At 56.3% G+C, this 183,801-nt stretch carries 154 protein-coding genes and 6 tRNA genes (1 of these 160 only partly in view); 56 read left to right on the forward strand and 104 right to left on the reverse strand.

Features of this window, described 5'->3' with window-relative positions:
* From tssB to pbpC, 9 genes are all read right to left on the reverse strand, one after another.
* Nucleotides 1–456 carry the 5' portion of a type VI secretion system contractile sheath small subunit gene (tssB, locus tag Y5S_RS01290; RefSeq protein WP_035229608.1) on the reverse strand. The gene continues 57 nt to the left of window position 1, outside the view, so only the first 456 of its 513 coding nucleotides appear in the window; its start codon is at nt 454–456; its stop codon lies off the left edge, out of view.
* A 29-nt stretch (nt 457–485) separates the two neighbouring features.
* On the reverse strand, nt 486–2,033 hold the full coding sequence (locus Y5S_RS01295) for a TssA family type VI secretion system protein (protein ID WP_035229610.1): 1,548 nt from the start codon (nt 2,031–2,033) through the stop codon (nt 486–488).
* Nucleotides 2,030–3,058 (reverse strand): type VI secretion system-associated protein TagF, encoded by a 1,029-nt coding sequence (gene tagF / locus Y5S_RS01300; RefSeq protein WP_035229614.1) that lies wholly within the window; start codon nt 3,056–3,058, stop codon nt 2,030–2,032. Before tagF ends, Y5S_RS01295 begins: the two co-directional genes overlap by 4 nt.
* Nucleotides 3,058–6,678, reverse strand: coding sequence for a type VI secretion system membrane subunit TssM (gene tssM, locus Y5S_RS01305; protein ID WP_035229616.1), 3,621 nt, complete (start codon nt 6,676–6,678; stop codon nt 3,058–3,060). The genes tagF and tssM overlap by 1 nt, the downstream gene beginning before the upstream one ends.
* The gene (icmH, locus tag Y5S_RS01310; RefSeq protein ID WP_052041301.1) at nt 6,678–7,421 is read right to left on the reverse strand and encodes a type IVB secretion system protein IcmH/DotU; all 744 of its coding nucleotides are present in this window, start codon (nt 7,419–7,421) and stop codon (nt 6,678–6,680) included. Before icmH ends, tssM begins: the two co-directional genes overlap by 1 nt.
* Before the next feature lie 2 nt (nt 7,422–7,423).
* A complete protein-coding gene (tssK, locus tag Y5S_RS01315; protein ID WP_035229617.1) occupies nt 7,424–8,761 on the reverse strand; it encodes a type VI secretion system baseplate subunit TssK in 1,338 nt (445 codons plus the stop codon).
* Nucleotides 8,762–8,768: 7 nt separating this feature from the next.
* Complete coding sequence (gene tssJ, locus Y5S_RS01320; RefSeq protein ID WP_052041304.1) at nt 8,769–9,212, reverse strand: type VI secretion system lipoprotein TssJ; 444 nt, start codon at nt 9,210–9,212, stop codon at nt 8,769–8,771.
* Nucleotides 9,213–9,252: 40 nt separating this feature from the next.
* Nucleotides 9,253–9,720, reverse strand: a complete 468-nt coding sequence (locus Y5S_RS01325; protein WP_156107522.1) for a hypothetical protein — start codon at nt 9,718–9,720, stop codon at nt 9,253–9,255.
* Between the two features lie 453 nt (nt 9,721–10,173).
* Complete coding sequence (gene pbpC, locus Y5S_RS01330) at nt 10,174–12,498, reverse strand: penicillin-binding protein 1C (protein ID WP_052041307.1); 2,325 nt, start codon at nt 12,496–12,498, stop codon at nt 10,174–10,176.
* A gap of 401 nt (nt 12,499–12,899) precedes the next feature.
* Between pbpC and Y5S_RS01335 the strand changes: the two genes are divergently transcribed.
* Together Y5S_RS01335 and Y5S_RS01340 are read left to right on the forward strand one after the other, a co-directional pair.
* Nucleotides 12,900–13,832 (forward strand): metal-dependent hydrolase, encoded by a 933-nt coding sequence (locus Y5S_RS01335; RefSeq protein ID WP_035229623.1) that lies wholly within the window; start codon nt 12,900–12,902, stop codon nt 13,830–13,832.
* 241 nt (nt 13,833–14,073) lie between these two features.
* Entirely contained in the window at nt 14,074–16,119 is a 2,046-nt protein-coding gene (locus Y5S_RS01340) for a TonB-dependent receptor family protein (RefSeq protein WP_052041309.1), read from the forward strand.
* Between the two features lie 163 nt (nt 16,120–16,282).
* On the opposite strand, the gene Y5S_RS01345 is transcribed toward Y5S_RS01340, so the two are convergent.
* The 6 genes from Y5S_RS01345 to Y5S_RS01370 all read right to left on the reverse strand — a co-directional run bounded on the left by Y5S_RS01345 (nt 16,283) and on the right by Y5S_RS01370 (nt 22,126).
* Nucleotides 16,283–17,053 (reverse strand): SDR family NAD(P)-dependent oxidoreductase, encoded by a 771-nt coding sequence (locus Y5S_RS01345; RefSeq protein ID WP_035229628.1) that lies wholly within the window; start codon nt 17,051–17,053, stop codon nt 16,283–16,285.
* Between the two features lie 115 nt (nt 17,054–17,168).
* Nucleotides 17,169–17,933: an SDR family oxidoreductase gene (locus Y5S_RS01350; RefSeq protein WP_035229631.1), complete on the reverse strand. Its 765-nt coding sequence runs from the start codon at nt 17,931–17,933 to the stop codon at nt 17,169–17,171.
* 140 nt (nt 17,934–18,073) lie between these two features.
* Nucleotides 18,074–19,120 (reverse strand): phosphotransferase family protein, encoded by a 1,047-nt coding sequence (locus tag Y5S_RS01355; RefSeq protein WP_035229634.1) that lies wholly within the window; start codon nt 19,118–19,120, stop codon nt 18,074–18,076.
* Nucleotides 19,121–19,202: 82 nt separating this feature from the next.
* The gene (locus Y5S_RS01360; protein ID WP_035229635.1) at nt 19,203–20,411 is read right to left on the reverse strand and encodes an acyl-CoA dehydrogenase family protein; all 1,209 of its coding nucleotides are present in this window, start codon (nt 20,409–20,411) and stop codon (nt 19,203–19,205) included.
* 89 nt (nt 20,412–20,500) lie between these two features.
* Nucleotides 20,501–21,181, reverse strand: a complete 681-nt coding sequence (locus Y5S_RS01365; protein ID WP_035229637.1) for a histidine phosphatase family protein — start codon at nt 21,179–21,181, stop codon at nt 20,501–20,503.
* A gap of 315 nt (nt 21,182–21,496) precedes the next feature.
* Nucleotides 21,497–22,126: a TetR/AcrR family transcriptional regulator gene (locus Y5S_RS01370; protein ID WP_035229640.1), complete on the reverse strand. Its 630-nt coding sequence runs from the start codon at nt 22,124–22,126 to the stop codon at nt 21,497–21,499.
* Nucleotides 22,127–22,746: 620 nt separating this feature from the next.
* Here Y5S_RS01370 and Y5S_RS01375 point away from each other — a divergent pair.
* The gene (locus Y5S_RS01375) at nt 22,747–23,811 is read left to right on the forward strand and encodes a 3-deoxy-7-phosphoheptulonate synthase (RefSeq protein WP_052041311.1); all 1,065 of its coding nucleotides are present in this window, start codon (nt 22,747–22,749) and stop codon (nt 23,809–23,811) included.
* 503 nt (nt 23,812–24,314) lie between these two features.
* Here the strand turns inward: Y5S_RS01375 and Y5S_RS01380 are convergent.
* The 7 genes from Y5S_RS01380 to topA all read right to left on the reverse strand — a co-directional run bounded on the left by Y5S_RS01380 (nt 24,315) and on the right by topA (nt 32,976).
* Nucleotides 24,315–25,220: a PhzF family phenazine biosynthesis protein gene (locus Y5S_RS01380; protein WP_231552601.1), complete on the reverse strand. Its 906-nt coding sequence runs from the start codon at nt 25,218–25,220 to the stop codon at nt 24,315–24,317.
* Nucleotides 25,221–25,421: 201 nt separating this feature from the next.
* On the reverse strand, nt 25,422–26,054 hold the full coding sequence (locus Y5S_RS01385; RefSeq protein ID WP_035229643.1) for a TetR/AcrR family transcriptional regulator: 633 nt from the start codon (nt 26,052–26,054) through the stop codon (nt 25,422–25,424).
* A gap of 297 nt (nt 26,055–26,351) precedes the next feature.
* Nucleotides 26,352–27,635, reverse strand: coding sequence for a hypothetical protein (locus tag Y5S_RS01390; RefSeq protein WP_035229644.1), 1,284 nt, complete (start codon nt 27,633–27,635; stop codon nt 26,352–26,354).
* A gap of 3 nt (nt 27,636–27,638) precedes the next feature.
* Complete coding sequence (locus Y5S_RS01395; protein ID WP_035229645.1) at nt 27,639–28,430, reverse strand: outer membrane lipoprotein-sorting protein; 792 nt, start codon at nt 28,428–28,430, stop codon at nt 27,639–27,641.
* A 153-nt stretch (nt 28,431–28,583) separates the two neighbouring features.
* A complete protein-coding gene (locus tag Y5S_RS01400) occupies nt 28,584–29,357 on the reverse strand; it encodes an alpha/beta fold hydrolase (protein WP_231552602.1) in 774 nt (257 codons plus the stop codon).
* Between the two features lie 147 nt (nt 29,358–29,504).
* Complete coding sequence (locus Y5S_RS01405) at nt 29,505–30,035, reverse strand: DUF6586 family protein (RefSeq protein WP_035229647.1); 531 nt, start codon at nt 30,033–30,035, stop codon at nt 29,505–29,507.
* A gap of 205 nt (nt 30,036–30,240) precedes the next feature.
* Entirely contained in the window at nt 30,241–32,976 is a 2,736-nt protein-coding gene (topA, locus tag Y5S_RS01410; protein WP_035229648.1) for a type I DNA topoisomerase, read from the reverse strand.
* Nucleotides 32,977–33,446: 470 nt separating this feature from the next.
* Between topA and Y5S_RS01415 the strand changes: the two genes are divergently transcribed.
* Complete coding sequence (locus Y5S_RS01415) at nt 33,447–33,893, forward strand: universal stress protein (protein ID WP_035229649.1); 447 nt, start codon at nt 33,447–33,449, stop codon at nt 33,891–33,893.
* 167 nt (nt 33,894–34,060) lie between these two features.
* Here the strand turns inward: Y5S_RS01415 and Y5S_RS01420 are convergent, their stop codons facing one another.
* Nucleotides 34,061–34,711: a cyclic nucleotide-binding domain-containing protein gene (locus Y5S_RS01420; RefSeq protein ID WP_035229651.1), complete on the reverse strand. Its 651-nt coding sequence runs from the start codon at nt 34,709–34,711 to the stop codon at nt 34,061–34,063.
* Between the two features lie 331 nt (nt 34,712–35,042).
* On the opposite strand from Y5S_RS01420, the gene lexA reads away from it, so the two are divergent.
* Genes lexA through Y5S_RS01435 form a run of 3 tightly spaced genes read left to right on the forward strand, consistent with a single transcriptional unit; the run spans nt 35,043 to nt 36,880 of the window.
* Nucleotides 35,043–35,657, forward strand: coding sequence for a transcriptional repressor LexA (gene lexA / locus Y5S_RS01425; protein ID WP_035229653.1), 615 nt, complete (start codon nt 35,043–35,045; stop codon nt 35,655–35,657).
* A 31-nt stretch (nt 35,658–35,688) separates the two neighbouring features.
* The gene (locus tag Y5S_RS01430; RefSeq protein WP_035229656.1) at nt 35,689–36,105 is read left to right on the forward strand and encodes a DUF1499 domain-containing protein; all 417 of its coding nucleotides are present in this window, start codon (nt 35,689–35,691) and stop codon (nt 36,103–36,105) included.
* Nucleotides 36,056–36,880: a TatD family hydrolase gene (locus tag Y5S_RS01435; RefSeq protein ID WP_052041313.1), complete on the forward strand. Its 825-nt coding sequence runs from the start codon at nt 36,056–36,058 to the stop codon at nt 36,878–36,880. Before Y5S_RS01430 ends, Y5S_RS01435 begins: the two co-directional genes overlap by 50 nt.
* A gap of 108 nt (nt 36,881–36,988) precedes the next feature.
* On the opposite strand, the gene Y5S_RS01440 is transcribed toward Y5S_RS01435, so the two are convergent.
* The 3 genes from Y5S_RS01440 to rlmKL form a co-directional block, all read right to left on the reverse strand.
* Nucleotides 36,989–37,297, reverse strand: a complete 309-nt coding sequence (locus Y5S_RS01440) for a DUF6482 family protein (protein WP_156107524.1) — start codon at nt 37,295–37,297, stop codon at nt 36,989–36,991.
* A 253-nt stretch (nt 37,298–37,550) separates the two neighbouring features.
* A complete protein-coding gene (locus tag Y5S_RS01445) occupies nt 37,551–37,778 on the reverse strand; it encodes a glutaredoxin family protein (RefSeq protein WP_035229661.1) in 228 nt (75 codons plus the stop codon).
* Nucleotides 37,775–39,889, reverse strand: coding sequence for a bifunctional 23S rRNA (guanine(2069)-N(7))-methyltransferase RlmK/23S rRNA (guanine(2445)-N(2))-methyltransferase RlmL (gene rlmKL, locus Y5S_RS01450; RefSeq protein WP_035229663.1), 2,115 nt, complete (start codon nt 39,887–39,889; stop codon nt 37,775–37,777). The genes Y5S_RS01445 and rlmKL overlap by 4 nt, the downstream gene beginning before the upstream one ends.
* A 274-nt stretch (nt 39,890–40,163) precedes the next feature.
* Here rlmKL and rmf point away from each other — a divergent pair, with 274 nt between their 5' ends.
* Nucleotides 40,164–40,370: a ribosome modulation factor gene (gene rmf, locus Y5S_RS01455; protein ID WP_035229665.1), complete on the forward strand. Its 207-nt coding sequence runs from the start codon at nt 40,164–40,166 to the stop codon at nt 40,368–40,370.
* A 197-nt stretch (nt 40,371–40,567) separates the two neighbouring features.
* On the opposite strand, the gene Y5S_RS01460 is transcribed toward rmf, so the two are convergent.
* The 15 genes from Y5S_RS01460 to Y5S_RS01530 form a co-directional block, all read right to left on the reverse strand.
* On the reverse strand, nt 40,568–41,569 hold the full coding sequence (locus Y5S_RS01460; protein ID WP_035229667.1) for a quinone-dependent dihydroorotate dehydrogenase: 1,002 nt from the start codon (nt 41,567–41,569) through the stop codon (nt 40,568–40,570).
* A 423-nt stretch (nt 41,570–41,992) separates the two neighbouring features.
* Nucleotides 41,993–44,362: an efflux RND transporter permease subunit gene (locus tag Y5S_RS01465; protein WP_052041315.1), complete on the reverse strand. Its 2,370-nt coding sequence runs from the start codon at nt 44,360–44,362 to the stop codon at nt 41,993–41,995.
* Nucleotides 44,363–44,372: 10 nt separating this feature from the next.
* On the reverse strand, nt 44,373–45,509 hold the full coding sequence (locus tag Y5S_RS01470; protein ID WP_035229668.1) for a WD40/YVTN/BNR-like repeat-containing protein: 1,137 nt from the start codon (nt 45,507–45,509) through the stop codon (nt 44,373–44,375).
* A 116-nt stretch (nt 45,510–45,625) separates the two neighbouring features.
* Nucleotides 45,626–47,035, reverse strand: a complete 1,410-nt coding sequence (locus Y5S_RS01475; protein WP_035229670.1) for a DUF1329 domain-containing protein — start codon at nt 47,033–47,035, stop codon at nt 45,626–45,628.
* A gap of 45 nt (nt 47,036–47,080) precedes the next feature.
* On the reverse strand, nt 47,081–49,102 hold the full coding sequence (locus tag Y5S_RS01480; protein ID WP_035229672.1) for a DUF1302 domain-containing protein: 2,022 nt from the start codon (nt 49,100–49,102) through the stop codon (nt 47,081–47,083).
* 209 nt (nt 49,103–49,311) lie between these two features.
* Complete coding sequence (pepN, locus tag Y5S_RS01485; RefSeq protein ID WP_035229674.1) at nt 49,312–51,918, reverse strand: aminopeptidase N; 2,607 nt, start codon at nt 51,916–51,918, stop codon at nt 49,312–49,314.
* Between the two features lie 106 nt (nt 51,919–52,024).
* Nucleotides 52,025–54,481: a hypothetical protein gene (locus Y5S_RS01490; RefSeq protein ID WP_052041317.1), complete on the reverse strand. Its 2,457-nt coding sequence runs from the start codon at nt 54,479–54,481 to the stop codon at nt 52,025–52,027.
* A 233-nt stretch (nt 54,482–54,714) separates the two neighbouring features.
* Nucleotides 54,715–54,996: a YeaC family protein gene (locus Y5S_RS01495; RefSeq protein WP_035229676.1), complete on the reverse strand. Its 282-nt coding sequence runs from the start codon at nt 54,994–54,996 to the stop codon at nt 54,715–54,717.
* Nucleotides 54,997–55,128: 132 nt separating this feature from the next.
* On the reverse strand, nt 55,129–56,019 hold the full coding sequence (locus Y5S_RS01500) for an NAD(+) kinase (RefSeq protein ID WP_035229679.1): 891 nt from the start codon (nt 56,017–56,019) through the stop codon (nt 55,129–55,131).
* 61 nt (nt 56,020–56,080) lie between these two features.
* A complete protein-coding gene (locus Y5S_RS01505; protein WP_035229681.1) occupies nt 56,081–57,154 on the reverse strand; it encodes a cyclic nucleotide-binding domain-containing protein in 1,074 nt (357 codons plus the stop codon).
* 110 nt (nt 57,155–57,264) lie between these two features.
* A complete protein-coding gene (locus Y5S_RS01510) occupies nt 57,265–58,632 on the reverse strand; it encodes a hypothetical protein (protein ID WP_035229684.1) in 1,368 nt (455 codons plus the stop codon).
* An 821-nt stretch (nt 58,633–59,453) separates the two neighbouring features.
* A tRNA-Asp gene (locus Y5S_RS01515) sits at nt 59,454–59,530 on the reverse strand.
* A gap of 28 nt (nt 59,531–59,558) precedes the next feature.
* Nucleotides 59,559–59,634, reverse strand: a tRNA-Val gene (locus Y5S_RS01520).
* Nucleotides 59,635–59,884: 250 nt separating this feature from the next.
* Nucleotides 59,885–60,073 (reverse strand): hypothetical protein, encoded by a 189-nt coding sequence (locus tag Y5S_RS01525; protein ID WP_035229686.1) that lies wholly within the window; start codon nt 60,071–60,073, stop codon nt 59,885–59,887.
* Nucleotides 60,070–60,663, reverse strand: coding sequence for a TetR/AcrR family transcriptional regulator (locus Y5S_RS01530; RefSeq protein WP_035229690.1), 594 nt, complete (start codon nt 60,661–60,663; stop codon nt 60,070–60,072). The genes Y5S_RS01525 and Y5S_RS01530 overlap by 4 nt, the downstream gene beginning before the upstream one ends.
* A gap of 302 nt (nt 60,664–60,965) precedes the next feature.
* Between Y5S_RS01530 and Y5S_RS01535 the strand changes: the two genes are divergently transcribed.
* From Y5S_RS01535 to Y5S_RS01565, 7 genes are all read left to right on the forward strand, one after another.
* Nucleotides 60,966–62,747, forward strand: a complete 1,782-nt coding sequence (locus Y5S_RS01535; RefSeq protein WP_035229692.1) for an acyclic terpene utilization AtuA family protein — start codon at nt 60,966–60,968, stop codon at nt 62,745–62,747.
* A gap of 64 nt (nt 62,748–62,811) precedes the next feature.
* Nucleotides 62,812–63,681 (forward strand): SDR family oxidoreductase, encoded by an 870-nt coding sequence (locus Y5S_RS01540; RefSeq protein WP_035229694.1) that lies wholly within the window; start codon nt 62,812–62,814, stop codon nt 63,679–63,681.
* Complete coding sequence (locus Y5S_RS01545; RefSeq protein ID WP_035229697.1) at nt 63,681–65,291, forward strand: acyl-CoA carboxylase subunit beta; 1,611 nt, start codon at nt 63,681–63,683, stop codon at nt 65,289–65,291. Before Y5S_RS01540 ends, Y5S_RS01545 begins: the two co-directional genes overlap by 1 nt.
* A 144-nt stretch (nt 65,292–65,435) precedes the next feature.
* A complete protein-coding gene (locus tag Y5S_RS01550; protein ID WP_035229699.1) occupies nt 65,436–66,593 on the forward strand; it encodes an acyl-CoA dehydrogenase family protein in 1,158 nt (385 codons plus the stop codon).
* 210 nt (nt 66,594–66,803) lie between these two features.
* Nucleotides 66,804–67,610, forward strand: a complete 807-nt coding sequence (locus Y5S_RS01555) for an enoyl-CoA hydratase/isomerase family protein (RefSeq protein ID WP_035229702.1) — start codon at nt 66,804–66,806, stop codon at nt 67,608–67,610.
* Nucleotides 67,611–67,786: 176 nt separating this feature from the next.
* Nucleotides 67,787–69,754: an acetyl/propionyl/methylcrotonyl-CoA carboxylase subunit alpha gene (locus Y5S_RS01560; protein ID WP_035229704.1), complete on the forward strand. Its 1,968-nt coding sequence runs from the start codon at nt 67,787–67,789 to the stop codon at nt 69,752–69,754.
* A 248-nt stretch (nt 69,755–70,002) separates the two neighbouring features.
* Nucleotides 70,003–71,832, forward strand: coding sequence for a long-chain-acyl-CoA synthetase (locus Y5S_RS01565; protein ID WP_035229706.1), 1,830 nt, complete (start codon nt 70,003–70,005; stop codon nt 71,830–71,832).
* Nucleotides 71,833–72,583: 751 nt separating this feature from the next.
* Here the strand turns inward: Y5S_RS01565 and Y5S_RS01570 are convergent.
* The 6 genes from Y5S_RS01570 to cysM form a co-directional block, all read right to left on the reverse strand.
* Nucleotides 72,584–73,609, reverse strand: a complete 1,026-nt coding sequence (locus Y5S_RS01570; RefSeq protein ID WP_035229709.1) for a porin — start codon at nt 73,607–73,609, stop codon at nt 72,584–72,586.
* 175 nt (nt 73,610–73,784) lie between these two features.
* Nucleotides 73,785–74,567, reverse strand: coding sequence for a nucleoside triphosphate pyrophosphohydrolase (mazG, locus tag Y5S_RS01575; RefSeq protein WP_035229711.1), 783 nt, complete (start codon nt 74,565–74,567; stop codon nt 73,785–73,787).
* Between the two features lie 162 nt (nt 74,568–74,729).
* Nucleotides 74,730–76,967: a GTP diphosphokinase gene (gene relA, locus Y5S_RS01580; protein ID WP_035229713.1), complete on the reverse strand. Its 2,238-nt coding sequence runs from the start codon at nt 76,965–76,967 to the stop codon at nt 74,730–74,732.
* Nucleotides 76,968–77,045: 78 nt separating this feature from the next.
* A complete protein-coding gene (rlmD, locus tag Y5S_RS01585) occupies nt 77,046–78,386 on the reverse strand; it encodes a 23S rRNA (uracil(1939)-C(5))-methyltransferase RlmD (RefSeq protein ID WP_035229715.1) in 1,341 nt (446 codons plus the stop codon).
* A 99-nt stretch (nt 78,387–78,485) separates the two neighbouring features.
* Nucleotides 78,486–79,262, reverse strand: coding sequence for a 3'-5' exonuclease (locus Y5S_RS01590; protein WP_035229718.1), 777 nt, complete (start codon nt 79,260–79,262; stop codon nt 78,486–78,488).
* Nucleotides 79,262–80,164 carry a cysteine synthase CysM gene (gene cysM / locus Y5S_RS01595; protein ID WP_035229720.1) on the reverse strand — a complete coding sequence of 301 codons (903 nt, stop codon included), beginning with the start codon at nt 80,162–80,164 and terminating at the stop codon, nt 79,262–79,264. Before cysM ends, Y5S_RS01590 begins: the two co-directional genes overlap by 1 nt.
* A gap of 151 nt (nt 80,165–80,315) precedes the next feature.
* Here cysM and Y5S_RS01600 point away from each other — a divergent pair, with 151 nt between their 5' ends.
* The 5 genes from Y5S_RS01600 (at nt 80,316) to Y5S_RS19045 (ending at nt 88,625) form a co-directional block, all read left to right on the forward strand.
* Nucleotides 80,316–83,012, forward strand: coding sequence for a response regulator (locus Y5S_RS01600; protein WP_035229722.1), 2,697 nt, complete (start codon nt 80,316–80,318; stop codon nt 83,010–83,012).
* Between the two features lie 49 nt (nt 83,013–83,061).
* Complete coding sequence (gene mnmH, locus Y5S_RS01605; protein ID WP_035229725.1) at nt 83,062–84,156, forward strand: tRNA 2-selenouridine(34) synthase MnmH; 1,095 nt, start codon at nt 83,062–83,064, stop codon at nt 84,154–84,156.
* A gap of 374 nt (nt 84,157–84,530) precedes the next feature.
* Nucleotides 84,531–85,838, forward strand: coding sequence for an acyl-CoA dehydrogenase family protein (locus Y5S_RS01610; RefSeq protein WP_035229727.1), 1,308 nt, complete (start codon nt 84,531–84,533; stop codon nt 85,836–85,838).
* A 13-nt stretch (nt 85,839–85,851) separates the two neighbouring features.
* Nucleotides 85,852–87,057, forward strand: a complete 1,206-nt coding sequence (locus tag Y5S_RS01615; protein WP_035229731.1) for an acyl-CoA dehydrogenase family protein — start codon at nt 85,852–85,854, stop codon at nt 87,055–87,057.
* 323 nt (nt 87,058–87,380) lie between these two features.
* Complete coding sequence (locus tag Y5S_RS19045) at nt 87,381–88,625, forward strand: GGDEF domain-containing protein (protein WP_052041318.1); 1,245 nt, start codon at nt 87,381–87,383, stop codon at nt 88,623–88,625.
* 4 nt (nt 88,626–88,629) lie between these two features.
* Here the strand turns inward: Y5S_RS19045 and Y5S_RS01625 are convergent, their stop codons facing one another.
* Together Y5S_RS01625 and Y5S_RS01630 are read right to left on the reverse strand one after the other, a co-directional pair.
* Nucleotides 88,630–89,079, reverse strand: coding sequence for a hypothetical protein (locus tag Y5S_RS01625; protein WP_035229732.1), 450 nt, complete (start codon nt 89,077–89,079; stop codon nt 88,630–88,632).
* A 3-nt stretch (nt 89,080–89,082) separates the two neighbouring features.
* Nucleotides 89,083–89,418: an ArsR/SmtB family transcription factor gene (locus tag Y5S_RS01630; RefSeq protein WP_052041319.1), complete on the reverse strand. Its 336-nt coding sequence runs from the start codon at nt 89,416–89,418 to the stop codon at nt 89,083–89,085.
* A 94-nt stretch (nt 89,419–89,512) separates the two neighbouring features.
* Between Y5S_RS01630 and Y5S_RS01635 the strand changes: the two genes are divergently transcribed.
* Nucleotides 89,513–90,766 carry an NADH:flavin oxidoreductase/NADH oxidase family protein gene (locus Y5S_RS01635; RefSeq protein WP_035229733.1) on the forward strand — a complete coding sequence of 418 codons (1,254 nt, stop codon included), beginning with the start codon at nt 89,513–89,515 and terminating at the stop codon, nt 90,764–90,766.
* Nucleotides 90,767–91,080: 314 nt separating this feature from the next.
* On the forward strand, nt 91,081–91,527 hold the full coding sequence (locus Y5S_RS01640) for a hypothetical protein (RefSeq protein WP_156107526.1): 447 nt from the start codon (nt 91,081–91,083) through the stop codon (nt 91,525–91,527).
* A 77-nt stretch (nt 91,528–91,604) separates the two neighbouring features.
* On the opposite strand, the gene Y5S_RS01645 is transcribed toward Y5S_RS01640, so the two are convergent.
* On the reverse strand, nt 91,605–93,623 hold the full coding sequence (locus tag Y5S_RS01645) for an NADPH-dependent 2,4-dienoyl-CoA reductase (RefSeq protein WP_035229739.1): 2,019 nt from the start codon (nt 93,621–93,623) through the stop codon (nt 91,605–91,607).
* Between the two features lie 144 nt (nt 93,624–93,767).
* Between Y5S_RS01645 and Y5S_RS01650 the strand changes: the two genes are divergently transcribed.
* Together Y5S_RS01650 and Y5S_RS01655 are read left to right on the forward strand one after the other, a co-directional pair.
* On the forward strand, nt 93,768–94,376 hold the full coding sequence (locus Y5S_RS01650; RefSeq protein ID WP_035229741.1) for a TetR/AcrR family transcriptional regulator: 609 nt from the start codon (nt 93,768–93,770) through the stop codon (nt 94,374–94,376).
* A 133-nt stretch (nt 94,377–94,509) separates the two neighbouring features.
* Nucleotides 94,510–96,618, forward strand: coding sequence for a molybdopterin-containing oxidoreductase family protein (locus tag Y5S_RS01655; protein WP_035229744.1), 2,109 nt, complete (start codon nt 94,510–94,512; stop codon nt 96,616–96,618).
* Between the two features lie 268 nt (nt 96,619–96,886).
* Here Y5S_RS01655 and Y5S_RS01660 read toward each other — a convergent pair whose 3' ends face one another.
* Nucleotides 96,887–97,900 carry an alpha/beta fold hydrolase gene (locus tag Y5S_RS01660; protein ID WP_035229747.1) on the reverse strand — a complete coding sequence of 338 codons (1,014 nt, stop codon included), beginning with the start codon at nt 97,898–97,900 and terminating at the stop codon, nt 96,887–96,889.
* Nucleotides 97,901–98,164: 264 nt separating this feature from the next.
* Here Y5S_RS01660 and Y5S_RS01665 point away from each other — a divergent pair, with 264 nt between their 5' ends.
* Nucleotides 98,165–99,283, forward strand: coding sequence for a helix-turn-helix transcriptional regulator (locus Y5S_RS01665; RefSeq protein WP_035229749.1), 1,119 nt, complete (start codon nt 98,165–98,167; stop codon nt 99,281–99,283).
* 3 nt (nt 99,284–99,286) lie between these two features.
* Here Y5S_RS01665 and Y5S_RS01670 read toward each other — a convergent pair whose 3' ends face one another.
* From Y5S_RS01670 to Y5S_RS01690, 5 genes are all read right to left on the reverse strand, one after another.
* The gene (locus Y5S_RS01670; RefSeq protein ID WP_231552603.1) at nt 99,287–100,609 is read right to left on the reverse strand and encodes a sensor histidine kinase; all 1,323 of its coding nucleotides are present in this window, start codon (nt 100,607–100,609) and stop codon (nt 99,287–99,289) included.
* Nucleotides 100,606–101,274 carry a response regulator transcription factor gene (locus Y5S_RS01675; protein WP_035229750.1) on the reverse strand — a complete coding sequence of 223 codons (669 nt, stop codon included), beginning with the start codon at nt 101,272–101,274 and terminating at the stop codon, nt 100,606–100,608. The genes Y5S_RS01670 and Y5S_RS01675 overlap by 4 nt, the downstream gene beginning before the upstream one ends.
* Entirely contained in the window at nt 101,274–101,612 is a 339-nt protein-coding gene (locus Y5S_RS01680) for a PepSY domain-containing protein (protein ID WP_231552604.1), read from the reverse strand. Before Y5S_RS01680 ends, Y5S_RS01675 begins: the two co-directional genes overlap by 1 nt.
* Nucleotides 101,596–101,904 carry a PepSY domain-containing protein gene (locus tag Y5S_RS01685; RefSeq protein WP_035229752.1) on the reverse strand — a complete coding sequence of 103 codons (309 nt, stop codon included), beginning with the start codon at nt 101,902–101,904 and terminating at the stop codon, nt 101,596–101,598. Before Y5S_RS01685 ends, Y5S_RS01680 begins: the two co-directional genes overlap by 17 nt.
* A 211-nt stretch (nt 101,905–102,115) precedes the next feature.
* Nucleotides 102,116–103,402 (reverse strand): acetyl-CoA C-acetyltransferase, encoded by a 1,287-nt coding sequence (locus Y5S_RS01690; RefSeq protein WP_035230009.1) that lies wholly within the window; start codon nt 103,400–103,402, stop codon nt 102,116–102,118.
* 328 nt (nt 103,403–103,730) lie between these two features.
* On the opposite strand from Y5S_RS01690, the gene Y5S_RS01695 reads away from it, so the two are divergent.
* Nucleotides 103,731–105,149, forward strand: coding sequence for a 3-oxoacyl-ACP reductase (locus Y5S_RS01695; RefSeq protein ID WP_035229754.1), 1,419 nt, complete (start codon nt 103,731–103,733; stop codon nt 105,147–105,149).
* 251 nt (nt 105,150–105,400) lie between these two features.
* Here Y5S_RS01695 and Y5S_RS01700 read toward each other — a convergent pair whose 3' ends face one another.
* A complete protein-coding gene (locus Y5S_RS01700) occupies nt 105,401–106,351 on the reverse strand; it encodes a sterol desaturase family protein (protein ID WP_035229757.1) in 951 nt (316 codons plus the stop codon).
* A 90-nt stretch (nt 106,352–106,441) separates the two neighbouring features.
* Here Y5S_RS01700 and Y5S_RS01705 point away from each other — a divergent pair, with 90 nt between their 5' ends.
* Nucleotides 106,442–107,347: a LysR family transcriptional regulator gene (locus Y5S_RS01705; protein WP_035229759.1), complete on the forward strand. Its 906-nt coding sequence runs from the start codon at nt 106,442–106,444 to the stop codon at nt 107,345–107,347.
* Between the two features lie 73 nt (nt 107,348–107,420).
* Entirely contained in the window at nt 107,421–107,921 is a 501-nt protein-coding gene (locus tag Y5S_RS01710) for an FxsA family protein (RefSeq protein WP_052041320.1), read from the forward strand.
* A gap of 68 nt (nt 107,922–107,989) precedes the next feature.
* Here the strand turns inward: Y5S_RS01710 and Y5S_RS19050 are convergent, their stop codons facing one another.
* Nucleotides 107,990–108,568, reverse strand: a complete 579-nt coding sequence (locus Y5S_RS19050; protein WP_052041321.1) for an RDD family protein — start codon at nt 108,566–108,568, stop codon at nt 107,990–107,992.
* A gap of 179 nt (nt 108,569–108,747) precedes the next feature.
* Here Y5S_RS19050 and Y5S_RS01720 point away from each other — a divergent pair, with 179 nt between their 5' ends.
* Nucleotides 108,748–110,073: a Na+/H+ antiporter family protein gene (locus tag Y5S_RS01720; RefSeq protein WP_035229762.1), complete on the forward strand. Its 1,326-nt coding sequence runs from the start codon at nt 108,748–108,750 to the stop codon at nt 110,071–110,073.
* A gap of 182 nt (nt 110,074–110,255) precedes the next feature.
* Nucleotides 110,256–111,734 carry an AbgT family transporter gene (locus Y5S_RS01725; RefSeq protein ID WP_035229764.1) on the forward strand — a complete coding sequence of 493 codons (1,479 nt, stop codon included), beginning with the start codon at nt 110,256–110,258 and terminating at the stop codon, nt 111,732–111,734.
* 156 nt (nt 111,735–111,890) lie between these two features.
* Here Y5S_RS01725 and Y5S_RS01730 read toward each other — a convergent pair whose 3' ends face one another.
* The 7 genes from Y5S_RS01730 to Y5S_RS01760 form a co-directional block, all read right to left on the reverse strand.
* Nucleotides 111,891–112,280, reverse strand: a complete 390-nt coding sequence (locus tag Y5S_RS01730; RefSeq protein ID WP_035229767.1) for a DUF4870 domain-containing protein — start codon at nt 112,278–112,280, stop codon at nt 111,891–111,893.
* Between the two features lie 54 nt (nt 112,281–112,334).
* Nucleotides 112,335–113,159 (reverse strand): NADPH-dependent 7-cyano-7-deazaguanine reductase QueF, encoded by an 825-nt coding sequence (queF, locus tag Y5S_RS01735; RefSeq protein ID WP_035229770.1) that lies wholly within the window; start codon nt 113,157–113,159, stop codon nt 112,335–112,337.
* A gap of 58 nt (nt 113,160–113,217) precedes the next feature.
* Nucleotides 113,218–113,991: an ABC transporter permease gene (locus tag Y5S_RS01740; RefSeq protein WP_035229773.1), complete on the reverse strand. Its 774-nt coding sequence runs from the start codon at nt 113,989–113,991 to the stop codon at nt 113,218–113,220.
* Nucleotides 113,988–114,920: an ABC transporter ATP-binding protein gene (locus Y5S_RS01745; protein WP_197055068.1), complete on the reverse strand. Its 933-nt coding sequence runs from the start codon at nt 114,918–114,920 to the stop codon at nt 113,988–113,990. Before Y5S_RS01745 ends, Y5S_RS01740 begins: the two co-directional genes overlap by 4 nt.
* A gap of 44 nt (nt 114,921–114,964) precedes the next feature.
* Nucleotides 114,965–115,633 carry a histidine phosphatase family protein gene (locus Y5S_RS01750; protein WP_035229778.1) on the reverse strand — a complete coding sequence of 223 codons (669 nt, stop codon included), beginning with the start codon at nt 115,631–115,633 and terminating at the stop codon, nt 114,965–114,967.
* Nucleotides 115,634–115,945: 312 nt separating this feature from the next.
* Nucleotides 115,946–116,021, reverse strand: a tRNA-Gly gene (locus Y5S_RS01755).
* A 34-nt stretch (nt 116,022–116,055) separates the two neighbouring features.
* Nucleotides 116,056–116,131, reverse strand: a tRNA-Glu gene (locus Y5S_RS01760).
* A 174-nt stretch (nt 116,132–116,305) separates the two neighbouring features.
* Here Y5S_RS01760 and Y5S_RS01765 point away from each other — a divergent pair.
* Nucleotides 116,306–116,965, forward strand: coding sequence for a glutathione S-transferase family protein (locus Y5S_RS01765; RefSeq protein WP_035229781.1), 660 nt, complete (start codon nt 116,306–116,308; stop codon nt 116,963–116,965).
* 139 nt (nt 116,966–117,104) lie between these two features.
* On the opposite strand, the gene Y5S_RS01770 is transcribed toward Y5S_RS01765, so the two are convergent.
* The 8 genes from Y5S_RS01770 to ccmA form a co-directional block, all read right to left on the reverse strand.
* A complete protein-coding gene (locus Y5S_RS01770; protein WP_035229783.1) occupies nt 117,105–117,596 on the reverse strand; it encodes a GDYXXLXY domain-containing protein in 492 nt (163 codons plus the stop codon).
* On the reverse strand, nt 117,589–118,896 hold the full coding sequence (locus tag Y5S_RS01775; RefSeq protein WP_035229785.1) for a DUF2157 domain-containing protein: 1,308 nt from the start codon (nt 118,894–118,896) through the stop codon (nt 117,589–117,591). The genes Y5S_RS01770 and Y5S_RS01775 overlap by 8 nt, the downstream gene beginning before the upstream one ends.
* A 390-nt stretch (nt 118,897–119,286) precedes the next feature.
* Nucleotides 119,287–120,774 carry a RimK family protein gene (locus Y5S_RS01780; RefSeq protein ID WP_035229787.1) on the reverse strand — a complete coding sequence of 496 codons (1,488 nt, stop codon included), beginning with the start codon at nt 120,772–120,774 and terminating at the stop codon, nt 119,287–119,289.
* Nucleotides 120,775–121,107: 333 nt separating this feature from the next.
* Nucleotides 121,108–121,569, reverse strand: a complete 462-nt coding sequence (gene ccmE / locus Y5S_RS01785; RefSeq protein WP_035229788.1) for a cytochrome c maturation protein CcmE — start codon at nt 121,567–121,569, stop codon at nt 121,108–121,110.
* Nucleotides 121,566–121,745, reverse strand: a complete 180-nt coding sequence (gene ccmD / locus Y5S_RS01790) for a heme exporter protein CcmD (RefSeq protein WP_035229790.1) — start codon at nt 121,743–121,745, stop codon at nt 121,566–121,568. The genes ccmE and ccmD overlap by 4 nt, the downstream gene beginning before the upstream one ends.
* Nucleotide 121,746: 1 nt before the next feature.
* Nucleotides 121,747–122,505: a heme ABC transporter permease CcmC gene (gene ccmC, locus Y5S_RS01795; RefSeq protein WP_035229792.1), complete on the reverse strand. Its 759-nt coding sequence runs from the start codon at nt 122,503–122,505 to the stop codon at nt 121,747–121,749.
* Between the two features lie 4 nt (nt 122,506–122,509).
* Nucleotides 122,510–123,178, reverse strand: coding sequence for a heme exporter protein CcmB (gene ccmB / locus Y5S_RS01800; protein ID WP_035229794.1), 669 nt, complete (start codon nt 123,176–123,178; stop codon nt 122,510–122,512).
* On the reverse strand, nt 123,175–123,792 hold the full coding sequence (gene ccmA, locus Y5S_RS01805) for a cytochrome c biogenesis heme-transporting ATPase CcmA (RefSeq protein ID WP_035229796.1): 618 nt from the start codon (nt 123,790–123,792) through the stop codon (nt 123,175–123,177). Before ccmA ends, ccmB begins: the two co-directional genes overlap by 4 nt.
* Nucleotides 123,793–123,931: 139 nt before the next feature.
* On the opposite strand from ccmA, the gene Y5S_RS01810 reads away from it, so the two are divergent.
* From Y5S_RS01810 to Y5S_RS01840, 7 genes are all read left to right on the forward strand, one after another.
* The gene (locus Y5S_RS01810) at nt 123,932–124,480 is read left to right on the forward strand and encodes a lipocalin family protein (RefSeq protein WP_035229798.1); all 549 of its coding nucleotides are present in this window, start codon (nt 123,932–123,934) and stop codon (nt 124,478–124,480) included.
* A complete protein-coding gene (locus Y5S_RS01815; protein WP_035229800.1) occupies nt 124,477–124,887 on the forward strand; it encodes a DUF4279 domain-containing protein in 411 nt (136 codons plus the stop codon). The genes Y5S_RS01810 and Y5S_RS01815 overlap by 4 nt, the downstream gene beginning before the upstream one ends.
* Nucleotides 124,871–125,341 carry a CYTH domain-containing protein gene (locus Y5S_RS01820; RefSeq protein ID WP_035229802.1) on the forward strand — a complete coding sequence of 157 codons (471 nt, stop codon included), beginning with the start codon at nt 124,871–124,873 and terminating at the stop codon, nt 125,339–125,341. The genes Y5S_RS01815 and Y5S_RS01820 overlap by 17 nt, the downstream gene beginning before the upstream one ends.
* A 28-nt stretch (nt 125,342–125,369) precedes the next feature.
* Nucleotides 125,370–125,969: a hypothetical protein gene (locus Y5S_RS01825; RefSeq protein WP_035230014.1), complete on the forward strand. Its 600-nt coding sequence runs from the start codon at nt 125,370–125,372 to the stop codon at nt 125,967–125,969.
* 150 nt (nt 125,970–126,119) lie between these two features.
* Nucleotides 126,120–126,659 (forward strand): carboxypeptidase-like regulatory domain-containing protein, encoded by a 540-nt coding sequence (locus Y5S_RS01830; RefSeq protein WP_156107530.1) that lies wholly within the window; start codon nt 126,120–126,122, stop codon nt 126,657–126,659.
* A 153-nt stretch (nt 126,660–126,812) separates the two neighbouring features.
* Nucleotides 126,813–127,130 carry a DMT family transporter gene (locus Y5S_RS01835; protein ID WP_035229804.1) on the forward strand — a complete coding sequence of 106 codons (318 nt, stop codon included), beginning with the start codon at nt 126,813–126,815 and terminating at the stop codon, nt 127,128–127,130.
* Nucleotides 127,131–127,202: 72 nt separating this feature from the next.
* Nucleotides 127,203–127,574, forward strand: coding sequence for a DUF6713 family protein (locus Y5S_RS01840; protein ID WP_035229807.1), 372 nt, complete (start codon nt 127,203–127,205; stop codon nt 127,572–127,574).
* A 9-nt stretch (nt 127,575–127,583) separates the two neighbouring features.
* Here the strand turns inward: Y5S_RS01840 and Y5S_RS01845 are convergent, their stop codons facing one another.
* Nucleotides 127,584–128,507, reverse strand: a complete 924-nt coding sequence (locus Y5S_RS01845; RefSeq protein ID WP_035229810.1) for a LysR family transcriptional regulator — start codon at nt 128,505–128,507, stop codon at nt 127,584–127,586.
* Between the two features lie 253 nt (nt 128,508–128,760).
* Between Y5S_RS01845 and Y5S_RS01850 the strand changes: the two genes are divergently transcribed.
* The 4 genes from Y5S_RS01850 (at nt 128,761) to Y5S_RS01865 (ending at nt 132,290) form a co-directional block, all read left to right on the forward strand.
* On the forward strand, nt 128,761–129,738 hold the full coding sequence (locus Y5S_RS01850; protein ID WP_035229811.1) for a DUF1852 domain-containing protein: 978 nt from the start codon (nt 128,761–128,763) through the stop codon (nt 129,736–129,738).
* 44 nt (nt 129,739–129,782) lie between these two features.
* On the forward strand, nt 129,783–130,808 hold the full coding sequence (locus Y5S_RS01855) for a methionine synthase (RefSeq protein ID WP_197055069.1): 1,026 nt from the start codon (nt 129,783–129,785) through the stop codon (nt 130,806–130,808).
* A 101-nt stretch (nt 130,809–130,909) separates the two neighbouring features.
* Nucleotides 130,910–131,419, forward strand: coding sequence for a flavin reductase family protein (locus tag Y5S_RS01860; RefSeq protein ID WP_035229814.1), 510 nt, complete (start codon nt 130,910–130,912; stop codon nt 131,417–131,419).
* An 88-nt stretch (nt 131,420–131,507) separates the two neighbouring features.
* Nucleotides 131,508–132,290, forward strand: coding sequence for a sulfite exporter TauE/SafE family protein (locus Y5S_RS01865; protein ID WP_035229817.1), 783 nt, complete (start codon nt 131,508–131,510; stop codon nt 132,288–132,290).
* 315 nt (nt 132,291–132,605) lie between these two features.
* Here the strand turns inward: Y5S_RS01865 and Y5S_RS01870 are convergent, their stop codons facing one another.
* The 10 genes from Y5S_RS01870 to Y5S_RS01915 all read right to left on the reverse strand — a co-directional run bounded on the left by Y5S_RS01870 (nt 132,606) and on the right by Y5S_RS01915 (nt 143,809).
* Nucleotides 132,606–133,772, reverse strand: a complete 1,167-nt coding sequence (locus tag Y5S_RS01870; protein WP_035229820.1) for a CmpA/NrtA family ABC transporter substrate-binding protein — start codon at nt 133,770–133,772, stop codon at nt 132,606–132,608.
* Nucleotides 133,773–134,017: 245 nt separating this feature from the next.
* Complete coding sequence (locus Y5S_RS01875; protein ID WP_035229821.1) at nt 134,018–134,605, reverse strand: ANTAR domain-containing response regulator; 588 nt, start codon at nt 134,603–134,605, stop codon at nt 134,018–134,020.
* A gap of 178 nt (nt 134,606–134,783) precedes the next feature.
* Nucleotides 134,784–135,191 (reverse strand): globin family protein, encoded by a 408-nt coding sequence (locus Y5S_RS01880; RefSeq protein WP_035229823.1) that lies wholly within the window; start codon nt 135,189–135,191, stop codon nt 134,784–134,786.
* A gap of 55 nt (nt 135,192–135,246) precedes the next feature.
* Nucleotides 135,247–135,840, reverse strand: a complete 594-nt coding sequence (locus Y5S_RS01885) for a Tll0287-like domain-containing protein (RefSeq protein ID WP_035229825.1) — start codon at nt 135,838–135,840, stop codon at nt 135,247–135,249.
* Between the two features lie 43 nt (nt 135,841–135,883).
* Nucleotides 135,884–137,221, reverse strand: coding sequence for a cytochrome c3 family protein (locus Y5S_RS01890; protein ID WP_231552605.1), 1,338 nt, complete (start codon nt 137,219–137,221; stop codon nt 135,884–135,886).
* Nucleotides 137,222–137,231: 10 nt separating this feature from the next.
* On the reverse strand, nt 137,232–139,211 hold the full coding sequence (locus tag Y5S_RS19060) for an FAD-dependent oxidoreductase (RefSeq protein WP_052041325.1): 1,980 nt from the start codon (nt 139,209–139,211) through the stop codon (nt 137,232–137,234).
* Between the two features lie 42 nt (nt 139,212–139,253).
* On the reverse strand, nt 139,254–140,432 hold the full coding sequence (locus Y5S_RS01900; protein WP_035229827.1) for an alginate export family protein: 1,179 nt from the start codon (nt 140,430–140,432) through the stop codon (nt 139,254–139,256).
* 127 nt (nt 140,433–140,559) lie between these two features.
* Nucleotides 140,560–141,399 (reverse strand): ABC transporter ATP-binding protein, encoded by an 840-nt coding sequence (locus Y5S_RS01905; protein WP_035229829.1) that lies wholly within the window; start codon nt 141,397–141,399, stop codon nt 140,560–140,562.
* 16 nt (nt 141,400–141,415) lie between these two features.
* Nucleotides 141,416–142,417 carry an ABC transporter permease gene (locus Y5S_RS01910; protein ID WP_035229830.1) on the reverse strand — a complete coding sequence of 334 codons (1,002 nt, stop codon included), beginning with the start codon at nt 142,415–142,417 and terminating at the stop codon, nt 141,416–141,418.
* A gap of 30 nt (nt 142,418–142,447) precedes the next feature.
* Nucleotides 142,448–143,809, reverse strand: coding sequence for a CmpA/NrtA family ABC transporter substrate-binding protein (locus Y5S_RS01915; RefSeq protein WP_035229832.1), 1,362 nt, complete (start codon nt 143,807–143,809; stop codon nt 142,448–142,450).
* Nucleotides 143,810–144,322: 513 nt separating this feature from the next.
* On the opposite strand from Y5S_RS01915, the gene Y5S_RS01920 reads away from it, so the two are divergent.
* Both Y5S_RS01920 and Y5S_RS01925 read left to right on the forward strand, forming a co-directional pair.
* Nucleotides 144,323–145,477 (forward strand): YbfB/YjiJ family MFS transporter, encoded by a 1,155-nt coding sequence (locus tag Y5S_RS01920; RefSeq protein ID WP_035229834.1) that lies wholly within the window; start codon nt 144,323–144,325, stop codon nt 145,475–145,477.
* Between the two features lie 166 nt (nt 145,478–145,643).
* Nucleotides 145,644–147,311, forward strand: a complete 1,668-nt coding sequence (locus Y5S_RS01925; RefSeq protein ID WP_035229837.1) for a hypothetical protein — start codon at nt 145,644–145,646, stop codon at nt 147,309–147,311.
* Between the two features lie 144 nt (nt 147,312–147,455).
* Here Y5S_RS01925 and Y5S_RS01930 read toward each other — a convergent pair whose 3' ends face one another.
* The 3 genes from Y5S_RS01930 to Y5S_RS20150 form a co-directional block, all read right to left on the reverse strand.
* Nucleotides 147,456–148,052 carry a glutathione S-transferase family protein gene (locus Y5S_RS01930; RefSeq protein ID WP_035229839.1) on the reverse strand — a complete coding sequence of 199 codons (597 nt, stop codon included), beginning with the start codon at nt 148,050–148,052 and terminating at the stop codon, nt 147,456–147,458.
* Between the two features lie 25 nt (nt 148,053–148,077).
* Nucleotides 148,078–148,386: a putative quinol monooxygenase gene (locus Y5S_RS01935; protein ID WP_035229842.1), complete on the reverse strand. Its 309-nt coding sequence runs from the start codon at nt 148,384–148,386 to the stop codon at nt 148,078–148,080.
* A gap of 527 nt (nt 148,387–148,913) precedes the next feature.
* Nucleotides 148,914–149,384, reverse strand: a complete 471-nt coding sequence (locus Y5S_RS20150) for a GNAT family N-acetyltransferase (RefSeq protein ID WP_052041327.1) — start codon at nt 149,382–149,384, stop codon at nt 148,914–148,916.
* Nucleotides 149,385–149,469: 85 nt separating this feature from the next.
* Between Y5S_RS20150 and Y5S_RS01950 the strand changes: the two genes are divergently transcribed.
* On the forward strand, nt 149,470–149,853 hold the full coding sequence (locus Y5S_RS01950; protein ID WP_331280421.1) for a hypothetical protein: 384 nt from the start codon (nt 149,470–149,472) through the stop codon (nt 149,851–149,853).
* A 21-nt stretch (nt 149,854–149,874) separates the two neighbouring features.
* Nucleotides 149,875–150,183, forward strand: a complete 309-nt coding sequence (locus Y5S_RS01955; protein WP_231552607.1) for a hypothetical protein — start codon at nt 149,875–149,877, stop codon at nt 150,181–150,183.
* Between the two features lie 8 nt (nt 150,184–150,191).
* On the opposite strand, the gene cadR is transcribed toward Y5S_RS01955, so the two are convergent.
* The gene (gene cadR / locus Y5S_RS01960; RefSeq protein ID WP_004364961.1) at nt 150,192–150,599 is read right to left on the reverse strand and encodes a Cd(II)/Pb(II)-responsive transcriptional regulator; all 408 of its coding nucleotides are present in this window, start codon (nt 150,597–150,599) and stop codon (nt 150,192–150,194) included.
* 95 nt (nt 150,600–150,694) lie between these two features.
* On the opposite strand from cadR, the gene Y5S_RS01965 reads away from it, so the two are divergent.
* From Y5S_RS01965 to Y5S_RS01995, 6 genes are all read left to right on the forward strand, one after another.
* Complete coding sequence (locus Y5S_RS01965) at nt 150,695–151,591, forward strand: cation transporter (RefSeq protein ID WP_004574643.1); 897 nt, start codon at nt 150,695–150,697, stop codon at nt 151,589–151,591.
* Nucleotides 151,592–151,594: 3 nt separating this feature from the next.
* Entirely contained in the window at nt 151,595–152,107 is a 513-nt protein-coding gene (gene lspA, locus Y5S_RS01970) for a signal peptidase II (protein WP_004863699.1), read from the forward strand.
* Between the two features lie 21 nt (nt 152,108–152,128).
* On the forward strand, nt 152,129–153,418 hold the full coding sequence (locus Y5S_RS01975) for an ISL3-like element ISPpu12 family transposase (RefSeq protein WP_035229853.1): 1,290 nt from the start codon (nt 152,129–152,131) through the stop codon (nt 153,416–153,418).
* Between the two features lie 606 nt (nt 153,419–154,024).
* Nucleotides 154,025–155,311 carry a TolC family protein gene (locus tag Y5S_RS01985; RefSeq protein WP_035229858.1) on the forward strand — a complete coding sequence of 429 codons (1,287 nt, stop codon included), beginning with the start codon at nt 154,025–154,027 and terminating at the stop codon, nt 155,309–155,311.
* Complete coding sequence (locus Y5S_RS01990; RefSeq protein ID WP_035229861.1) at nt 155,301–156,803, forward strand: efflux RND transporter periplasmic adaptor subunit; 1,503 nt, start codon at nt 155,301–155,303, stop codon at nt 156,801–156,803. Before Y5S_RS01985 ends, Y5S_RS01990 begins: the two co-directional genes overlap by 11 nt.
* A complete protein-coding gene (locus tag Y5S_RS01995) occupies nt 156,800–159,922 on the forward strand; it encodes an efflux RND transporter permease subunit (RefSeq protein WP_035229862.1) in 3,123 nt (1,040 codons plus the stop codon). Before Y5S_RS01990 ends, Y5S_RS01995 begins: the two co-directional genes overlap by 4 nt.
* Nucleotides 159,923–160,666: 744 nt before the next feature.
* Here the strand turns inward: Y5S_RS01995 and Y5S_RS02005 are convergent.
* Together Y5S_RS02005 and Y5S_RS02010 are read right to left on the reverse strand one after the other, a co-directional pair.
* Complete coding sequence (locus Y5S_RS02005; protein WP_197055070.1) at nt 160,667–160,900, reverse strand: addiction module protein; 234 nt, start codon at nt 160,898–160,900, stop codon at nt 160,667–160,669.
* Nucleotides 160,901–161,553: 653 nt separating this feature from the next.
* The gene (locus Y5S_RS02010) at nt 161,554–162,558 is read right to left on the reverse strand and encodes a DUF5924 family protein (RefSeq protein WP_052041328.1); all 1,005 of its coding nucleotides are present in this window, start codon (nt 162,556–162,558) and stop codon (nt 161,554–161,556) included.
* A gap of 477 nt (nt 162,559–163,035) precedes the next feature.
* On the opposite strand from Y5S_RS02010, the gene Y5S_RS02015 reads away from it, so the two are divergent.
* Nucleotides 163,036–164,469, forward strand: a complete 1,434-nt coding sequence (locus Y5S_RS02015) for a site-specific integrase (protein WP_035229867.1) — start codon at nt 163,036–163,038, stop codon at nt 164,467–164,469.
* 100 nt (nt 164,470–164,569) lie between these two features.
* On the forward strand, nt 164,570–165,646 hold the full coding sequence (locus Y5S_RS02020; protein WP_197055071.1) for a hypothetical protein: 1,077 nt from the start codon (nt 164,570–164,572) through the stop codon (nt 165,644–165,646).
* Nucleotides 165,647–166,584: 938 nt separating this feature from the next.
* Here the strand turns inward: Y5S_RS02020 and Y5S_RS19070 are convergent.
* From Y5S_RS19070 to Y5S_RS02085, 13 genes are all read right to left on the reverse strand, one after another.
* On the reverse strand, nt 166,585–167,880 hold the full coding sequence (locus Y5S_RS19070; RefSeq protein ID WP_156107532.1) for a hypothetical protein: 1,296 nt from the start codon (nt 167,878–167,880) through the stop codon (nt 166,585–166,587).
* Nucleotides 167,881–168,222: 342 nt separating this feature from the next.
* Nucleotides 168,223–168,312 (reverse strand) — tRNA-Ser (locus Y5S_RS02030).
* A 106-nt stretch (nt 168,313–168,418) separates the two neighbouring features.
* A complete protein-coding gene (gene csrA / locus Y5S_RS02035) occupies nt 168,419–168,607 on the reverse strand; it encodes a carbon storage regulator CsrA (protein ID WP_035229872.1) in 189 nt (62 codons plus the stop codon).
* 268 nt (nt 168,608–168,875) lie between these two features.
* Nucleotides 168,876–170,102: an aspartate kinase gene (locus Y5S_RS02040; protein ID WP_035229873.1), complete on the reverse strand. Its 1,227-nt coding sequence runs from the start codon at nt 170,100–170,102 to the stop codon at nt 168,876–168,878.
* 106 nt (nt 170,103–170,208) lie between these two features.
* Nucleotides 170,209–172,806 (reverse strand): alanine--tRNA ligase, encoded by a 2,598-nt coding sequence (gene alaS / locus Y5S_RS02045; RefSeq protein WP_035229875.1) that lies wholly within the window; start codon nt 172,804–172,806, stop codon nt 170,209–170,211.
* Nucleotides 172,807–172,974: 168 nt separating this feature from the next.
* On the reverse strand, nt 172,975–173,742 hold the full coding sequence (locus tag Y5S_RS02050; protein ID WP_035229876.1) for a sulfite exporter TauE/SafE family protein: 768 nt from the start codon (nt 173,740–173,742) through the stop codon (nt 172,975–172,977).
* 253 nt (nt 173,743–173,995) lie between these two features.
* A complete protein-coding gene (nadA, locus tag Y5S_RS02055) occupies nt 173,996–175,045 on the reverse strand; it encodes a quinolinate synthase NadA (RefSeq protein WP_035229878.1) in 1,050 nt (349 codons plus the stop codon).
* A 653-nt stretch (nt 175,046–175,698) separates the two neighbouring features.
* Complete coding sequence (locus Y5S_RS02060; protein ID WP_035229880.1) at nt 175,699–176,952, reverse strand: SAM-dependent methyltransferase; 1,254 nt, start codon at nt 176,950–176,952, stop codon at nt 175,699–175,701.
* Nucleotides 176,952–177,731 (reverse strand): DUF1365 domain-containing protein, encoded by a 780-nt coding sequence (locus Y5S_RS02065; protein ID WP_035229884.1) that lies wholly within the window; start codon nt 177,729–177,731, stop codon nt 176,952–176,954. Before Y5S_RS02065 ends, Y5S_RS02060 begins: the two co-directional genes overlap by 1 nt.
* Entirely contained in the window at nt 177,728–178,984 is a 1,257-nt protein-coding gene (locus tag Y5S_RS02070; protein WP_035229887.1) for an NAD(P)/FAD-dependent oxidoreductase, read from the reverse strand. The genes Y5S_RS02065 and Y5S_RS02070 overlap by 4 nt, the downstream gene beginning before the upstream one ends.
* On the reverse strand, nt 178,981–180,435 hold the full coding sequence (locus Y5S_RS02075) for a cryptochrome/photolyase family protein (RefSeq protein WP_035229888.1): 1,455 nt from the start codon (nt 180,433–180,435) through the stop codon (nt 178,981–178,983). The genes Y5S_RS02070 and Y5S_RS02075 overlap by 4 nt, the downstream gene beginning before the upstream one ends.
* Complete coding sequence (locus Y5S_RS19075; protein WP_052041330.1) at nt 180,432–181,310, reverse strand: MerR family transcriptional regulator; 879 nt, start codon at nt 181,308–181,310, stop codon at nt 180,432–180,434. The genes Y5S_RS02075 and Y5S_RS19075 overlap by 4 nt, the downstream gene beginning before the upstream one ends.
* The gene (locus Y5S_RS02085; protein ID WP_035229890.1) at nt 181,307–182,260 is read right to left on the reverse strand and encodes a YbgA family protein; all 954 of its coding nucleotides are present in this window, start codon (nt 182,258–182,260) and stop codon (nt 181,307–181,309) included. The genes Y5S_RS19075 and Y5S_RS02085 overlap by 4 nt, the downstream gene beginning before the upstream one ends.
* Before the next feature lie 193 nt (nt 182,261–182,453).
* Here Y5S_RS02085 and Y5S_RS02090 point away from each other — a divergent pair, with 193 nt between their 5' ends.
* Together Y5S_RS02090 and Y5S_RS02095 are read left to right on the forward strand one after the other, a co-directional pair.
* Nucleotides 182,454–182,846 (forward strand): DUF2493 domain-containing protein, encoded by a 393-nt coding sequence (locus Y5S_RS02090; RefSeq protein ID WP_052041341.1) that lies wholly within the window; start codon nt 182,454–182,456, stop codon nt 182,844–182,846.
* Between the two features lie 152 nt (nt 182,847–182,998).
* Entirely contained in the window at nt 182,999–183,298 is a 300-nt protein-coding gene (locus Y5S_RS02095) for a hypothetical protein (RefSeq protein ID WP_035229893.1), read from the forward strand.
* Nucleotides 183,299–183,417: 119 nt separating this feature from the next.
* Here the strand turns inward: Y5S_RS02095 and Y5S_RS02100 are convergent.
* A tRNA-Lys gene (locus tag Y5S_RS02100) sits at nt 183,418–183,493 on the reverse strand.
* Nucleotides 183,494–183,801 lie beyond the last annotated feature (308 nt).

A 183,801-nucleotide genomic window follows, 5' to 3' on the forward strand; every position in this document is an offset into this window, starting at 1 on the left:
GGCTTCCAGCTCCGGCTGGTTCTTGACGATGCGTTCCAGTTCACGGCGGAACTTGCTGTTATCCAGCAGGTTGGACTTGAGATCCTTGAGCAGGCTGCGCATGGCCAGCATGTCGTTGAGCTGGGGAATGTTCTGTGCCACAGACTCCGGTTTGAACGACTTGAAGCTCTCGAAGCTCAGATCCACCGCAATTTCAGAACCATCTTCCCGGAGCTTGTTTTCCACGGTGTAGCTCACGCGGGGAGCCATGTCCTTGAGTACATCGTTGATGTTGTTGCGATCGATGCGTACCCGCTCGCGCTCTGCCATACGGCCTTCGGATTGACCATTGCTGTAGTCGCCCATCACCAGCAACTTCAGCGGCAATTCCAGTTTTTTCTTCGCCCCACCGGTTTCCAGATCCAGGGTGATGTTGACCCGTGAGCGCGGGACTTCGTTTTGAAAGCTTTTTGACATGATTCCCTCGTCAATAATCCGTATCAGGTTTAGAGAATGGCAGCCGCTGCGCGGATATCCGTGCGGCTGATGTAGTGGCTGATCTGATCAATCCGGTGCTGGATATCCGCACCGTCTCCCCGTGCACGCAACGCCTGCTGCAGCAAACGCCAGACCCGTACTGCAAATCCCGGCTCCCAGGCCGCAATGCCGTGATCGTCCAGTCGTTCGGCCACGGCTTCCAGCAACGGCACAGCCAGCTCACTGCGCTGATTGGCCAGGCATAGCTCGGCTTTCAACAGATCCTGCTCGGTGCGCTCACGACGGCCACGGGTGGCCATCGCATCGATGACCTTGAGTCCATCTGCCAACCCGGACTGGTTGCAGACCACACCCGCTTCCAGTGCCACTTCAGCCCACCGTGAAGCTTCCTCGCCGTGGCTTTCCGTAGTGGAAGACAACAGGCCTTCCAGCCAGTTACGGGTATCGCCTTCCACGAAGGGAGAACCGTCCGCGAACTGCAAGGCCATCAGTCCTCGCAACCGCTCTACCAGGGCCACCGTTTCCCGTTGAATCAAGGCTGCCAGAGCTGCCTGCCCCAATGCTGTAGCAGCATCGGCAGCAGCTTTCTGTATCAGCAGGCAGTACTGCCCGCCGGGTTCCAGAAACGCCTTTTCCGCTGCCAGCAAGACTTCACCAGCATCTCCCTGACTGGCGGCATGCTGGATGGCATTCAGAGAAGCGGCACGAGGAGCCGGTACACGTGTCTGATTGCCCTCCGCCGGCGGGATCACCAGGCCACTCCAGCGCAGGGTGCGCGACAGCCTGACCATGGGTTCAAAACGTCTTTCCTGCCGATACCAGGCCAGCAGATCGCGCAGCGCTTTTTCTTCCTGTTGCTCGCTTTTGATAACCAGGTCAGCACCCGATATCGGAGCTGCCGGTGGTTGACTGGCCGGGGGCGTTGGCGTGGATGTAGGGGTGGAGGTAGAGACCTCAGTCTCCCTAGTCGCCGGTTGGGATTTAGACTCAGCTTGCGGCTGAGATGCCACTGCTTGAGAGGGCTGCGCATTCTGTTTCTGATTGTCCAGCCAACGTTCCACCGCTTTCAGGCGGATCGGCTCTGGCAGTTTTTCTGCCAGCAACGAGTGGAACTGATCCAGCTTTTCCGACAACGCCGCCAACTCCGACGCATCACTGGGTTGCCCGGACAGATAGGTTGCCAGCCGCTCCTGCTGTAGCCAGGTAATCGCACTGACACGGCCATTTTCCCGAGCTGGATGACAACTGACCGTGGCGCCGATCCAGGCATGCTGGATCAACCAGCACCAGGCATCGAGAGCGTCGGCCAGACCTCGAGCACCCTCAAGATAGGTGCAGGCCAAAGAGGTATAGGCCAGTACTCTCATGTCCAGAGCCTGCTCGGAGAGCAATTTTTCACCCTGTTCACGAATGCGCGGGAAATCATTCCCGGCCAGCTTTTCCACCTCGGCACGCAGTTGGGCAAAGCTGTCGCTATAGCGGGGGTCTTCACCGGCGGGTTTGTCTTGCCAGGTTTGCACAAGCTCAACAAGAGACAGCGTCGCAGTATCGGTCATGCCCAACCTCCACTGACAAAACGGCTGAGCAGATCCAGCAGAGTTCCCTGCTCCAGTGCAGCCAGATCACGGGCTCGCTGAGTCGGAGCCAACGGGTTATCCAGCAGCTCCTGGAGCGACTGCACATTACCGTCACGCAATTGCCGGTCAAACAGGTGCGGCAGATAACTGGCAGGTACCCGGCGGAAAAACACGGTCACCTCACCCGGATCCTGTGCATCTGCTCCTGGCGCTGTATCACCCCAATGCCAGATCACATTGGCCTGACTGGAACGCCCCAACAGGCTATCTAGCAAGCGTAACCAGAACACCAGCCCGGCCATGCCATGTTCGCCCGCCGGAATCGGTAGGCGAACTCCCCAATGCACCCGTGCAGGGCCACGGCGCATCACATTGCTGATTAACTCAATGGCGGCCTGATAAAAGGCGACAGGTTCACCGAATTGACTTGCCAGATCGTGCATTACCACAACGTTGGTACTGCGCAATAACCCCAGCTCCTGCTCCACAGCCTGGGCCCGCTGTGCCTGATCACACTCACTGGCAATGGTTTCCAGTTGCCCCAACAGGGTTTCCAATGGCTCTGTACCCCACTTCTGCTTCAGCACCTTGTGGGAATCGTCCAGAAAACGCGCATAAATGAGAGGCACGGCCGCCTGGGCCTGACGCAGGTAGGCCTGTCCAGCCACTGCGCTGATCAAGAACGGATACCAGCGGCCGCTGCGGTCTCCTCCCGGCCCGATCGTGGCCAGCACGCAACGACGATTGTCGGTGGCGGAAAATACCAGATGGTGAATCCCCGCCTGACTGAGGCGCTGCTCATCATCACTACCGTTATAGCGACGCGAGATCAGCGAGTAGCCTTCCTGAATCCATTCGTCCAGTTCACGAAACTCACGTTCTTTCACGTTCAGCTTGATGAAATCAGCACGGATTGGCAGCTTGCCAAAAGCGGCAATGGGGGTTTTCGCCGGCTTCTGAGGCGCCGGGCTGGCCACCTTGTTCGCTTTCAAAAATCCCAGCATCAGCCCGCCTCCAGCACACTGCCCGCCGATGGCATGAGCGGACGCAGCATCTTGTGGGGAAGCTGGAAACGGCTCAACACTCGGCGATTGAACACGTTGGCCTGACGGTCTGCGCGCAGCCGGTAGCGCACCAGCAGCGGCTCACTAACGCCACCATTCAACTCCCACTGCAGCACAAACTCCGAGCTGCTGGAACGGGAGATGGAAGCCTCATTTAACAGGCGGAACAATGCCCAGGGGCCACTTACCCTAATCTCATCGCGGATCTGGCCACGCCGGGACACCCCCGCCACCTTCGCGCTTGGCGTGTTGTCATCACCCGGCCAGGAGAACCGACGCCATTCCTGAGGACCGTTGCGGTAACGATAGGACTGACCGCTGGTTTCCAGCATGATTTCGCTGACACCTTTGGCGGGAACCGGATAGAGATAGAAGCTCATTTCGGGGCGACGACCACCGCGGCCGAAGAGACTCTCGGTAATCACATGGGCAGACGCCAAGCTACCCATGAATTCACGGGAGAGACCCAGCCCCTGATCCAGCCACTGCTTTTCTTCCCAGCCGCGACGGGAGCGGTCAATAAAGGGACTAAGGCTGTCATCCACAAACCGCCACAGGCGACCATTGCCAGGCTGGAAGAAGTCCGCCATGTCATCGAGGGTCGCGTCCTGTCCATCTTCATTGAAGGGGAAACGGTTCTTCAGGCGACTATCAAAGATTCCTGCTACTTCTTCCTGCCATTGCTCGGCAATGCCGTTGCGGGCTTCGAGCAGCACATTGCGCCAGCTTTCCCGGATCACACCTTCAAACAAGGGGCGCAGCGCATCACGGGTCGGCGCATCGGTGCTACCGAGCAGGCTGCTCATGGTCACCCAGCTCTTGTAGAGTTCCGTTTCCGAACCACCACGACCAAGGATGCTGCCTGCATAGGATTCCGCCTGTCGCCCGATGTCCACCGACAGGGCCAGCTTTTCCATGTCGCTTTTCAGGGTGGAGACAATCAGCAGGTATTGGTGAATCAATTCACTGACCGAGCGTTCTTCTGCCGCCGTGGTAAAGCGGCGTAATTCCGTGGTTCGCTCGTCCAGCCCCTTGATGGTCTGCCGGGGTGCTGCTGCCAGATTGGCGACGGCAGCATCATCCACCAAGGCAGGGGCAGCCTCATAAAGTTGCAGGTTCTTGCCTGTCACCTTCATCAATTGACCAATGGGGCCGCCACTACGAGACAGCTTGTCCAGCGTCTTTACCCCTTGCTCCAGGGACGCAAAGCGGCGCAGTCGGACACTGGCCAGAAAGGAACGCCAGTGCTGGGCATAATCCTCGAAGTAGAGATCACGAATTTCGCCACGCAACTGGTTGGCGAGCACATCATCGATCAGCTCCCCATCACCATTTTCCCCATCGCGAAGGTCGTATTGTCCCGTGAGCACCCAGTCCCCCTTGGTGGCGGCGAGAATACGCTCATCAATTTGGGGTTGTACGAAGCTTTCCCACCCTTCTCGGGTATAGATGCCCGGAATCGTCTGTTGTGCCCCCAGCATGCGAAGGGCTGACCGATCCAGCATCTGGTCGATTCCATAACCCGGTAGCTGGGTCGCACCCTTGGACACAATCAGGTGATACATCTGGCTGGCGTCTGGCGGGGTCCGCAGCTGTTCGCGGGCGCGATCCACCCGTTCCTGATGCATTTTCCAGGGGGATTCCTGCTGCGCCCGCCAAGCCAGATAAAATTCGACCAAACCATACAGACCATGCTCCTGGCTGTTGGTAGCGCCAGCAAACACCGGTTCTTGATTCAATCCCTTGCGATCCAGCCAGAGGTAATTGAGTACCGGTACGGCGACATCGGTATCCATCCTCTGCGGGGCACGGGCAATCATCAGGTAACTCTTGAGTGCCTGGTAGTACTCTTCACGCAGTGCTTCCTGGCCCTGACGATCAGAGGCTTCCCAGGTACGCGCATGATTTTCCAGTGACAACTCCAATGAACGGAAAGCCGTGTCCCGGAAGAAGGCATCCATGCCACTGACCAGCATCTTTTCCACATCATCGATCTGGGTATCGCCGGTATAAACCCCCAGACGGAACTGCCAGGGCTTGTCGTTTTCATAGGCAAGCAGCTGCTGGTAATGACGGTAGAGTTTTTCCAGAACCAGAAACTGTTCTTCATCGTCATAGCGATCATCCTGCATGGCCAGGCTGACTTTCTGGCTAAGCAGTACGCCTTCATTGAGCAGCACCTTGTTGGCACCGTAGGACGCCACCAGCAGCAGCATCGTGGCAGCAATGGAAGCAACCCCCATACCCATGGCCGCGGTTTTCAGGGAACGCTGCCAACGAATACGGTTGCGGTTGCCGTGGGCCAGCCCCTGCAGCGGGATCACTACATCTGTGAAAAAGCGATGAATGAAGAAAGGCTTCGGTGGCGTGGTGCGCGATGGCCCCTCCGCCTGACTGAAACCAAATGCCTGACGCAGATTACCTACCAATCGAGTCAGCGGCGTACCTTCCTGGGTACCACTGGTAAAATAGGCCCCGGCAAAACGGGGCATTTCCTGATACGGATTTTCCCGAAATAACAGGTGCACGAATTCGGACAGGGTATCGGCGGCGGCGCGGAACTGATCGGGGAAGGCGTAGAGGGCCGACTTGCGATCCAGGTTACGCTGCATGGACAGCTTGCGTAGCCGCAACTCGCACAGCTTTTCGTACAGTTGACGGGTGTGCGCTTCAAAACGTTCTGCCGCATCCTGGTCGCTATTGTCTTCGAGCAGATAACCGCCCCAGACCTGCTCCCGCTCACCGTCGCTGAGATCTTCGAAATAGGCTTCAAAGCCGGGGATCAAATCGCACTTGGTAAACGTGATGAACACCGGGAACGACAGGCCCAACCGCTCCATCAGTTCATTGAGTCGATCACGGATAATACGGATGTGCTTTTCCAGCCCTTCGCTGTCTGCTGTGAGCAGGTCCGCTACGCTGATGGCAACGATGACACCATTGATAGGCGTCTGCTTGCGCTGCTTGCGCAACAGATCAAGAAAAGCCATCCACTCCCCATGATCATCATCTTCCGTGGTATAGCGGCCTGCAGTGTCTAACAGCACCGCCTGGTCGGAGAACCACCAATCACAATTCCGGGTACCACCTACACCCTGAAAATGCAGATCATCTGCATCGGAGTAGGGGAAATGCAGGCCAGAGTTACGCAGCAAAGTACTTTTGCCCGCAGCGGAGGGACCAATCACCATGTACCAGGGCAGCGCATATAACGCGGCAGCCCCACGGTAGCCTGCGCCCAGTTGGGAGGCCTTGAGTGAAGAGATGGCCTCATCCATTTTTTCGCGCAGCGCCACCACATCACCGTTGCCCTGATCACTGGCAAGCGCCTGTTGCAATTGATTACCGCGCCGGCGGGCCAGCAGATAGCGCGCGCCGACCACCAGCAGAAACAGACCTACCACCACGGCCACGGCCAGATAACGCGCAGACCCTGTCAGCCCCAGACGAGGGCCGGCAAACCAGATCAGCGCCAGTACGGCGACGAGCCCAATCAGGGAGCTTCCCGCCCGGGACAATAAATAACGCTTAACGAGTGCCCCTACAGCATTGGCAGACATCAGAATTGCCCTCCCAGGGAATCAGAACTAACAGACGCAGCCGCACGCAAGGACTGACTTTCATCAGCAATGGACTGCGCGGCATTGCGGGCGCTGTGCATGCTGAAAGCCGTGTAGCCGGTATAACTGAAGAAGATAATGGCGAGGGTGACGGTTGCGATAACCCAGTACGGAAGCTCACGCCCCACCCTGCTGAGAACATGCTCTTTGGCAGCACCATTGGGTGCCAGGCGTGGATCCGGCACGCCATGAAACCCGTCAATCTGGCTACGCAGATCTACCTGCAGGGCCATCAATTTTTCCAGGCCGCGCAGCTTGTAAACCCCTTCGAAACCGAGCTGCAGGCAAACGTAGTAGAGCTCCAGCAAATCCCGGTTCTGTTCTCCACGTTGGCGCAATTCACCCAGCCGCACGAAGAACACCTCACCGCCCAGATGCTCACCAAACAGCTTTAGCTGCAATGGATCAGACATCCATTCCATCCGCTTTGGCCAGGAGGAAGCCATCACTGCCTCATCGATAAAAGCAGCCAGCGCAAACTTGGCATGCTGGACATCCGCGGCGGCTATCTGCTTTTCAAAGGCAAGCCGTTCGAAGGTGTCGAAACCTTCCATGATCTTTTCGTGGAGATCGTCCGGGGCATCACTTCCCCCGGCACGCAATGGCATGACCCTGTCGAAAAGGTGTGCGGTGATTTCCAGCAGGGGGTTGGTGTTGGGGTGGATATCCGTATCACTGCTCATGATCAATCCTCGATGCAAAGCAGTTCAAAGCGACAGCTCTGGAACTGGGCCGGCAGGAAAACGGCAAGACTTTCTGCCTCAACCGCGCGCGGCCAGAACTCACCGGCGGGCTCCACGCGGAAATATTCAAAACCACTCTTGACCGGTAGTTTGTTTGGTGGACGCTGTGTATGACTCAAGCGAATACCCGGCAGGGCCGAGGCCAGAATCAGTTCCAGATCATCACGGCTGCCGGCTTTGCACTGGCGACCGAACTCCATGATCCATTCAGGATTTTCCGCCTCGTGGTAAACCCCCAAATAGAGATGACGAGCATTGATTCCCTGCCAGGGGATGCCTTCTCCAACCAGCAATGCAGGCAATTCATGACGCAATGACAAGGCCGTACTGGTGGTGGAGGATTCCTGCATCAGTGCAGCGCGCAGGCTCGATTCCAGAGAAGAAAAAACGTCGGCCAGGTCAGTGTGCATGTATTCAGACAACACCAGCTCGCCCATATCCGGTTGTAGATCCCACATCCCGGCAATCAGCTGCGACAGCGTACGGTAGATGCTTTCCGGGTGGCTGGCGTCTTCACGCAGGTAATGATCCAGAGCAACCAGCGCGGGGCGCAACTTCTGCAGGCGCAACACCTGGGCCAACTCACGGTTACCCATATCGGCAATGTCACCATAGCTATTGCGCTGCTGGGAAAGCAGCCGAACCCGAGCAGCAATCAGGTCACGGATCCGATGGACCATGGCTTGCAGCAATTCACACGCATTCAGATTAACCAGTGGCGGCACCACATTGGCCGTTTGCTGATAAGCGCCATCGCCGATGGACTCGAAGCTGGCGAGGCGAATGGCACTGTAATGCTCACGACTTTCATCGCCACGCAACAGCACCAGATTGGGTTTACCAATGATCACTTCGCGGGTTCGTGCGGGATCGTGCTCATCGGGCATGTCCAGATAATCCGCGCGCCACCCGCACAGCCGGCCTTGCTCCTGATAACCACTGATGCCCGTTACCCTTTCATTGTCCGGCTGTGCCAACCATACGGTGACGCTGTCGCCACCGGCAGTAAGATCACACAGCAAGGGATCACCATCACGCTGGCTATCGAACTGTACCCATTGGCCATTGGGAAGAATCGCCGACAGGGATTCGATACGACACTGGCCAATACCCAAAGGCTCTTCGAGCAGATTCAGAGAGACGACTCCCCAACCATGGGAACGGGCCAAATCCGTACGCTGATGGATTTCACGCTGCAGATTGCGATCCCACTGCTGGAAATGCTGTTGGCCAAGAAACAGGCCTTCGGCCCAGACCACGCGTTGACGCTTTTGACTCATAGACGCCTCAATCGAGAATCAGACGATTTTTTTCGAGGGTAATGCGCACTTTCCGATCAAATCGGCGGGTAATGAAATTGCCCGGCATCTTGTCCACATCCCGCCAGCTCTCCCCTTCTGGCTGACGATATACCGCCATGGCGGCCAGGTATTCCGCCTGATCATGTCGTGGAAGTTCGATATGGCGCTGGTAGGCGGGGTCCATGGTGACCTCTTCTTTCATCACCAGATCGTTACCCAGCACCTGGAAGTCCTGCTTCCATAGCTCTTCAAAGCTGGCGCTTTCAAAACTGCGGCGGTCCTTGAGCTGGTAGATCCTGACCACTACGGCCAAAGGCTCTCCGTATTCATTACGGTTGATATCTGCGGTGGAAGACACGCCGAATTTCAGTGAAGGCGCGGCACAACCTGCCAGCAGGCAGATCCAAGCCACGAAAAACATTTTTCGCATAACGGAATTTCTCCGAAACCAGAAGGCGGATGGAATAGCGTCAGGGCAGCAACTCGCTACCTTCTTCCCGGGCACGGGCATAGGCCGCCACCAGAGCAGGTGCGGTCACTTCCATGTAGTGACGACGGTGTTGATCGGTTGACTTGTTTCGTTCACCCAACAAGCTCTGGAGACGCTCAACCAAGGGGCGCTCCTTACGCGGAGAATCTGCCTGTATGGCAGAGATAGCCTCAACCAGTGCCAGCTGGTGAGCCATCAGGTCGGAAAACAGGAATTCCAGATTACGTTGCCCCTGATCGCTACAGTGCAACCATTCGAGAATCACCTTGTTGGCGTCCTGATTCTTGAAGGCTTCGAAACCGTCATTGAAAATGCGGGTATAGGGCAGCCCCATTTCATCAGCGAAACGTTTTTGCCCATCTACCAGACGCGCCACACCCTCGATCAAGGTGTGAACGGATTTACCGGAGAGTTTTCTGCTGCCTTTCCTGGCTGCCGTGGAATCCATTCCTTCCCCCATTTTCAGGATCCGTTCGGATGAAGGTTTACTACCGACCGGATTCGTGCGGGGCGATTCTTTCCATCTGGCCCGCGACTGTCAAAAAGGGGGCTTTTTCTTTTTTTGTGATGCACACACGATCAAGTGCTGTTTTTTTGTACTAATTAAACCATTTAAGAACGGGCGTACGACATTTAATGTGAAAAGTCTCACGAGCACCTGCTCGTTTATCTCAACCGGGAGAATTATTTCTCACGCCTAATGTCAGCGATCTCCTACATGAAATTAAGACAGGCAGTAAAAACAAGCCGCATTTTTACCGTCTAATACTTTCTTCGTTTGATTTTTTTATTTCATGGTTTTTTTGTGCTTTTTCTGGAATCCATAGCTCCCCTTTTCACTGACTTCATTGCGAGATCGGACCACCTCTGAAGCGGACAAAGCCACACTCCGATACAGACGTTATCGCCCCAGTACCTTGAAGCGCTGGCGCAAGCGGAAGCCCTGATCATCCACCAGGGTCAGAGTATGCCAGCCGGGATCGGCGACGATGGCTTTTTCATGGAAGTGGCGGGTTTTGCCGAGGAAGCGGTCATCCAGATGCCAATAGAGAGTAGCGGACGAGCTTTGGTGTACGGCACGGAAAACGGCCCGGCCAAGGGTGCCGTTCAGTTCTGTAGGGATATAAATGGCGCTGCCCGCATGGGGGTAAACCAGTGCCATGGGGGGCTCACTCTGCAATGACAGGGCGCCGGCTACGCAATCCTGTCGCCAGGCAGGCAGGGGACGGTAATCCGGATGGTGGCGACGGTAGAACCAGGCCTGTGCAGGGGGTAGCACAAACCAGTCGCGATGTTGCATGGCGGCCACCGCTTCGCATCCGCTGTGTACCCGCTGGCCATTACGATCAAGATGAATGCGCAGATGATGAGGTGTGACGGTTTGGAAATGACTGAGTCTGGGCGCCCATTGCTCGCGAGTCTGACATTGCCCTCCTGCGAGAAAACCATTGTCCTTGCATACCTGCACGGTTTTCAGTTCTGAGAGAGGCGGCTCCGGCCAGGGAGACGGCCCCAGCAGGCTAAATACATCCAGCATTAATGGTGCTGCGGTGGCCGCGCCTCCCAGGCTTGGGGCTGGCTCCCCATTGCCGTTGCCCGCCCACACCCCCACGGTGTAACGGCCATTGCTGCCGACTGCCCAGGCGTCGCGAAGACCATAACTGGTACCGGTTTTCCAGGCGATGGGCTGACTGGAGCTGAACTGACGCCATTGCCTTGCGGTGCCGGGTCGGGCCACTTCGCGCAAGGCCTGTTGGGTCAACCAGGCGGCACCGGGTGTCAGCATGTAGGGCGGATTACTCTTTGGCGGCTGATCCCGCAGCACGGTCAACGGCTGGGGAATACGGCCACTGGCTGCGGCCATCAGCCGGGCGTAGATAGCGGTGATTTCATCCAACCGCCCCTCTGCGCCACCGAGGATCAGGGTCAAACCATAATCTTCCGCCGGGCGGAATAGTGTGCTCATGCCCATGCGCTGCAAGGTGCTGTGGAATCGACCACCGCCATATTCACGCAGCATGCGTACAGCGGGAATATTGAGTGATTGGCTGAGTGCTTCGTGGGCGGGCACCACACCCCGGTAGGAGTGATCATGATTCTCCGGGCTGAAGCCTCCATAGTTGGTAGGCAGATCGGGAATCAGGGTTTGTGGCAGCAGCTGGCCACCATCCAGCATCAGGCCATATAACAGCGGCTTGAGAATACTGCCGGTGGATCGTGGGGAGGCTGCAATATCCACAGCAGCACCATACTCCGCCGCATTGCCATGGGTGACATTACCCACGTAGGCACGAGTCTGTTGTTGCTGGTGATCAATCACCACTACCGACAGGTTGTGCACACCTTCCCTTTCCAGGCGCTCACCGTGCTGTTGGGTCAGTGCCACAACGCGTTGCTGTAGGGCCGCATCCAGGGTGGTTTGCAACAGTTTGCCATGACCGGCTTTTTCAAGCGTGTTCATCAAGTGGGGAGCCAGGGCTGGCAGGGCTGGCGGTGGCGGAGGTAACGGTTCCAGTAATGCCAGTTGCAGATCACGGTCGGTAAGTTGGCCTTCTCCATGCAGACTCACCAGCAGACGATCGCGTTTTTGCTTCAGCCTTTCCCGGTTGCGACCGGGATGAATCCAGGAGGGCGCGTTGGGCAACACTGCCAGCAAGGCCGCTTCTGCCCAACTCAATGCATCAGGCTCACGCTGGAAGTAACGCCAGGCGGCGGCTCGCAGGCCAACGGTGTTCCCCCCAAACGGGGCGCGGCTGGCGTAGTGGCCCAGGATCTCTTCTTTACTGAAATGCCATTCCAGTTGAAATGCCAGCGCCGCCTCTCGGGCTTTTTCCGTGAGTGTGCGCGGCGGGTCATCCCGCAGCAGCCGTGCCAGCTGCATGGTAAGCGTGGACCCGCCACTGACCACCCTGCCCGCTTTCATGTTCAGCCAGGCGGCCCTGCCGATGGCGACGGGGTCTACACCGGGGTGCCAGGGAAAACGCTTGTCTTCAAAGTTCAGCAATGCCTGACGATATTTGTCCGGCACTTTGCCGACTGGCACAAAACGCCATTGTTGATCAGCCGCGATACGCGCATCCAGCATGCGGCCGTTCTGATCCAGCATCAGGGTGGCGTAAGGCGTGTTATGGAGACGCTCAGGCAATGGCAGGAACTGCAGTATTGCCAGCACAGACGCTGCCAGAAGCAGTAACGCGCACAATCCAGTTCGCCGGCGAAAAGTCATGTTACCTGGGGGCTCCGTCGGCTTGTCTGATAATTGGAGGGGGATGCGGATGAATATAGCAAAAGGTGGCCTTTCATCTAAACCCGGCTCTGCATCAATCCGACCCGGAGACGGTGCCGGTATCTATCCACATAGCCCCCGCTTATACCGCGAGACACCTCAGGAAACCCGGCTGGTCATGGGCAAAGATCCATGCGTTATATCAGGAGATCGAGCCGGCCTGATATGACCGGTCATTAACAGACACAAAAAGGCCTGTTTTGTGTACTGGCACTAGCGCCCCAGCCGGGGCGCAAAAGTGCCATTTACCCTTCTGTCCCGAACAGACACCATCGTTACATTGATTAATGTCACAGTTAGACATTGAACGGTCATATTACGACCGTTGGCCAGGAGGATTTATGACAACAACAGCTACCAACACCATCAAGCAGAACGAGAAAAAGGCCGAGAAGGTACCACTGGGTGCCACGGTCAACATCCCGCCGCGTCGTCTGGACTTCGAGTTCGATGAGAACACGGCCAAGCGCTATTTTTACGCGGATGACCCGTTCCTGAGTGCCTTCTGGATTACCCTCTCTACCCTGTTCCCGGAAGGGGAAGACTTCTTTGTGCAGGCTGTGCGCCACTATCGCAAGGACATCACTGATCCAACCCTCAAGGCCCAGGTTGCCGGTTTTATTGGCCAGGAAGCCATGCACAGTAAAGAGCATGAAGCCTGGAACGAGCTGGGTCAGAAGTTCGGCTACCCTACCGAGAAGCTGGACAAAACCCTGGGCAAGCTGCTGGGTGCGGTGAAGAAATACACCCCGAAGATTTTCCAGCTGTCTGCCACCGTGAGCCTTGAGCATTACACCGCCATCATTGCCGAGCAGCTGCTGCGGGACGAATCCCACCGCGAGCTGGCTGATCCGGAAACCCTGAAGCTGTGGTTGTGGCACGCTCTGGAAGAGAACGAGCACAAGACCGTGGCCTATGATGTGTACGAAAAGGTCAGCGGCAACTACCTGCTGCGGGCCGGCACCATGATTCCGGTAACGGTAATTTTCTTTGCCGTCATCGGTGTCTTCCAGGCGCAGATGCTGGCTTCTGACGGCAAACTGCTGAACCTGCGCAACAACTGGAAAGGCGTGAAGTTCCTGTTCGGTCGCAAGGGGCTGTTCACCCAGCTGTGGCCGCAGTATCTGGATTTCTTCAAGCCGGGCTTCCACCCTTCCCAGCACGATACTGATGCGCTGCTGGACGAATGGCGCGAGCGTCTGTTCGGTGCCGAAGGCATGCTCACCGAGCAGCACGAGCAGGCCAGCCAGAAGAAGAAAAAGAAGCTGCATTAAAAGCAGCTTCGAGTGGCTAGCTTCTAGCTGCGAGAAAAAGCAAAAATGGAAAGCCGCCTTGCGCGGCTTTTTGTTTATGGGGATTAAGGGCGAGTTTCGAGTTTCGAAAATCACAAGACAAAACCGTAACGAACACCAGTGCTTTTTGCTCTTCGAAACTCGTGACTCGTCACTCGCCACTGAATCCCATTTGCTTCCTGTGTCAGCTCATGTACAACATTCGTAGCCATGGATGTCATACATGAAACTTCTGCGTTTTACTGCTCTGCCACTGTTATTGCCACTGGCCGCTTTCGCGGAGCCGGTCACGCTGGAGCCGATCACGGTGACCAGTACCCGTATGGAACGCCCACTGGCAGATACGCCAGCGGCAATCACGATCGTGGACGGACAAACGGTGCAACAGGCTCAGCCCCGCCTGCAGCTGGATGAAAGCCTCAACCGTGTGCCGGGGTTATATCTTCAGAACCGTTATAACTTTGCCCAAGGGCTGCGTCTTTCCTCACGAGGATTTGGCTCAAGGGCCCCGTTTGGTGTGCGCGGGCTACGCCTGAATGTGGATGGATTCCCGGAAACGCTACCCGATGGCCAGTCCCAGCTGGACAGCATTGATCTGTTCAGCATCGACCAGCTGGCGGTGCTGCGAGGCCCCAGCTCCCTGCTCTACGGTAACGCTACCGGAGGCGTTATCGACATCACCACGTTTTCAGCACCGTTCACGGAGTCAGCCAGCGCCACCGTGATCGCAGGCAGCGATGCATTCCGGCAGGCAAATGTGCAGGCCAGCGGCAAGCATCAGCATGGCCACCACGCGTTTAGCCTCACCGCCTTGGGTGACAACGGCTACCGCGAGCAAAGTGAAGTTCGCCGATACCAGCTCACCGGCCAGGCCGGTTGGCAGCTACCCGAATCGCGCTCCGTTACCTTGTTTTTGACAGCCATGGACACCCCCTTTGCCAATGATCCTGGTGGACTGACCCGGCAGCAGGTTCGTGAGGATCCCCGTCAGGCAACCCTATTCGCGGAGCGGCTGGACGCCGGCCAGGAGGTGGACCAGCAGCGCGTGGGTCTCCACTACCGGGATGAGGCCCTGGCGGGAGGTTTACTCAATGCCAGAGCGTTCGTGAGCCAGCGTGATTTCCGCCAGCAGCTTCCCTTCCCTGGCAGCAGCCTGATCGATTATGAGCGGGTGTTTTACGGTGCCAGGCTGGATTACACCCTGCCCTTCAACCTGTTTGCCAGGCCACACCGCATGCTGCTCGGACTGGATGCTGACCGGCAGGAAGATGCGCGCAGCCGCCATGCGGTCAGCCCCTCCGGTGCTATCACTGCACGGACCGCCGACGAAGATCAGCATGCCACGGCAACCGGCGTGTTCCTGCAACTGGACAGCCATCTCACCGAAAGTCTGATGATGACCATTGGCACTCGCGCTGACCGACTGCGCATGAACATTGATGATCACCTTCTCAGTGATGGTGATAACAGTGGTCACCGCGACTTTGATGAAATCAGCTACAGCGCGGGGCTTACATGGCAGGCCTATCCCGCCCACACGCTTTACAGCACGATCAGTTCCGCGTTTGAAAGCCCTACCTTTACCGAGCTGGCCAACCCTTCCGGTGCGGGAGGATTTAATCCAGAACTGGCACCACAAACAGCGTTGAATCTGGAAATGGGCGCCAGGGGCGCGCTGACCCAGCGACTGTTTTATGAAGCGGCCTTGTTCCGGGTAGACGTGGACGATGAAATCACCCCCTATGATCTGGGTGGTCGAACCTTTTACCAGAATGCTGGCGAAACCCGCCGCGAAGGCATCGAACTGGGACTGGAACACACCACCACGGAGCAGCTCACTCTGGCCCTGTCGTGGACCTGGTCGGATTTTCGATTCCGTGAGTTTTTCGACACACAACAGAACGCCGATGTGCAAGGCAACCGGTTACCAGGTCTGCCGGAACACCATCTTTATGGTCAGGTGGAATGGCAGGCCGACAGCGGATGGTTTGCTGCTCTGGAAGGACTGTTCAGTTCGCATCGCTATGCGGAGAACACCAATACCACCCGAGTCGGTAGCGAGATGATCGTTAATATGCGGTTAGGGCGTGAATGGCGGCAGCAGCAACAGACGCTAACGCTGTTTGCCGGCATCACCAACCTGTTTGACCGTGACTACATCAGCAATCTGCGCATCAATGCCAACAGCGACCGGCCGGTAGAGGCACGGGGCTATTTTGAACCGGGGCCTGGTACCGGTTTTTATGCAGGCTTGACGATCGGCTGGTAGCCCTGACGAACAGACAAAGATACAGGGATGGGCAGGCAGGAGCTGAAGCGTCCTGCCCGCATCCCCATGCTTAACCTACCTGTCTGCAGGCGATGGGGAATCGCTTGCAGGCAAACGCCTACAAGGCCCCTGTTTTCATCAGGCGGCGCATCCCGCGTCTGGCTTAAAACGCCGACACGCCCCCATCCACCGCCAGGGCCTGGCCTGTCATATAACTATTGGCAGGAGATAGCAGCATCAGCATGACGGTGACGATCTCTTCCGGTTGGCCGAGACGCTTCATGGGGCTGCCGGAGGCAAGCATGGCGTGGACGGTTTCCTTGTTCTCGGACAGTTCACCCTCGTCCACCATGGGGGTGTGGGAATAGAAAGGGCATATCGCATTGACGCGGATATTCCGGCGCGCGTACTCCACTGCTGCCGTCTTCGTCATACCGATGACCGCATGTTTGGCCGCTGCATAAGCGCCAATTTTGGGAGCGCCGCCCAGGCCCGCCATGGAGCTGACATTGACGATGGCTCCGCCGCTTTCCTTCATCGCCGCGATCTGGTGCTTCATGCCATACATCACGCCCTTCACGTTGATGTTGATCTGCTGGTCGAGTATTTCATCGGTGAGTTGATCAAAAGGCACAAAGGCGTGGGCGATGCCGGCGTTGTTCACCGCCATATCCAGATGACCAAATTGAGCCAGTGCGGTATCCACCATGGCTTTGCAATCCGCTTCGCTGGCCACGTCGCACTTCAGCGCGGCCACTTTCACGCCCTGCCCGGCCAGCGCATCGGCCACCGAATCGAGGGCATCAGTGTTGATATCACCCAGCACCAGGCAGGCACCGCGTTTGCCCAACTCTTCGGCCAACAGTTTGCCAAAGCCACTGGCAGCACCGGTGATGACAACGCTTTTTCCGGTGAAATCGAGGATCGGATCCATGGGGGGAGTTCTCCTTCGTCGAACAGCTGCAAGCTATGAGCTTCGAGCTGCGAGAAAACCTGCAATATAGGAACGGTTACCTACGAAGCCGCTGTAGGAGCGGCTTCGCTCGTAATCAGATCGTAAAACCGCCGTCGACTACCACGCATTCGCCGGTGACATAACTGGATGCATCGGACACCAGATACAGTACGGTGCCGGCCATTTCTTTGGGCTCGGCGTGGCGACGCATGGGGATCTGGGCGATGGCGTGCTTGTAGATGTCATCGTTGGTGAACAAGGCGCCGGCGAACTTGGTCTTGGTGAGACCCGGCAGCAACGCATTCACGCGGATGTTGAACTGGGCGCATTCCTGGGCAAAGGATTTGGTCATGCTGATGACTGCGGCCTTGGAAATGGAATAAATGCCCTGCATGTCACCCGGATGGAGACCGTTGATGGAAGCAGTATTCACAATAGCGCCACCACCGTGTTCCCGCATCAGTTTGGCCCCATTCACGGACATGTAGAAATAACCACGCAGGTTCACATCCACGGTCTTGTCGAAGGCATCCACCGGAGTGTCGAGGATATGCCCAAAGTACGGGTTGGCTGCCGCGTTGTTGACCAGGATATCCAGCTTGCCGTGGGACTCGCGAATATGGGCGAAGATCGCGTCGACCTGCGCCATCTCACCGATATGGCAGGCAAACGCTTCGGCACTGCCGCCCTCTGCCTTGATAGCATCCGCCACGGCCTGGCAGTCATCCTGCTTGCGGCTGGACACGATCACGTGGGCACCCTGCTCTGCCAGCAGGCGCGCAATTTCTTCCCCGATGCCACGGCTGGCACCGGTCACCAGGGCGATCTTGCCCGTCAGATCAAACAGCTTGGTACTCATCACTTACTCTCCCATTGAAAATAGTTACAAGTTTCAAGGGACAAGATGCAACGCGGGCAGGGACATTGCGCAACGGCAACGCCCTGCCCGCGATTCTTTTTAGATTTTTTTTAAACTTGCAACTTGTAACTTGAAACTCATCAAGCCCCGTTATGAATGATATCCACCGCCATGCTAGCCAGTGGTTCCACCATGGCTCCCACTGTGGCGGCTTGTTTGCTTGAGGCATTGCCATCTTGCGCCCGCTTGGCGACACCCTGACAAATGGCGGCCAGACGGAAGAAACTGAAACTTAGATAAAACTCCCAGTTATCAATCTTGCCAATACCACGACGCTGGCAGTACATCTGCACATATTCCTGCTCGGTAGGAATACCCAACGCTTTGCGATCCACACCCGCCATACCCTCCATCTTGGCATCGCCCTGCGGCAGGCGCATGCCCATGCACTGGTAGGCCAGATCCGCCAGCGGATGCCCCAGTGTGGACAGCTCCCAATCCAGTACCGCAATCACTTTCGGTTCGGAGGGGTGCCACATCATGTTGTCCAGGCGGAAGTCGCCGTGCGCCAGCGCCACCTGACCATCGTCTTCGGGCTGGTGCTTTTCCAGCCAGGCGATGAGTTCATCCATGGCAGGAATATCTTTCAGCTTTGAGGCTGCATACTGCTTGGTCCAACGGCCCAGCTGACGCTCAAAGTAGTTACCGGGCTTGCCATAGTCACTCAGGCCTGCCGCTTCCAGGTCCACGCTGTGCATGGCCGCCAGCACCCGGTTCATTTCGTCGTACATGGCCGCTCGTGTGGCATTGCCCAGCTCACCTTCGCCACACTCTGGCAGCGCTGCCCCCCAGAAGATGCGCCCCTCACAGAATTCCATCACATAAAACATGGAACCGATGACATCACGGTCCTCGCACAGGTGCAGCACATTAGGCACCGGCACTTCGGTATTCTTGAGAGCGGCCATCACGCGGTATTCGCGATCCACGGCATGGGCAGACTTGAGTAGTTCGCCCGGCGGCTGACGACGCAGCACATAAGCACCGGATGGGGTCGTGATCTTGAAGGTGGGGTTGGACTGGCCTCCCTCAAACTTGTCAGCCTCGATCGGCCCTTTGAAACCTTCGATATGCTGTTCGAGGTACTCGGCCAGTTTTACGGTATCCAGTGAATCCACCTGGGACATGGAGCTCTCCTGTTGTTCTGTCTGCTACGCAAATGGCTCGTTACGGCGCCGTTCTTTTGAAACAGCACCGCACACGATCTTGTCAGGCGAATTGCTTGGCCAGAGTGCGGCCCAGCTGCATCATGTGAACCTGGTCCGGTCCATCTGCCAGCCGCAGGCTGCGGGCATAGCTGAAGAAGTGAGCCAGCGGGGTATCCTGACTGACACCCACCGCGCCGTGGACCTGTATCGCCCGGTCGATGACATTTAACGCCATATTGGGCGCAACCACCTTGATCATAGCGATCAAATCCTTGGCGACTTTGTTACCTTCGCGATCCATCATGTCAGCGGCCTTGAGCGTGAGCAGGCGCGCTTGCTCGATTTCACACCAGGATTTGGCCAGATCTTCACGCACTGAACCCTGCTTGCTCATGGGTTGACCAAAGACTTGGCGCTCGTTAACCCGCTTGGCCATCAGCTCGAAGGCTTCCTGAGCCGCTCCGATCAAGCGCATGCAGTGGTGAATGCGACCGGGGCCAAGACGCCCCTGGGCGATCTCAAAACCACGCCCTTCGCCGAGAATGATGTTTTCTTTCGGCACCCGCACATTGTCGAAGATCACTTCCGCATGGCCTTCCGGGGCATCGTCATACCCGAATACTTTCATGGGGCGAACGATCTTTACACCAGGGGTGTTGGTGGGAACCAGTACCTGGGATTGCTGCACATGACGATTGGGGTTGTCCGGATCGGTCTTGCCCATCACGATAAGGATCTCGCAGCTCTTGCGCATGGCACCGCTGATGTAGAACTTGCGGCCGTTGATAACGTAGTCATCGCCATCTCGCTCGATGCGGGTCTCAATATTGGTAGCATCGGAGGATGCGACTTCCGGTTCGGTCATGGCGAAGGCGCTGCGGATCTTGCCCTCCAGCAATGGCTCCAGCCATTGCTGCTTCTGCTGCTCATTACCGTACTTGGCCAGTACTTCCATGTTGCCCGTATCCGGCGCGGCACAGTTAAACACCTCTGAGGCAATCAGGCTGCGGCCCATTTCTTCGGCCAACGGGGCGTATTCCAGGTTACTCAGACCCGCACTGTAGTCGCCGTATTCTTTCGGCAGAAACAGGTTCCACAACCCTTTGGCCCGGGCCTTGGCCTTGAGCTCATCCATCACTGGCGGGGTTTCCCATGGATTGGCGGCCAGTTCATCACGAAAGCGCGCCTCCACCGGGCGGATCTCTGTATTGATGAACTCGCGGACCTGAAGCACCAGTTCCTTCATCTTGTCGGTGTATTGAAAGTCCATGCAGCTCTCCCTTGTCCTTTGTTTGTGGCTTACGCGATCACAGTCTCTGTTGGCGGTCTTGGTGCCGCTTGGTCATGCTGCGTACGTGATCAGAAATAGGTAATAGCGTCGAACCGGTCAGCCCGGTCCAGATGCGGTACATTATTGAAGCTGGCCACTCTCACCGCCTTGCGGTTAAAGAAACCGTGAATCAGGCTGGTATTGCGGATCTGCAAGTTCAGCTCTACCACCGTATCGTCAGCCGTGTTCAGTGCATGCTTCATGAACATGCCCATGGCGCCACCAGAGCTGACAATTACCACTTTGTCCTTGTCGCTGTAGTGCTGCTGTAGATGGTCCCTGGCGGCGGCGACACGATCCGAAAAGCCTTCCCAGGACTCAGGCAGGTCGCCCTGCAACTCACCGTGACGCCAGGCTTTCATGGCTGCCTTGAGCGCCTTATAGAAAGAGGAAGGGTTTGCTCCATCTTCCTTTGCCTCGGCTTCAGGATGCTGGGCAAGCCACGCATGAACAATGGCATGAAAGTCGAATTCATTGAGACCGCTGTGAATCTCGGAAGGCAGCATAATGCCCAGGCCTTCGCAGATGCCTGCGCCGGTTTCCTGATGGCGAACCAGATCACCGGTCATCAAGCCATCGAACTGCATGTCCCGTTCGGCAAAGTATTCGCCCAGCCAGCGCGCCTGCTGGTGCCCCAGAGGTGATAACTGATCGTAGTTGTCACTGCCGAAAGACGCTTGTCCGTGACGGACAAGGTAAAACTGGGCCATGCGCTGCTCCTAGGGAGATGAAAGTAGCCCCAGACTAGAACAGCCCAGACTGTTAGTGAAATTGATATTTTGAATCCTGGCCAATAAGTTTGATGCATATAACAGGGGGAGCTTCGATGAGCAAGCCTGAGGGGCATGCAGGACGACTGGTTGACTGAATGGTTGATTAGATCCGGCGTCCAGCAGGTGCCCGCCGGCAATTGGGACAGGGTTGGGTTTGCTGTCTTCGACGCCAATGTTAGCAAGCGGTGTGAACACCCTTCCTCGCTCGCCAGGTTCGCGGCGGAACCGCCGCTCCTACAGCAGTTTCGGCGCTTAGTTGCTCCCCATCACCCCTTTAAGGGCCACATCCACCACTTCCGCTACCAGCTGATCCAGCTGCTCCGGGGTTTCGTCTTCCCTGGGGTGATACCAACTGATCACGGAGTTCATGGCACCGAACACCGGTTTGATGGCGATCCGGGGACGCTGTGCCAGCATGGAGCCTTCCTCGATGCCCTGCTCCAGCACAGAGAGAAACAGGGCTTCGCAGTGGTTGCGCCGATCCTGCAAGCTGGTCAGCTGCTGCCGCTGTGTTTCCGTGGTGGAACTGCGCAGCACCATCTGCACCGCTTCGGAGACTGTACGCTGATAATGCCGGGTAACAATCAGCGTCTTTACATAGCGACGGGCCATCTCGGAAAAACGTTGTGAAGCAGGCAGAGCGGAAGAAGCAACAGGGCGAACCTCATCCAGCAGAGCATCCATGGCACGATGATGAATCTCGAAGAACAGCTCGGCCTTGGAATCAAAATAGTGGTACACCATCCCCTTGGTCGCAGACAGCTGACGCGCAATATCATCGATGCTGGTGGCATTGAAACCACGCTCCATGAAGCACCATGCTGCCGCCTCAAGAATGGCATCGCGGGGCTCATACGCCAAAGCTTCACTTTGTTGCGCCATGGGAGACATCCTCGTCTTCAGTCTATTTCTTCTTCAAGAGGGGAAGTAAACACCGTGACGAAGTCTGTCATAGCCAGCGGGCAACACCATTGACCTTGCAGCAGGATGGTGAAGGTTGGCCAGCCCTACCGCTGTTATTTTTGGCCCAATATCACTTCAACTTGTCATCAAACAGCAGGTATAGCTATTTCCTATTCCAGTACAGAGGGATTTCCACTTGCAGGGATAGCCGCCGCTGGTTAGTCTGATGCCTTCTTGAACAGGATAATTACCATGAAAGTGAATGTCGGTACCCAACAGCAGCTAACTGCCCCAGTGGCGGTACGCGCCGTTGTGTCCGTCGCTTTCTATTTTGGGTATTGGTTTAGCCGCTCGCGCGCCTGACCTTACCCAGGCGCGCCCGCTACGGGACGCCTGCCGAAACCTCTGAAAACCCCGGTCGGTATCCCGCCCGGGGTTTTTTATTGCCTGAATCCCGGCCAGACCGTCAAAACGCCGTACAGGAGAGAGAACATGTACCGATATCAACCGACAGCGCAGCACCTGCGATTTAGCTTTTGGCCACAGACCCGAATCCGATTTCGACGATAACCGAATACGCACAGAACAAGGGAAACACCATGCAACAGCTTCACAATGCCGCAACCGAACTGAAGAGCGACAACGTTCGCCGCAGTCTGCCCCTGCCCTCTCCCGCTACGCTGCGTGAGCGGTTGCCAGTGGATCATTCTCTGGCGCAACAGATTGCCGGCCACCGTCAGATCATCCGCAATATTCTCAATGGCGAAGATCCTCGCCTGCTGATCATCACTGGTCCCTGCTCTCTCCATGATCCCAAGTCAGCGCTGGAATACGGCCACAAGCTAGCAGAGCTTGCCACCACACTGGCGGATAGGGCCTTCATCGTGATGCGTGCCTACGTGGAGAAACCTCGCACCACCGTGGGTTGGAAAGGAATGCTTTACGACCCGCATCTGGATGGCAGCCATGACATGGCCACCGGCCTGACCGTATCGCGGCATCTGTTACTGGATCTGGCAAAGCTAGGCCTGCCCCTGGCCACCGAGTTGTTGCACCCCATGGCCGCAGACTACCTGGGTGACCTGCTCAGCTGGGCCGCCATTGGTGCGCGAACCACCGAATCGCAGGTGCACCGGGAAATGGTCAGCGGCCTGGCCATGCCTGTAGGTTTCAAGAACGGCACCGACGGCAGCATTGATGTGGCCTGCGATGCCATGGGTTCCGCTTCGCACCCGCACAGTCATTTGGGTGTCGATGAAGACGGCCGTGCCGCCTTGCTACAAACCGCCGGCAACCCGGACACCCATCTGGTACTGCGTGGTGGACATGATGGCCCCAACTACGATGCTGCGAGCGTGGATCAAGCCGTATCCGAATTACTCAAGCGTGGCCAGAACCCACGCCTGATCGTGGATTGCAGCCACGCCAACAGCGGCAAGGACCCACTGCAACAGCCTGCCGTTATGCGTAACCTGCTGGCTCAACGTGATGAAGGGCAATCCCATATTGCTGGCGTCATGCTGGAGAGCCATCTGCAAGATGGCAGGCAGGGACAGGATGGAGAACTGGCCTACGGGCTTTCCATTACTGACGGATGCCTGGGCTGGGACAAGACTTGTGCGTTGCTGGAGGGGTTGAGTGGCGAGTTGAAAGTTGAAAGTTGAAAGTTGAAAGGCGCGAGATGGGTAGGGAGTCGTTTTGGGCCGCTCTGCCCGCGCTTCCAGCCTTGAACACGGGCGGACGGCTTGGCTGATTTTCCGGGAAGCTTTCCGGCCGTGTAGGTCGGAAATCGGCGAAAGCCGATCTCCGACATGGCCTGTCAGATCTCACGGCGCTGGGTTTTGCAGATGCGTAAGGCGGAGATGCCCTGAGGCATTTCCGCCCTACGATAACAGCCCCGCCATTGCCCACAGGGCTTCCTTTTCAACTTTACACTTTGAACTTTCAACTCACCGGCGCGGGCACGGTGCCGATGAACCTCATGGCTTATGTCGCGACTGGCAGCTCATAGCTCACAGCTCGAAGCTGCTCACTTCCCGCGCTGGTTTTTCAAATACACGACAAAGGCCACGCTGGCGATCACCAGCAGGAAAATCACGAAGGCAGTGATCAGCTGATACAGCGTCAGGTCATTCAGCACAGCGTAGCTCCACGTTGTAGATCAGATTCAGGAATACAGCAGCGACCCCACGCCCATCTTGACTACCTTGCCACCGATCCGGCAGCGCAGGGCTTTGCCTGCCCGCTTGTCGAACTCGGCGCGCAACAGGCTCTTGCGGGTATCCAGACTGCCCCGGTCAATGGAGAAGGTGTGGGTGCCATCGGCAGTGTCTTTCTGTTCTGCCAGGTAGGCAATAAATTCCGGCATGACATTCCCGATAGGCGGATAGACATCCCGAGGCAAATTCGGGTTGAGAATACGGCCGTGGAAATCCGACTCTCCGGTAATGGTACCTGGCGCAAACAGGAACAGTTCGGTGGTGTACACATGGCCACTAAGCGCCGCCCAGTAACCTGTATTCAGGCTGGCTGACAGCACATGCTCGGGTTTGGTGAATGGCACGATCAGGGTTGGCTTGTCTACGCTGACGACCATGGGTTTGTACTTGCTGAAGGAAATGTGTTTTTCCTCCGTGTTCAGCGCCGCCGCCAGTTTGGCAATTTCAGGGGTGTAGTGATCAATGGTGGGGTCCAGTTCACGAGCAAACTGGATCGCGCCAGGGCCAGCGTCACCCTTGTCCACGAAGCTCTGAATCAACTGGTCGTTTTGCTTCAACAGAAAGGAGGCAAAGTCGCCCTCATCCTGCGTCAGCCCCATTTCATAGGCCACATAAGATGCCGCCAGAATGGTATGGGCACCGAACAGCTGCTGCCCCCGACCATTGAACACCGATACCGGTGAAGCGCGATTGCCGGGTTCGATAAACACCGTCTCGGTTTGCTGAAACTCGCTGGCGATGGCGGCCTTGCCACGAGCATCTATTGGCTCACCGGACAGGGTAACGACAGGGATCTGGGTGCCCTGAAAAGGGGCACCGGCAAACACATCCAGCAAGGCATAATCGAGAGCCATAACATCCATCCTCATTGTTATTGTCCATGCTTCGACTATGCCCGAAGGGAGGATTATTGCAATGGCAAGCGCTTGCCGCAGCGGCAACCTGAAACGCTAAAACCTATTACCACAGAGACCACAGGGTTCACCGAGATAAACAAGTGAGTTTTCTCAGTGAGCGCTGTGGTCTCTGTGGTAAAAAAGGTTTTGTGTTACGCCTTACGGCATGGGAGCGGTGATGCCACCGATCAGGAATGGCAGCAGGCGCCCGGTGATATCGGCTTCCGTCGCTTCCATGTTGAAATCGCTACGGCTGATTTCTTTCAGGGATTCCATCCCGGACAGGGTAAAGATGGCGGCGCCTAATCCAAACTGCACCCGCCAGAACAACTCTCTCGGCGGCATATCGGGCAGAGCCCGCTGCATATGTTCCTGCAAACGGCTGAAAACAGCACCATACTGTTTATGCAGGTATTCGCGCAGATGTCCCACTGGCTGACTATAGGCCTGCCCGGAAAGGCGGAAGAAAATCGCGGCGCGGCGTGGATCTTCTGGATGAGTGCCCAGGGCCAGACGAGAAATCAGCGCCAACAGATTTTCCGGGGTATCCGGAGTACCTGAGGCCTCCATTTCCGCCAGCTTGGCATTCAGCGCTTCGGAAAAAGGAGATAGAAACCGCTCGAAGACCGCCTGGATCAAGGCTTCCTTGGAACCGAAGTGATAATTCACCGCAGCCAGGTTAACCCCAGCCTTACTGGTAATGGCCCGCAGACTGGTCTCGGCAAACCCTTTCTGGGCGAACAGCACTTCTGCCGTATCCAGAATCCGATCCACTGTCCCTGGCTGTGCCATTACCCCACTCCGCGTTCAAAACATACGTTTCAAACATACGTTTGGCGCCACATTCGGTCAAGTACGCAATCCAAAAGCAGGGCTGATGAACGCGATAACAATGAGTAGGGAAATAGCGATTGCTGCCCGCACGGGGAAGGGATTTCGCGGTCGAACGACCGCTCCCACAGCCGCTCCGGGATGGCCTGTGCAGAAGACCGGGCCAGAAAGTACGCCTTGGTCAGGACCTGTGAACAAGGCGGAATGCGTTCTCCGATTCCGCCCTGTGATCGTTAAACGGCCAGCGGCAAGAGACAATCAGAAGTAATACACCAGCTCCGCCTGAACAAAGTCAGACCGGCTGATCGGCCCCAGGCCGGGATTGGTGTTGATGTTTCGCAACGCATCGCGGTACAGGGCTGACGGGCTGAGTGGATCAGCTGCGTCGGTGTAAAAGCGAGCCTCCAAGGTTGCCTTCAGGTTGTTGCCAAAGCGACGGCTGGATTCAAAGCTAATGGCTTTCTCTTCCTCTTCAGTATCGTAGATGATGCCAGCAAGGATCTCGGTGGAAGCCACGTCGTTGAAGGTAAAGCGAGTACCCAGCAGCACATCGCTGGCTAACGGCGAGGCCAGACTGTCATCCCGGTCTTCCCAGATATATTCCAGTATCCAGCCCAGATCCGTAGCGCTGCCGAACAAGCCCACCTGGGTGTATTCGAAACCACCATCCAGCGCGTAAAAACGCTCCCCCTGCCCCGACCGGCTAATACCTTCCAGCTTCCATAGCCAACCGTTCTGCAGGTATTGCAGTTCCAGCCCCGTTTGGTCGATAACGTTGTACAGTGGTGTGAATTCCGGGTCCGATCCTGCAGGCAGCACTCCCGTCAGAATCAGGGACTGCAATTCTGCGGACGTCAGATTTTGTGGAATCAGCAATGGGTCTCTGCTGGTGCCAGAAAAATGGGACAGCGCCATTTCGATACCATTGCTGAAGTACTGCTGATAGCGGATGGCAAAATCCACCCGTCCATCCTCTTTGGACGATTCATAGAGAGCATCATCTGACACCGGCAGCGGGGTACGCGGCCGGCCCTCTTCGCCGGCGAAGGTACGTTCACGGAACCCCGGCAGGATGAACAGATCCACGATCCCCCAGTTACGCACCAGTGAAAAGTTGATCATCGGCTGGCCCAACTTTTCTTCACCGTCCACCTGATCGACCTGGTCAGTCTGGTTGATAATATCCACCAGATGGCGTCCCTCAGTGACGCCCCAGAATACCTTGCGAATCCCGACCCGGGATTCCCAGCCATCCCCCACATGGATCCAGGACAGTTCACGAATATCCCAATGGGTGCGCTCGCTATCGTTTTCATCCACACGGGCATAGGGGATGAAAGTGAACAGATCATCCCGATCGTTCCACTCATGGAAGATTTCCGGCTTGAGGTAAGCAGAACCGTTTGTGGAATAATCCGCTTCCGGGTAGGGGGAATCCTGAGTGAAGTAACGTCCTTCCAGCGCCACTTCGCCACGGAATTCCCAGCCCATGGAGATCAGCGGCATCACCAGCAGCGATGCCGTCAAAAGAGATTTCTTCATGGCTTATCGGGCGCGCTTGAGGCTGTTCTGGTTAAAGTCGGCTTCGCTCAACCCGGTATCGTACTGGTAGTTACTCCAGAACAGGTCCGTGGCTTTGCCGGTCTGGTGATTCACCATGGACATCTTGGCGGGCTGCCAGAACTTATCCTGATACTGGGAGAAATCACTGGCTTCCAGGGTTTTGAGCAGACTGCCACGACGGTCGTAGTAATCCACTTTCCAGGTGCGGTATTCCGCCTTGTCCAGCCAGACGACCATCTTGGTGTAACCGGAGTGCTCATCGGTGGGATAACGCTCCATCACATAACAGGTCAACTCGCCACAAGCTTCGTCGCGCAGATATTTGTAGGTGTATTTCTCCACCTCCTGGCCACGCATGTCCTCAAAACTGAACTCACTGCCCATGAAAGGGCCGGATTTGTTACGCGAGGCGATAGTCTTTACCCGACGCAAAGCCGGCAGGTACAACCACTGGTCGTCATCCTTGGTCTTGTAGCTGAAGGTGAGCATGGCGGTGCCGCGTACATCGCGGGGAGTATCGAAAATGGTGAGACTCTTGTCTCCCTCATCGCCCTTCCCTTCCAGCGTTTTAACGCGCAGCTCGCGCTCGGCCTGATCGCCCCGCTTGGTGATCAACACCATTCTCATGTCTGCCTGAAAATCACCGAAGCCATCACCACGGGCATCTGCTGTACGGGCGATCTCCAGCCCCCTTTCTTCAGGCGTCTGAGCATTGGCATGTAGCGGAAAAGCAAGGGCAAACGCCAGGGAGGCGGTGAGCAAACGAAATGTCATGGGTGTCCTCATTGGTCAGGGGATCATTGTTGTAGCGACGATGTGCGCAACATCGTGTTTACCATGATACCTGCCTCGCGGGAAACGGCGAGGCCAATGAGGCCAAAATAGGCATTGTGGCGGTGAAGAGATGTCAGAAATTTAGCGTAAATGTCAGGCCGAACCCACTTCGAGGCTGGCGAAGTAGCCATGTTGGAGGAACGTCAGCACCTGCTTGATGACCGCCCTTTTACGCATGATGAAGGCATGGCTGGCAGGTACTTCCAGATAATCCCGCATCTCCTTGAGACGGGTACTTGGCAAAGACACTTTACCGTCATCCTCTCCGGGGATTATCCACGACAACCAGGGATCGACGGTGCGGGTACCGGCAATGACGCCGATCTCCCCCGCCACCGGCCGCAGCCTTGCGGCAATCCCCTCAGGGCCTGTGCCCAGTTGCTGCCCGGCTGGTCCGGTAAGCTTGCGGAACAACCACCAATCCTGCATGCGATCCACCACTTCACTGCCATGATTGGGTGGTGCCAACATCACCACTCTGCCCAGCTCCGGGATGGACTGCTCCTGCAGGTAACTGCGCACCAGAATGCCGCCCATGGAATGCGTCACGAAGTGCACCCGTGCCACATCCTGCTGCCGACACCAATCAAGCGCCTGCGCTATTTCCTGACGAGCAAGGGATTCAACCGGTGCAGAGGTTGAGGGGTAATCCTGGTTATACACCTGGTAGCCAGCCTCAGTGAGGGAGTCCTCGATTCTGGACATGGCCCACGCAGAACGGCGCAAGCCGTGGAGCAGAACCACACAGTCTGATTGCGCCTTTGAAACGACAGGCAGCGCGTCAGCCTTGGCGGACTGCATGCTTAACAGCATCCATCCCGACAGGAACAGTAACAGGGCAGACATCCAGCGATAGGGGCGTGTCATGGAAACTCCGGGGAATCGACAACTGCCGGACGTCACCAAGAACAATAACTAATAACCAATAGCCCGACCTGCCTAGCATTGAGGCCGGTGGGCGGGTTATCAAGATTGGATTACCTTAACGGTAGCGTCGCGGGGCTGACTCGCGGGTTACCACTCTTCCAGGTACCCCACACAGTGCTCAACGAGTTCAGCTACCCGAGAAGAGGCCAGGAATAGACGTTCCAGATCCCCTTCTGCCAACGGCGCATAGCGGTCTTCCGCCATCAGGTTCAGGGCATTGGCCTCACTGGGCGGAGCCGGGCGGCGAGCCAGGCCCGCAGCCCCCAGTGCGGTCTGCATTTCCCCATCCAGCCAGGCCAACAGATCGTCTCGATCCTTGCGTGCCTGAGCCAGCACGGCAACTTCCGGCGCTTCTACCCCTGCATCCGTGAACGCCTGCTCAAGGGCCGCCAAACTGAACAGGTTATCCGCACCGGGCACCTGGTACGTCTTGGCAGACTGGCGAATCATTCCTACCAACGCGGAGTACAGGTGAAATATCACCGCACCGCGCAGTGCCAGACGAATAGTCGGGGTCGCCTCGAGCTGATCGTGAGTCAGCTGACGCAGCATGGCTTGGGCAAAATAGATCCGCTCACGCAGACCACTGACGGTGTTTTCACGAACCATTCGGGACATGGGGACTCGCTTCCAACGGGAGGAAAATCAGGATTAACGGCTACATGGAGTTGCAAGTGACAAGTTTCAAGTTGCAAGGCGCGGGCGAGATCAGGCAGGGAGCCCGGGATCTGCAGCCGCGCTCAAGAGTCTGATCGCGGCCACAAGCTTTGCAATTACCAGGGGCCTCTGTCGCGTTGCAACTTGAAACTTGCCATTCCTGATATCAGGACTTCTTCACCGCCGCCTTCTTCTTGGCTGCAGGTTTTTTCTTCGCGGCGGCCTTTTTCTTGGCGGGAGCCTTCTTCTTGGTCTGCTCCTCCACCCATTTGCCATCGCGATAGAACGCCATCCAGCCCGTGGCCTTGCCGTCGATCTCGCTCATCACATACTGCTCTTTCGCCTTGCGGCTGTAGCGCAGCACACCTGGGTTGCCATCCGGATCTTTGGCCGGTGCCTCAGCCAGATACTTGTGCTTGGGATCCAGCTGCTCGGCCACACTCTGGATTTCCAGAATCAGCGGCGGGCGGGTTTCCCGGTTTTTCGGGAACTTGCTGGCAGCCAGGAACAGGCCGGAGGCCCCGTCACGCAGCAGGTAGTGATCGTCGTCGTACTTCTCGCACTTGAGGTGCGGCATGGGAATCGGATCCGCCCGCGGCGGTGCCGGCTCGCCACTCTTGAGCAACTTGCGGGTATTCCCACAGGCCTCATTGGTGCACTTGAAGAACTTGCCGAAACGCCCGGTACGCAGCTGCATCTCGTGATTACACTTTTCGCAATCCAGGGTCGGACCGTCGTAACCCTTGATGCGGAATTCACCCTGTTCGATCACATAGCCATCACAGTCCGGGTTGTTACCACAGACGTGCAGTTTACGCTTTTCGTCGATCAGGTAGTTTTCCATGGCGGTGCCACATTTCTGGCAACGCTTCTTTTTCCGCAGCTCGTTGATTTCGGCTTCTTCATCATCCGCTTTCACCTCAACAGCTTCCTCACCGGGCAGCAGGTTAAGGGTGGCGGTACAACGCTCCTTGGGCGGCAGGCCGTAACCGGAACAGCCCAGGAACACCCCTGTGGAACCAGTGCGGATCTGCATCGGACGACCGCAGGTGGGGCATTCGATATCCGTATCCGTAGGCAGATTGGCGCGCATGCCACCGATAGCCTGCTTGCCAGACCCTTCGCCCTGAGCCGCTTCCAATTTAGCGACAAAGTCCTTGTAGAACTCGTCCAGCACATCTTTCCAGTTACGGTCACCCTCGGCGATTTGGTCGAGAGTCTCTTCCATGCTGGCGGTAAAGCCGTAATCCATCAGGTGCGGGAAGTTTTCCACCAACCGGTCAGTGACAATGTCACCCATCTTTTCGGCATAGAAGCGACGGTTGTCCTGACGGACATAGCCACGATCCTGAATAGTGGAAATGATCGCTGCATAGGTGGACGGGCGGCCAATACCACGCTTTTCCAGTTCTTTCACCAGACTCGCTTCGGTGTAACGGGCCGGCGGCTTGGTGAAGTGCTGCTCGGCATCCACCTGATCGATGGTGAGGATATCGCCTTCCTTCACATCCGGCAGCAGAGTGTCTTCCTGACCTTTGCGGGAAGCCGGCGGCTGGATACGGGTCCAGCCGTCAAATTTCATGATACGGCCTTTCGCCTTCAGCTCGTAGTCGTTGCCGGTGGCGGTCAGGGTACTGCTCAGGTATTCCGCTGGCGGCATCTGGCAGGCAATGAACTGGCGACGGATCAGCTCATAGAGGCGCTGGGCATCGCGCTCCATGTCTTTCAGGTGTTCGGAACGACGGTTCACGTCGGAAGGACGAATCGCTTCGTGCGCTTCCTGGGCGCCTTCCTTGCTGGAGTAGGACAGCGGTTTCTCGGGCAGATACTTGTCGCCCAGGTTCTCGCCAATCCACTCACGGCAGGCCGCCACTGCGTCGGCACTCAGGTTGGTGGAATCGGTACGCATGTAGGTGATGTGACCCGCCTCGTAGAGGCGCTGAGCCATCATCATGGTTTTCTTCACACCAAAGCCAAGACGGGTGCTGGCCGCCTGCTGCAGGGTGGAGGTAATAAAAGGTGCAGACGGACGAGATTTGGTAGGGCGCTGCTCCAGCTGGGTAATGGTCAGCTTGCCCGCCGCTTCCAGCGCCGCGCGATGGGCGTGGGCATCATCGCCGTTATCCGGGCGGAAGGCCTGGCCCTTGTGCTTGGCCACTTGCAGACGCAGGGCTTCGCCCTCGGTGCTGTGGGTGTCGCTGTACATCTCCCAGTATTCTTCCGGGATAAAGGCGCGGATTTCCCGCTCGCGCTCGACGACCAATTCCACGGCCACGGACTGAACCCGGCCGGCGGAAAGGCCACGGGCGATCTTTTCCCACAGCAGTGGCGAAATCATGAAGCCAACCACACGATCCAGGAAGCGCCGGGCTTGCTGGGCTTCTACACGGTGCAGATCCAGTTTACCCGGTTCTTCAAATGCGGCTTGAATGGCTTTCTTGGTAATTTCGTTGAACACCACCCGGTCGAAACGGGCGTCATCACCACCGATCACTTCCCGCAGGTGCCAGGCAATGGCCTCCCCTTCGCGGTCCAAATCGGTAGCGAGATAGATACGGTCAGCTTTTTCGGCCAGTCGCTTGAGTTCGTCGACCACCTTGTCCTTACCAGGAAGGACTTCATAGTGGGCATCCCAGCCTTTTTCCGGGTCGATACCCATGCGGTTGATCAGCTGGGCCTTGGCCTTCTTCTTTTTATAGGCTTCACGCTCTTCCTTTGGCAGGGAGCGGGTATACGCTGCCTCCTTGGCGCGTTCCTGAGGGGTACTTTTTTTGGAGCCACCACTGACCGGCAGATCCCGCACATGGCCGACACTGGACTTCACGATGAAGTCGTCGCCCAGGTAGCGGTTAATGGTCTTGGCCTTGGCAGGCGACTCCACAATGACTAACGATTTTCCCATTCTCAGGTACTCAACATCCGATCTAAGGCTTGCGATGGGCGCTATTTAGACAGCGCCGGTATGGCCGGGTCAAGCAGGAACTGACTCGGCCTTCCTTTTTTAGTACTAGACCAGAGCCACCCCCAAGAGCAACCCCTGCCCTTCTCACGCACGGTGACAGGCCCCGCTGAAAGCGCCGCAAACCCGCGTATGACAAGGCCTTGATCCCCACCAGAAAAGTTTGGGAGCCTCTGAATAACCCCTTGCATGCTCAGCCAAAAAGACCCGGAGGGCGTAGCCTGAAGCGCACATCTGCTGCGCCTTGCCTCTCGGAAAGGACACCACCCTGACCATCGAGACAAGACGCAACAGCTGCACGCTTCAGGTCACGCTGAGCACGCAAGGGGTTATTCAGAGGCTCCCTATCCAGACCTCTGGAAAGCACTTAAAAGACCGTTATACTCGAAGGAAAGCTGCTGCTGGAGAAGATTGTGCCCACTCCCTATCGCAAAATCCTGGTTGCCATTGATGGCAGTGACGAATCCGCCCAGGTGCTGTCACGTGCTGCCGGTGTCCTGTCCGGTAACGAAGGCGAACTGCACCTGATTCATGTGATCGAGCCGCTGGCGCTGGCCTACGGCGCAGACGTTCCCATGGACGTCACCGATCTGCAGACCGGGCTGATGGATCAGGCCAGGGCCATGGCATCGCGCTATGCCGCTCAGTACGACATTGCCGATACCAACGTGCATGTTGAGCTCGGCTCCATCGAGAAAACCATTCTCGACATGGCAGATAAACTAGAGGCAGACCTGATTGCCGTTGGCAGCCACACCCGCAGCGGCCTGGCGTTACTGCTCGGCTCCACCGCCCGAGGGCTGGTGCCAGGGGCGCACTGTGATGTACTGGCTGTGAAGGTCGACCAGAAAAGCAGTTAATAGTTAACAGTGAATAGTGAACAGTTGCGCGAGCAACGGTTTCTGGTTTTAAACGTATGAGGCCGCGCCCAACTCTTGGGCGCGGCCTCATTGCTTTAATCAAATCAAAACCTGGATCGCGTCGCTGTTAACTATTCACTGTTAACTGTTAACTCTCTTCACTGCTTCTAGGTTAGCTGGAGAGCCCCCGTATTCCCCTGCCCTTCCTCGTTCCAGCGGCACAACAGTTCTGCCAGCCCCTGAGCCTGCTCGCGCAAGGAGCGTAGTTCTTCCTCGCTACCTTTTTCGCCATGAAAAACCGGCAGCTTGCGCATGGATTGAACCAGCTCATGGTCGGGGTTCGCCATGCGTTTGACCTCCAGCGTCCAGCGAATGTGGTGAACAATCATGTGGAAGAAGGCTAAACGTGTAGTCAGCGTATAGGGGCTGTCATCTTCGCTGAAATCATTGAAATCCAGACTGGCAATGACCGCCTCCCGAGAATTATCGGAAACCCGTATATCGGCACTGCGGGGGGTCCCCAGTAACATGGATAACGTGCCGAACACTTCGCCCGGCGAAACATAGTAAAGAGGAGCAGCAGCAGGGGAATCCCCCAATACCTCCAGCTGGCCACGAAGCAGGAAATACAGGGTGGAATCCACATCTCCTTCGCGAATCACCGCATCTCCTGGCCCCGCCAGCCACAGTTGGGTCTTGCTTTCCAGCAGGTCAAACTGCTCTGCATCATCACGGTCAATTTCATTAAAGAACGGCACTCCAGACAACAGCTGCCGAGCACGTTCCTGGCCATAGTCATTGTTATTGGCCTTTTCCATCTGTTACCCCACAAAACGCTGATGGATACAAAGTCTCCATGCTATTCGCCCTGCGAAGTGAGAACAACGTCTCATTAAAACGAGATTCAAAAAAATTAGCCAAATGGCGCATTAGGAGCCAGCGACAGCACTTTTCTTAGCCCCGTGGAGCATGAGAAAACGCTCGCCCCCTTACATTGGCCTTATGGACAGGCTGGACAAATAACACTGTTCATATTATCAGTATCCGTGCTAGCATCGAAAAAATCGTACAAGAAAGCGCCGGTTTGTCAGCTTTCACTGACACGACGGACACGCCTCCGCCGCCCTCTGCGCCTACATGGAGAAGGTTATGAGCAGCAAACTCACTGATCGTCAGCAGCAAGTACTGGACTGTATTCGCGAGTGCATTGCCGATACCGGCATGGCCCCGACCCGGGCGGAGATCGCCGACATCATGGGCTTTCAGTCGAAGAATGCTGCCTCAGACCACCTTCGTGCACTGGAACGCAAGGGCTACATTCGCCTGCACAGCGATCGCTCCCGGGGCATCCAGCTGCTGGACAACGCCTACTGGGGTGAAGAAGAGCTACCTATCGTCGGCAAGGTTGCCGCCGGTGTGCCCATCGAGGCCATTGAGAATGTGGAGCGCACAGTGCCGGTACCTCAGGGTCTGTTCAAGCAGCGCCCCACCTACCTGCTCAAAGTGCAGGGCGACAGTATGGTGGATGCGGGTATCTTCGATGGCGACCTGATTGCGGTGCGCAAATCCAACGTGGCGCGCAGTGGCGAGATCGTAGTGGCCAGAATTGACGAGGAAGTCACGGTCAAGACATTAAAACTGAACAAGTCCAGTGCTACCCTGCTGCCTGCGAATGAGGCTTATGAGCCCATCAAGGTGCCAGCTGACCAGCTGGTGATTGAAGGCATTTTTGTGGGGTTAATCCGTGATCCGAATTCTTACTAGTGTTTTTATTCTGGTTCTGAGTAGCAGTGTCATGTCAGACGATAACAACTTGCTCGCACCGTGCCCGAACTCACCCAATTGTGTTTCCAGCCTGAGTGGCAGCAAGGATCACTGGGTTGCACCGTTAGCGGTATCCGACAGCCGTGAAACCAGCTTGCAGCGGGTGCAGTCCGTTCTGGATTCCCTGCCACGAGTGGAATACGACGTGGTTGGCCAGTCCCGGATTCAGGCACGCTTCAAAAGCCTGGTACTGCGTTTCACGGATGATGTGACCTTCTATGTGCGCGAAAACGGCGTGGTAGAGGTACGCTCAGCTTCCCGTGTCGGCTACTGGGATTTAGGTGCCAATCGCCGTCGGGTAGAATCCCTGCGCGAACAGCTGGCAGAGACCCCATCCAATGACCGAAGCGCACAGCTCGACAACGAATCCGCCCGTCCAGTGGGCTGATATCGGCGTCAATCTTACTGACAAGCAGTTTCACGATGACCGCGATGCGGTCATCCAGCGAGCACGACACGCCGGCGTTAGCTGGCAGTTGATTACCGGCACCAGCGTTGCCGAATCCAGTCAGGCTATCGCGCTGGCAGAGCAGCACGATGACCTGTTCGCCACTGCCGGCCTGCACCCGCACAGCGCCCGTTTTTATTCCCCTGAACTCGAAAGGGAGTTGCGCGACATGCTTCGGCATCCTGCTGTTCGCGCTGCCGGTGAAATGGGCCTCGATTTCAATCGGGATTTCTCTCCCCGCCCGGATCAGGAAGCCGCCTTTGAAGCCCAGCTGGCACTGGCGGTAGATGCCAGGCTGCCGGTCTTTCTCCACGAACGGGATGCTCACGAACGTTTTCAGCCGATTCTGAAAGCATTTCGTGATGATCTAGTGGGAGCAGTAGTGCACTGTTTCACTGGCTCAAAGGCCGCTCTTTTTGACTATCTGGACCTGGACTGTCATATCGGCATTACTGGCTGGGTCTGCGATGAACGGCGCGGTAAGGAACTGGCCGATCTGGTGCACAACATTCCTGATAACCGCCTGCTGCTGGAAACGGACGCACCGTATTTATTGCCCCGCGACCTGCCCGAACCACCACCGAAAAAACGCCGCAACGAACCCTCACTCCTGCCGTGGGTCGGCCAGCGAATCGCGACTCTGCGGGGCCAGGCAGTCGAAACCGTGGCGGAAATGACCAGTGCCAATGCCAAGGCGTTGTTTACTGCTCGGTAAAAACATTGTTCTACCACAGAGCACACAGCGTTCACTGAGGTAAAACCTGGATTTCCTCGGTAAACTCTGTGATCTCTGGGGTGAAAAGACTTTTGGTAAGGCTATCGGTCAGGCGTGATCACTACGCCAGTGGAAATCCACTTTCAGGGGCGGTATTACCTCCCCTTCCGGTTGCCCCACCATTTCCGCATGGGCGGAGTGATGTAACAGCGTTGCCTTGGGGGTCGAGACATGACTCAACAGGTTATTGGCGTGCTCCGGCCCATTGAAACGCTGAATCTTGCCATTTCGATCCGTCACCCAGAACCATTCACCGTCCAGGCGAACCCTGACCGTACACACGGACAGACAGGCTGAGGTAATCTCGATTTCCTCAGCCTGTCGCTTTTTGAGTTTATCTGCGCTGATCGTCTTCATGACCATCAGCATTACGCCTTGTTCGTGAAACCTGCGTCATGAGAAAACAGCGAATCTGCTGCTCTTGTGCCAGCCAGCGCAGGCTGTGCGCCCCAAAACCAAATCAAATGCCATTTCACCACAGAGATCACGGCGTTCACTGAGGTAAAACCTGGGTTTTCTCGGTGTGCTCTGTGATCTCTGTGGTAAAAAATGTTTTCAGGTTTGTGGAATCTCCCCGCCCCTGCCGGGAAGTTTCTGGTGTCTTAACCGCCTAGGGTTTTTGCAGAAATGCCTGCACATCCAGCAGCCCAAAAGGCCATGCCAGCTCATGCCCATTTCGGGACAGCACCGGAATACGCTCACCGTATTGCGCGATCAGCTCATCATTCTCTGCCACATCAACCGCGTCGATTTCCAGGCCGGGGTTAACCATCATCAGTAATTCCCGGGCCTGCTCACACAGGTGGCAACCCAGCGTGGTATAGAGCACGACCGTCATGCTTCCTCCACATGGCGAATGGCATACAGCACGTGAATCTTGTCATTACGGCGGAAGTCTTCCGGAATGCTCCAGCGTGTCAGGTCTTCCACGTCGTACCACTTGGTAATGGACTCATCCAGCTTGAAACGCCGGAAGTTGCAGGAGAAATACAACACTCCGCCAGGCTCCAGCCGGCGCATGATCTTGCGAATCAGGTCACCATGATGCTCTTCCACCACGAAATCGCTACGCGACTTGTTGTTGGAGAATGTTGGCGGATCGCAGAACACCAGATCGAACTGCTCCTTGCATTCGTCCAGCCAGCGCATGGTGTCGGCACGCTCCAGGCTGTGCTGATCTGTGGAAAAACCATTCAATGCCAAATTACTGGCGGCCCACTCCAGATACTTCTTCGACGCATCCACCGTTACCGTTCGCTTGGCGCCACCCACCGCAGCATGCACCGTGGCAGAACCGGTATAGGCAAACAGATTGAGAAAACGCTTGCCCGAGGCTTCTTCAGCAATACGCAAACGGACCGGGCGGTGGTCCAGAAACAGGCCGGTATCCAGATAGTCCTGCAAGTTCACCAACAGCTGCGCCTGCCCCTCACGCACCGGACGATAGTGCCCCTGCCCATCCAGTTTCTGGTACTGCTGCTTGCCTTTTTGTCGCTCACGGGTACGCAGATGCACCTGCTCTCTGTGCACGCCCAAAGCAGCACGCACGGCCGTAACGGCCCAATCACGACGCTCGCGTGCTTTCTCGGGATCAATCGTTTTCGGAGCTTTAAACTCCTGCACCAGTACCTGGTCACCGTAGATATCCACGGCCACATTGAATTCAGGCAGATCCCGGTCATAGAGGCGATAACACTGGATATCCTCACGTTCCAGCCAACGGCGCAGATGCTTGCCGTTTTTCTTCAACCGGTTGACCAGCGGCATGGCTTGCTCGGGCACATCAAACGCCGCGCTATCGGCTACTTGCACTACCTCCACCGGCTGTTGCTGGCGCGGAGAATAAAGGCGAATGAAGTTATTGAACGGCCCATTTTTCAAGCGCCACTGGCTTTCCAGATTCATGCCGGAGCGGTCCATTACCTGGGCATCAGCACCAAGCAAAACGACCTGCCAGCCCGGAGCCAGCCTGGCCATGATGCGACCCAGGCCAAGGTGCAACCAGCCTGCCTGTTCCTGCTCATCAAGGCGCTCCCCCCAAGGCGGGTTGGTGACCATCACCCCCTCATCTGCCACATCCCTTGGTCGCAGCGCACCCAGTTCACGGCGCTCAAAATGGATGGCATGGCGCACCCCGGACCGCTCGGCATTCTGCTGGGCCAGCTGAATGGCTTTGAGATCCGCATCAAACCCCTTCAGGGACAAAGCCGGTACTGGACGGTCTGCACTGGCAGCAGCTTGATCCATGGCTGCCTGCCATAGCTGGCGGCGGCACCCCCGCCAGTGTTGAAAACCATAATGACGCCGCTGATGGCCCGGGGCTCTTCCCGCGGCCATCAATGCGGCTTCGATTAACAAGGTTCCCGATCCACAAAAAGGATCCAGCAAAGCGCCAGGACGGTCTTCCTTATGCCAACCTGCAGCCCAAAGCATGGCAGCGGCCAGGGTTTCACGTAACGGTGCCCGGCCACCAGCAAGACGGTAGCCGCGGCGGTGTAATGGATCACCGGCCAGATCCAGCCACAGGTGCGCTTCGTTTTGATCCAGGCGAGCACGCAGGCAACAGCTACCACGCAGATCCCGTGAAATGGTGAACTGGGGCGGCAACGCCTGAATAAATCGCTTGGCACTGATACGGTTGTCGCCACGCACGCCAAGGCCATGTTCCACATTCACATGAATCGGCGCATCATTGCCGACCAGTGCAAGCCAGTCCTGACTTGCTGCCAGTTTTTCAGGTGCGATGTCCGGGGTCACTCCCAGTTTGGCCAGGGGCAACAGTACCCGCTCCGCCAGACGAGACCATAAACACACCTTTAGCGCATCGGCAGTGCCTCCGGAAAACTCGACATGAGCCTTGCCTGTCTCCGTTACCGATATGCCCAGTGTGCCGAGTTCCTCTGCCAGTAAAGGCGCGATACCCGGCATACTGGTGGCTACAAATTCCATTATCAGTTCCTCGTAAGTGACTGTTTTGTGCAATCACATAAAATATTTATCTATAACTTTCAGTGTGTTACACAAACTGTCATCTCGCTGTCCTTTATACGTCATATGCTTAAAGGGCCGCGATGATATTGCTACTTGATATTCGACACTACTCTACCCGTTTTCCATACTGAATCTGTCGACCCCGGAGGTGAAGTCCACAACACAACGGGCCTGTTCGCATTGCCCGGGGTTATTTCTTTTTGTACTGATGTATGTGAAAGGAAAAGCGTCTATGAAGCGACAAAAACGAAACAGAGACGACCGCGCCTACAACAAAGGCTACAACGCTGGCCTTGATGGTAAATCCCGAGAAGACTGCCCCTTCGGCTCACTTCAGGCCCGAACCAATTGGATGGGTGGCTGGCGTGAAGGTCGTACCAACCTCGCTCAAGGCATGCTGGGTGTGGCCAGCATTCAGAATCTGAAGAATATCGGTTAAACCTTCCAAGTTCACCAATGCGCCGGCGCGTTCGCGCGCCGACCCACAGGGCCCCACCAGGGCCCTTTTTAATGGGCGTTCCGCCCATCCAAAGGCAATTTCACCACAGAGGGCACAGAGCACACAGTGTGAAATCCTTCTTTTCCCCAGTGATCCCTGTGACCTCTGTGGAAAACCCGTCTTTCCTTCCCGGATACCTACTTCCAGGCACGGGCGATCTTGCTGATCAGGCCCGGGCCCTGGTAGATGAGGCCGCTGTAGATCTGCACCAGTTCAGCGCCCAGGGCTTTCTTGGCCAGCGCGTCTTCGGGGCTGGTGATACCACCGACACCAATAATCGGGATACGGCCATCAAGCGCCTTACTCATGGTTTCCAGCGCCTGGTTGGCAATCGGAGTAAGCGGTGTACCGCTTAGCCCACCCTGCTCTTCCCCATGAGGCAAGCCCTTCACACCTTCCCGAGACAGCGTGGTGTTGCCAACGCAGACGCCATCGATACGGTGTTTCACGAAAGCTTCCGCCATGGCCTGCAGTTCTTCTGCGGTGTTGTCCGGCGCAATCTTGATAACCAGTGGAACCTTGCGACGATGCTGCTCATCCAGCCGATCCTGGGCTTCACGCAAGGTCGCCAGCAAGGTATTCAGGGCATCCCCATGCTGCAATTCACGCAGGCCGGGGGTGTTTGGAGAAGACACATTCACTACCAGATAAGTCGCATAGGCATGCACCTTCTGCTGACAGATCAGGTAATCCTCCACGGCGTTTTCCACCGGGGTGTCCTTGTTCTTGCCAATATTGATACCCAGTACGCCCTCATACTTGCTCTGCTTCACCGCATTGACCAGGTAATCCACTCCCTGGTTGTTAAAACCCATGCGGTTGATGATGGCGTTGGCTTTTGGCACGCGGAAAAGCCGAGGCTTAGGATTGCCCGGCTGGGCGCGCGGAGTAATGGTACCGATCTCGATAAAGCCAAAGCCCAGATCGGCCAAACCGTCAATGCAATCACCGTTTTTGTCCAGCCCGGCAGCCAACCCTACCGCATTGGGAAATTCAATCCCCATCACCTTCACCGGCGAAGAGACCTGGCATCCAGGCCACATCTTGCCCGCGCGCTTACGCAGCATGGCCAGAGTCAGGTCATGGGACTGTTCAGCAGAGAGGGAGAACAATAAGGGTCTGGCAAGGGAATACAGCATTGAGGCGTCCGCAACTGGTGAGCTGGCGCGCATTATAGCCAAGGGGGGCGGTTACTTCGATGCTTTGTGTCGGACAGGGGGAGCATTCCGTTTTGTGTGAGCGACGGTTCCGCCGCGATGCGCTGTGCCAGGCTGGAAATGCCGTTTCGCGGTCGAACGCCCGCTCCCACTGGGGAGGGCATTCCCGGCGGGGGCGGTTTTGTGGGAGCGGGCGTTCGACCGCGAAAGGCCGAGGCCAAGGCAGCGCGACGGAACCGTCGCTCGCACAGTTGACTCCTGCCCTCTGGCTTTTGGCGACCTTTAGGCAGGATTCTGCGTCCTGCGCTTCTTCACCTCACACATTCCCGCTAATCCGCGATGAACATAAAAAAAGCCCGGCTTACGCCGGGCTTGCACACACAACCAACGAAATCAGCGCGCCGGTTATTTCGCGGCGCTGGCCGGCTTGAGCAGGAAACGGCCCAATGCCGGGAGTAACCACAGGGCACCGATCATGTTCCACAGGAACATAAAGGTCAGCAGGATGCCCATGTCCGCCTGGAACTTGATGGAACTGAACACCCAGAAGATCACACCTACCGCCAGGGTGATACCGGTGAATGCCACCGCCTTACCCGTGGTTTTCAGTGTCTCTTTATAGGCAGACTCAAGATCCATGCCTTGTTTCAGGTACTCGGACAATTTGCTGTAGATATAGATGCCGTAGTCCACGCCGATGCCCACACCAAGCGCAATCACCGGCAAGGTCGCCACCTTCACACCAATCCCCATCTGCGCCATCAACGCCTGGCAGAGAATGGAGGTGAGGCCCAGCGGCACGATGATACAGATCACCGCACGGATGGAGCGGAACGCAATCAGCACCAGAATGGATACCACAGCGTAAACCAGTGCAAGCATCGGGTACTGGCTGGCTTCGATGGTCTGGTTAGTCGCCGCCTCTACACCAGCGTTACCGGATGCCAGTTTGAACTCGATGACATCCTGGTTATTGCGGGTTTCGGAGAACTCCGCCACGGCCTTGGTGACCCGGTCGAGAGTCTCGGCCTTGTGATCATCCAGGAACACGTAAATGGGCGTCAGGGAACAGTCCAGGTTGTACAGGCTGTCCGGCATGAAGCTCATCACGTTGTTAAGCGCATACTGGTCGCGGGAAATGGTCGCCCACTTCATGGACCCTTCGTTCATGTTGGTAGCGATCATCTTGGTAGCAGACGCGATGGTCGCCACATCCTGAACCCCTTCCACGTTTTGCAGCGTCCATGCCATATCATCGGCGGCCTGCATAGCCTGGTAGGTGTTACACGCTTCCTGTGGGGTCTTGCCCATCACCACCAGTACGTCCGCACTCACGGAGTAGTTGGAGACCAGGAAATTAACGTCATGGTTGTAACGGTAACGATCCTTTGGCTCGTAACCACGCGGACAATCCATCTCTTCACAAGGGTCCGGCCACAGCTCTGGCGCGCCCTTGTCCAGATCACCGATCTTCAGGTCCTGGCTGAGGTAGATACCTCCCGCATAACCCACTACAGCAATGATGATGGAGGCAGCGGCCATACCCGGACGAGTGAAGCGGGCGAACAAGCCTGCCAACGGATGATCTTTCTCTTCGCCAGCCTGAATCTTGCGCACTGCAGCACCGCTCACCCCAACATAGGAGAGCACCACCGGCACCACAATCAGATTGGTAATGATGATCACCGCCACCCCGATACTGGCAGCCATCGCCAGCTCACGGATCACGCCGATATCGATCATGTAAAGCGTCAGGAAACCAATGGCATCGGATACCAATGCCACCATGCCGGGCACCACCAGCGCCTGCAGGGTGGATTTGGATGCATCAAGTGAAGACAGACCCGAGGCCACATAGTTAGCCAGCGTATTCACAATCTGCACACCGTGGGATACCGCGATGGCGAATACCAGGAACGGCACCAGCATGGAGTAAGGATCGATGGTAAAGCCCAAAGTGCTGACGATACCCAACTGCCATATCACCGCGACAAAGGAACAAATGGAAACCGTGAGCGCGCTGCGGATACAACGGGTATCAAGCAGCAGCAACAGGGCAATCAGGCCCAGGGTCAGGAAGAAGAACATGGCCACTTCCTGAGCGGCAGACATCACGTCACCGGCTTTCTTGGCCAAGCCGACAATGTGAATGCGCACATTGGGGTATTTGTCCTGGAAGGTGCTGCGGATCTCCTCAAGGCTGGCTGACAATGCCGGAATATCCACCCCGTCGTCACCCAGTGCATCGAGAAGGTGCGCATGAACCACGCTGGACTGGAAGTTATCTGCCACCAGACGGCCGACTTGGCCGGAACGCAGCACATTGGTACGCAACTGCTCCAGACTTTGCTCGGATCCATCGTAGCCGGCGGGAATGACTTCGCCACCCTGAAAACCCTGCTCGGTCACTTCGTTCCAGCGCACGTTGCTGGTCCACAGGGAGCTGATCTTGCTCGGGTCCACCCCTTCCAGAGCGAACACCTGATCGGTGACCTCTTTTAGGGCCATCATGTAATCGTCGTTGAAAATATCTTCGCCCTGGGTCTCCGCCACAATCAGGCGAATATCGTTACCGAGGCTGAGATCATTCTTGTGTTCAAAGTAATTCTGGATATAGGGATGGTCCAGAGGAACCATCTTGCTGATATCGGTATTCAATTGAATCTTGGACGCCTGGTATCCCAGCAGTGCAGTCAATGCCACAAAGAGGACCAGTACGACCTTGCGCGCCTTGAACAGAGCGCCGGCAATATTTTGAGAAATGCTACCTGACATGCTGGGCCCCTTATTTCACGTCTTCAATCACGCGCACACCACCCTGACCCGCGATCAGGATGCCACCCTTTTCACGGGGCAATACGGCGGAGATGGATTCACGGTCCGGCAGGAACCGCAGAGAAAAGCTTTTACCCTCGTCGTGACTGGTAAGAATGCCACCGGCATTCGTCACCAACACTACGGAGCCGTCAGCCAGCACGGTGCCATCGTTGATCCCGCGGGACATACCGCTAGGCACCTTGCTCCAGCTGACGCCACGGTTTCCCGTCAACCAGATATTACCCTGCAGGCCATAGACCAACGCCTTGGCATCAGAGAGGGTGGTAGCGCCAAAAAACGTACCGCTGTAGGGGCTTTTCAGACGTTCCCAGTTGGCGCCTTCATCCAGAGACCGGAACATGGCACCCTTTTCTCCCACCAGGTAACGAGTGGAGCTATTGGAGACAGCAGAAAGGCCATAAAGATGCCAACCGTCGCCATTCTTCAGGCTATCCGGCTTCTTGCTCCAGGTTTCACCACCGTCTGTGGTTTCCAGGTAGTAGCCATAACCGCCAACGGCCACCGCACGCTCGCGGCTTTCACAGTGTACATCCAGCAACGGAGCCCCGGAGGTGTCCACCGGACCGGCAGAACCGCCACCCTGGTCCTCCGCATAAGGGTCGTCGCTGTAGAGGTCATCATCCCCATAGGGATCATCACTGTATTCTTCATCGGCATAAGGGTCACCGTAGATATCATCCATGGACAGATCATCCATGGCCATATCGCCGGCTTCCTCCAGGGCACCATCTTCAGTGCCATCGCCGCCCAGAGGGTCACTGTACTGTACGTTCCAGGTTTCACCGCCATCACGGGTACCAAGCACAAGGGCATCATGCCCCACAGCCCAGCCATGACGGGCGTCGACAAAACAGACGCTGGTAAGAAGTACTTCCGTAGGTGAAGCTGCCGCTTGCCAGTGAGCACCCTCATCATCGGAATAAAGAATCTTTCCGCGATCGCCCACTGCCACAACGCGCCCACCCGCATCTGCCAGATCCAGGTAGGTATTCGCTTTCACCAATGGAGAATCGCTTGCTACAAATTCTGCCTGCGCAGTCGCAGACAGCGCGGCCGAAACGGCCAAAACCATTATCTTTTTCATTGTCCCATCTCATCCCGAGGCCCTGATGCAGGACCGAGCACAAAACGACCGGGAACCTCGCGGGACCCGGCCGTCTTGTCTTGGCTACCGTTCAAACGGTAAGCCTGTGCGTTTTCTTAACCACGCCCACGACGACGCAGTGCGGCCGGGTGGAAATAACGATCATCCGGTACCGGCTGGCTGTAGTCGAGAATGGAAGGCTCTTCGTTATCCAGGAACTGTACGTGGTAACGCTGGGCACGCAGATCATGGAACGCATCCAGAGCAGTCCACTGGGTCGGCACTTCATAGTAGTTCTTGATGTAGGCCAGGCTGACACGCCACAGTTCACCACGACGATCATATTGATCCGCAACCGCAATCTGCCAGGAATCCGCATCAATATAGAAACGACGTTTGTTGTAGATATGACGTTCGCCGTCTTTCAGGTTCGCTTCCACTACCCACACACGGTGCAGTTCCCAGCGCTGATAATCGGAGTTCACGTGCCCTTTCTGCAGCAGGGTCTCGTAACTCACGTCAGGGCTGTCCATCTTGTAGTTGTTGTAAGGGATAAACATTTCCACCGGCTTGGGATGCACCAGTTTCCAGTTGTACTTGTCAGGTGCACCGTTGTACATGTCGGTGTCATCAGCGGTCCGCAGGCCATCTGCCGCCGCAATCGGGGTGTCATAAGCCAGGTTGGGAGCACGACGCACACGACGCTGGCCGGCGTTATAACCCCAGGCCTGACGTGGCATTTTCTTCTGATCCTGCATCTCGTGAACCAGTACTGCACCACCGGCCAGACGTGCTGGAGCCTTGGTGAAGGACAGGTAGTAGAACAAGACGTTGTCCAGGGTCTCGTAGTTATACTTGGGATCGTAATAGCGGAAATAAATTTCCTGCTGGGAGGTAATCAGGGAATACGCCCCACTACGCTGCACCGCCACTTCGGAAGCACGGCGCACCACATACAGGCCCCGCCAGCGCAGAATGTGGTTCCAGATAGCCTGTAGCGCCTGCTCTTCATTGCTACCGCTCAGGATCGGGAAAGGCGTGCCGCCAAAGGTATCTTTAACGCCAGTCTCACCCAGCTCAGCCTTGGTGGCATTGCTCTTGGTGTTGTCATACACCCACTGCGGCGCAGAGGTAGAACGATGGCTTGGATAGACATTCATCTTGAAGGTATCCGGGTAGGTCTTGAGCATGGCTTTAACACCATCCGGTACCTTGTCCGCATATTGGCCAACATTTTGCGCAGTAATGGTGAATACCGGCTTTTCGTTGCCATAGGGGTCAGGATGATGCTGACCCGGGCGGGTATAACTCTTGGGAATGTCCTTGCGCTGAATACCACCAGTCCAGTCAGGAATGCCCAAGCCAGTAGAAACGGCCTTGCCATTACCTTTCACGTCAGCACCAAAAGGAGTGAGGCTCTTGCCCAGTTTGGCAGCCTCGGAAGCGGGAACAGCCGCTTGCACAGTGGCTGCCACGCTCAGGGACAGTGCCAGAACACTCCCCATTGCGGTCAATTTCTTCAACATGATTTGCTCTCCGATAAACCGGGCCGCTGCGCGGCCCGCAAAAATTTAGAAAGAGTACTTAACAGAAACCGAAGCGTTGTTGCGGTCGGCCAGTTTGTTGGAATAGTCGGCACCCCAGAAGGTGGTGCCAGACATGGCCACTTCCAGGTTGTTCAAGTACACAAAATTGACGCCCAGCGTGGCGGCTTTACGATCTTCCATAAAGTTGCCGCCAATCGGGGAGTTACCTTCTACATCGTGCGCAATACGAATGCTTGGGCTCATGGAAACACCGGCAAATACATTGCTGTAATCTGCTCTCAGTACGGCACGATAGCCCCAGGAAGTAGTATCCAAGCCGTAGTCGTCAGTCTCATTTGAGGTAACAACTCCATCACGATTACCATTCAGCACATCAGCTTCTGTGCCGAGAATCGCAGCAGTGGAGTTATAGTAAAGATCCTCGTTTTCCAAGCCATCGATGTGTTCTACACCAAGTTCAAGCAGTGCAATCAAACCATCAGAGCCAAATGTTGGCCCAAAGTTGAAAATATTCACCAAAGAAGCATTGTAGCTGTCTACTTCATCATAGAAGTAATACAGCTGACCAGCCTGAACCTTATCTGTACCGCTGAGGCAACTTCCACCCAGTTCAACACGGACACAGTGCGAGGTAAAATTGCCAATTCTAGGATCAGGATTAACCGCAACACCAGCAAGATTCTGGATTAGGTTATCACCTACTTCATTGATAATTGCGCGATTGGGTCGGTAGGCAATCTCACCTGCGAACGACACATTTCCCACAGCGGTATTGAAGCTTGCGCCGATCATATCCTGATCTTCAACATAAGCCATCTGATACTCGGTGGTGTCGATAGTCTCAGGAGCCCCCGCAGGGCCGGCAGCATTGATCTGATTAATTCTGGCACCCACAACCGGTGTCTTGGCATGGGTTCTTGTATAATAAACGGCAAACTCTGTGCCATTGAGGTTTTCAGCAAAGTAACGGTAAGCCAAACCGAATTGCCCACCATCCGAAGCTTCTTTATCGCGGATTCGGTCTACAGTTACTTGCGTGGCTTCATACTGATAATCAGAGCCGTAAGTCGAACTTGTATAGTTAGCAAACGCTGGCTCAATGAACCCAGGACCGGGAACCAAGCCAGCCTGAGCTGCACTGTAAGCAACAACCCTGCCATCGATGATTACATGATCCGCCCCTTTCCCAGGAAATGCATCATGTGTAGAGAAATAGGTGCCGACAGGGGCATCCTCGGAATTCTTCCATTCAAACTGATAGAAGCCTTCCAAAGTAGCGTTATAAGTTAGGCCGTAGGAAAAATAGAAACTATCCAGCGGCAGCAGCGCTTCCTTAATTTCGGAACCCGGTAGGCGCAAGGCGTTCAAGTCAAAGTAGTTCGCTGTGTTGACCCCGTTCTGCATGAACAGGGCTTCACCCCAGTTGATCACCTGCTGACCAATACGTACGTTTAAAGGGCGCTCAAATACATCGAAGTTACCCCAAACGTAGGCATCCAAGAGACGGGCACGCTCACCGGCATAGCGTTCAGCATCACTGGTGAAATCATCCCCTGTTCCATTATTGGCATAGTCGGAGTAAGTCGCATATCGCAAAAAACCGTCCTGTCCACCGGGGAAAGGCGCAGCTGGGTTAAGAGCTCCACCGTCATGCCCACCACCCATGATCTGCTGATCATAGAATGCGGTACCACGCAGGAACATGCCGTATTTACCCTGCCAGCTCAGATCCAGCTCTGGCGTAATCTTGTAGACCAGAGACGCTAGGCCAGTATCAAAGTTGTTATTGGCATCGTTCTTGTTGATCTGGGAGCCATAACCCGCTTTGGTCATGTCCACCACATCACCGGTAGCCGCCAGCATGGAATCCTGAGACTCGGTACGGAACAGTGCGCCCACGGACAGCGTGGTATCCAGACGCCCTTGCCAATCAGGGTTATCGAATTCGAGCTGAACAGCGGACGCTGGCAGCGAAAGCCCTCCGAGGGCCGAGATACTGGCGACAGCAAGCGCCAGCCTGGTTTTACGCAGGTGCTTATTATTCATGTAGCTACTCCGAGTTGCCAAATGGCTTTATTGTTCTTGCTGCCGTGTCCCTATGCGAGGCTCAGATCCCATCTTTCCTACTGAAACACGCCACAGACAGCTAATACCTAATTCTTACACATTGAAAGGCAAAATAAATCCCCTTTGGGAGGGAGATTTACGACCAGTCAGTCACAGTTTTCGGATGACTTCAAGTATGCAACTACTGACTAATCACCAGACAATATCCGCGTCAGCACCTCGCGCAGGTTTGCTGATGCCGTTTCCAACACTGCCTGCAACTGCTGCCTGAGCAATTGCTGCCGTCCCGGCTCAAGCCGGTGCAATCTGGCTGCCGCATTAGCAATACGTGCCGCAATCTGTGGATTGAGTGCATCCACCCTGCCCAGCGCCTGAGCAAACAACTGATATCCCTTGGGAGTATTGAACGCAGAAGGGTTGCTGCCTGCCAGGGCGCCTAACACAGAACGCACACGGTTTGGCACCTTCCAGTCAAAGGCAGGATGCTCAAGCAGCTCCGCCACCACATCAATGGTCGACTCACCCGGCGCTGACGCCTGTACCGAGAACCATTGATCCATCACCAGCGCCTCGTCTTTCCAGCGTTGGGCAAATTGGGCCAGAGCCTGTTCCGCTCCGGAAAGACCATGATGCACCAGCGTTCGCAACGCACCCAGCTCTTCGGACATACACAAAGGCAACTCGAACAGCTCCACCGCAATGCGGGCAGCTTCCGGGTGTCCCCCCGCAGCCAGATAATCCAGCGCCAGATTACGCAGCTGACGTCGCCCCATTGCCACACCGTCCATTTGCAGCTCTGTCGCCAGCAGGTTCTCAGACAGCGACAGCCAGTGTGCCTGCAAGGCTCGACCTATCGCCTGCTTTAACTGCTGATGAGCCTCATGAACTGCTGCGGGATCCAGGGGAGAATGACGGTCTCCCAGTGCCACCTCTGAAGGCAGCATGAGCAACAGTGCCGCCTGCGCGAAGTCTTCTCCTGCACGATCAATCACTTGCTCCAGCGCCGGCTGCAATGCCGCCGCCTCCAGGTCAGGTGACGATTGCCCTTTCACCAGCCGATCCATGGCCGCAAAGTACAACCTCTGGGCAGCCGACCAGCGACAATAGCCATCGCTATCATGGGACAACAGCGCAGCCAGTTGATCCTTTCGGTAATCGAATTCCAGCACCACCGGCGCAGAAAAGCCACGCAGCAAGGAAGGCGTCACGGACTCTGACACCGGAAAATGGAAGGTCTGTTCCTGCTGATCAATAATCAATACCTGCTCTCGCCTCCCCTCCTCATCCAGGGGAACAGGCTCGCCCTGGGCATCCAGCAGCGCCATACGCACCGGGATCACTAATGGCAGCTTCTCAGCCTGCCCAGGGGTTGGCGGTGTATGCTGACGGAAGGTCAAGCGATATCCTTCGGGGGCAACCTGATCGACAACTGACAACACGGGCGTCCCCGCCTGGCTGTACCAACGCCGGAACTGGCCCATGTCTGTGCCAGAGACTTCCTGCATGCAATCCACAAAATCATCACAGGTCACCGCCTGGCCATCAAAACGTGCAAAGTAGAGATCCGTCGCCTTGCGGAACTGCTCCGCACCCAGAAGGTGGTACTGCATTCGCACAATTTCGGCACCCTTCTCATAAATGGTCAGAGTGTAGAAATTATCAATTTTCTCGAATTCCTCAGGGCGCACCGCATGAGCCATGGGGCCCTGATCTTCCGGGAATTGGTGGTTAACCAGGAAGTCCACGTCTTCAACCCGCTTCACTGCGGCCGAGTTCATATCCGCAGAGAACATCTGGTCACGGAAAACGGTAAAGCCTTCCTTGAGACTCAACTGAAACCAGTCACGACAGGTGACCCGGTTTCCCGACCAGTTATGAAAATACTCATGGGCGACCACTGACTCCACGCGCTGGAAGCCAGCGTCGGTGGTAGTGGCAGGGTGTGCAAGCACACAGGCGGTATTGAAGATATTCAGGCCTTTGTTCTCCATGGCCCCCATATTGAAATGGCTGACAGCGACGATCATGTAAATATCCAGATCGTATTCACACCCATAGGTGTGCTCATCCCAGCGCATGGCGTTCTTCAGGGAAGCCATGGCGTGGTCAAGCTTGTCCAGATCCCGATGCTCCGCATAGAGACGCAAAGCCACCTCTCGGCCGGAGCAAGTCACAAAGACATCTTCCAGGCAGGCCAGATCACCCGCTACCAGCGCAAACAGATAACAGGGCTTGGGGAAAGGGTCCTCCCAGGTCACCCAGTGACGCTCACCCTCTTCACCCTGCGCAACGGGATTACCGTTGGACAGCAACAAGGGGTAGCGCTTCTTGTCCGCTCTGACCGTCGTCCGGAAAGACGACATCACATCAGGGCGATCAGGAAAAAAGGTAATGTGGCGGAAGCCCTGCGCTTCACATTGAGTGCAGTACATGCCATTGGACACATACAGCCCTTCCAGGGCGGTATTGTTCTCAGGGTCGATATCCACCACCGACACCAGCGTCGCCTTTTCTGGCAACCCGGACAGGACCAGCTCCCCGTCTTCGTAGCGGTAACTGTTTTCATCCAGCACTTTGCCATCCAGAGCCAGAGAGCGAAGAGTCAACCCCTCGCCGTTGAACATCATGGCATCGGAAACCGCTGCAGCAGGATTACGCCGCAACGCCAGTTCACTGGTCACCGTGGTCACACCGTCATGGATATCCACATCAAGCGTCACGCTATCCACCAGATACGCCGGGGGCAGGTAATCCTTGAGGCGGGTAGTGGTTACAGCAGCGTGGGCAGTTTCCATCAAACAACTCCTGAGATTGGCTTTGGAATAACAGTTTAACGCGTCCCTGAAACGACAACACCCCGCCGAAGCGAGGTGTTGTGAAACAAGCAATCCCAAAAAGGATTTAAGGTGCCGGCTGTTGCACCACCGCAGCGGCTTGACCTCCACCCGCGGTACCTACAGATACCGCCGCAGCATCACTTGCTACAAAAGTAACAACCTGGGTTTGCATTTCACCAGTCGTCAGGAACTCGCCCTGCACTGGTGCCACCCCTTCTTGCTCATTTGGCCGCAGTAAGGAACTGTGATGTCCAGCAGTCATATTAATCAGAGCATTGCCGCTCAGTGGAATCGGGTTTGCACTGGCACCAAGCTGGGTAGTCCGCAACAAGGTTGCAAGCCCTGTAGTCCCTGAAAGCGGGAAACCCTCTGGTGCATTGGGCACCACCTTGTCTGCCGTGTAAGTCTGGCCATCACCCAGCTCAGCACCTCCCACTACTTGCTGCATCAGCACCGGCACTGTCAAACCACCACAGGTCATGATGTTTGGATAGTCTCCAGCCGCAGCCAGCGCCGCATCGCAAGTTTCAGCCCCAGCAAGTGACTCGGCGAAACTGACCGGATCACCTGAATCGACCGTGCTCTGAGCGACATACAGGAAGCGTTCAAAGTCAGAACTTCCCGGAACAACGCCCTCTGCACTCAAGCCTGCACTGATCACCGGGCCAAACGTCGCAGACGCTCTGAGAAGTTGCGTCAGCTGTCCGCCAGAAGCAGAAACAGCAAGGCCACTCAACGGATTCAGCTTGCTTTGCAGCATAGCGGCAAGCCCGGCATCAATCCCCGCAACTTGCTGAGCAAGAGCATTGTCTGCTGCGTAAGCCAACTGGTTCACTGTGGCGTAAACAGAACCTACAACGCCGCCCAGTGAAGCACCCACCACTTTCACATTCGACACATCCAGCCCAACAAGGCCGCCCGATTGCAGTTCCGAATCAATCGCTGCCAAGCTGGCATTCAAATTCAGAAGATCCATAACACCTTGGCGTACGTTATCCCGGGTATTAGTGAGAACCGCCAAATTAATAAAGTTGGTAGCTGATGACGCGCCATCAAAGGCTCGGCCACCATGCAATGGCAGATCGATAGCCACCGTTGCAACACAGGCTTTGGCGAGACTATGAGCCAGGGCTACCACAGAGGTCCTATCGCTCCCAATGCCATGCACATACATAACAACGGGAAGACCGTCAGGATTTGCAGCTGAACAGGTAACACCTGTTGCAACCTCATACTCTGCATCAGGCAATGTTACCTGAAGCGGAACCGTTTCCAGGCTCGCCTGTTCAGCAAACGGATAGCGATAGGTCACATTGAATGTTGTGCCGTCAGCATCCGGCAAAGGCAGGACGGGAGGCAGTTGATCTGCAACCTGCTGGGGCAGGCTCGCTTTGACTTTTGGCAACAGGGAGGCACCGATAGCCTTATCCGCTTGCCAGCTATCCAGCTTGTAATTGCCAGAAACAGTTGTTTCTGGGGTTCTCAGGTAATAGGGCAACTCAATAGTGCCGGTGTACATGGAGCCAACATTAGCATCAAGACCGGTCGGGACAGAAAGATCAACCCCGCTGTCCGGAACGTCGACAACTCGAGGAACAGGTGTGCTCAATGAAACACCTTCTTGCAAAAGCGCACCGAGATTCTGGACTGCGGCAACAGCATCAACGCCGAAAGTACCCACCTGCGCTTTCACGATTGCTGCACTCGGCGCAGCGTTCGCCACAAGTGGCGTCACCGGATCGGACGTAGTGAAAGTGTACGAGATGACGATAGAGTCTTTGGCCGCATTTGCCACCACTGGATCTTGTGGTGGTCCGCCAAGCAATACGCCTGTCGCAATAGTCTCCCAAACTCCTACTACTAGACGAACGGAAGCCAAATCACCAGTTACAGCTGGCTCGGACTCTCCCAATAAATGATAGGCTACAGAGCCTTGCACAGGCTCGCCCGCGGAGTCCAATAAACCATTAGTTACAAAAACCAAATATTTCTTTGATGACAGCAATGGTTTCAGTGGTGTCACACGCAGCACATTGTTGCTGCCACCATCCAGAGAAACAGCAGAAGCACTGTATAAGGTCGATGACACTGCCTCGGAATCCACGCCTTGAATACTGGTCAACTCAAGAGCTTCTGAACTGCCGGTATCCAAAGGAACAAGAAAAACGTTTGGTGTACACTGGGCCCCCATTTGCGCCATGATCGGCGTACAAATGCTATCGGGATCGATACTTCCCTCAAAGGCAATATCGAAGGGCGCATTGGGCGAGAAACCATCCAGAGCATTGACAGCTGCTTCGGCTGGATTGTTGGCATCACCCAAATTGGCCGTACCGTCAACGGAGCCATTGAAAATCAGATCCGTATTAAGGGGTAACTCTGACGTTACCGGATTGAACTTGGGGTAAGTACCAAGGAGCTGTGCACCCTGGCTTTGATCCTCGACGCTATCGCTACCGCCACCACAGGCGGCCAGTGCCATAGCGACTGCAACTGGCAGTACTTTCTTATAGATATGCATGAGGTCTCCCGAACCTTTGTTATTTAATTCTTGCTCGGCTCACTGTGCCGTGAGCCAGGACGTTACTTTCATTCGTAAAACCGGCCTCAGTCCAAAAAACCAGCCTGGAAATATCGCGTAGGCAGAATATCGTACCTTTGTACTGTTAACCAATCCAAGTTAAAGACAAAATGCCCCGAAGGGCCAATAAAATGACGACCCGCTGGTCACAAAAAGAGTGCGCAATTAATTGTTTATTGCAGTGTATCCGGCCCTCGCAGAGTCACAGGCTGCTCCTCTGCGCCATCCTTGCCTCCATTGTCACTCTTGCAAGCCTGCTCCATATAACCTGTGCGCTGGTCTTCAGGCAGATTTTTCGCCTCCCAGGCCAGCACCGCCTGCATACACATTTCGCGCTGCTCCTTACTGAGGGTGCGGCCATCCGGCCATTTACCCAGCTCTACTGCGCGACGCATGTTGTCGCAGATTTCCGGGGTCATGGTGGCAATCAGATCTTCAAAGCTTTGGTAAGTCATGGTTTGTTCCGGTAGAAAGGCGTCTCGCCGATCGGCAGAGATTGGCTCCCGCCAATTTCCACCCTACGATCAACGTTGGTCTGTCTTTTGACTTTCGCTATTAACTATTCACTATTAACGATTAACTGCTCGTCAGTTGCTGTCGCCCGGGCGAGTACTCCAACCCAGTTTGGAGCGGCAGGCCTGGTAGAAATCATGGCCGGGCGGGTGGATCAAGTGCAACCGGTGCGGTTTCTTGCGGATCACGATCACATCATCCACCTGCAGACGAATCCCTTCTGTGCCATCGCAGCTGACCAGCGGGCGCACTTTTTCCGTGGTGATATGAATCTTGATCTCGGAATCACCCGCCACCACCAGCGGGCGGCTGGTCAGTGTATGCGGATTGAGCGGTACCAGCACCATGGCATCCAGTTTGGGATGCATGATGGGCCCACCACCGGAAAGGGCATAAGCAGTAGAACCGGTGGGGGTAGAGATAATCAGGCCATCGGAACGCTGACCGTAGACAAAGTGGCCATCTATGCCCAATTCAAAGTCGATCATGTGCACGCTGTCACCAGACAGCAGCACCACGTCATTGAGCGCACTGCCCTCTCCCACCACCGTCTTGCCGCGCCGCACTTCCAGATCCAGCAGAAAACGTTTTTCGGTGGTGTACTCACCGTCCAGCACCTGGCCGACACGGGATTCGATTTCAGAAGGAAGGATATCGGTCAGGAACCCCAAGTGGCCCCGGTTAACGCCCAGCACAGGCACTTTATAGCGGGCCAGGGTACGCGCGGCGCCCAGCAGGCTACCGTCCCCACCCACCACAATCACCAGATCACAGGCCTCACCCATTTGCGCAGGGCTGGCGGCCTGCAGCCCCATCTCGGGGAGACTGTCGATGATGTTTTTGTCGAGGATAACAGTACAGTCACGACCATGCAGAAAGTGGATCAACTGGCGCAGTGAATACAGCGCCTGTTCACTTTCCGAGCGGGCAATCAGACCGATATTGCGAAACTTATCTTGTGACACAGAGATCCCGGGGCAGCCACTGCTGCTGTCGGTTGCGGGGCACCGCTACCGACAGCAGCGATCACCCCTGGGTCATGCTCTCGTTAAGGGTAGCAGCATTGGCATTAAGGCCGCCATCCAGGACGATTACATCCAAGCCGGCGTTTTTTAACAAAAATGCCGCCGTGGCGCTACGTCTTCCGGTATCACAGTAGGCCACATAGGTCCGCGAGGGGTCGAGCAGGCGGGATTTCAGGCGCAGCACGTTCAGAGGCATATTGCTGGCACCGCTCAGGTGTCCTTGGTCATATTCATCGCTAGTGCGCACATCCAGCCAGGTAGCACCCTTCTCTACTGACTCCAGCACCTTGTCAGCCGGCATGGTATTGATAATCGGCTCACGCAATAACGCATCAAAGTCTTTGCGATCCAGACGCATCAGTACGCCATCGGTGGCCATGGACACGGTGGCGTTACGCGGTTTCCCGGACAACAGCGCCTCTTCGCCAAACCACTGCCCCTCTTCCAGCATGGCTACGGGGGTCGGCTCACTATCTCCCATGCTGACCGCTACCTCGCACACCCCTTCTTTGAGGATATAGCAACAATCCGCAGCCTCGCCCTGGCGGATGATCACATCACCTTCTTTCTGGCGATAAGCGCGCAGGCGACGGAAGATTTCCAGGATATTGGTGGGAGGTACCCGATGGAACAGCTTGGAACGCAGCAAGCGAATCATCCATTCGCGGTCGTTCTGGTAGGCTGAATTGGCATTGATATCAAGAATCACATAGCCCGCAGACTGATCCCAGGACAGGATGGTATCCAGACGGAAGCTGTCAAAACGCACCACGCTCACTTCCCCCAACGCTCTGGCGGTGCTGCGGCGAGGCTGGGCGTGATCAAGCGGGTGCCAGGAAGCAGAATCCCCGGCACTGACCACCTGGGTCTCACCGCTTTCATCGGTGAGCTCTACTTTGCCGCTAAGCAGATAAATGGTGGTGTTGTCTTCGTCACCTAACGAAAAAAGGACATCACCTGACACATAGCGGCACACCTCCTGCTGATCCAGCAGCCAGTCCAGTTGATCACCAGACAGGGCATTAACTGGTACAAACGTCTGCAAAAGGCTTTTATCAATGGATTCTCGCGCCATAACTGCCGCTCCCGGTCTTTTTGATCACGCGTTTTCTGGTTATATCCAGACTAACATCTGCAAAAAGCCGACCAGTTCCACGCGAGAGGGAACTGGTTCACATTTTTTGTTTACCGAAATTTCAGCACGTTATCGATGGCGGAGTCATTCCGGCAGTTTGGACAGCGGTTGGCATTGCAGTCAGAGACGCCAGGCTTGAACTGGTTGGGCACCTCCACGCGGATAACCCGCTTGCCACACACCTGCCCCTCCACACCTGCTCTGACCTGACAAACCGGGTTCTCGTAGTGAGCCAGCCAGGCACGATAGTGATCTTCGGTGACCAGGCACTTGCGGGCCGCAAACGCCACCGGGTTTTCCATGTAACTGGCAATCTGGTCTGCAGGTACCGAGATATGACCGGCACCGGGATGAAACGCGATAAAGCTCAAACCCAGGTCTTCCAGCTTCTCCAGCACCTTCTGCGCTCCGGTGCTCGCTTCCTTCACCTGATTGCGCTTGAGCTCTGCAATCTGCTCTTTCTGCTGGCCAATCAGATCATCCCGGGTCAGCACATCCATTTCCTTGGCATGGATCTGCTCGGCAAGTTTGGCGCGCTCTTCTTCGAGACGCTGCTCCAGCGCCAACTTGTATTGCTCGGTCAGCACTTCCAGCTCGCTGCCCTGGTTGGCGCTTTGATGGGTCTGCTCCTCAAGGCTCTTGTTCAGGCTCATCACCTGCGCCTTGAGTGAATCGTTTTGCTCACGCAAGGCGCCATTCTGGGATTTCAACGCCTTGAACTGGCCCAGCACCTTTTCCAGCTGGGCATTGAGGATCTCTTCTTTCTGTTGGGCAGCATAACGCAACTTGGCCACTTCCTCGCTCTGGGAGTTCTCCAGAGTCTGAACCCGCAACCGTAACTCTTTGATAATTCTAGCTAAACGAACACGTTCCTCATCATCTTTCTTGCGCGAATCATCCTCGTCAGGACTGATGGTGGGAGCCTGCCCCGCAAGAACTGGTGGAGGGGCCATGTTGCTATCCATGTCATCATCGATTTCCAGACCCATCTTGGGACCACGCTCAAGAATAAGGTCACGAATCGCGATGAAATCATTGGCACCTGGCTTCATACCAGGATCCCAAAGTTGATCCTGATGCCAGGCCACAGGACACTGACTACGACAGGCGAGTCGGATTGGGCCAGCCCCCATATCCGGACCCTGACCTGCATGCTCGGCCAGATGGCGAAGCGGCACATTCCAGGTGGTGTCGGCCATGCCGTCTTCATCAAAATCGATGTTAAACAGCACCAGCGCCCGCACTTTCAGGTGTCCATTCACCAGGCAATAGGCACCACGTACCTCCTTGTCGGTAAACTCAGGCACCCCCACCATGCCATCGAGAATCGCCTCGAAATCCGAATACAGCATGCTCTTGCTGATACCCCGATGATCAAAAAACAGAATGGCTTCGGACGTCACTGCGGATGCAGACATGTGTGCCTTTCCTTTCCCTGAAATTATTGTTGTCGCCACTAACCTGCGCGGCCCCACACCGGAAGGTGACGCACAGAGTCAGAATGCTGCCAATTATAGTCAGCCCCAAAAACAAAGTGTGAACCGAATGGCTCCCAAAAAAAAGCGCATTCTCAAACCATAGAATGCCGCAGTCATCGTCCAGCGACCATAACCGGGATCACGTTGTGAGACTTATTTGGCGATACGAATCAAAGCAGAGGGATTGGAGCGAAGGAAAAACAAGGAGAGCGGAACAAAGTAAGGCATAGCCCCGAAACGGGAGGATTACAGCTCCTCACCGTCATCGGCCCAGCCATCTTCTTCCAGCCATTCTTCCAGGCTTTCCATCATTTGCCTTTCCTCAAGGCGCTCTTCAAACAGCTCTTCCATGGGTATTCCTCACTTGTCATTGGATTGGTTGCCAGGTGATTAGACAGGCAAAACGTGACAAGTTCATTAATTGGACGCTCGACGCCAGATACTCAACGCCAGGCAAAGACAAACCAGCGGTTTGCCCATCTGTCTGGGTCAAAACCTTGGCCAGCCCTTCCATGGAAACTAAGCGCAGTGAAGTAACCCCCTCTGGACGCGGGCGTTTGCCATGCCCTTCGGGTGCGATCGCGCCCCTCTCCCTATCGGCACAGCCCCTTCGCGACGGAACCGTCGCTCCCACAAAACCAGAATCACAGCTTAACGCGGACAGCTAAAGCAACAATGAGAAGGAGGGCAGGAAGGAGGAGCGGCATTTCGAGCAGAAACAAAAAAGGCCCTCATTTCTGAGAGCCTTTCCTGCTGAATAGTGGCGGAGCGGACGGGACTCGAACCCGCGACCCCCGGCGTGACAGGCCGGTATTCTAACCAACTGAACTACCGCTCCACATTCCTTTCGGAATTCTTTCAAATTTTGGTGGGTGATGACGGGATCGAACCGCCGACCCTCTGCTTGTAAGGCAGATGCTCTCCCAGCTGAGCTAATCACCCATGTTCGCGTCGCTGCGAAGTGGGCGCCATTTTAGGGATTGGGCCGGGGGTGTCAACGGCTTTTTGCAGAAAAGTGTTCGTTTGGCTACAAAATGGGCGAAACGACCAAAAAAGCAACGGACCACGAGCTTCTGGCCGCCCGATACAAGCAATACCGAGCCATATCAAGGCCCTACAATACGATGCAATGGGGTCGGGCCAACCAGGGCGCCTTTGCTTTTTCTCTCAGCTAGCCGCTCGAAGCTAGCCGCTATTCTTTCTCCAGCGCTTCGATCTTCGCCTTGGCCTCATCCAGCGTATAACGACCCGGCAGGTTATCACCATTGGGCTTGGCGATGAGGTAGTGGTGGATATCCAGCGCCCAGGTTTCCCGGTTCAGCTCCCCTTCTTCCAGAATGCTGTAACCCGTCCGCCCCCAAGCCAGGGCATTGCCAATCATGGCGCCTCCCCGATCACCCTTGCCAGCATGATGTCCGCCAGATCATCCAGGCTGACAGGCCCCTCGCGATCAAACCAGTTCGGCGTCCACCCTATCATCCCGGTGAGCAAACGACGGAGGATAAACGGATCCGTTTTCATTACCCCCTGCTGATGCAATTCACTCAGGGAATCCAGCCAAAGCTGCTCATAAATACTGCGCAACGCCAGCGCCTTGCGCTGTTTATCCTCACTGAGACAACGCCACTCGGTAACCATCACCGTCATCGCCTCAGCCGTATCACCGACAATAGACTGCAGCTCGGCACGAATCAGGGCCCGAAGCTTGCCCGCCGCCGTCGCCTCACTGGCTACCGCCTGCTGCAGACGGGCGGTATTGAAATGAATCACCTCTTCCATCACCGCATACAGGATGTCTTCCTTGGTTTTAAAGTGATGAAAAATAGAGCCACTTTGAATCCCCACTGCCGCTGCAATATCCCGCACAGTGGTTCGATCGAACCCTTTGTCCCGGAACAGGTGTGCCGCCGCGCTAAGCAGACGCCCACGCGGAGAATCATCGATTCCGTTGATTGCCAGTGATTCAGCCATTGTTACCCTCATTAATTAAGCTGCATATTATCCCGGTTAGGAGTGGTGGGCAGCAAGGCGGAAGAGTGGCAAGTTGCAAGTCCCAAGTTACAAGGCGCGAACACATGAATGAGCCCATCCCAGACGTCTGCACCGCGCCTCAGGCCCCTTGGTACGCGGGTACAGCCCTCAACGATCGCACAACATCTCTCGCGCCTTGTAACTTGGGACTTGCAACTTGAAACTGGATTCTCGCCCTTTACAAACCAAGCGCTTGCTTGGTAGCTTACGAGACCACGCTCAAACAGGCAAATGGAGCCAACATGACCGATCCGATTCGCATCGGCTGTGCCGCGGGTTTCTGGGGCGACACCAACAGCGCGGCCTTTCAGTTAGTCAAACAGGCAGATATCGATTATCTGGTGTTTGATTATCTCGCTGAGGTCACCCTGTCCATCATGGCCGGGGCGCGCATGAAAGATCCCAGTGCCGGCTATGCCCACGATTTCGTCAACAATGTCATGGCACCGCTTGCCAGAGACATCAAAGACAAGAAGATCAAAGTGATCAGCAACGCCGGTGGCGTCAATCCCCGTGCTTGCCGAGAGGCGCTTGAGAAAGTGTTTGCCGCCGCCGGAGTGGAGCTGAACATCGCGCTGGTGGAGGGAGACGACCTGAATCCCCGTCGTGCCGAACTCAGCGACCATACCGAGATGGACACCGGCGCTCCCCTGCCCCCCATGACCGTGACCATGAATGCCTATCTGGGTGCGCTACCGATCAAAGCCGCCCTCGATGCAGGGGCAGATATTGTACTCACAGGTCGGATCGCCGACTCAGTGCTGGTACTGGGCCCACTGATGCATGAGTTTGGCTGGGACTCCGATGATTACGACAAACTGGCCCAAGGCTCACTGGCCGGTCATGTGATCGAATGCGGCGCACAATGCACAGGCGGTAATTTTACCGACTGGCGGGATGTACCTGATTTCCACAATATGGGCTTCCCCATTGCCGAATGCTATGCGGACGGCCACTTTATTATCACCAAACCCGCCAATACCGGTGGCTTGGTAACCCCGGCCACCGTCGGTGAACAGATCGTCTATGAAATCGGCGATCCCCGCGCCTATATCCTGCCCGACGTGGTGTGCGACTTCACCCAGGTGGAACTGGAGCAAACAGGGGAAAACCGGGTTAGCGTAAGGGGCGCCAAAGGTCTCGCACCCACCAATAGCTACAAGGTCTCCGCCACCTACCCTGACGGCAACAAAATCACCGCGTCCTTCCTGATGGGCGGCCTGGATGCCCCAGAGAAAGGCCAGGTTGTAGCTGACGCCATTCTGAAAAAAGTCGGCGGCCTGTTCCAACAACTGGGTATGGCTCCCTTCCGCGAAACCAGTGTGGAGATTCTCGGAAGCGAGAGCACCTATGGAGCCCAGGCACAGCGATCCGACACCCGTGAAGTGGTGGTAAAAATTGCCGCCCTTCACGACGACAAGAAAGCACTGGGCCTGTTTGCACGGGAAATCGCCCAGGCAGCCACGGGCATGGCCCCCGGACTGTCAGGCCTGGTTGGCGGTCGCCCCAAGCCCTTCCCCCGCATTCGCTTGTTCTCCACCCTGGTCAATAAAGATCAGGTGCCCGTTACTGTGGATATGAACGGTGAAACGATCCCGGTGGAGATTCCCGCCGGACAACCCTTCGATACCAGCCAGCTACCTGCTGATGCCACTATCGCCAGCCAGGAGGGAGATACCGTGGTGCCCCTGGTCAAACTGGCCTGGGCCCGTAGCGGAGACAAGGGTAACCACGCCAATATCGGCATCATCGCTCGCAAGCCCGAGTACCTGCCTTTCATCAATGCGTCAGTCACCGAACAAAGCGTCGCAGACTACATGCAACACGTACTCGACCCGGATAGCGGTAGTGTCAACCGCTGGGCCATGCCCGGCATGAATGCCTTCAACTTTCTGCTGAAAAATGCGCTGGGCGGCGGAGGCATTGCCTCGCTGCGCATTGATCCGCAAGGCAAGGCCTTCGCCCAGCAGCTGCTGGATATGCCCATCCCGGTCAGCAAGGAAATTGCTGACGAACTACTCTGATGATTTTGATTTAAGCGTCAGACGACGGACGTCCGGCGCTTTCAACAACAAACAAGGAAACACCATGTCTTATCGCTCCGTTTTCAAACCCGACCTGTTCGCCAGCAAGAACATCATTGTAACGGGTGGCGGCTCCGGAATTGGTCGCTGTACAGCACACGAACTCGCCGCCCTGGGAGCACGGGTAGTGTTGATTGGTCGCAAGCAGGAAAAGCTGGATACGGTGATCGCCGAAATTGAAGAAGACGGCGGTAATGCCATCGGCTTTGCCTGTGACATTCGTGACGAAGAAGCCGTAAAAGCGACAGTCGCCGAAGTCTACAAAGCCGTTGAGGTGGTACACGGTCTGGTCAACAACGCCGGAGGGCAGTTCCCCTCCCCGCTGGCACTGATCAACCAGAAAGGCTGGGAAACCGTGGTACGCACCAACCTGACCGGCGGATTCCTGATGGCCCGTGAGGTATTTACCCAGGGCATGAACCGCAACGGTGGAGCCATCGTCAATATTGTCGCCGACATGTGGGGCGGCATGCCGGGCATGGGGCACTCCGGTGCCGCCCGCGCCGGCATGGTGAACTTTACCCAGACAGCAGCCTACGAATGGGGCAGCTGCGGAGTGCGCGTGAATGCGGTGGCACCTGGCTGGATCATGTCCAGCGGCATGGACACGTACCCGGAGGGCTTCAAGCAGACTCTCAAGACACTTCAAGCCGCTGTGCCACTCAAGCGCATGGGCAACGAATCCGAAGTCTCCGGCGCTATCTGCTTCCTGCTCAGTGATGCGGCGGCCTTTATCAGTGGCGACACCCTGCGTATTGATGGTGCCGCCAGCCAGGGCAACATCGCCATCTTCCCGCTGCCCGATCACGACAAGAGCAAACCGTTTGACGGCTTCCACCGCGCTACCACACCCGACGTTTTCAAGGACCTCTAATGCCTGTGATTGAATCTGCACTGGATACCCAGAGCGAAGAATATCGTCAGAACCGGGAAGCTCTGCTGGCGGCGGTGGCCGAATTTCGGGCTATTGAACAACAGGTAGTGGATACCGCCGAGAGTAAGCGCCCGAAATTTGAAAAACGTGGCCAGCTCCTGCCCAACGAGCGGGTTGCACGCCTGCTGGATCCAGGGTCGCCCTTTCTGAGCCTGATGAATCTGGCCGGCTTCAAGATGCACGATGACAAGGACGGAACAGAAGCTGGCGGAGGCATCATTGCCGGCATCGGTTATGTGTCCGGGGTACGTTGTCTGGTCACCGCATCCAACTCGGCGATCAAAGGTGGAACCATCAGCCCTTCCGGGCTGCACAAGACACTGCGGTTACAGCGCATTGCTCTGGAAAACAAATTGCCCATGGTAAGCCTGTCTGAATCAGGCGGAGCCAACCTCAACTATGCTGCCGACGTTTTCGTAGACGGGGCCCGCACCTTTGCCAACCAGGCAAGACTGTCCGCCGCTGGTGTACCGCAGATCACGGTAGTTCACGGGAATGCCACCGCCGGTGGTGCCTACCAGCCCGGCCTGTCCGACTATGTCATCGTGGTGCGCAACCGCGCCAAGATGTTCCTGGCCGGCCCACCGCTTCTGAAAGCCGCCACGGGCGAAATCGCAACGGATGAAGAACTGGGTGGTGCCGAAATGCACGCTGGCACCGCCGGCACCGCGGAATACCTGGTAGAAAATGATGCCGATGGCATTCGTCAAGCCAGAGAGTTAATGAAGATGCTCGGCTGGCAACGAGCGGCCAACACGGCTCCCGAACACCACGCCCCACTCTATGATCCGGAAGAATTGCTCGGCGTCATCCCTGCTGACTCGAAAAAACCCTACGACGTCCGCGAAGTCATTGCACGCATAGTCGATGGCTCGGAATTTCTCGATTTCAAATCAGAATGGGACAACGCCACCGTATGCGGCTGGAGCACAATCGAAGGAAAACCGGTAGGCATTATCGGCAACAACGGCCCGATCACTCCACGGGGTGCCGCCAAAGCTGCCCAATTTATTCAGCTTTGTGACCAGACTCGCCGCCCTCTACTTTTCCTTCACAACACCACCGGCTTCATGGTGGGCACCGATGCGGAACAGAACGGTGTAATCAAGCACGGTTCAAAAATGCTGCAAGCCGTTGCCAACGCCAGGGTGCCGAAAATTTCCGTGGTGATTGGCGGCTCTTACGGAGCCGGGAATTATGCCATGTGCGGCCGGGGCCTCGACCCACGTTTTATTTTCGCCTGGCCCAATTCCAGAGTGGCGGTGATGGGTGGCCAGCAAGCCGGCATGGTGCTGCGCATCGTCGCCGAGGCCAAACAACGCGCCGCCGGCATCGAACCGGATGAAAAGGTGTTGGAGATGCTGCAACAAACCACCGCCCAGAAGCTGGATAGCCAGTCTACCGCCCTCTACGGCACCGCCCGACTCTGGGACGACGGCATTATCGATCCGCGAGACACCCGCAAGGTGGTGGCATACGCACTGGATGTGTGTGACGACGCCGACCAGCGGCAGCTGCACCCGAACGCGTTTGGCATCGCGAGACTGTAGAGCAGTTACGAGTTGCGAGAAGCGAAAAGCGAAAAGCGCCACCAGGTTTCAGGTTTTCGCAACTCGTAACTCGACACCGCCCAGAAAATAGACAAGCAACCCGGCAGAGAATGTTGCCGGGAAAGAACACGTCAGGAGAGAAGCATGATTTTTACTCAGGAACACGAAGAACTTCGCCGTACAGTCCGTAATTTTGTTGAGAAAGAACTGAATCCCCATGTACGCGAATGGGAAGATGCAGGGCGTTTCCCGATTCATCAAGTCTTCAAAAAAATGGGCGATCTTGGCCTGCTGGGCGTGACCAAGCCGGAAGAGTTTGGCGGCATGGGACTGGACTACTCATACGGTCTGGTCATGAGTGAAGAAATGGGTCGTGTACATTGTGGTGGTGTGCCGCTGGCAGTAGGCGTACAGACCGATATGGCCACTCCTGCACTGGCCCGATTCGGCAGCGATGAGCTGCGCCGTAACTATCTGGCACCCGCTATCGCCGGCGATATGGTGGCATCCATCGCTGTATCCGAACCCCATGCCGGATCCGATGTTGCCAACACAAAAACCACCGCCCGGAAAGACGGCGATGACTATGTGATCAACGGCACCAAGATGTGGATCACCAACTCACCCAGTGCCGACTTTTTCTGTCTGCTCGCCTGTACCTCTGACGACAAGCCTCACGTCAACAAGTCTCTGATCGTAGTCCCCCGCGATGCCGCCGGCATCACCGTAGACAAGCCCCTGAACAAACTGGGCATGCGCTCCAGCGAGACCGCGCAGGTATTCTTCGACAATGTGCGCGTGCCCCAGCGCAACCTGATCGGTCAGGAAGGCATGGGCTTCATGATGCAGATGATGCAGTTCCAGGAAGAGCGCCTGTTCGCCGCCGCCAACAGCCTGATGGGCATGCAACACGTCATTGACGAAACCATCGCCTACGCCAAGGACCGCGACGTTTTCGGCATGCCTCTGATCGATAACCAGAGCGTGCACTTCCGTCTGGCTGAACTGCAAACCGAAGTGGAAGCCCTGCGTGCCCTGACATACCGTGCCTGCGAAATGTATGTGGGCGGTAAAGATGTGCTGCAGCTGGCCTCGATGGCCAAACTGAAAGTAGGCCGTTTGAGCCGTGAAGTCGCGGATAGCTGTCTGCAGTACTGGGGCGGTAACGGCTTTATGTGGGAAAACCCGGCCGGCCAGCTTTACCGTGACGGCCGCCTGGGTTCCATCGGTGGCGGAGCCGATGAAGTCATGCTCGGGATTATCTGTAAGACCATGAATATCTTGCCGGGCAAGAAGAAATAACAGGAGCAAGCTACAAGCTTCAAGCTGCAAGGCGCGGATTGGGACTTTTTGAATTTAAGCGCCCTGCCCGCGCACAAATCATGAAGCGCGGGCAAGGCGGCTCGAAAAACAGCCAAACCCTCGTTCGTGTTGAAGCTTGTAGCTTGAAGCTTACCCCTCAATTTTCGCGCCTCAAGTGGCGCTCCTGCAGCGGCTCTGTAGAGAGGATTTATGACTTTACCCACAACCGAAACACTGAACCTGAACCTGGACGGCCCGGTGTTACATATCACGCTGAACCGCCCGGAAAGTCGCAATGCCATGAGCCTGACCATGGTCAACGAGCTGATGGCCGTGTTCGAGTCGGTCAAAGATGACACCTCTATCCGGGCCTTGGTGCTGCGCGGTGCTGGCGGTCATTTCTGTGCCGGTGGCGATATCAAGGATATGGCCGGTGCGCGCCAGAAAGCCGCGGCCGGAGATAGCGACGCCTATGTATCCCTGAATCGACGTTTTGGCGAAATGATTACCGCTGCCAATCAGCAACCTCAGGTGATCATTACCGTGCTGGAAGGCGCAGTGCTTGGTGGTGGTTTTGGTCTTGCTTGCATCTCCGATGTGGCCATCGCCCACGCGGATGCCACTTTTGGTCTGCCCGAAACCGGGCTCGGCGTGATCCCTGCCCAAATCGCCCCCTTTGTGGTGGAACGCATCGGCCTAACCCAGGCGCGTCGTCTGGCACTCACGGGCATACGCTTCCAGGGCAACGACGCTTTACGGCTCGGTATTGTTCATGAAGTGGCCAGTGATGAAAGTGAGCTACAGACCGCCTTGGAAAACACCCTCAAGGCAGTGCGCCGCTGTGCGCCGAATGCCAACCGGGTGACCAAGGCGCTGGTTCTGAAAGTCGGCCAGGAACCCATGGATACCCTGCTCGATCAAGCCGCTGTTGATTTCGCTAACGCCGTGAACGGTGAGGAAGGCCAGGAAGGCACTATGGCATTCGTGCAAAAGCGCCCAGCGAGCTGGAATCAATAAAGCAGTAGCAAGTAACAAGTTTCAAGTTGCAAAGCGCGATCAACGGCATCGGGAAACACACCGTTGTCGCCGCGCACATAACATTCGGCGCGGCATATAAGTCCGTCGTTTGGCACATCACCCTGTTCGCGTTGCAACTTTCAACTTGAAACTTGCAACTCAACAAAGGAAACACCATGAGCTTTGAAAAAATCCTGATTGCCAACCGCGGTGAAATCGCCTGCCGGGTTATCAGCACGGCCCAGTCCCTGGGCTACCGCACCGTGGCGGTGTATTCCGAGCCGGATGCCGGGGCACGTCATGTACAAATGGCCGATGAGGCCGTGTGCATCGGCCCGGCACTCGCCAGTGCTTCCTATCTGAATATGGATGCCCTGCTGGCAGCCTGTCGCCAGACCGATGCCGATGCCGTGCATCCCGGCTATGGCTTTCTGTCCGAGAACGCGGCTTTTGCCAAGGCCTGCAAAGAAGCAGGTATTACTTTTATTGGTCCGGATGAAGATGCCATCCACTTGATGGGCTCAAAGCGTCTTTCCAAGATCGCCATGATCGAAGCCGGAGTACCCTGTATTCCTGGCTACGAGGGCGAAGACCAGAACGATGCCACCCTGCTGAAAGAAGCTGAGCGCATTGGCTTACCTCTGATGATCAAGGCCAGCGCCGGCGGCGGCGGGCGCGGCATGCGGGTAGTAACCGATGCTGCAGAGATTCCCGCACAACTGAAGAGTGCCCGTCAGGAAGCAGCCAGCGCATTCGGCAGCGACGAACTGATTCTTGAGCGCGCGGTGATGGAACCCCGCCATGTGGAGATCCAGGTATTTGGTGATCGTCACGGCAACGTCATTCATCTTGGCGAGCGCGATTGTTCTGTCCAGCGCCGCCACCAGAAAGTCGTGGAAGAAGCCCCCTCTCCTGCGGTCAATGAAGCACTGCGTCAGCAGATGGGCGAAGCCGCTGTGAATGCGGCCAAGGCCTGCCAGTACGTGGGCGCGGGCACGGTAGAATTTCTGCTCGCCCCCAATGGTGAATTCTACTTTCTGGAAATGAATACCCGGCTGCAGGTGGAACATCCCGTTACCGAACTGGTGACTGGCCTGGATCTGGTTGCCTGGCAAATCAAGGTAGCACGCGGCGAACCGTTGCCCCTTAGCCAGGATCAAGTCACCTTGCGTGGCCACGCCATGGAAGTACGCCTTTACGCCGAAGATCCGGCCCAGAACTACATGCCGCAAACCGGGCCGATCCTGCAATGGCAGCCAGCCGGTGGGGACGGCGTGCGCATTGATCACGGTCTCGTGGAAGGGCAGGAAATTGGCAGCCACTACGACCCCATGTTGGCCAAGGTGATCGCCTGGGGCGAGAGCCGGGAAGATGCCCGCCGCCGGCTGATCCGAGCCGTAGAAGACACCCAGCTGATGGGCGTGAAAGACAACCGCCGCTATCTGGCGGCGATCCTGCGTCATCCGGTATTCGCCAACGGGGACGCGACCACTGCCTTCATCGGGGCGGATTTTGCGGACGACCCCAGCCTCTGCGAGACCAGCGTACCTGATGGTCTGTGGGCATTGGCCGCCCTGCTATTCAGTCGTCAACATGACACCCACCCGATGCTGGCCGGATGGCACTCCAGTTCAGTGGGGCAGCAACCGCTACATCTGGGCTGTCAGGGCGAGGAAAAAGCCGCCGCCCTCAACTATCAAGCTGATAGCGTTGAGGTCACTCTAGGAGAAACCGTTGTCACTCTGACGGAATCTACAGACGGTCGTATCAACGTGAACGGCGTTACCCGGGATTACCGGGTCTGCCAACAGCAAGGGCACCTCTGGATTCAGTTCATGGGGCATACCGCCTGCTTCGAAGACCGTACTCATCAGGCAGTGGGCGGCGCCGAACAGGCGGGATCCGGCCAGATCCGGGCCCCCATGGACGGGGCCATCGTAGAAGTACAGGTGCAAGCTGGCGACAAGGTCAGCAAAGGCCAGGTACTGGTGACATTGGAGGCGATGAAGATGGAGCACAGCCTCAAGGCCGATTGCGATGGCATCGTCGAGTCTCTCTCCCTGAAAGCCGGTGATCAGGTCAAACGCCAGCAGCTGCTGGTTAACCTGACTCCCACAGACGCCTCTCAGGAAACAGCGCCATAATGGTCCCGAATCACGGCCGTGCATTTTGGGCCAAAACCGACCAGCTCTCGTGCCTCGAGAGCTGGCATACCGGGCCGCAGCTTGCCCTGCCCTGGTGCTGCGGTTAAGGTAAGCGCCCCGCTTGCCAAATTCCGGGCCTGACCGAGATGTCAGGGGATAACGACACCTGTCCGCCGTCTCGGTCCGGACACCGTTGCGCCCCCCATAACGTCTCTGGCCCCCCAAGAACACACACAAATGGAGCTCCCATGAGCAGCGCAGACATCATTACGTTGCCCCAGATTCTGTCCCGGGTTCCCGAGCTGGTCTCCAACCTCCCTGCCATGATCAAGGGATCGCGGATGGCCAAAATCACCGACACCAAGAAACCGCTTGGCCTCGGTGTCGCCATTGAACACGCTACCAGCATCAATCCCAACGGCGCAGCCGTGCTATATCAGGACACTGAACTGACCTACAAGCAGTTCAATGCCTGGGCTAACCGTATTGCTGACTATCTGGCGTCTATCGGCCTCAAGAAAGGCGATACCATTGCCGTAGATATCGAAAACCGCCCGGAGCTGCTGGCTACAGTAGTGGGCTGTGCCAAGCTGGGCGTCTGTGCCGCACTGATCAATACCTCACAGCGCGGTAAGGTACTGGTGCATTCTTTCAATCTGGTGAAACCGAAAGCTGCCATCATTGGTGCCGAGCTGGTGGATGCCATTGAGGAAGTCCGTGCAGAACTGGATCTGAAAGAGAACTTCTTCTTCTTTGCCGATCAGGACACCCTTGAGAACCCGGGCGAAGCCCCCGCCGGCTACAAGAACCTGGCCAGCGAGATCAAGGATTGCTCCAGTGAAAATCCGGCCTCCAGCAAGCAGACCTTCCTGAGAGACCCGCTGTTTTATATCTACACCTCAGGCACCACAGGCCTGCCCAAGGCAGTGGTGTTCAACCACGGCCGCTGGGAAAAAGCCTACGGTGGCTTTGGCTTCTCTGCCGTTCGCCTCACCAAGAATGACCGCATCTACACCACTCTGCCCTTCTACCATGCCACCGGCATGGTGGTTTGCTGGGCTTCAGCCATTGCCAATGCCGGCTCCCTAGTGATTGCACGCAAATTCTCTGCCAGTGGCTTCTGGGATGACATTCGCCGTTATAACTGCACTGCCTTTGGCTATGTAGGTGAACTGTGCCGCTATCTGCATGAGCAACCAGAGAAACCCAACGACCGAGACAACCAGGTGCACACCATCGTGGGTAACGGCTTGCGTCCGAGCATCTGGAAGGGCTTCAAACAGCGCTTCGGCATTGATCGCGTCGTCGAGCTGTATGCCTCTTCCGAAGGCAACGTGGCATTTACCAATGTGTTCAACTTCGACAACACCGTCGGCTTCTCCCCGGTAAGCTACGCCATCGTCAAATATGACAAAGAGCGCGAAGAGCCGGTCCGCAACAGCAGCGGCAACATGATCAAGGTGGGGCGTGGCGAAGCGGGCCTGATGCTGGGTGAAATCACCGACAAAACGCCTTTCGACGGCTATACCGACCCTGAAAAAACCGAAAAATCCATTTTCCGGGATGTATTCAAGAAAGGGGACGCCTGGTTCAACACCGGCGACATGATGCGTGATATCGGTTTCCGTCACGCCCAATTTGTTGACCGTCTCGGCGACACCTTCCGCTGGAAAGGTGAGAACGTTTCTACCACTGAAGTCGAGCAGATTCTGGATGGCTTTGATGGCATTCAGGAGTCCGTGGTTTACGGTGTGGAAATCCCCAACACCAACGGCCGTGCCGGCATGGCTCAGGTTCGCATGACCTGCTCCCATGAAGAGTTTGATTATCAGGGGCTGTGTGCCTACCTGAAACAGGAATTGCCTCACTATGCCATTCCGGTCTTCCTGCGTATCAATGAGCAGGAAATGGAGACCACAGGCACCTTCAAGCATCAGAAAAACAAGCTTAAGGATCAGAAGTACGACCTGGCGCAGCAAGACAATGCCGTTTATGTGCTGCTGCCCGGCGAGTCCTGCTACCAGAAGCTGGATGAAGAAACCCAGAAAGGCATTGATGGCGGCGCGTATCGTTTCTAAACGCTGCATGCTGCACACCTGAGGCAACACGCGCAGGCGACCATCATAAAAAAAGCCGCGCCCTTACCGGTGTATCGGTCACGCAATGGCATCTCATAGCCCACGACAGATGCACCATGGGAGCAACGGCTCTGCCGCGCTACGCTGCCAGGGCCCTTTCGCGGTCGAACGCCCGCTCCCACAGAAGGCAAGCCTGTAGAGGCTCCCGGATCGGGATGCCTCCTGTGGGAGCGACGGTTCCGTCGCGATGCCCGGCCTCGCCCCTTTCGCAGTCGAACGCCCGCTCTCACAGATGGCAAGCCTGTAGAGACTCTCGGATCGGGATGCCTCCTGTGGGAGCGACGGTTCCGTCGCGATGCCCGGCCTCGCCCTTTCGCGGTCGAACGACCGCTCCCACAGAAGGCGAGCCTGTACAGGCTCCCGGATCGGGATGCCCCCTGTGGGAGCGACGGTTCCGTCGCGATGCCCGGCCCCACCCATTCGCGGTCGAACGACCGCTCCCACAGAAGGCGAGCCTGTAGAGGCTCCCGGATCGGGATGCCCCCTGTGGGAGCGACGGTTCCGTCGCGATGCCCGGCCTCGCCCTTTCGCGGTCGAACGCCCGCTCCCACAGGGGCGATACCATAGAGGCTTTCGGATCACTAACTTTCGATGAACAAAAAAAGCCCGCCATAAAGGCGGGCAGCTGTCACTTGCGTCGAGGAAATCATGGCCGGGCTACCCGCATAGAAGGGTGCCCGACCTTATTTTTTTAGAACTTGTGTTCCATACCGATACCGAAGATGGTCTCTTCTTCGTCAGCCACATCGAACTCAAGCTGAGTACCGTACGCGTAGACCTTGCTGGCTTTAGCCAGTTTGTAGTCTGCACCCAGGCTTACCTGAGTCACTTCTTCGTCAGACTGATCGCCGTCGGTCATGCCGTACTGTGCTTTCAGTTTCACGCGATCGATCTTGAATGCGCCGCTCACTACGATGGAAGAATCTTCACCATCACCTTCGGTTTCTTCAGCCAGCTGGTACAGAGCACCCAGCTCGAAGTTACCCGGCTTCAGGCCAACAGCCAGACGGGTGATGTCCAGGCTTTCGATGCCAGTGCTGTCTGCAACCAACTCGTCAACCATGTCGGTGTCGCGGGATACGGCGCCGTAGAAAATATCTTTCTCGGCTACCAGGGAGATGGAAGTAGTGTCAGCGATATCGGTATCAGCTTCGCCATCCGCATCCACGTCTTTGCCTTCACCCGGGACGAACGCCACGTTCAGGGTGACCATGTCAGCCAGCTTGGGAGTGCTGTACTGGATGATGTTGGAAACACGATTTTCACCGGCCAATACATTCTTGATATCGCCGCTCAGATCATTGAACTGGTCGATTTTACCCTGAGCTTTTTTGGTCGGGGTGTCGAACTTACCGGCCATGATGGTACCGAAGTTGCCCTGCAGACCACCGAAGATGTTTCGTTGAGTAATGGTGTTATTGTAAGAGTCGCCGTTGCTATCCTTGGAACCTTTAGCACCATCATCAACATTAATCTCGAACTCGGCCTGGTAGATGGCTTTCAGGTTGGCCACGTCTAGGTCGAAGTCACCCTTCACACCCAGGCGAGAGGCGTTGCTGTTCAGGCTCCACTCATCATCGCTGTCGGTGCCATCGTCAAAATCAGCATTTTCCAGAGAAACGTTAACTTTACCGTATACAGTCGGACCGTCAGCCAGAGCCAGGCCAGGAAATGCAACGGCAGCCCCCACAGCGATCGCAAGCAAATTCTTCTTCATTCCAACACTCCTTCAATCAGGCAATATTTGTATGCAAAGCAACAGCACGGCTGATGCTTTGGATTGTCAGCATCGCTTAACTGCTTGGGAGCGCAGTATGGGGAGTAGGGATGACGGAAAAGTTGCTCTTATGTGAAGTTTTTATTTCACGGGAACCCGGCACGGTTTCGTCCGGTCAATCTGCAGTTTTTTTCGCCGCCTGCCAGGCTTGTTCCAGAGCATCAACCCCCAATGAATTCAAAGGGTTGGGCTGCGCTTCCTCCATTTTCCGAAAGCGCTTTTCAAACTTGGCCGTTGCTTTGCGCAAGGCCTGTTCAGGGTCAATTTTCAGGTGCCTTGAGAGGTTCACCAAGGTAAATATGACATCACCCAGTTCATCTTCGATGGCGTCTTTGTGACAGTTTTCCAGCGCCTCATCCAGCTCCGCCAGCTCCAGATTGACCTGTTCACGTACCGGGGCCATCTCTGGCCAGTCAAACCCGACTTTGGCAGCTTTCTTCTGAATTTTCGCGGCGCGCTGCAAGGCCGGCATACCCGCAGGTACACCATCCAGTGCACTGGTATGCTCCCTGCCCTTTAATGCTCTTTCCTGCTGCTTGATCTGTTCCCAGTTGGCCTTGACCGCCTGTTCATCAGCGGCCGGATCATCCCCAAACACATGAGGGTGACGGCGAACCATCTTGTCGCACAACACTTGCACGACCTCATTGAAGTCGAACAGTCCCTGCTCCCGAGCCATTTGCGAGTGGAACACCACCTGCAACAACAGATCCCCCAGTTCTTCTTTCAGCTCGGGATAATCACGCTGGGCAATAGCTTCCGCCACCTCGAAAGCTTCCTCAATGGTATAAGGCGCAATGGAATCGAAATCCTGCTTGATATCCCACGGGCACCCCGTCTCTGGGTCACGCAGGCGGGCCATGATGGAAAGCAGTTGGGAAATCGGCGAGTCAGACATAGCAGTGAACAGTTAACAGTGAATAGTGAACAGCGGCGCGATCACCCGCCGTTCATTCTTCATGGCTTTACGCCGCGCCCATTGCAGGGGGCGCGGCCCAAGTACTTTCAGTACAGGAAACACCCAATCGCGAACCGTTAACTATTCACTGTTAACTGTTCACTATTTTTTATAGCGCCGCACCTCAAGCACACCCTTGAGCTGATCCATCTTGGCCAGCACCTTGCCCAGATTGCCCAGAGACGCGATTTCCAGGGTGAGTAGCATGGTGGCGGTGTTGTCGTCCTGATGGGACTGGGTATGCACGGCGGTCACATTTACCCGTTCATTAGCCAGTACAGCGATGACGTCCTTGAGCAAGCCCTGACGGTCCCAGGCACGCAGAAAGATATCTACCGGGTAGGTAATCCGGTCCGCTTCTCCCCAGCTCACCTCGATGACCCGGTTGGGATCTTCGCTTTGCATGGCGAGCAACTTCTCACAATCCGCCCGGTGCACAGTGACACCACGCCCCTGGGTAATAAAGCCCATCACCTGATCGCCAGGCACCGGCTGGCAGCAACCCGCCATGTGAGTCAGCAGGTTGCCGACGCCCTGGATCGTCACATCACCGCTCTGGGTCGCCTTGGGGCGAGAGGGGACAAAATCCAGTTCCTGCTGGCTGTCATCCGGCTGCAGGGACTGCACCTGATTGACCACATGGCCCGGACGCAAATCGCCCGCCCCCAAAGCCGCCAGCACATCATCACCGGCCTTCAGATTCAGGTGCGGAGCAAGCTCATCCAGATCCACCTTGTCCAACGCCAGTCGGGACATCTCCTTCTCGAGAATGGCCCGGCCCTGGCTGATATGGACATCCCGATCCTGCTTCTTGAACCACTGCTGAATACGGGCTCGCGCGGAAGACGTGGCCACATAGCCCAGCGACGGAGTCAGCCAGTCGCGGCTGGGGCCGCCCTCTTTGGCGGTGAGGATAGAGACCTGTTCGCCGGTATTCAGGGTGTAATTCAGCGGCACGATGTGGCCGTTGACCTTGGCACCACGACAGCGGTGCCCTACCTCGGTATGGATGTGATAAGCGAAATCCACAGGGGTGGCACCGGATTCCAGATCCACCACGTGACCTTCCGGGGTAAACACATAAACCCGATCACTGGCCATGCCATGGCGCAATTCATCCACCATGGTATCCGGGCTGTCTTCACCCAGCTCTTCATGCCATTCCAGCACCTGACGCAGCCAGGCGATGCGCTGTTCGTAATCGCTGACACCACCCTTGCCTTTCTTGGCGCCTTCCTTGTAGCGCCAATGGGCACAGACCCCCAGCTCCGCCTCTTCGTGCATATCGAAGGTACGGATCTGCACTTCCAGCATCTTGCGTTCCGGGCCGACTACTGCAGTGTGCAGGCTCTGGTAACCATTGCCTTTGGGACTGGCGATATAATCATCGAATTCTTTGGGAACATGTTTCCACAGGGAATGGACTATCCCCAATACGCCATAACAGTCGCGCACATCCGGCACCAAAATCCGAACCGCACGCACATCATAGACTTCACCGAAATCCAGATGCTTCTTCTGCATCTTCCGCCAGATGCTGTAGATGTGTTTGGCCCGACCATGCACTTCCGCGCCCTGGATACCGTTCTTGTCCAGATAGCCTCGCAACTGCTCCAGCACATCCTGAATATACTCTTCGCGATCCAGCCGCTTCTCATCAAGCAACTTGGCGATCTTCTTGTAGGCCCCCGGCTGAAGGTAGCGGAAAGACAGATCCTCCAGCTCCCATTTGAGCTGGCCCACGCCCAGGCGGTGAGCCAGGGGAGCATAGATATCAAAGATTTCCTGGGCGACCTTACGCTGACGTTCCGGCTCCGCCTCTTTCACCGCGCGGATGATAACCGTTCGCTCCGCCAGCTTGACCAGCGCCACGCGGACGTCGTCCACCATGGCGACCAACATCTTGCGCATGTTGTCGAGCTGGCCATCCTGCTGGCCGAGTACCGCCTTGCGGGTAGGATTCAGGGAAGTACTGATCGCCGCCATACGCAGCACGCCTTCAATCAGGCGCGCCAGGTCCGGGCCGAATTCCTTTTCCACTTCCAGCAGGGACATCTGCCCTTCACGCACTGCTCGATACAGCACCGCGGCAGGCAGTACATCGGTATCTGCTCCCAAATCCACCAGCACTTCGGCCATTTCCAGACCGATGTCGAGGCAACCTTTGCCGTAGGGCCAATGCCTGCCCGCCGCTTCTCCTGCCAGCTGGCATTGCTCTGCCCGCTCGCAAGCGTGCTCCAGCTGCTCTCGATTGCGCAGCGGCGTACGGGCTTCCAGCTGTGCAAACCAGTCACGCCAGTGACTGACTCCACCTTCAGGCTGTCGACGAACAGTTACCATTTACGTTCCTCTCGCAGCCCGCTCCACACAACGCGTGGAGGTTGTTTTCCCGTGTCGCGTGAAGCGGGCTGCTTGTTGCTATTTTTTCTCAAACAGCGCAATGGACTCCACATGAGTGGTATGCGGGAACATGTCCATCACGCCAGCCGCCTTGAGACGGTATCCCAAGGCAGTGAGTTCCCCGGCATCCCGAGCCAGCGTGGCCGGATTGCAGGAAACGTACACAATCTTCTTTGCACCAAAACGAGGCATTAATTTCACCATCTCCAATGCCCCGGTGCGCGGCGGATCAATCAAAATACGATCATACGCCTTTGAAGCCCAAACCTGACCAGCAATGTCCTGGCTAAGATCCCAGGCGTGGAAATCCAGATTATTCAATCCGTTACGCGCCGCATTCTCATAGCCACGCTTGACCATGGCCTGACTGACTTCCACACCCACTACCTTTGCCGCACGCTTGGCGGCCGGGATGGTGAAGTTACCCAGCCCACAGAACAGATCCAGCACTGTGTGCTCCGGCGCTATATCCAGCAAATCCAGTGCCAAAGGCACCATCTTGCGATTGATATCCGCATTCACCTGAGTGAAATCGGTGGGGTGGAAAGCCAGCTCCACATCCGCAGAGGGGTGGCGGTAGTAGAGGCGCTCTTCATGCTCTGCCCCGGTCAGTGCCGGCCAGATACGATGCACCGTGCTCTCATTGCCCGGCTGCAGGTACAGATGCCAACCCAGCGGCTGGCAGAAATTCAACAGCGCCTGCTGATCCTCATCGGGAAGCGGATCCAGGTGGCGGATGATCAGGGCAACAATGTCATCACCGGCAGCCAGCTCGATTTGCGGGATACGGGTGCGGCTTTTCAGGCCATGCATCAGAGCACGCAGGTCATCAAGACGATGTCCAACTTCCGGCACCAGCACTTCACAGCCATGTAACTGGGCGATGAAGCTGTTGCGCTTTTCGCGAAACCCCACCAGAGTCTCGTCCTTGGCTTCCACATATTTGACGCCCATGCGCGCCTTGCTGCGGTAACCGGTAACCGGGCCTGTCAGCGGCGGCAACCACTCCTTTGGCTCCAAACCACCAAAGTGCTGCAGCTGCTCTCGCAGCACGGCTTCCTTACGGGCAATCTGCACGTCCGGGCTCATATGCTGCAGGCTGCAGCCGCCGCACAGGGTGCTGTGCTGACAGGGCGGCGTTACCCGATCGGGAGAAGCCTTGATGATCTCTACCGCCTTGCCCTCGTCGAACTTCTTGCGCATGTAGGTGAACTTGAACATCACCTCTTCGCCAGGCAAGGCGTTGTCGATAAAGGTGGTCTTGCCATCGCGGCGGGCAATGCCCCGGCCATCGTGACTCAAGGATTCAATGCTGGCGGGTTCCGGCGTTTCCGGAAGCGGCTTGCGTTTACGTGCCATGGTTTCTCAATCGGTGGGATTCATGAACTCCAGGACGTCATTATCGACGTCCTGCAGAGTATCGGATTGGTTTCGCTGTTAACTGTTCACTGATAACGGTTAACTGCCCTTTTGCCAGGCTTCAAGGAAAGACTGGAAATGCGGCAGGCCTTCCTCGGCCAGGTAGTCTTTCAACAGGCTCAGCTCTTGCTCATAACCGACAGTGTCCAGATCACCACGCATCAGCAGGAAGCGCAGGTACACCAGCCAGGTGTTGAGCACATCGGTTTCGCAATAATCGCGAATGCCTTTGATATCCCCGTCCTGAAAGGCATCGAACACCTTGGCACCACTCATTCCCATCTTGCCGGGAAAACCCAGCAGGGTGGCGATCTGGTCCAGCGGCGCATTGGCGCGGCCATTGTACATGGCCAGCACGTCCATCAGATCAAGATGGCGCTGATGGTAGCGACTCAGGTAGTTGTTCCATTTGAAGCTGGAGTCCTCGTTGCCGGTATCCCAGTAACGGCGCGCCTGTACGCCGTGTTTGAGAGCCCGATAGTGAAGCACAGGCAAATCAAAGCCGCCGCCGTTCCAGCTCACCAGGTTAGGCGTAAAGCGCTCAATGCCATCGAAGAAACGCTCGATCAACTCTTTCTCTGAGCTATCTTCATCGCCCAGCGACCAGACCTTGATACCCTGGGTGGAACGCAGCACCACTGAGATAGCCACGATGCGATGCAGGTGCAAGCGCAGAAACTCGGTGCCATTTTCCTGACGACGGAGATTCAACAGCGCACTGGCGGTGTCCTTGTCATTCAGGCCGTCCAGGTCATAAATCTTGCGGCCGCCATCCAGGTCCGGAATGGTTTCGATATCAAATACCAGTACGTTCATTACTTCTCCCCGCTTGCCTGAAACACACCGGTTGACAGGTAGCGGTCACCGCGGTCACAGATGATCGCCACAATAACCGCATTCTCCAGCTGTTCACTCAAGCGCAGCGCACCGGCTACCGCCCCGCCAGATGACACACCACAACTGATCCCTTCTTCACGGGCCAGTCGGCGCATGGTTTGCTCCGCCAGCGCCTGATCCATATCCATCACCTGATCGACCCGGCGATCATCATAGATAGAAGGCAGATACTCCTTCGGCCAACGGCGAATGCCCGGAATGGCTGAGCCCTCGGTGGGCTGCAAACCAACGATCTGGATATCCGGATTCTTTTCTTTCAGGTACATGCTGCAGCCCATGATGGTACCGGTGGTGCCCATGGAGCTGACAAAGTGGGTAATCGCGCCGTCGGTATCGCGCCAGATTTCCGGGCCAGTGCTTTCGTAATGAGCCAACGGATTATCCGGGTTGGCAAACTGGTCCAGCACCCGGCCTTCGCCACGCGCCTGCATGGCCTGGGCCAGGTCTCGCGCTCCTTCCATGCCCTCTTCCTTGCTCACGGAAATCAGCTCGGCACCGTAGGCAGCCATGGCATCGCGACGTTCCTGGCTCTGGTTGGCGGGCATGATCAGCTTCATGCGGTACCCCCGCATGGCCGCCGCCATAGCCAGTGCAATACCGGTATTGCCGCTGGTGGCTTCAATCAGGGTGTCGCCGGGCTTGATCTCGCCGCGGGCCTCCGCCTTGAGGATCATGTTCAGGGCAGGACGATCCTTCACGGATCCCGCCGGGTTGTTCCCTTCCAGCTTCACCAGAATGGTATTGGTGGTCTCGCCCGGCATCCGCTGCAGGCGCACCAGGGGCGTGTTGCCCACTGTCTGTTCAATGGTTTTCAGATTCATGGCGCGAATTGTACCTAATTCAAGGAGCCTTGGGCGGCCCCTGTGCAAATGCCCACCAGTTCGGGTTTGCCCACCCCATGGCAGCTCCGGCATTCTCGGGCATAATGGACGGAAACAACAGAGCCCAACTACATCACTCCACCGGGGATCCATGGCAAACCGAAGTCTGCACTCTCGCCTGATGCTGATGGCAATCCTGCCCGCCGCGCTTGCCGCGCTAGTGGTAGGCGGATACGCGCTGATCAGCCACCTGCTCAACGTGCAGGACAGCAACGCCAGCCGCCAGCAACTGCTGGCCGACAGTTTTGCCGCCCAACTGGAAAGCATGGATCACAGGGATACCCGCTCACAGCAGACCTTGCTGCACCGACTACTGGAGGAGCAGGATGTCCGTGCCGCCAGCCTGATTTTTGACGATAACCGCCCCCATCAGCATGCCGGTCCCCGATTACTGCCAACCGCCGGCGCCACCCTGGACAACGATGGCAGGCTCGATACAGGCAGCAGCTGGCAAATCCGGCGTCCGATCAATCCCGGAAGCCCTGCCACCCTGACCATCGAGTTCTCACGCCAGGGCCAATACATCTCCGTCCTGGAGAGCCTTGTCACACTGATCCTGATTACTCTCGGTGTACTGCTGCTGGCGATGATCCCGGCACTACGTTTCGGTCGTCAGCTAACCCGCCCGATTCATGAAATGGTCTCCACCGTACAGCGAATCCGCGACGGTGATCTGAACATGAACATCAATACCCAGGCCCTCGGTGAGCTGGCTCAACTGGAAACCGCCTTGCGACAGATGGTTGTGGCACTGGACGATGCCCAGACTGAACTGCAACAGAATGTGGACCAGGCCACTCAGGATCTGCGCGAAACCCTGGAAACCATCGAGATCCAGAACATCGAGCTGGACATGGCCCGCAAGGAAGCCCTCAAGGCCAGCCAGATCAAATCAGAGTTTCTGGCCAACATGAGCCATGAAATCCGCACTCCTCTCAACGGCATTCTCGGCTTTACCAAACTGCTGGGCCGCTCCAGTATGACTCCACGCCAGCAGGACTATCTCAGCACCATTCACAAGAGCGCCGATTCCCTGCTGGCGATCATTAATGACATCCTCGATTTTTCCAAAATTGAAGCCGGCAAACTGTCGCTGGAGCACACCCCCCTCAACCTCCACGACCTGATTGAAGATGTGCAGACCATGCTGGCTCCCATGGCACAGGACCGAGGTCTGGAACAGGCCGCGATTATCTACTCCGATGTCCCCCTGAACCTGCTTGGCGACCCCCAGCGTATTCGCCAGGTACTGACCAACCTGATCAGCAATGCCATCAAATTCACAGACACCGGCTCCGTTGTGGTTCGCGCCATGCTGGAAGAAAACCGGGGCGCAGAAGCCGTGATCAAAATGACCGTCACCGATACCGGTAACGGACTCAGCGCCGATCAGCAAAAGTCCCTCTTCAATGCCTTTACCCAGGCAGATCAGAGTGCCCGTCGCCAGGAAGGTGGCACCGGACTTGGTCTGGCCATCAGCAAGCGGCTGGTGGAGGGCATGGGAGGTGAAATCGGCATCGAGAGCAGCGAAGGTAAAGGCTCCACGTTCTGGTTTACCCTCCGGGCGGAACGGGACCCGAAACAACGCCCCTCCATGTTCACCGAAGAGCTCAAACACAAGACCGTCACACTGGTGGAAACCGATGAATACGGCCGCCTCGGGCTGTATCACATGCTCAGTCACTGGCAAATGGAAATTCGTGAGCACCACAGCCTGGCGCACCTGATGACAGCCGCCGACAAGGGCGAACTGGCAAACAGCGACTTCCTCGTCGTCGGGGTGCCGAACCTGAATACCACCCCCGACCTGCAGCAGCAGGTCGATGATCTTGCGGCATTGGGACGCCCCATGCTGGTGCTGAGCAATAACCCGGAAACCGTTTCACGCTGGCTGGAAGATCTGCCTCACTGTCAGGTTCAGGGCAAACCCGCTACCCGTCAGCGACTACTCAATGCCTTGCTGGCACTGGCTGGAGAAGAAGGTAGTGAAAGCCTTAGCCTTGCACCGGCCCTTCAGCTTCATCAGCCTGTTTCGGTCATGGTGGTCGATGATCACCCCGGCAATTTGAAACTGGCGCGGGTATTCCTTGAAGAACTCGGTGCAGATGTCACCGCCTGTGAAAGTGGCGCCAGCGCCCTTGAAGCCTTCCAGCAGGACGATTTTGATCTCGTCTTCATGGACATCCAAATGCCCGGCATGGATGGAAAAACCACCACAGCCCGGATGCGCTCCCACGAAACAGGCACCAGGCACACCCCTATTGTTGCACTGACAGCCCATGCACTGGAAAGTGAACGGCGGGATCTCCTCGACAGCGGTCTTGATGACTACCTGAGCAAACCCATTAGCGAAAAACAGCTACGCTATACCCTGGAAAAATGGGTTCTCAAAACCACCAAGGATGATCTGATCCAGCAACCGGAAGAGCCCGAAGTGCATAAACTGGAGGTCTTTGATGCGGCCCTTGCCCGCCGTCGTGCCGGTGGACGGGAAGCTCTGGCCAATGAAATGATGAGCATGTTACTCGATAGCCTTGTTACCGATCGTCCGGCCATCTCCTCAGCCTTCGACAGTGGCGACGATGAGACACTCCTCGAGAGAGTCCACAAGCTTCATGGCGCCACCCGATACTGCGGAACCCCTCGGCTCGAACAGGCAGCCAAAGCACTGGAAGAGGCACTCAAAACCGGTAATGGCCGAGACATACTTGGCCCCTTGGTGGCGACATTATGTGATGAAATCTGTGCATTGGAGCATTACTGCCAGGCACCAGAAGTGAGCGAATAAGCACAGAACCCGTGGCCTGCCATGGGCAGCTGGATTACACTCGCCCACCATGCGTGACGATACCCGTGATTACCTCAACCTGTTCCTGAACGACATCCCGATGCTGGATGTCCGCGCCCCGGTGGAATACACCAAAGGCGCGTTCCCTGGCAGTACCAATATCGCCCTGATTAACGACGACGAACGGCATCAGATTGGTATCTGCTACAAGCAACAGGGCCAACAGGCGGCCATTGATCTTGGCAACCAGCTTGTCAGCGGCGCTGAACGTGAGCGCCGCATGCAAGCCTGGCAGGACTGGTGGCAGGCCAACCCCGGTGGCTACCTGTACTGTTTCCGGGGCGGGCTGCGTAGCCAGACCACCCAGGCCTGGCTACGGGAAGCCGGTATCGATGCACCGTTAGTCACCGGTGGCTACAAGGCCATGCGCACCTTCCTGCTGGAACAGCTGGAATCCTGCATCGCCACCCTGCCCTTCGACATTCTCTGCGGTCGTACCGGTTGTGCCAAAACCCGGGTTATCGAAGCCCAACCCAATGCGGTAGATCTGGAAGGCCTGGCCCATCACAGAGGCTCGGCCTTTGGCCGCCGCCCCGGCGGGCAACCCAGCCAGATTGATTTTGAAAATGCCCTGGCTATTGCCTTCATCAAGATCCGCGCCGAACAGCCCACCCGCGTACTGCTGGAAGATGAAAGCAAGCTGATCGGTCGCTGCCACCTGCCCTTCAGCCTGCAGGACAAGATCAAGCTTCAGCCACGCATCATCATCAATGAATCCCTGGAATCCCGGGTTCAAATCACCCTGGAGGATTACGTGGTGGGGCCGCTGGAGGAATACCGGCAACACTTCGGTGAACATGAAGCCCTGCACCGGCTGGGAGAAGAATTACTCTCGGCCATGGATCGCATACGCCGCCGGCTGGGTGGGTTGCGCCACCAGCAATTACGCCAGCAGCTTGAGGAAGCGTTGGCAGTTCAAACCATCAATGGCGACCCTGAGCTGCATCGCGAGTGGATCCACACCCTGCTCGCTGACTATTACGATCCCATGTACGACTACATGCTTTCCAAACGTGAAGGTGACATTGTGTTTGAAGGCAGCCGAGAAGAAGTCTCCGACTTCCTGACTGAACGCTCCCGCTAGCAGGGAGGGAGGGACAACAAGCCACTGTGGGAGCGACGATCCGTCGCGATGTCCTCGCATTGGTTGTTTCGCGGTCGAACGCCCGCTCCCACAGGGGCAAGACTGCGGAGGCTTGCGGATCGAGATATCCGCTGTGGGAGCGACGGTTCCGTCGCGATGCCCTGCTTGGCTGTTTCCCGGTCGGGTGATTTCGCTCTCGTACGCGATTAGCCCCCGGAACCTTCCCATACTCTTTACTGACTCCCATGGCTAGGCCTGTAGCGCCAACCCGGTTGCTTACTGGCCCGACCCACCAGTCACATTGGTCAATGTGACTGGCCACCCCGTCTTCATAATCGAATGCATTCGTTTAAAAACAACAGGGACTACAACCCATGGCTAAAGATGCAGTAGGTTACGCGCTCACCGCGCTGAACCGCCTCGCCAGTTCCGAAGTACTGGACAAGATGGGGATGCGCAAGAGTGTCGAGCGCCTCGCCTATACCCTCACCAAAAGCGGCTTCCAGGTGATCACCACCACCGCACGTACCTTCAAGTCCAGCAAGCCGGGCAGCAAGCCGGAGCGCCTGAATGCCCCCGGCCACACCCGTGATCTGTTCGACCTCGGAATCACCGACGAACAACAGATGATCCGTGACAGCGTGCAAGCCTTCGCCAGCGAAGTGCTGCGCGAGCAGGCGGAACATGCTGACGCCGCACAAAAAACCAGTGATGAGGTACTGGCCCAAGCCCAGGAACTTGGCCTTAACTTCTTTGCCGTACCGGAAGCTCTGGGGGGGGCCGCCACGGAACGCTCCACCGTCACCAGCATGCTGGTAGCGGAAGACCTGGCTTGCGGCGACATGGGTCAGGCGGTAGCGATTCTCGCTCCCATGGGTGTCGCCAATGCTCTGACCCAATGGGGCACAGCATTGCAGCAAGACAAATACCTGAGCAGCTTTGCCGAAGAAAATCCGCCCAAGGCCACCATCGCCGTATGCGAACCGCGGCCGCTGTTCGACCCCATGGAACTGCAAACCACTGCACGTAAAAACGGGGACACCTACGTCATCAACGGTGAAAAATCCCTGGTGCCGCTGGCCGGTGAAGCTGAACTGTTCCTGGTAGCCGCACAGGCAGAAGATGGCCCGGCGGTCTTTATCATCGAAGGCGGCAGCGAAGGCTTCACCGTCGGCGAAGATCCGTCCATGGGGGTGCGTGCCAGTGCCCAACGCCCGCTGACGCTGGACAATGTTCGAGTGCCTGCCGAGAACCGTCTGGGCAATGGTGATTTCGACTACCGCGCCTTTGTCGATCTGGGCACCCTCGCCTGGTGCGCACTGGCCATTGGTACCTGCCAGAGCGTGCTGGATTATGTTGGCCCCTACTGTAATGAGCGCACCGCCTTTGGCGAGCCCATCAGCCATCGTCAGTCCGTGGCTTTCATGATCGCCGACATGGCCATCGAACTGGATGCCATGCGCATGCTCACTTACCGCGCAGTGTGCCGCGCCGAACAAGGCAAATCCTTCCAGCGTGAAACCCATCTGGCCCGAACCCTGGTGAAAGACAAAGCCATGAAGATCGGCACCGACGGCGTGCAGCTGCTGGGTGGTCACGGCTTTACCAAAGAGTACCCGGTAGAACGCTGGTACCGGGATCTGCGTGCAGTAGGTGTCGCCTTCGGCGGCCTGCACCTGTAAGGAGGGAGCAAACATGAATATCGAAATTCCGAAGAAGTTCAAACCCCTGATCAACAACGCCTATCAGGTGGCCCAGAGCACCCTCCGCCCACTGTCACGCAAATACGATCGCGGTGAGCACGAGTATCCCAAAGAGCTGGATATGCTGGCTGCCGTATTGGATGGCTTCAATGAAGGCGATCCGGCTAACTCTGCAGGCGCGGCCACCACTGGCAAGGGCACCCGCGAAGACGAAGGCGGCGTAAAGAATGGTTCCAACATGGGCGTGTGCCTGGGTGCCATGGAGATGTGCTACGGCGATACCGGCTTCCTGCTGGCCATGCCCCGCCAGGGCCTGGGCAACGCGGCCATCGCAGCAGTAGCCAATGAAGAACAGCTTGAACGATTCAAAGGCAAGTGGGCCGCCATGGCCATCACCGAGCCAGGCTGTGGTTCTGATTCTGCCGCGATCCGCACCACCGCCAAACAAGACGGCGATCACTACGTTCTCAATGGTGAGAAGATTTTCGTTACCTCCGGTGAGCGCGCTGACTGCGTGGTGGTGTGGGCGACGCTGGACCCGAAACTGGGCCGTGCCGCCATCAAGTCCTTCGTGGTGGACTGGGGCACTCCGGGCATGGAACTGGCGCGTCTGGAAAAGAAACTGGGTATCCGTGCTTCCGATACCGCTGCCATTAATTTTGTGGACTGCCGTGTACCGGCAGAAAACCTGCTGGGCAGCCCGGAGATCGATACCAAGAAAGGCTTTGCCGGGGTGATGGAAACCTTCGACAACACCCGCCCGCTGGTTGCCGCCATGGCTATCGGTTGCGCCAAAGCCTCCCTGGAGCGCATCAAGGAATTGCTCAAAGACAGCATGACCTACAACTATGACAAGCCGGTAGACAACTGCTCCGCCGTTGAAGCTGAAATCTACAAGATGGAAGCAGACTGGGAAGCAGCCTACTGGCTGGCGGTAAAAGCGGCCTGGATGGCAGACAACAAAAAAGCCAATACCCTGGAAGCCTCCATCTCCAAGGCCAAGGCCGGCCGCGTGGGTAATTACATTACCCTGCGCTGTGTAGAGCTGGCGGGCACGCTGGGCTATACCGAAGATGAACTGCTGGAAAAATGGGCACGGGATTCGAAGATTCTGGATATCTTCGAAGGCACCCAGCAAATTCAGCAACTGGTTATCGCACGCCGTGTGCTGGGCCTGAGCTCGAAAGAGTTGAAATAAGCCCAGTCACTTAAGCCCTATCTCTACCGCCCCGGTACCGTTTGGTCCGGGGCTTTTTTCATTCGCGTCAGAAAGCGCTTCAGGTAAACAAACTTTCCTGCTTTCTCCCAGCTTTCTGCCGATTATCCGAAAAACATTCCTGCCAGCCCTGTGACGTGGGTGACCGACCAGTCAGGTGTTATTTTGCTATCGTATATGCAAATGGATTTTTGTTTGGGCACGGATTACAGAATTGGCCAATGACTTTGCATCAACGAGAAAAACAAGAAAAGAACACAGACTCTCGTGGTAACGCTGTTGCCAACGTAGCGTCTTCAGGTGCAATGGAAAAAACAACGCGGGATCACTTCAATGGCATTTTGCACCAACGCCTGAACGAACCCCGTGGCATGCATGGCAACTTCCCGGAGCCCCTTGAAACGTTATATCGGCGCAGTCATCTGGAGATCACCCAACATTTGCAGAGCACTTTCTGGCCCTGGGTGGTTGTCAGCGTCGGTCTGTTCTGTGTGCTGGGTGCACTCATGGCACAGAATCAGCAAGCCATTATCTACCCCCTGAATATCGTGATCTGCCTGGCGGTGCTCACCCCCGTTGCGGTCCTCAAGATCAAACCCTTTGCCCGGTTTATCTATTACGCCAATGGTCTCGCCGCCACTACCACTCTGCTCGCCTTTCAGATAGCCAGCGTCCTGCTGCCAGATAGCGCCCGCCAGAAAAGCGTGTCGGAATACGCCATCATCTTCATCACCATCGCCGCCTTTACCATTGCCAGGCTGCCGCCGCGTCACGCCATCATCTGGGTGAGCATCAGTCTGGCGGGCTCACGGCTGATCGCATGGGGAATAGGACTGGATCTGGAACTGGACCGGCTGCTTTATTTTGGCGGGGGCTCGCTGATCTTTGGTTACCTGCTGGGCTTCATCCAGGACTCCCGTGAGCGCACGGTTTTCACCCAGCAATATTTGCTGAAAGAAGAAAAACGTCAGCTCACACAACTGTCTTCTGATCTGGAGCAACTCTCTCGCAGTGACCAACTGACTGGACTACCCAATCGCCGCTACTTTGATGAAATGCTGGAAATGCAGTGGCAGAAGGCCCTGCGGGAAGGGGAAGAGGTCAATCTGATGTTTATGGACATCGATGACTTCAAGGCATTCAATGACCATTACGGGCATCAGGCTGGCGATGATTGCCTGCTCAAGGTAGCCCAGGCCCTCGGCGGGCAGGTACTTCGCTCATCGGATTTTGTCGCGCGCTACGGCGGCGAGGAATTCGTGGCCCTGTTTCACCGTACCGACCAGGCTGGATTGGAGAAAATTGCCCAACGCCTGATCCTGTCCGTGGATGAACTGAAGATCCCCCACGCAAAAAGCCGCTGCAATGGCTTTGTCACCCTGTCCATTGGCATTTCAAGGCTGCAGCCCAGCCACGACAGTTGCCCGGAAATCCTGATCAAACAGGCTGATGAGGCTTTGTACCAGGCCAAGGAGCAAGGCCGCCATCGCTATCTGTTCAGCCCCGCTTGCTCCAGAGAGGAAACAACAGCCGTCCCGCAAAACACTTGAGGCACTAAGGAGCCTCTGAATAACCCGCCACAAAGCCGGCAAACAACACCAGAAAGCCGCCGACCTCCGCGACAATCAGCGAGACCATAAATAGCAACATGGCCCCGCCGGGGAAATGCGCCTTGCCCAATTGGTGAGGTGGCTGTAACTGGTTACGGGTATCACGCAGCCAGCCATGCAGAATGTAACTACCCACCGCGAGCGCAAAAAATAACATGCTGGTCAGCACAGCAGCCGTATTCACCGCATTGCTCCAGACGCTGAGCGAGGCAAAGCGCTCCAGCACCAGACAGGCAAAGGCGTACATCAGGCTGGCACGATGAGCTACGTCCACATAGTAATGCGCGCGTGATTTATCGCTGCTGGCGATTTGCGCATATTTCCATACCCCGGTCAGCAAGCCGGTTAAAAAGAACAGGCCGCAGCCCCATAACGCCCACTGCGCAGCAGTCATCGTTTACCTCTCAAGATCAAAAAATGCCGCAAGCTGAGCCTGCATGGTGGGTTCCGCATGACAATAGCGGCGACGCCCTACCCGCTCAACCCGAATCAGGCCGGCCTCTGCCAGCTCTCTGACATGGTGGGATACCGTAGGCGCACCGATATTGAGGCGCTTCATGAAATCACCAAACGCACAACCCGCCGGCACGTCCTCCAGGTCCGCCTTACCATGTTCACGGCAATGCGACACGATCACCTGATAAATACGTAAACGGTTAGCATTGGAAAGCGCCCGGAATGCACCCGCCAGCTGCTCTGCCGTCTGTGTGTCCTTCTGTGCCAAAACGGTCACTCCCCGCCATAATAGTTTGACGGGTATAAAACTAATGGATAGTTTGACCAACATCAAACTAAATAGTACAGCCAACTTTGTACCGGGAGGCCCTGTGAGCTACGCAGATACCCTGAACCAATCCCTGTCTCTGCCATGTGGTGAGAGTATCCCCAACCGTTTCGGCAAGTCCGCCATGAGTGAAGCTCTGGGCACCATCGACAACCATGCCACTCCAGCCCTCGAAACGCTTTATGGGCGCTGGTCTGACGGCGGTACAGGCTTGCTGATCACTGGCAATATCATGGTAGACCGTCACCACACCGGTGAACCCAATAACGTGGTGCTGGAGAATGAAAATGACCTGCCACTACTGACCCGCTGGGCTGAGGCAGGCAAGCGCCAGGGTAACCAGATATGGGTGCAGCTCAACCATCCCGGTAAACAGATCCCGCGCATGCTTGCCAGCGGTGACACCCTGGCCCCTTCCGCAGTGCCTTTTGGCAAAGAGCTGAAAAGTGCCTTTAAGACACCACGGGCTCTGACCGAAGAAGAGATCCGCGACATCATCAAACGCTTTGCCACCAGCGCCGCCATTGCCAAGAAGGCTGGCTTCACCGGTGTGCAGATCCATGGTGCCCATGGTTATCTGGTCAGCCAGTTCCTGTCCGGTCACCACAACCAGCGTGACGACCAGTGGGGAGGCTCGCTGGAAAACCGCATGCGCTTCCCGCTGGAAATCTACCGCGCCATTCGTAAAGCCGTCGGTGACGATTATCCCGTGAGCATCAAGTTGAATTCTGCGGATTTCCAACGCGGTGGCTTCACGGAAGAAGAGTCCATGACCGTCGCACAAACACTGGCCGAGGAAGGCCTGGACCTACTGGAAATTTCCGGCGGCAACTATGAAAACCCTGCCATGGCGGGTGCCAAGGGAGTCAGGGAAAGCACAGCCACCCGCGAAGCCTACTTTCTGGATTATGCCAACAAGATTCGCGAGCGCGTATCCATCCCGCTAATGGTCACAGGAGGCTTTCGCTCCGCAAAGGCCATGGCAGAAGCAGTGGAAAGCGGAGCCACCGACATCGTCGGCATTGCCCGCCCGCTCGCTGTAGAACCCGACCTGCCGAAACGTATTCTGGCCGGACAGGATGGCGTAGTCAGCCGCGTGACCCCACGCAAGACAGGGATCAAAGTCATTGATGAAATGGCCATGATGGAAGTCTCCTGGTTTTCCCGCCAATTGCACCGCATGGGCAAGGGCCAGGATCCCAAGCCGGACGAAAGCGTATTGCTGTCGCTGTTCAAGGTCATTACCAGCATGGGGCTTGGTAGCTTCCGTACGCGGCGGTTACGCGCCAACGTTTAAGAAATAGTTCACCGAAATGACGTGAGCACATCAGGCCCCGCAAAGCGGGGCCCTTGTTTACGTGGTATTTGTACCTTTTGTACTATTGATTCCAATCAACATTTACGTCTAACTACGGGATCAAGTCTGTCGTAATCCGATACACAGGAAGCGGATCGGATTTTATGTTTTCACCCTTTTACCCTCAGCCAAGGAAGGAAATGATCCACTCTCGCTTTTTAATTTTTCTCATCAGCCTACCACTCCCCTCCTCCGTTCTCGCAGCCCCCTATGACAATCTCCCGCCGGAAATGCGAGAGGAAATCATGAAGAACATGAGCGAAATGGAATCCTTGATTCAAGCCGGCAGTGACGGAGGACCAACATTGCTCACCGAACAAGACGGTGAGTATATCGTCGGGGCAGTCCCCTCCCCCCAAGACATTAACTGGATATCCCTGCCAGAGCCTCAGGCAAAACTGATAAGTTACATGGCTGGGCAAGAAGGAACCGTTGGTGCTGGCGTCTTCGGCAGCCCCAAGTCAGTATCCCGGCTGGACAAATATTATCAAGGCCGGTTGGGGCTGGGTTGGAGACGGCACAGAGTGGACGAAACCCAAATCATTTTTCTGCAGGGTGGCCCCGCTACGCTGCCGGTCAAACCCGACCAGCTGTTTCAACTTCTGAAAACCACCCATCATGTTGTCATCAGCCAGCTTGATGAAGACAGCATGATGTTTGATCAACATCATGCCAGTTCCATCGAGATCACATCCGAATAATCTGGCTGGCTGATCTGCTTACGAAAAAGCCCCGCTGTGCGGGGCTTTTTCGTATCACTTTACACTTGTCATAGCGACTACAGCTTCGCAGCCACTTCCGCCCCCTGGCGAATCGCACGCTTGGCATCCAGCTCGGCAGCCAGGTCTGCGCCACCAATCAGATGGAAATTCTCACGCCCCTCCTGATACAGCTCACGAAGGGATTCCTGACCCGCACAAAGAATCACATGATCCACATCCAGCACACGGGTCTCTTCACCGATCTTGATGTGCAGGCCGGCATCGTCGATCTTCTCGTAGCTACAGCCGGGCAACATTTCCACGTTACGGGATTTGAGGGTGGCGCGGTGAACCCAGCCGGAGGTCTTGCCCAGATCCTTGCCCAGTGAAGACGTCTTGCGCTGCAGCAAGGTTATCTTGCGTACTGGCGCCTCCACTTCTGGCTTGACCAGACCACCGCGTGCTTCGCTATCCAGACCCACACCCCATTCCTTCATCCACTCTGGCAGGGGCTGCTCGCCTTCACGGGGTGCCTCAGCCAGGAACTCCGAGACATCGAAACCAATACCGCCAGCACCAATCACCGCCACTTTCTCACCCACTTCCGCCTTGCCACGCAACACGTCGACATAGGACAGCACTTTCGGATGATCCACACCCGGAATACCCGGAGTACGGGGGGTCACGCCCGTGGCGATAACAATTTCATCAAAACCCTGCCTCTCAAGGTCAGCCACTTCCACACGGGTATTGAGCTGCAGGTTTACCCCTGTGGCCTCAATCCGTTTGGTGAAATAGCGGATGGTGTTATGGAACTCTTCCTTGCCGGGAATTACCTTAGCCATGTTGAACTGGCCCCCGATTTCACCAGCCTGATCAAACAGGGTGACATCATGGCCACGCTCTGCCGCCACCGTGGCGCAGGACAGACCCGCCGGCCCCGCGCCAACCACCGCCACTTTCTTTGGCTTGGCCGTTTTCAGGTACAGCAACTCTGTTTCATGACAGGCGCGGGGGTTCACCAAACAGGAGGCCCGCTTGAGCTGGAAGGTGTGATCGAGACAGGCCTGGTTACAGGCAATACAGGTATTAATTTCATCTGCACGACCTTGCGCCGCCTTGTTGACGAATTCAGAATCCGCCAGCAAGGGCCGCGCCATGGAAACGGCATCGGCATGGCCATCCACCAGAATACCTTCTGCCACATCAGGATCGTTGATCCGGTTGGAGGCCACGACGGGAATGGATACCACGTCTTTCACCTTGCGGGTGGCTTCCACAAAAGCAGCCCGAGGCACAGAGGTAACGATGGTCGGAACACGCGCCTCATGCCAGCCAATGCCGGAATTGAGAAGGCTGGCACCGGCGGCTTCCAGTTCGCGTGCCAGATCCAGCACTTCTTCATGGGTGCAGCCATCCGGCACCAGATCAATCACCGACAGGCGGAACATGATGATGAAGTCATCGCCGCAACGCTTGCGCGCTTCACGGACAATCTCTACGGGGAAACGGCGACGGTTTTCGGCACTACCGCCATACTTGTCTTTGCGCTTGTTGGTGCAGGGTGCGGTGAACTGGTTGATCAGATACCCTTCTGAACCCATGATCTCGACACCATCATAACCGGCTTGCTTGGCAAGCCACGCTGTGTGGGCAAAATCCTTCACCGTCTGCTCTACCTCTTTGGTAGACATGGCTTTCGGCTTGAAGGGATTGATCGGGCTCTTGATCGCCGATGCCGAGCGGGAGAAGGGATGGTAGCTGTAACGACCCGCATGCAGAATCTGCAGGGCAATTTTGCCGCCCTCGCGATGCACCGCATCGGTTACCTTGCGGTGATTGCGTACATCAAAACGGCTGTTGAAGAGACCGGCAAAGGGGTAAAACCAGCCTTTCTTGTTGGGGTTGAATCCGCCGGTGACGATAAGGCCAACACCACCCCGGGCACGCTCGGCAAAATACGCTGCCAACTTGGGGAACTGCCAGAAGCGGTCTTCCAGACCGGTGTGCATGGAGCCCATAATCACCCGGTTCTTGAGCTGGGTGTGGCCCAGGTCGAGCGGGGCAAGAAGATGGGGATAGTGCTTGGCTGTCATGGTCAGTTCTCCGAAAATGCACCAATGATGGCTGTATTGTATCTGGACAGCGTCAAGTTAAGGGGTTATGTTGACAGTGTCAAGATCATTCAAGAAATACACGCAACCATGCGCAAAGCCTAAAGACAGGGAAACACGATTCGCATGACTCAGAACGCTCGTTATCACCATGGAGACCTGCACGACACCCTGCTGCAGGAAGCCAACACCTTGCTCAACGCGCATGGTGTGGAAGGCTTGTCACTACGCAAGCTGGCCGAGCGCGCAGGAGTATCGCGTACCGCCCCCTACCACCACTTCCGGGACAAGAACGCCCTGCTTTGCGCGCTGGCCACCCAGGCCTTTGCCCAACTGGATGAAATCATCCAACGGCAGCTGGATACCACCGGCAACCAGCCGGATATCCAGGCCTTTGTGATTGAGTACCTGCGTTTTGCTACCGAAAACCCCGAGCAATACGAGCTGATGTTTGGCCGCACCCTGTGGAAAAGCGGCGAGCCGACCCAGGAACTGAAACAGGTTGCCTATCGAAGTTTCCGCCGTTACGCGGAAGGCCTCAGCGCCCTGCTCCAGGGACGCCTGCCTCAGGGGAGCAATCCCCTGCGTGTCGCCCAGGCCAGCTGGGCCACCATTCACGGCCTTTGTCGCCTGACTATCGACGGTATCTACGTTAACCAGGAAGACATGGAAGCTGTGAGTCAGCAGGCCGTCACCCTGATTCTGGCGGCGCTCAATTCCACCAAAAACGACTGATACACCGTCATTGACGTCCCCCTGAGTGCTCTGGTCATGTTCCCCTCTCTGGCATGCCGATAGCCTGACCTTAAAGCACGTTGCCCGCCGATACAGACCGGACAGCGCATGAACTCAAAACAGGGAGGCTGCCATGAAATCGATCCCCACTTTCTGCCGTGTCTGCGAACCCTCCTGCGCTCTGGTAGCGCAGGTTGAAAAGGGAAAAGTGCATCGCCTGCAGCCAGACAGGAACCACCCGGTGACCCAGGGTTTTGCCTGTCACAAGGGGGTCAATTATCTGGCTATCCACCAGGATCCGGATCGCCTAAATTCCCCGCTGGTGCGCAATGGTTCACGGCGACCAGGTGAAGGGGAATGGCAGTCGCGAGACTGGAACACTGTCACAGGCGAGGTCGGCACCGCCCTCAAGGGAATCCTTGAAACCCATGGCCCGGATGCTATCGCCGGCTATATCGGAAACCCCACCGCATTTAACGCCTTGGGGAGTCAGGCTATCGGCGAGTTCTTCATGAGCCTTGGCAGCCGCCGACTGTTTAACTCCGGCACCCAGGACTGCGCCAACAAGTTTGCCGCCGGCGAAGCCGTGTTCGGCACCAGCACCCTGCATCCGCTGCCGGATTTTGATCACACCGATTGTCTGCTGATCTTTGGCGAGAACCCGAAAGTCTCGCACATGAGTTTTATCTCCATTGCTGATCCCATGGCGAAAATTCGCGCCGCCTGCCAGCGTGGTGCCAATGTCTATTACATCAACCCGCGCAAGATCGAATCCGCCAGCCCGAAAACCGGTGAAGTGATCCAGATTCTGCCGGATACCGATCTCTACCTGATGGCTGCCCTGCTCCACGAGATGGATGCGCTGGGCCGCTTTGATGAAGCCGTTCTGCAAGAGCATGGCAAACATGTGCAGGAACTGCGGGACTTTATCGCTCCCTACTCCGCCGACGCCGTCGCCGACATCGTGGGCTTGCCTGCTGAGCAGATCCGCGCACTGGCCGATGAATTCAGTGGCGCCGAGCGGGCCGCGGTGCATATGTCCACCGGCGTCAACATGGGACGCCATGGCACCCTCTGCTACTGGCTGTTGCAGATGCTCAGTTTTGTTACCGGCAACCTGGACAAGGTCGGCGGCAACTTCTACAGCGAGGGCTTCTACCCTGCGGCCAAGGCCGGCCGGGTGCGCAGTGATGAGGTGTTCTTCTCCAGCGCCTATGGCGAGTTGCGCCATATCCGTGGCGCCCTGCCCGGCAACCTGCTGCCGGACATGATTCTCGATGATGACAAGCCGATTCGCGCGCTGGTGGTGATCGCCGGCAACCCGCTACTCAGTGTGGGTGGCGAAGCGCGCTGGCGTGAAGCACTGGAAAAACTGGATCTGCTGGTGGTCATCGATCTGTTCCGCAACGCCACCGGCGAGTATGCCCACTATCTGCTGCCTTCCGCCGACATGCTGGAGCGCCCGGACATCAATATCTGCGGCCTGGGGATGCAGTACCAGCCCTATGTGCAATACACCGATGCGGTGGTGCCGCCCGCCGAGGAACGCAAGGAAGAATGGTGGATCCTGTCCCGCCTGTTGCAGCAGATGGGCATGCCCGCCTCCCTGCTGGATCAGCCCGGCAACCCCTTCGGCCGCCTCGAACACATGATGTCGCGCCATGAGATCAATGTGGAAAAGCTCAAGGCCTCGCCCTCCGGCACCGCGGTGCTGGACACCCAGTCCATCGGCCGCTTCTACGACGATTTCCTGCAGACCGATGACAAGCGCGTGGACTGCTGCCCGCCCCTGTTTAGTGAAGCCATGGCGCTGGCCCACACCCAGTTCGAGGAACTCAAGCAGGATGCCCCCGCCTTCCGGCTGATCAACCTGCGTACCAACTACATGCACAACAGCTGGTACCAGAACGTGCCGAAACTGAAACGCGGCAAGCATGATCACAACCCGCTGCACATGAGCCCCGAAGACATGGCGGCACTGGGTCTGGAAGATGGAGACAGCCTGACGGTCAGCAATGAATATGGTGAAGTGCAGGCGCAAGCGCGTGGCGACGACACCCTGCGCCCGGGAGTGGTGGCCATGACCCACGGCTGGGGTAACCAGAAGACCCCGGGCATGACCGTGGCCAACCGCTACCCGGGTGTGAATATCAATGCGCTTTTGCCCAATGGCCCCGGCAGCTTTGAAAAGCTCAGCAACCAGGCCTTCATGAGTGGCGTACCGGTGAATCTCAGCGTCTGATGCCTGATGCAACAGACTCGCTAGAACCTGCTGTAGGAGCTTGCCTGCAAGCGATCCGAGCTCAAGCGAGGTAAGGATTCCAGAAGCGAGTTTCGAAAATCAAAAGACCACAACCAGGCACGAGGTTTGAGATTTTGCCTTTCGCAACTCGCTTCTCGTGACTCGAAACTCATTTCCTCGCTTAGGCTCGGATCGCGGTCGAACGACCGCTCCTACAGCCAGGGTCGGACCGGGGCCGAAGATCCGGAGCGTCTGCCGCGGCGCCGGGTTAGCGGGTGGTCGACGCCAGAAAATCTTTCAGTGCCTCAATGTAATCCTCGAACGCTTCGAACTGCGGCACATGACCGATGCCATCCAGCTCCACCAGCGTCGCATTCGGGATGCGGGCGGCGGCCTGTTCGCCCAATTCGCCATATTTGCCCAGTTTTTCCCGCATATCGGCAGGGGCCCGGTTGCGACCCAGGGCAGTACGATCCCGGGTACCAATGACCAGCAACGTTGGCATGGGCAAACGATCAAATTCATGCACCACCGGCTGGCTGAAAATCATGTCGTAGGCCAAGGCCGAGTTCCAGGCGATCCGCGGGTAATCCGGGCCCCGGATCCAGCCCTGCTGCAGCTCCAGCAGCGGGTCATAGGCAGGCTTCCACTGGCCATCAAAATAGCTGGCCGTCATGTAAGCCTTTACCTGCTCCGGTGTCTTGGCCTGGTCGCCCTTGTACCAGGCATCCACGGACTGCCAGGGCACGCCCTTCTGCTGCCAGTCCTCCAGTCCGATCGGATTCACCAGGGCCAGTGACGTGGTTCGCTCGGGAAACATCAGGGCGAAACGGGTGGCCAGCATGCCGCCCATGGAATGCCCCACCACCGACACCTTTTCCACCTTCAGGTGATCGAGCAGACGGCGAGTCTGGTCCGCCAGGGTATGAAAGGAATACTGAAAGGCTTCTGGCTTGGAAGACTTGCCGAAACCGATCTGGTCTGGCACCACCACCCGATAGCCGGATTCACTCAACGCCGCAATGGTGTCTTTCCAGTAGGCACCGGAGAAGTTCTTGCCATGCAGTAACAGCACCGTCTCGCCATTGGCCGACTCGGACCGCACGTCCATGTATGCCATTTGCAATGATTGCTGCTGCTCATCAAGCACAAACTCACTCACGGCATACGGATACGGGTATTCGCTCAATCGAGCATCCAGCGCCGTGGGGGCGGCCAGCAACGGAGAGCAGACAAACAGGCTGAACAACAGCACCAGGGCATTGATTCTCAGGGCAGGCATGTCATCTCCAGTGATTCCGGTATTCAAGGCTGAGAACGACACAGCGCCGGAAAGTTCCTTCTGCAGCAGGTGCCATCCATCCGCTTGACGGTAGCTCACTGGATTCGAAATGTGATGCAATTGGCATAATGAACGTGGCTCACTATAGTCAGCCTATTGGGGGGCATGACCTGTTTGGGGGGATACAAGCAGAGGCATTGCAGATTACAGTTTTGCCCGCAACGTGAAGGCAGTACGTCAGAGACTCTGAGGGGGAACATCACAATGGAAACCTTGCTGGATTTCGTGGGGGAAATCTATGAAGCCTCCTACAAGCCGGATCATTGGGATCATGTGATGGAACAGCTTTGCAGCCGTTTCATGCAGGCCAAGTCAGGCGCGATTTTCATCGAAGACCACTCCAGCAATACCCGCAGCATGATTGGCGCCTACGGATTGCCCGCAGCGGTACGTACCTCCTATCGCTTTGGCATGGGCAAATACGACCATACGTTCAAGATCCAGAGCCGCATGCCCGTAGGCGAAGCCTCTCAAGTCACCGAGGCAGAGCGGGTTCGCAAGGACCACCCCTTTTATTACCGCCTGATTCTGAAACCCAATGACATTGGCTACATTTCTGCCATCAACATCTACAACGATGAAGAATGGCATGTGGGCATTGGCCTGCATCGTTCATTCTCTGCGCCCCCGTTCTCTGAACAGGACTGCAAGACACTGACCCTGCTGTATCCCCACTTCAATCGTGCGCTGCGTATTCACCGTGAGTTCCACCGACTTCGCACCCGGCAACAGAGTCTGCATGAGGCGCTGTCCCGTTTCATGATTGGCCTGATCATTCTTGGTCCGGATGGACGCGTCAGCTACCAGAACCCGGTGGCAGAAACCCTGATGGCCAACCACGGCGGGCTCATCCTGAAAAATGGCAGGCCCAGTGCCCACTACCCCGATGAGGACCACCGCCTGCAGAGCATGATCAACAAACAGCGGAATATCGACAGCCAGGACATCAAGTCCAGAACAGAGGCGCTTGGCGTGCATCACCCGGATCGGGAAATGAACATGAATGTGATCCTGTCACCCCTGGCTACAGAGCAGAACCTTGTTCCGCAACAGCCAGGCAGCGTGGCTCTCTATCTGTCAGACCCGGACTCCGCGCTGAATCTCCCCGCCTCCGCGATCCAGTCCCTGTATGGCATGACCCCAAAGGAAGCCCATGTGGCCATCGCCCTGACCAACGGCCTCAACCCCAGCCAGATCAGCGAGCAGAACAACGTCTCAGTGGACACCGTGCGCTCCCAGCTGAAAAGCATCTATTCCAAGATGGGCGTGAACAAACAACAGGACGTGATTCGGGTGTTGTTGTCTACCGGGACGCTGGCATAGCCGTTATGCCGGTAACGGCAGACAGATCCTTACCGCCACCCCCCCCATCTCGCTGCGGTCCAGTGCCAAGGTGCCTTGATAGGCCACGGCCAGATCATGGGCAATGGCCAGGCCCAGCCCATAACCCTGCTGGCGCTCGTTCAGACGTTCACCCCGCTGTAACACGGTGTCCCTGCGTGCTACGGGTATCCCTGGGCCATCATCCTCTACAACGACAACACACTGCGCCTCGTCGAGTTCGAAGCGCAGTGCGATACGCGACTCTGCCCATTTAAAGGCGTTGTCCAGCAGGTTACCGAAAAGCTCCAGCATGTCTTCACGTTCAAAGGACAACGTCTCCCCGTTGAGCCCACTCATCTCGAAGATCAATTGCCGGTCATGAGCACGCTCAAGGGTCATCATCACCAGCGGCAGATCCTCTTCCGGGCAGAACCGGTTGGCCGCCGTAGCTCCAGCCGCGACCCGGGCCCGACTGAGCGCACGCCGAACCTGCCCTTCCATTTGCGATACCTGATCATTCATCAAGTGATGCAAATCAGGGTCTTTCAGCAGCAGATCCTGGTTGCAACAGTTCTTGAGTACTGCCAGTGGGGTCTTCAGGGCATGGCCCAGATCGCCCATGGCATGGCGGGAGCGTTGCAGCTGTTGCTCGGTATGTTGTTGCAGGCGATTGATTTCTGTCACCAAGGGCTGCAACTCCCGGACCACATTACCCGTCAGTGCCGAGCGCTTGCCCTGACGAAGCTGTTCGATTTCGGCACGGGCCCGACGCAGCGGAGACAGCCCTCGCCGCAGCAACCATTGTTGTACCAGCGCCAGTAACGCCAAGATCAACGGCCAGGACACTAACATAGCCGTACGGGCTCGCTGATAGGCCTGGCGCACCGGCGAGTAATCTTGGGCAACCGACACAGTGACCGGCTGCCCGCGCACCTGATATTGCTCTTTATAGCCAAGCAGCAATTGCTCTGCCGGGCCTTCCAGCAAGCCACTGGCGACGCCTGGGGTCACCGGGGGTGCCAATGGTGCATCCCACAGGGAGCGGGAACGCCAACGGGCCTGTGGGGTTTCCACAACGAAATAACGGCCCGAATAAGGCCGTCGATAAGCGGGATGCAACCGTTCATTTCGCAGGGTCAGGGCGTCATCTGGTCCCGGTTCCAATGCAGCAAGCACGCCTGCGGCATCGGCCCGCAGTTGCTCCACCAGCCGGCCCCGTTGTTCCTGCTCCAGCCACCACAGTGCCGCCTGACTGATCAACAGTCCAGCCAGCAGCAGGCTGGCAAACAGGCTGATCGCCAGTCGCCGCCCCATGGAAGAGGTCACGACAATTGCCCCGTGTAGACATACCCCTGGCCACGGCGGGTTTCGATCACTGCCTTGCCGAGTTTGCGCCGCAGGCGATTCACATGCACTTCAAGCACATTGGAATCCCGATCGCTTTCGTTGTCATAAAGGTGAGAGGCCAACTGCCCTTTCGAGAGCAGCCTGCCCGGGTTGTGCATGAAATAACGGAGCATACGGAACTCGGCACCCGTAAGAGCGATTTCTTCTTCTCTGTGCCACACTGTCTGCCGGCTTTCATCCAGTTTCAGCATTCCCGCGCTCAGCCGCTCGTCATTGGCATTGCCATGGCTTCGCCGCAGCAGGGCCTGAATACGCAGCAATAATTCATCCGGATGGAAGGGTTTGGTCAGGTAATCATCCGCCCCCTGACGTAACCCCTCAATGCGCTCGGACCAACTGTCCCGTGCAGTGAGGATCAATACTGGAATCGACAGCCCTTCCTGGCGCCACTGTTTCAGCACCTGCAGTCCATCCATGCCCGGCAGGCCAAGGTCCAGTACCACCAGATCAAAAGGATCATCATGAACCCGCACCACCGCATCACGCCCGTCAGCAAGCCAGTCAACGGCATAACCATGTTCTTTCAATAGCGGGACCAGTTGGTCCGCCAGCGCGATACTGTCTTCCACAAGCAGGATGCGCATCAGTCATCTATCTCATCATCGAGGATACGGCCGTCACGGGCATTCACTTCCAGCTCACGCACCACACGCTCACGCGTTAGCAATTCAATCTCGTAGATCAAACGGCCATCGTCGCGCTCCAACTCCACTTCCAGCAAGCGGAAATCCGGATAGTGAGTATCCAGGGTTTTGAGCAAAGCATTCAGCGACATGATTTCGCCCTGCTCCCGAAGCCGGAGCGCCTCATCATGGCTGACATCATCCGCAATCAGCCTCAGCGGACACAATAACAGCAGGGCGACCAGTGCCACCCTGCTGCCAAAATGCACAGATACGGCTGTGTTAATCGCGCTCTTCACCGAGCAGCTCACCGCTGATTGCATCAATATCCAGATCCCATTCCTGACCTTGTGCATCGCGCAGCTCCACCTGGTAGATGTAGCGGCCATATTCGTGCTCCAGGTCCGTATCGGTAATTTTCGCTTGGGGGTGTTTATCGGTTGCCACTTTGTCCAGCTTGTCCAGAGACAGGATGGTTCCCTCTTTCACCAGAGACTGTACCTGATTATGGGGTACATCATCAGCCAGTACGGCGGTGCTTGCGGTCAGCCCCATCAGGGTGGCGATCATCAGTTTAGCGGCGGTGTTCATGGCGTATCTCCTTTGGGTTGAACAAATGTCTGTTGAACACAGGAGAGACTGTAGATGCCCAAGCTGAATTCAGCCTTAACGCAAGCTGACGGCCAGCTTAAGGCACAGCGGAAGAAAGGGCGCTTTGCGACCACAAAAAAACGGGCCCCTTGGGGCCCGCCTTTCAGTGGTGACCTGACGTCACCTTACTCTCGCCGGATTGGCCGGGAGGTTACTTCTCGAGAATCGCCACCACGCCCTGACCACCCGCAGCACACACGGAGATCAGTGCACGGCCGGAGCCTTTTTCGTTCAGCAGCTTGGCGGCGTTGGCGATGATACGGCCACCGGTAGCAGCGAACGGGTGACCGGCTGCCAGGGAGGAGCCTTTCACGTTCAGCTTGCTGCGATCAATGCTGCCCAGTACTTCTTTACGGCCCAGGGTTTCCTTACAGAACTTCTCGTCTTCCCACATTTTCAGGGTAGACAGAACCTGGGAAGCAAACGCTTCGTGGATTTCGTAGAAATCGAAGTCCTGCAGGGTGATGCCAGCCTTGTCCAGCATGCTCGGTACACCATAAGCCGGAGCCATCAGCAGACCTTCTTTCTTGCCGATGAAATCAACAGCCGCCGCTTCACCCAGAGTCAGGTAAGCCAGTACCGGCAGACCACGCTCTTTGGCCCACTCTTCGGTGCCCAGCAGTACCACGGAGGCACCATCGGTCAGCGGAGTGGAGTTCGCCGGGGTCATGGTGCCGTCCGGACCACCGAAGCAAGGCTTCAGGGTAGCCAGTTTTTCCAGGGTGGAATCGCCACGCATGTTGTTGTCGCGGGACAGACCCTTGAACGGGGAAATCAGATCATCCTGCCAGCCATCTTCATAGGACTTGGCCAGATTCTGGTGGGATTTCCATGCCAGCTCGTCCTGCTCTTCACGGGGAATGCCCCACTCTTTGGCAGTGATCGCCTGGTGCTCACCCATGGACAGGCCAGTACGCGGCTCACCATTCTTGGGGATATCGGGCATCAGGGATTTCGGGTTCAGCAGTTTCAGACCCAGCTTGGCACGCTCGCCGTTGGTCTTGGCACGGTTCAGCGCCATGAACACCTTACGGGCATCTTCGTTAACACCCAGCGGCGCGTCAGAAGTGGTATCAACACCGCCGGCGATGGCGCAGTCAATCTGACCCAGTGCAATCTTGTTGGCGACCAGGATCGCCGCTTCCAGACCAGTACCACAGGCCTGCTGCAGGTCATAAGCCGGAGTTTCCGGAGCCAGTTTGGAACCCAGTACAGATTCACGAACCAGGTTGAAGTCACGGGCGTGCTTCATTACCGCACCGGCCGCCACTTCATCAATCTTCTGACCATGCAGATTGAAACGGTCAACCAGACCATCGATGGCAGCAGTCAGCATTTCCTGGTTGCTGGTATCGATGTAGGCAGAATTGGAACGGGCAAACGGAATACGGTTACCGCCGATAATGGCAACCTTGCGTACGGCTTTACCTGCCAGCATAACAATGTCCTCTAACAGAATCAGGGCAGTCATCCGGGGATGACGTCTGTGGCCAGCGCGACCACATGAGATTGACTAACAGGGCGCAGTCTACTCGCCCCTGTCCATGCCTCATTGGCTCAAACGACTGTTTGAACTTGGGAGCCGGTCAATACACCGGCAACATTGCAGTGATTCAATACGCGCCAGTGTGCGACAGGGCCTGTTCTTTGGCCCTACGAAAGAAGACTGATTTTATGAATTCTTTCTCTGGCACCCCTTTAAACCCGCTCTGGTTGGCATAAGGTTAACCGGACACATTCATCACTCGATGGCGAAGGACAGGATCATGAGCGATACCTATCAGGCGATTGCCAATTCCCCCATGGGCAAAGCGCTGTTTGGCGCAATCAACCTCCCCATTCCGGTCATTCTGGACCGCTGGCAGCCAGGTCAGGCCTCCTTTATCAAGGGCCGCGTGCTGGTCGGGGCCGCCAATGGCTCCACCGGCGTTGATACCATTCTGTCCACCCTGAAAGGTGCCCCGGAAGCTCAGCTGAGCGTACTGGCCAACACCAGCACCGCCACCGAGCTGCAGAAGAAAGCCGGCAAGGCTGGCGTGGATGCGGAAAACTACACCGCCACCCGCGAAGACGATGCCAAATTCAAGGGCCTGGTTTTCGATGCTACCGGCATCCAGAACCCGGACGAACTGAAAGCCCTGTGGGAATTCTTCCACCCGGTGATCCGCAAGCTGGAAAAGTGTGCCCGTGTTGTGGTCATCGGCCGCACCCCGGAAAAACAGACTGGTGTAACCCGTGTTGCCCAACGCGCTCTGGAAGGTTTCACCCGTTCTGTGGGCAAGGAAATCAAGAAAGGTGCCACCGTTCAGCTGGTGTATGTCGATGAAGGCGCAGAAGCTCAGCTGGCCTCTCCCCTGCACTTCTTCCTGTCTCCCAAGTCTGCCTACGTCTCTGCACAGATCGTGCGCGTGACCGAGTCCGGCTTCAAGGCGGCAAAATTTGACTGGAACAAGCCGCTGGCAGGCAAGAAAGCCCTGGTCACCGGTGGCTCTCGTGGTATCGGTGCCGCCATCGCCGAAGTGCTGGCCCGTGACGGCGCTACCGTGACCGTGCTGGATATCCCCCCGATGGCGGAAGACCTGAGCAAGGTTGCCGCCCAGATCGGTGGCGACACCCTGGAACTGGACATCACCGCCCCTGAAGCGCCGGACGCTATCGCAGCCAAGGGCAAGGAAATCGGTGGTTTCGACGTGATCGTCCACAACGCCGGTGTCACCCGTGACAAGATGCTCGGCAACATGCCGGAGAAATTCTGGGACATGGTGCTGGACATCAACATCGCCAGCCAGCTGCGCATCAATGAAAAACTGCTGGGCGATGGTGCCATCAACCAGGGCGGCAGCATCATTTCCATCAGCTCCATTGCCGGTATCGCCGGTAACCTGGGTCAGACCAACTACGGCGCGTCCAAAGCTGCCGTGATCGGCATGATCGACGCCTTCAAGGACGAGTACGCCGAGAAGGGCATCACCATCAATGCTGTGGCTCCGGGCTTCATCGAAACCCAGATGACCGCAGCCATCCCCTTCACTATCCGTGAAGCGGGCCGTCGCATGAACGCCATGAGCCAGGGCGGTCAGCCGGTGGACGTGGCCGAAACCATCGCCTTCTTCGCCAGCCCGGCCTCCCAGGGCCTGACCGGCAACGTTGTGCGTGTTTGTGGTCAAATGCTGCTGGGGGCGTAACAGCCTCAGGCTACAAGCTTCAAGCTGTAACGCAGTTTGAGGCCTGTGCCACAACGATCGACAAAGGAGCCGCGCCGAAAGGTGCGGCTTTTTTGTGGGCGCTCAGCGGAGGCAGCATGCAAAAGAAAAAACCGGTCTACGATGGCCACCGTAGGAGAGCGGCCCCAAAAAAAGACCCTGCCGGTTATCCGGCAGGGTCCTGAAATCCAACGCTCTCCCGACATGACGTTGGGTATAACTATCGTTGTGAATCAGGCCGCTTCAGGAGCCTTTTTCTGTTCCTGCCCGGCTTTTTTGGCCGCCTTTGCTTCCGCTCTGGCTTTAGCCTTGGCTGCACCACCAGGCATGAAATTTCGCACATCCCAGTAGAAATAACGCTTCAACACACTGTTGGCTTCATCGTCATTCTGTCGCCAGCCGTAGATATCTGGCTTGCTGGTTTCGATGGCCAGGGTGCGGAAAATCAGCCAGTCGTAAATCGCCAGGGTTGCGGTCACGTTCTTGGCCGAATTCGGGCCCCGAGCATGATGCTGATGATGCTGGGTGGGGAAAGTAATGATATGTGCCAGGCCCCACATGGTTTTACGTACCCAGGCCCATTTGTGGTTGTGAAAATACAGATCCCAGTTCCAGTTCACATGGGTCTGGGCGGCCCACAGGCCCTTGAATGCGGTGGCAATCAGGAACACGTCAACCAACCCCAGATACAGGCACACCAGCTGGAAGGTGTAATTCGGCATGATGAACCACCAGGCCCAACCATTCACAAAGGTCTGGGTAACGGACAGTTGACCCTTGTTGTCCTGGCCGCCAGCCAGATGATGCGGGCGATGACTCATCTTGTAGAAGGCCTGAATCCACTGCAGCACCTTGTTCTTCGGCCGACGACTATGGGCGAAAAGGTGGAAGGAACCGTGCAGAAATTCCTCGATACAGAAGAACGCGATCAGGGTTGGCCAGAAATAATCATTCTGCAGCCAGGCAAGCGAGCCTGCACTGCCCGGGAACAAGCCAGTCAGCCCAACGGTAATCAGTAGCAACACCAGAGGACGCTGAATGGCCACCATCATGAAGGTGGCCAGGAACGCCACTTTCCAGTCCTGGCGGGTTTTTCTGCCCTCGCGGGTTCGCCCTGCGAACACTTCCCAAAGGGCAGTGATAATAATGAAGGTAGTGACCGACAAGGTCAGTAGCTGGTCCATGGGTACTCTCCCGGTTTGTTGTTATGCGCACCCCCAAACTAGACAGCCTGTATTTATTTTTCTAATTGATATTTGGTATAACTAATATCCATGAAACTGAACTTACGTAGTGTCGACCTGAACCTGTTACCGGTGTTTAGCGCCATCATGGACGCCGGACAGCTCTCCCGTGCCGCAGAATCCCTAGGGATGAGCCAGCCCGCCATCAGTGCAGCCCTGCAGCGGCTGCGGCATACCTTCGGGGATGACTTGTTCGTGCGGACCCATCAGGGCATGACGCCGACGCCGAGAGCCCGTGAACTTTATGATCAGCTAGGCCCACAACTACTCGCCCTGAGGGAAACCCTGGATCCAGGCAATCGCTTCGACCCGGGAACCAGCCAGAGAGTATTTCGCCTGGTCAGTGTGGATTACTTCGAAATGGTGATACTGCCGCCACTGCTGGCAAGAGTGAGAAACCAGGCACCCAATGTCATGCTGGAGGTGAGTCCTGCTACCGATGCCATGGTGGATCAATTGCACAAGACCCAAGTGGACCTGGCCATCGACGCTTTTGTTCAGGAAGAAGACCGCTTGCAACGCCAGGTACTCCTCGAAGAAGGACTGGTGGTAGTGGCGCGCCAGGGTCACCCGGTTCTGAAAGGTCGATGCAGCAAGAAGCAGTTCCTGAACGCAGAGCATGTGGTGCTACCGGACCGTAACCGCCGACTCCCCCTGGACCAGATTCTGGACGCCCCCGGTTGGCAGCGGCGAACAGGGGCGCGCGTCACCCAGTTTGCCAGCATGCTTGCGACTGCCGCAGGCTCCGACATGATCGCTACCGTCCCGGAGAGGCTCGCCCGGCATTATGCCGCCCCCCTCAATCTTCAGGTCCTGCCCTTCCCGGTGCCTCTACCCCCTGTCCCCGTCTACATGCTCTGGTCACCGGCACTGGATCAAGATCCGGCCCACCGCTGGTTGCGCCAACAACTTCATGACACCCTGGCAGGGCTTTGAGCCAGGAACCCGGGCCTTGAATATTGGTCCAACCATCACCAGATAATGAGTACATGATTCAACAGGACCACCCATGAGCTTTGGTCGCATCTTTTTCTTCATCTTTGGTTTTGCCCTGCTGGAAGTACTGGTACTGGCCCAGGTGGCCGGGCTGATCGGCTGGCCAATCACTATTGTCGCCACCGTGGCCACCGCCCTGCTGGGCAGCTATCTTTTCCGCAGTCAGGGCCTGGCAACCTGGACTCGCCTGAATCAGAAAATGCAGCAAGGTGAAATGCCCGGCCAGGAAATGGTGGAAGGCATTATGCTGTTGCTGGGTGGCGCCCTGTTGATTACCCCCGGTTTCATAACTGATGCTGTAGGCTTTGCATTGTTGCTGCCTGGCTCCCGCCGAATGCTGGCCCGCAAGGCGGTGGAAAAAGGCACACTGCAGACATTCAGCAGCATGCAGGGGGGCGGCTTTACCTACACCAGCTACACCCGCACCCAAGGCGGTAATCCTTTTCAGCAGCCAGTGGATCGCAATGATGGTCATGTGACCATTGAGGGCGAAGCCAGACGTGAGGACAAATAAGCGCCTGGCCACTATTCCCGATCCCTGCCGGGAGATTCAGCAAGCTGAAGCTCCCACAGCCCCCCGGCTTAGTCCGCCGGGCGGGAAGTTGTCTCACCGCCTGAAGTATCTGATGCCGGCAAGGCGTCATCCTCAACAGCCTCTTCCACGCGTTCACCGGCAAGCCAGCGGCGCAGCACCGCACGTTCAACCACTTTTGTGCCGGGTATCTGGTCATGCCAGCACACCCGCCCCCGACTGAAGATCGAAAACGCCTCAAACGGGATAAAGCGGCAGAAAGTACGCCCGATCACCGCACCGAATGATGCCTTGCGACCATCCGTGGTCACGACGACGGTTCCCGTCACCAATTTGCCAAGGGTTGTACCAAACATCCCTTCCAGTGGCACGTAGTACAGCAACATAGCCGCCACCCCCAACAGCAGTTCCGGGGTCGTCTCAATGCGGTAGATCAGGCTGTCTGCACCAGCCAGAGCCAAAACAAAGGCCAGCGCCATGACGAACAGCATCATGCCGATATAATCCACCAGATAGTTCAGAACACGACGCCAACGCTGAGCGGCCGGCAGCTTTCCCTGCCGCTGAACAGGTGCTTCCAGCGTAACCCCTGGCGCCTGATACAATTCCGTTTGTTCTTCCCCTGCCATATCCCTCTCCATGATGTACCAATACACAATTTTTCATTGTTCTTGTCGGCACCGCTACAACGCAAGGTTTTTCTAACCAACCCATATTCTTCATCCCTTCCGTTACATCTCAGCGGTTAGCGTGTACTCCCTTACGGCTGATAGAATGGCTATTTCCGGCTTTCAGATTACCCCGCGCCATGATTCCTTTACTCAACCCGATCGTCTGGTCCGTCATTTTATTGATGGCGCTTAGCCTGGCTCGAATGAATGTGGTCCTGGCGCTGTTGTGTGCGGCGCTGGTTGCAGGTCTTGGCAGTGGGTTGGATCTGGCCGCAACCTTGTCCGCCTTCTGCGATGGCCTTGGCGACGGTGCCAACATTGCACTCAGCTATGCCCTGCTGGGCGCCTTTGCAGTGGCCATTGCCCGTTCGGGGATCACCGAGTGGCTGGCCGGACGCATCATCGTCCGGCTCGGAGGCTCGCCTGCCCCCACGCAGCTACGTCGCATCCGCACTCTGGTGCTCACCGTGCTACTGGCAGCGGCGATCATGAGCCAGAATCTGGTGCCGATTCATATCGCGTTCATCCCGATCCTGGTGCCACCACTGCTGGAAGTCATGCATCAGCTGAAGCTGGATCGACGACTGGCCGCTTGCGTGCTTACCTTCGGGCTGATTACGCCCTACATGGTATTACCAGTAGGTTTTGGCAGTATTTTCCTGCATACCCAGCTTGGCCCCAGCATGGCCAAAGCAGGACTGGCTCTCGACAAAGCCGACCTGCCCATCGCCATGATTTTACCGGCCGCCGGTATGGTGCTGGGGTTGTTGCTGGCGTTTGTCCGCTACCGCAAACCCCGAGATTACCAACCGGTACAGCTGCCGGGCGAAGAACAACACGCTCCGCTGTCTACTCGTAATGTGGTCGTTGCCGCCACGGCACTAGCCGCTGCGCTGATTCTGCAACTCTATAGTGATTCCATTATTCTTGGCGCTCTGGTGGGTTTTCTGGTGTTTACCGCTGGTGGAGTCGTGCCCTGGAAAGAGTCTCAAGACGCTTTTACCCAGGGCGTCAAAATGATGTCGCTAATCGGCTTTATCATGATTGCGGCCAACGGCTATGCCTCTGTGGTACAGGCAGGCGGTCAGGTGCCTGTTCTGGTGGAAGCGGTCACCAGTGGTTTGCAAAGCCCACCACTGGCTGCGGCATTGCTGTTGTTGCTGGGCCTGTTCGTCACCCTGGGGATTGGCTCGTCCTTCTCTACCATTCCCATCATCGCTACCTTGTATGTCCCACTATGTGTGGCATTGGGCTTTTCTCCCCTCGCCACCGCCGCGCTGGTAGGCAGTGCGGCCGCTCTGGGTGATGCCGGTTCACCAGCGTCCGATTCCACGCTGGGCCCCACGGCCGGCCTCAACGCCGACGGTCAACACGACCATATTCGCGATACGGTGATTCCAACGTTTATTCATTACAACCTGCCGCTGATGGCGGCCGGCTGGCTGGCGGCGATGGTGCTTTAATGGTGCTGTAGGAGACGCTGTAGAAGTTCCCTTCCAGGGGACGAACCGTGCGAAGCACCGAATCGACCACAGGGCGATGGTAATTATTAACCTGCAAAGCAAGCAACCTGCCCACGATCCCTACAAGACAAACCCCTTCCCGCGTTGTAGCGTGTAGCTTGAAGCTTTTTCAAGGACACGCCATGGCGCGCCACAATTTTCTTTCCCGGCTGGAAGCGCTGGGCAATCGACTTCCGCATCCAACATTACTGTTTGTCTGGCTCTGCCTGTTGCTATTACCGCTCACAGCCGTGCTGCAAGGACTTGGCCTGACCACAACTCATCCGATCACAGATAACACGGTGGCCGTTCGCTCGCTGGTGGATGGCGACGGTCTGCGCTACCTGTTTACCTCGCTGGTGGGCAACTTCACCGGCTTCGCGCCGCTGGGCGTGGTGCTGGTGGCCATGCTCGGGCTGGGTGTGGCGGAGCAATCCGGACTACTGTCGGTCAGCCTTGCCGGACTGGTGAAACGTGCTTCCGGCAAGATGTTGGTAATCACTGTGGCGTTTGCCGGAGTACTGTCCAGCCTGACGGTAGATGCCGGTTATGTCGTGCTGATTCCTCTGGCGGGGCTGGTGTTTCAGCTGGCTGGCCGCTCACCATTAGCCGGTATTGCCACCGCCTTTGCGGCGGTGTCTGGTGGCTTCAGTGCAAATTTACTGGTGGGCCCGGTAGACGCCACACTCGCCGGGCTGACAACAGAAGCCGTCGCACTGGTGGATCCCGCCCGCACAGTGGAAGCCACCGACAACTACTGGTTTATCATCGTTTCTACCTTTGTAGTCACCGCACTGGTCAGTCTCGTGACTCTAAGGATTACTGAGCCGCGCATGATCATTCAAATCAGCGCAGATGCGGTGCAAGTGGAGGCGCCTGAGGGAGATGCACGGGCCATGCGCTGGACTTTGCTCAGCCTCGTTGTGCTGTTGATTGCCATCGCCCTGCTGGTTGTTCCCGATAATGCACCACTACGCCACCCGGATACGGGCAGCGTGCTCGGGTCGCCGTTTATTCACGGGCTGGTCGTCATTGTCGCGCTGATTGCCGGGGTTTGTGGCGCGGTCTATGGTCGCGTCAGTGGGCAGTTCCGCAACGCCGGCGACATCATCACCGCCATGGAAACCACCATGGCCTCCATGGCCGGTTATCTTGTGCTGATGTTCTTTGCTGCGCAGTTTGTCGCCTGGTTCAACTATAGCCAGCTGGGGCTGTTACTGGCCGTTGAAGGAGCCGCCTGGCTTGGCAGTCTTTCTGTGCCCAAGGTCATCCTGTTGCTGTTATTCGTTTTGCTGGCCGCCACCATTAACCTGATGATTGGTAGCGCCTCGGCCAAGTGGTCGATCCTCGCACCCATCTTCGTGCCCATGTTGATGCTGATTGGCATCGATCCAGAAGCAACCCAGGCGGCCTACCGCGTGGGCGATTCCAGCACCAACATCATCACGCCCTTGATGCCCTACTTTGTCCTGGTACTCGGCTTCGCCCGCCGTTACCAGCCAGACACTGGCATCGGCACCCTGATGGCCATGATGCTGCCGTACAGCCTGACGTTGTTGGCGGGGTGGTCGGTGTTGTTGGGAGTGTGGATAGGGTTTGGGTGGCCGCTTGGACCAGGATGAGTTGAAAGTTCAAAGTTAAAAGTTGAAACGCGATAACGGATCAGTGTCGCCCAAACCGAAAGAGGCCGCGTCCAAACTCTTGGCGCGGCCTCTTGGCTTTCCGTTCTCCACGGGCCTTTGCCCGCGTTTGAACTTTCAACTTTTAACTTTCAACTGTTAGTTAATCAACCGCAGCGTCAGCGGGTAGCGATATGCCACTCCTTCATTGGCTTTCAGCCCGGCGATGATCGTCACCACCAACCAGAAGATCCCGAGAATCGGCAACAGAATCGCGCCGATAAAGACAAACATCAGCAGTATGCAGACAAATCCGGCAATCGCCATGGTGATATTGAAGTTCACTGCTTCCTTGCCCTGATCATCCACAAAGGCGCTTTCATCTTTCTTCACCAGCCACATGATCAACGGACCAATCAAATTGCCGAAGGGAACAATAAAGCCCAACAGCGCCAGTAAATGACAAGCCATCGCCTGGCTTCGTTCTTCCTTGGTCGGGCCTGATTGCGGTTGTTCTGTACCGTTTTGACCTGGTTCAATTTCAGTCATGCTGCTTTCCCTGATTAATGACAATGAAGAATGATAAACCGCTTTGCAGTGATGTTACTGCCGCACAGTTCTCCGATTTGGCAGTGCCTGTTCGCTATTGGAGCGGAACGGGTTGATGTCGATGCCGCCACGTCGGGTAAACCGGCCATACACCGTAAGATGTCGCGGTGAACATTGCGCCATCAAATCCACAAACATCTGCTCGATGATCTGTTCATGAAATCCCTGATGATTACGCAGGGAAACCACATAGCGCAGGAAGCTGGCCGGGCTGATGGCACGGCCGGTATAACGCACCACAACCGTGGCCCAGTCCGGCTGATTGGTCACCGGGCAATGGCTACGCAGCAGGTGGGAATACAGTTGCCCGGTCTGCTCCGGCCCCTGGTCGCACAACAACAGTTCCGGGTTGTAGTTGTAATGCTCAAAGTTCAAATCGATGGTATCAACGCATTGCCCCTTGTCTTCCCATAGCGGCAACGTCGCGGCATCTTCCAGGCTGAACAGAAGCACCTCGATATCACCGCCAACAACGTGCGCCACATCCTTCTCAATAGCCGCACGCACTTCCTCTCGCTTTTCAAAACGGGTATTGGCAAAGGAGTTGAGGTACAGCTTCAGCGATTTGGATTCGACAATGTTCGGCGTGGTGCAGGGAATACGGAGTTCGCACATGGCCACGACCGGCTTGCCCTTCTCCGTAAGCCAGGACAACTCATAGGCATTCCAGATATCCGTGCCATGGAAAGGCAGCGCAGTGTCTTCCAGTTCCAGCGACTCACGGGCGTCCCAGCGCGGCACCGGACACAGCAGAGCCGGGGTGTACTCGTCCACATAATCGCTGGAGCGTCCCAGCGGGGTGTCTTTCAAGTAACTCATGCTCTCTCCCTGGGGCAAACGCCGCGCCCGCAATCAATGTGTACAGCTTCCATCATAATTAATGCCGGATGCCAGTACCACGCTGCAGCATCCACAACGCGATCACAAAAAACACCGCCACAAAGCCAGCAATAGTGGCCAGGGATGCATACACATTCACGTCGCTGACACCCAGTACGCCATAGCGGAAGGCATTGACCATATACACGATGGGATTGGCCAGGCTCACCGTGCGCCAGAACTCCGGCAACATATCAATGGAATAAAACACACCGCCCAGGTAGGTCAACGGTGTCAGCACAAAGGTCGGCACGATGGAAATGTCATCAAACTTCTTGGCCAACAAGGCGTTGATAAAGCCACCGATAGAAAACAAAGCGGCCGTCAGCAACACTACGACCACGGTGACAAACACATGCTGCATGGAAAGGTGAGTAAAGAACAGGCTTAACATACTGACGATCACGCCCACCAGCATGCCACGCACCATCCCCCCCACAACAAAACCACCAAGGATAATCCAGGAGGGCATGGGTGAGACCAGCATTTCCTCAATGGAATGCTGAAACTTGGTGGAGAAAAAGGAACTGACCACGTTACCGTAGCTATTCTGGATCACGCTCATCATGATCAGGCCCGGCACAATGTACTGCATGTAATCGAAGCCCCCCATTTCCCCTACCCGGCTACCAATCAGGTTGCCGAAAATCACGAAGTACAGCGTCATGGTGATGGCCGGCGGCAGCAATGTCTGCGGCCAGATTCGGGTGAAGCGACGAATTTCCTTGGTAACGATGGTCAGGAACGCGACCCATTGCTCGCGAGGGCTCATGCAGATGTCTCCCCTGCAAGATTCTTCTCTACCAGACGCACAAACAATTCTTCCAGCCGGTTCGCCTTGTTACGCATACTCATCACTTCAAATTGCTGATCCGCCAACGCCACAAACAGCGTATTGAGACTCTGCGTCTTGGGCACCGCCACTTCCAGGGTCTGGGAATCCTTCAGCCACACCTCAAAGCCATCCAGAACGGGAGCGGACTCAACCGGCCTGGCCAGATCGAGAATAAACGTTTCCACCTGCAGCTTTTCCAGCAAGGCACGCATGCTGGTGTTTTCCACAATAGTGCCGTGATCAATGATAGCGATATTGCGGCACAGGGATTCCGCTTCTTCCAGGTAGTGGGTGGTCAGAATGATCGTCTTCCCCTCCTGGTTGATGCGGGTAAGGAAATCCCACATGGAACGGCGCAGCTCGATATCCACCCCGGCGGTGGGCTCATCCAAAATCAGCAGATCCGGCTCATGCACCAGAGCACGGGCAATCATCAGTCGTCGCTTCATGCCCCCGGACAAGGTGCGAGACTGCACGTCGCGCTTTTCCCACAAGCCCAGTTGACGGAGATACTTCTCCGCCCGCTCTCGTGCCAAGGGTGCCGGGATACCGTAAAAACCCGCCTGGGTCACCACAATATCGAACACTTTTTCGAACTGGTTGAAGTTGAATTCCTGCGGCACCACGCCAATTTTTTTCTTGGCCAATGAGCGCTCGGCATCCAGAGAATGGCCAAAGATACTGACCTCCCCCCCGGTCTTGTTCACCAGCGAGCTCATCACGCCAATGGTGGTGGATTTGCCTGCCCCATTAGGGCCCAGCAGGGCAAAAAAATCCCCCTGCTTCACCTCAAGATCAATGCCCTTGAGCGCCTCAACGCCATTGGCATAAGTCTTGGTGAGATTACGAATCGTCAGTGCTGACAAGATTCACCTCAAATTTGGATGACTAAAAAGAAAAGCAGACAGGCTTACAAAGCACAGTGGCCATGGTCGCCACGCCAGATCCAGTGCATCCGGCCAGACGAAAACCATACCCACAGCCCTTCCATCATCCACGGCCAGTCCTCTTCGGTGATCTGGCGGCGGCCATGTAGCTCGGCCACCAGCACCGCAAGAATGGTGTCGTGGGTAACATGAACATTGAGATGCCCTGGGCTGGGTTCCCGCTCCTGAAGATAGGCGGCCAGTTTGGCGCGCCCTTCGGCGGGTGAAAGCATGCCCTCAAACGGCTCCTGGAGATGCTGATTGAGGAACCTGAATGCCCCAAGCTTGAAGAAGGTGGGGCCGATTTCGTTGATATCAACCACATAACACCCCGGCTCCACCAGAGTCGTGTCGACCTCAATATCCTCCGGGGTCTCAGCCATCAAACCGGCTTTCACTGCGCCCTCAGCCATGGCCTTGGCAGTGTTTACGCAACGGCCCACCGGGCTGGAATAAAAAGCCTCCACCGGGCGATTCAACTTGGCGCCCCAATCCCGCGCCATCTCCACCCCTTCCGGAGTCAGCGGCAGGCGGTAATCCGCAAACCCATTCTTGGCCAGCTCTCGCACAGAATGGCGGGTGAGCAGATGGACAGGCTTGTCCTTCGGCAGGAGATTGAGGGCTTCCAGTAATCGCGGGTGCAGGCGGGCCATAGTCGTATCACTTCTGGTCAGCCCTCAGTGTAGGCAGCTATGGACGGAATGCCAATGGTGGAGAGGAACGAGCAGCGAGAAGCGAGTTACGAGTTGCGAAAACCTTTGGGGAGTGCAGCCTGTTGTGTCTTGCCCCCGAAACAGCTCCGGCAGGCATTATCACTACAGAGACTCAGAACTGTCCCTTCCCTGTTTTTCCTCAGTGATCTCTGTGACCTCTGTGGTAAAACAACCTTAAGAGTTTTGGGGGTTGTTGTGAGGCGGCCGCTGCGCGGCATAAAAAAAGGGACCCGATTGGGTCCCTTCTTTATTTGGAGCGGGAAACGAGATTCGAACTCGCGACCCCGACCTTGGCAAGGTCGTGCTCTACCACCTTAGCGATTCCCGCTTTTCTTGTTGTCAGCTAACTACCAGCGAATTAGTGGGGTCCCCTAGGGGAGTCGAACCCCTGTTACCGCCGTGAAAGGGCGGTGTCCTGGGCCACTAGACGAAGGGGACCCGGGCTTGACGTGGTGCGTCAAAGCGGCGCGTAGAATAGGTATCTGAGCCCCCATCGTCAAGGAAAATTTTTGTCCTTACTCACCATTGACCCTAAAAAGTCATGCTGCTCTGATAAAGAGCCTTATTTATAGGCAATTTGCTGAAAAAACATTCAGTTACCGGGAGAGAAGAATGACTATCAAGCTGTACGGCGCCGCCTTGTCGCCCTTTGTTCGCAAGACCCGCGTTGCTCTGGCCCTGAAGGGCATAGAGTTTGAATCCGTACACGTTGACCCGAGCAACTTCCCTGACGGTTACGAGAAAATCAGCCCAATGAAACGGATCCCGGCGCTGGAAGTGGATGGCCAGTACCTGCCCGATTCGGCGGCCATTTGCGCCTGGGCCGAGAAGATCAACCCGGAACCAGCCCTCTACCCCACCGATGCCATGGCCCTGGGGCGCACCATCTGGCTGGAGCGCTTCGTGGACTATGACCTGGCCATGCGCTGCACGTTTGCCGTATTCCGCAACCGCATTGTGATGCGCCTGATGGGCAAGGAATGCGATGAGGAGAAGGTCCAGCACGCCCTGCAGCAAACCATCCCACCACTGTTCACATACCTGAACAATGAACTGGACGGTCGTGAATTCCTGGTCGGGGACAGCATGACCATCGCTGACATCGCCCTGGCCAGCCAACTGGTCAACTTCCGCCATGGCGGCGAGTCCCTGGATGCCAACCTGTACCCCCACCTGGCCGCCCATACTCAGCGCATGCACGCCCTTGCCCCCTTCGCCAAGAGTATCGAGAAGGAGTCAGGGTTTGTTCAGAAAGTCCTCGGCGGGCAATGAACAGTTAACAGCGAATAGTGAACAGCGCGCGTGTAGCGCCTGTTTTGTCGGCAACGCATGAGGCCGCGCCCAAGCTATGGGCGCGGCCTCATGCGTTTCAGGTTCGAGCACGTCCGACCGCGCCGCTGTTCACTGTTAACTATTCACTATTAACTGTTACTAATGCCGCCCTGCCATTCGGTGCCACTTTCACCACCGCTACAGCTTCGTGGCGAAGCTGACGTTCCAGTGCAAGCGCCTTTTCCTTGGGGGCGAACAAGGCCTCGATGCCGAAGGTCAGGCGGCTGCCTCCCCGCCAGGGACTGGAGGAGACCCTGCCTCGCAGGAACAGACCGTCTGCGGGGGGCTGATGATCAGGCTCGCCTGTGGTCCAGAGCTCCCCCTCCTGTACCAGTGGCAGGTAAATCACATCCCCGGGGCGAAAGTCCGGGTCCTCAAGATTGCTGAAGGCATAGTTGAGCCTCGCATAGTTGCCCCGGAACAGGTCTCTGGGATCCACTGGCTGGGTTTTCAGACGAATTTCCTCGCCGATCCACAGTGGATAGAAGCCATTGACGAACACGCCGGCCATGATGGTCAGCTGCAGCACCATTGTGGCAACAAGAGCATATTTCGGTGTTCGCTTATTCATCCGCCTTCTCCCCTGCACCGGGCTGCCGGTCACGCCAGTAACGCGCAGCACTGTAGAGAATCGCTGCAGCGATCAGGAACATCACCGCGCCCCCCACATAATCCCCCACCAGATCTACATAGCGGATCATGGCAAGCAACAACAGCAAGCCCACACCACTGTAGAAGTACTGGCTGAACCCTTTCTCCAAGCCCTGCTGGATCAGCACGATGGCGGACACCAGCGCCAACAGGTTTACCATGATGGTCATGGGTATCGCGATCGCTTCCCATTGCATGCCGTGGAACAGTACCAGCAATAACGGCAACCCCATCACCAGCCCCCGCGAAAGCGGGTGTGCTGCGCTGTCACGGATTGCCAGCCATCCGGCCGGAACCGCCGCAGCCAGCCCCAACCACAATCCTGCGTCGGCAAAGCCCTGCAGTTCCCTGAGGTAGGCCTCGAACGCATCGGCAAAGGTGAATGGCACGAGGAAGATCAGATATCCACGTAGCGACCACAGCGACAACAGCGTTGCAGTACGGCGAATATGTGCATCTTCGCTGGGAGCCAGACGATGTCCCACCATGAATAACAATGCCAGCAGGCCCATGTTCATGGTGAAATGGCCGGTATCGAAATCAGGACGCCAGGGATAGCCGTAAAACCAGGCCAGCAGGATATTCAGCCAGCTTACCGTCACCGCCACGGTCACCACATTGAGTCCGGCTGAGCGAGCCTGCCGGGCCACTCCCAAAGCCGCACCGATGAACAGCAGCATTTGCCAGGGCGGTGAAAACTTGCCCTCGTTGAGCAGCCACAGCATCGCCACCGCCAGCATCAACAGCGCCAACACTCGGCTGCGCACCAGCACCGCCATGGGAGCAATGCCCAACGCCCAATAGAACAGGCCGTCAGGATAATGCTCGCCGAGGTGGTAAATCTGCGCGATCAGCATGATGGAAGCGCCATAGCTGATACTGCCTACAAACAGCCATCCCAACCCAGCCTCACGTTTCAGATGCTGATATACCCCTACGCCATTGAGCGCCAGGGTAGTACCGACCAGGCCCAGCATGCGCACCGCCCGAGGAATGTCTTCCCAGTTAGCCGACACCAGCAGTAGCAGCGCCATACCCACAAACAGCAGGGCGATGCCTACCAACACCTTGTAGGCCAGCGAACCATCACCGCTATCCTCCAGACTGGTGCCATAACGCGCCAGAATCCGGTTGCCCTGCTCCGCACTGATATCCCCGTCTGCCACCCATTCACGGCATTCGGTGCGCAGCTCACGGCGTAGTAACCCGAGAAGTTGCATGCATCCTTCCTGTGCTTTTTCTTTGATAAGAACGCAGCGGGAACAGAAAGGCAACGGCGGGTTGTTACGGGGAATGAAGCGGGGTGTTTAATAGGGACATTCTGGCCTTCACTAAAAAGCAGCTATAGGAACCGGAGTGCAACGGAGGTAACAGCCGCTAACGTGCCTGCAGGCGATTCGAGCCTGAGCGAGGAATAAGTTTCGAGTCACGAGAGGCGAGTTGCGAAGATCAAAACCCTGAAACATCAAGCCGAGATGTCTTTTGCCTTTCGAAACTTGTAACTCGTCACTCGCTTCTTTTTTGCCTCGCTGTCGCTCGGTTCGCGGCCGAACGTCCGCTCCTACAGCTCCAACAACGTTTCTGGCATCCTTGCCTCGCTTAGGTTCGGATTAAACTGACAGGCCGATGCGCTTCGCTTCCAGACGACGCAGGAACTCAAGCATGATTTGCCGGTAAAGGTCCTCGCCCAGCCAGGCATCTTCCACGCCGGCATCAATGTTGGGGTTATCGTTCACCTCGATCACCACCACTTCATCACCGGACTGCTTCAGGTCCACACCATAAAGGCCATTCCCCATCAGCTTGGCAGCCTTCAGCGCGGTTCGCAGCACCTTGGCGGGCACGTCCTGCACCGGCAGGGTACGGCTATTGCCTGACTCCGTCTTGCCACCGCTCTGGTGATGGTAAATCTGCCAGTGCCCCTTGCTCATGAAATACTGGCAGGCAAATAGCGGGCGGTTATTCAGCACGCCGATTCGCCAGTCATAGTCGGTATACATAAAGGCCTGTGCCAGCACCACCGACGACTGTTTGAGATACCCCGCCAACGCCTGGGCCAATTCCTCCCGTGTCGCCACCTTGCTGATGCCACGGGAAAAACTGCCATCCGGGATTTTCAGCACCATGGGCAGCTTGAGCTCAGCGACCAGTCCATCAATCTGGTCGTCATCATCGGAAAACACGAACGCAGTGGGCGGCACCGGCACACTGTTGGCCTGCATCAGCTCAGCCAGATAAATCTTGTTGGTGCAGCGCAGGATCGAGCCGGGATCATCAATCACTACCATGCCTTCCTGCTCCGCCTTGCGGGCGAACTGGTAGGTGTGATGATCCAGCGCGGTGGTTTCACGAATGAACAGACCGTCATACTCACCCAGCCGGGTATAGGCATCACGGCCCACCACATCCACACGAATACCCAGCTGCCGCCCCGCCTTGATAAAACGATTCAGCGCCTTCTTGTCGCTGGGCGGCATGGCTTCCTGTTCATTCACCAGCATGGCCAGTTCATAGCGATCACTGCGACGGCGACGCGGATTACGCCATACCCGGGCATTGAACTGTTCCAGTGCCTGAGCGAACTGATCTTCCTGGCTGCCTTTCAGCTGTTTCAGTGTCATCGGCTTCAGGGCTTCAATGCTCCAGCTGTCGCGACGGCGAAACTCCACCTTCAACAACGGGCACGGTAGCTGGTCGAAGATCTGTCGACCCAGGTCCGCCAAGCCTTCCTGATCGGTCTGACCAAAGAACAACAGCAAGGTGAAACGATCCGACCCGCTCCCCTTACGCTTCATGGCCTTGTCCAGGGCCGCCTCGAACTGGTCGAAGTGCAAGCCATACAAGGCTTTGCGACTCAGATCATTCACGGTGCGCACGGAAGGCATTACACGCTGGCCACGGGCTTCCGCCAGCAGCGAGCAATAGTAGCCGGGGCTCAGGTATTTATAGCTGCGGCACAGGTTAATGACCTGGACTTTCTTGTCCGTGCAAACCGGTTGCTCCGCCTGCAGATACTCACGGGCAGACAGTAGATGGCGGGCGGGATAGTAGGCGGCCCAATCGGCGGGATCGTCTACCAGAATAATGACCTGACTCATGAAAAGCCCTGACAAAGGGGCACCGCGAAGGGGTGCCGATAGTGGCGAATTTAGGGCTTGTGGGAGGGCGCTTGCAAGGGAAAGTTAACAGTTAACAGTGAATAGTTAACAGCGTCGCGGAATGGCCAGTAGCCAGCGTGAAAGCAAGAAGCCGCGACCATCGCCAGACCAAGGTTTTAAGGGCTTTTGAGGAACGGAGTGCGACCCGAGGCTGAGCGAAGCGAATCCATTCAGCTTGCTGACGAAAGAGGCCGCGCCCAAAGTCTGGACGCGGCCTCTTTCGATGCAGTCGAGACACCCCCCGACCGCGCACTGTTCACTATTAACTGTTAACTATTCACTATATCCATCTGCCTTCTTGGCCCCCGGATGCCCAGCCTTTTCCAGAGCATCCTGCACCTCTGGCGGCATGTAGGTTTCATCGTGCTTGGCCAGCACTTCTTCCGCCTCAAACCGGGAGGTGCTGATCAGGGTGCCGTTGGCCACGATACCCTGCCCTTCGCGGAACAGATCCGGCAGGATGCCCTGGTAATGCACGGTGAAGCTGCCCTTGCCATCGGTGATGTCAAAGGTCACATCCAGGGTTTCCTCGTTGCGGTTGACCGAACCGTCGACCACCAGGCCGCCCACGCGCATCTGGGTGTCCAGCGGTGCCTCACCCGCAACCACTTGCTGGGGGGTATAGAACAGGTTGATGTTCTGGCGAAGCGCGTAAAACATCAGGGCCACGGCAATGGCCAGGCCAGCCAGAACCGCCAGCACTACAATCAGGCGTTGTTTACGTACGGAATTCATTCATCTACCTCAGCTCTGCGCTGCTGTCGCGCAAGGGTTTCTCGTACCTTTCCCTGTCCACGAAGTGCCAACACCATGTTGGCGATGACCAGAACCGCGCTGATTCCGTAGGCGGTCCAGACAAAAAAACCGTGTTTGCCCATGGCCAGAAAATCGGCAAAGGATTCAAATGCCATCTTATTTGCCTCCTTCCCGAATCAGGGTCTGCACCCACTTGCTGCGACGCTCGCGCCACTCCACCTCGCTACGGGCACGAATCAACACATTCACCGCGTACAGCAACCACATGCCCAGCATGCTGATCAGTAGCGGGTACTTCATGGCCGGATTGATGGTGGATTCGCCGAACAATTTGAGGGTGGAGCCTTGATGCAGGGTCTGCACCCATTCCACGGAGTACTTCACGATCACCACATTGATAACACCCACGATCGCCAGCAACCCTGCCGCACGGGCCGCCTGTCGTGGCTCGCGAATCACGTTCTGCAAGGCGATCACGCCCACATACATGAACAGCAGAATCAGCATGGAGGTCATGCGTGCATCCCACTGCCAGTAAGTCCCCCAGGTGGGTTTACCCCAGAGAGAACCGGTAATCAGGGAGATCGCGGCAAGTGCCGCACCAAACGGTGCGATGGCCTTGAGCATCACCTCCGCCATCTTCATGCGCCACACCACGGCCACCAGCCCGGACACGCCGAGCGCCATGTAGCCCATCAGCGCACCACTGGACGCCGGCACATGGATAAAGATGATGCGATAGCTGTTGCCCTGCTGGTAATCACTGGGGGCAAATGCCAAGCCCCATACCAGACCGGTCACCAGGGTAATCAGGGCAATAGGCGTCAGCCAGGGCAACACCCGGGAACTGAACGTGTGAAAGTAACGCGGGGATCCCAGCATGTGATACCAGCGCTTGATCGTTTGCCAGACCATTAACTCAATTTCCTGAACTGATTTTGAGGCCCGCCGCCACAGCCAGGGGGCCGAGACTCGCGGTCAGCGCTAACAGCGCACCAAGGATGGCCAGTACACCCGGCACGGGACCACCTTCCATCGCAGTACGAATCACCCCGGCACCGAAAATCAGCACCGGAATGTACAGCGGCAACACCAATACCGCCAACAAGATCCCGCCTCGATTAAGCCCCACCGTCAGGGCTGAACCGATAGCGCCAATCACCGTCAGCGCCGGGGTGCCCAGCAACAGGCTGAGCATCACTACGCCCAGCACCCGGTCAGGGAGTTGCAGCATGTGTGCCAGTACTGGCGACACCAGCACCAACGGCAACCCGGTCAGTAACCAGTGTGCCAGCAATTTGGCGGTCACCGGCACCACTGTCATCACCGGCGAGGTCAGCAGCTGCTCCAGCACACCGCTCTCCTGATCACGACGGAACAGGCCATCCAACGACAGCATCACCGCCAGCAAAGCGGCTACCCACAGCACCCCAGGAGCAATCAGCGCCAGGGTTTCCGGCTTGGGCGAAATCGCCAACGGGAACAGACTGATCACCATGACGAAGAAAAACAGCGGATTGATGATCTCCGCCGGACTACGCCACAGCACCAGTAGCTCTCGTGACAAGGCTGCACGAAATGTGCTCATGCCAGCACCTCCGCCCTGCCCTTGCCAAGATGCAGCCTTTTCACCCCTTCACCCACTTGATGATGGGAGGTATACAACACCAGGCTGCCAGCGTCAGCGGCCTTCTGGATCTGTTCATCCAGCTGTGCCACACCATCCTGATCGATAGCCGTATAGGGCTCATCCAGCACCCACACGCCTTTGCGGTCCAGCCAGAGTCTGGCCAATGCCACACGGCGCTTCTGCCCGGCAGAAAGATGCGCCGCCGGCACATCCTCAAAGCCACGCAAGCCCACCGCCGCCAGCGCGGCCATGGGATCACCCGACTGCGCTCCCAGCGCACAGGTAAAGCGCAGGTTCTCCAGCGGGGTCAGCTCTTCGCGCACTCCAGGCTGATGGCCCAGGTACAGTAACTCGCTGCGCCAGTTTTCATCCCACCAGTCACAGCGCCCCTCATAAAAGCCATGCAGCCCCACCAGAATGCGTAACAAGGTGGTTTTTCCGGCACCATTAGCTCCGGTAATCTGCCAGATCTCGCCGGCCCGTGCGGTCAGGGAAACATCACGGAACAGCACGCGGTCATCACGCTCGCATTGCAATTGTTCGAGTGTCAGTCGGGTGGTGGTATCAGACAAAGTCGGGCTCCCTGAAACAGCGCCGGAGTATAGCACGGCAGTCCACGCCAGGCTTGATCCAGCGCACCCCGCCGCCATCAGGCTTGATTACCACACCGGCTGCGCTAGCCTGTAACCTTGTTCATATACCGGAGTCTTCATGAAACGCCTGCTGCTACCCTTGCTACCTCTGCTGCTGCTCGCCGGCTGTGGCGAAGAAAAACCGCTTGCCACCGTCAAGCAGGTAGACCTGCAGCAATACGCTGGCACCTGGTATGAGATCGCCAGACTGCCGCAATGGTTCCAGCGCGGCTGCTACGATTCCACTGCAACCTACAGCCTCAACGATGATGGCACGGTAAAGGTGGTGAACCGCTGCCAACGAGCAGGTGAAGACGCCAGTGAGGCCGTGGGCACCGCCCGGGTGGTGGCGGATTCCGGCAACGCCAGACTAAAAGTGCGCTTTGATAACTGGATCTCCCGCCTGATCCCCACCATCACCGAGGGCAACTACTGGATCATCGCGCTGGATCAGGACTATCAGACCGTAGTGATTGGTGAACCCAGCCGTGAGTACCTGTGGATTCTGGCCCGCCAGCCGCAGCTGCCGGAGGATCAGTACCAGGCGCTGGTACAGGTGGCCCAGAGCAAGGGCTTCCCGGTGGATCAGCTTGAGCGCAATCGCAACCTGCGCCCTGAGGCACCATGAGCGAACATCACGTCTATTTCGCCATTTTTGGCTTTGATCACGATCCCTCCCAGCTGGATCTGTTGATGGGTCAGAGTGCGGATGATTACTGGCGCGAGGGAGAAAGTTTCAGTGCTACCGTGCCCGAGGCGCAGCGGCGGGAAAACCGCTGGATTCTCTCCAGCCAGCTGGACGAAACTGCCAGCCACCGGGACCATTTCGAGAAGCTGCTGCTCAAACTCAAGCGTCTCCGCACACAACTGGATAACCTGCCCGATGACTATCGCTATGGCATCGGGGTATCACACTATTTTTTTATGGACGACCCGACCTTTTACCTGCCCGAAGAGATTCTGGAGGGTTTCCGGGCACTGGGATTCGACATCAGCTTTGACCAATTGGGACTGGACCATGGCACTGGAAATTGAACGCAAGTTTCTTGTCCGCGACACGGGTATTATCGATACCCTTCCCGGAGAACGCCTCACTCAGGGCTACCTGAGCCATGACAAGAACGCCACCGTCCGGGTTCGTATTGCCGGCGACAACGCCTGGCTCACCATCAAAGGCAAAACCGAAGGAGCCACGCGCAGCGAATTCGAGTACGCCATTCCCGTGGGCGAAGCTCGCACTATGCTGGACGAACTCTGTGGCCAAGGCGTGATAGATAAAACACGCTATCGCTTGCCTCAGGGGGAATTGTGCTGGGAGATTGATGTATTTCATGGCGATAACGACGGGCTGACCGTGGCAGAAATCGAATTGCCCAGTGAGGATACAGACTTCGACAAACCCGCTTGGCTGGGCGATGAAGTGACTGGTGAGGTACGCTATTACAACAGTGCGTTGAGCACTCTGCCTTATAAGGATTGGGGCAAATAACAAGATTCAACACGTATTGGGGATCAACATGGACAGTAATCTTTACCAGGCACCATCGACAGACAACACCACTCCTGAAGCAACTCAGGACGAAGCCGCACTTTATGTGGTCTCGTTAAAAAAACTGGCGCTGCTCTTCATTCTTACTCTGGGCCTTTATGCCGTTTACTGGAATTACCGGCACTGGAAACTGCTGAACCAGCACCGCGGCACCAACACCATTCCAGTGATGCGAGGCATTTTCAGCATCTTCTTCTTTCATTCCCTGCTCAAACAAATCAACAAGGAGCTGGGGGATGAAGACAGCAAAAACCACCTGCCAGTCTCCCAGCTGGCAGCGGCCTATATCGCCATGAATTTGCTTTCCAGCCTGGCAGACCGTTTCTCTGCCCGCTCGGACACTATCAGTATCCTGGATTTTATTTCCTTGCTCCTGCTGCCCTTTATCTGTGGTGTAGTCGCCACCGCCCAGCAGGCAGCCAACATTTCACAAGGTGATCCCAAAGGGGAACGCAACAGTGATATGACTGCCCTCAATTGGGTCTGGATGTTACTTGGGTCATGTCTGTGGTTGCTGATCCTGTTCGGCTTTGCCGTCATGATCGCCCCGGACAGCATCCCCTTCTGACGAAGATGCAGCGCGGCTTCACACTCTGGCGACAGGATGACAACGGCGTGATCGCCAGAGTGGCCCGCTATCCGGACCAGCTAGCGGCAGAAAAGGCCCGCGCCAAATATGAAGCCAGTGGCCACAAACAACACTATTGGATTGAACCTGATGATGACACGTGTTCTCCCCCTGCTGGCCATTAGCCTGCTCTTGTCCGCCTGTATCCCCACCATCCAGCGGCAGTGGGATCAGCAACCCGTAGACGGCACTCTGATAGATGGAGAAACCGGACACCCGATCAGTGGCGCCACGATCCTCAATCGCGAGCAGCCCTCGATCACGGCCACCACCAATGAAGACGGCTATTTCTCGATTGAAGAAAAAAGCCATATCGGCTTTCACATGCTGATGCCCGGTAGTGCCATGAACTATCAGACCTGGCAAATCAGCCACCCGGATTTTGCGAATGGCGTCGCCCAGACACGAACCTTCTTCCCCGCACTGGAGCGAGAACCCAATACCTTGTCAGTGATCCTGTTTCGGCAAGTGCCGGACTCCCCGGAGGACTGCCCGGACTTCGGCTATCTCTACCGACTGGCAAAATGGAACCAGGCCCACAATATCGACGCAGACCGAATGATCCCTGATAGCTGCGAGAATTCCACGTCCACAGACGCGCTTTACGAGATCTGGTACCCGGAACGGTAATTCACACTGGCGACCGTGCTGACGCATGGTCGCCCAGCACGCTTTTCCCTTGAAAATTGCCCCTCAAGCACTATATTACTGAACATCATTCACGCCCGAGGACGACCTCGATCACGGCCCATGTCGGGGACGGCCCCATGCAGGAGTTTTGTCATGGCATGGGTCTACATTCTTGTCGCGGGTTTGCTGGAAATTGGCTGGGCATTGGGCCTGAAAGCCAGCGACGGCTTTAGTCGCCCCCTCCCTACCACCTTCACATTGATCGCTGCCGCGCTGAGCTTCTGGCTGCTGGCACTGGCCATGCGCGATCTACCCGCAGGCACGGCCTATGCGGTATGGAGCGGCATCGGTGCAGTGGGTACCGTACTGCTGGGCATCATGCTGTTCGGGGAATCTCTCTCTCCCGCCAGATTGCTGTGCTTGACCATGATTGTGGGTGGCATTGCCGGTCTGAAGGTGTTTTCTGGCTAACGCTTTACCTCAGAGGTAATCGCGCACGCCCGGCGCTTGGGGTTTTATGGCGGAAACGATGGAGAGCCCGCCATGAAACCCGACCTGCCCCAAACCTTGTTTTTGCTAAACACCTGCGTGCTGCTTACCCACCAGGTGGATGCTGCCTACTGGCATGAATGGGAGTTGTTCCATTTGCCCGGCGGCAATCAACTCAATCTGATTCTGAACCTGCCCATGATCGGACTGGTATTGATGTGCTTCTTTCAAGTTGCCAATCAAAGCCATCAAGCGCGCCGCTGCCACCAGCTTCTGGCCGGTCTGGGGCTGCTGACTGTGGCCATCCACAGCACCTTCTTTCTGATCGGACATAGCGCTTTCCTGCAACCCGTCTCGTTACTGCTGCTGGCGGCCACCTTGATCCTTTCACTGCTTCAGCTAGGCAGCCTTCCTGCCCGCCCGTGACCGGGCGGATCAACTGCCTTTCACCGCCTTTACGCCGCTCAGGGTTTTGAAACACAACGCCTGCGCTGTGTCCTGAAACTCCTGAATATACGGAAGCGTTTCATCCTCGATACGCACCGCCGCATACAGCGTGCGCCATACGCCCTTCTCGCCCAGACGAACTGTCTTGAGCAGATCATGCTCGGTGTATTCGGTCAGCGCCCAGTTGGGCAGTGCCGCCACACCCCGGCCTGCGGCTACCAGCTGGGCCGTCATGGGGGTCAGTTCTGCAGTGCGAATAGCCGCCGGTTCTACCCTGGCAGGATCGAGAAAAACAGTGAATACATCCAGCCTCTCACGCTCCACCGGGTAGGTGATCAACGTCTGCTCAGCAAGATCCTCTGGCTCAATCCAGGTTCTGGCGGCCAGCAGCGAACGGCCCGATACCGCCAGCACCAGCTCGTATCGGAACAGCGGTAAATATTTCACCGCTTCATCCTCCTCCGGGTCGGAGGTGATCACCATATCCAGATCCCCCCGCTGCAGGGCGGGCAACGGAGCAAAGCTGAAGGCCGCAGACAGATCCAGCTCCACTTCAGGCCAATGCTCGCGGAAGGCATCCAATGCCGGCATTAACCACTGAAAACAAGAGTGGCAATCAATCGCAATGTGCAAGCGGCCCGACTGCCCCTCGGCCAGTCGCTTCAGCTCTCGTTCTGCCTGCTGCACCTTGGGTAACACCTCCTGCCCTAACGTCAGCAACCGCTGCCCGGCAGCAGTGAATCGCACCGGACGGGAGCGCCGCACAACCAATTCCACACCCAGGCGATGTTCCAGGTCTTTCAACTGATGGGACAAGGCCGACTGGGTGACGTGCAACCGATCCGCCGCTTCCACCAGTGACCCGGCCTCATCAATCGCCCGAAGGGTGACGAGATGTCGTAATTCCAGCATTTGATTCTCCAACGCGTGCCATTGTCAGAACGGTGGCACCACCGCGATCTTGCTCTGAATGAAAAAAACCAGGGCCGTCGAGCACCAGCTCCCAGCACGACCGCAAAGTGAGGAAAACTCATACAACAATGAAATAATACCAATTTTACTCATAAATGCTATTGAGCATAATGGCCACATATCACGCTTCATCGCGTTAGTTACCCAACGCGATACAAGGCATGACCCATATTGACGCGGACGGCCAGGCACCATGAGCAATGAATTTACCTTCAGCATCAAGCGCATTTGTTTCGATGAGAATTACCGTCCATCTGACAGTACGCGCATTACTACCAACTTTGCCAACCTCGCGCGAGGTGAGCGGCGCAAGGAAAACCTGCGCGACACCCTGACGATGATCAACAACCGGTTTAATGCGCTGGCCCACTGGGACAACCCCAATGGTGATCGCTACGCCGTGGAGCACGAGATCGTGTCCGTGGATATCGATATAGCAGGCAATGGCGAAACGTTCCCGACCATTGAAATATTGAAAACCACCATCGTTGACCGGCATACCAACAAGCACATCGAAGGCATTGTCGGGAACAATTTCTCTTCCTATGTGCGTGACTATGACTTCAGCATCGCCCTGCTGAACCATAACAAGGATCAGCCGCAGTTCAGCATTCCCGATAACTTCGGCGATCTGCACGGCAAGTTATTCCAGCATTTCATTCACTCGAGCGCTTACCAGGAGAACTTCAGCAAGCTACCGGTAATCTGCATCAGTGTATCGGACAACAAGGTGTACACCCGCACCGAGAATCACCACCCGGTGCTGGGGTTTGAGTACCTGCCCAATGAATCATCGTTGACCGAAAGTTATTTCAAGAAGATGGGGCTGAAGGTGCGCTATTTCATGCCGCCCCACAGCGTGGCACCGCTGGCTTTTTTCTTCTTCGGCGACCTTGTGAACGATTACACCAACCTGGAACTGATCAGCACCATCAGCACCATGGAAACGTTCCAGCGGATTTATCGGCCCGAGATTTACAACGCCAATTCCGAAGCGGGTAACCGCTACCAGCCTAGCCTGAAGCACTCGGATTACTCGCTTACCCGCATTCACTACGACCGGGAAGAACGCAGTCAGCTGGCAGTCAAACAAGGCAAATTCGCTGAGCAGCATCTGATTGAGCCTTACCGGACGGTGCTGAACCAGTGGTCTACAAATTACGGCGTTTAAGGAGCCTCTGAATAACTCCTTAACTTTTTACGGCAGTAAAAATCATGAAAAGATTGTTACCCACATCCACGGCGGGCAGCCTGCCCAAGCCCTCTTGGCTGGCCGAACCCGAAACGCTCTGGTCCCCCTGGAAGTTGCAGGGAGAGGAACTCACTGACGGCAAGCAGGATGCCCTGCGCCTGAGCTTGCACGAGCAACAGCTAGCCGGTATCGACATAGTCAGCGATGGCGAACAAACCCGCCAACACTTCGTTACCACCTTTATCGAGCACCTAGACGGGGTGGATTTCGAAAAACGGGAAACGGTGAAAATTCGTGATCGCTACGATGCCAGCGTGCCTACGGTGGTAGGGGCGGTTAGCCGCCAGAAGCCGGTATTTGTCGATGACGCGCGTTTTCTGCGTGAGCAAACCCGGCAACCAATCAAGTGGGCCCTGCCCGGCCCCATGACCATGATCGACACCCTTTACGACGCTCACTACAAAAGCCGTGAAAAGCTGGCGTGGGAGTTCGCCAAAATCCTCAACCAGGAAGCCAGAGAGCTGGAAGCCGCCGGCGTTGACATCATCCAGTTCGACGAACCGGCCTTCAATGTCTTCTTTGATGAGGTGAACGACTGGGGCGTCGCCACGCTGGAAAAAGCCATTGAAGGACTCAAGTGCGAGACCGCCGTGCATATCTGTTACGGCTACGGCATCAAAGCCAATACCGACTGGAAAAAGACGCTGGGTAGTGAATGGCGGCAGTATGAAGAAGCCTTCCCCAAGCTGCAGGCCTCGACCATCGACATGGTCTCTCTGGAATGCCACAACTCCCATGTCCCCATGGATTTGATTGAGCTGATTCGTGGCAAAAAAGTGATGGTGGGGGCCATTGATGTGGCGAGCCACGTCATTGAAAGCCCGGAGGAAGTCGCCAACACCTTGCGCAAGGCGCTGCAGTTCGTCGATGCCGACAAACTCTACCCCTGCACCAACTGCGGCATGGCGCCTCTGCCACGCCAGGTCGCACGAGGCAAACTGCGTGCATTGAGTGCGGGCGCCGAGATGGTCCGCAACGAACTGGCCTGAATCCCGTCGCCAAGAGCGGGGGTCCTGTATTGGCTTACTGCATTGACAAGGACAGCCCGCCTGATTCACCCATTTGCGTTACCCCGAATTCTGGAATCACTATGTCACTGACCACCAAGGCTATCGATCCTCTGCACTTTCGCAAAGCGCTCGGCCATTTCGCCTCCGGGCTCACTGTGATTACCTCGCACATCGATGACGAACCCATCGGCTTTACCTGTCAGTCGTTCTACAGCGTTTCGACAGCTCCGCCGCTGGTGTCATTCAGCGTAAAGAGAGACTCTTTCAGCTACCCCAAGATCCGTCGTGCGGGCCGGTTCACGGTGAATATTCTCTCTGAAGAACAGGCTGCGCTATCCAACCTCTTCGCCCAACAGGGCGCGGACAAGTGGAAAGAAACCGACTGGACCCACTCTCCTCTGGGCAACCCTGTAATTGGTGGCAGCCTGCATTGGCTGGATTGTGAGATTCATGCCGAGCACCAAGCAGGCGATCACCTGATTGTGATTGGGGAGGTACGAGCGCTGAGCCTGCAACCAACAACCGCCACACACCCCCTGCTGTATTTCAAAGGGCAATACTGCAATCTGGATGCATCGGTTACCTGTTGAGATCACTTCCTGGGCACCCCGGCCCATTCGCTTGTTGTACTTTCTGTCATTTCGCCGCGACTCTTTCGCGGCTTTATAAGGGTTTAGCATGGAATTTTTGCTGTATTTGGTTCTGGGCGCGGCAGCCGGTGTACTGGCCGGTCTGTTCGGGGTCGGCGGCGGTATCATCATCGTGCCGGTACTGGTATTGAGCTTTACCGCCCAGGGTGTCGATCCACAGGTATTGACGCATCTGGCCGTTGGCACCTCACTGGCCACCATCGTCTTCACCTCCATCAATTCGGTAATCGAGCATCATCGCAAAGGCGCGGTGCAATGGCCTGTTTTCGCCTGGATGACGGTAGGTATCCTGCTTGGCGCAGGGCTTGGCTCACTGACGGCTGCGTCAATACAAGGGCCGATGCTGCAAAAGCTCATTGGCGTGTTTGCGATCGTTATCGCCATACAAATGGCGCTCGACCTGAAGCCCAAAGCCAGCCGTTCGGTGCCTGGCAAACTGGGACTGACGGCCGCAGGCGGCGTCATTGGTTGGGCGTCGGCAATCTTTGGTATCGGGGGCGGAACCCTGAATGTGCCCTTTCTCACCTGGCGCAGCCTGCCCATGCAACAGGCGGTAGCCACCTCTTCCGCTTGCGGCCTGCCAATCGCTGCGGCCAGCGCTCTGAGTTTCATGCTGATCGGCTGGAGCCAGCCACAACTACCCGAATGGAGTCTGGGGTATGTGTATCTGCCTGCCATGGTGGGCATTGCCTTCACCAGCATGTTCTTCGCCCGTTTCGGCGCGCGCCTGGCGCACCAGCTATCGCCGCGCCTGCTAAAGCGCCTGTTCGCTCTGTTGCTATTGTGCGTGGGCGTGAGCTTTCTTGTTTAAGGGGCATACCTTAATGAGGTCACGAAGACGCTCGCAGGTAATTCTGCCGGGGAAAGTGGGATCTGCGCTCTGACAAAGACAGACTAGAAGCGAGTTGCGAGGAACGAGTTTCGAATGACACCAACCCGTGCCGTAGAAGCGGCGCTGGCGGCGCGATAATCGCTTGCGATAAAAAGCATTTTCACCACAGAGATCACAGAGGTTAAAACCGTCTTTCCCTCAGTGGCCTCTGTGATCTCTGTGGTAAATATCGCTTTTAAAGGTTTGGGTTATCGCACCGCCAGCGCCGCTCCTACGGCAGGGCATTCGCAGCCGTCAGCCCTCCGGCTGCTCCTCAATCGTCCGCAACAGACGATCCGGACCAAGCTCTACTGGTTTGGGTTCGCCCGGTAATTCCCAATGGCCGGCATGGCGCTCATCCGGCTTGCTGTCCATCAATGGCAGGCTTGTGAGATCCGCCAGGGCATCACGGAACAGATCGGTGCGATAGCACTGCGCCGCAAACGTCTGCTTTTCTTCCAGAGAACACTGCCGCCAGCGCTGCATTTCTTCCAGCAGGAAACGGGCATCAGATCGCCACGGGAAATTGGCGTGAAAACCGGCAAACACATGAAAGTGATGGGCCGGGAACGGCTGTCCGGTCAGACCACCGGGCAAACGTTGATTGAACGGCGCACGGATAATTTCTTCCGGCACATCCAACCAGGCCGGGTGCGCCAACAAGGAAAGACTGTCGACCAGATTCTCATCGGCATAACAGGCAGCTTTGTACAGCGCTCGCAACAGGGCACGGTGGGTATCCGGGTTACGAGCTACCCAATCCCGGGAAACCGCGAGTACCTTTTCTGGCGCATTCTCCCAGATCTGGTAACCGGACAGGATACAGTGGCCAGCCCCAGTGAGCGCCGCCAGGCTGTTCCAGGGCTCACCGACACAGAAGCCATCGATATGCCCCATGCGCAGGTGATCCACCATCTGCGACGGCGGCAATACCACCAGCTTCACATCATGGTCCGGGTCGAGGCCCGCGACACTGAGCCAGTGGCGCAACTGATAAGCATGACAGGAGAACGGGAAGACCACCGCCAGCACCAGCGGATCTTCGCCACTGCTGGCTCGGGCGGCCACCAGCTTGTTCATGGCGTTGGCCATGTCGTTGGCCGTGGGCCCTTCCGACAAGGCACACAGTCCCTGGAACAACATTGGCGATACGGTAATACCGTTACCGTTCAGTCCCATGGAAAACGCAGTGGCCAGGGGCTTCTTGATGCAACCCAGCCCCAGCGAGGTGGACATGAGCATGGGGGCCAGCATGGGAGCCGCATCCAACTGCCCTACCAGTAAACGATCACGCAGACTGGCCCAACTCCATTCCGGCTGCAGCTCCACATCCAGCCCTTCCGCTGCGAAGTAACCCGCTTCCTGGGCAACGGCCAAAGGCAGGCTGTCTGTGAGTGGCATATAGCCGATACGAATTTTCATTATTTTTGCTCCGCAGGAACCGAGCGCCGGACGCTGGATACCGAGCGCCGCAGAGGCTCACACATTTCCACAGGAGGCCTTGCCCGGCTGACCGGCCTGGTCTCCGCATCCACCAGGCTGCGGGACTTTTTCAACGGCATCACTCGTCGCATGATCTCTCCTGTTTTTGTGGAAGCAGTTGTTCGACCGCGAGTTCATCTTCATCGGAACATCGCTATGGCAGCATCGCTCCCACAGTAAAAAAACTATCCTTGGGCCTTCAGCATCTCGGCATAATCCAGCACCGAGCGCGCCACCTGAATCAACGGTTGGCCGGTATTCATGGCCTGGCGTCTCAGGGTGCTGTAGGCATCTTGCTCATTCAGCCGGCGTCGCTGCATCAGCAGCCCTTTCGCCCGCTCGATAATCTTGCGTTCCGCCAAGGCTTCGCGGGTCTGCTCCAGCTCTTCGCGCAACGCCTGATACTCGCGGAACCGGGCGGTGGCCACGCGCATCACTCCTCGCACCCGGGTCAAGTCGGTCTCACCGGCCACATAGGCGCTCACACCGGCACGCAAGGCCGCCACCACCAGATCTTCATCATCCTGATTACAAAACATGACCATGGGCCGCGGGATATCCCGCTGTACCAACGCCATGCTTTCCAGAGTGTCCCGATCCGGGGCATCCATATCCACGATAACCACATCCGGATTACTGCTACGCACCTTCTCGGCCAGCCCGGCTGCACTGGTGAGACGGCACAGGATCTCGTGCCCTTCATCAATAAGGGCCCGTTCGAGAATCGCGGCGCGCGGTGGCTGGTCATCCACCAGCATGATTTTCAGTGCCATAACGTCAGAGGCATCCGGAGAACAAGAGTTATCCGAATGTTTTGCAACGGTTGTGCCAGTCATGCCATTTCTAACCCATTGTTTTGGTTCGAATTTTAATTATCACCAATAAAGCACCCAAGAAACGCACCTGAATGGTGCGCCCCTCGGTACCAAAAATGACCGATTCCTGACGAGGTCAATACTCCGCCGCATCGATCATGGTCGTGGCCAGAATGGTGTAAGCGGCAGTCCAGGCAGCCTCAGTGTCGTCATCAAAGGCATCGCCGAGCCCCTGCCCCAGCGTCCACAACAACGCCTGGGCTACCGTGTCATAGTCCGCCGGTTTTACCCCATAGTCTTTATGCCGAGCCCCCAGTTTCTGAACCGCCGGGACAATAGTGTCGAGCTTATCGAGGCCTTTTACCGCCACCCCGATCATGGTCATCAGCTTCTTGCCCTGCTCTTCCATGTTGCCCTTGAAGAGTGGCTTGAGCGCCGGATCGGTGGTGAACAGACGGTCGTAAAATAGCGCGGCGGCCTGATCGGCAATGCCTTCCACTTTCGTCCAGCTGTCCTGCACCAGCGTAATTTGTTCTGGAGTCATGGTGTTTCTCCTGTTATTGAATCCTGATAAACGTGAAGATCTCGCTGATGCCGTCTTACATCGGCACGCGAATCACCACCCCTCCCATCACGTCCCCCATTTCGAAGTCAGTCTTGGGAGAATCCTTGTGGTTGTTATGGCAAGCCACGCAAGGGGCTGCGACAGCCACATCGGGATACACCGCGGTGTAGTAAGTGGTATCGCCCAGGGTCTCCTCGCCGTAGAAGTTCTGGCCCGGGTTATCCACGATGAATTGCAGTCCTTCTTTTTCCAGCTCGGTCTTGGGCGCATTCTGCGCGTTGATCGGCCACAAGGACTGGAGTGAATAGGTGAAGTCACTGGTCATTTCACTGACAGCTTCAGCGCCGTAGCGGAACATCTGTGCCGGCAGCGGCGCACCGTTTTCCAGATCTTCCCAGTATTCATGAGGCTTGATGCTGTCTGCCCCGGCCGGCCCCAGGCGGCCAATGATCATCTTGGTGTAGTTGGTACGGTCTGCCTTCATCACTGCAAACAAGGAGTCGGTGTAGACCTTCGGCTCAATGCCTCCACTGGGCGCCGCTTTCTCTTCTCCGCAGCCGCTCAACATCAAGGCGGACAGGACGGAAACTATCAGGATGGTGACTTTCTGCTTCATGACGTGTTGCATGGGTAGTACCTCCTCAGGATTTAAAATCGTTTCATCAGGCAAATCAGTAAGGGCCTTTCTTGTCGCGGGACTTGTCACGGTCCACGGCCATATCTATGGACGGCACATGTTTTTCCGGCTGACCATTGAAGTTGTTTTCCAGAAGATGCGGGTCTGCCAGTGCATCCAGAGAGAATTCCAGGCTGTGGCATTGCAGGCACACCGGCCGCGCCATTTTTTCCACCGGGCGCATCGTCAGGCTCTGGTTGTGCTGTACAAAGATCTCGCCGTGCTTTTCTTCGCGGGGCATGTGGCAGGTAGCACAGGTCACACCGCTACCTGGCGGTAGCTCGCCGCGCTTTTCCTGTTTCCACAAATCATGATGGGGAGAGCGCAGGTATTCGTTACTGTGCTCATCGTTGTGACAGCCAATACAGCTATCCACCGCCGCTTTCTGTGTGTCGAAGTCGTGAGCCCCATGGCAGCTGATACACGTCAGCTCGCGATGACTGGCCTCCACATGCATGTTGAGCACCGATTGCGAGGGCGTCATCGGTGACAGCCCCTGAGCGATGCGCATGCCATGACGGCCCTGCAAAAAGCCTTCGGATTCTGACTCGTGACAGGTGGCGCACTGCTGCGGCTCCGGGGAATCCGTCCAGTCATCACCACCACCGTGACAGGCAGTGCAGGCCACACCGGCATCCGCATGGGCATTACCATCCCAATGCTCCGGCGTGGCAGCGTCGGCTGGTGCCGCACCCTGTCCTCGCATTAATGCCACCAGGTCTTCATCACGCAGGTGTCGGGCAAGCAAGTCACGGGGAGCCTGCTGCGCCGGCGTTTTCAGCCAGGACTCACCGGCATGGGCCAGTAGAAAGTCTTCATACAAGGCACGGTTATCGTGGTAGTTGTGGCAACCCGCGCTGGCACAGGTATCGAACCCCATCCCTTCATGGCTGGGGCGATCCCTGGCGATGTCCTCATGACAGTGGGCGCACATGTCCATAGGCAGGGTCACCCCCATCCCCACGTCCAGTTCCGGGCGATGCTCCACATGACAGGACACGCACAAACGCGCATCGACATTGGCAAGCCTGTCGGCGTTGCGGGGGTCGGTAAACTTGGATTTGGGGTGAGAATCCTGAGCCTCATCCAGCTGCTCGCCATGGCAATCCACACAGGCATTCTGCAGCACCGTTTCGCTGTCAAAACCATCGCCATGGCAGACGCTGCACTGCATTTCGATCTGGTGATGGCCGTGGGTCATCGGCCCGGGAATAAACGCCGTTTTCGGTGCGGTCTCGTCAACCAGTTGCAGACTGAGCCAGATGGCAAGCCCCAACGAAGCGAACAACCAGATAGCCCACAGAATTGGATTGCGTTTCTTGCTTGCCATCATCCCCACCCCGCTAGAAGTAATACGCCGAAACGATGTGGAAAATCAGCAGTGCAGGCAGCGGCCAACACACCAGGATATGCAGCCAGGTACTGCCCTGGCGAAGCCAGCCAACGCCATTCATGGACGCTTGCAGGCGAGTCAACAGTGCGGCGGAAATACCAATCATGGCGGTGCCGATAAAGCTCAGCATCAACCAGCGGTTGAGGTTTTCTCCCAGCGAAAATCCGGTGTGCCAGTACAACAGCAGCAACCCGACAAGCCCTAACACAGCGTGGGCAATACGCCAGCCACTGAAGCCGCCCATGGGCACCTTGGGAAAACGTTTCTTCAGTGACATCAGCAACAGCAAGGCCGACGCCGCCAGCACACCGTAACCGCTCCACTGCCGCCACTCGCCATTACGGGAAAACTGCTCAAACAGAGAAATGTCCTGCACCGAACTGGCCGGAGCAGGCGACGGCAACCAGAATGCCAACGCCATCAGGCAGGCGGTGATCGCAGAGACAATGGCGAGAGGTGTGCCACCGGGTACCTTGCGGGCAGCGGCGGCACCACCAGTACACAAACTCTCGAGCAAGGGTTCGCAGCCGCCACAGACGGTGCCGGCACCACTGGCGGATTTCAGTGTCGCGGTGTCGCAGCCCTCACCAACAACATCCTGCAACTGCCCGCGCGTCAGCCCCTTGCACTGGCAGATCACCGTAGCCGCCGGCCATTCACTGACCTGCCCTGCACCACCCTCGCTCAGCTCGCCGGTAAAGCGAAAACGCAACAGCTCCCAGGGCATCAGGCGGCGGCCATCGGTGATGCGATTCAAAATTTGCTGCCGCTCCGGCCACGCCCCCACCGACACCACGCCTACCAGCCGACCGGTACGAAGCATCAACGCACGATAAATACCCTCGGGCTTGTTGCGATACACCAACGTGCGGTGCACCAATCCGCGCTCTTCATCAGTAAAATGCCCCGCGCTGAACACTTCCAGTGACAACACTTTCAACCAGGTGCTGTCCGCCACCGGGGTATAGCTGTCGCTTCCCCCCGCAAGACAGCCAGCTGCCACTCGCGCCTGCTGCAGAGCAGGCATCACCAGACCACAAACCTGATCCTGAAACTGTGCACACTCGCCCACCGCATAGATATGCGGGTCAGAGGTCTGCATGGACGCATCCACACGAATGCCGCTGGCTACCTTGAGACCAGCCTTACGCGCCAGCTCGGTGCGTGGCGCAATACCGGTGGCGAAGACGACCGTGTCGCAGGGCAGCTCGGAGCCATCTGCCAGCACCACGGACTCCACCCGCTCGCTACCTTCAATGCGGCGCACGCTCGTGGTCAGCCGTACATCAACCCCGGCATCACGCAAGTTGTCCGCGACGATGCTCGCCGCTTCACTATCCAGCTGACGATTCATCAAACGATCGGCGTGTTGAATCAGAGTGACCTTGGTGCCGAAGCGACACAGACCATGAGCCGCCTCGATGCCCAGCAAGCCACCACCAATTACAACGGTATGGGTACTACGCAAGCGACGGGCCATTAAGGCCTGTGCATCGGCCATGTCGCGAAAGCGCAACACACCGGACAAGGTTGTGCCCGGTATGGAAGGAATATGGGCGTCACTACCCAGCGCCAGAACCAGTGCGCTGTAGTGGTGACGCTGACCGAGACAATCTTCTACCCAACGTCGGGCAGGATTGATCACGGTGATGGGCCGGCCAACCAGATGCTCTACCGAGTCATCCAGTTCCGCCGGCAAATTGGTCAGGTCATCAAACCCGGTCGACCCGGAAAGAAAGGTGGAAAGCTTGACGCGGTCATACGGGGCCCAACGCTCGGCACCGAACAGTTTCACCGCAGCGGTGACGCCACGGCGGCGCAGTTCAACCAGACACTGCATACCCGCCGGGCCGTTACCAACAATGATGATCGGTTGCGCTGCCTCGGCATCGGGCACCCGGGGTTGCGGCTGATAACGTCGTGCTTCCACCTGAAACCTCCTCTCCTGAGGGTCTGCCAGGGAAGGGGATGCTTAGAACTTCAGCTCACCCCAGGCCCAGTACTTGCTGGTGTCAGACTTGAAATCATCGGCGCTGTAGTCGGCATACTTCAGACCCACCACATAGTTCTTGCCGATCGGGCGTGCCACCAGCAGGTTGGTTTCCGTACCGTAGTCAGTGCTGCCTTCGTTGGACTTGTAGTCGTGGAACACAGCCAGCAATTTGAAGCCGCCCGCTTTGCCTCCCACGGACACGAAGGTGTCTTCCAGACCATCGGCCGGCGTCACCAAGAACTGGTCCGCCCAACCGTTGAAAGCGTGTTTGGTCGCCAGCGGCGTCTGGAAGGCAACAGTACCGTCATCTGAACCAAGCACTTCCTGTGCCACTTTCACCGTCACACCGGCAACCTCAGCGCCCAGCTCTGCGAAGTAGTATTCGGTATCACCGGCTTCCACTTCCTGCTGTGCCCCTTCCAGAGTCACCAGCAGTTTCAGCGCATCCAGATCGAAGGCACCGGAATAGCGCAGGCCGTAGGTATCGTTGTCGGAATCGTCAACGTTGTCGGTTTCCAGCAGGTAAGCGTAGGCCGTCAGGGCACCACCGGGTGCGCCCGTCCAGCTGGCATTAAAGAGGTTGTTGGTCACGTTGGCATCGAAGCCAGGAGTAATCCCATTCACCTGGGTGAGGTAGGCTGCAGACAGTTTGAAATCACCAACGCCATAATCCAGCTTGGTGCCGTCAAACGTCTGCTCATCCTGACGCCAGCCCACGTTGCCCACAAACCGGGCATTGTCATAGATAATGCGCTGACGACCGTAAGTGGCCACGAGCCCTTCGAGCGCATCGCTACCGGTATAGCTGATCGCAGCACGGTTCAGCTCAGTCACTTCCGGATCAGCAATGACCGGATAACCGGGCTGTTCCGGCGCATAGTTATCTACCTGACCAACGATGCGAGTATCTTCAAACTCCCCCATCACATCGAAGCCATAAAGTTTGGCGCTCTGATACCCAAGACGCGTGCGCAGTGTCAGCGCCTGGCCTTCATCATCTACACCATCGATATCCACTTCTTCATAACGCAGACGCATATTCACCAGCGGCGTACCGCCTTTCAGTGCGGTAATGAACGCATCATCTTCGGCGTGAGCCGTCCCGGTAAAACCCAGCGTGGAAAGAATTACGCCGGCAGCAATGGCAGAATGTTTCATCATCGTTTCCTCAACACTTCCCAAAATTAAAATCGGTTTATTCGTGAATTCAGGACGCACCTTTCCCGTTCCCGCTTTTCGGTGCGCGAAAAAGCAGGCGGTTTAATCTGTAAAAAAATCTGTTGAATCAGGCCCGCTTACGATCCGCTTCCGCTTTCGGGCTTTCACGCTTTGGCAGTGGTTCCACCTTGCGCTGTTTCTCGTACAGGAACTGCAGCACCTGCTGACGACAGCGCACAAAGGTCGGATCGTCTGCCAGCGCCAGGCGATCACGCGGACGAGGCAGCTTCACCTCAAGGATTTCACCAATGGTCGCGGACGGGCCGTTGGTCATCATCACGATGCGGTCGGACAACAGCACCGCCTCATCCACATCGTGGGTAATCATGATCACCGTGGTACCCAGCTGGGCATGAATTTCCATCAGGGAATCCTGAAGGTGGGCGCGAGTCAGTGCATCCAGCGCACCGAACGGCTCATCCATCAACAACACCTGCGGCTGCATGGCCAATGCACGGGCAATACCCACACGCTGTTTCATGCCGCCGGAAATTTCATCCGGCTTCTTGTGCATGGCATGAGCCATGTGCACCAGCTCCAGGTTGTGTTCTACCCAGTCGCGAATCTCGGCTTTGCTTTTGGTCTTCTTGAAGACCTGCTTCACCGCCAGTTCCACGTTTTCAAAAGACGTTAGCCAGGGCAGCAGCGAATGGTTCTGGAACACCACTGCTCGTTCCGGGCCCGGTTCAGTCACTTCGTGCTTGTCCAGAATCACCCCACCATCAGTGGCTTGAAGCAGACCGGCAACGATGTTCAGTACCGTGGATTTACCGCAACCGGAGTGACCGATCAGCGAGACAAATTCACCGGAATCGATTTTCAGATTCACATCTTTCAGCGCTTCGAAAGTGCCTTTCGGGGTGTCGAACTTCATGCCGACGTTGGAGAGTTCCAGTAATGCTTTCATGTCATTTCTCCTTTTCTTAGCGCTGTACGGAGGATTTGTCCCAGACCAGAGCGCGCTGCAGCATCAGCATCAGGCGGTCCAGCAGGAAACCAATCAAACCAATCACGATCACCGCGACCATGATGCGGCCCAGGGACTGGGAACTGCCGTTCTGGAATTCATCCCAGACGAACTTCCCAAGACCCGGGTTCTGCGCCAGCATTTCTGCCGCGATCAGCACCATCCAGGCAATACCCAGACTCAGACGCAGACCGGTAAACATCATCGGCAGCGCTGAAGGCAGTACGATCTTGCGCACATGGCTCAGTGCATTGAGACGCAGCACACGAGACACGTTGGTCAGATCCTGGCTGACAGAAGTCACACCCACGGAGGTATTCATGAGCGTCGGCCACAGGCAGCACAGTGACACGGTGAACATGGAGGTCAGAAAGGACTTGGCCACCAGCGGATCGTCGGTCACGTACACCGCACTCACCACCATGGTTACCAGCGGCAACCAGGCCAGCGGCGATACCGGCTTGAACAGCTGAATCAGCGGATTCATGGCGGCGTGTGCGGTGCTGCTCAGGCCGATCACAATCCCGAGAGGAATGGCAATCATGGACGCCAGCAGGAAGCCGCTCATGACCGTGATCAGGCTGGTGCCGATCTGGTCAAAGAACGTCGGCGCACCAGTGTATTCCCGGTAAACCGGCTCCCACTCCGGCTGCTGTTGCAGCCGGGAAGCAATGTACTTCTCCTGGCGTTCATGAAACGCCGCTTCCTTGGCGCGGGATGCCTGATGTTCATCGATCAGAGAACCCGCCTGCTCCCAGACATCCACCGGTCCCGGGAACTGACCCAGAGAGGTATCGATTCGCTGGGCCGCCAGCTGCCAAAGCAGCAGGAAGATCGCCATGCCCATTACCGGCCAGATCAATTGGCGCAGCAAGGCTTGCCACTGCTCACCCGACATCTTGCCGGTGGCCAGGGCGCGGTAGGGTTCCATCCAGGTTGGGAATGTCAGCGTCACCATGATTGCTTCTCCTCGCTCGACGTCAGCGTCTTACAGCGTATCGCCGTCTTTCAGACCAATCGGGAACTTCGCCAGGTATTCGTTAGGCTTGCGACCGTCATAGGTAATGTTGTCGATGAAGCCTTTCTGCGGCGGCTTGTAACCGGTTTCGGTCGCGAAATCCGGGAACTCGTCAGCACCGATCTTGCCTTCTGCGATCAAGGCTTTGGCGGCCACCGCATAGATGTCCGGGCGGTATACTTTCTTGGCGATATCCATGTACCAGCTATCCGGCTTGGTATCGCTGATCTGGCCCCAGCGGCGCATCTGGGTCAGGTACCAGATGGCATCGGAGTAGTAGGGATAGGTCGCGTTGTAACGGAAGAACACGTTGAAATCCGGCACCTCACGCACGTCACCTTTTTCGTACTCGAAGGTGCCGGTCATGGAGTTGGCGATCACATCGTAGTCCGCACCCACATAGTTGGGCTGAGACAGGATCTTCACTGCTTCCGGACGGTTGGCGTTGTTGTTCTCATCCAGCCACTTGGCCGCACGGATCATCGCCTTCACCACACGAACATGGGTATTGGGGTACTTGTCGGCCCAGCCCTTGCTCACGCCGAACACTTTTTCCGGGTTGTTTCTCCAGATTTCGTAGTCGGTAATCACCGGCACCCCGATGCCCTTGAACACCGCCTGCTGGTTCCAGGGCTCACCCACGCAGTAGCCATAAATGGTGCCCGCTTCCAGCGTGGCCGGCATTTGCGGCGGCGGCGTCACGGACAGCAGTACGTCAGCCTGTAGCTGGCCACTGGTATCGCCCTTGTGCGGTGCGTAGTAACCCGGATTCAGGCCACCGGCGGCCAGCCAGTAGCGCAGCTCGTAGTTATGCGTGGATACCGGGAACACCATGCCCATGTTGAACGGCTTGCCTTCCGCCTTGTATTTCTCCACCACCGGCTTCAGGGCATCCGCCTTGATCGGGTGCACCGGCTTGCCGTTTTCGCTGGGAATGTTTTTCTTCATTTCTTCCCACACCGCGTTGGAAACGGTAATACCGTTACCGTTTAGGTCCATACTGAACGCGGTAATGATGTGGGCTTCGGTGCCGTAACCGATGGTGGCCCCCAACGGCTGGCCTGCCAGCATGTGTGCGCCATCCAGCTGGCCGTCGATCACACGGTCCAGCAACACTTTCCAGTTCGCCTGGGCTTCCAGAGTCACAAACAGACCCTCTTCTTCGAAGAACCCCTTCTCGTAAGCCACAGCGAGCGGTGCCATATCCGTCAGCTTGATAAAGCCAAACTTGAGGTCAGCCTTTTCCGGCCAGCCCACTGAATCGTCCGCCATGGCGCTGGCCGAGAGCCCTACGGTCAGAGCAGTAATTGCTGTGCGAATAAACTTTTTCATCAGTCTTCCCTCATTTGCCTGCTATCCCGCAGGCATAAAAAAAGCGCTCAGGGAACCCGGTCATCGTTGACCGGTTTCCTTGAGCGCCTTTGCTCGAATCTTGTCGTGATCGCCATTGATCACGAAGACAAATTTTGGTCACAGCGTTGTTGCTGCGATGTCATGACTAAGGCAAATGCTGTGCCAAGTTTGAAAATTCAATATTTTCAGCAGGTTAAGGTTTCACCTGATCGTCACACACAAAAGGAGCGCCCATAAATTGCCCAAGCGGCACTGTTCTGAATCATTAGCGCATCCCCAAAATGCATCACCCACTTGCCACAATGCCGACCACAACCCGGAAAGCCCCCTTTTTGCGCCAGCATGGTGAAAAAAGGCCGCACCGCATGCGACCAATGGCGAATTATCACCAGCGGAAATGTTGAACATCATTCGAAATGAGCAGAGCAAACGCCAATGACCTGTTAGGCTTCCTGCCAACCTTCACGCCCCCCTCTGAAAAAGTGAGTGATCATGGCAGCAACCGATAAAGACGCCTTGCGCATTGCACTGGCCGGCACCTTCAGCCTGGTCATCGCGTTGGGCATCGGCCGCTTCCTGTTCACTCCAGCCCTGCCGGACATGATTGCCGACACCAACCTCACCGCGGTCACCGGTGGCTATCTGGCGGCAGTGAATTACGGCGGGTATTTACTCGGTGCCATCCTGGCCATGGCCGTGCCAGCCCACAGAGCACGCACCGCATTCTGGTCGGCGTTATGGGTGAGCGTGATTACCAGCCTGTTGATGGGGCTGAGCCATACCTTCACACCCTGGGCGATCAACCGCTTTCTGGCGGGCATCGCCAGCGCCATCATCATGGTCAACGGTTCTGCTCTGGTGCTGGGAGCCCTGCCCAATCACTTGCGGGCACGGCTGGGCAACATTCATTACGCGGGCATCGGTCTGGGCATCAGTATTGCCGCCCTGACGGTAGCGCTGGTGGAGCAGCTTGAAGGTAGCTTCCCTGTCATGTGGTTTGCCTGCGGGTTGCTGGCACTGGCCCTGATGGCAATGCTGCGGGTGATCCCCGCCCTGCCCCACGCCCGCGAACAGGCGCACAGCCGCATTCCGCTCAATCGCAGGGCACTGGGTTTCCTCATTGCCAGCTATACGCTGGCCGGCTTTGGCTATATCACCAGCACCACCTACCTGCCCGTGATTGCCAGACAACAACTGCCCGCGCTGGATAACGCCGCTTTTTATACCTGGCTGGCCGTAGGCCTCGCGGCAGTACCCGCCAACCTGCTGTGGGGCAAACTCGCCAACCGGGCCGGCGAACGTAATGCACTGATGATGGCGCTAGTAGTACAAGCCCTTGGGGTAAGCGCACCCGCCTGGCTACCAGGGCTCACTGGTCTGGTCACCAGTGGTCTGCTGGTGGGTGCCACATTCACCGCAGTCGTTGCGCTCAGCATGTATTGTGGCCGACAACTGGCCCCCCACGCCGCCAGCATGGCATTGGGCGCACTCACCGCCTGTTATGGCGTTGGGCAGATCCTCGGGCCTGTGGTCACAGCGAACTTGCTGGAAAGCAGCGGCAGCTTTGCACCGGGTTTGCTAGGGGCGGCAGCGGCGCTGGTTGGTGCAGCTGTCTTGCTTCTGCCATTGAGTCAGGAGCGCTTCTAGGGCTGCCCCTCCGTCAAGAAGCTATCCACAGATACCGCTCTGCACCTGCCCGATCTTCCTCAATGAAAGATCGCTCTGAACATGAAGATTCATTACGTTTCCTGAATAATGAACATCAAACTTGAAGGGAAAGGGCGGATGCTCGCCATCCGTATGAGGGGGGATAATGAAGAATCTAATCGGCTTGGTAGTGGGCATCGCCATTATCTACCTTGGTGTTACCTACATTCAGGCCCGTGATCCAAAAACGTTCATTGAAGGGTATAAGGACTGCTCCGATCCTGGCTGTATTGCCATTATTCTTCGGGCTTGGCAGGCCGACGAAGTCTATACCTCTGTCATTTCAGACGAGGACAGAGTGAACAGCAAAGGGAAAGCGCTGAATAACCTGACAGGCTTCCTGATCCAGGATCGCGCCAATTTCCACCGCTTTGACAAGATCGATGAAGATGATGACCCTGATGAGATCTTCACCACGCCGGAAGCTCGCTCCCGGATGCCAGCAATGATCAATGCCGGTTATCTGGACCCCGATGTTGAAAGTAAATCGCGGACAAAAAACCGTACTGTCGGCGTACGGGTCTTTGTCTTCGGTGATCAGATCGTCGCCACTGAAGACCGTAGTTTTGAAGCCAAAAAACGCAAAGAGATAATTTATGCGGCCTTGAAAGCGGTAAACGAAGAACGCAGAAAAGAACGGGAAGCACGATCCACAACCCCCTCTACAGATAGAGAGACACAGGCGAACCGCTCCACAGCGCAGCCCACACCCACACAATCCATTACGCTCATTTCTTCCTCACCAAGAGACTTCCACTACCGCCATAGCTACAACGGTGAAATCGTCGGGGTTAGCAGCGACTATCGCAAAGTGATCAAAATCGTCCCCGGCCAGGGCCATGCGGTGCTGTATAAGGAAACACGGGCCGACTACAGGCTCAAGAATGCGGTACTACTCGCCAGTGGCAGCGTGCTGGTTTCGGTAGAGATCGCTGGCTGTAGCACCTGCCATGGCCTGCTCAAACTGGATGGTAACCATCCCACATGGATCCAGAAAGGCCCCTCGCCGAACCCGAAAGGCGTTTTCGAAAAGCAGCATGCAGACAATCAGTCTATTCAACGGTTGGCTCCATCGGGGGACGGTTCAGCACTGATCAAATACACAAGACACGCAGCACCAAACAGCCATCAAAGCCAAACCACACGACATATTGATCTGATTCACCATAGCGGAGATATCATCAAGCTGTTTAAAAACAGGAGTCTGGACCTGGGGGTTGAGGGGGATATTCTGGTGTCAAAAAGTGGCGGCCGGGCTCATTCTCACTGGGTTGTGCAAGGCAGAAAGGCCGTTCACTTCTACGATGACCAAAGAGGCAACCAGCTTTATCGGCCGGAATTCCACGCCGGCTCGGTACTGTATACCAATGAGAGCGGCGAACTGGTTTTCTTTGACGGCCAACGTAATCACCAACTTGGCCTCGCCAAGAGCTTTAGGGAAAAAGCGCTTGATCCTACTGGGAAATCCGTTGCCCTCGTCAGAACCATTAGCAACCAGACACCGGGTAGCGAGTGCTCACGGGTTTGCTATCTGATCGAACGCTACAGTAACGGGCAGAACCAGATAGTGGCTCAGGAAAACACGAGCATGAATGGTTTCCTGATCGCCAACGGCAATATCTATTACTCCATGAACAGAGGCATCACCGGTTATCAAGGTAACAAAAAGGACTATTTCAAAGGCTACCCTGCTTTACCTGACATCCCCCTGAAGAATGGTCAAATTATTCTGGAGCGAGAACAAGGAGTGTACCCCAAACCGGTAGGCTTCTGATCCAGGCATCAGGTCCTGACCCTCCTCGTCTTTGGCTGACAACTTCCCGCATTACCGTAATCGTGACACGGGAAGCTTGTCAGCCATCGCCCGCTTTTGCATCAGGCGGGCCAGACTCTCCATGAAAAACCGCACGAAATAACGCTATAACATCTCTACAAAGCCATTCCTGGCAGCAACCCTGCCCAACCACGCCTGTATCGCAGGGTACCCACCAAGATCAAAACCTCCCTCATGCGCAACATGGGTATAGGCATACAGTGAGATATCTGCCGTCGTCATCTTATTACCCGTCAGATAGTCACTGCGCTGGAGCTGGCCTTCCATGACTTTCAGAGCCTTGTGTCCCCCAGCCTGTTTGGCGGCATACTCCTCAGCCCGTTCAGACGGCAGCCCTAGGTACTTGTTGATAAAGCGGGCCACCGCGATATAGGGCTCGTGGCTATATTGCTCAAAGAACTGCCACTGCTGGATTCTGGCCTGCGACAACGCATCGGAAGGGTAAAGGGAAGATCCCGAGGCCAGGTAATTGATAATGGCATTCGACTCAGCCAGATAACCCTCATCGCCGAGGTCCAGTAAAGGGATCTTGCCATTGGGATTACAGGACAAAAATTGCTCTGTGCGAGTCTCTCCAGAAAGAATATCCACATCCACCCACTCATATTCCAACTCAAGCAAGTGGCAAACCAGCTTCACCTTGTAGCAATTGCCCGATTGGCTATCACCATAGATCTTCATGCCATGTCCTTTGCGTAAGAGAAAACTATACCCGGCGAGCGCCAGCGATGTCGTAAGCCGTAAACTGTCTCTCCAGCAACCCATGCGCTCTTGCAGCCTCGCGCCACGGCACGATATGCGGAGCAACCAGATGGGCGTCCAGAGATCCGTGATCCGGCCACAGCTCCGAAAAACGAATCAATCCCGGCTCAGCCAGATCCTCCGCCACATCATAGGCAAGACAGCCATCGTTGGCGCGGGTAGCCCGCACGAATTCGGCCAGATAAGGGCGGATAGCAAGCATAGATTCCGGCGGGAAACGGAGAAAACCGAAAACAGCGACTTTTTCTTCCATGAACAGGTTCTCAGTGATATTGCTGACGTTATAGCCATAAAAAATTGAGCTGAAGTGCCGCAGTCACCTGGCACACTAATAGTCAGTTTTGATTTTTTTAAGCAACATAAAGTTGTATACCGTCATAGAAGCCCAATATCCAATACAAAGAAAACCAAACCACATTAAAAAACTGGATCCTGAAAAGTACAGGCTATATCCCACGAAGAGCCCGCCCATGAGCAGCACAAACAAGTTGCTCATCAATAAAGATTGGGGAGTGTTCGAATAGGCATTCTTGTTGTTCTCTATCAGTGAATGCAAGAACTCAACATCTTGTTCGTGTAAACCCTTGCATGCGATACCAACACCCGTATCCGCTGCGCATTCTTTACATAGCCCCTTATAACAGTGCTTACACTGCCCCACCGAATCACTTTCGTGATGATTAAAACATTTCATTTCCCACTCTCCTTTCTCAATCAAGCCGCCAACTGATTCAGGAAACCTGACCGGGGCAGCGGACTGCATCCCGTTGACGGAGCTTTCTAGAGCATCTTCTTATAGATAGATACGGCCTCACCGTTATATTGCACTAATTCCACGAACTCCCATCCCTCACGAATAAGCAACGTATTTGCCGTGCTTGTGCCAGAGTAAATAACGTTGAACCCCCTATTACGGGCAAGCTCTTCGAGTGCAAATAGCATATGCGCCCCGATACCCTGGCTCCTGTATTGTGGCACAACCATGGCCCCACCAACCCATGGGGTGAGATGTTTGTGCGTCGTGACGCACTCCGACTTGAGCACGGCAATACCGCACGGCTCAGCATTCACGAAGGCAACCAGCCCAACGGGCAGTTGATCCCGGCTTGAGTAAGTAGAGAAATCATCGTGGGCATTACCTGGGCCACCCGCCCCATAGTAGTCGGGCCACTCTGTTTCAAAGAGATGCTCCAAAGTGGGTAGAACCTCTGGATAATCCGCAAGATAGGCAATACATGGTGTTATGGGCATGGTTTAGACCTACGCCTGACTCAGCTGCCGAAGGGGTCGAATGCTCAGCCTTGTTCAGTGCTTTTCTAAATTGGGGTCATGCACGGTGCAAGACCTGACCCCGAATCGCACACTGGTCTATACCGTTATTCTGGGACTGATCCTCACTGCCTTCTTTGATCTGTCACGAATTGCAGCACTGGGTATCGTGTTTTACCTGATTATGGATATTGCCATTCACTGGGGTGTACTGCGCCATCTACGCATAGACATCAACGCTAACAGCTGGGTGCCAGCGATAGCCATCTTTCTGGATCTTTTAGCGCTGGGCGGCTTTGTCTGGGTAAAGCTGAATACGGATCCGTTCGTCATTGGCGTGGCTGTGGCCACCATGATTGCGATTGCAGTTTCCGAGCAGATTTTTCTCAAAAAATCGCCGAAATCCGCGCAAGCGAATCAAGAAGAGAGTCACGCGCATCATCACCATTAACTCGGATCTGGAAGAGAGGCTATGGCTATGATGGGAGACCACATTTTCGGGAACACAATGTGGTCAGGCCACTGGCTGTGGTTGCTGGTGATTGCCATTGCTGTCGTCATTCCGGCTTGGCGTATTTGCCAGCGCATGGGGTATCCGGGGTGGACAGGAGCGCTGATACTGATCCCCACCGTTAACCTAGCTATACTGTATTTCCTTGCATTTTCTGAGTGGCCCGCCGACAACGCAGAAGATCGCAAAAAGGGTAAGCGGATTAAATGGTTGATCTTACCTTTGCATGAGAGTGAGACAGACCGGCATCTCATCGGATTATCTGGTTGATGCTTCACCTACTGCTGGTGCATGTTTCCTTCGCTAATTCCAGCAAGAACCCCACACGCCTCAACTTCCCGGTCATCGTTGCAACTCGCTCTCAGTGAAACGAGTTGTTTCTCAAGCGCTTGCAGAGCGGTTATCTGCGACCGCACATGAGAGATGTGATCATCGAGCAAGGCGTTGACGGCGGTACAAGGCTGATGAGGGTCGTCCTGATAGCTCTGTAGTTCGTGAATCTCAGCCAGTGACAGGCCCAGGATTCTGCAGCGACGGATGAAGGCCAGCCCCTCACCATGCTTCTCGGTATAGACACGGTAACCGTTGTCCTGCCGATCAGGCGGCGGCAACAAGCCCTGCTGTTCATAGAAGCGGATCGTCTGTGTTTCGACCCCTACCAACTGCGCCAACTGACCAATGCGCATCAGCCTCCTCCCCAACGGATTCTTTACTCTATTGACCTTATAGTAGCTTTATAGTTTTAAATGGTACCACAACATTGTTCAAGTGGAGTCGTATCATGAGCAAATCCTGTGGTGGCGCCTGTGGCGGTGATGCAACGTCCGCAGCGGATACCGATATACAGGCCTCCTCCGAGGCGCCAGGGAGATGGGTCAGTGTTTATGCCGTGCCGAAGATGGACTGTCCATCAGAAGAACGAATGATTCGCCTAGCCCTGAACGGCTTTGAGGAGATTCGGGCGCTGTCCTTCGACTTGTCGAACCGCCGGCTGAAGGTCGTGCATGACGGCGAGGTCGAGCCCGTCACCTCGAAACTGAAGACCTTGGGGCTAGGCGCCTCGCTTCAGGAAACCGTCGCTGCAAATCCGGAGACCATCAAGGCCGCCGAGTTTTCGGCAGCTTCTGCTAAGCAAGAATCCGGGACCCTGCGCTGGTTGCTCGGCATCAATGCACTTCTGTTCGTGGTGGAAATGACTGCCGGTCTGATCGCCCAGTCCACCGGCCTGATTGGAGAATCCCTGGACAATTTTGCCGATGCGGCGGTGTACGGGCTTGCCCTTTATGCGGTTGGACATAGCGTGAAAATGCAGGTACGTGCCGCGCATCTTGCTGGTGTACTGCAACTGATTTTGGCTGTGGGCGTGCTCGTAGAGGTGGTGAGACGCTTTGTATTCGGTAGTGAGCCTGAATCGCTGGTGATGATGGCTATCGCATTCGTCGCATTGATTGCCAATACCAGTTGTCTGCTGCTCATATCCAAACATCGGGAAGGCGGGGCGCACATGAAGGCAAGCTGGATATTCTCGGCCAACGACGTGGTGATCAACCTGGGGGTCATCACCGCCGGCGCCCTGGTCGCGTGGACCGGTTCCAATTATCCGGATCTGATTATCGGCACCATCGCGGGGGGCATTGTACTTAACGGTGCCAGACGCATTTTGGCGTTGAAGGGTTAAATAATGCTCATTATTGGCAAAAAGCTCTCGCCGTATGCCCTATTGTCCATATCGGGCCTGCTGGCAGCGTCTGATCAGGCTGTAAAGTGGCTGGTGCAGCAATCAATGGCCTATGGCGAGTATGTTTCGGTGACCCCGTTCTTTAACTGGGTGCACCTATGGAACACCGGTGCCGCATTCAGTCTTTTTGCGAATGGTGGAGGCTGGCAGCGCTACTTTTTTATCGGAATCGCGGTAGTGGTCTCGATTTTTCTGATCAAGCTGATCCTTGAAAATCGTCATAAAGGAGAAGCCATCGCTTACAGTCTTATCCTCGGTGGCGCCATGGGCAACCTGATTGACCGGGTCTTTCGCGGCTATGTTGTGGATTCCTTTGATTTCTATTGGCGAGACTGGCATTGGCCGGCCTTCAACCTGGCTGATATTGCAATTGTCCTCGGTGCCTTACTTTTCGTTTCCAGCAGCTTGTTGGGTAAAAAAGCAAACACCAATGCCGAGCCGGATGGATCTGACTGACACCTACGCCTATACAACACCATGACCGAACTTCCCGACAACATCCTTCACCTGCCGCAATACCAAGTACTGGGCTGCAAATCAACCGACGACGAAATGCACTTCCAGGTGGACGTGCCCGATCCCATCGCCTGCGAGGAATGCGGCGTGCAGGGTGAGTTCGTACGGTTCGGCAAGCGTGACGTTCCCTATCGTGATCTGCCCATCCACGGCAAGCGGGTCACTCTCTGGGTGGTCCGCCGCCGATACACCTGCCGGGCCTGCAAGACAACATTCAGGCCCCAGCTACCGGAGATGGTGGACGGATTCCGTATGACACTGCGGCTGCATGAGTACGTGGAGAAGGAATCCTTCAACCCCCCCTACACCTTTGTGGCGACACAGACCGGCCTGGACGAGAAGACGGTGCGCGACATCTTCAACGCCCGCGCCGAGTTCCTGGGGCGCTGGCACCGCTTCGAGACGCCCCTCATCCTGGGCATTGACGAGCTATACCTGAACAAGCGCTACCGCTGCATTCTGACCAACATTGAGGAGCGAACCCTGCTCGACCTGCTGGCCACCCGCCGCCAGGACGTGGTGACCAACTACCTGATGAAGCTGAAAGACCGGCAGAAGGTCGAGATCGTCAGCATGGACATGTGGAACCCCTACCGGGCAGCGGTCAAGGCTGTGCTGCCCCAGGCCCGTATCGTGGTCGATAAGTTCCATGTGGTGCGCATGGCCAACGATGCCCTAGAGAGAGTGCGCAAGGGCCTCAGAAAGGAGCTGAAACCGTCCCAGAGCCGGACTCTCAAGGGAGACCGGAAAATCCTGCTGAAACGCGCTCACGAAGTCTCAGACCGGGAGCGCCTCATCATGGAGACCTGGACAGGCGCGTTCCCGCAACTGCTGGCCGCCTACGAGCACAAGGAGCGCTTCTACGGCATCTGGGACGCCACCACACGGCTCCAGGCAGAAGCCGCCCTGGACGAGTGGATAGCCACCATCCCGAAGGGCCAAAAGGAAGTCTGGAGCGATCTGGTCAGGGCAGTGGGAAACTGGCGCGAAGAGACCATGACCTACTTCGAGACGGACATGCCCGTCACCAACGCTTACACGGAGTCCATCAACCGACTGGCCAAGGACAAGAACCGTGAAGGGCGCGGTTACTCCTTCGAGGTGATGCGGGCCCGGATGCTCTACACCACGAAGCACAAGAAGAAGGCACCGACTGCGAAGGTCTCTCCTTTCTACAAGAAAACCATCGGTTACGGACTGCCGGACTTCGCAGAGGAACTCAACTACGGAGTCGATCTATCAACCATCTGAGGGTGGTATCAGATTGATGGGGTGAAGGTGCCCCATCAACCATTAAATCCGTATACCCCGCAAAAACTGAGCTCCAGCGCGCTCAAGAGGGATGATTAATAAACATGCGCAGATCTATCCGGGACCGAATCGTGGACTTGCGCGGTTTTTGTTGACCTATGGGTAGCCCCTTGGTTTATTCTTTCTGCAACTTACAATAATGCGTGACCCCATGCCCAAGGTGCGGCTTCTACTGACATTGCTGCTGATTTTCGTCATTCCCGTGCAGGGGATGACGGCGGTTGTGTTGTTAAAGCAGCCTTGCCCCATGGAACATCAAGACATGGAAAGCAGCACCAAGGGGCCCTGTTGTCAGGATGACGACAGCATCGCAAATCAACCTGATTGCAAGCCAGGCCAAGAGTGCCATATATCGCAGATGTCGGTGAATGGTGCCCCTTTGACTGCTACTCATGATTCTCCCGACGCAGCCCCCATTCCACTTGTGAAAGCGGATATTCCGCCTCGTCTTCTTTCCTCTATCTGGCGCCCCCCGCTGCCCCCCCTCCAGTAACCGACACGTTCTATTGCGCGTTACACGCGTGATTACCTGTACTGGAGAAAACCATGTTCCATCTATTCCGAACTGCCGCCTTGCGGCGGCAGTTACTGATTTCGCTCCTGCTCGGCTACGCCACGCTCGGTCGCGCCGAGCAGGGCCTAACCTTTGATCAGGCTCTTCAGGCCGCCTTGCAGAATTCTGCAGAAATCAGAGCCATGTCTTCCCGTGTCGAATCTGCCCGTGAGGGACAGATCCCGGCCGCAGCCCTACCTGACCCCACCCTGGTTCTTGGTCTGGACAATGTGCCGATTGAGGGCGATGACCGTTACAGCCTGTCCAGTGAACGCATGACCATGCAGCGTATTGGGCTGACTCAGCGCTTTCCAAATCAGGGTAAGCGTCAAGCCCGGGCCGAGGCAGCCGAACATCAGGTTGAACTTGCCCAGGCTCAAGCGGAAAGCACCCGTTTGTATGTGCAGAGACAGACAGCCATTGCCTGGATTAAACGGCACACCCTCGCCAAGCAGCTCTCACTGTTAGATGAACGCCTAAAGGAGAACCGGCTATTTGATCAGGCCGTGCAGGCAGGCCTTTCATCCGGTCAAGGCAAGGCGATGGACAGCATTGCCCCGCGCCGAGAGGCCGCAGAGTTACTTGAGCGCCAAGATGCGTTGCTGGCACAGCAGCAGCAGGCACAAGCGCAACTGGTACGTTGGCTGGGCGAACCGGGACGCCAGCCTCTAGCTGGTGATGCCCCGGACTTTTCTATTGATGGTGATCAGCTATTGCACAGCCTGCAGCAGCACCCGGAACTGGCGGTGATAGAGCGAGAGGCTGCCGTGGCGGGCGCTGCCGCTCAGGAGGCTCGAGCAGCCAAAAAACCGGACTGGTCGCTCACCTTAGCCTACCTCAATCGTGAAGATTTCAGCGACATGGCCACACTACAGGTGAACATGGACCTGCCGCTATTCGGGAAATCACGGCAAGGGCCTCGCATTGCCGCCGCTGAAGCCAAACAGATGGCTCTGGAAGCACAAGCAGACGCCGTGCGTCGCGAACATAAAGCCATGCTGGAGTCCGAACTCGCGGATTACCAGCGCCTATCGAGCACCCTCAAACGCCAGCGCACCGTACTGGTACCGCTTGCAGAAGAAAAGATCGCGCTGGCTACTGCCGCCTGGCGCGGTGGTGACAGCAGCTTAGCGGATCTGGTTCAGGCCCGCGCTGAATGGCTCGAGGCTCGCCTCACTGAAATCTCACTGGCCGGCCAGCGCTATGAAAAAGCTGCCGCTCTGCATTTTACCTACGAACACCACGATCCGGTGGGCGAGGACAACGATTATGAACATTAAACGCTATTTCTTTCTGCCACTCGCTGGCCTGCTGCTGTTACTAGTAGGCCTTTTTCTTGGCTGGAAAATCAGCACGAACAGTGGCGCTCAACAGGGTGCCATGAAAATGGAAACCGGCTCCGCCCCTTCCAACAAGAAGAAGGTGTTGTACTGGTATGATCCCATGTACCCCCAGCAGCATTTCGAGGAACCCGGGCCATCCCCCTTCATGGACATGGACCTAGTGCCACGCTATGCCGATAGCGGTACTGATGGGAATCCTCTTTCGGCGGTGCGCATTGATCCAGCCATGGTGCAGAATCTGGGGATTCGCAGCGTCCCCGTCGTATCGACAACAACAAGCACATCACTACAGCTGTCGGGACTTATATCTTTCAACGACCGCACCCTGACACAGTTACAAAGTCCCTCTTCCGCCTTCATCGAGCAAGTCTGGCCTCTAACCAATGGCGACACAGTGAGCACGGGGCAGCCACTGGTCAGACTACGCGTGCCTGCCTGGACCGGTGCACAACATGAACTGTTAGCTGTTCTTGCCAGCGGTAATGATGATTTGGTCAACGCTGGCAAGCAACGGCTATTGTCCTTAGGCATGCCCGCCAGTCTGGTTAGCAAGATAGAACAGCAACGCGAGCCAGTAGAAACCTGGACGATAAACGCCCCACATGACGGAGTAATCAATAAGCTGAACGCCCGCCCCGGCATGACCCTGATGGCCGGGGAAACTGTGGCCACACTCCAGCCCCTGAAACCTGTATGGATTGAAGTGGCAGTACCGGAAAAGCAGCTAAGCCAGATCAATATCGGCGATCACATCACCGCTACTCTACCGGGCGCCACTCCGTCACAACGGGATGGCACAATCAGTGAAATTCTACCGCTGGTGGATCCAGTAAGCAGGACGGTGACCATGCGTGTGACTCTCCCCAACAGCCGGGGGGATTTACGCCCCGGCATGAGTACCCAAGTGCAGGTTCACGGCCAAACATCCGTAGCGCAACTGACTGTACCCAGCAATGCGTTACTGCGCACGGGGCAGCGAACCCTTGTGATGGTCGACGACGGTAACGGGCGATACCGACCCCAAGAAGTGCAAGAAGGAACCGATCTGGGTGAACAGACCCAGATCATGGCCGGCCTGAAGGTCGGTGAAAAGGTAGTGGTAAATGGCCAGTTCCTGCTTGATTCAGAAGCCAACCTGCAGGGCATTGAGGTACAACCTGTTCACGCTGAAACAGCCAACTCCCCAGCTGCTCAACACAATTTGCACTATGCCAAGGGAACCATAGTGGAACTTGCTGGTGGCAAGGTAAAACTACGTCACGGGCCCTTCGAAAGCCTGGGCATGCCCGGTATGACAATGCGTTTTTCGCTAGCCAATGATCAGGTAGCAGGGGGACTGCATGAAGGTGATCAGGTACGCATTAGCGTGAGCGATAGTGATAACGGCCTGGTGGTTGAATCCCTGGAAATACTGGAGGACACACCATGATTGCTGCACTGATTCGGTGGTCACTGGCGAACCGTTTTCTGGTTTTGCTAGCCACCCTTTTTATCGCCGCCTGGGGGCTGTGGTCCATTCGCCACACTCCGGTAGATGCCCTCCCCGACCTGTCCGATGTACAGGTAATTATCCGCACCAGCTACCCGGGGCAGGCACCGCAACTAGTAGAAAAACAGGTCACCTATCCACTTGCCACCACCATGCTGGCTGTGCCCGGAGCACGTACCGTACGTGGCTATTCGTTTTTCGGTGACAGCTACGTTTATGTGCTGTTCGAGGATGGTACCGACCTGTACTGGGCGCGATCCCGGGTGTTGGAATACCTCAATCAGGTGCAGTCACGCTTGCCTGATTCCGCGAAACCAGCACTAGGTCCGGACGCCACTGGTGTTGGCTGGATCTACCAGTACGCGCTGGTAGATCGCACTGGCCAGCATGGTCTTTCCGAGCTGACATCGCTGCAGGATTGGTTCCTTAAATACGAACTGCAAACCATACCGGATGTGGCAGAGGTAGCCACGATTGGTGGCATGGTGCGTGAGTATCAAGTGGTGCCGGACCCGGTTCGGATGGCCAGCCAAGGCATTACCCATCAGCAGTTGCGTCGTGCCATTCAACAAGCCAACCAAGAGACCGGCGGCGCGGTGCTCACCTTGGGTGAAGCTGAGTTCATGGTGCGAGCCAGTGGCTACCTGCAATCCCTTGAAGATTTTCGTCAGATTCCACTGAAGCTGGTCAACGGGGTGCCGGTATTGCTGGGCGATGTGGCCGAAGTGCGCACCGGGCCGGAAATGCGCCGTGGCATCTCCGAACTAAATGGTGAAGGTGAAGTGGTCGGTGGCGTGGTCATTCTACGCTCTGGAAAAAATGCCCGTGCAGTGCTCACCGCCGTCCATGACAAGCTTGAGAAGCTGCGCGCAAGCCTCCCAGAGGGCGTGGAGATCGTTACCACATATGACCGAAGCCAGCTAATTGATCGTGCTGTCTGGCATCTTGGCACCAAACTGGTGGAAGAGTTCATTGTCGTGGCGCTGGTGTGCCTACTGTTTCTTGGTCATCTTCGCTCGTCTCTGGTGGCGATCATCTCGCTACCATTGGGGATCCTGTGCGCCTTTATCGTCATGCGCTATCAGGGCATCAATGCCAACATAATGTCACTCGGCGGCATTGCCATTGCCATCGGGGCCATGGTCGATGCAGCGGTGGTGATGATTGAAAATGCCCACAAAAAAATCGAGGCTTGGCACCATGAAAACCCCGGTCAAACACTGACAGGAGAGACCCACTGGCGGGTGATCAGCCAAGCGTCCACGGAAGTAGGCCCAGCATTATTTTTCTCACTGCTGATTATCACGCTATCGTTCATCCCGGTGTTCACACTGGAAGCTCAGGAAGGCCGCTTGTTCGGTCCGCTGGCTTTTACCAAGACCTGGGCGATGGCTGCCGCCGCAGGCCTCTCGGTAACACTGGTGCCGTTGTTGATGGGGTACTGGATTCGTGGAAAGTTACCCAGCGAAAAGAACAATCCGATCAGCCGTGGTTTAATCCGGGTGTATCAACCCCTGCTGGAACGAGTTCTGATTCGGCCCAAAACCACTCTTGTTGTAGCTGTGCTAGTTTTTCTTACCACTGCCTGGCCACTGAGCCATCTTGGGGGCGAATTCCTGCCGCCGCTGGATGAAGGCGACCTGCTCTACATGCCCAGTGCCTTACCAGGGCTTTCATCGCAGAAAGCCGGCGAGTTGTTGCAGCAAACGGACCGCCTGATCAAGACACTTCCTGAAGTGGAGCAGGTGTTCGGCAAGGCAGGGCGCGCCCGCACTGCTACTGACCCGGCTCCTCTGACCATGTTTGAAACCACTATTCGTTTCAAACCCCGTGACCAATGGCGTGAAGGCATGACGCCGGAAAAACTAGTGGAAGAACTGGATCGCACCGTCAAGGTGCCAGGGTTGACCAACATCTGGATCCCGCCAATACGCAACCGCATAGACATGCTCGCCACTGGCATAAAGAGTCCTATCGGTATCAAGGTGGCGGGGGAGGATCTGGAGACGATTGATACTGTCAGTCGCGAGATCGAAAAAACCGCCAAGCAAGTACCAGGTGTGTCATCGGCACTGGCAGAACGCCTTACCGGAGGCCGCTATGTGGACATCGACATCCGCCGTGCAGTGGCTGCTCAGTACGGACTCAATATCGCCCAGGTGCAATCAGTAATCAGTGGTCTGGTCGGCGGTGAAAATATCGGCGAAACGGTCGAGGGCTTGGCGCGATACCCGATCAGCCTGCGTTACCCGAGGGAATGGCGCGATACGGTTCAACGACTGCGAAATCTGCCGCTGATCACCCCAAACGGCGCCCAAATTACCCTGGGTACCGTCGCGGATATTGCTATCAGCGACGGCCCACCCATGCTAAAAAGTGAAAATGGTCGCCTATCCGGATGGGTGTATATCGATGTACGCGGTCGAGATCTTGCCTCGGTAGTGGCGGACTTGCGTACGGCGGTACGCGATCAGGTGAACCTGCCGCCGGCAGTGAGTTTATCTTTTTCTGGTCAGTTTGAATTTCTGGAACGGGCCAACGCCCGCCTGAAGCTTGTAGTGCCGGCCACACTGATGATCATTTTCGTGCTGCTTTTCCTCACCTTTCGTCGTGCGGATGAAGCAATATTGATCATGGGCACCCTGCCTTTTGCGGCGACAGGGGGGATCTGGTTCCTGTACTTATTGGACTACAACCTGTCCGTGGCCACCGGGGTCGGATTCATCGCGCTGGCTGGTGTTGCCGCCGAATTCGGTGTGATCATGCTGCTCTACCTGAAGCAGGCTTGGCAGTTACGGCAGGATTCCGGCAACAGCGGCGATAGCCAGCTACTGGCAGCTATCCGCGAAGGAGCGGTGCAAAGGGTACGCCCCAAGGCCATGACCGTGGCCGTGATCATTGCCGGGCTGTTGCCGATTTTCTGGGGGGATGGCACCGGCAGTGAAATCATGAGCCGTATCGCTGCCCCCATGGTGGGAGGCATGGTAACCGCACCACTGCTATCGCTATTTGTGCTTCCCGCTACCTATCGCCTGATGCGACGTAATCGCGCAAGATGAAGGCGATAGCGGGCAGGCAACCACAGAACTAGCAATGACAACTGATCTCCTTCCTGGCGTCATTAACGGTGACGCCCGTTTCTGAGAAATCTTAGGCTATCGTTCCCGCAGCCTGCCACTACCGGAGCGATAGCCCAAATGCGCTAGGGATGATAACGCCAGGCACTATGATTGCTAGCCTGGCTGCGTCTTTTTACGCCATCGAAACTGCAACTCTGGTTTAAGCAGGAAAATCGATGTGGATTACTTCGTCAGCCCACCCTTCCGAGCTCCGAGCCACTGTGCGGATGTCACACTTTCTCAGATTCTGCCGGCAGCCCGTCCGGCGAGGACACGCACATATCATAGTGCGATGACATATCAGCAGATGCCGAGCCTCCCAGGTGGGGACCACCATCACCGCAAATCGTACCCCACCGAGCGGAGCGAATCGAAGACACCAATATGGCTGATATTAAAGCCTGCCAAGCCAGTACTGTGGACGTCGTCTGTCATGAGCGACAGCCAAAACTTGAAAACCGTCAGGTTTCTCTCGATAAACGATGGATAGCGGAAACCGATGAAGTTGGGCTCTGCGGATATCCGGCTTTAGCTGAACCTGCCAGATTTTCGGGGACTCGCCAATCAGATTGGCCAGTGCTTCAAACTCCTCTATCAAAGCCCTGCCTAATCCCGACACCTGTGACTCGTAATAACCCACTGATTCCAGAAATTCGGCTTCCGCTGCCGGGTGAAAGGAATAAGTCATTTGAGTAGGGAGCGGGCCTTACTCATCACATCTTCTGCGGGCACAGCCTGCACAGCACCACTGTCGAGTTCTTCAGCCCGGTGCCGGGCCTCTTGCAGCCAATCGGACCTGAGTTCTTCGCTTGACGGAGACTCCAGGCTCAATACCAGCCGCTGAACCAATTGGGCCCGCTCCTCTTTGGAAAGATGAAGCGCTTCGTCTTCAATTTTCTTGAGATTCATGGATGACATGTCTCGTTCTCGTGTCATCTGATTCTGGCACGGATTGGTTGCCTGTGCCACGGCCGGGGGAAGGATGGCTGTCCGGCGAGGACACGCACGCTTGTTTGGTGCGATGACCTGAAAGTGGATGCCAGGCCGGAAAAGTGGGAACCACGATCACCGCAGATTTCGCGCCTCAAGTGGCGTTATTCACTTCGCTCACCCCTTCGGGGCCGCACTCCGTGCGTTACTCCGCTGCGCTACGTTCCTACAGCAACCTTCTGCGTTTGCGCGAATAAAGTACGCCAATGCCATCCGCACCGCTCCTTCCCCGTTAGAGTGAGTCGAGGAACGGACCCCTGTGACGGCGTAGAGCAAAAAACCTGGCTGAGGGGAGCGAGTCTTTTTTGCGTCCGTCACAGGGCGAGTACCGGAGTGTGCCTGCGGAGCAGGCCGAACGGAGTCGGGGTGGCGAGGAGTCCAGAGGGGGAGCCAGTTCCCCCTTTGGGCCCGTCCGGCGAGGACACGCACCTATCATAGTGCTATGGCATATCAGCAGATGCCGAGCCACCCAGGTGGGAACCACCATCACCGCAAATCGCGCCTCACCGAGCAAAACGAATCAATGGCGTTCCCTACAGCCGCTTAGTGGCGGGTTTGTCTTCTGCGTTTGGCGTTTATCCTCAGACGCCCGGCGTAATATAAAACCGCACCACACCAATGATCTGATTGTCTTCCGTACGAACCTCAACCCGCCAACGCCCCTGCGAAGGGACCGGGATGTGGCGTTTGTGAGACCAGGTGCGGAAACCGGATTCACGACCGCCGTACACCTTGAGGGGAATACGGTCGACCTGCTCGCCATCATGAAACCAGTAGTGATACACCTGCTGGCCTAACCCCAGCGGAGCCTTGATGGCGGTGTAGGCATAGAGCCCTTCTTTCACTTCCTCACTGGTAAAGACTTCGCCGGTCACTAGCGGCTTGCGCTGGGCACGATTAAAGGACAGTGCCATGGCTCGCTCTTCCAGTGACAATGTCAGTGGTGGCACCAGCGGAGCCAGCCAGCGGGGAGACAATGCAATCACCACCGACACCGCCACAAGGCCCGCCCAGCGAAACCATTTTCGTGGGCCACCAAAACGCCAGAAACTGGGCAAGGCAAACAGCGCCGTTAGCCAGCCTGCCCAGGTCAGTGCCGTGTCGGTTTTCCAGTGAAACAGTAGCGGCAGTAACACCAGTAAGGCGACGAACAGCGCCCAGGCATGAAAGCCAAAGTAGAGCGCCCGATGCCGCGCCAGCCAGAAATAAATCGGATCGATGATGCTCATCAAGGCCGCGCTGATCACCAGCGTGGTGAAGAGAATGTATTCCGCCCCACCCGACCATTGCAGTAATACAAAAGGCAAACTGAAGAAGAACGCTTCCTGATGCACTGCCTGCAGCATCAACTTCAACAACCCTTGGGAAACCCCTTCCATTGCCGTGCCGGCAACCTTCTGCTGCCACAGGCCTTCGGTCAGCAACAGCAACCAGCTGAACACAAGAAACCCGGTAAGTACTGCCGCCAGCCACGGCTGTCGCTCCACCAGAAAGTAGCTGCCCAGGCCAAGCGCAAAGCTGACCACCGCCCACAGGTGACGAACGCGGTAAAGCGAATCTGACAGGGACTGCAGGGCCAGGGGCAAGGGTGTTCTCCGTTGGTGAGTGGCAATTTGATGATGCTGTGCAGGTGGGGTTCCTGCGACGACGGATATTTTAGGAGAATTAACAACTCCGTACAGGGCGCAGTTCCGTTCGAAGGGCTCGTACTTCCCTTCGTTTAGGTGTCGGGCAGTCCGCCGGGGGCATTGCTGAGTAACGAGTGACGAGAAGCGAGTTTCGAAAGGCAAAACCAGAAACCCTTGTTGCCCGGTTCGCTCTGGCAAGCTTGGCTCCTACAAAAGCGGAGAGGGATTTTATGGGCTGCAGAAACGAAAACGCCCCGCAGTGCGGGGCGTTTTCGAAATATGGCGGAGAGGGCGGGACTTTCTATATTTGTGGGTTAAGTGTTTGTTTTTCTTTATTTTCAATGGCTTAAAAGCCGGTTTGCTACAAATTCTTGATACAAAATGAGTCTCACCGCTGCTACAATTTGGCCAAACCCGGCTAAAAATTGAACAGTTATGGCAAGCGATAACCTCATCCTTAGGGGCGGTAACTGGTACGTTCGTCTCTCCGTCCCTGCTGACGTTCGCCCTGTACTGAATCGCAGGGAATACACTGCAAGTCTCAAAACAGGCTCGAAGCAAGAAGCACAACGTCTGAAATTGCCGTTTTTAAACGCATGGCGGGACGCAATAGCTGAGGCAAGGGGTTTGACCCCTGACATGGCAGAAAAACAGCGAGAGGGGGCATATTTGGCCTCTCAGGCTATTGAGACGTACTTAAATGAATCTGTGCGGCTCTCTGCACTCGGAAAGACGAAAGAAGCGAATGAGGCCAGTTTTGAGCTGGTGAAGGAGCTGGATTCATTCGGGCTGGACTATGAAGCTGTATTGCCGCTGGTGCAGAAATACCAAGGCGGTGATATTGCTGATTGGGTAGGTTTCCAGAAAGAGCTAATAGAGCTACTGCAAGGGCAGGTGGTGACAGCCATCAACCCTGTGAATCAACAGGAAGTCACCCAGATACTGAAAGACCCAAGCCACTACCGTTCCAAGTCCCCTATTACGATTACCCGCCTCAATGACTTTGAGGACTACCAACGCCGTAGGGGAGTGGTGGCCAAAACCGTAGATACGCAGTTAAGTAGACTCAAAAAGCTAAAAGCGTGGCTCGAAGAAAACCAGAGAGAGCTGAACCACGAAGGTGTTGAAACGTATCTTGATACGCTGGACTGCGCCACCAAAACGAAAAAGCAGCACTTGTTTGCTGGTAACAGCTTTTGGAAATGGGCGATTAAGAAAGACAAGACGTTCAAGCAACAGCATCAGGAGCAAGCTAACCCTTTCGAGAACCACGACTTTGAGGAAGTGAGGGGCGTTCGTAAGAAAGAGCGAAAAGCCTTCACTGTGGCTGATATTCAGAGACTCCACGAATCTGCCCAAGCCTTGCCGCGCCGCCAGGCGCTGGCAGATCTGATTGTTTTGGGCGCATATACGGGGGCAAGGATTGAAGAGCTTTGCCAGTTGAAAACTGGCGATATTGTGACTGAGGACGGGGTTCAGTGTTTATTCATTAGAGACGGCAAGACTCGTAATGCTGAGAGGGTTGTTCCAGTCCATAAAGATTTAAAGTCTTTATTGAAGCGTCTGGCGAAAGAAGCGGAAGGAGAGTTTTTGCTTCCGGCGTCAGGCAAGAACAAGTACGGCAAGCGATCTGATTCGCTGAGTAAGCAATTCGGCAGACTGAAAAAGTCTTTGGGCTATGGGGAAGAACACGTTTTCCATAGCCTGCGGAAATCCTTTATCACCCTACTGCAAAATAACGACATGCCCGGCTTAACGATTGCTTCAATCGTAGGGCATGAGACCGGGACGATTACGTTTGACGTTTACAGTGCAGGGCCTAATGCCAAACAAAAGCTCAAAGCAATATCGACCCTGAAAATCCTTTGATTTTGTCTTTTTATTTTGGGGGTCTCGGGGGCGTAGCACCTGAGCAAGTAGGGAGCGAAGCGCTGGTTTACGGAGTAAAGCCCCTATCTTGAAATCGAAGTTGATCGATCCTGCGGGCAAAGCGAAACCATGGGCGAAGTTGCAAGTCCGATTTTTTGTGATAATTTTTAAAATAAAAATTATTATGAAAAATTGGACGGTGAAGGTGAAAGCGGTGAAGAAGAAAGACCAAGGTCTGATTCGCTACACACGCTATCTCCTGAGCGCAAACGAGCCCTCCCGCGCTGCAACAAACATCCACCCACTGAAAGACCCCAGACAAGCCACGCGCAACATGCTCGCGGAGCATTCGCTGAGACAAGCGGAGAGACGTAGAGCAGGGCTTAGTGGTGGAGGGGTGACAAACTACGCGCAAAGCTACGTTTTCGCACTGCCGAAAGATATTCCACAACCCACGCAAAAGCAGTGGGTAGGAATAGCGGCAAGGGCAGTGAAGGCGATAGCCAACGAAAACGGGATTGACCCGCAAAAACTCTGGGATGTGACTGGGGTTGTTTTCCATGAAGAACCTACCAAGAGCAAAAACAACCATATTCACGTCCTTGTCGGCAATATCGTGGAAGGTAAGTATCACAAGGGGTTGACGCAAAAAAAGTCCGTATATGCGTCAAAACAGGCGTTTAATGACTACATGCTAGAGGTCTTGAAGGTTGATAATAAAAATTATGAAGCATTGAGCCAAGGCCGTGATGATCCACTTTGGTTAGCAAGAAAAAAACAGGCCGAAAATGAAGAAAAAACAATTATTGAAGCAAGAAAGAAGGCAAGGAAAGAAATCAAGATTGCTCAACTGTGGAAGGAGAAATACAACAAATCTGGATTTAATGAGCTTAAACTTGAAATGTCGCTGAAAAAGCGAGAGATAGAAGAAAAAGAAGAAGAATTATCTGAAGCAAGCGAATACTTACTTTCAAAAATTGATACTTATGTGGATCAATGCAAAAGGCTCTTGAAATACGTGGAAGAAGAAAACGACAAAAGGATTAACTCAACCCTCAACAGGATTGAAAGAACTGAGCAGGATCTTGAAAGGGCTGGATTTGAATTTCCAGACGAAGAAGAAAGAAAGCGCCGCCGCAATAGTCTTGCGCCAAGGCTAAAACCACCCGGATTTTAATTTTCAGTTTTGTTTTTCTTCTCCTCTTTGAAAATATTTTTATTTGCCACATTATTTACCACATTCCATACCAATGAAAATTGGAAAATATAAATTTGTGACTGTGCGAGCAGTAGTAAAATGTGGTAAACCACATACAAAACATTTCGCGTTGGCTCAATGTGGTAAAAAATGTGGTAAACAATAGTTGATATTCAAGAAGAAATAATTTGACAAAATTAAAAAATATGAAAACATTTTTTAATAGGAATAAAAAAGAGCCGCTTAGTTGCGACTCTTGGTATGGTGAGAAGAAGGTCTGTGGTAGGACTGACACCATACAAAAAAGATTATCACTCATTTTTTGTATTTCAAGTCCTGCCAAAAACAAACCTTTAAAAAAATAATTTTTCTCACTATATCCAAGAAGCTTTTGGATTTTAACAGATGTTTTGGGAGTTTCTTCTATGGTTTTATTCTCAGCGGTTACAAGGGGTTTTGCCAATAGCCGTGTATGGATGAGTTAGCTTAGATCTGGGCGTGGGAACCCAGAGAGCACATTGGAATGAGTATATTCAGGTAGCGCTGCGTACTAACGTCAATCACTGCAAAGAGGCTGTAGACAATCCGGCAAGACAGTTTTTGCTGAACTGTTCAAGTGTCTGCCAATGCCGTAGCAAGGAATGGGTTTAACCAGCCCATGAGGTCTTCCCAAATTTGACCCGTAGCTCACCGGAAAAACCGGGGGAGTTATTGGAGAGTTCTGCCCGCAAGGGCAGAAATGGTTCCGCCCCGCGAGCAAAGCGAGACGCTTTAACATTCAGGGTTATGGTCTTAACACCTAACCAGCGTCTTTCCAAACTAATAGAAAGAGATAAACAACAAAATACATAAAATTTTGTCGAAATTTGGCAAAAAAAGCCCCTCAGGAGAGAGGGGCCAATAGGGGGAAGAGCTATTTAGTTCATTGCGTTAAGAATAGAGTCTGCAAGACCTTCATTTTCAGTCATGAGCGAATACTGCTCTCCAAAACCAGCCTCTTCGGTAACGGCGATATACAACAGCGACAAATCACCACCAGAGACGAGTAGCAGGTATGCTTCATCGCCTACATTTCCGCCACGCAATACACCAAGCATTGGGTCTTCTACACTGCTAACTTCCTCATCATTAAAGAAGTCAGCTGCATCGACATTATTTTCCCATGTCGTATCGTAGTCGCCCGGTGCCGTTTGACCATTTTCACGGAAACCAATAGGTTCTTTCACAACACCAGATCCCTCATCATTGACGATCAGCAGATTCCAATCATCACCCGCCTCGGCAGAGAGATTGCCGAGATCATGCAAATCAGTTGGGCGGTTATCCATGTAAATCAAGGTTGTGGCTGATTCGGCAAAAACCAATACATCCCACTTTTCGCCATTTTCTTCGCCAACACCCTCATAAACCAAGGTAAATGTATCGGGGTTGTTTTCGAACTTCAGGCTTTTAGCTGTTGCGGTATACCCTTCCGTGGTGTTTTCTTCTGAAACATCAACAGGGTTATACCAACCACCCTCTTGGGCGTTTGTGAAGCTAATTGTCCCGTCATCATTAAAAGTGACGTTCCGAATACCGGGATCTTCACCAACCACATACAAGCGCCAAACCCCAGTGCCTGACAGAAGCAAATCCTCCATCTGACTATCAAGGTGCGCTTTCGCCTCAGCTTCTGTTACCAGTGCGTTATCAACTGCACCAGCAGTGTTCGGGTCGCTGACAAAATCTCCAACCGGTTGATCGAAATCAACATTAGCTGCCTTCTCAGCAGTCTCTTCCGTCTCATCAGGAATCTGGATGCCATTGCTGGCATCACCATCACTATCCAAGGATTGCAGAAGGATGGCGATATTCAGGCCAAGATCATCACTATCGGAGGTTGATACTTTATCAAAATCATTGATAGTAACTTTACCAGTGGCTGGCACAGGGGGTAGATCAACGCCCCGGACAGAGAAAGTCACCGTATCGCCACTTTCAAAATCGAAGAAACCGTTTTCATCCGTGAAACCGGTGGTTCCAGACGGAGAAGCTGTGTAAGCGATATTGGCCACAGCAGAATCCACGAACTGCCCTGAACGGGCCTCTCCACTTCCTCCCTCACCGCCATCGTTATTGCTTCCTCCACCAGAGGAGCTACCGCCACCTCCTCCGCAAGCATATAGAGCAGTCGTTCCACAAATCAGAGCTAGAGCTTTCAACTTAGAATTCATTTCAGTCCCTTTGTATTATCAAAATCGCAATCCCGCCACCTTCCGTGAACAGGCTCACACATTCTGCCGGGCCAAAGTCACATATTCAAATTGGATATATCGGGGTTCTGAAACGTCATGTACGGATTAGAGATGCACAGGAAAGGCCTTTAAAAGCATGACAGGGGAGGTAAAGCGGAGACAACAGAAAGGGCACTAGAGGCCATTCAGGAGGCTTTTCGGAGCTTTGCCCCCCCATCCCAGCCCATCAATCCTGCCATCGCTGTTTTGCTACAAAATCTTGCTACAAATCCAAAACGAAAAAGCCCCGTAACTCGTTGAATTACGGGGCTTTTCTTTATATGGCGGAGAGGGCGGGATTCGAACCCGCGATACGGTAACCCGTATGGTTCCTTAGCAGGGAACTGGTTTCAGCCACTCACCCACCTCTCCGGAATGCGGTACTACTCAAGTCAGAAAATGGAACGCTCTTGATTGGCGCTGTTTCCTAACTCGCCGCGCATGATAACGACTTTGCGGAGAAAATACAGCCCAAAAATCAGGCAGACTCACTGTCTGATGATTTTTCGTGCTGAATTCGCTGATAAATCTCTTCCCGATGTACTGCAACCTCTTTCGGCGCGTTCACACCGATGCGAACCTGGTTACCTTTTACACCCAGAACAGTGACGGTGACTTCATCACCGACCATCAGGGTCTCTCCAACTCGACGCGTAAGAATAAGCATAATGATCCCTCCTGGGGTCCTTTTTGTCCGTGAGCGCAATCCGTACCAGAGGCTATCGGGTTCGTCAGGGACGATTCCTTGGCGTGGGACCATTTACCCACCCCTGATACGGGGCGGCCAGTATGCCTGAATCCAATTCTCAAGTCTTGTCAACAGGTGGGGAAGAACCTACCGGTCGTCGCCCCATAGGTACCACGGACACCCAGCCAATGCCGATTTCACAGAGCTGTCATACCCTGCTGCTCGGCATTGCCGGGCTCCTGTGGGATCAGCCGACCGGCTGATCCAATTCGAACGCAGAGTGCAGAGCGCGAACCGCCAGCTCCAGATACTTCTCGGCGATCACAACCGACACCTTGATTTCCGAGGTGGAAATCATCTCGATGTTCACCCCTTCGTTGGCGAGGGTTTCAAACATCTTGGCGGCGACGCCTGCATGGGAGCGCATACCTACCCCCACCAGAGACACCTTGGCAATCTTGTCATCGCCAATGATTTCCGGAGTACCCAGATCATCGGAGGCGTTGCGCAGGGCTTCCTGGGCGCGGGCGAAATCGTTGCGGTGAACCGTGAAGGTAAAGTCGGCCGCACCATCTTTGCCCACGTTCTGCACGATCATGTCCACTTCGATGTTCTGTGCACTTACCGGGCCGAGGATTTTGTAGGCAATGCCCGGGGTGTCCGGGGCGCCACGCACGATGATCTTGGCTTCATCACGGGTAAAGGCAATTCCGGAGATTACCGGCTTTTCCATATCAACCTCGTCGTCGACGGTAATAAGTGTTCCAGGACCATCCTGGAAGCTGGACAAAACACGCAGCGGCACATTGTATTTGCCGGCGAATTCCACGGAGCGGATCTGCAGGACTTTGGAGCCCTGGCTGGCCATTTCGAGCATTTCCTCGAAGGTAATGCTGTCGAGACGGCGGGCGGTATCGACCACGCGGGGATCGGTGGTGTAAACGCCATCCACATCGGTATAAATCTGACACTCGTCTGCTTTCAGGGCTGCAGCCAGTGCCACGGCGGTGGTATCGGAGCCGCCACGGCCAAGGGTGGTGATGTTGCCGTTGGCATCGACGCCCTGGAAACCGGCCACGACCACGATGCTGCCGCCATCCAGGTCGGCACGCATTTTCTTGTCGTCAATTTCTTCGATCCGCGCCTTGGAGTGGGCGCTGTCGGTGCGCAGGGGAATCTGGCTGCCGGTGTAGGAACGGGCGTTGAGGCCCAGGCGCTGAAGCGCCATGGACAGCAGGGCAATGGTGACCTGCTCACCGGTGGATACCAGCACGTCCATCTCACGGGGAGACGGATTGTCGCTGACACCCTTTGCCAGGTCGATCAGGCGGTTGGTTTCACCGCTCATGGCGGACACCACCACAACTACCTGGTCACCCTGTTTATGGAAGCCTGCTACCTTCTCGGCAACGGCCTGGATGCGATCGACTGTACCTACCGAGGTACCGCCGTATTTCTGCACGATAAGGGCCATAAAGTCGCTTTGTCTGCAAAAAATGAGCGCGTAACTCTATCAGAAACGCGCCCGGATTTCATGTTGCGGGTGTCCCGGTCATGTCGGCATCACGGTGAAAGCCGTGTCAGCCCTGCCCTGCAACCCAGTCCTTCACGCTTTCCAGCGCACCCGGCAACGCCGCAGGGTTGTTACCACCACCCTGAGCCATATCCGGTCGACCGCCGCCGCGTCCGTCCACCTGTTCTGCTACATGCTTGAGCAGGTCGCCGGCCTTGAAACGGCTGGTCAGGTCTTTGGTGACACCGGCCACCAGGGCCACCTTGTCACCTTCCACCGCTGCCAGCAGGATGATTGCCGAACCCAGCTTGTCTTTCAGCTTGTCCATGGTCACCCGCAGGGTCTTGCCATCGGCACCGTCCACTGCTGTGGCCAGCACCTTCACACCGTTGATCTCCTGAACCGCATCGGACAGGTCGCTACCCGCGCCGCTGGCCAGTTTCTGCTTCAGGCGTTCGATCTCTTTTTCCAGCTCGCGTACTTTCTGCGCCTGGTTGCGTACGCGCTCTGCCGCGTTGTCCGGGGTGCTTTTCACCGTGCCCGCGATGTCGCTCAGTGCGCGTTCCTGCTTGCGCATGGCCGCCAGTGCATTCTCACCGGTGACGGCTTCGATACGGCGCACACCTGCGGCTGCAGAGGCTTCCAGGGTAATGCGGAACAGGCCAATGTCGCCGGTACGGCTGACATGAGTGCCGCCACACAGTTCCTTGGAGAAGCCGTCGCTGCCCATGGTCAGTACGCGCACCTGGTCATCATATTTCTCACCGAACAGCGCCATGGCACCGGCTTCACGGGCGGCGTCGATATCCATCAGGTCGGTGGATACCGGGGTATTGGCCAGGATCTGGCGATTGACGATGGTTTCAATCTCTTCGCGCTGGGCTTCTGTCACGGCTTCACCGTGGGAGAAATCGAAGCGCAGGTAATCGGCCGCCACCAGTGAGCCTTTCTGCTGGACGTGGTCACCCAGCACATCGCGCAGGGCGGCATGCATCAGGTGAGTGGCAGAGTGGTTGCGCATGATGGCTTTGCGACGCTCCACATCCACATAGGCCGCCACTTTGTCGCCTGCCTTGAGCGTACCGCTTTCCACGCTGCCCAAATGCACATGGGCGGCCTGACGCTTGCGGGTGTCGGCCACTGCAAAGCGGCTATCGCCCAGCACCAGGAAACCGGTATCCCCTACCTGACCACCGGACTCGGCATAGAACGGGGTGCTGGCCAGCACCACCATGCCTTCTTCACCGGCGTTGAGGCTGTCCACGGCTTCACCGTCCCGGTACAGACCCACAATCTCGGCTTCGTCGGCCAGTTTTTCATAGCCAGAGAAATCCGTGATGGCGTCGATGCTCAGGCGATCGCTGTAGTCGTTGGCAAAGCTGCCCGCGCCACGGGCGCGCTCGCGCTGGGCTTCCATGGCTTTTTCAAAGCCTGCCATGTCCACATCCAGATCGCGCTCACGAGCCACATCGGCGGTGAGGTCCGGCGGGAAACCGTGGGTATCGTAGAGGGTAAAGAGCACATCACCAGACAGCACCTTGCCGTCCATGTCTTCAATGGCGCTTTCCAGCACTTTCATGCCGGCGGCCAGGGTGCGGCCGAATTGCTCTTCTTCCGACAGCAGCGCTTTTTCGATACGGACTTGCTCACGGGCCAGCTCCGGGTAGGCTTCGCCCATCTGTTCAACCAGCGCGCTTACCAGGGTGGAGAAGAACAGCTTGTCCTGCCCCAGCTTGTGACCGTGACGCAGGGCGCGACGAATGATGCGACGCAGCACGTAGCCGCGGCCTTCATTGGACGGGATCACCCCGTCGCAAATCAGGAAGCTGGAAGAGCGGATGTGGTCTGCGATCACGCGCAAGGACTTCTCTTCCAGATCGTTGCATCCGGTGGCCTTGGCGGCCGCCTTGAGCAGCGCCTGGAACAGGTCGATTTCGTAGTTGGAGTGCACGCCCTGCAATACTGCGGCGATACGCTCCAGCCCCATGCCGGTATCTACGCTGGGCTTGGGCAGTGGTTTGAGCTCGCCATCTTCCTGACGATCAAACTGCATGAACACCAGGTTCCAGATTTCGATGTAACGATCCAGGTCGTCGTTTTCGGAGCCAGGGGGACCACCGGGCACATCTGCGCCGTGGTCGTAGAAGATTTCAGAACAGGGGCCACAGGGGCCGGTGTCGCCCATCTGCCAGAAGTTGTCTTCATCCAGACGGGAGAAGCGCTCGGCGCTCACGCCCATTTCCTTCAGCCAGATGTCGGCGGCTTCGTCATCGGACACATGCACCGTCACCCACAGGCGCTCTTCCGGCAGCCCCAGGGTGCCAGTGAGAAATTCCCAGGCAAACTTGATGGCTTCACGCTTGAAATAGTCGCCAAAGCTGAAGTTGCCGAGCATTTCAAAGAAGGTGTGATGCCGAGCCGTGTAACCCACGTTTTCCAGATCGTTGTGCTTGCCGCCCGCACGTACGCAGCGCTGGGAGCTGGTGGCACGGGTGTAATCCCGCTTTTCACGGCCCAGGAACACGTCCTTGAACTGGTTCATCCCCGCATTGGTAAACAGCAGGGTGGGATCGTCGTGAGGCACCAACGAGGAGGACGCTACCTTGGTGTGTCCCTGGCTGGCAAAGTAGTCCAGAAAGGCCTGGCGTAGTTCAGCACTGTTCATAGGAAAAACGGTTTCTTGGCTGGCTATCGGAAAGCGCCGAGTATACCGCCCATGGGGCGCGGTTGCGATGGTTGATGAAGCTTCGAGCTACTAGCTGCGAGCTACAAGAAAAATCAGTCTGTCCTCTCTTTTCCTCGTAGCTCGCAGCTAGTAGCTCGAAGCTGCTTCTCAACCCTTGATCGCCGCTGCCAGACACACCGCCAGCACCATCACCAGCAGGATACGCTTGAGCACCTTGGGAGAGACCCGGTGGGCGAAGCCGACGCCCAGGCGTACGCCAACCAGGGTGCCGGCAGCCACCAGCAGGCCGGGTAACCAGGCGACCTGGTCGCGCCACACGAAGATGCCCAGGGCGAGCACCGTGAAGCTACCGGTAATGGCCAGTTTCAGGGCATTGCCGCGCAGCAGGTCATAACGCATCTGCCCCACCAGCACGGCGATCAATACAAAACCGACCCCCGCCTGTACAAAACCACCGTAGACCCCGGAAAAAAACAGCCCAATCCAGGCCGGCAGGGAATCATTGGGCTGCAGCGGCACCTCTTCGGGGCCCGGGGTCATCTGGTTGGGTTTGAGCACCATAATCAGGGCCACCACCACCAGAGTGGTGAGCAGCACAGGCTTGAGGATGGCTTCCGGCAGGTAAGCCGCCGCCAACGCACCCACAAGCGTCCCCAGCAGGCAGGGCACCAGGATCGCCGGTAGTGGGGCAAATGGCATGGTGCCGCGCTTGTTGAACTGGCGCACCGCCTCGATGCTCTGGATCAATACCCCCACCCGCATGGTGCCGTTGGCCAGGGCAGCACTCATGCCAGAGAGCATCAGCAGCGGCAGAATCAGCAGCCCCCCACCACCGGCAAGGGTATTGATAAAACCGGCAAGTACGCCAGCGCCCAGCAAGGCGGCGGCGAGCCAGGGGTCGGAGAGGTATTCCATGGGAAAGCCCGGTCAGGAGTAAACGGAAAGCTTGGGGTAAACAGCTTCGAGCTTCAAGCTGCGAGCTACGAGGAAAACACAAGAAAGAATTCGCATCGGCTCTTAAGCATGAAGCGCGGCCATGGATGGCTGAAATTCCAATCTGGCCTATCCCGCGTCGTAGCTAGAAGCTCGTAGCTCGTAGCTCGTAGCTATTCCCGGCGGAGATGGCATTACCCTTTCCGCCCTACGAAGAAGACCGGAGGGAATTCGTCTAGCCCTTGAGGGACTTGCCGAAGTCCAGCATACGATTCAACGGCACCATGGCTTTTTCGGCCAGGGTCGGGTCGACGAAGATTTCCTGGCCCATACCGTTTTCGCTTTCCAGCACATCCAGCATGTTCTGCAGGCCATTCATGGCCATCCACGGGCAGTGGGCGCAGCTGCGACAGGTGGCACCGGAGCCGGCGGTGGGAGCCTCCAGGAAAGTCTTCTCCGGGGCCAGCTGCTGCATCTTGTAGAAGATGCCTTTATCGGTGGCCACGATGAAGGTGTCGTTCTCCATGTCGCAGGCGGCTTTGATCAGCTGCGAGGTGGAGCCGACCACGTCGGCGATTTCTACCACCGAGGCAGGGGATTCCGGGTGCACCAGTACGGCGGCATCCGGGTAGGCTTTTTTCAGGTCCAGCAGACCCTGGGCCTTGAACTCTTCATGGACGATACAGGCACCGTCCCAGCACAGCACATCGGCACCGGCTTTATCGCGCACATAGCTGCCCAGGTGCTTGTCCGGGGCCCAGAGGATTTTTTCGCCGTTGCGATCCAGATGCTCGATCAATTCCACCGCGATAGACGAGGTTACCACCCAGTCGGCACGGGCCTTCACCGCCGCTGAGGTATTGGCATACACCACCACGGTGCGATCCGGGTGCTGGTCACAGAAGTCAGAAAATTCCTGCTCAGGACAACCGATATCCAGAGAACAGGTCGCCTCCAGAGTGGGCATGAAGACACGCTTTTCCGGGCTGAGAATCTTGGCGGTTTCGCCCATGAACTTGACGCCGGCCACAATCAGGGTGGACGCCGGATGTTCCTTGCCAAAACGGGCCATTTCCAGGGAATCAGACACGCAGCCACCGGTTTCTTCCGCCAGGGACTGGATCTCGGGGTCGGTGTAGTAATGGGCCACCAGCACAGCGTCACGTTCGCGTAACAATGCCTTGATACGTTCACGATAGGCCAGTCGCTGCTCATCACTCAGCGAATCATCCTGCACCACCTTTGCCAGATGGGCCTGTACCAGCGCTTGCGCTTCTGCCGTCATTGCTCTCACCGCCAGAAAATATCGATGGATATCAATTGGTTATCGCCACACAAGGAAAGCTGGCGAAAAATAAGGCGGGCATAATACCACAACCCGACCCAATTCGGACTGACAGCGGGCCGGAGCGACCGCCTCTCTCCTAAAACTGCGCCTGAAAACCCCTGTTTTCAATGGTGGAAAACGTCAGAACCATAACGCCCGGCAACACTGCAGGCGGGGACGCTTGCCCTGCCCTCCGCTGTTGCCGCAATTCGCACCTATTTTCGCAGCGTAACCAGCCGCTCCCTGCATGGGAAACCACAGAGGCCGTGGGCAAGGATTCCCCTGTGGGAGCAGCTGGTTCCGCCGCGATGCCTGGGCATCGGTTTTTCGCGGTCGAACGCCCGCTCCCACAGTTGGAAAACTGCAGGGGCCTTGGGCAAGACTCCCCTGTGGGAGCGGCGGTTCCGCCGCGATGTGCCGCGCCATGATGCAGCGCCGTATCACGGTCGTACCCGGTGGGTGCCACAGAGATAAAGACAGCGTTTGGCCAACGCTGCAGGAGTTCCGCTTGAGGGACGAAGGTTTTTTCTGAAGTCCGAAGATATTGTGTTTCGCCTCACCGGGCAGGAATCTTTCTCCTTTCCACGAGGCGAAACGCATCAGACGGATGTTCAGCGCGCGTCAGGTCGCCAAAGGGGGCCGTTGGCAACAATATGCACGGTACTGATCGCCCGTTCCAGAAACGCCCCTTCGCAGTAGCACAGGTAGTAATCCCACATGCGAATGAAGCGTTCATCGAAGCCAAGCGCTTTTATCTGGGGCAGTTTCGCGAGAAAGCGCTCACGCCAATGATGAAGCGTGCGAGCGTAATCCAGGCCGATATCGTAGAGCTCGGTGGCCACCAGATCGGTATGGCGGGTGAAGTGCTCGGTCATTACCGAAACGCTGGGCAGGAAGCCGCCGGGAAAAATGTAGCGCTTGATGAAATCCACTTGCTTGCGGGCGTAGTCATAACGCTGGTCCGGTACCGTGATGGCCTGCAACAGCAGTTTGCCTTCCGGTTTCAATCGCTCCCCCAGCACCTTGAAATAACTGGGCAGGAATTCTGCGCCAACCGCTTCAATCATCTCGATAGACACCACACGATCATATTGTCCTTCCAGCTCGCGGTAGTCTTTCTCGAGAATGGTGATACGCTCATCCAGACCGGCAGCCGCCACTTCCTCACGGGCGTAACGGGCTTGCTCACGAGAAATGGTGGTTGTGGTGACATTAACGCCATAATTTTTTGCGGCATGAATCGCAAGGCCGCCCCAACCGGTGCCGATCTCCAGCACCTCCATGCCGGGTTTGAGCTCCAGCCGCTGACAAACCAGATCCAGCTTGTGGGTGGCCGCTTCTTCAAGACCGGCATCCGGGCGCGGATACACCGCGCTGGAGTACATCATGGAACGGTCCAGGAACAGCGCAAAGAAATCGTTACCCAGATCGTAATGGGCAGAAATGTTACGGCGTGAGCCTTGCAGGGAGTTGCGGTTGTGGCGATGCAGTAGTTTGAGGGCAGGTTTGGAGAGTCTTGCCAGCCCCCCTTCCAACGCCCGCATGGCTTGAATATTGGCCGCAAAATAACGAATCACCGCGACCAGGTCCGGGCTGTCCCAACCGCCTTCCATGTAAGCTTCTGCTGCCCCCAGCGCACCGCCACTCATCATCATGGAATAGGTACGCCAGTCACGTAGCTGGATTACACCGCCTTCACTACCGGAACCCAGGTTGAGTACGTTGCCGTCAGGTTCTTCAATGCGAACTGTACCATGCGGCAGGGCTTCAAGTTGTTTGAGCACCAGCCGGCGCGCCATGCCTGCCAGGCCACTGACCTGATCGCTAACGGCAGCAGTGTTGCGAGCACTTTCACCAGACTGCATTACCCTCTCCTTTCACCATGTTCCTGAGTACTTTTATGTGGTCCTGGATGCGGATGGAATCTGGCGCCCTTTCGCCATAGCTTGAATGCCTGCCAGTAGATTCCCTTGAGAGTGGCAAACCCTCTCGCCCCCATCCTTACTAATACATTACGCATGAGTGCCTTTTCTGGATGCAGTAGCGTCAGGTTCAGACCCGCAGCAAACACTACTTCATCCTGATTCTTGTCTTTCAAGGTTAGGCGCAATTCAGGAAAGGCAACGTGAAGACGCCAGTGATAACGCAATGCCATCGGCAGGAAAGGCGACACGTGGAATGTCTTGTCATGATCGACCACCAGTGCGCCTTCCTCGTCGTGTTCCAGAGGCAGGGCGTAAAAATGCTTTTCCTTCCAGGGCGTGTTCTGCACTTCAGCCAGCATGCTGTCCGGCTGATCCGAGCCTTCAGGAAAATGCAGGTACAGCACCAGCGGATTGAACAGCGTGCCGAAGGTACGCCACTGGCCGAGCATGCACACCCTGCCCTGCTGCCAGTTCAGCCCGGCAGCGGCGGCCTGCTCTCTTACCTTGATGGAGAGGGGCTGATCACTGCCATCGACAAAGTCCCGGTCGCGAAATACCACCGGGCGCCAGGCCCGCCCCCACCAGGGCGACACCGCCAACAATTCAGGAATCTGCTCCAGATCGCACCACACCAACCAGAGCGGATAATCGAATCGGTGCGAGAATGGCACATGACGCTGATGCCATACCCGCCCGGTGACCAGCGCCCGGCTGATCATGCCGCCTGCCTCTTGCCACTCAGTGCTACGACCACGTTCAAGGCCGACACCACTCCATCTTCATGGAAACCATTACGGCACCATGCCCCCGCAAACCAGGTGCGATTGCTACCGTTGTCCATGAGTAGCTGCTCGCGGGCCAATTCCGTCTCCGGGGTGAACAACGGATGGGAGAAATGACGTGTTTCAAGAATCGTTGCAGGATCAATACGGTCACTGGCATTCAGGGTGACGCAAAACGTTTCCGGTGCATCGATGCCCTGCAGAATGTTCATGTTGTAGGTCACCTGTACACGATCGGTATCGTCTTTCATCAACATGGCATTCCAACTGGACCAGACTCGCTGTCGTTTAGGCAGCAACCGGGTATCGGTGTGCAGCACCACTTCGTTGTCCTGATATTCCAGCCTTGAAAGACTGCGCCGTTCGCGCTCATCCGCATCCTTTAGGAGCGGCAACACCTGATCGCTGTGACAGGCAAAAATCACCTGATCGAAATCCCTGGCCTCTCCCTTTGCAACCACCGTGACATGGCCGGGATACCGGGTCACTGACTGGACCGGGGTAGCGGCATGGAAGGTGGCTGGGCATTGTTCGACGAGTTTCTTTACATACTGGTTTGAGCCGCCGGGTACCACAAACCACTGCGGGCGATTGGTGAGTGACAATAAACCGTGGTGATCGAAGAAGCGGATAAAGAAACGCGCAGGAAAGGCTTCCATCTGAGCCAGCGAACAGGACCAGATTGCCCCGCCCATGGCGAGCACATAGTCTCGACGAAAGCGCTCGCTATAACCGTGGCGGGTCAGGTACTCACCCAGTGGCATGTCTCCTTCCGGGTCGTCCAGCAACGCTGGCGCTTCCTTGTTGAAGCGCAAAATTTCCCGCACGAAACGCCAGTGCGTTGGGCTCAACCAGTTTCGCTTGCGAGCAAACACACCGCCCAGACCGTCACCACAATATTCCAGCCCGTTACGCTGATCACTCACCGCAAATCCCATGGACGTTGGCTGGCCGGCCAGGCCAAGCTGATCCAATAGCGCCAGATAATTGGGATAGGTACGGTCGTTGAAAACAATAAAGCCCATGTCGATGGCATAGCGCCCGTGGTCTCGCTGTACCGGCACCGTACAGGTATGACCGCCGAGGTAGTCTCCGGCTTCAAACACTTCTACGTCATGTTGCTCGGACAAATACCAGGCAGCCGTTAGCCCGCTGATTCCTGCACCCACAATCGCAATACGCTGTTTCATACCTCTGCCCCCTTTACCTGATCTTGTAAATGATCCCAAGCCTCTTTGACTCCCTTGAAGGATTCTGTCACTCGCTCTCGCACGCCCGCATGAGGCACGATGGGCGCGGGATAATCCGGCACCAATAATGGCTGCTTCCAGGGTTCGTGGATGGTCTTGTTATCCAGTGTTTTCAGTTCCGGCACCCAATGGGCGATGAACTTGCCCTCAGCATCGAAGCGCTGACTCTGTCGGACGGGATTGAACACGCGGAAATACGGCACGGCATCGGTGCCAGTGGAGGCACTCCATTGCCAACCGCCATTGTTGGCAGCGAAGTCACCGTCGATGAGGTGACGCATGAAAAAATCTTCGCCTTTGCGCCAGTCCTGCCAGAGATGCTTGCTAAGAAACATGGCAGTGACCATGCGCAGACGGTTGTGCATCCAGCCGGTGGCGACCAGCTGTCGCATGGCCGCATCCACCAGCGGGTAACCGGTACGGCCCTCACACCAGGCATCAAACAGATCGTTATCGTTATCCCATTCCAACAGGTCAGTTTCTGGCCGGAACGCCTTGCCCCAACTCAGGCGCGGGTACTGCGCCATGATCTGCCGGTAAAAATCCCGCCAGGCCAGTTCACCAATCCAACAGGCCGCCCCGTCACGGGCTCCAGCATCGGCCATGGCTTGCCGTGCCGCATGAAAACAGCTGGCCGGAGACAGGGTGCCTGCCGACAGGGCTGCTGACAGACTGCTGGTGGCGGTCAGTGAGGGGTAATCACGATATTGGCGGTAGCCTGCCAGATGGCGGCTAACAAATTGCTCCAATTGGCGGGCCGCAGCCTGCTCCCCCGGCTCCCAGATACGGGTCAACGATGCCGAAACTTGCAGCTTGCCAATGGCGGCATCCACCTGCTTCTTACCCACAAACTCTGCCGGCTCCGGTGTTTGCCGATCAGGCAGGCCGGGGAGGGAAAAATGCTCTTCCAGCCACACATCCCAACGCTTTTTGAACGCACTGAACACGGTGTAAGGCGTGCCTTTGCCCGTTCGCAGCGTGGTCGGTGGCACCAGCACGCTGTCATCAAAGCCTCGAATCGTTACGCCCAGTTGCTTCATTTCCTTCGCCACCGCTTCATCACGGCGACGTTCGTTGAGCGGGTATTCACGAGTGCAGAAAATTTGCCGGATCTCATGCTTGCGGACCAGCTCGGCAAGCTGCACGGAGACCTGACTGAAGTCACCGGCATCCAGTACATGCAGGGCAATGCCTTTGGCCGCCAGTTGTTCACCCAACTCCAGCAGGCTGTGCAATACATACCAGCGGCGCAGCGGCGCCACACCGTGGTTATCCCACTGTGCGTCGCAGAGAAAATACACTGCCATCACCGGCCCTTCCGCCAACAGCGCCTCTTGCAGGGCACGGTGCGCATGGGCTCGCAGATCATTGCGATACCAGACCAGATTCATGAAAGCGACTCCAGGTTGTGCTGCTGTAATGTCTCTGCGATCTCCACCCGGTTACCCTCCAGCACCGTTAACCCAGGCGAACCTGCCGCCAACTGCTGCGCCAGAGGCCCCCAGATGAATGCCGGAAATTCCATCTTGTCATCCGGCAGCCAGCGGGCACGCTGAGCCGCCGCCGGCAGCGCATCAGCAATCCAGATGACGCCAAAACGTGGTTGCGAAGCAAAACGCTGACACAGGGCATCCACATCGACAGGTTGATCCAGACACCAAAGCGGTGCATTGAGCACCATGGCCAACTCCAGCGCCGCCAGCGGATCACCCAGCGGCACCAGCACCCAGCCGGAATGTCTGCGCCCCGGGGACAAGGACAGCGCCTTGCCCGACCACTTTTGCATCAGCAGGCTGTGTAACAGCGAAGACTGCAGTGACAAGGAGGGAGATAACGCCAGCTGCTCACGCAGTGGATCCGAGAAATCCGCAATAACCCGGGCATGGCCATAATCGGCAATCAGACCATTCAGCTGCTGCTCCAATCGACGCAAGTTGAGGCTCTCAAGCGCCTCCAACGCCTGCTCGCGGGCCTTTTGCCACACGGGCTCCGGGGTAGGCTCGGTCCCTGCTGAAGCGGAATCGAGCAGGGCTTGTACCTGGCGGATCGGCACCCCTTTTTCCAGCCACTGCACCACCGCTTGCACCCTTAGCAACTGCGCTTCGGAATAGCGACGATGGCCCTTTGCGGTACGCGAGGGTTTCAGCAAGCCGTAACGACGCTCCCAGGCTCTGAGCGTCACCGGGTTAACCCCGCAACGCTCACTGACAGCCTGAATGCTGTACCCCCCTTCTTCGGGAATGATGGACACTACCGGTTCAGTCACACGCGGTTCCTCAGGCCCAAAGAATCCGGATAAGGGCTCAGGTAACGCTGCGCCTGCACATAGGGCTGATCCACCTTGCGCAGGGCTCCGCGCAACAGGGTCATGGGCACCACCAGCGGCACATCCTCACGCAGGTAGGCATCGATCTGTTCATTGATCAACGACCGGTCTTCCTGGCTCAAGCCTTCGCGCAGGAAACCCGCCAGATGCTGCAGGGTATTCACGTGCGCGCCCCGTGATACCCGCTTCTTCATGGTCGCCATAACGGCATGAATATAGTCATCGGCAATGGCATCCAGCGGGCGCGCCTTGAGATTACTGAGCAGGGGGCCAAGCTGGCGGTAAGTGCGCTGACAGTGCGCCAGCAGCTGAAATTTGTGGCGGCTGTGGAAATCGATCAGACGTTGTGGTGTCAGGCCACTGGCCAGCATCTGGCACCAGTCGTCATAGAGAAAAACACGTTCGATAAAGTTTTCACGCAGGGTGTCATCGTTGAGACGGCCCGCCTCTTCCACCGGCATGAGTGGATAGGCCTCCTGCAAACGGGCAGCAAAAAGTCCAGCTGCATCGCGATGCAGTAATTCACCGTCTTCGCGGTACACCTTGACCCGCTCCATGCCACAACTGGGGGATTTCGCCATCAGGATAAAACCGCGCAGGTTGTCCAGCATCGGCAGAGTACGCTCGACAAAATCCGCCATCAGATCAGTGTGATCGCGTAAACCATCGGTGGTCACCATGCGCAGCTGCTCGCCACGCTCAATCAACCGTAACGCCTTGCGTGGGGTACTCAGGCCTGAACCCATCTCGGGACACAGGGAGCGAAAGGTAAAGTAATTGGCCAGCACCCCGGTGCAATAACGGGAATGCTTGTGGCCACCATCGTGACGAACCTCCATGCCCAGCAAACAGGCACTGATACCTACCGGGATCTTTTCTGCTGTTTCCATGACGACTCCACCTTCCACCTGTACAGAAAAAATAACTTGTACAAGTTTAGTCTGCCCACCTGTCAACAGCCCGTGAAGCCCCCCTTTGACCTCCGCAACGCCTGTTATCTGCCTGCCATCGTTTCATCACAGTGGTGCAACAAGGCGCGCATAGCCTTATACTCATCCATAAACTGATCATATGAGCAGTATTATGCGCATTCTCGTATGTGGAGGCAGGGATTACCGTGACGATCACTGCGTAACCGACAGCCTGGAACGATTGAAACGGGCAGGCCTGATCAGTCTGCTGATTCATGGTGATGCCAGCGGAGCCGATCGGCTGGCCAGCCAGTGGGCCAGAGAGTCCGGCATGGATCAGGTGAGTTATCCCGCCAACTGGAAAGCCCATGGACGAGCAGCGGGCCCCATGCGTAACCGGCGCATGCTTCACCATGGAAGACCTCAAGCGCTGGTGGCGTTTGCCGGAGGACGGGGAACCGCAGACATGGTCGGGATTGCCAAACAGGCAGGCTTGCCCGTGTGGCAACCCGATCGCGACCCCGCCCTGCCCCGCTTTGAAAGCGTGAGCAGCTGCCCCCGTTAATGGAAACCTGTCCTTTTAACCAGTCAACTTTTGGGGGATTGCTCCGGCTCTGCCACCGAGTGAATATGCTTCATAAGACCGGGGCAAACGCCGCCGGTCTCCAGGCCTGGAAACCTTAAAGAGGCTTAAAGAAGCCTAAAGAGGAGAGCCCCATGGAAAACGGCCAATTGCTCCGCAATCTTGTCCCCATTTACCCCCGTAGTGGACACCACAACAGCCACAGCCACTTTCTCGGCTACCTGCTTTACAGCAAGCAGAAACACGCTTACCTAGTAGCCTGCAGAAAGCTGGACCCGGCACAGAAAAAAAGCTGGGTATCCTATGCGGGAGCGGCCCACCGCTTTGACAGCAGAGTGATGGCGCAAACCGCACAACACCTGATCAAGAAAGGCTCGGAGGTCATGGAGCTATACGAGAAGGAAGGAAAGCTGGTGATTCGCAGGGCGGTCTGATTGGACGCCTGGAGCCGACGCGCTTTCATCAGCAGCCCAGAAAGCATTTCAGCTTTTTGCAGCCATTTGCCATCAAGCAGCACAAAAAAAGGCCGCCATGCAGGCAGCCCTTTTGAATATGGTGGGTCGTGCTGGATTCGAACCAGCGACCAATTGGTTAAAAGCCAACTGCTCTACCAACTGAGCTAACGACCCGGAACCCGGCATATCTTACTGATTTTCAGGCAAAACACAATTGATGATCGTGGGTTTGCGATACCCACATCTCCAACACTCATCGCCGCCAATGCAGCATTCGGGGCTTGTCTGCAAAGCACAAAAGGTGCCTGAGACACCATTAGCGGCCGAACGATCACCCCACATGAGGTGAGACGGCAGAGGCTTCGGGTCGGGGGGCTACTGTGGGAGCGACGGTTCCGTCGCGATGCCCATGCAGCGGCCTTTTCGCGGTCGAACGCCCGCTCCCACAGGAGACAAAACCGCAGAAGCTCCAGGATCAGGAA

Origin of the sequence: Alcanivorax nanhaiticus (assembly GCF_000756665.1) — a bacterium.
Lineage (GTDB): Bacteria > Pseudomonadota > Gammaproteobacteria > Pseudomonadales > Alcanivoracaceae > Alcanivorax > Alcanivorax nanhaiticus.

Bases quoted from the DNA above. Each gene is read 5' to 3' on its own strand.
- Y5S_RS01295 (WP_035229610.1), bottom strand. From the start codon at position 2,033: ATGACCGATACTGCGACGCTGTCTCTTGTTGAGCTTGTGCAAACCTGG.
- tagF (WP_035229614.1), bottom strand. From the start codon at position 3,058: ATGCTGGGATTTTTGAAAGCGAACAAGGTGGCCAGCCCGGCGCCTCAG.
- tssM (WP_035229616.1), bottom strand. From the start codon at position 6,678: ATGTCTGCCAATGCTGTAGGGGCACTCGTTAAGCGTTATTTATTGTCC.
- icmH (WP_052041301.1), bottom strand. From the start codon at position 7,421: ATGAGCAGTGATACGGATATCCACCCCAACACCAACCCCCTGCTGGAA.
- tssK (WP_035229617.1), bottom strand. From the start codon at position 8,761: ATGAGTCAAAAGCGTCAACGCGTGGTCTGGGCCGAAGGCCTGTTTCTT.
- tssJ (WP_052041304.1), bottom strand. From the start codon at position 9,212: ATGCGAAAAATGTTTTTCGTGGCTTGGATCTGCCTGCTGGCAGGTTGT.
- Y5S_RS01325 (WP_156107522.1), bottom strand. From the start codon at position 9,720: ATGGATTCCACGGCAGCCAGGAAAGGCAGCAGAAAACTCTCCGGTAAA.
- pbpC (WP_052041307.1), bottom strand. From the start codon at position 12,498: ATGACTTTTCGCCGGCGAACTGGATTGTGCGCGTTACTGCTTCTGGCA.
- Y5S_RS01335 (WP_035229623.1), top strand. From the start codon at position 12,900: ATGACAACAACAGCTACCAACACCATCAAGCAGAACGAGAAAAAGGCC.
- Y5S_RS01340 (WP_052041309.1), top strand. From the start codon at position 14,074: ATGAAACTTCTGCGTTTTACTGCTCTGCCACTGTTATTGCCACTGGCC.
- Y5S_RS01345 (WP_035229628.1), bottom strand. From the start codon at position 17,053: ATGGATCCGATCCTCGATTTCACCGGAAAAAGCGTTGTCATCACCGGT.
- Y5S_RS01350 (WP_035229631.1), bottom strand. From the start codon at position 17,933: ATGAGTACCAAGCTGTTTGATCTGACGGGCAAGATCGCCCTGGTGACC.
- Y5S_RS01355 (WP_035229634.1), bottom strand. From the start codon at position 19,120: ATGTCCCAGGTGGATTCACTGGATACCGTAAAACTGGCCGAGTACCTC.
- Y5S_RS01360 (WP_035229635.1), bottom strand. From the start codon at position 20,411: ATGGACTTTCAATACACCGACAAGATGAAGGAACTGGTGCTTCAGGTC.
- Y5S_RS01365 (WP_035229637.1), bottom strand. From the start codon at position 21,181: ATGGCCCAGTTTTACCTTGTCCGTCACGGACAAGCGTCTTTCGGCAGT.
- Y5S_RS01370 (WP_035229640.1), bottom strand. From the start codon at position 22,126: ATGGCGCAACAAAGTGAAGCTTTGGCGTATGAGCCCCGCGATGCCATT.
- Y5S_RS01375 (WP_052041311.1), top strand. From the start codon at position 22,747: ATGCAACAGCTTCACAATGCCGCAACCGAACTGAAGAGCGACAACGTT.
- Y5S_RS01380 (WP_231552601.1), bottom strand. From the start codon at position 25,220: ATGGCTCTCGATTATGCCTTGCTGGATGTGTTTGCCGGTGCCCCTTTT.
- Y5S_RS01385 (WP_035229643.1), bottom strand. From the start codon at position 26,054: ATGGCACAGCCAGGGACAGTGGATCGGATTCTGGATACGGCAGAAGTG.
- Y5S_RS01390 (WP_035229644.1), bottom strand. From the start codon at position 27,635: ATGAAGAAATCTCTTTTGACGGCATCGCTGCTGGTGATGCCGCTGATC.
- Y5S_RS01395 (WP_035229645.1), bottom strand. From the start codon at position 28,430: ATGACATTTCGTTTGCTCACCGCCTCCCTGGCGTTTGCCCTTGCTTTT.
- Y5S_RS01400 (WP_231552602.1), bottom strand. From the start codon at position 29,357: ATGACACGCCCCTATCGCTGGATGTCTGCCCTGTTACTGTTCCTGTCG.
- Y5S_RS01405 (WP_035229647.1), bottom strand. From the start codon at position 30,035: ATGTCCCGAATGGTTCGTGAAAACACCGTCAGTGGTCTGCGTGAGCGG.
- topA (WP_035229648.1), bottom strand. From the start codon at position 32,976: ATGGGAAAATCGTTAGTCATTGTGGAGTCGCCTGCCAAGGCCAAGACC.
- Y5S_RS01420 (WP_035229651.1), bottom strand. From the start codon at position 34,711: ATGGAAAAGGCCAATAACAATGACTATGGCCAGGAACGTGCTCGGCAG.
- lexA (WP_035229653.1), top strand. From the start codon at position 35,043: ATGAGCAGCAAACTCACTGATCGTCAGCAGCAAGTACTGGACTGTATT.
- Y5S_RS01430 (WP_035229656.1), top strand. From the start codon at position 35,689: ATGTCAGACGATAACAACTTGCTCGCACCGTGCCCGAACTCACCCAAT.
- Y5S_RS01435 (WP_052041313.1), top strand. From the start codon at position 36,056: ATGACCGAAGCGCACAGCTCGACAACGAATCCGCCCGTCCAGTGGGCT.
- Y5S_RS01440 (WP_156107524.1), bottom strand. From the start codon at position 37,297: ATGAAGACGATCAGCGCAGATAAACTCAAAAAGCGACAGGCTGAGGAA.
- Y5S_RS01445 (WP_035229661.1), bottom strand. From the start codon at position 37,778: ATGACGGTCGTGCTCTATACCACGCTGGGTTGCCACCTGTGTGAGCAG.
- rlmKL (WP_035229663.1), bottom strand. From the start codon at position 39,889: ATGGAATTTGTAGCCACCAGTATGCCGGGTATCGCGCCTTTACTGGCA.
- rmf (WP_035229665.1), top strand. From the start codon at position 40,164: ATGAAGCGACAAAAACGAAACAGAGACGACCGCGCCTACAACAAAGGC.
- Y5S_RS01460 (WP_035229667.1), bottom strand. From the start codon at position 41,569: ATGCTGTATTCCCTTGCCAGACCCTTATTGTTCTCCCTCTCTGCTGAA.
- Y5S_RS01465 (WP_052041315.1), bottom strand. From the start codon at position 44,362: ATGTCAGGTAGCATTTCTCAAAATATTGCCGGCGCTCTGTTCAAGGCG.
- Y5S_RS01470 (WP_035229668.1), bottom strand. From the start codon at position 45,509: ATGAAAAAGATAATGGTTTTGGCCGTTTCGGCCGCGCTGTCTGCGACT.
- Y5S_RS01475 (WP_035229670.1), bottom strand. From the start codon at position 47,035: ATGTTGAAGAAATTGACCGCAATGGGGAGTGTTCTGGCACTGTCCCTG.
- Y5S_RS01480 (WP_035229672.1), bottom strand. From the start codon at position 49,102: ATGAATAATAAGCACCTGCGTAAAACCAGGCTGGCGCTTGCTGTCGCC.
- pepN (WP_035229674.1), bottom strand. From the start codon at position 51,918: ATGGAAACTGCCCACGCTGCTGTAACCACTACCCGCCTCAAGGATTAC.
- Y5S_RS01490 (WP_052041317.1), bottom strand. From the start codon at position 54,481: ATGCATATCTATAAGAAAGTACTGCCAGTTGCAGTCGCTATGGCACTG.
- Y5S_RS01495 (WP_035229676.1), bottom strand. From the start codon at position 54,996: ATGACTTACCAAAGCTTTGAAGATCTGATTGCCACCATGACCCCGGAA.
- Y5S_RS01505 (WP_035229681.1), bottom strand. From the start codon at position 57,154: ATGGCGCGAGAATCCATTGATAAAAGCCTTTTGCAGACGTTTGTACCA.
- Y5S_RS01510 (WP_035229684.1), bottom strand. From the start codon at position 58,632: ATGTCTGCATCCGCAGTGACGTCCGAAGCCATTCTGTTTTTTGATCAT.
- Y5S_RS01525 (WP_035229686.1), bottom strand. From the start codon at position 60,073: ATGATTGGCAATGCCCTGGCTTGGGGGCGGACGGGTTACAGCATTCTG.
- Y5S_RS01530 (WP_035229690.1), bottom strand. From the start codon at position 60,663: ATGGCTGAATCACTGGCAATCAACGGAATCGATGATTCTCCGCGTGGG.
- Y5S_RS01535 (WP_035229692.1), top strand. From the start codon at position 60,966: ATGACCGATCCGATTCGCATCGGCTGTGCCGCGGGTTTCTGGGGCGAC.
- Y5S_RS01540 (WP_035229694.1), top strand. From the start codon at position 62,812: ATGTCTTATCGCTCCGTTTTCAAACCCGACCTGTTCGCCAGCAAGAAC.
- Y5S_RS01545 (WP_035229697.1), top strand. From the start codon at position 63,681: ATGCCTGTGATTGAATCTGCACTGGATACCCAGAGCGAAGAATATCGT.
- Y5S_RS01550 (WP_035229699.1), top strand. From the start codon at position 65,436: ATGATTTTTACTCAGGAACACGAAGAACTTCGCCGTACAGTCCGTAAT.
- Y5S_RS01555 (WP_035229702.1), top strand. From the start codon at position 66,804: ATGACTTTACCCACAACCGAAACACTGAACCTGAACCTGGACGGCCCG.
- Y5S_RS01560 (WP_035229704.1), top strand. From the start codon at position 67,787: ATGAGCTTTGAAAAAATCCTGATTGCCAACCGCGGTGAAATCGCCTGC.
- Y5S_RS01565 (WP_035229706.1), top strand. From the start codon at position 70,003: ATGAGCAGCGCAGACATCATTACGTTGCCCCAGATTCTGTCCCGGGTT.
- Y5S_RS01570 (WP_035229709.1), bottom strand. From the start codon at position 73,609: ATGAAGAAGAATTTGCTTGCGATCGCTGTGGGGGCTGCCGTTGCATTT.
- mazG (WP_035229711.1), bottom strand. From the start codon at position 74,567: ATGTCTGACTCGCCGATTTCCCAACTGCTTTCCATCATGGCCCGCCTG.
- relA (WP_035229713.1), bottom strand. From the start codon at position 76,967: ATGGTAACTGTTCGTCGACAGCCTGAAGGTGGAGTCAGTCACTGGCGT.
- rlmD (WP_035229715.1), bottom strand. From the start codon at position 78,386: ATGGCACGTAAACGCAAGCCGCTTCCGGAAACGCCGGAACCCGCCAGC.
- Y5S_RS01590 (WP_035229718.1), bottom strand. From the start codon at position 79,262: ATGAACGTACTGGTATTTGATATCGAAACCATTCCGGACCTGGATGGC.
- cysM (WP_035229720.1), bottom strand. From the start codon at position 80,164: ATGAATCTGAAAACCATTGAACAGACAGTGGGCAACACGCCCCTGGTG.
- Y5S_RS01600 (WP_035229722.1), top strand. From the start codon at position 80,316: ATGGCAAACCGAAGTCTGCACTCTCGCCTGATGCTGATGGCAATCCTG.
- mnmH (WP_035229725.1), top strand. From the start codon at position 83,062: ATGCGTGACGATACCCGTGATTACCTCAACCTGTTCCTGAACGACATC.
- Y5S_RS01610 (WP_035229727.1), top strand. From the start codon at position 84,531: ATGGCTAAAGATGCAGTAGGTTACGCGCTCACCGCGCTGAACCGCCTC.
- Y5S_RS01615 (WP_035229731.1), top strand. From the start codon at position 85,852: ATGAATATCGAAATTCCGAAGAAGTTCAAACCCCTGATCAACAACGCC.
- Y5S_RS19045 (WP_052041318.1), top strand. From the start codon at position 87,381: ATGGAAAAAACAACGCGGGATCACTTCAATGGCATTTTGCACCAACGC.
- Y5S_RS01625 (WP_035229732.1), bottom strand. From the start codon at position 89,079: ATGACTGCTGCGCAGTGGGCGTTATGGGGCTGCGGCCTGTTCTTTTTA.
- Y5S_RS01640 (WP_156107526.1), top strand. From the start codon at position 91,081: ATGAGCGAAATGGAATCCTTGATTCAAGCCGGCAGTGACGGAGGACCA.
- Y5S_RS01645 (WP_035229739.1), bottom strand. From the start codon at position 93,623: ATGACAGCCAAGCACTATCCCCATCTTCTTGCCCCGCTCGACCTGGGC.
- Y5S_RS01650 (WP_035229741.1), top strand. From the start codon at position 93,768: ATGACTCAGAACGCTCGTTATCACCATGGAGACCTGCACGACACCCTG.
- Y5S_RS01655 (WP_035229744.1), top strand. From the start codon at position 94,510: ATGAAATCGATCCCCACTTTCTGCCGTGTCTGCGAACCCTCCTGCGCT.
- Y5S_RS01660 (WP_035229747.1), bottom strand. From the start codon at position 97,900: ATGCCTGCCCTGAGAATCAATGCCCTGGTGCTGTTGTTCAGCCTGTTT.
- Y5S_RS01665 (WP_035229749.1), top strand. From the start codon at position 98,165: ATGGAAACCTTGCTGGATTTCGTGGGGGAAATCTATGAAGCCTCCTAC.
- Y5S_RS01675 (WP_035229750.1), bottom strand. From the start codon at position 101,274: ATGCGCATCCTGCTTGTGGAAGACAGTATCGCGCTGGCGGACCAACTG.
- Y5S_RS01685 (WP_035229752.1), bottom strand. From the start codon at position 101,904: ATGAACACCGCCGCTAAACTGATGATCGCCACCCTGATGGGGCTGACC.
- Y5S_RS01690 (WP_035230009.1), bottom strand. From the start codon at position 103,402: ATGCTGGCAGGTAAAGCCGTACGCAAGGTTGCCATTATCGGCGGTAAC.
- Y5S_RS01695 (WP_035229754.1), top strand. From the start codon at position 103,731: ATGAGCGATACCTATCAGGCGATTGCCAATTCCCCCATGGGCAAAGCG.
- Y5S_RS01700 (WP_035229757.1), bottom strand. From the start codon at position 106,351: ATGGACCAGCTACTGACCTTGTCGGTCACTACCTTCATTATTATCACT.
- Y5S_RS01705 (WP_035229759.1), top strand. From the start codon at position 106,442: ATGAAACTGAACTTACGTAGTGTCGACCTGAACCTGTTACCGGTGTTT.
- Y5S_RS01710 (WP_052041320.1), top strand. From the start codon at position 107,421: ATGAGCTTTGGTCGCATCTTTTTCTTCATCTTTGGTTTTGCCCTGCTG.
- Y5S_RS19050 (WP_052041321.1), bottom strand. From the start codon at position 108,568: ATGGCAGGGGAAGAACAAACGGAATTGTATCAGGCGCCAGGGGTTACG.
- Y5S_RS01720 (WP_035229762.1), top strand. From the start codon at position 108,748: ATGATTCCTTTACTCAACCCGATCGTCTGGTCCGTCATTTTATTGATG.
- Y5S_RS01725 (WP_035229764.1), top strand. From the start codon at position 110,256: ATGGCGCGCCACAATTTTCTTTCCCGGCTGGAAGCGCTGGGCAATCGA.
- Y5S_RS01730 (WP_035229767.1), bottom strand. From the start codon at position 112,280: ATGACTGAAATTGAACCAGGTCAAAACGGTACAGAACAACCGCAATCA.
- queF (WP_035229770.1), bottom strand. From the start codon at position 113,159: ATGAGTTACTTGAAAGACACCCCGCTGGGACGCTCCAGCGATTATGTG.
- Y5S_RS01740 (WP_035229773.1), bottom strand. From the start codon at position 113,991: ATGAGCCCTCGCGAGCAATGGGTCGCGTTCCTGACCATCGTTACCAAG.
- Y5S_RS01750 (WP_035229778.1), bottom strand. From the start codon at position 115,633: ATGGCCCGCCTGCACCCGCGATTACTGGAAGCCCTCAATCTCCTGCCG.
- Y5S_RS01765 (WP_035229781.1), top strand. From the start codon at position 116,306: ATGACTATCAAGCTGTACGGCGCCGCCTTGTCGCCCTTTGTTCGCAAG.
- Y5S_RS01770 (WP_035229783.1), bottom strand. From the start codon at position 117,596: ATGAATAAGCGAACACCGAAATATGCTCTTGTTGCCACAATGGTGCTG.
- Y5S_RS01775 (WP_035229785.1), bottom strand. From the start codon at position 118,896: ATGCAACTTCTCGGGTTACTACGCCGTGAGCTGCGCACCGAATGCCGT.
- Y5S_RS01780 (WP_035229787.1), bottom strand. From the start codon at position 120,774: ATGAGTCAGGTCATTATTCTGGTAGACGATCCCGCCGATTGGGCCGCC.
- ccmE (WP_035229788.1), bottom strand. From the start codon at position 121,569: ATGAATTCCGTACGTAAACAACGCCTGATTGTAGTGCTGGCGGTTCTG.
- ccmD (WP_035229790.1), bottom strand. From the start codon at position 121,745: ATGGCATTTGAATCCTTTGCCGATTTTCTGGCCATGGGCAAACACGGT.
- ccmC (WP_035229792.1), bottom strand. From the start codon at position 122,505: ATGGTCTGGCAAACGATCAAGCGCTGGTATCACATGCTGGGATCCCCG.
- ccmB (WP_035229794.1), bottom strand. From the start codon at position 123,178: ATGAGCACATTTCGTGCAGCCTTGTCACGAGAGCTACTGGTGCTGTGG.
- Y5S_RS01810 (WP_035229798.1), top strand. From the start codon at position 123,932: ATGAAACGCCTGCTGCTACCCTTGCTACCTCTGCTGCTGCTCGCCGGC.
- Y5S_RS01815 (WP_035229800.1), top strand. From the start codon at position 124,477: ATGAGCGAACATCACGTCTATTTCGCCATTTTTGGCTTTGATCACGAT.
- Y5S_RS01820 (WP_035229802.1), top strand. From the start codon at position 124,871: ATGGCACTGGAAATTGAACGCAAGTTTCTTGTCCGCGACACGGGTATT.
- Y5S_RS01825 (WP_035230014.1), top strand. From the start codon at position 125,370: ATGGACAGTAATCTTTACCAGGCACCATCGACAGACAACACCACTCCT.
- Y5S_RS01830 (WP_156107530.1), top strand. From the start codon at position 126,120: ATGATGACACGTGTTCTCCCCCTGCTGGCCATTAGCCTGCTCTTGTCC.
- Y5S_RS01835 (WP_035229804.1), top strand. From the start codon at position 126,813: ATGGCATGGGTCTACATTCTTGTCGCGGGTTTGCTGGAAATTGGCTGG.
- Y5S_RS01840 (WP_035229807.1), top strand. From the start codon at position 127,203: ATGAAACCCGACCTGCCCCAAACCTTGTTTTTGCTAAACACCTGCGTG.
- Y5S_RS01845 (WP_035229810.1), bottom strand. From the start codon at position 128,507: ATGCTGGAATTACGACATCTCGTCACCCTTCGGGCGATTGATGAGGCC.
- Y5S_RS01850 (WP_035229811.1), top strand. From the start codon at position 128,761: ATGAGCAATGAATTTACCTTCAGCATCAAGCGCATTTGTTTCGATGAG.
- Y5S_RS01855 (WP_197055069.1), top strand. From the start codon at position 129,783: ATGAAAAGATTGTTACCCACATCCACGGCGGGCAGCCTGCCCAAGCCC.
- Y5S_RS01860 (WP_035229814.1), top strand. From the start codon at position 130,910: ATGTCACTGACCACCAAGGCTATCGATCCTCTGCACTTTCGCAAAGCG.
- Y5S_RS01865 (WP_035229817.1), top strand. From the start codon at position 131,508: ATGGAATTTTTGCTGTATTTGGTTCTGGGCGCGGCAGCCGGTGTACTG.
- Y5S_RS01870 (WP_035229820.1), bottom strand. From the start codon at position 133,772: ATGAAAATTCGTATCGGCTATATGCCACTCACAGACAGCCTGCCTTTG.
- Y5S_RS01875 (WP_035229821.1), bottom strand. From the start codon at position 134,605: ATGGCACTGAAAATCATGCTGGTGGATGACCAGCCACCGCGCGCCGCG.
- Y5S_RS01880 (WP_035229823.1), bottom strand. From the start codon at position 135,191: ATGACTCCAGAACAAATTACGCTGGTGCAGGACAGCTGGACGAAAGTG.
- Y5S_RS01885 (WP_035229825.1), bottom strand. From the start codon at position 135,840: ATGCAACACGTCATGAAGCAGAAAGTCACCATCCTGATAGTTTCCGTC.
- Y5S_RS01890 (WP_231552605.1), bottom strand. From the start codon at position 137,221: ATGATGGCAAGCAAGAAACGCAATCCAATTCTGTGGGCTATCTGGTTG.
- Y5S_RS01900 (WP_035229827.1), bottom strand. From the start codon at position 140,432: ATGAAACATTCTGCCATTGCTGCCGGCGTAATTCTTTCCACGCTGGGT.
- Y5S_RS01905 (WP_035229829.1), bottom strand. From the start codon at position 141,399: ATGAAAGCATTACTGGAACTCTCCAACGTCGGCATGAAGTTCGACACC.
- Y5S_RS01910 (WP_035229830.1), bottom strand. From the start codon at position 142,417: ATGGTGACGCTGACATTCCCAACCTGGATGGAACCCTACCGCGCCCTG.
- Y5S_RS01915 (WP_035229832.1), bottom strand. From the start codon at position 143,809: ATGAAAAAGTTTATTCGCACAGCAATTACTGCTCTGACCGTAGGGCTC.
- Y5S_RS01920 (WP_035229834.1), top strand. From the start codon at position 144,323: ATGGCAGCAACCGATAAAGACGCCTTGCGCATTGCACTGGCCGGCACC.
- Y5S_RS01925 (WP_035229837.1), top strand. From the start codon at position 145,644: ATGAAGAATCTAATCGGCTTGGTAGTGGGCATCGCCATTATCTACCTT.
- Y5S_RS01930 (WP_035229839.1), bottom strand. From the start codon at position 148,052: ATGAAGATCTATGGTGATAGCCAATCGGGCAATTGCTACAAGGTGAAG.
- Y5S_RS01935 (WP_035229842.1), bottom strand. From the start codon at position 148,386: ATGGAAGAAAAAGTCGCTGTTTTCGGTTTTCTCCGTTTCCCGCCGGAA.
- Y5S_RS20150 (WP_052041327.1), bottom strand. From the start codon at position 149,384: ATGCCCATAACACCATGTATTGCCTATCTTGCGGATTATCCAGAGGTT.
- Y5S_RS01955 (WP_231552607.1), top strand. From the start codon at position 149,875: ATGGCTATGATGGGAGACCACATTTTCGGGAACACAATGTGGTCAGGC.
- cadR (WP_004364961.1), bottom strand. From the start codon at position 150,599: ATGCGCATTGGTCAGTTGGCGCAGTTGGTAGGGGTCGAAACACAGACG.
- Y5S_RS01965 (WP_004574643.1), top strand. From the start codon at position 150,695: ATGAGCAAATCCTGTGGTGGCGCCTGTGGCGGTGATGCAACGTCCGCA.
- lspA (WP_004863699.1), top strand. From the start codon at position 151,595: ATGCTCATTATTGGCAAAAAGCTCTCGCCGTATGCCCTATTGTCCATA.
- Y5S_RS01975 (WP_035229853.1), top strand. From the start codon at position 152,129: ATGACCGAACTTCCCGACAACATCCTTCACCTGCCGCAATACCAAGTA.
- Y5S_RS01985 (WP_035229858.1), top strand. From the start codon at position 154,025: ATGTTCCATCTATTCCGAACTGCCGCCTTGCGGCGGCAGTTACTGATT.
- Y5S_RS01990 (WP_035229861.1), top strand. From the start codon at position 155,301: ATGAACATTAAACGCTATTTCTTTCTGCCACTCGCTGGCCTGCTGCTG.
- Y5S_RS01995 (WP_035229862.1), top strand. From the start codon at position 156,800: ATGATTGCTGCACTGATTCGGTGGTCACTGGCGAACCGTTTTCTGGTT.
- Y5S_RS02005 (WP_197055070.1), bottom strand. From the start codon at position 160,900: ATGTCATCCATGAATCTCAAGAAAATTGAAGACGAAGCGCTTCATCTT.
- Y5S_RS02015 (WP_035229867.1), top strand. From the start codon at position 163,036: ATGGCAAGCGATAACCTCATCCTTAGGGGCGGTAACTGGTACGTTCGT.
- Y5S_RS19070 (WP_156107532.1), bottom strand. From the start codon at position 167,880: ATGAATTCTAAGTTGAAAGCTCTAGCTCTGATTTGTGGAACGACTGCT.
- csrA (WP_035229872.1), bottom strand. From the start codon at position 168,607: ATGCTTATTCTTACGCGTCGAGTTGGAGAGACCCTGATGGTCGGTGAT.
- Y5S_RS02040 (WP_035229873.1), bottom strand. From the start codon at position 170,102: ATGGCCCTTATCGTGCAGAAATACGGCGGTACCTCGGTAGGTACAGTC.
- alaS (WP_035229875.1), bottom strand. From the start codon at position 172,806: ATGAACAGTGCTGAACTACGCCAGGCCTTTCTGGACTACTTTGCCAGC.
- Y5S_RS02050 (WP_035229876.1), bottom strand. From the start codon at position 173,742: ATGGAATACCTCTCCGACCCCTGGCTCGCCGCCGCCTTGCTGGGCGCT.
- nadA (WP_035229878.1), bottom strand. From the start codon at position 175,045: ATGACGGCAGAAGCGCAAGCGCTGGTACAGGCCCATCTGGCAAAGGTG.
- Y5S_RS02060 (WP_035229880.1), bottom strand. From the start codon at position 176,952: ATGCAGTCTGGTGAAAGTGCTCGCAACACTGCTGCCGTTAGCGATCAG.
- Y5S_RS02065 (WP_035229884.1), bottom strand. From the start codon at position 177,731: ATGATCAGCCGGGCGCTGGTCACCGGGCGGGTATGGCATCAGCGTCAT.
- Y5S_RS02070 (WP_035229887.1), bottom strand. From the start codon at position 178,984: ATGAAACAGCGTATTGCGATTGTGGGTGCAGGAATCAGCGGGCTAACG.
- Y5S_RS02075 (WP_035229888.1), bottom strand. From the start codon at position 180,435: ATGAATCTGGTCTGGTATCGCAATGATCTGCGAGCCCATGCGCACCGT.
- Y5S_RS02085 (WP_035229890.1), bottom strand. From the start codon at position 182,260: ATGGAAACAGCAGAAAAGATCCCGGTAGGTATCAGTGCCTGTTTGCTG.
- Y5S_RS02090 (WP_052041341.1), top strand. From the start codon at position 182,454: ATGCGCATTCTCGTATGTGGAGGCAGGGATTACCGTGACGATCACTGC.
- Y5S_RS02095 (WP_035229893.1), top strand. From the start codon at position 182,999: ATGGAAAACGGCCAATTGCTCCGCAATCTTGTCCCCATTTACCCCCGT.